General features: G+C 61.4%; 196 protein-coding genes, 3 tRNA genes, 1 other RNA gene and 2 pseudogenes (2 of these 202 cut by a window edge). 115 read left to right on the top strand and 87 right to left on the bottom strand.

Features of this window, described 5'->3' with window-relative positions:
* The 12 genes from SPHINGO391_RS22600 to ybaK all read left to right on the top strand — a co-directional run.
* Positions 1-522, top strand: partial view of an ABC transporter permease gene (locus SPHINGO391_RS22600; RefSeq protein ID WP_193217385.1) — the 3' portion only. It extends 336 nt beyond the left edge of the window; the window shows 522 of its 858 coding nt (coding positions 337-858); its start codon lies beyond the left edge, outside the window; the stop codon is at positions 520-522.
* Positions 522-2,132, top strand: coding sequence for an ABC transporter ATP-binding protein (locus SPHINGO391_RS22595; protein WP_152010955.1), 1,611 nt, complete (start codon positions 522-524; stop codon positions 2,130-2,132). Before SPHINGO391_RS22600 ends, SPHINGO391_RS22595 begins: the two co-directional genes overlap by 1 nt.
* A 20-nt stretch (positions 2,133-2,152) precedes the next feature.
* Positions 2,153-3,619 (top strand): aldehyde dehydrogenase family protein, encoded by a 1,467-nt coding sequence (locus tag SPHINGO391_RS22590; RefSeq protein WP_152010954.1) that lies wholly within the window; start codon positions 2,153-2,155, stop codon positions 3,617-3,619.
* A gap of 22 nt (positions 3,620-3,641) precedes the next feature.
* On the top strand, positions 3,642-4,388 hold the full coding sequence (locus SPHINGO391_RS22585) for an SDR family oxidoreductase (RefSeq protein WP_152010953.1): 747 nt from the start codon (positions 3,642-3,644) through the stop codon (positions 4,386-4,388).
* A gap of 175 nt (positions 4,389-4,563) precedes the next feature.
* On the top strand, positions 4,564-5,859 hold the full coding sequence (locus SPHINGO391_RS22580) for an RsmB/NOP family class I SAM-dependent RNA methyltransferase (protein WP_152010952.1): 1,296 nt from the start codon (positions 4,564-4,566) through the stop codon (positions 5,857-5,859).
* A 42-nt stretch (positions 5,860-5,901) separates the two neighbouring features.
* Positions 5,902-6,360, top strand: a complete 459-nt coding sequence (locus SPHINGO391_RS22575) for a TspO/MBR family protein (protein WP_152010951.1) — start codon at positions 5,902-5,904, stop codon at positions 6,358-6,360.
* Between the two features lie 80 nt (positions 6,361-6,440).
* On the top strand, positions 6,441-6,890 hold the full coding sequence (locus tag SPHINGO391_RS22570) for a PaaI family thioesterase (RefSeq protein ID WP_152010950.1): 450 nt from the start codon (positions 6,441-6,443) through the stop codon (positions 6,888-6,890).
* The gene (locus tag SPHINGO391_RS22565) at positions 6,887-7,519 is read left to right on the top strand and encodes a 5'-methylthioadenosine/S-adenosylhomocysteine nucleosidase (protein WP_152010949.1); all 633 of its coding nucleotides are present in this window, start codon (positions 6,887-6,889) and stop codon (positions 7,517-7,519) included. The genes SPHINGO391_RS22570 and SPHINGO391_RS22565 overlap by 4 nt, the downstream gene beginning before the upstream one ends.
* An 18-nt stretch (positions 7,520-7,537) precedes the next feature.
* A complete protein-coding gene (guaA, locus tag SPHINGO391_RS22560; protein ID WP_152011696.1) occupies positions 7,538-9,100 on the top strand; it encodes a glutamine-hydrolyzing GMP synthase in 1,563 nt (520 codons plus the stop codon).
* A gap of 7 nt (positions 9,101-9,107) precedes the next feature.
* Complete coding sequence (locus SPHINGO391_RS22555) at positions 9,108-11,048, top strand: acyltransferase family protein (RefSeq protein ID WP_193217384.1); 1,941 nt, start codon at positions 9,108-9,110, stop codon at positions 11,046-11,048.
* Between the two features lie 175 nt (positions 11,049-11,223).
* Complete coding sequence (locus tag SPHINGO391_RS22550; RefSeq protein WP_152010947.1) at positions 11,224-11,571, top strand: ArsC family reductase; 348 nt, start codon at positions 11,224-11,226, stop codon at positions 11,569-11,571.
* A gap of 11 nt (positions 11,572-11,582) precedes the next feature.
* A complete protein-coding gene (ybaK, locus tag SPHINGO391_RS22545) occupies positions 11,583-12,056 on the top strand; it encodes a Cys-tRNA(Pro) deacylase (RefSeq protein ID WP_152010946.1) in 474 nt (157 codons plus the stop codon).
* 55 nt (positions 12,057-12,111) lie between these two features.
* Here ybaK and SPHINGO391_RS22540 read toward each other — a convergent pair whose 3' ends face one another.
* The 3 genes from SPHINGO391_RS22540 to xseA all read right to left on the bottom strand — a co-directional run bounded on the left by SPHINGO391_RS22540 (position 12,112) and on the right by xseA (position 16,510).
* Entirely contained in the window at positions 12,112-13,578 is a 1,467-nt protein-coding gene (locus SPHINGO391_RS22540; RefSeq protein ID WP_152010945.1) for a UdgX family uracil-DNA binding protein, read from the bottom strand.
* Positions 13,578-14,813, bottom strand: coding sequence for a putative DNA modification/repair radical SAM protein (locus SPHINGO391_RS22535; RefSeq protein WP_152010944.1), 1,236 nt, complete (start codon positions 14,811-14,813; stop codon positions 13,578-13,580). Before SPHINGO391_RS22535 ends, SPHINGO391_RS22540 begins: the two co-directional genes overlap by 1 nt.
* Before the next feature lie 113 nt (positions 14,814-14,926).
* The gene (gene xseA / locus SPHINGO391_RS22530; protein WP_152010943.1) at positions 14,927-16,510 is read right to left on the bottom strand and encodes an exodeoxyribonuclease VII large subunit; all 1,584 of its coding nucleotides are present in this window, start codon (positions 16,508-16,510) and stop codon (positions 14,927-14,929) included.
* A gap of 216 nt (positions 16,511-16,726) precedes the next feature.
* Here xseA and SPHINGO391_RS22525 point away from each other — a divergent pair, with 216 nt between their 5' ends.
* From SPHINGO391_RS22525 to SPHINGO391_RS22515, 3 genes are all read left to right on the top strand, one after another.
* Complete coding sequence (locus SPHINGO391_RS22525) at positions 16,727-17,077, top strand: PilZ domain-containing protein (protein ID WP_193217383.1); 351 nt, start codon at positions 16,727-16,729, stop codon at positions 17,075-17,077.
* 232 nt (positions 17,078-17,309) lie between these two features.
* Positions 17,310-18,368 (top strand): succinylglutamate desuccinylase/aspartoacylase family protein, encoded by a 1,059-nt coding sequence (locus SPHINGO391_RS22520; RefSeq protein ID WP_152010941.1) that lies wholly within the window; start codon positions 17,310-17,312, stop codon positions 18,366-18,368.
* Positions 18,369-18,507: 139 nt separating this feature from the next.
* On the top strand, positions 18,508-19,530 hold the full coding sequence (locus SPHINGO391_RS22515) for a TAXI family TRAP transporter solute-binding subunit (RefSeq protein WP_244615324.1): 1,023 nt from the start codon (positions 18,508-18,510) through the stop codon (positions 19,528-19,530).
* A 34-nt stretch (positions 19,531-19,564) separates the two neighbouring features.
* On the opposite strand, the gene SPHINGO391_RS22510 is transcribed toward SPHINGO391_RS22515, so the two are convergent.
* The 5 genes from SPHINGO391_RS22510 to SPHINGO391_RS22490 form a co-directional block, all read right to left on the bottom strand.
* The gene (locus tag SPHINGO391_RS22510) at positions 19,565-20,476 is read right to left on the bottom strand and encodes a DmsC/YnfH family molybdoenzyme membrane anchor subunit (protein WP_152010940.1); all 912 of its coding nucleotides are present in this window, start codon (positions 20,474-20,476) and stop codon (positions 19,565-19,567) included.
* A 4-nt stretch (positions 20,477-20,480) separates the two neighbouring features.
* The gene (locus SPHINGO391_RS22505; RefSeq protein ID WP_152010939.1) at positions 20,481-21,227 is read right to left on the bottom strand and encodes a 4Fe-4S dicluster domain-containing protein; all 747 of its coding nucleotides are present in this window, start codon (positions 21,225-21,227) and stop codon (positions 20,481-20,483) included.
* Positions 21,224-24,064 carry a molybdopterin oxidoreductase family protein gene (locus SPHINGO391_RS22500; RefSeq protein WP_152010938.1) on the bottom strand — a complete coding sequence of 947 codons (2,841 nt, stop codon included), beginning with the start codon at positions 24,062-24,064 and terminating at the stop codon, positions 21,224-21,226. The genes SPHINGO391_RS22505 and SPHINGO391_RS22500 overlap by 4 nt, the downstream gene beginning before the upstream one ends.
* 292 nt (positions 24,065-24,356) lie before the next feature.
* On the bottom strand, positions 24,357-24,683 hold the full coding sequence (locus SPHINGO391_RS22495) for a metalloregulator ArsR/SmtB family transcription factor (RefSeq protein WP_152010937.1): 327 nt from the start codon (positions 24,681-24,683) through the stop codon (positions 24,357-24,359).
* Positions 24,684-24,743: 60 nt separating this feature from the next.
* Positions 24,744-25,769: a LacI family DNA-binding transcriptional regulator gene (locus tag SPHINGO391_RS22490; protein WP_152010936.1), complete on the bottom strand. Its 1,026-nt coding sequence runs from the start codon at positions 25,767-25,769 to the stop codon at positions 24,744-24,746.
* 223 nt (positions 25,770-25,992) lie between these two features.
* On the opposite strand from SPHINGO391_RS22490, the gene SPHINGO391_RS22485 reads away from it, so the two are divergent.
* The 9 genes from SPHINGO391_RS22485 to SPHINGO391_RS22445 all read left to right on the top strand — a co-directional run bounded on the left by SPHINGO391_RS22485 (position 25,993) and on the right by SPHINGO391_RS22445 (position 35,744).
* Positions 25,993-27,225, top strand: a complete 1,233-nt coding sequence (locus SPHINGO391_RS22485) for an ABC transporter substrate-binding protein (RefSeq protein WP_152010935.1) — start codon at positions 25,993-25,995, stop codon at positions 27,223-27,225.
* 69 nt (positions 27,226-27,294) lie between these two features.
* Complete coding sequence (locus tag SPHINGO391_RS22480; protein ID WP_152010934.1) at positions 27,295-28,206, top strand: sugar ABC transporter permease; 912 nt, start codon at positions 27,295-27,297, stop codon at positions 28,204-28,206.
* Positions 28,199-29,131, top strand: coding sequence for a carbohydrate ABC transporter permease (locus SPHINGO391_RS22475; protein WP_152010933.1), 933 nt, complete (start codon positions 28,199-28,201; stop codon positions 29,129-29,131). The genes SPHINGO391_RS22480 and SPHINGO391_RS22475 overlap by 8 nt, the downstream gene beginning before the upstream one ends.
* Before the next feature lie 5 nt (positions 29,132-29,136).
* Positions 29,137-30,219, top strand: a complete 1,083-nt coding sequence (locus SPHINGO391_RS22470; protein WP_152010932.1) for an ABC transporter ATP-binding protein — start codon at positions 29,137-29,139, stop codon at positions 30,217-30,219.
* A gap of 138 nt (positions 30,220-30,357) precedes the next feature.
* The gene (locus SPHINGO391_RS22465) at positions 30,358-31,110 is read left to right on the top strand and encodes a sugar phosphate isomerase/epimerase (protein ID WP_152010931.1); all 753 of its coding nucleotides are present in this window, start codon (positions 30,358-30,360) and stop codon (positions 31,108-31,110) included.
* A gap of 5 nt (positions 31,111-31,115) precedes the next feature.
* Positions 31,116-32,261, top strand: coding sequence for a Gfo/Idh/MocA family oxidoreductase (locus SPHINGO391_RS22460; RefSeq protein WP_152010930.1), 1,146 nt, complete (start codon positions 31,116-31,118; stop codon positions 32,259-32,261).
* Positions 32,262-32,263: 2 nt separating this feature from the next.
* Entirely contained in the window at positions 32,264-33,307 is a 1,044-nt protein-coding gene (mgrA, locus tag SPHINGO391_RS22455) for an L-glyceraldehyde 3-phosphate reductase (protein WP_152010929.1), read from the top strand.
* Entirely contained in the window at positions 33,304-34,914 is a 1,611-nt protein-coding gene (locus SPHINGO391_RS22450) for a glycoside hydrolase family 43 protein (protein WP_152010928.1), read from the top strand. Before mgrA ends, SPHINGO391_RS22450 begins: the two co-directional genes overlap by 4 nt.
* A complete protein-coding gene (locus SPHINGO391_RS22445; RefSeq protein WP_152010927.1) occupies positions 34,914-35,744 on the top strand; it encodes a TolB family protein in 831 nt (276 codons plus the stop codon). Before SPHINGO391_RS22450 ends, SPHINGO391_RS22445 begins: the two co-directional genes overlap by 1 nt.
* 36 nt (positions 35,745-35,780) lie before the next feature.
* Here SPHINGO391_RS22445 and SPHINGO391_RS22440 read toward each other — a convergent pair whose 3' ends face one another.
* Together SPHINGO391_RS22440 and SPHINGO391_RS22435 are read right to left on the bottom strand one after the other, a co-directional pair.
* A complete protein-coding gene (locus SPHINGO391_RS22440) occupies positions 35,781-36,011 on the bottom strand; it encodes a SlyX family protein (RefSeq protein ID WP_152010926.1) in 231 nt (76 codons plus the stop codon).
* The gene (locus SPHINGO391_RS22435) at positions 36,011-36,442 is read right to left on the bottom strand and encodes a thioesterase family protein (RefSeq protein ID WP_152010925.1); all 432 of its coding nucleotides are present in this window, start codon (positions 36,440-36,442) and stop codon (positions 36,011-36,013) included. The genes SPHINGO391_RS22440 and SPHINGO391_RS22435 overlap by 1 nt, the downstream gene beginning before the upstream one ends.
* A 316-nt stretch (positions 36,443-36,758) precedes the next feature.
* On the opposite strand from SPHINGO391_RS22435, the gene SPHINGO391_RS22430 reads away from it, so the two are divergent.
* From SPHINGO391_RS22430 to deoA, 7 genes are read left to right on the top strand one after another with little or no spacing between them, the layout of a single operon-like run.
* Positions 36,759-38,294: an ABC transporter ATP-binding protein gene (locus SPHINGO391_RS22430; protein ID WP_152010924.1), complete on the top strand. Its 1,536-nt coding sequence runs from the start codon at positions 36,759-36,761 to the stop codon at positions 38,292-38,294.
* A complete protein-coding gene (locus tag SPHINGO391_RS22425) occupies positions 38,291-39,424 on the top strand; it encodes an ABC transporter permease (protein ID WP_152010923.1) in 1,134 nt (377 codons plus the stop codon). Before SPHINGO391_RS22430 ends, SPHINGO391_RS22425 begins: the two co-directional genes overlap by 4 nt.
* A gap of 5 nt (positions 39,425-39,429) precedes the next feature.
* Positions 39,430-40,401 carry an ABC transporter permease gene (locus tag SPHINGO391_RS22420; RefSeq protein ID WP_152010922.1) on the top strand — a complete coding sequence of 324 codons (972 nt, stop codon included), beginning with the start codon at positions 39,430-39,432 and terminating at the stop codon, positions 40,399-40,401.
* 1 nt (position 40,402) lies between these two features.
* Positions 40,403-40,795: a cytidine deaminase gene (locus SPHINGO391_RS22415; RefSeq protein ID WP_152010921.1), complete on the top strand. Its 393-nt coding sequence runs from the start codon at positions 40,403-40,405 to the stop codon at positions 40,793-40,795.
* The gene (locus SPHINGO391_RS22410) at positions 40,792-41,601 is read left to right on the top strand and encodes a purine-nucleoside phosphorylase (RefSeq protein WP_152010920.1); all 810 of its coding nucleotides are present in this window, start codon (positions 40,792-40,794) and stop codon (positions 41,599-41,601) included. The genes SPHINGO391_RS22415 and SPHINGO391_RS22410 overlap by 4 nt, the downstream gene beginning before the upstream one ends.
* Entirely contained in the window at positions 41,594-42,382 is a 789-nt protein-coding gene (deoC, locus tag SPHINGO391_RS22405; RefSeq protein WP_152010919.1) for a deoxyribose-phosphate aldolase, read from the top strand. The genes SPHINGO391_RS22410 and deoC overlap by 8 nt, the downstream gene beginning before the upstream one ends.
* A complete protein-coding gene (deoA, locus tag SPHINGO391_RS22400; protein ID WP_152010918.1) occupies positions 42,379-43,695 on the top strand; it encodes a thymidine phosphorylase in 1,317 nt (438 codons plus the stop codon). The genes deoC and deoA overlap by 4 nt, the downstream gene beginning before the upstream one ends.
* 70 nt (positions 43,696-43,765) lie before the next feature.
* On the opposite strand, the gene SPHINGO391_RS22395 is transcribed toward deoA, so the two are convergent.
* The 4 genes from SPHINGO391_RS22395 to SPHINGO391_RS22380 form a co-directional block, all read right to left on the bottom strand.
* On the bottom strand, positions 43,766-44,320 hold the full coding sequence (locus SPHINGO391_RS22395; protein ID WP_152010917.1) for a TIGR02281 family clan AA aspartic protease: 555 nt from the start codon (positions 44,318-44,320) through the stop codon (positions 43,766-43,768).
* A 113-nt stretch (positions 44,321-44,433) separates the two neighbouring features.
* A complete protein-coding gene (gene upp, locus SPHINGO391_RS22390) occupies positions 44,434-45,063 on the bottom strand; it encodes a uracil phosphoribosyltransferase (RefSeq protein ID WP_152010916.1) in 630 nt (209 codons plus the stop codon).
* 175 nt (positions 45,064-45,238) lie between these two features.
* The gene (locus tag SPHINGO391_RS22385) at positions 45,239-46,210 is read right to left on the bottom strand and encodes an adenosine deaminase (RefSeq protein WP_152010915.1); all 972 of its coding nucleotides are present in this window, start codon (positions 46,208-46,210) and stop codon (positions 45,239-45,241) included.
* Positions 46,207-47,427, bottom strand: coding sequence for a phosphopentomutase (locus SPHINGO391_RS22380; RefSeq protein WP_152010914.1), 1,221 nt, complete (start codon positions 47,425-47,427; stop codon positions 46,207-46,209). The genes SPHINGO391_RS22385 and SPHINGO391_RS22380 overlap by 4 nt, the downstream gene beginning before the upstream one ends.
* A gap of 131 nt (positions 47,428-47,558) precedes the next feature.
* On the opposite strand from SPHINGO391_RS22380, the gene SPHINGO391_RS22375 reads away from it, so the two are divergent.
* On the top strand, positions 47,559-48,500 hold the full coding sequence (locus SPHINGO391_RS22375) for a PhnD/SsuA/transferrin family substrate-binding protein (protein WP_152010913.1): 942 nt from the start codon (positions 47,559-47,561) through the stop codon (positions 48,498-48,500).
* Here SPHINGO391_RS22375 and SPHINGO391_RS22370 read toward each other — a convergent pair whose 3' ends face one another.
* The 3 genes from SPHINGO391_RS22370 to SPHINGO391_RS22360 all read right to left on the bottom strand — a co-directional run bounded on the left by SPHINGO391_RS22370 (position 48,501) and on the right by SPHINGO391_RS22360 (position 50,291).
* The gene (locus SPHINGO391_RS22370; protein ID WP_193217382.1) at positions 48,501-49,073 is read right to left on the bottom strand and encodes a TadE/TadG family type IV pilus assembly protein; all 573 of its coding nucleotides are present in this window, start codon (positions 49,071-49,073) and stop codon (positions 48,501-48,503) included.
* A gap of 50 nt (positions 49,074-49,123) precedes the next feature.
* Complete coding sequence (locus tag SPHINGO391_RS22365) at positions 49,124-49,705, bottom strand: TadE/TadG family type IV pilus assembly protein (protein ID WP_244615480.1); 582 nt, start codon at positions 49,703-49,705, stop codon at positions 49,124-49,126.
* Positions 49,706-49,877: 172 nt separating this feature from the next.
* A complete protein-coding gene (locus SPHINGO391_RS22360; RefSeq protein WP_152010910.1) occupies positions 49,878-50,291 on the bottom strand; it encodes a pilus assembly protein N-terminal domain-containing protein in 414 nt (137 codons plus the stop codon).
* A 431-nt stretch (positions 50,292-50,722) separates the two neighbouring features.
* On the opposite strand from SPHINGO391_RS22360, the gene SPHINGO391_RS22355 reads away from it, so the two are divergent.
* From SPHINGO391_RS22355 to SPHINGO391_RS22315, 9 genes are all read left to right on the top strand, one after another.
* Positions 50,723-50,896, top strand: coding sequence for a Flp family type IVb pilin (locus tag SPHINGO391_RS22355; protein ID WP_152010909.1), 174 nt, complete (start codon positions 50,723-50,725; stop codon positions 50,894-50,896).
* 132 nt (positions 50,897-51,028) lie between these two features.
* Positions 51,029-51,544 carry a prepilin peptidase gene (locus SPHINGO391_RS22350; RefSeq protein ID WP_152010908.1) on the top strand — a complete coding sequence of 172 codons (516 nt, stop codon included), beginning with the start codon at positions 51,029-51,031 and terminating at the stop codon, positions 51,542-51,544.
* 282 nt (positions 51,545-51,826) lie between these two features.
* Positions 51,827-52,636 (top strand): Flp pilus assembly protein CpaB, encoded by an 810-nt coding sequence (cpaB, locus tag SPHINGO391_RS22345; protein ID WP_152010907.1) that lies wholly within the window; start codon positions 51,827-51,829, stop codon positions 52,634-52,636.
* Between the two features lie 77 nt (positions 52,637-52,713).
* A complete protein-coding gene (locus SPHINGO391_RS22340; RefSeq protein ID WP_244615478.1) occupies positions 52,714-54,183 on the top strand; it encodes a type II and III secretion system protein family protein in 1,470 nt (489 codons plus the stop codon).
* Between the two features lie 14 nt (positions 54,184-54,197).
* Positions 54,198-54,896: a CpaD family pilus assembly lipoprotein gene (locus SPHINGO391_RS22335; RefSeq protein WP_152010905.1), complete on the top strand. Its 699-nt coding sequence runs from the start codon at positions 54,198-54,200 to the stop codon at positions 54,894-54,896.
* Between the two features lie 46 nt (positions 54,897-54,942).
* A complete protein-coding gene (locus SPHINGO391_RS22330; RefSeq protein WP_152010904.1) occupies positions 54,943-56,229 on the top strand; it encodes an AAA family ATPase in 1,287 nt (428 codons plus the stop codon).
* A gap of 26 nt (positions 56,230-56,255) precedes the next feature.
* Positions 56,256-57,779, top strand: a complete 1,524-nt coding sequence (locus SPHINGO391_RS22325) for a CpaF family protein (RefSeq protein ID WP_152010903.1) — start codon at positions 56,256-56,258, stop codon at positions 57,777-57,779.
* A gap of 12 nt (positions 57,780-57,791) precedes the next feature.
* Positions 57,792-58,802: a type II secretion system F family protein gene (locus SPHINGO391_RS22320; protein WP_152010902.1), complete on the top strand. Its 1,011-nt coding sequence runs from the start codon at positions 57,792-57,794 to the stop codon at positions 58,800-58,802.
* Between the two features lie 12 nt (positions 58,803-58,814).
* Positions 58,815-59,828 carry a type II secretion system F family protein gene (locus SPHINGO391_RS22315; protein WP_152010901.1) on the top strand — a complete coding sequence of 338 codons (1,014 nt, stop codon included), beginning with the start codon at positions 58,815-58,817 and terminating at the stop codon, positions 59,826-59,828.
* Between the two features lie 344 nt (positions 59,829-60,172).
* Here the strand turns inward: SPHINGO391_RS22315 and SPHINGO391_RS22310 are convergent, their stop codons facing one another.
* Positions 60,173-60,988: a tetratricopeptide repeat protein gene (locus tag SPHINGO391_RS22310; RefSeq protein WP_152010900.1), complete on the bottom strand. Its 816-nt coding sequence runs from the start codon at positions 60,986-60,988 to the stop codon at positions 60,173-60,175.
* Between the two features lie 142 nt (positions 60,989-61,130).
* Here SPHINGO391_RS22310 and SPHINGO391_RS22305 point away from each other — a divergent pair, with 142 nt between their 5' ends.
* The 3 genes from SPHINGO391_RS22305 (at position 61,131) to SPHINGO391_RS22295 (ending at position 63,827) form a co-directional block, all read left to right on the top strand.
* Entirely contained in the window at positions 61,131-62,525 is a 1,395-nt protein-coding gene (locus SPHINGO391_RS22305) for a leucyl aminopeptidase family protein (protein ID WP_152010899.1), read from the top strand.
* 76 nt (positions 62,526-62,601) lie between these two features.
* Positions 62,602-62,970, top strand: coding sequence for a MarR family winged helix-turn-helix transcriptional regulator (locus SPHINGO391_RS22300; protein WP_152010898.1), 369 nt, complete (start codon positions 62,602-62,604; stop codon positions 62,968-62,970).
* Complete coding sequence (locus tag SPHINGO391_RS22295) at positions 62,967-63,827, top strand: NlpC/P60 family protein (RefSeq protein WP_152010897.1); 861 nt, start codon at positions 62,967-62,969, stop codon at positions 63,825-63,827. Before SPHINGO391_RS22300 ends, SPHINGO391_RS22295 begins: the two co-directional genes overlap by 4 nt.
* Positions 63,828-63,833: 6 nt before the next feature.
* Here the strand turns inward: SPHINGO391_RS22295 and SPHINGO391_RS22290 are convergent, their stop codons facing one another.
* The 6 genes from SPHINGO391_RS22290 to SPHINGO391_RS22265 all read right to left on the bottom strand — a co-directional run bounded on the left by SPHINGO391_RS22290 (position 63,834) and on the right by SPHINGO391_RS22265 (position 71,412).
* Positions 63,834-64,796 (bottom strand): glyoxylate/hydroxypyruvate reductase A, encoded by a 963-nt coding sequence (locus tag SPHINGO391_RS22290; RefSeq protein ID WP_152010896.1) that lies wholly within the window; start codon positions 64,794-64,796, stop codon positions 63,834-63,836.
* A gap of 8 nt (positions 64,797-64,804) precedes the next feature.
* Complete coding sequence (locus SPHINGO391_RS22285) at positions 64,805-66,448, bottom strand: ABC transporter ATP-binding protein (RefSeq protein WP_152010895.1); 1,644 nt, start codon at positions 66,446-66,448, stop codon at positions 64,805-64,807.
* Entirely contained in the window at positions 66,445-67,596 is a 1,152-nt protein-coding gene (locus tag SPHINGO391_RS22280) for an ABC transporter permease (protein WP_152010894.1), read from the bottom strand. Before SPHINGO391_RS22280 ends, SPHINGO391_RS22285 begins: the two co-directional genes overlap by 4 nt.
* Positions 67,593-68,699, bottom strand: coding sequence for a microcin C ABC transporter permease YejB (locus tag SPHINGO391_RS22275; protein WP_152010893.1), 1,107 nt, complete (start codon positions 68,697-68,699; stop codon positions 67,593-67,595). The genes SPHINGO391_RS22280 and SPHINGO391_RS22275 overlap by 4 nt, the downstream gene beginning before the upstream one ends.
* 180 nt (positions 68,700-68,879) lie before the next feature.
* On the bottom strand, positions 68,880-70,715 hold the full coding sequence (locus tag SPHINGO391_RS22270) for an extracellular solute-binding protein (protein WP_193217381.1): 1,836 nt from the start codon (positions 70,713-70,715) through the stop codon (positions 68,880-68,882).
* A gap of 142 nt (positions 70,716-70,857) precedes the next feature.
* A complete protein-coding gene (locus tag SPHINGO391_RS22265) occupies positions 70,858-71,412 on the bottom strand; it encodes a cytochrome c family protein (protein ID WP_152010891.1) in 555 nt (184 codons plus the stop codon).
* A 171-nt stretch (positions 71,413-71,583) separates the two neighbouring features.
* On the opposite strand from SPHINGO391_RS22265, the gene SPHINGO391_RS22260 reads away from it, so the two are divergent.
* Complete coding sequence (locus SPHINGO391_RS22260; RefSeq protein WP_152010890.1) at positions 71,584-72,330, top strand: 3-deoxy-manno-octulosonate cytidylyltransferase; 747 nt, start codon at positions 71,584-71,586, stop codon at positions 72,328-72,330.
* A 29-nt stretch (positions 72,331-72,359) separates the two neighbouring features.
* Positions 72,360-73,244, top strand: a complete 885-nt coding sequence (locus tag SPHINGO391_RS22255; RefSeq protein WP_152010889.1) for a prephenate dehydratase — start codon at positions 72,360-72,362, stop codon at positions 73,242-73,244.
* A gap of 9 nt (positions 73,245-73,253) precedes the next feature.
* On the opposite strand, the gene nudC is transcribed toward SPHINGO391_RS22255, so the two are convergent.
* Positions 73,254-74,216 (bottom strand): NAD(+) diphosphatase, encoded by a 963-nt coding sequence (gene nudC / locus SPHINGO391_RS22250; protein ID WP_152010888.1) that lies wholly within the window; start codon positions 74,214-74,216, stop codon positions 73,254-73,256.
* Positions 74,217-74,219: 3 nt separating this feature from the next.
* Positions 74,220-74,624, bottom strand: coding sequence for an HIT family protein (locus tag SPHINGO391_RS22245; RefSeq protein WP_152010887.1), 405 nt, complete (start codon positions 74,622-74,624; stop codon positions 74,220-74,222).
* 94 nt (positions 74,625-74,718) lie between these two features.
* Between SPHINGO391_RS22245 and ffs the strand changes: the two genes are divergently transcribed.
* From ffs to SPHINGO391_RS22210, 7 genes are all read left to right on the top strand, one after another.
* Positions 74,719-74,815: signal recognition particle sRNA small type (gene ffs / locus SPHINGO391_RS22240), an RNA gene on the top strand.
* A gap of 164 nt (positions 74,816-74,979) precedes the next feature.
* Positions 74,980-76,827 carry a DNA polymerase III subunit gamma/tau gene (locus tag SPHINGO391_RS22235; RefSeq protein WP_152010886.1) on the top strand — a complete coding sequence of 616 codons (1,848 nt, stop codon included), beginning with the start codon at positions 74,980-74,982 and terminating at the stop codon, positions 76,825-76,827.
* 84 nt (positions 76,828-76,911) lie between these two features.
* A complete protein-coding gene (locus tag SPHINGO391_RS22230; RefSeq protein ID WP_152010885.1) occupies positions 76,912-77,235 on the top strand; it encodes a YbaB/EbfC family nucleoid-associated protein in 324 nt (107 codons plus the stop codon).
* A 40-nt stretch (positions 77,236-77,275) separates the two neighbouring features.
* Positions 77,276-77,881: a recombination mediator RecR gene (gene recR, locus SPHINGO391_RS22225; protein WP_152010884.1), complete on the top strand. Its 606-nt coding sequence runs from the start codon at positions 77,276-77,278 to the stop codon at positions 77,879-77,881.
* 11 nt (positions 77,882-77,892) lie between these two features.
* Positions 77,893-78,282: a RidA family protein gene (locus tag SPHINGO391_RS22220; RefSeq protein WP_152010883.1), complete on the top strand. Its 390-nt coding sequence runs from the start codon at positions 77,893-77,895 to the stop codon at positions 78,280-78,282.
* Between the two features lie 57 nt (positions 78,283-78,339).
* Entirely contained in the window at positions 78,340-79,590 is a 1,251-nt protein-coding gene (locus tag SPHINGO391_RS22215) for a lytic murein transglycosylase (RefSeq protein ID WP_152010882.1), read from the top strand.
* 170 nt (positions 79,591-79,760) lie between these two features.
* Positions 79,761-81,206 (top strand): aldehyde dehydrogenase family protein, encoded by a 1,446-nt coding sequence (locus tag SPHINGO391_RS22210; protein WP_152010881.1) that lies wholly within the window; start codon positions 79,761-79,763, stop codon positions 81,204-81,206.
* Positions 81,207-81,277: 71 nt separating this feature from the next.
* Here the strand turns inward: SPHINGO391_RS22210 and SPHINGO391_RS22205 are convergent, their stop codons facing one another.
* A complete protein-coding gene (locus SPHINGO391_RS22205) occupies positions 81,278-82,288 on the bottom strand; it encodes an AraC family transcriptional regulator (protein WP_152010880.1) in 1,011 nt (336 codons plus the stop codon).
* A gap of 163 nt (positions 82,289-82,451) precedes the next feature.
* Here SPHINGO391_RS22205 and SPHINGO391_RS22200 point away from each other — a divergent pair, with 163 nt between their 5' ends.
* From SPHINGO391_RS22200 to SPHINGO391_RS22190, 3 genes are read left to right on the top strand one after another with little or no spacing between them, the layout of a single operon-like run.
* Complete coding sequence (locus SPHINGO391_RS22200) at positions 82,452-83,228, top strand: SDR family oxidoreductase (protein WP_152010879.1); 777 nt, start codon at positions 82,452-82,454, stop codon at positions 83,226-83,228.
* Between the two features lie 20 nt (positions 83,229-83,248).
* Positions 83,249-84,481 carry a styrene monooxygenase/indole monooxygenase family protein gene (locus SPHINGO391_RS22195; protein WP_152010878.1) on the top strand — a complete coding sequence of 411 codons (1,233 nt, stop codon included), beginning with the start codon at positions 83,249-83,251 and terminating at the stop codon, positions 84,479-84,481.
* A 1-nt stretch (position 84,482) separates the two neighbouring features.
* A complete protein-coding gene (locus SPHINGO391_RS22190) occupies positions 84,483-84,977 on the top strand; it encodes a flavin reductase family protein (RefSeq protein ID WP_244615322.1) in 495 nt (164 codons plus the stop codon).
* Between the two features lie 12 nt (positions 84,978-84,989).
* Here SPHINGO391_RS22190 and SPHINGO391_RS22185 read toward each other — a convergent pair whose 3' ends face one another.
* Entirely contained in the window at positions 84,990-85,544 is a 555-nt protein-coding gene (locus SPHINGO391_RS22185) for a winged helix DNA-binding protein (protein WP_152010877.1), read from the bottom strand.
* A 109-nt stretch (positions 85,545-85,653) separates the two neighbouring features.
* On the opposite strand from SPHINGO391_RS22185, the gene SPHINGO391_RS22180 reads away from it, so the two are divergent.
* Together SPHINGO391_RS22180 and SPHINGO391_RS22175 are read left to right on the top strand one after the other, a co-directional pair.
* The gene (locus SPHINGO391_RS22180; RefSeq protein ID WP_210385810.1) at positions 85,654-86,745 is read left to right on the top strand and encodes an LLM class flavin-dependent oxidoreductase; all 1,092 of its coding nucleotides are present in this window, start codon (positions 85,654-85,656) and stop codon (positions 86,743-86,745) included.
* Positions 86,726-87,265 carry a flavin reductase family protein gene (locus SPHINGO391_RS22175; protein ID WP_152010876.1) on the top strand — a complete coding sequence of 180 codons (540 nt, stop codon included), beginning with the start codon at positions 86,726-86,728 and terminating at the stop codon, positions 87,263-87,265. The genes SPHINGO391_RS22180 and SPHINGO391_RS22175 overlap by 20 nt, the downstream gene beginning before the upstream one ends.
* 60 nt (positions 87,266-87,325) lie before the next feature.
* Here SPHINGO391_RS22175 and SPHINGO391_RS22170 read toward each other — a convergent pair whose 3' ends face one another.
* The 11 genes from SPHINGO391_RS22170 to SPHINGO391_RS22120 form a co-directional block, all read right to left on the bottom strand.
* Positions 87,326-89,002, bottom strand: a complete 1,677-nt coding sequence (locus SPHINGO391_RS22170; protein ID WP_152010875.1) for an amidohydrolase — start codon at positions 89,000-89,002, stop codon at positions 87,326-87,328.
* A gap of 38 nt (positions 89,003-89,040) precedes the next feature.
* Positions 89,041-90,273, bottom strand: a complete 1,233-nt coding sequence (locus tag SPHINGO391_RS22165) for a serine hydrolase (protein WP_244615321.1) — start codon at positions 90,271-90,273, stop codon at positions 89,041-89,043.
* A 59-nt stretch (positions 90,274-90,332) separates the two neighbouring features.
* A complete protein-coding gene (locus SPHINGO391_RS22160) occupies positions 90,333-91,364 on the bottom strand; it encodes an extracellular solute-binding protein (protein ID WP_210385809.1) in 1,032 nt (343 codons plus the stop codon).
* 27 nt (positions 91,365-91,391) lie between these two features.
* Positions 91,392-92,168: an ABC transporter permease gene (locus tag SPHINGO391_RS22155; RefSeq protein ID WP_244615474.1), complete on the bottom strand. Its 777-nt coding sequence runs from the start codon at positions 92,166-92,168 to the stop codon at positions 91,392-91,394.
* Between the two features lie 70 nt (positions 92,169-92,238).
* Entirely contained in the window at positions 92,239-93,177 is a 939-nt protein-coding gene (locus SPHINGO391_RS22150; RefSeq protein ID WP_152010873.1) for an ABC transporter permease, read from the bottom strand.
* Positions 93,174-94,280, bottom strand: a complete 1,107-nt coding sequence (locus SPHINGO391_RS22145; protein ID WP_152010872.1) for an ABC transporter ATP-binding protein — start codon at positions 94,278-94,280, stop codon at positions 93,174-93,176. The genes SPHINGO391_RS22150 and SPHINGO391_RS22145 overlap by 4 nt, the downstream gene beginning before the upstream one ends.
* Before the next feature lie 96 nt (positions 94,281-94,376).
* Entirely contained in the window at positions 94,377-95,129 is a 753-nt protein-coding gene (locus tag SPHINGO391_RS22140) for a helix-turn-helix transcriptional regulator (RefSeq protein ID WP_152010871.1), read from the bottom strand.
* A 387-nt stretch (positions 95,130-95,516) separates the two neighbouring features.
* Entirely contained in the window at positions 95,517-96,488 is a 972-nt protein-coding gene (locus SPHINGO391_RS22135) for a TAXI family TRAP transporter solute-binding subunit (RefSeq protein ID WP_193217380.1), read from the bottom strand.
* Positions 96,489-96,520: 32 nt separating this feature from the next.
* Positions 96,521-98,611 carry a TRAP transporter fused permease subunit gene (locus SPHINGO391_RS22130; protein ID WP_152010869.1) on the bottom strand — a complete coding sequence of 697 codons (2,091 nt, stop codon included), beginning with the start codon at positions 98,609-98,611 and terminating at the stop codon, positions 96,521-96,523.
* Complete coding sequence (locus SPHINGO391_RS22125; protein ID WP_152010868.1) at positions 98,604-100,268, bottom strand: sulfatase-like hydrolase/transferase; 1,665 nt, start codon at positions 100,266-100,268, stop codon at positions 98,604-98,606. Before SPHINGO391_RS22125 ends, SPHINGO391_RS22130 begins: the two co-directional genes overlap by 8 nt.
* 93 nt (positions 100,269-100,361) lie before the next feature.
* Complete coding sequence (locus SPHINGO391_RS22120) at positions 100,362-101,276, bottom strand: LysR family transcriptional regulator (RefSeq protein WP_193217379.1); 915 nt, start codon at positions 101,274-101,276, stop codon at positions 100,362-100,364.
* Positions 101,277-101,941: 665 nt separating this feature from the next.
* On the opposite strand from SPHINGO391_RS22120, the gene bcsA reads away from it, so the two are divergent.
* The 4 genes from bcsA to bcsN are packed head-to-tail and all read left to right on the top strand — an operon-like array spanning position 101,942 to position 109,633.
* Complete coding sequence (gene bcsA / locus SPHINGO391_RS22115; RefSeq protein ID WP_244615320.1) at positions 101,942-104,197, top strand: UDP-forming cellulose synthase catalytic subunit; 2,256 nt, start codon at positions 101,942-101,944, stop codon at positions 104,195-104,197.
* Positions 104,190-106,553, top strand: coding sequence for a cellulose biosynthesis cyclic di-GMP-binding regulatory protein BcsB (locus SPHINGO391_RS22110; protein WP_152010866.1), 2,364 nt, complete (start codon positions 104,190-104,192; stop codon positions 106,551-106,553). The genes bcsA and SPHINGO391_RS22110 overlap by 8 nt, the downstream gene beginning before the upstream one ends.
* Positions 106,550-108,667, top strand: a complete 2,118-nt coding sequence (locus SPHINGO391_RS22105) for a hypothetical protein (RefSeq protein ID WP_152010865.1) — start codon at positions 106,550-106,552, stop codon at positions 108,665-108,667. The genes SPHINGO391_RS22110 and SPHINGO391_RS22105 overlap by 4 nt, the downstream gene beginning before the upstream one ends.
* A gap of 6 nt (positions 108,668-108,673) precedes the next feature.
* Positions 108,674-109,633 carry a cellulose biosynthesis protein BcsN gene (gene bcsN / locus SPHINGO391_RS22100; protein ID WP_152010864.1) on the top strand — a complete coding sequence of 320 codons (960 nt, stop codon included), beginning with the start codon at positions 108,674-108,676 and terminating at the stop codon, positions 109,631-109,633.
* Positions 109,634-110,048: 415 nt separating this feature from the next.
* Here bcsN and SPHINGO391_RS22095 read toward each other — a convergent pair whose 3' ends face one another.
* Both SPHINGO391_RS22095 and SPHINGO391_RS22090 read right to left on the bottom strand, forming a co-directional pair.
* Positions 110,049-110,354 carry a hypothetical protein gene (locus SPHINGO391_RS22095; protein WP_152010863.1) on the bottom strand — a complete coding sequence of 102 codons (306 nt, stop codon included), beginning with the start codon at positions 110,352-110,354 and terminating at the stop codon, positions 110,049-110,051.
* Between the two features lie 211 nt (positions 110,355-110,565).
* Positions 110,566-113,115, bottom strand: a complete 2,550-nt coding sequence (locus tag SPHINGO391_RS22090; RefSeq protein ID WP_152010862.1) for a hypothetical protein — start codon at positions 113,113-113,115, stop codon at positions 110,566-110,568.
* A 148-nt stretch (positions 113,116-113,263) separates the two neighbouring features.
* On the opposite strand from SPHINGO391_RS22090, the gene SPHINGO391_RS22085 reads away from it, so the two are divergent.
* Entirely contained in the window at positions 113,264-114,226 is a 963-nt protein-coding gene (locus SPHINGO391_RS22085) for a hypothetical protein (protein ID WP_152010861.1), read from the top strand.
* A gap of 191 nt (positions 114,227-114,417) precedes the next feature.
* Here SPHINGO391_RS22085 and SPHINGO391_RS22080 read toward each other — a convergent pair whose 3' ends face one another.
* The 9 genes from SPHINGO391_RS22080 to SPHINGO391_RS22040 form a co-directional block, all read right to left on the bottom strand.
* On the bottom strand, positions 114,418-116,520 hold the full coding sequence (locus SPHINGO391_RS22080) for a hypothetical protein (RefSeq protein WP_152010860.1): 2,103 nt from the start codon (positions 116,518-116,520) through the stop codon (positions 114,418-114,420).
* A 170-nt stretch (positions 116,521-116,690) separates the two neighbouring features.
* A complete protein-coding gene (locus SPHINGO391_RS22075) occupies positions 116,691-120,086 on the bottom strand; it encodes an FtsW/RodA/SpoVE family cell cycle protein (protein ID WP_152010859.1) in 3,396 nt (1,131 codons plus the stop codon).
* On the bottom strand, positions 120,083-122,920 hold the full coding sequence (locus SPHINGO391_RS22070) for a penicillin-binding transpeptidase domain-containing protein (RefSeq protein WP_152010858.1): 2,838 nt from the start codon (positions 122,918-122,920) through the stop codon (positions 120,083-120,085). Before SPHINGO391_RS22070 ends, SPHINGO391_RS22075 begins: the two co-directional genes overlap by 4 nt.
* A gap of 5 nt (positions 122,921-122,925) precedes the next feature.
* Positions 122,926-124,437, bottom strand: a complete 1,512-nt coding sequence (locus tag SPHINGO391_RS22065; protein ID WP_193217378.1) for a hypothetical protein — start codon at positions 124,435-124,437, stop codon at positions 122,926-122,928.
* Positions 124,438-124,452: 15 nt separating this feature from the next.
* On the bottom strand, positions 124,453-125,271 hold the full coding sequence (locus SPHINGO391_RS22060; RefSeq protein ID WP_152010857.1) for a hypothetical protein: 819 nt from the start codon (positions 125,269-125,271) through the stop codon (positions 124,453-124,455).
* 10 nt (positions 125,272-125,281) lie between these two features.
* Positions 125,282-128,425, bottom strand: a complete 3,144-nt coding sequence (locus SPHINGO391_RS22055) for a hypothetical protein (protein ID WP_152010856.1) — start codon at positions 128,423-128,425, stop codon at positions 125,282-125,284.
* 388 nt (positions 128,426-128,813) lie between these two features.
* Positions 128,814-129,737 (bottom strand): hypothetical protein, encoded by a 924-nt coding sequence (locus SPHINGO391_RS22050; protein WP_152010855.1) that lies wholly within the window; start codon positions 129,735-129,737, stop codon positions 128,814-128,816.
* A gap of 170 nt (positions 129,738-129,907) precedes the next feature.
* Positions 129,908-130,741 (bottom strand): shikimate dehydrogenase, encoded by an 834-nt coding sequence (locus SPHINGO391_RS22045; RefSeq protein ID WP_152010854.1) that lies wholly within the window; start codon positions 130,739-130,741, stop codon positions 129,908-129,910.
* A 55-nt stretch (positions 130,742-130,796) separates the two neighbouring features.
* Positions 130,797-131,834, bottom strand: a complete 1,038-nt coding sequence (locus tag SPHINGO391_RS22040) for a Gfo/Idh/MocA family oxidoreductase (RefSeq protein WP_152010853.1) — start codon at positions 131,832-131,834, stop codon at positions 130,797-130,799.
* A gap of 221 nt (positions 131,835-132,055) precedes the next feature.
* On the opposite strand from SPHINGO391_RS22040, the gene SPHINGO391_RS22035 reads away from it, so the two are divergent.
* The 5 genes from SPHINGO391_RS22035 (at position 132,056) to SPHINGO391_RS22015 (ending at position 137,666) form a co-directional block, all read left to right on the top strand.
* Positions 132,056-132,736, top strand: coding sequence for an FCD domain-containing protein (locus tag SPHINGO391_RS22035; RefSeq protein ID WP_193217377.1), 681 nt, complete (start codon positions 132,056-132,058; stop codon positions 132,734-132,736).
* Positions 132,737-132,867: 131 nt separating this feature from the next.
* Entirely contained in the window at positions 132,868-133,872 is a 1,005-nt protein-coding gene (dctP, locus tag SPHINGO391_RS22030; protein WP_152010851.1) for a TRAP transporter substrate-binding protein DctP, read from the top strand.
* Positions 133,873-133,909: 37 nt separating this feature from the next.
* The gene (locus tag SPHINGO391_RS22025; protein ID WP_152010850.1) at positions 133,910-134,473 is read left to right on the top strand and encodes a TRAP transporter small permease subunit; all 564 of its coding nucleotides are present in this window, start codon (positions 133,910-133,912) and stop codon (positions 134,471-134,473) included.
* Entirely contained in the window at positions 134,470-135,765 is a 1,296-nt protein-coding gene (locus SPHINGO391_RS22020) for a TRAP transporter large permease (RefSeq protein ID WP_152010849.1), read from the top strand. The genes SPHINGO391_RS22025 and SPHINGO391_RS22020 overlap by 4 nt, the downstream gene beginning before the upstream one ends.
* A complete protein-coding gene (locus tag SPHINGO391_RS22015) occupies positions 135,762-137,666 on the top strand; it encodes a sugar phosphate isomerase/epimerase and 4-hydroxyphenylpyruvate domain-containing protein (protein ID WP_152010848.1) in 1,905 nt (634 codons plus the stop codon). The genes SPHINGO391_RS22020 and SPHINGO391_RS22015 overlap by 4 nt, the downstream gene beginning before the upstream one ends.
* 9 nt (positions 137,667-137,675) lie before the next feature.
* On the opposite strand, the gene SPHINGO391_RS22010 is transcribed toward SPHINGO391_RS22015, so the two are convergent.
* The 7 genes from SPHINGO391_RS22010 to SPHINGO391_RS21980 all read right to left on the bottom strand — a co-directional run bounded on the left by SPHINGO391_RS22010 (position 137,676) and on the right by SPHINGO391_RS21980 (position 146,481).
* Entirely contained in the window at positions 137,676-139,094 is a 1,419-nt protein-coding gene (locus SPHINGO391_RS22010) for a phosphomannomutase (protein ID WP_152010847.1), read from the bottom strand.
* A gap of 84 nt (positions 139,095-139,178) precedes the next feature.
* On the bottom strand, positions 139,179-141,431 hold the full coding sequence (locus tag SPHINGO391_RS22005; protein ID WP_244615319.1) for an AGE family epimerase/isomerase: 2,253 nt from the start codon (positions 141,429-141,431) through the stop codon (positions 139,179-139,181).
* 132 nt (positions 141,432-141,563) lie between these two features.
* Positions 141,564-142,556, bottom strand: coding sequence for an NAD(P)H-dependent glycerol-3-phosphate dehydrogenase (locus tag SPHINGO391_RS22000; protein WP_152010845.1), 993 nt, complete (start codon positions 142,554-142,556; stop codon positions 141,564-141,566).
* A gap of 104 nt (positions 142,557-142,660) precedes the next feature.
* Positions 142,661-144,001 (bottom strand): FAD-binding oxidoreductase, encoded by a 1,341-nt coding sequence (locus SPHINGO391_RS21995; RefSeq protein ID WP_152011688.1) that lies wholly within the window; start codon positions 143,999-144,001, stop codon positions 142,661-142,663.
* A 2-nt stretch (positions 144,002-144,003) separates the two neighbouring features.
* Entirely contained in the window at positions 144,004-145,440 is a 1,437-nt protein-coding gene (locus tag SPHINGO391_RS21990) for a UbiA family prenyltransferase (RefSeq protein ID WP_152010843.1), read from the bottom strand.
* Between the two features lie 399 nt (positions 145,441-145,839).
* Positions 145,840-145,915: transfer RNA gene (locus tag SPHINGO391_RS21985), tRNA-Ala, on the bottom strand.
* Positions 145,916-146,088: 173 nt separating this feature from the next.
* On the bottom strand, positions 146,089-146,481 hold the full coding sequence (locus tag SPHINGO391_RS21980) for a TIGR02300 family protein (protein WP_152010842.1): 393 nt from the start codon (positions 146,479-146,481) through the stop codon (positions 146,089-146,091).
* A gap of 221 nt (positions 146,482-146,702) precedes the next feature.
* Between SPHINGO391_RS21980 and aroA the strand changes: the two genes are divergently transcribed.
* The 4 genes from aroA to cmk all read left to right on the top strand — a co-directional run bounded on the left by aroA (position 146,703) and on the right by cmk (position 150,095).
* A complete protein-coding gene (gene aroA / locus SPHINGO391_RS21975; protein WP_152010841.1) occupies positions 146,703-148,061 on the top strand; it encodes a 3-phosphoshikimate 1-carboxyvinyltransferase in 1,359 nt (452 codons plus the stop codon).
* Positions 148,058-148,699, top strand: coding sequence for a DsbA family protein (locus tag SPHINGO391_RS21970; protein ID WP_152010840.1), 642 nt, complete (start codon positions 148,058-148,060; stop codon positions 148,697-148,699). The genes aroA and SPHINGO391_RS21970 overlap by 4 nt, the downstream gene beginning before the upstream one ends.
* Positions 148,700-148,799: 100 nt before the next feature.
* A complete protein-coding gene (locus SPHINGO391_RS21965; RefSeq protein WP_152010839.1) occupies positions 148,800-149,435 on the top strand; it encodes an FMN-binding negative transcriptional regulator in 636 nt (211 codons plus the stop codon).
* A 9-nt stretch (positions 149,436-149,444) separates the two neighbouring features.
* Positions 149,445-150,095 carry a (d)CMP kinase gene (cmk, locus tag SPHINGO391_RS21960; protein ID WP_152010838.1) on the top strand — a complete coding sequence of 217 codons (651 nt, stop codon included), beginning with the start codon at positions 149,445-149,447 and terminating at the stop codon, positions 150,093-150,095.
* Between the two features lie 9 nt (positions 150,096-150,104).
* On the opposite strand, the gene SPHINGO391_RS21955 is transcribed toward cmk, so the two are convergent.
* A complete protein-coding gene (locus SPHINGO391_RS21955) occupies positions 150,105-151,052 on the bottom strand; it encodes an NAD(P)-dependent alcohol dehydrogenase (RefSeq protein WP_193217376.1) in 948 nt (315 codons plus the stop codon).
* 106 nt (positions 151,053-151,158) lie between these two features.
* Here SPHINGO391_RS21955 and SPHINGO391_RS21950 point away from each other — a divergent pair, with 106 nt between their 5' ends.
* The 3 genes and pseudogenes from SPHINGO391_RS21950 to rpsA all read left to right on the top strand — a co-directional run bounded on the left by SPHINGO391_RS21950 (position 151,159) and on the right by rpsA (position 153,672).
* Complete coding sequence (locus SPHINGO391_RS21950; RefSeq protein WP_152010836.1) at positions 151,159-151,737, top strand: TetR/AcrR family transcriptional regulator; 579 nt, start codon at positions 151,159-151,161, stop codon at positions 151,735-151,737.
* A 6-nt stretch (positions 151,738-151,743) separates the two neighbouring features.
* Positions 151,744-151,827: pseudogene (locus SPHINGO391_RS25300) on the top strand (cytidylate kinase); the annotation flags it as partial.
* 138 nt (positions 151,828-151,965) lie between these two features.
* Positions 151,966-153,672 (top strand): 30S ribosomal protein S1, encoded by a 1,707-nt coding sequence (gene rpsA / locus SPHINGO391_RS21940; RefSeq protein ID WP_152010835.1) that lies wholly within the window; start codon positions 151,966-151,968, stop codon positions 153,670-153,672.
* A gap of 1,178 nt (positions 153,673-154,850) precedes the next feature.
* Here rpsA and SPHINGO391_RS21935 read toward each other — a convergent pair.
* Positions 154,851-155,270: a hypothetical protein gene (locus SPHINGO391_RS21935; protein ID WP_152010834.1), complete on the bottom strand. Its 420-nt coding sequence runs from the start codon at positions 155,268-155,270 to the stop codon at positions 154,851-154,853.
* Positions 155,271-155,447: 177 nt separating this feature from the next.
* Between SPHINGO391_RS21935 and SPHINGO391_RS21930 the strand changes: the two genes are divergently transcribed.
* A complete protein-coding gene (locus SPHINGO391_RS21930) occupies positions 155,448-155,780 on the top strand; it encodes a DUF6665 family protein (RefSeq protein ID WP_152010833.1) in 333 nt (110 codons plus the stop codon).
* Positions 155,781-156,070: 290 nt separating this feature from the next.
* On the opposite strand, the gene SPHINGO391_RS21925 is transcribed toward SPHINGO391_RS21930, so the two are convergent.
* From SPHINGO391_RS21925 to SPHINGO391_RS21910, 4 genes are all read right to left on the bottom strand, one after another.
* Complete coding sequence (locus tag SPHINGO391_RS21925; RefSeq protein WP_152010832.1) at positions 156,071-156,694, bottom strand: ribonuclease D; 624 nt, start codon at positions 156,692-156,694, stop codon at positions 156,071-156,073.
* A 124-nt stretch (positions 156,695-156,818) separates the two neighbouring features.
* Entirely contained in the window at positions 156,819-157,811 is a 993-nt protein-coding gene (locus SPHINGO391_RS21920) for a BMP family ABC transporter substrate-binding protein (protein ID WP_152010831.1), read from the bottom strand.
* A 276-nt stretch (positions 157,812-158,087) separates the two neighbouring features.
* Positions 158,088-158,741, bottom strand: coding sequence for a peptide-methionine (S)-S-oxide reductase MsrA (gene msrA, locus SPHINGO391_RS21915; RefSeq protein ID WP_152010830.1), 654 nt, complete (start codon positions 158,739-158,741; stop codon positions 158,088-158,090).
* A gap of 136 nt (positions 158,742-158,877) precedes the next feature.
* A complete protein-coding gene (locus tag SPHINGO391_RS21910) occupies positions 158,878-159,195 on the bottom strand; it encodes a hypothetical protein (protein ID WP_152010829.1) in 318 nt (105 codons plus the stop codon).
* 299 nt (positions 159,196-159,494) lie between these two features.
* Here SPHINGO391_RS21910 and SPHINGO391_RS21905 point away from each other — a divergent pair.
* A tRNA-Ser gene (locus tag SPHINGO391_RS21905) sits at positions 159,495-159,584 on the top strand.
* 7 nt (positions 159,585-159,591) lie between these two features.
* On the opposite strand, the gene SPHINGO391_RS21900 is transcribed toward SPHINGO391_RS21905, so the two are convergent.
* Complete coding sequence (locus tag SPHINGO391_RS21900; RefSeq protein WP_193217375.1) at positions 159,592-159,996, bottom strand: Arm DNA-binding domain-containing protein; 405 nt, start codon at positions 159,994-159,996, stop codon at positions 159,592-159,594.
* Positions 159,997-160,170: 174 nt separating this feature from the next.
* Positions 160,171-160,257 (bottom strand) — tRNA-Leu (locus tag SPHINGO391_RS21895).
* 250 nt (positions 160,258-160,507) lie between these two features.
* Here SPHINGO391_RS21895 and SPHINGO391_RS21890 point away from each other — a divergent pair.
* On the top strand, positions 160,508-161,449 hold the full coding sequence (locus tag SPHINGO391_RS21890) for a DMT family transporter (RefSeq protein ID WP_152010827.1): 942 nt from the start codon (positions 160,508-160,510) through the stop codon (positions 161,447-161,449).
* Between the two features lie 137 nt (positions 161,450-161,586).
* Here SPHINGO391_RS21890 and lepA read toward each other — a convergent pair whose 3' ends face one another.
* On the bottom strand, positions 161,587-163,395 hold the full coding sequence (gene lepA, locus SPHINGO391_RS21885; protein ID WP_152010826.1) for a translation elongation factor 4: 1,809 nt from the start codon (positions 163,393-163,395) through the stop codon (positions 161,587-161,589).
* Between lepA and SPHINGO391_RS21880 the strand changes: the two genes are divergently transcribed.
* The 5 genes from SPHINGO391_RS21880 to SPHINGO391_RS21860 all read left to right on the top strand — a co-directional run bounded on the left by SPHINGO391_RS21880 (position 163,385) and on the right by SPHINGO391_RS21860 (position 167,760).
* Entirely contained in the window at positions 163,385-163,639 is a 255-nt protein-coding gene (locus SPHINGO391_RS21880) for a hypothetical protein (protein ID WP_152010825.1), read from the top strand. The two genes, lepA and SPHINGO391_RS21880, sit on opposite strands and share 11 nt — an antisense overlap.
* Positions 163,640-163,833: 194 nt before the next feature.
* Positions 163,834-165,132, top strand: a complete 1,299-nt coding sequence (locus SPHINGO391_RS21875) for a nucleotide sugar dehydrogenase (RefSeq protein ID WP_152010824.1) — start codon at positions 163,834-163,836, stop codon at positions 165,130-165,132.
* A gap of 9 nt (positions 165,133-165,141) precedes the next feature.
* Positions 165,142-166,086, top strand: a complete 945-nt coding sequence (locus SPHINGO391_RS21870; RefSeq protein WP_152010823.1) for a Gfo/Idh/MocA family oxidoreductase — start codon at positions 165,142-165,144, stop codon at positions 166,084-166,086.
* Positions 166,083-166,658: an acyltransferase gene (locus tag SPHINGO391_RS21865; RefSeq protein WP_152010822.1), complete on the top strand. Its 576-nt coding sequence runs from the start codon at positions 166,083-166,085 to the stop codon at positions 166,656-166,658. Before SPHINGO391_RS21870 ends, SPHINGO391_RS21865 begins: the two co-directional genes overlap by 4 nt.
* A 10-nt stretch (positions 166,659-166,668) precedes the next feature.
* Positions 166,669-167,760: a DegT/DnrJ/EryC1/StrS family aminotransferase gene (locus SPHINGO391_RS21860; RefSeq protein ID WP_152010821.1), complete on the top strand. Its 1,092-nt coding sequence runs from the start codon at positions 166,669-166,671 to the stop codon at positions 167,758-167,760.
* 131 nt (positions 167,761-167,891) lie between these two features.
* On the opposite strand, the gene SPHINGO391_RS21855 is transcribed toward SPHINGO391_RS21860, so the two are convergent.
* From SPHINGO391_RS21855 to rfbA, 5 genes are read right to left on the bottom strand one after another with little or no spacing between them, the layout of a single operon-like run.
* Positions 167,892-168,593 (bottom strand): WbqC family protein, encoded by a 702-nt coding sequence (locus tag SPHINGO391_RS21855; RefSeq protein WP_152010820.1) that lies wholly within the window; start codon positions 168,591-168,593, stop codon positions 167,892-167,894.
* The gene (locus tag SPHINGO391_RS21850) at positions 168,590-170,452 is read right to left on the bottom strand and encodes a hypothetical protein (RefSeq protein ID WP_152010819.1); all 1,863 of its coding nucleotides are present in this window, start codon (positions 170,450-170,452) and stop codon (positions 168,590-168,592) included. Before SPHINGO391_RS21850 ends, SPHINGO391_RS21855 begins: the two co-directional genes overlap by 4 nt.
* Positions 170,449-171,501, bottom strand: a complete 1,053-nt coding sequence (gene rfbB, locus SPHINGO391_RS21845; RefSeq protein WP_152010818.1) for a dTDP-glucose 4,6-dehydratase — start codon at positions 171,499-171,501, stop codon at positions 170,449-170,451. The genes SPHINGO391_RS21850 and rfbB overlap by 4 nt, the downstream gene beginning before the upstream one ends.
* Positions 171,498-172,643, bottom strand: a complete 1,146-nt coding sequence (gene rffA / locus SPHINGO391_RS21840; protein ID WP_152010817.1) for a dTDP-4-amino-4,6-dideoxygalactose transaminase — start codon at positions 172,641-172,643, stop codon at positions 171,498-171,500. Before rffA ends, rfbB begins: the two co-directional genes overlap by 4 nt.
* Entirely contained in the window at positions 172,636-173,550 is a 915-nt protein-coding gene (rfbA, locus tag SPHINGO391_RS21835; RefSeq protein ID WP_343200341.1) for a glucose-1-phosphate thymidylyltransferase RfbA, read from the bottom strand. Before rfbA ends, rffA begins: the two co-directional genes overlap by 8 nt.
* Before the next feature lie 852 nt (positions 173,551-174,402).
* Here rfbA and SPHINGO391_RS21830 point away from each other — a divergent pair.
* The 3 genes from SPHINGO391_RS21830 to SPHINGO391_RS21820 are packed head-to-tail and all read left to right on the top strand — an operon-like array spanning position 174,403 to position 176,996.
* Complete coding sequence (locus SPHINGO391_RS21830) at positions 174,403-175,362, top strand: glycosyltransferase family 2 protein (RefSeq protein WP_152010816.1); 960 nt, start codon at positions 174,403-174,405, stop codon at positions 175,360-175,362.
* A complete protein-coding gene (locus SPHINGO391_RS21825; RefSeq protein ID WP_152010815.1) occupies positions 175,359-176,024 on the top strand; it encodes an acetyltransferase in 666 nt (221 codons plus the stop codon). The genes SPHINGO391_RS21830 and SPHINGO391_RS21825 overlap by 4 nt, the downstream gene beginning before the upstream one ends.
* A gap of 48 nt (positions 176,025-176,072) precedes the next feature.
* Positions 176,073-176,996 carry a hypothetical protein gene (locus tag SPHINGO391_RS21820; protein ID WP_152010814.1) on the top strand — a complete coding sequence of 308 codons (924 nt, stop codon included), beginning with the start codon at positions 176,073-176,075 and terminating at the stop codon, positions 176,994-176,996.
* 52 nt (positions 176,997-177,048) lie between these two features.
* Here the strand turns inward: SPHINGO391_RS21820 and SPHINGO391_RS21815 are convergent, their stop codons facing one another.
* The 3 genes and pseudogenes from SPHINGO391_RS21815 to SPHINGO391_RS21810 form a co-directional block, all read right to left on the bottom strand.
* Positions 177,049-177,429, bottom strand: a complete 381-nt coding sequence (locus SPHINGO391_RS21815) for a hypothetical protein (protein WP_152010813.1) — start codon at positions 177,427-177,429, stop codon at positions 177,049-177,051.
* Between the two features lie 348 nt (positions 177,430-177,777).
* Positions 177,778-178,041: pseudogene (locus SPHINGO391_RS25295) on the bottom strand (transposase); the annotation flags it as partial.
* A 529-nt stretch (positions 178,042-178,570) separates the two neighbouring features.
* Complete coding sequence (locus SPHINGO391_RS21810) at positions 178,571-180,526, bottom strand: hypothetical protein (protein ID WP_152010812.1); 1,956 nt, start codon at positions 180,524-180,526, stop codon at positions 178,571-178,573.
* A gap of 420 nt (positions 180,527-180,946) precedes the next feature.
* Between SPHINGO391_RS21810 and SPHINGO391_RS21805 the strand changes: the two genes are divergently transcribed.
* Positions 180,947-181,786 carry a methyltransferase domain-containing protein gene (locus tag SPHINGO391_RS21805; protein WP_152010811.1) on the top strand — a complete coding sequence of 280 codons (840 nt, stop codon included), beginning with the start codon at positions 180,947-180,949 and terminating at the stop codon, positions 181,784-181,786.
* A 21-nt stretch (positions 181,787-181,807) separates the two neighbouring features.
* On the opposite strand, the gene SPHINGO391_RS21800 is transcribed toward SPHINGO391_RS21805, so the two are convergent.
* The gene (locus SPHINGO391_RS21800) at positions 181,808-183,229 is read right to left on the bottom strand and encodes a DUF2793 domain-containing protein (protein ID WP_193217374.1); all 1,422 of its coding nucleotides are present in this window, start codon (positions 183,227-183,229) and stop codon (positions 181,808-181,810) included.
* Positions 183,230-183,865: 636 nt separating this feature from the next.
* Here SPHINGO391_RS21800 and SPHINGO391_RS21795 point away from each other — a divergent pair.
* From SPHINGO391_RS21795 to SPHINGO391_RS21765, 7 genes are all read left to right on the top strand, one after another.
* Positions 183,866-186,331, top strand: coding sequence for a hypothetical protein (locus tag SPHINGO391_RS21795; protein ID WP_152010809.1), 2,466 nt, complete (start codon positions 183,866-183,868; stop codon positions 186,329-186,331).
* Positions 186,332-187,945: a hypothetical protein gene (locus SPHINGO391_RS21790; RefSeq protein WP_152010808.1), complete on the top strand. Its 1,614-nt coding sequence runs from the start codon at positions 186,332-186,334 to the stop codon at positions 187,943-187,945. It abuts the gene before it with no gap.
* 326 nt (positions 187,946-188,271) lie between these two features.
* Entirely contained in the window at positions 188,272-188,901 is a 630-nt protein-coding gene (locus SPHINGO391_RS21785) for a sugar transferase (RefSeq protein ID WP_152010807.1), read from the top strand.
* Entirely contained in the window at positions 188,898-189,524 is a 627-nt protein-coding gene (locus tag SPHINGO391_RS21780) for an acetyltransferase (protein ID WP_152010806.1), read from the top strand. Before SPHINGO391_RS21785 ends, SPHINGO391_RS21780 begins: the two co-directional genes overlap by 4 nt.
* Entirely contained in the window at positions 189,518-190,702 is a 1,185-nt protein-coding gene (locus SPHINGO391_RS21775; RefSeq protein ID WP_152010805.1) for a DegT/DnrJ/EryC1/StrS aminotransferase family protein, read from the top strand. Before SPHINGO391_RS21780 ends, SPHINGO391_RS21775 begins: the two co-directional genes overlap by 7 nt.
* A 78-nt stretch (positions 190,703-190,780) precedes the next feature.
* Positions 190,781-191,770 carry a glycosyltransferase family 2 protein gene (locus SPHINGO391_RS21770; RefSeq protein WP_152010804.1) on the top strand — a complete coding sequence of 330 codons (990 nt, stop codon included), beginning with the start codon at positions 190,781-190,783 and terminating at the stop codon, positions 191,768-191,770.
* Positions 191,757-193,061, top strand: a complete 1,305-nt coding sequence (locus SPHINGO391_RS21765) for an oligosaccharide flippase family protein (RefSeq protein WP_152010803.1) — start codon at positions 191,757-191,759, stop codon at positions 193,059-193,061. Before SPHINGO391_RS21770 ends, SPHINGO391_RS21765 begins: the two co-directional genes overlap by 14 nt.
* Positions 193,062-193,200: 139 nt before the next feature.
* Here the strand turns inward: SPHINGO391_RS21765 and SPHINGO391_RS21760 are convergent, their stop codons facing one another.
* Complete coding sequence (locus SPHINGO391_RS21760) at positions 193,201-194,517, bottom strand: SulP family inorganic anion transporter (protein WP_152010802.1); 1,317 nt, start codon at positions 194,515-194,517, stop codon at positions 193,201-193,203.
* A 47-nt stretch (positions 194,518-194,564) separates the two neighbouring features.
* Positions 194,565-195,401: a YiiX/YebB-like N1pC/P60 family cysteine hydrolase gene (locus SPHINGO391_RS21755; RefSeq protein ID WP_152010801.1), complete on the bottom strand. Its 837-nt coding sequence runs from the start codon at positions 195,399-195,401 to the stop codon at positions 194,565-194,567.
* Positions 195,402-195,526: 125 nt separating this feature from the next.
* On the opposite strand from SPHINGO391_RS21755, the gene mbfA reads away from it, so the two are divergent.
* From mbfA to SPHINGO391_RS21740, 3 genes are all read left to right on the top strand, one after another.
* Complete coding sequence (gene mbfA / locus SPHINGO391_RS21750; protein WP_152010800.1) at positions 195,527-196,510, top strand: iron exporter MbfA; 984 nt, start codon at positions 195,527-195,529, stop codon at positions 196,508-196,510.
* A 267-nt stretch (positions 196,511-196,777) separates the two neighbouring features.
* A complete protein-coding gene (locus SPHINGO391_RS21745) occupies positions 196,778-198,682 on the top strand; it encodes a nucleoside-diphosphate sugar epimerase/dehydratase (RefSeq protein ID WP_152010799.1) in 1,905 nt (634 codons plus the stop codon).
* Between the two features lie 142 nt (positions 198,683-198,824).
* Positions 198,825-200,021, top strand: coding sequence for an MFS transporter (locus SPHINGO391_RS21740; protein WP_152010798.1), 1,197 nt, complete (start codon positions 198,825-198,827; stop codon positions 200,019-200,021).
* A gap of 28 nt (positions 200,022-200,049) precedes the next feature.
* Here SPHINGO391_RS21740 and SPHINGO391_RS21735 read toward each other — a convergent pair whose 3' ends face one another.
* Positions 200,050-200,625: a transglutaminase-like cysteine peptidase gene (locus tag SPHINGO391_RS21735; RefSeq protein ID WP_152010797.1), complete on the bottom strand. Its 576-nt coding sequence runs from the start codon at positions 200,623-200,625 to the stop codon at positions 200,050-200,052.
* Between the two features lie 221 nt (positions 200,626-200,846).
* Positions 200,847-201,596 carry an alpha/beta hydrolase gene (locus SPHINGO391_RS21730; protein WP_244615473.1) on the bottom strand — a complete coding sequence of 250 codons (750 nt, stop codon included), beginning with the start codon at positions 201,594-201,596 and terminating at the stop codon, positions 200,847-200,849.
* A gap of 241 nt (positions 201,597-201,837) precedes the next feature.
* Here SPHINGO391_RS21730 and infC point away from each other — a divergent pair, with 241 nt between their 5' ends.
* The 5 genes from infC to pheT all read left to right on the top strand — a co-directional run bounded on the left by infC (position 201,838) and on the right by pheT (position 206,990).
* Positions 201,838-202,374, top strand: a complete 537-nt coding sequence (gene infC, locus SPHINGO391_RS21725) for a translation initiation factor IF-3 (RefSeq protein WP_244615471.1) — start codon at positions 201,838-201,840, stop codon at positions 202,372-202,374.
* Between the two features lie 262 nt (positions 202,375-202,636).
* Entirely contained in the window at positions 202,637-202,837 is a 201-nt protein-coding gene (gene rpmI, locus SPHINGO391_RS21720) for a 50S ribosomal protein L35 (RefSeq protein ID WP_152010794.1), read from the top strand.
* Positions 202,838-202,874: 37 nt separating this feature from the next.
* A complete protein-coding gene (gene rplT / locus SPHINGO391_RS21715) occupies positions 202,875-203,276 on the top strand; it encodes a 50S ribosomal protein L20 (protein WP_152010793.1) in 402 nt (133 codons plus the stop codon).
* A gap of 190 nt (positions 203,277-203,466) precedes the next feature.
* Positions 203,467-204,552: a phenylalanine--tRNA ligase subunit alpha gene (pheS, locus tag SPHINGO391_RS21710; protein ID WP_152010792.1), complete on the top strand. Its 1,086-nt coding sequence runs from the start codon at positions 203,467-203,469 to the stop codon at positions 204,550-204,552.
* Positions 204,553-204,578: 26 nt separating this feature from the next.
* The gene (gene pheT, locus SPHINGO391_RS21705; RefSeq protein WP_152010791.1) at positions 204,579-206,990 is read left to right on the top strand and encodes a phenylalanine--tRNA ligase subunit beta; all 2,412 of its coding nucleotides are present in this window, start codon (positions 204,579-204,581) and stop codon (positions 206,988-206,990) included.
* A gap of 108 nt (positions 206,991-207,098) precedes the next feature.
* Here pheT and SPHINGO391_RS21700 read toward each other — a convergent pair whose 3' ends face one another.
* Positions 207,099-207,770, bottom strand: coding sequence for a metal-binding protein ZinT (locus SPHINGO391_RS21700; RefSeq protein ID WP_152010790.1), 672 nt, complete (start codon positions 207,768-207,770; stop codon positions 207,099-207,101).
* Positions 207,771-208,004: 234 nt separating this feature from the next.
* Here SPHINGO391_RS21700 and SPHINGO391_RS21695 point away from each other — a divergent pair, with 234 nt between their 5' ends.
* A complete protein-coding gene (locus SPHINGO391_RS21695; protein WP_152010789.1) occupies positions 208,005-209,390 on the top strand; it encodes a nicotinate phosphoribosyltransferase in 1,386 nt (461 codons plus the stop codon).
* Positions 209,391-209,430: 40 nt separating this feature from the next.
* On the opposite strand, the gene SPHINGO391_RS21690 is transcribed toward SPHINGO391_RS21695, so the two are convergent.
* Complete coding sequence (locus SPHINGO391_RS21690) at positions 209,431-209,817, bottom strand: GtrA family protein (RefSeq protein ID WP_152010788.1); 387 nt, start codon at positions 209,815-209,817, stop codon at positions 209,431-209,433.
* Positions 209,818-210,074: 257 nt separating this feature from the next.
* Between SPHINGO391_RS21690 and SPHINGO391_RS21685 the strand changes: the two genes are divergently transcribed.
* Positions 210,075-211,061 carry a Gfo/Idh/MocA family oxidoreductase gene (locus tag SPHINGO391_RS21685; protein WP_152011686.1) on the top strand — a complete coding sequence of 329 codons (987 nt, stop codon included), beginning with the start codon at positions 210,075-210,077 and terminating at the stop codon, positions 211,059-211,061.
* Between the two features lie 39 nt (positions 211,062-211,100).
* On the opposite strand, the gene SPHINGO391_RS21680 is transcribed toward SPHINGO391_RS21685, so the two are convergent.
* Positions 211,101-211,481, bottom strand: coding sequence for a GtrA family protein (locus SPHINGO391_RS21680; RefSeq protein WP_152010787.1), 381 nt, complete (start codon positions 211,479-211,481; stop codon positions 211,101-211,103).
* Positions 211,478-212,506 (bottom strand): glycosyltransferase, encoded by a 1,029-nt coding sequence (locus SPHINGO391_RS21675; RefSeq protein ID WP_244615316.1) that lies wholly within the window; start codon positions 212,504-212,506, stop codon positions 211,478-211,480. The genes SPHINGO391_RS21680 and SPHINGO391_RS21675 overlap by 4 nt, the downstream gene beginning before the upstream one ends.
* Before the next feature lie 106 nt (positions 212,507-212,612).
* Here SPHINGO391_RS21675 and SPHINGO391_RS21670 point away from each other — a divergent pair, with 106 nt between their 5' ends.
* The 7 genes from SPHINGO391_RS21670 (at position 212,613) to SPHINGO391_RS21640 (ending at position 220,768) form a co-directional block, all read left to right on the top strand.
* A complete protein-coding gene (locus tag SPHINGO391_RS21670; RefSeq protein WP_152010786.1) occupies positions 212,613-214,466 on the top strand; it encodes a hypothetical protein in 1,854 nt (617 codons plus the stop codon).
* Positions 214,467-214,708: 242 nt separating this feature from the next.
* The gene (gene mepA, locus SPHINGO391_RS21665; RefSeq protein ID WP_152011685.1) at positions 214,709-215,710 is read left to right on the top strand and encodes a penicillin-insensitive murein endopeptidase; all 1,002 of its coding nucleotides are present in this window, start codon (positions 214,709-214,711) and stop codon (positions 215,708-215,710) included.
* A 144-nt stretch (positions 215,711-215,854) separates the two neighbouring features.
* Positions 215,855-216,232: a methylglyoxal synthase gene (locus SPHINGO391_RS21660; protein WP_152010785.1), complete on the top strand. Its 378-nt coding sequence runs from the start codon at positions 215,855-215,857 to the stop codon at positions 216,230-216,232.
* A 74-nt stretch (positions 216,233-216,306) separates the two neighbouring features.
* Positions 216,307-217,332, top strand: coding sequence for a glucokinase (locus SPHINGO391_RS21655; protein ID WP_152010784.1), 1,026 nt, complete (start codon positions 216,307-216,309; stop codon positions 217,330-217,332).
* 147 nt (positions 217,333-217,479) lie between these two features.
* A complete protein-coding gene (locus tag SPHINGO391_RS21650; RefSeq protein ID WP_152011684.1) occupies positions 217,480-219,261 on the top strand; it encodes an ABC transporter ATP-binding protein in 1,782 nt (593 codons plus the stop codon).
* Positions 219,258-220,088 carry a 4-hydroxy-tetrahydrodipicolinate reductase gene (gene dapB, locus SPHINGO391_RS21645; protein ID WP_244615314.1) on the top strand — a complete coding sequence of 277 codons (831 nt, stop codon included), beginning with the start codon at positions 219,258-219,260 and terminating at the stop codon, positions 220,086-220,088. Before SPHINGO391_RS21650 ends, dapB begins: the two co-directional genes overlap by 4 nt.
* Before the next feature lie 44 nt (positions 220,089-220,132).
* Entirely contained in the window at positions 220,133-220,768 is a 636-nt protein-coding gene (locus SPHINGO391_RS21640) for a 2,3-bisphosphoglycerate-dependent phosphoglycerate mutase (RefSeq protein ID WP_152010783.1), read from the top strand.
* 64 nt (positions 220,769-220,832) lie between these two features.
* Here the strand turns inward: SPHINGO391_RS21640 and SPHINGO391_RS21635 are convergent, their stop codons facing one another.
* Both SPHINGO391_RS21635 and SPHINGO391_RS21630 read right to left on the bottom strand, forming a co-directional pair.
* Positions 220,833-221,729, bottom strand: a complete 897-nt coding sequence (locus SPHINGO391_RS21635; protein WP_152010782.1) for a bifunctional helix-turn-helix domain-containing protein/methylated-DNA--[protein]-cysteine S-methyltransferase — start codon at positions 221,727-221,729, stop codon at positions 220,833-220,835.
* A 115-nt stretch (positions 221,730-221,844) separates the two neighbouring features.
* Positions 221,845-222,315, bottom strand: a complete 471-nt coding sequence (locus SPHINGO391_RS21630) for a DUF2244 domain-containing protein (RefSeq protein WP_152010781.1) — start codon at positions 222,313-222,315, stop codon at positions 221,845-221,847.
* Positions 222,316-222,378: 63 nt separating this feature from the next.
* Between SPHINGO391_RS21630 and nth the strand changes: the two genes are divergently transcribed.
* The gene (gene nth / locus SPHINGO391_RS21625) at positions 222,379-223,179 is read left to right on the top strand and encodes an endonuclease III (RefSeq protein ID WP_152010780.1); all 801 of its coding nucleotides are present in this window, start codon (positions 222,379-222,381) and stop codon (positions 223,177-223,179) included.
* Between the two features lie 7 nt (positions 223,180-223,186).
* Positions 223,187-223,927 (top strand): class I SAM-dependent methyltransferase, encoded by a 741-nt coding sequence (locus SPHINGO391_RS21620; RefSeq protein ID WP_152010779.1) that lies wholly within the window; start codon positions 223,187-223,189, stop codon positions 223,925-223,927.
* 80 nt (positions 223,928-224,007) lie between these two features.
* Here SPHINGO391_RS21620 and SPHINGO391_RS21615 read toward each other — a convergent pair whose 3' ends face one another.
* Together SPHINGO391_RS21615 and SPHINGO391_RS21610 are read right to left on the bottom strand one after the other, a co-directional pair.
* Positions 224,008-225,234, bottom strand: a complete 1,227-nt coding sequence (locus SPHINGO391_RS21615) for a 6-phosphofructokinase (RefSeq protein WP_193217373.1) — start codon at positions 225,232-225,234, stop codon at positions 224,008-224,010.
* A 247-nt stretch (positions 225,235-225,481) separates the two neighbouring features.
* The gene (locus tag SPHINGO391_RS21610; protein ID WP_152010778.1) at positions 225,482-226,222 is read right to left on the bottom strand and encodes a sulfate transporter family protein; all 741 of its coding nucleotides are present in this window, start codon (positions 226,220-226,222) and stop codon (positions 225,482-225,484) included.
* 257 nt (positions 226,223-226,479) lie between these two features.
* Here SPHINGO391_RS21610 and SPHINGO391_RS21605 point away from each other — a divergent pair, with 257 nt between their 5' ends.
* Complete coding sequence (locus tag SPHINGO391_RS21605; protein WP_152010777.1) at positions 226,480-227,592, top strand: peptidase C39 family protein; 1,113 nt, start codon at positions 226,480-226,482, stop codon at positions 227,590-227,592.
* Positions 227,585-228,093 carry the 5' end (the start) of a RimK family protein gene (locus tag SPHINGO391_RS21600; RefSeq protein ID WP_152010776.1) on the top strand. The gene runs 949 nt beyond the window's last position, so 509 of the gene's 1,458 nt are visible here — the first part of the coding sequence; the start codon lies at positions 227,585-227,587; its stop codon lies beyond the right edge, outside the window. The genes SPHINGO391_RS21605 and SPHINGO391_RS21600 overlap by 8 nt, the downstream gene beginning before the upstream one ends.

Below are 228,093 nucleotides of genomic sequence, written 5' to 3'. Positions count from 1 at the left end.
CTCGACGAGATCATCATGCGCGGCAACGATCTGGTATTTGCCTTTCCGTCGCTGTTGCTGGCGATCATGATCACCGCCGTCTTCGGGCCTGGCGCCGTCAATGCCATCATCGCCATCGGCATTTTCAACGTGCCGGTGTTTGCGCGGCTGGCGCGCGGCGCGGCGCTGTCGCTGTGGACCCGCGATTTCGTGCTTGCGGCGCGGGTGGCGGGCAAGACCAGGGCGCGCATCTCCGCCGAACACATCCTGCCCAACATTGCCAACCTGCTGATCGTGCAGGGCACCATCCAGTTCTCGCTCGCCATCCTTGCCGAGGCGGCGCTGGCCTATGTCGGGCTCGGCGCGCAGCCGCCGCTGCCGAGCTGGGGCCGCATGCTTGCCGATGCGCAGACGCTGATTTCGCTCGCCCCGCACATGGCATTGTTTCCCGGCTTTGCAATCATCGTCACCGTGCTTGGGCTGAACCTTCTGGGCGACGGCCTGCGCGATCTGTTCGATCCCAGGCTGAGAAGGGGGCGCTGATGACGGTGCTTTCCATCTCCGGTCTGAAAGTCGATATCCACAGCAACACTGTGCTGCACGACATCGACCTGACGCTTGAGCCCGGCCGCATCCTCGGCGTCGTCGGCGAATCCGGTTCCGGCAAGTCGATGACCGCGCTCTCGGTCATGCAATTGCTGCCGCACGGCAGCCGCTGGAGCGGGTCGATCAAGCTTGCCGGGACCGAACTCGGCACACTCGACGAACCGGCGCTGTGCAAGGTCCGCGGCCGCGATGTCGGCATGATCTTCCAGGAGCCGATGACCGCGCTCAACCCGGTCCGCACCATTGGCGACCAGGTCGCCGAAACCGTCCGCATCCACACCGGCGCCAGCCGCCGTGAAGCCTTTTCCATCGCCCGCGAAATGCTCGACCGGGTCGGTCTGCCCGAGGATCGCTTCCCGCTCGACCGCTTTCCGCATGATCTTTCCGGCGGCCAGCGCCAGCGCGTGGTCATCGCCCAGGCAATTGCGCTGAGGCCCAAGCTGCTGATCGCCGACGAGCCGACCACGGCGCTCGATGTCACCACCCAGGCGCAGATCCTCGATCTGCTGAGAGAGCTGGTCCGGGAAGAGGACATGGGCCTGATGCTGATCACCCATGACCTGGCGGTCGTTGCCGGGCTCGCCGATTCCATCGCCATCATGAAGGATGGCGCGGTGGTCGAGGCCGGGCCGACCCGCGAGATTTTCCGGGCCATGCGCCACCCCTATACGCGGGCGCTGTTTTCCGCGTCCGCCCATGTGCCGGACCGGGGCCGCAAGCCCGAATCCGGCAAGACACCGGTGCTGGCGGTCGAGAATGTTGTCCGCGATTACCAGCAGCCGCGCCGCAACCTGTTTGTCAAACCGCCGCCGTTCCGTGCTGTCGACCATGTCAGCTTCGAGATCTCCCATGGCGAGAATGTCGGCCTGGTCGGCGAATCCGGCTGCGGCAAGTCAACGCTTGCCCGCTCGATCCTGGCGCTTGATGGTTTGCAGGGCGGCGACATCCGGCTCAACGGCCATGTCTTTTCCAGCGCCGGTGAAGGTCCCCACCCGGAACTCCGGGCCCGGATGCAGGTGGTGTTTCAGGATCCCTACGGTTCCTTCAACCCGCGCCACCGTGTGCGAAGGCTCGTGACCGAACCGTTCCATCTCGTCAGGGATCCGCCGAGTGGCGCCGAGCTGGAACGGCGGATTGACCGCGCGCTGACCGAAGTGGGTCTGAGCTCGAGCGACGCCGACAAGTACATCCATGAATTCTCCGGCGGCCAGCGCCAGCGCATCGCCATCGCCCGGGCGCTGATCATCGAGCCGGCGCTGATCGTGCTCGATGAGGCGGTCTCCGCCCTCGATGTATCGATCCGCGCCCAGATCCTCGATCTGCTGGCCGGCTTGTCGGACCGGCTCGATCTGTCCTATCTGTTCATCTCGCATGATCTGTCCGTGGTTCGTGCCATCACCGACCGGGTGCTGGTGATGAAGGACGGCAAGATCGTCGAGCAGGGCGAGACCGAAACCGTGTTTCGCAATCCGCAGCATCCCTATACAAAAAAACTGGTGGCGGCGACGCCATCGCTTGAAGCGGCGCTTGCCGCACCGGCACACTGAAAGTGAAGAAAGGACGACCCGTGAGCGAGCTTCTCGACGCTGGATTTGACACCAGTCAGTGCCTGATCGGCGGTCGATGGATCGGCGCCAGCGGTGGCAAGACATTGCCCGTCGAAGATCCGTCGACCGGTCTGGAAATCGGCAGTATCGCCCGCGGCGGAAAGGCCGAAATTGAGGCTGCCGTCGATGCCGCCCAGTCCGCGATGTCCGGTGAGTGGGGCCGCATGCCTGCAGCCGAGCGCGGGCGGCTGCTCGCAAAGATCGGCCGCGCAGTCGAGGAAAACGTCGAGTGGCTGGCCAAGCTCGAGGCCCACGACGTCGGCAAGCCGCTGACCCAGGCCCGCGCCGATGCCCGGGCGCTGGCGCGCTATCTCGAATTCTATGGCGGCGCGGCCGACAAGATCCACGGTGAGACAATTCCCTATCTAAACGATTACACGGTCTACACCCTGCGCGAGCCGCATGGCGTAACCGGCCACATCATCCCGTGGAACTACCCGATGCAGATCCTCGGCCGATCGGTCGGCGCTGCCCTGACCATGGGCAACGCCGCGGTTCTGAAGCCGGCTGAGGAAGCCTCGCTGACGGCTCTGGCCTTCGCCCGCATCGCCATGGAGTGCGGCCTGCCCGCGGGCGCGCTCAACGTGGTGCCAGGACTTGGCGAGGAAGCCGGGGCGGCGCTCTGCGCGCATCCGGGCGTCAATCACATCTCGTTCACCGGTTCGCTCGAGACCGGCCGCAAGATCCAGCAGGCGGCCGCGCAGAATGTGATTCCGGTAACGCTGGAACTGGGCGGAAAATCCCCGCAGATCGTCTTTGCCGACGCCGATCTCGATCGCGCCCTGCCGTTCCTGGTCAATGCCGGCATCCAGAACGCCGGCCAGACCTGTTCGGCTTCGTCGCGCATTCTCGTCGAGGCATCGCTGCACAAGGATCTGGTCCGGCTGATGAGCGAGCGCTACAAGGCGTTGACCGTCGGCGCGGCGATCGAGGACCAGTCGGTCGGCCCGCTGATCTCGGCACGACAGAAAAACATCGTCCAGGGCTTTCTGGCCGAAGCCGACGAGGACGGGCTGGCGCCGGTGGCCGAGGGCCAGATGCCGAAATCCGCCCCGATGGGCGGCCATTACGTGCGCCCGACGCTCTATGGCGATGTTAATCCCGGCCATGCGCTGGCCCGCGACGAGATTTTCGGTCCGGTGCAGGTGATCATCCCGTTCCGCGACGAGGAGGAGGCAGTCAGCATCGCCAACGGCACCGATTACGGCCTCGTGGCCGGTGTCTGGACCCGGGATGGCGGCCGCCAGATGCGCCTTGCGCGCGAAATCCGCTCCGGCCAGGTCTTCGTCAACAATTACGGCGCCGGCGGCGGCGTCGAACTGCCCTTCGGCGGCGTCGGCAAATCCGGCCATGGCCGGGAAAAGGGCTTTGAGGCGCTGTACGGCTTCTCGGCGCTGAAGACCGTCGCCGTCTGGCATGGCCGTTGAAATTTGTAGTGAGGATATATCGATGAGACTTGAAGGCAAGACAGCGCTAGTAACCGGCGGCGCATCCGGATTTGGCGCCGGCATCGTCCGCAAATTCCTGGCAGAGGGCGCGCGCGTCGCCATCGCCGACATCAATGCGGAAGCTGCGAATGACTTCGCGGCCGGGCTCGGCGACCAGGCCTTCGCCGTGGCGGTGGATGTCTCCCGCAACGACAGCGTGGCGGCGATGGCGAAAACCGTGCTCGAGCGTTTCAGTGGCCTCGACATTCTCGTCAACAATGCCGGCATCACCCATCTTCCGGCGGCCATGGAAGACATCAGCGAGGAGGATTTCGACCGCGTCCTCGCCGTCAACACCAAATCCGTCTACCTTACCGCGCGCCATTTCGTTCCGGTCATGAAACAAAAGCAGGCCGGTGCCATTCTCAACGTCGCCTCCACTGCTGGCGTCAGTCCGCGGCCACGTCTGAGCTGGTACAATTCCTCCAAGGGCTGGATGATCACCGCGACCAAATCGATGGCTGTCGAACTGGCGCCGTCAGGCGTACGCGTCAACGCCATCAACCCGGTGGCGGGCGAGACGCCGCTGCTTAAATCCTTCATGGGCGAGGACACGCCGGAAATCCGTGCAAAGTTCCTGTCGACCATTCCCCTTGGTCGTTTTTCGACGCCTGAGGACATGGGCAATGCCGCCTGCTTTCTCTGTTCCGATGAAGCGGCAATGATCACCGGCGTGACCATGGAAGTCGACGGCGGTCGCTGCATCTGAGGCGGCGCGCCAGTGAATCGCTTGCCATGCGTGACCTGACCGGCTAGCAGGGAGCCAGCTTGCAGCACCGCGCGGCCCATGAGGCGCGACAAGGATGCCGTAGCTTTGCAATCATGCACATGCGGTAGCGTCCAGATCCATCTTCCGGGCGCAACATGCATTGGGAGATCATACCATGCGCCTCGGCGGACGCCTGCAAGCAGCCATTGAAGTCCTGAGCGAGATCGATGCCCGGCACCGGCCGGTTCCCGATGCGTTGAAGGACTGGGGCCTGTCGCACCGGTTCGCCGGCTCCGGCGACCGCGCGGCGATCTCCAACCTGGTGCATGACGCGCTGAGAATGAAACTGTCGCATGGTTTCATCATGAATGGCGATACTCCCGCCAACCTTGCCATTGCCACGCTGCTGCGGCAATGGCGGATCAGCCCGGAAGAGCTTGTCAGCACGCTGGACGGGGATCGTTTCGCTCCCGAAATTCCTTCAGTCGAGAAGCTTGCCGATTGTCTGGCGCGCGACCTGTCGCAGGCCGAGCCGCATGTACGCGCCGACATCCCCGAGTGGCTGGTGGGATCTTTCGAACGGGCCTTCGGAGGCGAATGGGAGGCGGAAGCCCAAGCCATGACCGCCCGTCCGCCGCTTGATCTCAGGGTCAACACGCTTGCAACCAATCGTGACGAGGTGCTGGAGGCCTTTGCCGAGCAGGGCGCCCGGCCGACCCGGCAGGCACTCAACGGCATCCGGATCGAAGCCGGCGAAGGACCCCAGCGCCAGATCGCCGCCACCAGCGAAGTCAGCTTCGCCCGCGGCTGGTTCGAGATCCAGGACGAAGGCTCGCAACTGGCTGCTTACCTGGCCGGGGCCTACCCCGGCGAGAAAGTGCTCGACTTTTGTGCCGGTGGCGGCGGCAAGTCGCTGGCCTTTGCCGCGATGATGAACAACGAAGGCAGCATCAACGCCTATGATGCCGACCGGCGCCGTCTCGCCCCCATGGTTGAGCGGATCCGCCGCGCCGGCGCCGAGATCATCTACATCAAGGAACGTGCCGCCAACCTTGCAGGTCTCGAAGGCCGCATGGATCGTGTCCTGATCGATGCGCCCTGCACCGGCACCGGCACCTGGCGCCGCCGCCCGGACGCCAAGTGGCGCATTTCCGAAAAGAACATCGCCGACCGCACCGCTGACCAGGACAAGGTGCTGGAAGATGCATCGGTCTATGTTCGCCCCGGCGGCGAACTCGCCTATGTCACCTGTTCGCTGCTGCCCGAGGAAAACACCGACCGTGTGAAGGCCTTCCTGCAGCGCCACCCGGAATTTGAAACCATCAGCCTCAAGGAACGTTGGCGTTCTGCCGTGGCCGATCCCGCTGCGCCGGTCCCCTACGCGGACCAGAATTTGGGACTGGTACTGTCGCCACGGCGGACCGGCACTGACGGATTTTACTTTGCCGGGTTCCGCCGCAAGCCCGACTAGGGTGTGTATTCCGGACCGTTTAATGATGAGAAGGGCAAGAACGTGAACAAGAAAAATGCGCTGACGCTGATCCTTTTTATCGTGCTGACCGTCGCCGGCGGCAATCTCGTCGGATATCTGTCGATTCCGGGCGCCTGGTACGAGGGTTTGCAGAAGCCGTGGTTCAACCCGCCCAACTGGATTTTTGGCCCGGTCTGGACGGTCCTCTACGTGCTGGTGGGTATTGCCGGTGCCCGGGTGTTCATCCGCGAGCGCGGCGGAAGTCTGACCAGACTCTGGTTCCTGCAACTGGCACTGAACTTTGCCTGGTCGCCGGCCTTCTTTCTCATGCAGCGACCGGACCTCTCGCTCGTCGTGCTGCTTGGCATGCTGGTGACGATCCTGCTGTTCATCGCCAAGGCCTGGAACCGGGATCGTCCGTCAGCCCTGTTGTTTCTTCCCTACGCAGTCTGGGTCAGCTTTGCCGGCTGCCTCAACGCGGCGCTATGGTGGTTGAACTAGCGTCCCGGACGCGCATCGAAAATTCGCTTGCTGTTTGACCGGCGGATTGGCACCTTCGCATCTGCGAAAGGAAAAACCGCATGAACGAGAGGCCGGACGAAAATTTCCGAGAGCGCGTGACCGGCAGTTTTGCCCGCCAGAATGTCATGCAGACCATTGGCGCCGAGTTGACCAGGGTCGAGTACGGCATTGTCGAGATCGAAATGCCGTTTCGCGCCGATCTCACCCAGCAGCACGGCTTTCTGCATGCCGGCATTCTTTCCACCGCGCTGGATTCCGCCTGCGGCTATGCGGCGCTTTCGGTCATGCCGGAGGATGCCGCGGTACTGACCATCGAATTCAAGATCAATCTGCTGTCGCCCGGGCGCGGTGACCGGTTCCTGTTTCGCGGCGAGGTGACAAAGCCCGGCAGCACCATCATCGTCAGCGACGGACGCGGCTATGCGCTGACGGACGGCCCGGCAAAGCTGGTTGCCTCCATGACCGGCACCATGATGGTGGTTCGGGGACGCGAAGGAATAGCGGGATGAATGGCACGATCAAGCCGGTTGGCGGGCGCAAGATCCTCTATGTTATGGCGGCTGAACCGGAATACGGTCCGCATCTCAAGGCCCGGTTCGAGCCGCTGATCACCGGCGTCGGACCGGTCGAGGCCGCGGGCGCGGTAGCGGCCGGCCTCTCCGTACCGGGGCGCGCCCGGCCCGACTGCATTGTCTGTCTCGGCTCAGCCGGATCGCGCATGCTGGAGCAGACCGGCATCTACCAGGTCTCCTCGGTCAGCTACCGTGATATGGATGCAAGCCCGCTCGGTTTCGAGAAGGGCCGGACCCCGTTTCTCGATCTGCCCGCGATCCTGCCGCTGCCGGTAATCGCCGATGGCGTGCCGTCGGCAAGCCTCTCCACCGGCGCCAACATCGTCTCGGGCGCCGCCTACGATCTCATCGACGCCGACATGGTCGACATGGAAACCTTCGCCGTGCTGCGTGCCGCCAGCCGCTTCGATGTACCGGTCATCGGCCTTCGCGGCATTTCCGATGGCAAGGCCGAGCTCAACCACATCGACGACTGGACCGAGTATCTGCATGTGATCGATGAAAAACTGGCTGAAGCCGTGGATCGCGTCGAGCAGGCGATTGCATCCGGCGCGGCTTTGGCTTAATCGCTCGCCATGAACGATATCCTTCACACCACTCATCCCGATTCCATCCTGATCATCGATTTCGGCAGTCAGGTTACGCAGCTCATTGCCCGCCGGGTTCGCGAAGCCGGCGTGTATTGTGAGATCGTCCCGTTCCAGCTCGCCGATGAAGGCTTCGAGCGGATGCAGCCGAAAGGCGTGATCTTTTCCGGCGGACCGGATTCGGTCACCCGCGAAGGCTCGCCGCGCGCGCCGCAGGCGGTGTTCGATTCAGGTGTTCCCATTCTCGCCATCTGCTACGGCCAGCAGACGCTGTGCACCCAGATCGGCGGTAGCGTCGAAGGCGGCCATCACCGCGAATTCGGCCGCGCCGACGTCGAGATCCTCAAATCCTCACCCTTATTCGAGGGTTTCTGGGAAGTCGGCAAGAAATATCCCGTCTGGATGAGCCACGGCGACCGCGTCACCAGGCTGCCTGAAGGCTTCGAGGTCATCGGCACATCGCCGAATGCGCCGTTTGCCATCTCGGTCGACGAGAAGCGGCGCTACTACACCACCATGTTCCACCCGGAAGTGGTCCACACGCCCGATGGCGCGAAACTCTTGTCCAACTTCGTGCACAAGATCGTCGGGCTCAAATCCGACTGGTCGATGGCCGCCTACCGCGCCGAAATGGTGCAGAAGATCCGCGACCAGGTCGGCTCTGGCAAGGTCATCTGCGCGCTTTCCGGCGGTGTCGATTCCTCGGTCGCGGCGCTGCTGATTCACGAGGCGATCGGCGATCAGCTGACCTGCATCCTGGTCGACCACGGCCTGATGCGCATGAACGAGGCGCGCGACGTGGTCGCCATGTTCCACGAGCATTACAATCTCAACCTGAAAATGATCGATGCCTCCGATCGCTTCATCTCGCAGCTCGAGGGCGAGGCCGATCCGGAAGCCAAGCGCAAGACCATTGGCCGCCTGTTCATCGAGGTGTTCGAGGAAGAGGCGAAGAAGATCGGCGGCGCCGATTTCCTCGCCCAGGGCACGCTCTATCCCGATGTCATTGAAAGCGTTTCTTTCTCCGGCGGTCCGTCGGTCACGATCAAGTCGCACCACAATGTCGGCGGCCTGCCCGAACGCATGAACATGCAGCTGGTCGAGCCCTTGCGCGAACTGTTCAAGGACGAGGTCCGTGTGCTGGGCCGTGAGCTCGGCCTGCCCGACAGCTTCATCGGTCGTCACCCGTTCCCCGGTCCCGGTCTTGCCATCCGCTGCCCGGGCGGCATCACCCGCGAGAAACTCGACATCCTGCGCCAGGCCGACGCCATCTATTTGGACGAGATCCGCAAGGCCGGCCTCTACGACACGATCTGGCAGGCATTCGCCGTGCTTCTGCCGGTGCAGACCGTCGGCGTCATGGGCGATGGCCGCACCTACGAATTCGTCTGCGCGCTGCGCGCGGTGACCTCGGTCGACGGCATGACCGCCGATTTCTATCCCTATGATATGGATTTCCTGGGCAAGACCGCGACCCGGATCATCAACGAGGTCAAGGGCATCAACCGCGTCGTCTACGACGTCACCTCCAAGCCCCCCGGCACCATCGAGTGGGAGTAGTATATTAGTGCATTCCCCTAAACTGTCATACAGAGCTGAAATCGATGGCTTGCGAGCCATAGCTGTTGTTATTGTGATTCTCTATCACGCTGAAATCGTTCTATTTGGCAGGGACTGGTTTGAAGGTGGATACATTGGTGTCGATATATTTTTTGTCATCAGCGGTTACCTTATTACTCGCATCATTCTTTCGGAGCTGCAGACTAGTGGTTCCTTTAGTTTTTGGAAATTTTACGAGAGACGGGCACGGCGAATTTTGCCAATGCTGTTTATTGTAATTTTTGTCTCTATCCCCTTTGCGTGGCATAAGTTGCTGCCTTCAGAACTTGTGGAGTATTCACAAAGCATTATTGCTTCACTATTTTTTGTGTCAAACTTCTTTTTCTATTTTAATACTACCGAATATGGTGCAGATAGCGCTTTACTAAAGCCATTTCTCCACACTTGGAGTTTGGGCGTCGAAGAACAGTTCTACCTTGTTTTTCCGATTATTTCAGTTTTCGCTTTCAAGTACTTCAGAGCTCATTTTTTATCGATCGTGGTTGTTCTGTGTCTAATGAGTTTGCAGTATGCGGAGTTGATGGAAGTTCGAAATTCAGATTTGAATTTCTATCTGCCGTTCAGTCGATTTTGGGAATTAGCTGTCGGATCCGCACTCGCTTTCAGAGAATTGAACTACAGACCATCAGATTCAGGAATCGGTGAGCGAGTTTTGCCGGTTTTTGGCCTTTACTTGGTTGCCTACGGCGCATTATTTTTTGATGGTAAGACTCCACATCCAAGTTTTCATACCATTGTTCCAGTTTTGGGTGTCGCACTAATAATTGGATTTGCATCAAAGAAAGAGTTAATTGGGAGAATTTTAGGAAGCAAGATTTTCGTCTGGATTGGTCTGATAAGTTATTCCGCTTACTTATGGCATTTCCCAATTTTTGCTCTCTCTCGTATTAATAAAGTTCCTACGAACTATGACAAATTTGAGTGGATTTTTATTACTCTAATACTTTCAATTTTTTCTTACTTTTTAGTAGAAAAACCCTTCCGAGGTGATAAAGTCAGCGTTCAGAAATTTGTGTCAATAATTTTCATTTTTTCTGCTGTAGCGATTGCTTTGGCAACGTACGCAATCAATCAATTTGACTATAAAAATGTAGAGGATAATTCGCGTTCACACTACCAATCCATCTTAGATAAGGGTGCTTTTTTGGAGGTTTGGCGTGATCAAGCCATGCGCGAAAAGCATTTGACTGATTTTGATCAGAGTGATTCTAAAAAGGTATTGATTGTTGGAAATTCACACGGAATAGATTTTTTTAGAGCTCTTAGTTCGTCGTCAATATTTAGTGGCATAGATTTTGGGTTAATTACGCAGAATAGAAACACTGATAACTATCAAGTTTCGTGCTTCTACAATTATTTGGTTGAAGGCTTGGAGAGTTGCGGCGAAAGGGGGGTCATCTTTGACGACCTAAGTGAAAAATTCAAGAAGGCCGATCTAATTGTTTTAAAGACACGTTGGCAAGAAGAAGATTTAGATATTGTTGGCCCTCTCATTGATGTTTTAAAACAGAGGAAAAAGGAAATATTGGTTGTTGGAAATGCTTTCGAGCAACGCGATGAAATTGTAATTAGAGAGTTTCTATTAGATAAAAAAAGGCGACCCAACGAGGCCGAGTTGCGTGTGCTGAAGAAGGAGGTATTCCGCACGGCTCAACATACAAAGGTAAACGAGATAGACAAGGAGCTAGAAAGTTTGGCGTTTGATAAAGGTGTTTCCTTCCTAAGCACCAAAAGTTTGTTTTGTGATTTTGTAGATGAGAGTTGTGAGATTTTCACAGCTGATAATTATTTGATCCTTTGGGATTATGGGCACTTGACTACGAAGGGTGCTGTATATTTAGGAGGTGTTATTTCGGAAAATAAATGGGGTATAGGGGTAATAGATTAGGCGATTTGTGATTTTTGAAATTCCCCAATCGCCCGTTCACGAACGATTTGATATTGTTGAGTTTTAGTAGGTCCAATCACCCTGGCAAATGAAATTGCTGTATGATGCCAGGCCTCATCCGATCAATCGGAGGGAATGGGGACGCAGAACGCTCACATACAGTGAAAGGCCAATTATGACCGTCACCATCTACGGCATCAAGAACTGCGACACGATGAAGAAGGCGCGGGCCTGGCTCGCCGATCATGCGGTCGAGGCCGGGTTCCACGACTACAAGGCGTCCGGCATCGATCGGGCGCATCTGGTGCGCTGGTGCAATGAATCTGGCTGGGAAACCGTTCTCAACCGTGCCGGCACCACCTTCGGCAAGCTCGATGAGGCCGCCAAGCAGGATCTCGATCAGGAAAAGGCCATCGCGCTGATGCTGGCGCAGCCCTCGATGATCAAGCGTCCGGTGCTGGAAGCGGACGACCGGATCATCATCGGGTTCAAGCCGGACCGGTACGAGCAGTTCTTCGCCTGAGGAGAGGTGAGATGGCGAAGACCACCCGCGCCACGATAGAACTCACCAAGCTCGGTATTGCCTTCACCGTTCACAGCTATGACTACGATCCCGACGCCGAGAGCATCGGCCTGCAGGCAGCCGAGGCGCTCGGCGAGCCGCCCTCGCGTGTGCTCAAGACCCTGATGGCGGAGCTTGACGGCAAGCCGGTCTGCGTCGTGCTGCCGTCCGACCACGAGGTCAGCATGAAGAAGCTGGCCGCAGCCCTTGGCGGCAAGTCGGCCACGATGATGAAGTCCGCCGACGCCGAACGGCTTACCGGTTACCATGTCGGCGGCATCAGCCCTTTCGGCCAGAAAAAGCGGGTGCCGACCGCCATCGAAATGGCGGCCTTGTCGGAGCCCTATGTCTTCATCAATGGCGGTCAGCGCGGGCTGCAGGTCCGGCTTGACCCGAAGCATGCTGCACAAGCGCTCAATGCGGTTTCTGCCGAAGTCGTCGCCTAATCCCGCAAATTTATAGCCGCGTGATCAGCCAGCGGACTGATACACTTCAGCCGGTTCAGCCTGCCGCCATGTCCTGCCTGCCGGTCCGGGCCGCTAGTGCCGCAACCATCTCGACCGCCCGGCGCAGATCGGCCTCGAACAGAGCCATCTGTCTTTCCCGCTCCGCCGGATCGGGCAGACGCAGCAGGAACGACGGATGCACGGCCAGCAGCACCGGGGTGCCGTCGGCCAGCTGTTCCACCGTGCCGCGGCGGCGCAGAATATCGGCGCCGGTTCCGGTCAGCGCTTCCGCGGCCGTGGCGCCGAGCGCCAGGATCAGCTTCGGCTTGACCAGCGCCCGCTCGGCATCCAGCCACCAGCGGCAATGCTCGATCTCGCCGGAATTCGGCCGCTGGTGCAGCCGCCGCTTGCCGCGCGGGCTAAACTTGAAATGCTTGACCGCATTGGTGACGAAGGCCTCCTGTCTCCGTAATCCAGCGGCCTCCGCAACCCGGTCAAACAACTGCCCGGCCGGGCCGACAAAGGGCAAGCCTGCCAGGTCCTCCTGGTCGCCCGGCTGCTCGCCGACAATCATCAGCGCGGCATCAAGCGGACCCACACCCGGTACGGCCTGGGTTGCGTTTTGGTGCAGCGGACAGCGCGTGCAAGCGTGGATCGCCGCGGGCAGCGCCTCCTTCGGGCCCTCCCAGGCTGACATGTGCGCGGCAAGCTGCTGGCGGGCCTTTTCGGCGCGGACCGGAGGCAGGGTAGGCGCTGCGTCCGCCATCGCCCGGGCTCGCGCCGGGGCATTGGCAATCAGGTCGGGGATCGTCGCTGCCTCCGGCAGATTCTTCCAGTATTTCTTTGGCATTTCCGAGGTCATCGCCTGCACCTTCAGCCGCGCCGGATTGAAGATACTGCGGAAATAGGTGAGCCACAGCGCCTCGCTGGCATCATCGGGCAGCTCCGGCTTGGCTTGCCCCGGGGCAAAGGACAGCTTGCCATTCATGAAGATGGCTGTCTTTTCCGGTGTCACGATCCGCCAGTCCATGTCGCCAAACCGCCGCGCAAAGAAATCTGCCGTGGGCTCCAGCGTGTGATGGGTAGGTTCGAACCAGGCGGCGAAGCTGCGCCTGGGGTCGTCTCGATTGCCGATCTCGCGGAACCGGACGAAGGCCTTCATCTTGTGCTGGCAGCGGCGCACCGATTTTTCCATCCCGCGCAGATGCGCCAGTTCCGTGTCGCCACGGTCGGCAATCAGATGGGGTGCGTCCTTGAGCCGCCACAGGAAGGCATAGAGCCTCGCAAAACGGTCGGGATCGCGGTGCCAGCACACGGTCTCCGCAAGCTCGACGAAGCTGCGCGGCACCGTCATTTTCACCGGTGCGGCGGCTGCCGCGGGCTGGTCGTCAAACAGTCCACGCTCGGTCTGCTCGCTTCCCCACGAAATGTCGGCAGGCGACAGGCCCTCGTTCAGACAGGCGCGCGCCGCCTTGCGCCAGGCCGCGGCCGTCCCGAAGTCTGGAACGATGATATGCCGCATCACAGCAGCGACAATTGCTGTGGCGGCGGCAGGAAGCGGCTGCGAAGCTGCGCCGTGTCGATCAAGCCGCCCGGCGACCAGCCCTGCGCGGTCACGAACGGTCCCGCCTTCTTCATCGATCCGCCCATTCGCACCACGTCCTCGTAGCGGATGCTGCGATAGCGTCGCGTGCTCAGGATCCGGCTGACGGTTTTCACCCCGAAGCCCGGCACCCGCAAGAGCAGCTCGCGGTCGGCGCGGTTGATGTCGACCGGGAACACTTCCCGATGCTTGAGCGCCCAGGCCAGTTTCGGATCAAGATCGAGGTCGAGATTGCCGTCACGCGCGCCGCTGACGATCTCCTTGAGGTCGAAACCATAGAACCGCAGCAGCCAGTCGGCCTGGTAGAGCCGGTGCTCGCGCACCAGCGGCGGGGAGATCAGCGGCAGCCGCGACGTGCTGTCGGGGATCGGCGAGAACGCGGAATAATAGACCCGTTTGAGCTGGTAGGAGGAGTAAAGCCGTGTCGATTCGCCCAGGATCGCGGCATCGTTGGAGCCGTCGGCGCCGATAATCATCTGGGTCGACTGTCCGGCCGGCGCAAACTTTGGGGCCTTGCGGCCGGTATGGGTCTTGTCGCGGGCCGCTTCCTTGCGCAGCCGCACATCGGCCATCGCCCGGCGGATCTGCCCGGGGTTCTTTTCCGAGGCGAAGGTCTTCATGCTGGCGTCCGTCGGCAGTTCCACATTGATCGACAGCCGGTCGGCCAGCCGCCCCGCTTCCTCGATCAGTTCGGGCGCGGCATCGGGGATGGTCTTGAGATGAATGTAGCCGCGAAAATTCTCTTCCTCACGCAATTTGCGGACGATCTGCACCATGTCCGACATGGTGGCGTCGGGCGAACGGATGACGCCGGAGGACAGGAACAGACCCTCGATGTAGTTCCGGCGGTAGAAATCGATGGTCAGGCGCACCACCTCGTCGACCGAAAACCGCGCGCGCGGCACGTTCGATGACACCCGATTGATGCAATAGGCGCAATCATAGATGCAGAAATTGGTCATCAGGATCTTGAGCAGACTGATGCAGCGCCCGTCGGGCGCGTAGGCGTGGCATATCCCGCTGCCCTGGTTCGAGCCGAGCCCCTTGCCGTCGCGGCTGTCGCGCTTGGTTGAGCCAGACGAGGCGCAGGAGGCGTCGTACTTGGCAGCGTCGCTAAGGATCGCCAGCTTTGATTCGAGTGTCTTTCCGGTCATGTGTTCCTTATATGTTCCACTCGTGACCGCGGCAACAACCCATGTTGCACCTGAAAGGAAACAATGGTTCGGGATTGATGCCACCGTCGAAGCGGGGCCCTTGCTGTGAAGGGTTAGAACAGGCTACCCTGTCCCGGCTCCTTGGGCTTGGCGGCCTTGGCACGCGGCTGTTTCTTCGGAGCCGAGATCGATTGGTCGCTGCTCGCGAGCGCCGAGACCTCGCCATCGGCAAATTCAATGGCGATCATCGTGCCGGCATCTACCTCAGCCGCGCGCGCCAGAACCTTGCGGTCGGAATCGCGGATCACCGCATAGCCGCGTCCAAGCACGCTTTGGTAGGACAGCGATTGCAGCATGCGCGCCTGCGCAGCCAGTCCGCGTTTGCGCTGGTCCAGCATCAGGGTCAACGCATTGTCGGTCCGGCGGACAAGGTCGGTCAGCCGTTCTCTGCCGCGCCCCTGGGTGTCGGTCAGTCTGCGCGGAACCGAGGCCAGGATCTGCGCATGGCGCTCCAGCCGCGATTTCAGCGCATCGAGCCGGCGCTCCTGCACCCGGTCCATGCGCGCGATCTTGTCGCGGACCTGCTGGTGCTTCTCGCGGATGGCCGAGACCAATGCGATCGGCGTTACCCGGGCGGCCTGTTGTTCGAAGCGGCGTCGGCGGTTGGCGGTGTTGAGCTCCAGCGCCCGGCCGAGCGATTGCGCCGAGCGGTCGAGCCGTTGCCGCGGCAGCGCCAGCACGCTGTCGAGCGTCGGCAGGGCCCGCGCCAGTCCCCGGAGAGCCTCACGGCGCCTGTCGAGTGTGCGTGATTGCGCGGATTTCAGCCTGGCGGCGAGCGTTGCCACATGGGCTTCGAGATCAGCCTTTACCGGAACCGCCATTTCGGCCGCGCCCGTGGGTGTCGGCGCGCGCCGGTCGCTGGCATGGTCGATCAGCGTCCAGTCGGTCTCGTGCCCGACGGCCGAGATCAGCGGGATGTCGGATTGGGCGGCGGCGCGCACCACTGCCTCGTCATTGAAGCCCCAGAGATCTTCCAGGCTGCCGCCGCCGCGCGCCACGATGATCAGGTCCGGCCGCCTGATCGGCCCGCCTTTCTCAAATGCATTGAACCCGGCAATTGCCCGGGCGACCTCGTCGCCCGATGTGTCGCCCTGGACCCGCACCGGCCAGACGATGACATGGACGGGAAACCGGTCCTCGATCCGGTGCAGGATATCGCGGATCACCGCGCCCGTGGGCGATGTCACCACGCCGATCACCATCGGCATGTAGGGCAGCAACTGCTTGCGCGCTTCGTCGAACAGCCCCTCGGCGGCAAGCTTGCGCCGCCGTTCCTCGATCAGCGCCATCAGCGCGCCGGCACCCGCCGGCTCCAGCGCCTCGATCACGATCTGGTACTTTGACGAGCCCGCATAGGTGGTGACCTTGCCGGTGGCGATCACTTCCATGCCTTCTTCAGGCCGGTATTTGAGCCGCGAGAACACGCCCTTCCAGATCACCGCCTCGATGCGGGCCTTGTCATCCTTGAGCGAGAAATAGGCATGCCCGGATGAATGTGGACCGCGATAACCGGAAATCTCGCCGCGCACGCGCACATTGCCGAAGGCATCTTCCACCGTCCGGCGGATCGAGCCGGACAGTTCAGTGACCGTGAATTCGGCGGCATTGGTGGGCGAATCATCCAAAAGCGAAGGCATCCCCGAATCCGCACCATGATGCGGCCTGCGTCAAGTCCGCGGTTTGACCGGAAAGCGGACGAACGGCAATGCACTTCACGTTATGGCAGGGCTGGCCTAACATGCTTCCCGAAATCATTTCAAAACCATCGCTTGGTTCGGCTTGCTGGCGAATGTAAACTCAAACATAATTAGTTAAATTTTAGGGTAATTTATAAAAATTGGGACGGACAGGATTTGAGCGCACCGAAAAATTATTTGTCGCGTCTTCCGGATTTGGATCGGCGCGAGCATCCCCGTCGGCAAACCAACAAGGTGGCCACCGTGTATTACCTGCGTCACGGGGTCCGCGGGTACTCGTCGCAATCCTGCAGGATGGACAACATCTCCGAAAGCGGTTGTCATGTCTGCCGGCTGCTGACCGAGCCGATCCCTGATTTCGTTTACTTCGTCCTCGAGGGATTGGAAGCAAAGTTCCCCTGCGCTGTGATTGATCGTTCCGATGATGCCCTGCATCTGAAGTTCATGACCGACCTGCCCACCGCCATGGTCGACAGGATCGCGGACAAGAGGTTCCCCGCGAAATAGGCGGAAAGCGGCAAATGGGCATCTGAGCCCGCCGAGTTGAATTCTGGCGCCGGTCTTTGGCGCGCATTCTGCATTCCGCGACACGAGACGGGACAAATGCCATCAAGCACGCGGCAATCCGAGGCGGAGTGACGACGGTCTGCAAATCGACCGGCGAAAATCTCAGCGACATCCGGGCGTTTCGGGTGTAGTCGTCAGCCTTGAAAGCTGTACGATTTCCATGTGAGACGCCATGAAGACCGAAATTGAGACCATTCCAGGCGAAACCCCCGGCATTGCCTATGAGCTGATTGTCCACAGGCTTGCAGGCGCGGAACCGCGCGCTCCCCGCGTCTACATCCAGTCGGCTCTCCATGCCGACGAAAGGCCTGGCGTCGCGGCGATGCACTACCTGATCCCGATGCTCGAAAAGGCCGAAGCCGAAGGGCGGTTGCTGGGTTCGGTGACGCTGGTGCCGCATGCCAATCCGATCGGCGCCGCCCAGCACCTCTACGGTGACCACATGGGCCGGTTCTCGACCGGAACCCGCACCAATTTCAACCGCGATTTCCCGGTTCCCGATGCGGCCGGCATCAGGCGGCTCGACGCGGCCTCTTCTGCGGTTTTCGCCGAGCGGCGGCTGAAGAGCCGGCTATTGGAGTTGGCCGATGGCTGCCCGATCGTGCTCGACCTGCACTGTGACGACGAGGGCGTGCAATACATCTACGCACCCGAGCAGCTCTGGCCGGAAATGGCTGATCTCGCCGCTTGCCTTGATTGCGAAGCGGCCCTTTTATGGGATTCGGGCTCCGACCGGGCTTTCGAGGAGGCGGTCTTTGAAGAAATGCTCGCCCGTGCGCCGGAGGGTGATCTTCCCGGTCATTGCGTCACAACCGTCGAGCTGCGCGGCCAGAACGATGTCGATGCGACGCTGGGGCGAAAGGATGCCGAAGGGCTTTACCGTTTCCTGCAGGGCCGTGGCGTTGTCGCGGCTGACGCGAAGCCTCAGCCGGAACTCCGCAAGGATTTTGTCGGCAAGCGTATCCGCCACGTCGAGATGGTGCTGGCGCCTGTTGGAGGCACCATTCTGTTCCATGTCGCGCCCGGTGAAAGGGTGGAGGCGGGGCAGGTGGTGGCTGAGATCATCGTCAGTCCCGGCCGTGAAGCTGGAACCGTGGCGGTTCCAGCACCGCAGGCCGGTTTTGTGCTGACCCGGCGCATCAGGCGCTTCATCCGCATGGGTGACAACCTGCTCAAGATCATCGGTGATCAGCCGGCAGTGGCCTCCCGCAAGGGTGCATTGGAGGACTGAACCCCTACGGGTCCCGGATTTCCAATCACCGGCACCTGCCTGCCTTTGACTTTGCCTGCCGAAACCGCGAACCTGACGCCGGTTGACCAGAACCGGCAGGGGACCGGTCGTGGGCTGAACGCGTGATGTGGGGGAACAGATGGGATTTCGGCTATCGGCGCTGATGCGCGTTGTCTGGACGCTGGCAATTGCAAGTGTGCTCGTCACCGGGGCAGGCGCGGCACAGGCTGCGGACATACGCTACTTCACCATCGGAACCGCCGGGGTTGGCGGAACCTATTTTCCGCTTGCCGGTACCATTGCCAATTCGATCTCCAATCCACCCGGATCGAGGGGATGCGACGAGGGCGGGTCTTGCGGCGTGCCCGGGCTCGTGGCCGTGGCGCAATCCTCCCATGGCTCTGTCTCAAATGTCAGCGCGATCGCGTCGGGTGGACTGAATTCCGGCTTCTCCCAGGCGGATGTCGCCTACTGGGCCTATTCGGGCACCGGCACATTCGAGGGTCGGGAGCCGATGCGCGACCTGCGCGTGATCGCCGCGCTCTACCCCGAGCATGTTCACCTGATTGCCTCGCGCTCCTCGGGTATCGCATCTGTAAAGGACCTGAAAGGCAAGCGGGTTTCGCTCGACAAGACCGATTCGGGTACCTATCCGGACGCCGTTCTGATCCTTGAGGCCTTTGGCATCGGCGAAGCCGATATCACAGTCGAGAATCTCAAGCCGGAATCAGCATCCGAAGCCATGCGCGCGGGAGAGCTCGATGCACTGTTCTTTGTCGGTGGCTATCCGGCCCGCGCACTTGCAGAGCTCGCCGCCCAGGCTGATGTGATCCTGGTCCCGATCGCCGGACCTGAGGTGGACACCATGCTTCTCGAGCACTCGTTCTTCACCCGGGACGAAATCCCCGACGGCGCCTATCCCGATGTCGCAGGCGTCCCGACGGTTGCCGTGGGCGCGCAATGGCTGACCAGCCTGGCTGCGAGCAATGATCTGATCTACGCCATCACCGCTGCGCTATGGAACAGCAACACGCGGCACCTGCTCGATGTCGGTCACGCCAAGGGTGCGTCCGTCACCCGCGAGACTGCGCTCGATGGAATTGGCATTCCGCTGCATCCGGGAGCCGAGCGGTACTATCGCGAGGCTGGCATGATCAGGTAAGGCTTGACCCTTGGCAGAGCGCCGTCGCTGCGGGTCAGCGATGACCGTAATAGAGAGACACCGCGTGTTCGGCCTCCGCGAAAAACAGCCAGCGCTCCGCCAGCAGTCCGATCAGCATCGAGACCGCAGCCAGCAGGTTCACCAGCGCCGGTGCGCCGCTCAGGCCAACGATAGCGAGAACGAGCGCCGGTACGATCCCGCCAAGCACCAGCGCCAGCATGCGAAGCCGGCTTGCGTGCTTGCGGCCGATCCGGTGGACCATCTCGCGCGTCAGGTAATTCTCGCCGGTATGCGGGCGCTCGAGCAGCCGCACCTTGCCGATGAACCCGAGCCCCGTCGCGCTTTCAGGGGTCGAACCGGCATCGCCAAGCCGCGACCGGCTGGCACGCGCCCACCACATCCACTTGGCTGCCCAGGCAAGGGCGATCAGCCCGATCCCCCAGTACTCCGGCGCCTCGTGCGTGCCGAGCGCCGAGGCCAGCAGCCAGCCGGAGCCGAGCGCAAAGCCGCAATAGACCAACGGGGTGAGCCGGCTGTGCCACTGCGGCACGGTCTTGAGCTGGGCGTAGATCATCGAGGTCGTGAACACCGTCAGCGCGGCGCCAAGCGCCGAAAGCAGCCCCAGCACCTGGTGCCGCGAACCGGTGGCAAGCCAGATCAGCACGTAGATGCCGAACAGGATGAGAGTTGCGATCGCCGCAATCCCCTCGCGCGACAGCCAACTTGAGCGCCACTGGCTCAGCGCCCGCCAGGCCCGTTCGGGGTGCCCAAGGTGGAAGGTCGACGCCAGCAGGCCCGCAACCGCAAGGCCGCCGCCGACCACGCCGACGAGGAACACCCAGGCGGCCGAGGCATCCACCGGGAAGCCCAGCCCGAGGAGAAAGATCATCCCGAGCCCGGCGCCCGACATGACGGTGAAGAAGATGACGGAAACGGCAGGATGCATGGGACTATCCGAGTTTGTCGAGCGCGGCGTCGAGCCAGCCGAGGAATCCGTCGGCCTTAGGCACGGAAGCCGGGGCGGCGGCGGATGGAGCCGCGGCCTGCGGACGAGTTTTCGGACGCGGCGGCAGGTACTTGTTGACCGGGCGGGTCTCCATCTCCGGCATCAGGTCGATCCCGCCGCGCTCTGCGACCAGCCGCGAGACGTCGGACTCCGGATCGTTGAAATCGCCGAAATGCCGCGCGCTGGAGGGACAGGTGCGCACGCAGGCCGGGATCCGGTCTTCTTCGGGTAAGGTTTCGCTGTAGATCCGGTCGACGCAGAGCGTGCATTTCTTCATCACGTTTTCGACCGGATCCATCTCGCGCGCGCCATAGGGGCAGGCCCAGGCGCAGAGCCCGCAGCCGATGCACAGGTCCTCGGTGACCAGCACGATGCCATCTTCCGGGCGCTTGTGGCTGGCGCCGGTCGGGCACACGGTCACGCAGGGCGCATCATCGCAATGCAGGCAGGATTTCGGGAAATGCACGATCTGCGCCGGCGCGTCATCGGGTGTCACCTCGAAGGTGTGGATCCGGTTCAGCCAGGCCCCGGAAACATCTGAACCATAGGCATCTATGTCGGCCAGCGGCGAGGCGCCGGCACCTGTGTTCCATTCCTTGCAGTTGACCGCACAGGCATGGCATCCGACGCAGGTGTCGAGATCGATGACCAGGCCAAGCCGCTTTTCGGTGGTGGCGGGAAGACTGGTCATATGGCTTTCCCCCGTCCGAACGCCACGTTGGTCGGCGCCTCTCCAACCGGACTTTTCTGTGCTCTGACGTCAGGCAGGCTTTGCCCGCTGCTCTGGTCGGCATCCCTGCGGATCGAAACCCGCAGATCGAACCAGGCCGCCTGTCCGGTGATCGGGTCGGAATTGGCCCAGCGACGCCCGTCGCCTTTCGGCGGCAGCAACTCGTCGATCAGGTGGTTGAGCAGGAAGCCGCGCGTCGCTTCCGCTGCATCCTTGTCGAGCGCCCAGGCCCCGGCGCGCTTGCCGATGGCGTTCCAGGTCCACAGCGTCGAACCGTTGACCGCGTCCATGCGCGCAATCTTGACCCGGATCTCCCCCGATTGGGAGGACACGAGCGCCCAGTCACCAGTCTCCAATCCTTGGGCGTCGCAGACCTTGCCCGGGACATACAGCGCGTTTTCGCCGTGAATCTGCCTCAGCCAGGCATTTTGGGAGCCCCAGGAATGATACATCGCCGCCGGCCGCTGGGTTATCGCGTGCAGCGGATAGGCGTTCTCATTGAGCCCGTCGTCGGCAAAGGGTGGGTACCAGGTCGGCAAAGGGTCGAAACAGGTCCTGATCCGCGCCCGGTGATGTTCCGGCGGCATTGGCTTGATCTTGCCTTCAGCGGCAAGCTGGAACTTGCGCAACGGTTCGAGATAGAGCTGGAAGATGTTCTCCACCGGCCCATCCTGCAGCCCGTGCTCGATCGCCCAGTCGCTCCAGGCCCGGTTGGCGTGCTTGAAATAATGCGCCTCCTCGGGCACGTGCACCTGGGAAAATCCGCCGTTCTCGATATAGCGGCACAGCTGATCCGGATTGGGCTTGCCCCGGCCGGTCTTGTCGCCGTCCTCGCCGCGCCAGCCCGACAGCGGCCCGATGCCCGGCTTGCGCTGGTGATTGACGATGTAGTCGGCGTAATCCTTGTAGACCGGCGAGCCGTCCTCGGCGACCATGCCCGGCAGTTTCAGCCGTGCGCCGAGATCGAGCAGCACGCTCTGGAAGCCGCGCACGTCGCGATCGGGCTCGACCACCGGCCAGCGGATCGAATCGCACAGCGCCTCGGGCTCGCTGATCGGCCGATCGAGCAGCGAGATGCAGTCATGCCGTTCGAGATAGGTGGTGTCAGGCAGGATCAGGTCGGCAAACGCCACCATTTCCGAGGAATAGGCGTCCGAATAGATGATCTTCGGGATCACGTAGTCGCCCGCCTCATCCTTGTCGGTCAGCATCTTCATCACCGATGAGCTGTTCATCGATGAGTTCCAGGCCATGTTGGCCATGTACATGAACAGGACATCGATGCCGTAGGGATCGCGCGCATGGGCATTGGAAATCACCATGTGCATCATGCCGTGCGCCGACAGCGGCGCATCCCAGGAAAACGCCTTGTCGATGCGCTGGGCGGTCTCGCCGTCGGCTTCGAGCAGCAGATCTTCCGGTCCGCGCGGATAGCCAAGATGCGGACCGGCCAGCGCCGTGTCGGCGCAGGCGCCGCCATGCGGTCGCGGCTGGCCGGCAACCGGCCGCGGGTAGGGCGGCTTGAAGCGGAATCCTCCGGGGCAATCGATCGATCCGACCAGGATCTGCAGCATGTGCAGCGCGCGGCAGGTCTGGAACCCGTTGGAATGGGCTGAAATCCCGCGCATCGCGTGAAACGCCACCGGTCGACCGATCATCCGCTCGTGCCGCTCGCCCTTCATGTCGGTCCAGGGCCGCTCGATCACCACTTCGCGCTCGAAGGCGGCTGCGGCGATCTCGCCGGCGATGCGGGTGATGGTGTCGGCAGCAATTCCGGTCCGCTCGGCAACGGCTGCAGGCGCGTACTGCGGATCGAGATATTTTTGCGCCAGCAGTTCGAACACAGGAATGGCGTGACGGCCGTCCGGCAGTTCGAAACGGCCCTTCAGCGCCGGCTTGATACCCGGGGTTGCAGACGAGACGGGCTTGCCGGTCTGCCGGTCGGCCACAAGCGGGACACCTTCGTCGTCGCGCGCAAACAACCCGTGACCGGCGCCCTCCGCATCGTCGATCACCAGCCAGGGCGCGTTGGTGTAGCGGATCAGGTAGTCGAGATCGATCTTGCCGGTGCGCATCAGCTCGTGCACCAGCGCCAGGATCAGCAGCCCGTCGGTGCCCGGCGTGATGCCGAGCCATTCATCGGCAATCGCGTTGTAGCCGGTCCGCACCGGATTGACGCCGATCACCTTGACGCCGCGCTCCTTGAGTTTGCCCAGGCCCATCTTGATCGGGTTGGAATCGTGATCCTCGGCCACGCCGAAAATCATGAACAGCTCGGTCTTCTCCCAGTCCGGTGCTCCAAACTCCCAAAAGGCCCCGCCCATCGTGTAGATGCCGGCGGCAGCCATGTTGACCGAGCAGAAACCGCCATGGGCTGCGTAATTGGGAGTACCGTACTGCTGCGCCCACCAGCCGGTCATCGACTGGCTCTGGTCGCGCCCGGTGAAGAATGCTAGCTTCCGCGGATCGGAGCTGCGGACCTCACCGAGCCATTGGGTGGCAAGCTCCAGCGCCTCGTCCCATTCGATTTCCTTGAATTCGCCCGAACCTCGTTCGCCGGTCCTTAGCAAGGGCTTCTTCAGCCGTGCCGGTGAATAATGCTGCATGATCCCCGCCGACCCCTTGGCGCAGAGCACGCCCTTGTTGATCGGGTGATCCCGGTTGCCCTCGATATAGTGGACCTTGCCTTCCGCCATGTGGACATTGATGCCGCACCTGCAGGCACACATGTAACAGGTGGTCTTGCGAATTTCGGTCTTGCCGTCAGCCGCGCCCGGAGCCCTGCTGGTCTGGTTCATTCACCCTCCCCAAGACGTGCTGCCCGATAGCCTCGTTGCAACACGTTTTCGTCTTTGCCCCTAAAGGCAAACCGACGTCGCCCGCCTCCGCGACCGCACGTCAAACGGACCGTGCAGCCGGGAAAATGTCAAGCCGGGTGGATAAAGCCAGTTTACCTAGTTCTAGGTCCAGATAGGCGCAGGCACGGGGAGACCTGCATCTTGGGCATGCAGGCGGAGTGAGCCGCTAAGCGATCGCTGGCGCGGCAAGTAGGAAACAGATCCGGAGACTTCGCGCCCGGAACCGAAATGATCAGCAGGCAGCTTTTCCCGGTGGTCTGCAATAAAGCCCGTGCAGGACCTCAAGCACCGCACCCACTTCCTTGCCTTTCAGCGAATAATAGATGGTCTGGGCGTCCCGCCGGGTGTTGACCAGATCCGCGTCGCGCAACTTTCGCAGATGGTGCGACATTGCCGGTTGCGACAGGCCCGCCATGTCGGCCAGCTTCAAGACGCTCTGTTCGCCATCAAGCAGGATGCACAGGATACGCAGCCGGACGGGTTGCGACAGCATCTCCATCAGTTTGGCCGCTTCACTCATCCGCGGCTCCATTTCAAGCATGTCCTGGGCGTCAAGCATCTCCGGCATCCCGTTCGATCACATTAATGAGCTCTTATATAAGGAAGTCTCACCGATGTTTCAACCTGCAAACGCTCGGGTGCTGTCGCGCTCGATCAGCTCAACATCGAGGATGGTCGTCTCGATCGGCGGGTTGGAGCTGGCGCCGATATGCTCAATCAGTACCCGGGCGGCGGTCAGGCCCAGCTTTTTTCGCGGTTGCCGTATCGTCGTCAGTGCGGGAATGAAGCATTGGGCTATGGCGATATCGTCAAAGCCGACGACGGAGACATCGCCAGGAACCGATATCCCTTGCCGTGCCAATTCCGAGATGAACCCGAATGCCATCTGGTCGGACTGGCTGAACACGGCGCTGGGTCTCTGATCCAGTTCGAGCCAGCTTTGCGCTGCCCGCGCACCGGCATCAAGGCTGAAGTCGCCTGCGAAGACATGTTCGGGCGCCATTGCCAGGCCCTTTTCCGTCAAGGCATCGATGGCACCCTTGCTCCTGGCATGGGTCAGAACATTGTCATCCGGGCCGGTGATCATGCCGATGATCCGGTGCCCCAACCCCGCAAGATGGGTGATCGCGAGCTCGCCCCCATGTGCGTTGTTGGCGCGAACGGATGAAAATTCGCCCCCCGGCGTCCATTCGCAGGCAAAGATGATCGGCGGCGCCCCGATACCGGAACTGGCGACTGCCAGAATGGCGTCGGGCAGCGAGCCGTCGAGCGCGATGATCCCGTCGGCTCGGGTGGCGTGCAGGTATTCGAGAACCAGTTGCGGCTTCATGTGCGCCTGCCGCGTGTCGACGACAAGCATGTTGATATCGCTTTCCGACAGCGCCGTCTCGATCCCGGCGAGGATTTCGGAGAAGAACGGATTGCCGATATTGGGAACCAGGATGACGATCGCGCCGGTGCGCTGACGCCGCAGGTTCCGCGCCGACAGATTGACCCGGTACCCGGTCTTCTCTGCTGCGGCAAGAACGGTGTTACGCGTTGATTCTGCGACGCTTTCCGGTTTGCTCAAGGCTCGGCTGACGGTCGCGGTGGAGACCCCTGCGAGCCGTGCGACATCGGTGATCTTGGGAGCTTTGGGTTCCATGATGAGTTGCATTCCCGCTTCTGGGAGACGGGCTTGAGGCACGTTCCGCAAATATCACTTGACTCCAAATCTCATCGCGGTCAACCTTTATGTAATCGATTGCAGTGCAGCATTTCATTCTTCGATGTAATCGATTGAAAATGGTGTGAGGACACCGGTGGGCCCGGATCGCTGCGGCAGAGCAGCAAGGCCGGGAGGAGGAACATTCCTGGGAGGGAACTCGATGAATACATTCAAGCTATTTCTTGCCGGTGCATCCGCGCTGGCGCTTTCGACGTCTGTCAACGCGACTGATCTGGAAGTCACCCATTGGTGGACCTCCGGCGGCGAAGCTGCGGCTGTTGCCGAATTTGCCAAGGCGTTTGACGCCACCGGAAACAAATGGGTCGACGGCGCCATCGCCGGCGGCGGCGGCACCGCACGCCCGGTCATGATTTCCCGCATCACCGGCGGTGACCCGATGGCAGCCACCCAGTTCAACCATGGCCGTCAGGCCGAAGAGCTTGTCGAGGCGGGCCTGATGCTCGATCTCACCGAGCTGGCCGAGAAGGAAGGCTGGAAGGATATCGTCAATCCGCCGAGCCTGCTCGACAGCTGCACGCTCGATGGCAAGATCTACTGCGTTCCAGTGAACATCCATTCTCCACAGTGGCTGTGGCTGTCCCACGCGGCCTTCGAGAAGGCTGGCGTGCCCGTCCCCGGCAATTGGGATGAATATGTTGCCGCGGCGCCGAAGCTGCGCGAAGCCGGCATTCAGCCGCTCGCTCTCGGTCAGCAGCCCTGGCAGTCGAACCTGCTTTTCGGCGCGGTCCAGATCGGTGTCGGCGGGCTTGACCTGTGGAAGCAGATCAATCTGGAAAAGGACGTGGCTGCGGCCAGCGGTCCTGAAATGGCCAAGGTCTTTCAGGCCATGGCCGATGCCCGCAACATGGCGGATGGCTCCAATGTTCAGGACTGGAACCAGGCAACCAACATGGTCATCACCGGCACCGCCGGTGGCCAGATCATGGGAGACTGGGCCCAGGGTGAATTCCAGGTTGCCAATCAGGTGGCCGGCGAAGATTACACCTGCCTTCCGGGGCTTGGCGTCAACGAATACCTCTCAACCGGTGGCGACGCCTTCTATTTCCCGAAGCTGAAGGATCCTGAAAAGGCGGCGGCACAGCTTGAGCTGGCCTCGATGATGATCTCGAAGGAAGCCCAGGTTGCCTTCAATCTGAAAAAGGGCTCGCTTCCTATCCGCGGCGATATCAACCTCTCCGCAGCCAATGACTGCATGAAAAAGGGTCTGGAGATCCTTGCGACCGGCAATCTGCTCCCCTCGGGCGATCAGGTTTTCTCGGCCGATACCCAGACCCAGTTCAACGATCTCATGGTTGAGTTCATGAACGACAAGAGCATCACGCCAGAAGATGCTCAGGAGCGCTACGCCGCCATCGTCGAAGCTGCTGACTGATCAAAGACCTGATCATGCCACCGGTCCGCGCAGGCGGGCCGGTGGTTCTCAGTCACCTGGAGACCGGCGATGACCACCACCAGCACGGCTGCGGCCTCGCAGCGCCCGATACGCCTCTTTCGCAACAAGGCAGCCAAGATTGCCGCCATTCCCATGATTCTGACTGCGCTGGTGGTCTTCATGGGGGGAACCATCTGGACGATTGTCTTCTCGTTCACCAAGTCCCGACTGTTGCCCAGGGCGGACTTTATTGGTCTTGATCAGTACGAACGCCTCTGGTCGAGCTCCAAATGGATGATCGCGATCGAGAACCTGATCATCTTCGGCCTGTGTTCGCTGGTCTTCTCGCTTGTCATCGGGTTCGTTCTCGCCGCCCTGCTTGATCAGAAGATCCGGTTCGAAAACACGTTCCGGACCATCATGCTCTATCCCTTTGCCCTGTCCTTCATCGTCACCGGTCTGGTCTGGCAATGGATTCTCAACCCGGATTTCGGCATTCAGCACGTGGTTCGCTCGGCCGGATGGGAAAGCTTCTCCTTCGACCCGCTCAACAATCAGGCGATTGTCATCTACGGCATTCTCATTGCCGGGCTCTGGCAGGGCACCGGCCTGATCATGTGTCTCATGCTCGCAGGCCTGCGCGGCATCGACGAGGACATCTGGAAGGCGGCCCGCGTCGACGGAATCCCTGCCTGGAAGACCTATATCTTTATCGTCATCCCGATGATGCGGCCGGTCTTCGTCACCACGCTGGTGATCATCGCCTCCGGCATCGTCAGGCTCTATGACCTCGTCGTCGCCCAGACCTCCGGTGGACCGGGCATCGCCTCGGAGGTTCCGGCCAAATATGTCTATGACGCGATGTTCCTGTCGCAGAATCTCGGCCAGGGCTTTGCCGGCTCGACGATGATGCTGCTCGCGGTTCTGATCGTCCTCATCCCCTGGGCCTACATGGAATTCGGAGGACGCCAGCGTGACTGACGTGACCAGCCTGAACGCGCCACATGCCGTCACCACCAGACGTCTGGACGGACCCAGTGGCGCCAAACCCAAACGCGCCATTTCCCCGCGCAACGTCTTCATCTACGGCACCTTGCTGCTGGTTTCGGTCTACTACCTGCTGCCGCTTTACGTGATGATCGTGACCTCGCTGAAGGGCATGCCCGAAATCCGGCTGGGCAACATCTTCGCCCCGCCGGTGGAGGTGACCTTCGAGCCTTGGGTCAAGGCCTGGGCCACGGCCTGCACGGGGCTCAACTGCGATGGACTTTCGCGCGGCTTCTGGAATTCTGTGCAGATCACCGTGCCCTCCGTCATCCTGTCGATCGCCATCGCCTCGGTGAACGGCTACGCGCTCGCCAACTGGCGCTTCAAGGGCGCCGATGTCTTCTTCACCATCCTGATCTTCGGTGCCTTCATCCCCTACCAGGTGATGCTCTATCCGATTGTCATCCTGCTGCGCGAACTCGGCATCTACGGCACACTCTGGGGCCTCATTCTCGTCCACACGATTTTCGGCATGCCCATCCTGACGCTGCTTTTCCGCAACTACTTCACCTCGGTGCCGGAAGAGCTGTTCAAGGCGGCCCGCGTCGACGGGGCCGGCTTCTGGGGCATCTATTTCAAGATCATGCTGCCGATGAGCTTGCCGATCTTCGTTGTCGCCATGATCATCCAGATCACCGGCGTCTGGAACGACTTCCTGTTCGGTGTCGTCTACACCAAGCCCGATGTCTATCCGATGACCGTGCAGCTCAACAACATCGTCAATTCGGTGCAGGGCGTGAAGGAGTACAATGTGAACATGGCGGCGACCATCATCACCGGGCTTGTTCCGCTGATTGTCTACTTCGTTTCCGGAAAGCTTTTCGTGCGCGGCATCGCCGCCGGTGCGGTGAAAGGGTAAGTATCGTGACCAGTGTATCGATCCGTGATCTGACGCTGAAATTCGGGTCTCTCGAAGTTCTCAAATCGCTTAACCTCGATATCGATGAAGGCGAATTTCTCGTCCTTCTCGGACCCTCGGGCTGCGGCAAGTCCACCTTGCTCAACTGCATTGCCGGCCTGCTCGATATCTCCGATGGCCAGATTTTCATCGGCGGCAACAATGTCACCTGGTCCGAGCCCAGCGAACGCGGCATCGGCATGGTGTTCCAGTCCTACGCGCTCTATCCGCAGATGACGGTCGAGGGCAACCTCGCATTCGGCCTGAAGAACGCCCGCATGCCGAAGGACCAGATCGCCGAGCGGATAGCCCGGGCAGCTGAAGTCCTGCAGATCGAGCCCCTGCTCAAGCGCAAGCCGGCGCAGCTCTCCGGTGGTCAGCGCCAGCGGGTCGCCATCGGCCGCGCGCTGGTGCGCGATGTCGACGTGTTCCTCTTCGACGAGCCGTTGTCCAATCTTGATGCCAAGTTGCGTGCCGAGTTGCGTGTCGAGATCAAGCGGCTGCATCACCGGCTCAAGAACACCATGATCTACGTCACCCACGACCAGATCGAGGCGCTGACGCTGGCCGACCGCATCGCCATCATGCGCAACGGCATCATCCAGCAGCTTGATACGCCGCACGAGATCTACAACCGTCCGGTCAACCTCTATGTGGCGGGTTTCATGGGCTCGCCCGGCATGAACTTCATCGAGGGCGACATCACGCATCACAGTGAAGCCGCAATGAATTTCGGCTCCACCCGGATCCCGCTGGAACGATATCCCTTCATACGGTCCGACCGGCCCGAGAAAGCAATATTCGGGATCAGGCCGGAACATGTGAGCTGCGGAGCGGCCGCAGCCGGTGAACCCTTTACAGCTGATGTGGAGATCGAGGTGGTCGAGCCCATGGGAGCGGACACGCTCGTCTGGGCCGTGCTGGACGGAAAGGAATTCCGCTTCCGGGTCGACGGCCAAAGCCCCTTGCGCGCCGGCGAGACCGCGCGGATCGGGTTTGATCCGGCCAAGGCGTCGATCTTCGACATGGCGACAGAACTCCGGCTCTGACGATAATCAGCGCGGGATCGCAGGTCGGTCGGGCGCTTCAGACTAACTAGGATCTCGCCCTGCTTCGGCGGGCGAGGTCGTGAAAACCGACAAACCAGACGACACTCAGACAAGGCAAGATCAGGAAAGCCCACTCTCATGAACCTCTCGTTTCAGCTCTACAGCGCCCGCAACTTTCAGCCCTGGCAGGATGTCCTGGCGATGCTCGCCCGCACCGGTTACCGCAATGTCGAGGGCTTTGGCGGGGTCTATGAAGATCCCTCCGCATTTCGCGGGCTCATGAATCAGAACGGACTTGCCATGCCGTCCGGGCATTTTTCCTTGGACGCGCTGGAAGGCGACATTGATGCGGTGCTGAAGACCGCTTCCGTGCTCGGCATCGAGCGGATCTTCTGCCCGCATATCGCAGCTGACCAGCGCCCGTCGGACAAGGCAGGCTGGCAGGAATTTGCAGCCCGCCTGAGCGCGGTTGGCGAGAATGTTCGTGCGGCGGGATTCGGTTTCGGCTGGCACAATCATGATTTCGAGTTCGTCCCGCTGGCCGATGGATCGGTGCCGATGCAGATCCTGCTTGAAACCGCACCGGACATCGATTGGGAGGCCGATATCGCATGGGTGATTCGCGGTGGCGCCGATGCGGCGGACTGGATTGCCCGGCATGGCAAGCGGATCACCGCGGTTCACGTCAAGGACATCGCGGCAGCCGGTGAGGCCTCGGACGAGGACGGCTGGGCCGATGTGGGGCACGGCACGGTCGACTGGACGGCCCTGTTCCGGCAATTGAAGGCCGAAACCCCTGCCGGGCTCTTTATCATGGAGCATGACAATCCCTCCGATGTCGGCCGGTTCGCATCCCGATCCCTCGACTGGTGCAAGAGCACCGCGGAGTAATGGACATGACCAAGATTCTCGGCGTCGGCATCATCGGCTGCGGCAACATCTCGACCTCTTACTTGAAGCTTGCTCCGCTGTTCAGGGGGATCGAGGTTCGCGCCTGCGCCGACATCAATCCCGAGGCAGCCAGCGCCCGCGCGGCCGAATACGGCATCCGGGCCGAAAGCGTCGAGGATCTTCTCGCTGCTGACGACATCGACATGATCGTCAACCTGACGGTGCCCGCAGTCCATTATGCGGTTTCTGCCCAGGCGCTCGATGCCGGCAAGCATGTCTATTCGGAAAAGCCTTTCGTGCTCTCGGTTGCCGAGGGCCGCGACCTTGCGGAGAGAGCCGCGAAGAAGGGGCTCCGGGTCGGCTCTGCCCCGGACACCTTCCTGGGCGGTGCGCACCAGCTGGCGCGGCATCTGGTTGAGGACGGTTCCGTCGGTCGCATCACTGGCGGCACCTGCCACGTGTTGAGCCCCGGCATGGAGCACTGGCACCCCAATCCGGATTTCTTCTTCAAGCCCGGCGGCGGTCCGGTGCTTGATCTCGGCCCCTATTACATTTCCAATCTCGTGCAGCTGATCGGGCCGGTCGTCCGAGTTGGAGCCATGTCCTCGATTCCCAGCCCCGAGCGCAAGATCACCTCGGAGCCGCGCAATGGCGAGATGATCACGGTCGAGACCCCGACCACAATCCATGCGCTGCTGGAGTTCGCCAATGGTGCGGTCGTCACCCTCGGCGCCAGCTGGGACGTCAAGGCGCACGGCCATCGGCCGATGGAACTCTACGGAACCGATGCCAGCCTCGTGGTTCCCGATCCCAATTTCTTCGGCGGCAAGGTCGAACTCATTGGACAGGGCGGCGAAGCCAGGGCCTTGCCGGAATGGGACCATGCGCTCGGTGTTCCCAACCAGCAGCACAACCAGGGCATGATGGCCAATTACCGCACCGCGGGCCTTGCCGACATGGCGCTCGCCATCCTCGAAAACCGGTCGCACCGTTGCTCGCTCGAGTTTGCGCTCCATGTGGTAGACGTTATGACAGCCATTCTCCACTCGGGGGAAAGCGGCGAATTCATTCGCCTGACCACCAGCTGCGAGCAACCTGCCTCCCTCGGGATCGAGGAGGCGGCCGCGCTCCTCAACACGAAAGACGTCTGACCATGTGGACACCCGCAGCCAATCGCTATGATTCCATGAGCTATCGCCGGACCGGCCGGTCCGGCCTCAAACTTCCGGCGATTTCACTCGGCCTGTGGCACAATTTCGGCGGTGACACGCCGCATGAACTTAAGCGCGAGCTGTGCCGCACGGCGTTTGATCTCGGCATCACCCATTTCGATCTGGCCAACAACTACGGTCCGCCCCCCGGCTCGGCCGAAACAGCATTCGGCGAGATCCTGAAGACCGATTTCCATGGCCTGCGCGACGAGATGATCATCTCGTCAAAGGCCGGCTACGGCATGTGGCCCGGTCCCTACGGCGAATGGGGCAGCCGCAAATATCTGGTCTCGAGCTGCGACCAGAGCCTTAAGCGCATGGGCCTAGATTACGTCGACATCTTCTATTCGCACCGCTTCGATCCCGACACGCCGCTGGAAGAAACCATGATGGCGCTCGATCACATCGTCCGCTCTGGCCGGGCGCTCTATGCCGGGATCTCCAGCTACAATTCGAAGCGCACGAAAGAAGCAGCTGCCATTCTCAAGCAGCTCGGCACGCCATGCCTCATTCACCAGCCGAGCTATTCGATGATCAACCGCTGGGTCGAGGATGACGGCCTGCTTGATACACTCGACGAAGAAGGCATCGGTTCGATCGTCTTCTCGCCGCTGGCCCAGGGCATGCTCACCGGCAAATATCTGGGCGGCATTCCGGAAGACAGCCGCGCCGCGCAGGACAAGTCGCTCAATGCGGATTTCCTCAACGAGCGCAATCTCGGCAACATCCGCGCACTCAACGACATCGCCAAACGCCGAGGCCAGACGCTGGCGCAAATGGCGCTCGCCTGGGTGCTGCGTGGCGGAAGGGTCACGTCGGCCCTGATCGGCGCAAGCCGTCCGCAGCAGATCGTTGATTGTGTCGGTGCGCTCGAAAATCAGGAGTTTACCGAAGCCGAACTCAACGAAATCGACGGCTACGCCCGTGACGCCGACATCAACCTGTGGGCGGCATCCGCCGAACGTGAGGGACCGAAGAGAAAATGATCACAAACCCGATTCTGCCCGGCTTCAATCCGGACCCTTCGATCTGCCGGGCAGGACCGGACTACTACATCGCCACTTCGACCTTCGAGTGGTACCCCGGTGTGCAGATCCATCATTCGACGGATCTGGTCAACTGGCGGCTGGTGAGCCGTCCGCTCAACCGCGCCAGCCAGCTCGACATGCGCGGCAACCCCGATTCCTGTGGCATCTGGGCGCCCTGCTTGTCCTATGCGGACGGGTTGTTCTGGCTGGTCTACACCGACGTCAAGCGGCTCGACGGCAACTTCAAGGACGCCCACAATTACATCGTCACTGCCCCGGACATTGCCGGCCCCTGGTCCGATCCGGTCTATGTCAATTCGTCCGGTTTCGACCCGTCCCTGTTTCATGATGAGGACCGCCGCAAATGGTTCCTCAACATGGTCTGGAACCATCGTACGGATTCGGTTGGCGGCAACCCAAAGCATCCCGCCTTCGCTGGTATCCTGGCGCAGGAATACGACCCGGCTGCCGGCAAGCTGATCGGTGAGCCGGTCAACATCTTCGCCGGCAGCTCGCACGGTCTGGTCGAAGGCTCGCACCTGTTCCGGCGCGATGGCTGGTACTATCTCACCGTGGCGGAGGGCGGCACCGGTTACGATCACGCCGTCACCATGGCGCGGTCGCGCAGTCTGACCGGACCCTATGAGCTGCATCCCGACACGTTCCTGATGACCTCGAAGGACGCGCCCGATGCGCCCTTGCAGCGCGCCGGCCATGGCCAGATGGTCGAGACGCCTGACGGGCAGGTCTACCACACCCATCTCTGCTCCCGGCCATTGCCGGGCATCCGCCGCTCGCCGCTCGGCCGCGAGACGGCGATCCAGAAATGCGTCTGGGGCGAGGATGGCTGGCTGCGCCTGGCTCACGGCGGTCTGGTTCCGGCGCTGGAAGTGGACGCACCCGACGCCAACAGCCGCAAGCTGCCCGTCGATCCTGTCCGCTGGGAGTTTTCAGGCGACAGGCTGCCCGAGGATTTCCAGTGGCTTCGCACGCCTTACCCGGAGCGGATCTTCTCGATGACCGGTTCCGCTCTGCGGCTTCATGCGCGCGAATCCATCGGCAGCTGGTTCGAGCAGGCGCTGGTGGCCAGACGCCAGGAGCATCTCGCGTTCCGCGCTGAAACCAGCGTGAGGTTTGCACCGCGCAATTTCCAGCAGACTGCCGGGCTGGTGCACTATTACAACCGCAGCAAGTTCCATTACCTGGCCGTCACCTGGCACGAGGAACTCGGGAGGGTGCTGACCATCCTGAGCTGTCCTGGAGACTGGCCGCATGGCAAGCTGGAGTTCCCCCTCGCAAAACCCGTCGCCCTGCCGGCGGATGGCCGGGTCGAGCTGGCCATGGAGGTTGGTGGCGCCGATCTGCAGTTTCAATGGCGCGTGCCCGGCACGGACTGGCAGGCTGTCGGCCCGGTGCTTGATGCCAGCGTCATCTCGGACGAAGGCGGGCGCGGCGAACACGCCTCCTTTACCGGCGCATTCACCGGGATGGCCGCCTTCGATACCTCCGGCAGTGCCATCTCTGCCGATTTCGACCGCTTCGACTATATCCCCGCTCAAACCTGATGCGGAGCACGCTGTGCATCTGTGAGCCTGCCACCGGCGCCGTCGAGGAACTGCTTCGCACCAACCGGCTCATCGAGGCCCCGAACTGGATGCCTGATGGCACGTCACTGATCGTCAACGGCGATGGCCGCATGTTCCGGGTTTCGCTCGCAGCAGCCGAGCTTGTTGCACTCGACACCGGCCACGCGGTCAAGTGCAACAATGATCACGGCATCTCGCCGGACGGAAGCCGGCTGGTGATCAGCGATTCCACCGATACCGGGGAGTCCTGCATCTGGGTGCTTCCGGTCAACGGAGGCACCCCGAGACGCGTCACCACAGAAGTGCCGTCCTGGTGGCATGGCTGGTCCCCCGACGGCCGTACGCTTGCCTATGTCGGCCGCCGGGATGGCGCGTTCGGCATCTACACGATTGGCGTTGATGGTGGCGCCGAGCAGCATATTGTCAGCGGCGGCGGTCATTATGACGGCCCTGACTATTCGCCCGACGGCGCCTGGATCTGGTTCAATTCCGACCGCAGCGGCTCCATGGACCTTTGGCGGATCCCTGTTTCAGGCGGCGCGCCACAGCAGATGACCGATGACGAGCGGGTCAACTGGTTTCCGCACCCGTCTCCCGATGGCCGGACGGTGCTCTATCTCAGCTATGAACCCGGAACCGAAGGTCATCCACGCGATCGCGATGTGGAGTTGCGGCTGCTCGATCCGGCGGATGGATCGGTTCGGACATTGCTGGCGGTGTTCGGCGGCCAAGGAACGATCAATGTGCCCTGCTGGTCGCCCGACGCACGGCGCTTCGCCTTCGTGCGGTATGGGCGAAGCAAGGACTGACCGCCGTCGTCGATCGGGGATGTCCGGGGACAACGCCTACCAGTGCGGCGGCGGCTGGTTGGCGGGCGGCCCGCCGGTCTGGTCTTCCATGTCCTGAAACCGGTCGTTGAGCCGTGCCAGTTCGCGGCGCAGCCTCTCGTTTTCCTTCCAGCCCTCGGTCAACTGCCGCGACAGATCTTCGATCGCAGCCTGCTGGTGTGCCACCAGTTCCTCAAGCCGCACCAGCCGGGGTTCGATATCCGTGTCCTCGTTTTTTGGACTTGCCATTACGCGATCTCCCCGAGTGTTGCGCGCCATGTCTCGGGCAATTGTTCCGGCCGGCGTGTAGCGCGGTCGACATAGACATGAACGAACCGGCCATCGGCGAAAGCCGTCTCTTCGTCGTTGCGAAACAGGCCGATGCCATAGGTTACCGATGAGCCACCGAGCCGGTCGACGCGGATACCGGCGGTAATCCGGTCGGGAAACATCGCCTCGGCGTGGTAACGGCATCCGGTTTCCACGACCAGACCGACGATGGCGCCACCCAGCGGATCGAGCAGCCCCGCCTCGATCAGCCAGTGATTGATCGCCGTGTCGAACAGCTGGTAGTGGACCACATTGTTCATGTGGCCGTAGATATCGTTGTCGGCCCACCGGGTCTGCAGGCTCCGGAAGGTCCTGAAATCGGCGCGGGAAGGTGGCGGTGTTCTGGTCATTTGCGTGCTTTCATCATGCCGGGCGGCCAAGTGCAAGGGGCAGGGCGGCGCCATGGCCCGTGCCAAGGTCGGCCCGTCGGCGGTGTTGAAAACGGTCGGCCATAAAAGCGCACCCTTAAATGATTCTGGACTTTGCATTCAGAACTGTCGAGACTAAAGCAGGGACCCGAAAATCTGAACGGCTTTTGGAAAGCCCGGAACACCCAACCCGTGGGAATGAGCAGCCTGGTTGCATCCCAACCTTTTGGCATGGCTCAATTCCAGACCTGCACCAGCAGCTGAACTGGTGATGGCAAACATAAAAAGTCGAGGGGACATGAACGACATTGCCATTGAGCTGAAGGGGATCGACAAGAAGTTCGGCCTCGTTCACGCCAACAAGAACATCAACATGAAGGTCCGCAAGGGCACGATCCACGGGATCATCGGCGAAAACGGCGCTGGCAAATCAACATTGATGTCGATCCTCTACGGCTTCTATCAGGCCGACAATGGCGACATCTTCGTTGATGGCAAGAAAACCGTGATCAAGGATCCGAACGCAGCCATTTCTGTAGGCATCGGCATGGTCCACCAGCATTTCATGCTGGTCGAGAATTTCACCGTGCTTGAAAACATCATGCTCGGCGCCGAAGAAAGCCAGGTGCTCAACGCGGGCATCACCAAGGCCCGACGCGAGCTCAAGCAGCTCGAGGAGGAATACGAGCTCGAGGTCGATCCCGATGCCATCATCGAGGAACTGCCCGTCGGCATCCAGCAGCGCGTCGAGATCCTCAAGGCGCTCTACCGCGGCGCCGAGATCCTGATCCTCGATGAGCCTACTGGCGTTCTGACACCGGCCGAGGCCGATCACCTGTTCCGTATCCTCGAGCAGCTCAAGTCCGAAGGCAAAACCATCCTGCTGATCACCCACAAGCTGCGCGAGATCATGGCGGTGACAGATGAAGTCTCCGTAATGCGGCGCGGCGAGATGGTGGCCACCCGCACCACCTCCGAGACTTCGGTGGAGGAGCTTGCCGAACTCATGGTCGGCCGTCATGTGCTTCTGCACGTCGAAAAGGGACCGGCATCGCCAGGCGACGTCATGCTCTCGGTCGAGAACCTGACGGTGCGCGACGGCCGCGGCGTCGACATGGTCAAGAACGTTTCGTTCAATGTGCGCGCCGGCGAGATCGTCGGCATTGCCGGTGTTGCCGGCAATGGCCAGTCCGAGCTGCTGCAGGCGATTTCCGGCATCCGCCGTGCTGTCACGGGCAAGGTGATGCTGCAGGGCGAGCCGATTCATGTCACCGGCACCGCCGATCCGGCTGAATTGCGCCATCGTGGCCTGGCCCACGTTCCCGAAGACCGCCAGCACATGGGTCTGGTCCTCAAGTTCGATGAAAGCGAGAACTCCATCCTCGGCTATCACGACGACCCGAAATACCTCAATGGCATCTTTCTCAACATCGACGCGATCCGCAAGGACGCGGCTGACAAGATCGAGAAATACGATATCCGCCCGCCCAATCCGCGGCTCAAAACCGCCAATTTCTCGGGAGGTAACCAGCAGAAGATCGTACTGGCGCGGGAGATGGAGCGCGATCCCGCGGTTCTCGTCATCGGCCAGCCGACCCGCGGCGTCGATGTCGGCGCCATCGAGTTCATTCACAAGCGCATCATCGAAATGCGGGATGCCGGCAAGGCCGTGCTGCTGGTCTCGGTCGAGCTCGATGAAATCCGTTCATTGTCGGACCGGGTGCTGGTCATGTTCGACGGCCGCATTGTCGGCGAGCGCGCGCCCGACGCCAGCGAAGGCGAGCTCGGGCTGCTGATGGCCGGTGTTGAAGATACCAAGGAGGCAGCACAATGAGCGCGCCCTATGCAAAGCTGCCCGCCTGGGTGGATTACGGACTGATCCCGCTGATCAATCTGATTGTCGCTTTTCTCGTTGCCGGCCTCGTCGTGCTGGCGGTCGGTGAAAGCCCGCTGCGGGCGGCATCGCTTCTGATCGAGGGTGCCTTCGGATACGGCGAAGGCATCGGCTTCACGCTGTATTACGCGACCAATTTCATTTTCACCGGATTGGCTGTCGCCGTGGCTTTTCATTGCGGCTTGTTCAACATCGGCGGCGAGGGCCAGGCCTATGTCGCGGGCCTCGGGGTGGCGCTGCCCTGTCTCTGGCTCGACCAGTTCGCCCCCTGGTACGTCATCTTCCCCGCGGCCATCCTCGGCTCGGCGCTGGTTGGCGGCTTCTGGGCGATGATCCCGGGATGGCTGCAGGCCAAGCGCGGCAGCCATGTGGTGATCACCACCATCATGTTCAATTTCATCGCCTCGAGTCTGATGGTTTATGTGCTGGTCGACGTGCTCAAGCCGGCGGGTTCGATGGCTCCCCAAACCCGCACTTTTGCTGAAGGCGGCCAGCTGCCGCGGCTTGACTGGCTGCTGGCCTCCGTCGGCCTGGACATCGGTGGGGCTCCGTTCAACATGTCCTTCCTGCTGGCGCTGGTCGCGGCCTTTGTCGTCTGGTTGGTGATCTGGCGCACGAAGCTTGGCTACGAGATCCGCACCATGGGGCACAGCCCGACGGCGGCTAGCTACGCCGGCATCCGCCAGAGCCGCATCATCATCATCACCATGATGATGTCCGGCGCGCTGGCGGGCATGATGGCGCTCAACCCGATCATGGGCGACCAGCACCGCATGCAGCTCGATTTTGTCGGCGGCGCCGGTTTCGTCGGGATCGCCGTGGCCCTGATGGGCCGTTCGCATCCGGTCGGCATTGTTCCGGCGGCCATTCTTTTCGGCATGCTCTATCAGGGCGGCGCCGAGATCTCGTTCGAGATGCCGCAGATCTCGCGGGACATGATCACCATCATCCAGGGGCTGGTGATCCTGTTCGCCGGCGCGCTTGAGAACATGTTCCGTCCGGCGATCACTGCGTTTTTCGCCACTCTGGGCGGGGCTCGCTCCGACAAACCCCTGCCAGCGGCGGAGTAACGGCCATGGAATATTTCGATACACTCATCGTGATCCTGCAATCCACCGTCCGGGTCTCGGTGCCCTTGATCCTGGCGGCTCTTGCGGGTCTTTATTCCGAGCGCGCCGGCATTTTCGACATCGGGCTGGAGGGCAAGATGCTGGCTGCGGCCTTTGCCGGCGGAGCCGCAGCGGCGGTCACCGCTTCGGCCCTGATCGGGCTTGCCGCCGCCATCTTCGTTTCTGTCTGTCTGGCGCTGGTGCATGGCTTCGCCTCGATCACCCAGCGCGGCAACCAGATCGTCTCCGGTGTCGCCATCAACTTCATCGCGCTCGGCGCCACGGTCATCCTCGGCCAGGCCTGGTTCCGCCAGGGCGGCCGGACACCGCAATTGAGCGGGGATTCCCGCTTCACAACGGTGGAGCTTCCCTACGCCGCCGAGATTGCCGATATCCCGGTCATCGGCTCGATCTATTCGAACCTGTTGTCGGGCCACTTCATGCTCACCTACCTGGCCTTTGCGCTGGTTCCGTTCACCTGGTGGGTGCTCTACCGCACCCGCTTCGGCTTGAGGCTGCGGGCGGTGGGCGAGAATCCCGGTGCGGTCGATACCGCCGGGATCTCGGTCACCTGGTTGCGTTACCGGGCGGTGATCTGTTGCGGCATCCTCTGCGGCATCGCCGGTGCCTATCTGTCGATGGCCATGACCGCCGGCTTCGTCAAGGGAATGACTGCGGGCAAGGGCTTCATCGCGCTTGCGGCCCTGATTTTCGCCAAGTGGAAGCCGGTCAACGTCATGTTTGCCTGCCTCCTGTTCGGTTTTCTTGACGCCATGTCGATCCGCATGCAGGGCAATGAGTTGCCCATCATCGGGGTGGTGCCGGTGCAGTTCATGCAGGCCTTGCCTTATCTGCTGACGGTAATCCTGCTGGCAGGCTTCATCGGCAAGGCCATCCCGCCGCGTGCCGGCGGCGTGCCCTACGTCAAGGAGCGCTGACATGGCCCGGGACCTGTTTGAAGCCGCCCGCGACGCCATGGCCAGATGCCATGCGCCCTATTCGAAATTTCCCGTCGGCGCAGCCATACGCGCCGATGACGGCAGGATCCATGCAGGCGCCAACATCGAGGTGATCTCCTTTCCGGAAGGCTGGTGCGCTGAAACCACGGCGATCAGCCACATGGTCATGGCCGGAGGCACCCGGATTCGCGAGGTGGCGGTGATTGCCGAAAAGCTCGACCTGTGCCCGCCCTGCGGCGGCTGCCGGCAGCGGCTGGCGGAGTTTGCCGACGCCGATACGCTGGTGCACCTGTGCGATGCTGAAGGGATAAAGAAAACCCTGCGCATGGACGAATTGCTGCCCCATGGTTTCAAGACCGAGGTGATCGGATGAGTACGGCCGTCGATGTCCTGATTGAACGTCTCCACGGTCTGATACCGCGCCACGCCCTGGTTCTCGGATCCGGTCTCGGCTCTCTGGTGGAAACGGTCACCGATCCGGTGCGTGTTCCCTATGCCGACTTGCCTGGATTTCCCGAAAGCGGGGTGTCCGGCCATGCCGGCGAGGTCGTGGCGGGATACATCGGCAAGACGCCCGTGGTGATCCTGTCAGGCCGTGTGCACTATTACGAGCACGGCAAGGCCGACGCCATGCGGGCTCCGCTGGAAGCGCTGCAGGGCCTTGGTGTCACCAGCCTGATCCTGACCAATTCGGCCGGCTCCCTGCGCCGGGATATGCCGCCCGGTTCGGTGATGCGGATTTCCGATCACATCAATTTTTCCGGCACCAATCCGCTGTTCGGCGAACCCAGTGACCGCCGCTTCGTCGGCATGACCAATGCCTACGACACCGATCTTGGTGAACGCATGCAGGCCGCGGCACAAAGCACCGGCACCGAGCTGCATGACGGCGTCTACATGTGGTTCTCCGGCCCGAGCTTCGAGACACCGGCGGAAATCCGCATGGCGCGCACGCTGGGGGCGGACGCGGTTGGCATGTCCACGGTGCCCGAGGTGATTCTGGCCCGCTTTCTCGGCATGAAGGCGATTGCAGCCTCGGTGATCACCAATTTTGCCGCCGGCATGACCGGAGGCGAGCTCAGCCACCAGGAAACCAAGGATATGGCGCCGATCGGCGGCAAGCGGCTCTCGGCCATCCTCACCGCAATGTTTGAAAACCCGGACCAATCCCATGGCTGACGCAATCGACCTCACATCTCCCAAGGCCGTCGCAGCGGCAGCATTCGCCTGCCTCGATCTGACCGAACTAGGCGATGCGGCCACCGAGGAGGCAACGCTGGCGCTGGTCGACAAGGCAACCAACGGGCATGGGTCATCGGCAGCCGTGTGTATATGGCCCCGCTTCGTGGCCGCCGCGCGCAATCGGCTCGGGAATGCATCTCCGGTCCGCATTGCCACCGTGGTCAATTTTCCGTCCGGTGACCTGCCGGTCGGGGAGGTCGTTGCCGAGACTTCCCGCGCAGTGACAGACGGTGCCGATGAAATCGATCTGGTCATTCCCTGGAAGGCCTTTGCGGCCGGTGACGAACAGGCTGTCCGGTCGATGATTCGCGCCGTAAGGGCAGCAGCACCCGCGCCCGTTACACTCAAGACCATTCTGGAGACCGGCGAACTGAAGGATCCGGCGCTCATCGCCCGCGCCTCCGACATCGCCCTTGAGGAGCAGGCGGACTTCATCAAGACATCGACCGGCAAGGTCGCGGTCAACGCAACGCTGGAAGCGGCGCGGATCATGCTCGAAGCAATCAGGCGCTCGGGCCGAAAGGCCGGCTTCAAGCCCGCCGGCGGCATCCGCACGGTCGACGATGCCCGGGCCTATTTTGCCCTGTGCGAAGAGATCATGGGTCCCGGCTGGGTCGGGCCCGAGACATTCCGCTTCGGTGCATCCGGACTTCTCGCAGACATCCTCGCCACGCTGGAAGACCGCTCGACATCGGTCGGCAAGGGAGAGACCTATTGAGTTTCCTGCCCCAGGAAATTATTCGCGCCAAGCGTGACGGCGGCGAGCTCGACCCCGCCGATATCGCGGCCTTCATCCAGGGCCTGACGGACGGCAGCGTCAGCGAAGGACAGGTCGCGGCTTTCGCCATGGCGATTTTCTTTAAAGGCATGAGCCGCAAGGAGGCGGTGGCGCTGACGCTGTCGATGCGCGATTCCGGCGAGGTGCTATCCTGGCCGGAACTCGACCGTCCGGTGGTCGACAAGCACTCGACCGGCGGCGTTGGCGACAATGTCTCGCTGATGCTTGCGCCGATTGCGGCAGCCTGCGGGCTGGCGGTCCCGATGATCTCCGGTCGCGGGCTTGGTCACACCGGTGGCACGCTCGACAAGATGGAATCGATCCCCGGTTACACGGCGATGCCGGACAGCGCCCTGTTTCGCAAGGTCGTCGCCGCGTCAGGCTGCGCCATCATCGGCCAGACCGGCAATCTGGCGCCGGCCGACAAGCGGTTTTACGGAATCAGGGATGTGACCGCCACGGTTGAGTCCGTGCCGTTGATCACCGCGTCGATCCTGTCCAAGAAACTTGCCGCCGGACTCGGCGCCCTGGTGCTCGACGTCAAATGCGGCAATGGCGCCTTCATGGACAATCCGGACCGGGCCAATGAACTGGCGCGCTCGCTGGTCGAAGTCGCCGTGGGCGCCGGAATGCCGACAACAGCGCTGGTCACCGACATGAACCAGCCGCTGGCAAGCGCTGCCGGAAACGCCGTTGAAGTCCGCAATGCCGCCGATTTCCTGACTGGCAAGGCCCGCGATGCCCGATTGCTGGAAGTCACCCTTGCGCTTGCCGCAGAGATGCTGGTGTCCGGCGGCCTGGCAACCAATTCCGGCGAAGCCCTGATGCGCGCGCAGTCCGTGCTTGATGACGGAAGCGCCGCCGAACACTTCAATCGCATGGTTGCCGGCCTCGGCGGCCCACTTGATTTCCTCTCGGATCCCGATCGCCATCTCGAACAGGCACCGATCGTGACGCCCTGCCTCGCCGGCCGGCAAGGTTTTGTGGCCGGCTATGATACCCGCGCCGTGGGGCTGAGCGTGGTTGCGCTTGGCGGCGGCCGCATCAGGCCCCAGGATCCGGTCGACCATGCTGTCGGAGTGACGGGTTTGCTGCCGGTCGGCACTCCGGTCGAGGAAGACACGCCGATTGCCATGATCCATGCGCGGACCGCAGATCAGTTGTCCATGGCCGAGCGGGAACTTCGCAAGGCAGTTCGATTGAGCGATACGGCCCCGCAGGCCACACAGGTTATCCTGGGCCGCCACGGATAGGGCGGGGGTCAAACGGCTGCAGCCGGACAGGCCAAATGGCTTCCTGCTGTCCGACCAGGCGTCCGGCGTGTTAGTTCACCAGTTCCAGCCTGTTGTCCTTGACCCGGTACGACTGCAGCTTCGACATGAAACTCATGCCGATCAGCGTCGATGACAGGGCCTTGTCATCCAGCACGAAGGCCTCGACATCGTCGACGGAAATCGCACCGATTTCCATCTTGTCGAGATTGACCAGCGCCGCACGGGTCACCCCGTTGGCGGTCCGCACCTGGTGCCTGAAATCCGAGTTCGCGAGTCCCAGGCCAAGAGTGCGTGCGGTCGACACGTTGATCGCCACATAGGTCGCCCCGGTATCGATAAGACCCTTGATGAGCCGGCCGTTGATACGAAAATCCGAAGAAAAGTGACCATCACCGGTCATGGGTATGACAGCCGCGCGCACACCCGTGGCGTAATGGGCCTTTGGCTGGGCTTTCGCGGTTTGCGGCTGATATGCAACCGGCCTCGCGGACGCCGCTTCCGGAGCGGTCTCGCTGGCAAGAAAAGATGAGATATCCTGCGCATAGTAGGGCAGGCCCGAGATGGCGAGCACAGCGCAGGAGACGAGGAAGATGTTCTTGATCATGCCGGTACTCCAGAAGGTACCGGTCCATTCAACCTGTTCAAGGCTAACAGCCGGTGAAGCCGCGGCTCCTCCCGGTCAAAACCCGATTGCTTGGTTAAGAGACCGCAAACGTCCTATTTGGTGCCGTACATGCGATCGCCCGCGTCTCCGAGGCCCGGGACGATATAGCCCTGCTCGTTGAGATGGCTGTCGATGGAGGCCGTGTAGATCGGCACATCCGGGTGGGCGGTCTGGAAATTGCGGATACCTTCCGGCGCCGCCAGCAGGCAGAGAAAGCGGATGTTGCGCGCCCCGCGCTCCTTGAGCTTGTCAATCGAGGCGATCGAGGAGTTGCCGGTGGCAAGCATCGGATCGACGACGATGATCAGCCGGTTGCTGACATCTTCCGGCGCCTTGAAATAGTACTCGATCGCTTCGAGCGTTTCGTGGTCCCGGTAAACACCGATATGCGCGACACGGGCGGAGGGCACCAGATCCAGCATGCCTTCAAGCAGACCGTTGCCTGCGCGCAGGATCGAGGCAAACACCAGCTTCTTGCCTTCAAGAACCGGAGCATCGATTTCCTTCAGCGGAGTTTCGATCCGCTCCATGGTCAGTTCGAGATCGCGGGTGACTTCGTAGCACAGCAGTGTCGAAATCTCCCTGAGGAGCCGGCGAAAACCTGCTGTCGAGGTTTCCTTCTTGCGCATGATGGTGAGCTTGTGCTGCACCAGCGGATGATCGATGACCGTTACGCCGTCCATTTTGTCCTGCCTTGACGCTATGACCGCGTTCCGCTCCGGTTGTGAAAACCGGAAAGCGGGTTTGCGCGGCCCTTAAAAATCTACGTCTCCGACACAAAAGGGTGCCCGGGAGCGTGATCTACCTTTTTTGATTTAGACACCGATTGGCAGCTTCCGGCAACCATTTGAACGGTATTCAGGCAAGCTGTCCCAAGAGAAATGCCCTTGTCGGCTCGTCAAGGAACGCCGCTTCGATCGATGTGCGGGTGATTCCGGTCAACATCGCGTCGTCGTAGCCCCATGCGTCTGCGGCCATCTGGTATTCCCGGCCGATGGAGCTGCCAAAATGCGGCGGGTCATCCGAACTCAACGTCACCTTCACGCCGGCCCGCCGAAGCCGGTCAAAAGGATGGCTTGCGATGTCCGGAAACACATTGAGGGCGAGATTGGAGCCGGGGCACACCTCGAGCACCACCCCTGTATCCGCGATTCTCTGGACAAGTGTCTTGTCCTCGATCGCCCTCACGCCGTGACCTATGCGGGCCGGGCGGACGTGATCCAGCGCATCGCGCACGCTTTCGGCTCCCGCAAGTTCTCCCGCGTGGATGGTGATGCCAAGCCCGGCGTCGCGGGCAATGTCAAAGGCGCGGGCAAAATCGGCAACCCTGCCGAACCGCTCTTCGCCGGCCATGCCGAAGCCGGTGATCAGCGGGTGCGGCTTGCTGCTGGCGAGCCTCGCTGCGGCTTCCACCTTCTCCGCTCCGAGATGCCGCACGCCGACAATGATCATTCGGCATTCGATCCCGGTCGAGGCCTTCGCTGCGGCTATGCCATCGGCCAGCCCGTCGAAATAGGCTGCCGGAGACAATCCGGCGGCCGCCGCGTGATCGGGTGAAACGAAGATCTCCGCATAGATGGCGTTTTCAGCGGCAATGCCTTCGAGATAGGTCCGCGCCAGCAGCGCGTAGTCCTCTTCGCTGCGAAACAGTGAGGCGGCGCCGTCATAGGCCACAAGAAATTCGGTGAAATCTGACCAGACATAAGCTTCATCAGAGATGAAACCGGACACATCCGCATTGTACTTGCGTGCCTGTGCCTTCACCAGGGCCGGGGAAGCGGCGCCCTCGATATGGCAATGCAGCTCGGCCTTCTTGATCCTCGTTGTCACAGGAAGCTCCTTCCATTGCCGGTTGCAGGCAGGCCCAGATGTTGCGCCAGCGTGGCGCCGATATCGGCATAAGTCGAGCGAACACCGATGTCGCGCGGGGCGATACCGGGACCGAAGCCCAGCACCGGAACGCGCTCACGGGTGTGATCGGTGCCGCGCCAGGTAGGGTCACAGCCGTGATCCGCCGTCATGATCACCAGGTCTCCGCGTTTGAGAAGCTTGGCAAAGCGCGGCAGCATTGCATCGAGCGCTTCCAGCGCCGCGGCATACCCCGCCACATCCCGGCGATGCCCGTAGAGCATGTCGAAATCGACGAAATTGGTAAACACCAGGTCCCCGTCCTGAGCATCTTGCGTGGCCTTCAACGTTGCTTCGAAGAGCGCTGGGTTGCCGCTCGCCTTGCGCACATCGGTGACACCCTGATGGGCATAGATATCGCCGATCTTGCCCACTGCGAACACGCGGTGACCGCTTTCGCTGACCTGATCGAGCAAGGTCGGTCCCGGCGGAGGAACCGAAAAGTCGCGCCGGTTGCCGGTCCGGTCAAACCCCGCCTTGACCGATCCAACGAAAGGCCGGGCTATCACGCGTCCGATGTTGAGCGGATCGACCAGCTTGCGCACGATCTGGCACAGTTCGATCAGCCGCTCCAGGCCGAAAGTCTCCTCGTGAGCGGCAATCTGGAACACCGAATCCGACGATGTATAGCAGATCGGCTTTCCGGTCTTGATGTGCTCCTCGCCCAGCCGGGCAATGATCTCGGTCCCCGATGCATGACAGTTCCCCAGGATACCCGGCAATCCCGCTTCCGATACGATGGCCGAAACGAGGTCGTCACTGAATGCCGGCCCGTCATCGGGAAAATACCCCCAGTCGAACATCACCGGCTGACCGGCAATCTCCCAGTGACCCGAGGGTGTGTCCTTGCCATGCGACACTTCGCTGGCCGCGCCGTGGATGCCGCGCGGGCGGGAGGCAAGCGTCCAGCCCGCGGGCAGGTCACCGGTGGCTGTCAGCGCCGCTTCGGCAAGACCGAGCGACTGCATATGCGGCAAGGCTAGCGGGCCCTTGCGCAGGTCGGCTCTGTCAGCCAGGCCCGCCGCACATTGCTCCGCGATGTGGCCGAGTGTATTGGCCCCCAGGTCGCCATAGGCCTCCGCATCCGGGGCGCCGCCTATGCCAAAGGAATCAAGAACAAACAGGAATGCGCGTGCCATCAAGAAATCTCCAATTGAACGGCAGGTTAGCCGGTTTGATGCATGACCGGAAGACGTCGAAGCGCTCGTGCGCGGTAACCTTGTTTTCACCATAACCGTGCAAATTCGGCCGGTCGTGGTATAGACCCCTCATGGTTATGATCAAGCGCATTGTCGGACTTGCAGGATGCTTTCGCGCGCTCGGTGCCGCGGCGATCTGGGCAACGGTTTTCTGTGCGGCCACGGCGCGCGCGGATTACCGTGAATCGGTGCCGATCCTGCGCATAGGCCTGGTAGAGACCCATGTTGCGGCAACCGATCCGGTGAAGCTGGAAGCGGTCCGGCGTGCCTTCGCCGATGCGCTTTCGATCCCTGTGGAAATCATCAAGCTTGGCAGTTACACCGCACTGATCGATGCTCATGCAAGCGGCCGTGTCGGTTACGCCATCCATTCCGCGAAGTCTTTCGCAGCCACGGACGCGGCCTGCGGCTGTGTGCGTGCCCTGCGCAGCCCGGTTGCCGCCGATGGCTCGACCGGCTTCCGTTCGGTGCTGGTGGCGCGCGAGGGGGTCAACAGACCGGTCTCGGAACTCAGGGTGGGCTATTCCGACGAAGCGTCGGTTTCGGGCTGGCAAATCCCGCGCCAGGCCATCCGGTCGGGCAGTCTGGACCAACCGGTTCTGGTCCGTGCCGGCAGCGTTTCATCCGTCATCGAACTCTACCAATCCGGCCAGGTCGATGGTTTCTTCGCCTGGCTGCCGGATATTCCCGGTGATCAGGGCTCGGATATCGCGCGCCTGTTCGGCGGCTGGAACCAGGCCGGCATCAGCTCGGCAGATCCGCTGCGGATCCTCTGGTCCTCCCAGCCCATTCGCTATGGCCCGCATGCCATGCACCGGTCCCTGCCCGATGATCTCGGCGAGGCTCTCGGATCCTTTCTTGATGGGATGCCAAACTCGGCTCCGGGCCTGCTTGACCTGCTCGAGCCCGCCTTTGCGGGAGGCTACATCACACCGGGTCCTGACGATTACCGCAGTGTCAGGGGGCTGGTCGAAGCCTTGTCCGACCAGCAGTCCGCGATAACGCTGCAGTGATCAGCAATTGCTGCAGGTGACGCTGTCGCCGACGCGCTGACGAAGATGGTAGGTTTTCTTCATGTGGAGGGTCCGGACGTCGATGTTCTTGATGTCGGGCATGATCACCAGAAGCTTGTGGTCCATTTCCAGTTCGGTGCGAACCAGGAATGTGTTCGGAATTGCCAGGTCCTTCGGCAAAGCCTGATCGGAACCCACAGTGTAAGGCCGTGTGTTGTCCTGCTGCCAGGACCATGCAGTCTTGCCTTTTCCCGCCCCATCGATCGCAATGCCGGTGACCTTGACCTCGACGCCTTCCGCACGGAACGGCATCATCACGCTCTGGGCCACGTTCACCATGGAGGCCAGCGTCGCCTTGTTGACCGTTTCGTCCTGCGTGACCAGATCCGCGACCGTGCTTGCGGCACGCGCGAGCTTCTTGTTGACCGACATGGCCACGGAAATTTCCAGCGACCCCATATAGAGAACGATCAGTACGGGCGCGATCAGTGCAAACTCCACCGCGCCCACACCGGAGCGGTCACCGCGGAGCTTTCGCACCGTCTGGTTTGCCGCCATCAGAATGCCTCTCATCGGCTTACTTCCTTGTGATTTGCGCTCTGCCATATTTGTCATCCTGCAGCTCACGGGTAGTTTTCGTTGCGGAACGCGGCGGTTGCCACCATCAGATAGTCGCGCGGCATTTCGCCATCCTTGCGGATATTGGTGATGAAGGGTCTGACCAGATCGGTCATCACTTCCCACCGGTAATAGGCGCGAACGATATTGATGCTCTTCGGGCCGCCCGGCTTGTAATCGAAGCTGGAGGGATCAAGGTCGGCGAACTGACTGTTGCTGGCTTTCGGAATGTAGTTCGGAATGGCCGAGAAGGTCGCGAACTCGCGGACATCGAGATAGAGCTTCTGGTCGTCCGGATCCTCCTCGTCTGCGCAGGTGATCATCAGGCTGATCTCGGCACAGAACTTGGTGCGGAACTCCTCTTCGGTCACGTTCTTGAACTGGCCGGTACGGATCTGCCGGGCCATCGTGTCCACCGCGTTTTCCAGCAGCTGTTCACCGGCAAATGCAACAAAGGCTTCGATGGTGGCGAAGATCAGAAGAAAGAACGGGAAGGCCAGCAATGCGAACTCGATGGCAGCCGTCCCGTCGCGCGAGCGGCGGAAACGGGCCAGCCGACGCCGCATGCGCCGCGGTGGCTTTCGCATGTTAGTGATGTGATCGTCGACATTCATCGTCGGACTCCCGGACACTCGTTTCCTGAGAGCAACGCTAGGCCAAACTGGTTGAATAATGGTAACGCCAGCAACAACAAGCTCGCCGGCTGGTTAACAGGTTCTGAAGATCGGGAATGTCAGGCGGATGGCGGATAAGACCGGATCACGGACTTACGGCCGCTGTCGGAACGTGTTCTTCACAGGCTGGGGAGCAGGAATAGACCGACCGTGAAGTCTGCTTGAAAACACGCAGCGTGTTGGCCTCGTCCACCGATACCAGAATGCGTTCATCGACAATCGCATCGCCGGCCTGGTCGAGAATGACCAGGTTGGTGGTTCCGTAGGACTTGCCGGTCAGGACGATGGTCTGTGGATCGGACACGGTCACATCAGCCACATTGGCGTTTCCGATGATCACCTTGCTCACAGAGCGGTCCAGCTTGAGGATGCGGGCATGATCCATGAACACCCGGATGACGTCTTCCGCCGCATGGGCCGGCAGCGACGCCATCAGAGCCAGGGCCGCACCACAAGCCATTGTTGCGAGCCGGCGATAGGCGGGAAGGGTGTGAATCATGCCGTTTCCTCGGAATTGCGATTACGTCCCTAAAATCGCCGGGATTGGTGAACGAAGGCTTAAGGCTGGATGATCAACATCAATTCTTCGCAAAATGGGCAATTTGCATCCATCGTGGTGGCGGTTCCGGCCTGTGATATCGCACTTTCGGCCGACTCCTTATAATAGGGGCGCAGCAAGGCGGTGCTGGAAACGGAAGGACGGCCGCGCCCTGATCCGGAAGCGTGCCTTCCGCGTAAGACTTTGGAGCGGGTTGCAGCCACCGATAATTTAGAAGGCTGTTTACCATGCGTATGGCTTTGACCGCGAAAGATTTTACTAACCTTGTTCGTTAAGCGGTTTGAAAACCCCCTCTCCTATGATCGTGACATCCGACCAACCGAAGCAGCTGGCGGAGTGCTGAAAACACAAGTGGATGAAGGAACAAACCCATGAAGAATCTTTTCGATCGTTTCGTCAAAGACGAATCCGGCGCCACTGCAATCGAGTACGGCCTCATCGCCGCCCTTATCTCGGTCGCACTCATCACCGGCGCCACCACGCTGGGCAACGCCCTGAACAACCAGTTCAACGCCCTGTCCGGCAAGCTGAACTACACCGGCTGATACCCGGTTGTCTTCAGACAAGACACAATCATGAAATGGCCGCCTCTAGGGGCGGCCTTTTTGCGTCTTGGGCCTGTTGTGGTTTGTTAATGTCTTTGTCTTAGCCTCCCGTGCAGATTCAGGAGTGACGCAATGGTAGAGGCCGCGATTTTTGTCATCTTCCCGCTCTGCGTGGCCATGGCAGCATTCTGCGATTTCATTTCAATGAAAATACCGAACAGGATTTCAGTCATCCTGGCGGTTTCCTTCTTTGTAGTCGCGCCCTTCAGCGGCATGGACTTGATGACGATAGCCTGGTCTGTTGCTGCAGCGCTTGTTGTTTTTGCCGGTTGTTTCACCCTGTTTGCGTTCAACGTGATGGGTGGTGGGGACGCCAAGATCTTAAGCGCCGCGGCCCTCTGGTACGGCTTCAACGTCAATCTCGTCGCATTTCTCGGGTTCACCGGGATTTTTGGCGGCGTCCTCGCCCTTGTGGTCCTGATGATCCGCGCAAACCAGAACCAGCTTCTGGTCTCGCCGATTCCGCTTCCAATGCATTTCTTCAGGGATCGCGAGGGAATACCCTACGGCGTCGCCATTGGTGTTGCGGCCTTCGCCACCTATCCTCAGACAGAGATCTTTCTGCATGCGCTTGGTCGCCTGAGCTGAGAGCGGCGATCAGGCTGCGGCCGCAGCCCTAACCGCGCCTCGCGCAGATCACCAAAGACACGTTCACCGTCGCAGGCTTGCTGAAGCTCTGCCGGCGCAATTTGTGCTGCTTGTCGGGCATCTGGAGCGCCTTGGGCTCACCGGCTGGCCAATCCACTCGATCCGCACCAGCCGTGGGCAATCTTCCGTTAACCCTGTTTGCTACCGGGTCATTAACCATAATTACACGATTGCCAATGCATTCTGCCGCCAGCGTACCCAATATCCGTTCGAGGAAACAGTATGAAAACCCCGCGCGTCGTCATCATGTCAGTGGCAGTCCTGGCCGCAGGATTGGCCGGATATCTGGCCATGAACCTGACTTCTCCGACCGTTCAGGTGACTGAAATGTCCTCGGAGCCGGTTATCGAAAAGATGCCGACCATCGACGTGCTTGTGACAACCGCAAATCTGCCGGTGGGGGCGCGTCTTGGCGAAGACTCCCTGGAGTGGAAGGGCTGGCCCGAAGACGGCGTGATCGAGGGGCTGATTCGGCGCGACAACCGACCTGATGCAATCAGTGAACTCACTGGCGTGGTTGTGCGCCTGCCATTGTTTGCCGGTGAACCCTTGCGCAACGAAAAGATCGTCGATTCGTCTTCGCGCATCATGTCCTCGCTGCTCCCGGCAGGGAAACGGGCCATAGCCACCGAAATCTCGGTTGCAACCAGCGCGGGCGGCTTCATACTGCCCAATGACCGTGTCGACGTGATCATGGTCCGCCGCAAGACCGGAGAGGAGGGGTTCCTCACCGAGGTCATTCTCTCCAACATCCGGATCCTGGCGATCGACCAGCGGATCGAGGAAAATGCGGACGGCAGCCGCACCGCGGTCGGAACGACGGCCACGCTCGAGCTGACGCCCGATCAAACAAAAATCATCACCGTCGCCCAGCAGATGGCCGACCGGCTGACACTCGCCCTGCGCAGTGTTGCCGACGTCCAGGAGTCCGACAGCGACGGTGCGAAATATCTCTTGAGCGGCGAAGACGGCAGTGCGGCCATCCAGCTGATCCGCTCCGGCACCATAACCAAAGTTGGCGCCACCAACTGAAGCGGAGAATGAACGTGCGTCATATTGCAAAATCGCTCCTGGCATCCTTCACCAGCTTTGCGCTGGTCAGTTCGACCATGGTGGCCGGCCTCGGGCTGGATCCGTCCAGCGGCCGGATCATGTCTTCGGCTGCTGCCGCGGAAAGTGTTATCAAGATCAAGCGGACCGGTCCCGGCACCAGCAGGCGGGTCAAGCTTGGCCTGAACAAGGCGATCGTGGTTGATCTGCCCACCGACGCTCACGACATTCTCGTGGCCGACCCGAGCCTCGCCGATGCGGTCACCCGGACCTCCCGCAGGCTTTATCTGTTCGGCAAGACCGTCGGTCAGACAAACATCTTCATCTTCGGTCCCAATGGCGAGGAAATCGTCGCCATTGAACTCGAGATCGAACGCGATGTGGCGGGTCTTCAAGCCTATCTCAGCCGCTTCATTCCCGACTCGGACATCCAGGTGGAAATTCTCTCCGACAACATCGTTCTGACCGGCTCGGTGCGCACACCGCAGGATGCGGCGCAGGCCGCAAGCCTGGCTGACATCTTCCTGACCGGCGGTGAGGCCACAACCCGTGTCACCACAGCGACCAGTGAAGGCGGAGATGCGGCGATCAACGCCGAAGCCCGCCAGAAATCGAAGATCGTCAATCTGCTCAAGATAGACGGCGAGGATCAGGTTACGCTCAAGGTCACGGTTGCCGAGGTCAGTCGTCAGGTGCTCAAGCAGCTTGGCTTCAATTCGTCCATCACCGGCACATCGGCACGCTTCGTCAATTCGAACCCGGCCAATCTGGGAACGCTCAGCACCGGCTTAAACTATGCTCAGCTTGCCAAGACAATCGGCGGCGCCAGCGTCAGCAGCTATGTCAACGCCATGGAACAGGCCGGTGTCATGCGCACGCTGGCGGAGCCGAGCCTCACAGCCATCTCCGGAGAAAGCGCAAGGTTCTACGTCGGCGGTTCGTTCCAGTTGCGCAACGAGGTTGATTACGACGACAACGGCAGGGCGACCTATACCGATCGTGAGGTCGAGTACGGAATTCGCCTGAACTTCACCCCGGTTGTGCTGTCGCCGGGCCGCATATCGCTCAAGGTTTTGACCGAGGTTTCCGAGCCGAGCTTCGAGGATTCCACATCGCTTCAGGGAGCCGGTGGGGCCCCCGGCCTGACCCGGCTCTCGATCAAGCGCCGCGAGGCGGAAACCGCGGTGGAACTGCCATCAGGCGGCTCGATCGTGCTGGCGGGTCTTGTCCAGGACAACATCCGCCAGGCCATGTCGGGTTATCCCGGGCTTTCCAAGGTTCCGGTTTTCGGCACGCTTTTCCGCAGCCGGGACTTTGTCCGCAACGAGACCGAACTGGTCATCATTGCCACGCCTTACATCGTCAAGCCCGTTGCCCGCAGCGAAATCGCTCGTCCGGATGACAACTTCAATGCGGCCAGCGACGGAGCGGGCTTCTTTCTCGGGCGGGTCAACCGGGTTTATGGCCGGATGGAAACCGAACTGCCGCCCGGCCGGTATCACGGCGTTGTCGGCTTCATTTACAAGTGATCAGGAACCTTACCATGTCGAGCAAGAACACTGTTCCCGCCACTCCTGATCTGCGAACCCTCAGAACAGCCGCCGCACCTTTGCTGGTCGCCGTCTCGCTGCTGTCCGGCTGTGCCGGATGGCCCGGCCACAGCGTCACCGTGGGTGCTGTCCCCGATGACTACCGGACCAACCATCCGATCATCGTTGCTGAACAGGAACGCACCGTCGACCTCCCGGTGGCCTCCGGTGATCGCCAGCTGACAATTTCCATGCGCGAGATCGCGCGCGGCGCGGCCCAGAACTACCGGTCGAGCGCGTCCGGCGCGGTTCGCATAATGGTGCCGGTAGGCTCCGGCAATGCCGGCGCGGCTTCGGTGCTTGCGCCCCAGGTGGCCGATATCCTGCGCAAGGAAGGCGTGCCGGGTGATCGCATCATTTCCTCTCCCTACCACGTGTCTTCTCCCGAAGACGCGGCCCCGATCCGCATTGCCTTCATGGCCATGACCGCCTCCACCGGAGAATGCGGACGCTGGCCCGACGATCTCCTGGCCAACACCTCGGAGAACAAGCACTACGCCAATTTCGGCTGCGCCAGCCAGAACAACCTGGCCGCCCAGATCTCCAATCCGGGTGATCTCATCGCGCCGCGCGGCATGACCCCGATCGATGCCGAACGGCGTTCGGCCGTGATCGAAGCCTATCGGACCAACGGTGCGATAGCAGGCAACTGATGAGCTGGCGAAACCGAAACATGCTCTTTGAAGCAGGACAACGTTGATGACCAATCTTGACTATGAGCTGCAGCAGGAAACACCGGTTGACGAGGCCGACACCGCCGCCGCGCGTGGCGATTTCGAGCGAATCCGCCCCTTGCCGCGGATTTCGGTGCACGTCTTTGTTGAAACCGAAGGCCTGGGCAAGACCATGGAGCGGTGTTCTCAGGACCGGCGCATGGCCAAGGTCAATCTTCGCATCAATTCCGGCGGCGTTTCAGCTGCGGCAAACATGTTCGCCGGCTCGCCCACACCCAACCTGCTGATCCTGGAAACCCGTGCCGACGGGCAGACCTTGCTCGAGGAGCTCGGCGAGCTTGCCGCGGTTTGCGATCCGGACACGCGGGTAGTGATTGTCGGGCACGTCAATGACGTGGCCCTGTACCGCGAACTGATCCGCAACGGCGTGTCTGAATACATCGTTGCACCGGTTTCCATGGCTGATGTGATCAGCGTGATCTCGACGATTTTTGTCGATCCCGATGCCGCGCCACTCGGCCGGTCCATCGCTTTCGTCGGCGCCAAGGGCGGTGTTGGCTCTTCCACCATCGCGCACAATTGCGCCTGGAGTATCTCTAGCCTTTTTTCCAGCGAAGTCATTCTGGCCGATCTCGATCTCGCCTTTGGCACCGCGAACCTGAACTTCGATACAGACCCGGCCCAGGGCATTGCCGAAGCGGTGTTCTCGCCCGATCGTCTTGACGAGGTGTTTCTGGACCGGCTGCTGGCCAAGTGCTCCGAGCATCTGTCCATGCTTGCCGCACCGTCGATGCTGGACCGGACCTATGATTTCTCGGGTGACGCGTTCCTTCCGATTCTCGACATCATCCAGCGCAATGCGCCGGTTGCCGTCCTCGACGTTCCGCATGTCTGGAATGACTGGACCCGCAAGGTGCTTTGCGCGGCTGACGAGATCGTCATCACCGCAACCCCGGATCTGGCCAATCTGCGCAACACAAAGAATCTTTTCGATACCCTGCGCAAACTGCGTCCGAACGATCATACGCCGCTGCTGGTGCTCAATCAGGTCGGCATGGCCAAGCGGCCTGAAATCGCGCCGGAGGCATTCTGTGACCCGCTTGAAATCGAGCCGCTGGCGATCATTCCCTTTGATGCACCGCTGTTCGGCGAGGCCGCCAATTCCGGTCTGATGATCGCGGAATCATCGGCCAAGTCGCCGGTTGCCGAATCGCTCTCGCAGATTGCCCATGTCGTCACCGGCAGGGCCGAGGTGAAGAAGCGCAAGAAGGCCGGATTGTCGTCGCTGATGGGCCTTCTGGGCCGCAAGTAATCTGTAAGACTGGAGTGGAACGCAACATGTTCGGCAAACGCAGCAATGATGGATCGGGCAAGCCGCCGCAAGCTCCGGCGCCCAAGCCCATGGTTCATGCCGAACCGGAGCCCGTAACCGCACCTGCGCTTTCACCGGAGGCGGCAATGCCGTCGATGCCTGCCGCTCCGCAGGCGCCTGCGCCGCAGGCCGCTGCGCCACAGCCGGCGCCCCAGCCCGCCGCACCGCGCCGCGAAGAGCCGCCCGTCAAGCGCAAGTCTGCCCGCAACGAAGCCTACTACGACACCAAGAGCCAGGTCTTCTCGGCCCTGATCGATACCATCGACCTGTCGCAGCTGGCCAAGCTCGATGCCGAGAGCGCGCGTGAGGAAATCCGTGATATCGTCAACGATATCATCACCATCAAGAATTTCGCACTGTCCATCGCCGAGCAGGAGGAACTGCTTGACGATATCTGCAACGATGTTCTCGGGTATGGTCCGCTGGAGCCGCTGCTGGCGCGGGATGACATAGCCGATATCATGGTCAATGGCTCCGGCATGACCTACATCGAAGTTGCGGGTAAGGTTCTCGAAACGGACGTCCGTTTCCGTGACAACAGCCAGCTGCTGTCGATCTGCCAGCGCATCGTCAGCCAGGTCGGACGCCGCGTCGACGAATCGAGCCCGATATGCGATGCGCGCCTGCCCGATGGCTCTCGTGTCAACGTGATTGCCCCGCCGCTGGCGATTGATGGCACCGCGCTGACCATCCGTAAGTTCAAGAAGGACAAGCTGACCCTCGATCAGCTGGTCAAGTTCGGCGCCATCACGCCCGAAGGCGCTGCGGTTTTGCAGATCATCGGCCGGGTTCGCTGCAACGTGGTGATTTCGGGCGGTACCGGTTCCGGTAAGACCACCCTTCTCAACTGCTTGACCGCCTATATCGATCAGGACGAGCGGATCATCACCTGCGAAGACTCCGCCGAACTCCAGCTGCAGCAGCCGCATGTCGTCCGTCTCGAAACCCGCCCGCCCAACATCGAGGGCGAGGGCGAGATCACCATGCGCGATCTCGTCAAGAACTGCCTGCGTATGCGTCCCGAACGCATCATCGTCGGCGAAGTCCGTGGCCCGGAGGTGTTCGACCTCCTGCAGGCCATGAACACCGGTCATGATGGTTCCATGGGAACGATCCACGCCAACAGCCCGCGCGAATGTCTCAGCCGTATGGAATCGATGATCGCCATGGGCGGTTTCACCCTGCCGGCCAAGACCGTGCGTGAGATCATCGCCGGCTCTGTCGACGTCGTGATCCAGGCGACCAGGCTTCGCGACGGCTCGCGCCGCATCACCCACATCACCGAAGTTGTCGGCATGGAGGGCGATGTCATCATCACCCAGGATCTGATGAAATACGAAATGCTCGGCGAAGATGCCAACGGCAAAATCGTCGGTCAGCATCGCTCGACCGGCATCGGTCGCCCGAACTTCTGGGATCGCGCCCGTTACTATGGCGAAGACAAGCGGCTGGCAGCGGCGCTCGATGCCATGGAAAAAATGACCTCTTAAGGAGACGCTCGCGTGTTTGGTCTGGATACAGTGGTAGTCGCCATCATCGGCCTGGCCGCGCTTTCGGCGGGGGCGCTGGGCTATGGCGTGCTCTATTCCCGTATCGAGGTCGAACGCAAGGCGGAAACCCGGGTCAAGCGGGTCAAGGCGGCCGAGACCGATCGCTCCAAGGCAACCGCCGCGCGCGACAGGCTGAACGAGGCCAACAAGAGGCGCAAATCCGTTCAGGATTCACTCAAGACACTGGAAGAGAAAAACAAGGAGAATGATCGCCGCAAGTCACCGGCCCTGAAAGACCGGATCGCCCAGGCGGGACTGACCATTTCGATCCAGCAGTTCTATATTTTTTCCGCGATTCTGGGCTTCGTGACCGGCTTTCTCGCCTTCGTTTTCCAGGGGAACCTCTATGTTGCCCTAGGGGTCATGATCATTTTTGCCGTCGGGATACCGCGCTGGCTGGTGGGATTTCTGCGCAATCGCCGCATGAAGGCATTTCTTGCCGAATTCCCGAATTCGCTTGATGTGATGGTGCGCTCGATCAAGTCCGGCCTGCCGCTCAATGACGCCATCCGGATGATTTCCGCCGAAGGCCAGGAGCCGGTCCGCACCGAATTCAAGCGTATCGTCGAGGCCCAGCAGATGGGCATGAACATTCCCGAGGCTTGTGCACGGCTCTACACCCGGATCCCGCTGTCGGAAGCGAATTTCTTCGCGATCGTGATCGCCATCCAGGCCCAGGCCGGCGGCAACCTGTCCGAAGCGCTTGGCAACCTGTCTCGCGTCTTGCGCGATCGCAAGAAGATGAAGGGCAAGATCAATGCAATGTCGATGGAAGCCAAGGCGTCCGCCGCCATCATCGGCGCGCTGCCTTTCATCGTCAGCCTGCTCGTCTATCTCACGTCGCCCGAATACATCTCGCTGCTGTTCACCGACAGCCGCGGTCATTTCATCCTCGGCGTTTCGCTGGTCTGGATGTCGTTGGGCATCCTGGTAATGCGCAACATGATCAATTTCGACATCTAGGGACCACAAGCCATGTTCTCCGATATTGTCTCGTCCCTGACCGACCCGGCCTATCTGGTTCCGATCCTGATCTCGATTGCGGTTTTCGCCACGATCTACACGGTGCTCGCTCCCTATTTCGAGGGCGGCAATCTGGACTCGCGGATGAAGTCGGCGGCGCTCGAGCGCGATGAAATCCGCGCCCGGGAGCGTGCCCGTCTCAATGCCGAGCAATCCCGCGCCGGTGCGAAGAGCGCCGGCCTGCGCTCGCGCGACAACGCCTCCGTGCGTGGCATTGTCGAGCAATTGAACCTGAAGGATGCGCTTGCCGACGGAGCAACGGTGGCCAAGCTTCGTGCCGCCGGCTACCGCACGCAGAACGCGCTCAACATGTTCCTGCTGGCGCGTTTCGTGCTGCCTTTCGTTTTCCTCGTCGCCTCCGTGGTCTACGTTTTCGTGCTCGACAACCTTGTCGACAAGCCCTTCACGGTCAGGGTGCTCGCCTGCATCGTCGGGGCCTATATCGGCTTCTACACGCCGAACATGTTTGTCTCCAACCAGGCCAAGAAGCGTCAGGCCTCGATCAAGCTTGCCTGGCCGGATGCACTCGACCTGATGCTGATCTGCGTGGAATCGGGTGTTTCCATCGAGGCCGCGATGAAGCGTGTGGCCGAGGAGATCGCCGTCCAGTCGACGGCCCTTGCGGAGGAGTTCCTGCTCACCACCGCTGAGCTGTCCTATCTGCAGGACCGCCGCATGGCGTTTGAAAACCTGGGAAGCCGCACCGGGCTCGAACAGGTGAAATCCGTCACCCAGGCCTTGATACAGTCCGAACGCTACGGCACCCCCATCGCCCAGGCCTTGCGCGTTCTTGCCCAGGAGAGCCGTGACCAGCGCATGACCGAGGCCGAAAAGAAGGCCGCGGCGCTGCCTCCGAAACTCACGGTGCCGATGATCGTGTTCTTCCTGCCGGTCCTGATCGGCGTCATCCTCGGGCCGGCGGCGATCCAGGTGATGGACAATTTCTCGGGCGGCGTTCCGAATTAGAAAGAGACCTGGTCGCGCAGACCTGCATGGCTTAAACGCAGCGCTGTAGGGGGAATCCTCGCAAGCCCGAGCCTTTCGTTTCCCAGACCATAAAGACCCCGCTTGCCGCATGAGCGCTTGCCGGCACCCACGACCAACCAAGACTCCACGGCAAGTGCCTTCCCACCCCCGCTTGCTGCCGGAGGAAGATCGGAAAGCGGATGCGGCGCATGCCGGACTATGCCCGGTTCAGGCTGGATCTGATCCGAGGGTATGGAGTCCTGTTCGGATTTGCGAACGGCTGCACCGAAGATGGGAGCAATTGCCCTGCAGGCTAACGGCTCTTGCCGGTGTCGTCCGGGAAATCAGTTGGTGTTCTTGCGGTCCGAGTCCTTGAGCTTGTTCCAGGCGTTCTGCTGGGACAGCATGGCGCGCAGGTAGCTCACATTCGCCTTTGCCTGCTCGGTGGACAGCTCGGAGCTGGCGATCTGCTCGGCCTCCTGGAAGCGGCCCTGAAGGCCGACCACCAGTGCGAGGTTCTGCCGGACCCGGCTGTCGGCGCCAGGCTGCCGGACGGCGGATGCAAGGTAGGTCTCCGCCGTTCTCAGGTCGCCCTGCAGCACATAGGACATGCCCAGGTTCGACAGGATGGAAGGCTCGTTCGGCTGAAGGTCGAGCGCCTTGCGATAGCGTTGCCGTGCGGAGGCCGGATCGCCCATTTGGTCGTAGATGGCCCCTTCGGCTGACAGAAGCTGCCAGTCCGGCCTGTCGGGAGTCTGGGCCCGCTGGATGGCATCGAGCGCCTTTTCCAGCTGGCCGGCGCCGGCCAGCGCCTTGCCGTAGGCGGCCAGCACGGTCCGGTCGGTTGGATTGTGAATGGCAACCTGCTGCATCACCGCGAGCGCCTGTTCGGCGCGGCCGCCCATGGTCAGGACCGAGGCATACTTCATGCCGACTGCGGCATCCTTGGGATTTCTGTCATAGACCCGTCCGATGCTCTCGGCGGCCGAATGCAACTCGGTCGCATTCATGGTCTCGAGCGGCTTGTTCAGCGATGGAATCGAGCCGGTGGTCATCTGCCCCTTCGATGCGCAACCGGCCAGGGTCACGCTGATCGCTGCAATGCAGACGGCCGAGAGTAGGCGGCGGGGAAAAACGGAGCTTTGATGGGTCGCTGACATGGTCTGATCCCGGAAAGTGTGCGTCGTGGTGATCCTCAAAGTCGATCTCCACAGTCTCCGCACCAGCAATAATCTGTTAACCCTAATCAAGAGTTAACGACTGATTCTCCGTGCCCGGAGCCGGAGAACAAGAGGAGATGCCATGCCGCCCTTCAGCCAGATCAATAGATCCTCACCGTTTGCGGAAATGTCCGGAGATTCGCTGCCGGTCTGGGCGGTCTCGCGCTCAGACATCGAGCGTGGTCATTTCGACAAGACGGCGTTGGCCTGGGCGAAAACCGCAGGATTCCAGGCCGGAGAAGGAAACATGCTGCTGGTGCCCAACCGCCATGGCAAGCTCGCCGGCGCGCTGTTCGGTCTCGGCGATGACGGGCAATGTCATCCCTTCGTCGGCGGCAAGCTGGCCCGCGTACTTCCCAAGGGCGACTGGCACATCGAGACATCGCCGATCCCCGGTGCCGTCATGGCGCTGGCCTTCGGCATGGGCGCCTATCGCTTCGAGAGCTACCGCAAGCCCGCGACCGACAGCCCGCGTCTGGTCATTCCGGCGGATGCAGACGCTGCCGCCATCACGCGGACCGTCGCCGCTGTCGGATTGGCGCGCGACCTCGTCAACACGCCGGCCAATGACATGGGACCGGACGCGCTCGAAGCCGCCTTCCGCGGCCTTGCCGGACATTACAGCGCCGAAGTCAGCGTCATTGCCGGCGAAGAGTTGCTGTCGGGCGGGTTCCCGATGATCCATGCCGTCGGCCGCGCAGCCGATCAGGCGCCGCGTCTGCTCGAGATGCGCTGGGGCAAGCCCGGCGCCTTCAGGCTGACGCTGGTTGGCAAGGGCGTGTGTTTTGACACCGGCGGCCTCGACATCAAGCCGGCTTCCTCGATGCTCAACATGAAAAAGGATATGGGCGGCGCTGCCAATGTTCTGGCGCTCGCGATGATGATCATGGATGCCGGACTGCCGGTGGATCTGCGTGTGCTGGTTCCCGCGGTCGAGAACTCGATTTCGGCCTCCGCCTTCCGTCCCGGCGATGTGCTTTCAAGCCGCAAGGGATTGACTGTCCAGATCGACAACACCGACGCTGAGGGTCGCCTGGTGCTGGGCGATGCGCTGACCTACGCCTGCGAGGACAATCCCGGCCTGCTCATCGACATGGCCACGTTGACCGGCGCTGCCCGGGTGGCGTTGGGTCCGGATCTGCCGCCGTTCTACACCGATGACGAGACCCTGGCCGGCGAGATTGCAACCGCCTCCGAAAGCACGGTCGACCCGCTCTGGCGGATGCCGCTCTACAAGCCCTACGAAGCCGATGTCAAAGCCAGGATTGCCGATCTGACCAATGCGCCGTCGGGCGGGTTTGCCGGGTCGATCACCGCGGCCCTGTTCCTCAAGCGTTTTGTCTCGCCGGAAACCAGCTGGGTGCATTTCGACATCTTCGCCTGGTCGCCGAAGGACAAGCCGCATGCGCCGATGGGTGGCGAGGCGCAAGGCATCCGTGCGCTGTTCGACGTCATCAGCAAGCGCCATCCAGCCTGAGGGTGAGCACCCGGCTTGCGCGGTTTGCGAGTTTCGGTCAGTATAATACGGTACCGAAACGAACCAGGCGCGCCGCATGCCACTCGATCTCCGGCCATCCGAAGCCCTTGGATTGTGGCACGCAGCCACTCTCGAACATGTTCGCGTCATCGGGCCCGATCTCACCATCAGGCAGCTGGCGATCCTTTTGCATATCTATCTGGCGCCGCCGCCGCACACGGTGCGGGGGTTGGCCGCAATGCTTGGTGTGACCAAGCCGGTGATCACCCGGGCGCTCGACACCATGGGGCATATGGGGCTGGTGCGCCGGGTGCGCGACGACCGCGACAGGCGCAACGTCATCATCAAGCGAACGGTCGATGGAGCGCTCTTTGTCGAGAAGCTTGGCGACATCATCATCGCGGAAGGGCGCAAGCTGGCGCTGGCGGAAGGATCGGGGGCATGAGTGAACAACTGGACCGCCGGTCTCATGCCTACAGGCCGGATCTTGCGGACATCCGCCTCAGGGGCCGGGTCACGGCCGACCGCTACATCGAGGGGATGCCTGCAGAGGTGATCGTGCCGGTTGCCGCCCTTCACCCCCGGCCCGACCCCGAGTCCAGCATCGACACACAGGCTTTGCGCGGCGAGGCACTCAGCGTCTTCGACATCTCCGGCGGCTGGGCTTGGGTGCAGCTCGCAGCCGATGGCTATGTTGGTTATGTGCGCGAGCAGGCGATCGGGCAGGGCGCGGGCCCGGCGACCCATGTCGTCTCGGTTCCGCGCAGCTTCCTCTATCCAGGCCCCGATCTGCGCTTTCCGCACCTCGATGCCCTGTCGATGGGCAGCCGGCTAAGGATCGTCGGGACAGCCGAAACCCGGGCAACCCCTTACGCCATTCTGGAGGACGGATCAGCCATCATCGCCGCGCATCTTCTGCCGGTTGCCGAGAACCTGACAGACGATCCTGTGTCGGTGGCATCCCGCTTTCTTGAAACGCCCTATCTCTGGGGAGGACGATCGGGCTTCGGCATCGACTGCTCTGGCCTGGTGCAAATGGCGCTGGCCATGACCGGCAAGTCCGCGCCGCGCGATTCCGACCAGCAGGCCGCCAGCCTGGGCCGGATCATCGACCCTGACACTGACGGCCTGCAACGCGGTGACCTGGTGTTCTGGAAAGGCCATGTCGGCTTCATCGAGGATCCTGAGACGCTCCTCCACGCCTCGGGTGGAACCATGTATGTCACGCGGGAACCCTTGCGCGATGCGATCGACCGTATCGCCCGGCTGTACGGATTGCCGACCTGTTACCGGAGGCCGTAAGCCGGCTCAATAGCCCGCCTTGTGGTCCACCAGGTTGAGCAGCGGCTCGCCGCGCTCGAAGGCATCGATCTGTTCCACCATCGGTGCAATCAGCGATGACGGCATCGACGCCGCCGCGGCATGCGGCGTGATTGTCACCTTGGGATGGCTCCAGAACGGGCTTTCCGGATCGAGTGGCTCCTGCTGGAACACATCGAGCGTCACTGCCGAGAGCAGCCCCTCATCCAGGGCTGCGAGGATGTCCGCCTCGTTCTGCAGCCCGCCACGCCCTGCATTGATCAGCACCGGCGCGCCCAGCGGACCGCGTTTGGTCATCCGACGAAACAAATCCCGGTCGAGGATCTCGTGGGTGTCGGGCGTCAGTGGCAGCAGCACGACGAAGATGTCGGCAGAGGCGAGGAAAGCGTCAAGTCCAGCCTCCCCCGCATGACAGGTGACCCCCTCTACCTGTTTCTGCGTTCTCGACCATCCGGTCACGGCAAAACCCATGACCTGAAGCTTGGCGGCTGCGTCGCGGCCAAGTTCCCCCAGGCCCATGATTCCCACGGTGATGTCAGCGGCAGCCTTCTGGTCACGGTCCTCGTACCAGGTCCGGCTGGCCTGCTGGGCCCGGTAACGCGGCCCCAGCCGGTGATGGTCAAGCACCTGCCAGACCACGTATTCGCTCATCCGCGTGGTCAGGTTCGGCGAGACGACACGCACGATCGGCACGTCCGGCAGATCGGGGTCGGCAAAGACATGGTCAACGCCGGCGCCGAGCGAGAAGATCACCTTGAGGTTCGGCAGTTTCGACAACAGGCCCGGGCGCTGCTTCCAGACAATCGCATATTCTATGCTCGGATCGGTCTCTCCGTCCGGTTCAAGCGTCACCTGCCGTCCAGGTGCAGCCTTGGCGAGCTCCTGGGTCCATACGTCCGGCGCCCAGCCGGTGAGGGCGAGCAGGATTCGCCCCTTCTTGGTGTCTGACATTGTTCCGCCTATTCGCTGACCGCTCCGCCGGAGGCGGCTTCGAGATTGAAGGCCGCCGCCATCAGGGCCTTGGTGTATTCAGTGGTCGGGTGATCGAATATCTGGTCCGCCGTTCCCTGTTCCACCACCTTGCCGGCGCGCATGACGATCACGTCATTGGCCAGAGCCCGCACAACCTTGAGGTCATGACTGATGAACAGGTAAGCCAGATCATGCCGGCGCTGCAGATCCCTGAGCAGGTCCACCACCTGCGCCTGAACGCTCATGTCGAGCGCCGAGGTCGGCTCGTCCAGCATCACGAAACGGGGCTTGAGCACCATGGCCCGGGCAATCGCGATGCGCTGGCGCTGGCCACCGGAAAACTCGTGCGGATAGCGCCAGCGCGTCGAGGCGTCGAGCCCCACTTCCTCGAGCGCCGCAGCCACCCGCCGGTCGCGATCCTGGGCGGAAAGATCCCTGGCGTGGATTGCCAGCCCCTCGCCGACGATGTCGGCGATCGACATGCGCGGACTGAGTGATCCGAACGGGTCCTGAAACACCACCTGCATGGAGCTTCTGAGCGACCGCATCTGCTTGAAGGACCGCTCGTGCAGCGGCAGCTTGTTGAAATGGATCTCGCCTTCGCTGCGGATCAGCCGCATCAGCGCTAACCCGAGTGTGGTCTTGCCCGATCCCGATTCGCCGACGACGCCAAGCGTCTGGCCTGATTTCAGGGAAAGCGACAGCCCGTCCACGGCCTTGACGTGGTCAACCGTGCGCCTGAGAAAACCCTGCTTGACCGGAAACCAGACCTTGATGTCTCGGGCCTGCATCACCTCGGGCGCCGATGGCTTGCGCCTGGGCGGCTCACCCTTGGGTTCTGCGGCGAGCAGGTGCTTGGTATAGGCATGCTGCGGATTGGCAAAGATTTCCGCTGTCGGACCGGTTTCCACGATCTTGCCATTGGTCATCACGCAGACCCGGTCGGCGAATTTGCGCACGATTCCCAGATCGTGCGTGATGAACAGCATGGCCATCCCATGCTCGTTCTTCAGCTCACGCAGCAATTCGAGGATCTGCGCCTGCACTGTGACGTCGAGCGCCGTGGTCGGTTCGTCGGCAATCAGCAGTTCGGGACGGTTGGCAAGCGCCATCGCGATCATCACCCGCTGCCGCTGACCGCCCGAAAGCTGGTGCGGGTAGGAGGCAAGCCGCTTCCGCGGTTCACGAATGCCAACCTGTTCGAGCAATTCTAGAACCTGGCGCTGGGCCTCGTCCGGCTGGATCTGCTGATGCAGATGCAGGATTTCCGAAATCTGCTTCTCAACCGTCTGCAGCGGATTGAGCGAGGTCATCGGCTCCTGGAAGATCATGGTGATGTCGTTGCCGCGCACCTCCCGGATCTCCGGTTCGGGCGCCGAGAGCAGGTCCCGTCCCTTGAACAGGATCTCACCCGAGGGATGGCTCGCGGCCGGGTAGGGCAGCAACCGCAGCACCGAAAGCGCCGAGACCGATTTGCCGGAACCCGATTCCCCCACCAGCGCCACCGTCTCACCTCGTTTGATGTCAAACGAGATGTGGTCGACAGCCGTCTGGCTGTCGCCGCCCTGGTGGAATTCCACCGACAGGTCGCGAACCGACAGCAGCACCTCGTCTTTGTTCGCACCACTCATCGGAACGTCTTTCGCGGGTCGAAGGCGTCACGGGTGGCTTCGCCGATGAAGATCAGCAGCGACAGCATGATCGAGATGGTGAAGAACGCCGTCAGCCCAAGCCACGGCGCCTGCAGGTTGCGCTTGCCCTGCGCGATCAGTTCGCCCAGCGAGGCCGAACCGGGCGGCAGCCCGAAGCCGAGGAAATCGAGCGAGGTCAGCGTGGTGATCGAGCCGGACAGGATGAACGGCAGGAAGGTCAGCGTCGCCACCATGGCGTTGGGCAGCAGGTGGCGGAACATGATCGTGGTGTTGCCCACGCCCAGCGCCCGGGCGGCGTTGACATATTCGAAATTGCGGGCGCGCAGGAATTCTGCCCGGACGATGCCGACAAACGACACCCAGGAAAACAACAGCATGATGCCGAGCAGGATCCAGAACCCCGGCGGCAGCACGGCGGCGATGATCAGCAGGATGTAGAGCACCGGCATCGACGACCAGATCTCGATGAAGCGCTGCATCAGAAGATCGGTCCATCCGCCGAAATAGCCCTGCACGGCACCCGCTGCGATACCGATCAGTGCCGAGAAGACTGTGAGAGTAAGGCCGAAAAGGACCGAGATACGGAAGCCGTAGATCATCCGGGCGGTGACGTCCCGCGCCTGGTCATCAGTGCCGAGCCAGTTCATGTTGCCAAGCGTGCAGCCTGGGTCCTCGTCCTTGAGCGGATAGGCCGAGCAGGCCTCCCCGTCCTCCAGCAGCCAGAAGGGTGCGGTCGGCGCGGAGTGCGGGATGTAGGAGTTGGCCGTGGTGTAGGAGTAGCGGATCGGTGGCCAGATGATCCAGCCATTCGCCTCGATCTCATCCTGGATGAAGGGATCGCGATAATCGGTGCGCGCCAGAAAGCCGCCGAACTTTTCCTCCGGATAGTCGATCAGCACAGGATAGAGGATTTCGCCCTTGTAGGACGCCAGGATCGGCCGGTCATTGGCGATGAATTCCGCCAGGAGGCTGGCAATGAACAGGATCATGAAGATCCACAACGACCAGTAGCCGCGGCGGTTGGCCTTGAAATTGGACCAGCGCCGCCTGTTGGTCGGCGACAGCCAGCCCTTCGGCCGGCCTTGGGCATCATAGGCCTGTGCATTGCTGGAAGCCGGCGCGTTCATCCGACATCCCTTTTCTCGAAATCGATGCGCGGATCGACCCAGGTGTAGACCAGGTCGGAAATCAGCCCGACCACCAGGCCCATCAGCGAGAAGATGAACAGCGTCGCGAACACAACCGGATAATCCCGCTTGATCACCGATTCAAAACCGAGCCGGCCCAGCCCGTCGAGCGAGAAGATCGTCTCGATCAGCAGTGAGCCCGAAAAGAACGCGGAGATGAAAGCACCGGGAAAGCCGGCGATGACGATCAGCATCGCGTTGCGAAAGACGTGGCGGTAGAGCACCTGGCTTTCGCTCAGCCCCTTGGCACGCGCGGTTGTCACATACTGCTTGCGGATTTCGTCGATGAAGGAGTTCTTGGTCAGCAGCGTGGTGGTGGCAAAGGCCGCCAGCGACAGCGCGATCAGCGGCAGCGCTAGGTGCCAGAAATAGTCGACGATCTTGCCGAACAGGCTGAGCTCGGCGAAATTGTCCGATGTCAGCCCGCGCAGCGGAAACCAGTCGAAGAACGATCCGCCGGCAAACACGACGATCAGCAGGATACCGACCAGAAAGCCAGGCACCGCATAGGCGACGATGATCAGGCCGGATGTCCACACATCGAAGCGCGAGCCGTCGGAGACGGCCTTCTTGATCCCCAGCGGAATCGAGATGATGTAGGAGAGCAGCAGGATCCAGACGCCGAGCGAGATCGACACCGGCATTTTTTCGATGATCAGGTCGATCACATCGATGCTGCGGAAATAGCTCTCGCCGAAATCGAAGCGGATATAGTTCCACATCATCAGTCCGAACCGCTCGAGCGGCGGCTTGTCGAAGCCGAACTGCGCTTCCAGTTTGGCGATGAATTCCGGATCGAGCCCCTGCGCGCCGCGATATTGCGAAGTGACCGAATCGCCGAAATCCTGGCTCTGCAGCCCGGGATCGTCGCCGCCGCCGCCGGAAATGCGGTCGGTCGCCGAATCGCCCTGCCCGGTCAGCTGCGCGATCACCTGTTCCACCGGGCCGCCCGGCGCGAACTGGATCACCGCGAACGAGATCGCCATGATACCGACAATGGTCGGGATCATCAGAAGCAGGCGGCGAAGAATATAGGCGCCCATCAGCCCACCCGTCGGATGCCCGTCCGGGCAACGGCAGTGTGGCAGGGTCTGGTGCCGGTGACAGACTTCAAGTGCATTCCTTCCCGGCCCGGAAACCCTGGGCCTGAGGGTGATTCGCAACGGCCCAATTCAGAATCGAATGTGACCGTCCGCGCAAGGCCAAAGCAGCCCCTTCGGTGATCAAGGCTTGCCGTTGAACCACCATACACCGGGAAACCCGAGCGAATAGTAGGGCAGCTCTTCGGGATGCGAGAGCCGGTCCCAATAGGCAATTCGCGAGTTGCGCAGCGTGTAGGTGGGGATGACGAAATGATTGGCCAGCAGCACCCGGTCGAGCGCCCGTGCTGTCTGGATCAGCGTCTCGCGGTCCTTGGCGAAGGCAATCTTGCGCACCAGTTCATCAATGGCCGGGTCGGCAATGCCGGCATAATTGGCAGAGCCCTCCCGGTCGGCGGCCCTTGAGCCCCAGTACTCGGCCTGCTCATTGCCGGGCGAAAGCGATTGACCCCAGCCATTGTAGATCATGTCGAAGTCCCGCGATCGCAGCCGGTTCACAAATTGTGACGAATCGAGCACCCGGATGGAGACGTCGACGCCAATCCGCCGCAGGTTCTGGGCAAAAGGCAGGGCGACCTTTTCGATAAGCGGACCATTCAGCATGATTTCGAAGGTAAAGGGCTCACCGGTCTCCTCATTGACCATCTGGTTGCCGCGCAGCGTGTATCCGGCTTCGCGGAACAGCGACACTGCTTCGCGCAGGTTGGAGCGCATGTTGGCCTGGACATCCTGCTCCGTGCCGCCCACCGGGTTCTCATAGGGCGTGGTGAACACGCTCTCGGGAACTTCGCCCTCAAGCGATTTCAGGATGTCGAGTTCCTGGCCCTGAGGCAGCCCGGAAGAGGCCAACTCGGTGCCGAAGAAGAAGCTGTCGACCCGGTCATACTGTCCGAAGAAGAGGTTCCTGTTCTGATCCTCGAAATTGTAGGCATAGTTCAGTGCGCGGCGAACCCGTGGGTCCTTGAACTTGTCGCGGCGCAGATTGGGAATGAAGCCGACAAGAACCCCGCTTGACCGGTAGGCGTTTTCCGGAGTCTCCCGAATGATGCGGCCTTCCGTTGCCGCCGGGAAATCATAGGCATTGACCCATCGTTTGGCTTCGTTTTCCTGCCAGAAATCCACATTGTCTGATTTGAACGCCTCGAACTCGACATTGCGGTCGGCGAAATAGGTGTAGGTGATGCGGTCGAAATTGTTGCGGCCGATATTGACGTTGAGATCTGCACCCCAGTAATCCGCCACCCGCTCATAGGTCAGGCTTTCGCCAGGGCGGACATTGGCAATGCGGTAGGGACCCGAGCCCAACGGCGGTTCCAGGGTCGTCTCGCCGATGGCGGCCGTTTCGCCGTCGCGTTCCTGCCACCAGTGTTTGGGCAGGATGAGCAATTCGCCGACGATCTTGGGCAGCTCGAGGTTGTTTTTCTCATCAAAGGTGAAGGTGATCTCCCTCGGTCCGGTGATTTCCGCCTTGGTGACATGCCGGTAGTAGAATTCGCGCTGCGGATTGTTCGCCACCGTTTGCTCGAATGTCCAGACCACGTCTTCCGGCGTCACCGGTTTGCCATCATGCCAGCGGGCGCCTTCGCGCAGCCGGTAGGATACCCAGGAATAGTCATCGGGATAGCGGACGGCTTCCGCCAGCAGGCCATAGTCGGCGGAAATCTCGTCTTCCGAGGAGACCATCAGGGTTTCGAAGACAAGGCCCAGTCCAACCGCCAGATCGCCCTTGGCAGGCACAGGGTTGAGCGTATCGAAGGATCCGTCTTCCGACAGCCTCAGGGTGCCGCCCTTGGGAGCATCGGGGTTGACGTAGTCGAACCGCGCAAAGCCTTCCGGATATTTCGGCTCGCCGACAATTGCCGTTGCGTGCCGCCAGGCCGGTTCCTCGGCCAGAAGAGCAGGTGTGCTTGTCAGCAGCCAGGCGATCGCCAGCATGAAAGGGGCGGTGCGGTTGATCATCTTTGCCAGTCCTCCGGTAACCTTCATCGATCACAAGACAATAGGTCACTTGTGCGGCACTTGCAGGGGCTCACGCGGATTTCTGTCTCAATTCATAAAAAAAGCCGGGCTCAAGGCCCGGCTCCTTAAATCCATGCACGCATCACTCGCCCGGCAGAGGCGGCGGCGTATCTGCAACGGTGCGGAGATAGGCGATCAGATCGGCCCGTTCCTCGATCTTCTTCAATCCCGCAAAGCCCATTGAAGTACCAGAGATGTACTTCTTCGGAGCGGCGAGGAAATTGCTCAGACGCTCATAGGTCCATTCCACGGAGCCGCCTTCCGAATATTCAGTCAGAGCTCCGGAATAATTGAAATCGGCATGGGTTGCGACCGGACGGTTGACGATGTTCCAGAGGCCGGGGCCAACCTTGTTGGCGTTGCCGGCGTCATTGGTGTGGCAGGCCGCGCACTTCTTGAAGACGTTCTCACCCTTTGCAGGGTCGGCGCTGGCCAGCAGCGGCTCGATCAGTTCCGGTGCGGCTTCTTCGGTAGGTTCCGCGGCATCGCCGCCGCCCTCGGCAACTTCAATCATGAAGCCTTCGGTTTCCGGTTCGGCGGCATGGTAGATACCATCCGAAACAATCGAGAGTGTCATCAGGATGAACAGGAGGCCGAGAAAGGCGCCCGCCGCCGAGTTGAAGTATGAGGAGTTCATGTTCCGTCGCTCCGTTTCGGTTCGGCTTCCGCCCAGTTATCCGCAATATCCGAACCAGTCTTGAAATCGCGCGGAACCTATGTCTTTTGCAAGTTCGTTGCAACACCGTTTGTAACGGGGGCAGTGAGACTTTTTGACACTTGCGCCGCAAACCGAGGGATTGGACGCGCCATGGCAGCAGGTTCGGAGCATACACTCGTCATTATTCCGGCCCGATTGGCGTCAGCCCGGCTGCCCAACAAACCGCTTGCCGACATTGCCGGCGAGCCGATGGTGGTTCGCGTGGCGCGGCAGGCAGCGCTCGCCGATGTCGGACGCGTCGCGGTCGCTACTGATTCGCTCGAGATTGCGGATGTCGTCAGAGCCGCCGGCTTTGAAGCGGTGATGACCCGCGACGATCATCAGTCCGGGTCGGACCGTGTGTTCGAGGCGGCAACGATCATGGATCCCGATGCGAAAGCCGGCATCATCCTCAATGTGCAGGGCGACATTCCGGCAATCGAGCCGGAAACCATTCGCCGCTCAGTCCTGCCGCTTGCCGCTTCTGCGGCAGATCTCGCCACGCTTGCCGTCGAGATTGTCGATGAGGCGGAGAAGACCAATCCGAACATCGTCAAGGTGATCGGTACTCCGATCGGCGACGGGCTGCTGCGTGCACTCTATTTCACCCGGGCCACGGCGCCTTACGGCGAAGGCCCGCTCTACCACCATATCGGGCTTTATGCCTGGCGCCGACCGGCGTTGCAGCGCTTCGTGTCGCTCAGGCCGTCGACGCTGGAAAAGCGCGAATCGCTCGAGCAGTTGCGGGCGCTCGAGGATGGCATGCGCATCGACGTGGCGATCGTTGACTCCGTACCGCTGGGTGTCGATACTCCCGCCGATCTTGCGCGCGCCCGCCAAATCCTGGCACCGAAATAGGCGCGTATCTCTCAAAACGGACAGACCTGATGACCGCTTCCACCAACCGCATCGCCTTTCAGGGCGAGTTTGGCGCAAACTCCGACATGGCGTGCCGCGACATGTTTCCCGCCATGGAGCCCTTGCCCTGCGCCACCTTTGAAGACGCCTTCAATGCGCTCGCCCAGGGGGAAGCGGATCTGGCAATGATCCCGATCGAGAACACGATCGCCGGCCGGGTCGCCGATATTCATCACCTGCTGCCGGAATCGCAATTGCACATTGTCGGTGAGTATTTCATGCCGATCCATTTCCAGCTGATGGCGCTGCCGGGCGTCGACCGTTCGGAAATCCGCACTGTACACAGCCATGTTCACGCCGTCGGCCAGTGCCGCAAGGTGGTCCGCGCCAATGGCTGGAAGGCGGTCGTCGCCGGTGATACCGCAGGCGCTGCGCGGCTGGTCTCGGAGAGCAATGACAGGACGATGTCCGCGCTTGCACCGCGTCTTGCGGCCGAACTCTATGGATTGAACATCCTCCAAGAGAATGTCGAGGACACCGAAACCAATGTCACCCGCTTCGTGGTGCTGTCGCGGGAGGCCAAAATTCCGCCGCGTCCGGTGGCGGACGAGGTGGTCGTCACTACCTTTGTCTTCCGGGTGCGCAACATTCCCGCCGCGCTCTACAAGGCAATGGGCGGTTTCGCCACCAACGGCGTCAACATGACCAAACTCGAAAGCTACCAGATCGGCGGCAAGTTCTTTGCCACACAGTTCTACGCCGACATCCAGGGCCATCCGGACGAACCCCCGGTGGCGCGCGCCATGGAAGAGCTCGGCTTCTTTTCAAAGGAGCTGAGGATCCTGGGCGTCTATCCGGCCCATCCGTTCCGCCTGGCGCAGAACGGCTCGCATGCAGAAGAGGTCGAGGGCTGAACCGCAGGTTTACCTGCGCCAGTCCAGCCAGTCGCGCATCAGCCGGTGGGCGATAGCGCCGGGTGGCGGCGCCGAGGCATCCGCCTCGCCAAGGCTCGATGCCAGCATTGCCTCGGTCTCGGAGCGGTCGAACCAGCGGCAGTCTTCCAGCTCGGCCGTGTCGCGGGTGATCTTGAGGCTTTGCGCTTCCGCATAGACACCGATCATCAGGGAATGCGGCATCGGCCAGGGTTGGCTGGCGTGGTAGCGCACGCGGCCGACCTTGATGCCCGATTCCTCCATCGTCTCGCGGCGTACCGCATCTTCCATGGTTTCGCCCGGCTCGATGAAGCCGGCCAGGCACGAATACATGCCGGGCGGGAAATGCGGGCTGCGGCCCAGCAGGCAGCGATCGCTCGCCTCGTCGATGGTCAGCATGATCGCCACCGGGTCTGTGCGCGGAAACACCGTGTGGCCGCAACCCTTGCAGCGCCGCCGGTATCCGCCGGCTTCCGGCGTCATCGGCTCGCCGCAGCCGCCGCAATGCCGGTTGGCCAGCGCCCAGGACACCAGGCTGGTGCCTTGCGCATAGGCGCCAAGAGCTTCTTCGTCCATCAGGGCCTGACGATAGACCGACCGCGTGTCGATCGCCTTGAACGGCTCGGGCAGATCGTCGGGCTCGATACCCACAGGCATGGCAATCCGGGCAACGCCGGCCTCGTCCCAGCCGATCAGCACCGCATCGGCGTTCCGCGGCTGCATCAAGGCAAGGTCGTCGGCCTTCAGCAGGCCGTCGGGCGCGTTTCCATCCACCCGCATCGCCAGCCGGCCCTTGCTGATGGCGAAGTACCGCGTCGCAGGATCCTTGAGCGCGTCGCCGAGCTCTGTTTCGGTGCGGTGTTCGGAACGGCGGTCCAGCCGGTTGGAGGAAAAAGCCACAAGCCGGCTGGCTTCGCCATGCGGAGCATCATGGTCAAACAGGGAAAATGTCATATTCTAGAGGGCCTCGAGAAGTCTTTCAGTAAATTCGGCGCGGGCGCTTGTGGCCCAGGGTTTGGCTTGGCCGTGGCCCCAGACTGGTCCTGGCCACGCCGGATCGCCCTCGTCGCGGGCAATGATGTGAAGATGGAACTGGCGAACCTGGTTGCCAAGCGCGCCGACATTGATCTTCAGGCAGCACGAAGCCTGCTTGACCGCCTTGGCCGCGATCGCCGTCTCGAAGGTCAGCATGGTCTGGTCAAGCGGTGTCATCTCGAAAATCTCGGAAATGCCGCTGCGTTGCGGCACCAGCAGCACCCACGGCCAGCGCGAATCCTCCATCAGCCTGAGCTGGCAAAGGCCCAGTTTCATCAGCAACGTGCTGTCGCGTTCAAGGCGCGGATCGAGAACAAAATCGGACATGAGAACACCGCCGAACAAGGTTGAGGCGCAACTCTAGCAGTTTTTTTTGGCGCTGGCTTGCTTTTGCCTCACTGATTGACGATATGTGGCCTCGGGAGGTTGGTGGTGGACGAGCCACTCGCCAACCGGGTCAGGTCCGGAAGGAAGCAGCCCTAACGAGCCCGGCACGGGTCACCGTGCCAGCCTCCCACCCTTTCGCCCGTCCTGTATTGCTGTGCGCGCTCGAGCGGGCACGCGGGGGGCGCTGCAAGATCTTTTGCAGCCAACTGCCGACCCGTCATTGACGGGGTTCGACCGGGGTGCAAACATTCTCTTTGAATGGCCATCGGGCCAGCGCGAGGGCGGCACGAGGATCATGGACGAAACAACCGGCACGACCACAGTTTCGGCGGGTGCAGGCGCTGAGAACCAGGCGCCGTACCGGGTTCTGGCGCGCAAGTACCGCCCGAAGGATTTCACCGACCTGATCGGCCAGGAGCCGATGGTCCGCACGCTGACCAACGCCTTTTCCTCAGGCCGCATCGCTCAGGCCTGGATGCTGACCGGCGTCCGCGGCGTCGGCAAGACCACCACCGCCCGCATCCTGGCGCGAGCGCTCAATTACGAGACTGCAGAAATCGACAAGCCGACCATTGATCTGACCGTGCCCGGCGAGCACTGCCAGGCGATCATGGAAGGCCGCCATGTCGATGTCATCGAGATGGATGCGGCCTCGCATACCGGCATCGACGATATCCGCGAGATCATAGAGCAGGTGCGCTACCGCCCGGTCTCGGCGCGCTACAAGGTCTACATCATCGACGAAGTGCACATGCTCTCCAACCAGGCCTTCAACGGCCTGCTCAAGACGCTGGAAGAGCCGCCGGCCCATGTGAAGTTCATCTTCGCCACCACCGAGATCCGCAAGGTTCCGATCACCGTGCTGTCGCGCTGCCAGCGTTTTGACCTGCGCCGCATCGATTCGGGTCTGCTGGTGGCGCATTTCAAGAACGTCGCCGGCCAGGAAGGCATTGCGATCGACGACGAATCCCTGGCCATGATTGCCCGCGCCGCTGAAGGTTCGGTGCGCGATGGCCTGTCGCTGCTCGACCAGGCCATCGCCCATGGCGGCGGCAGCGTTGATGCCGAAGCGGTGCGCTCCATGCTCGGGCTCGCCGACCGCTCCCGCATTGTCGGCCTGTTCGGCTCGCTCATGGCGGGCGACGTGGCAGGGGCACTTGCGAGCTTCCGTGATCAATATGATTCCGGCGCCGGCCCGTCGGTGATCCTCACCGATCTGGCGGATTTCACCCATCTGGTAACGCGGCTCAAATTCGTGCCGGAAGCCGGCCAAGACCCTTCCCTGACCGAAACCGAGCGCGAAAGCGGCGCGGATTATGCGGCAAAGCTGTCGACCGTCATTCTCTCACGCGTCTGGCAGATGCTGCTCAAAGGCATCTCCGAAACCGACACGTCGAGCCGGCCAGCAGCGGCGGCTGAGATGGCCTTGATCCGCATTGCCCATGCCGCCAACCTGCCTTCTCCGGAAGATGCCTTGAAAGCCTTCCAGAATTCCGGCGGTGGCTCCGCAGAGGCCAGTGGACAGGCCTCCGGCAACGGACCATCCGGAGGCGGAGCGACGGCCCGCGCCGTCGGCGAGCGGCGGATGCCCCAGGGCGGTAACGGCGGCGGCGGGCAACCGTCCATGCACCTTGCCCATTCCGCCGAACCCTCCGTTGCAGCTCCCGCCGTTTCCGAACCGGTCGAGGAAGTCGCCATCGGTTCGCTCGAAGACATGGTTGCGCTTGCCGAAAAGCACCGCGACATCGCCATGAAGGTCCAGATCCGGACGGGCGTGCGGCTGGTCAGGATCGAGCCCGGCCGCCTGGAAATTAACCTGGCGCCCGATGCGAGCCCCAGCCTGCCCGGCGAACTGATCAAGAAGCTCGGCGACTGGACCGGCGCCAAGTGGTCGGTTGCATTGAGCCGCGAGGAGGGCGCGCCGACGCTGGCCGAGCGCGAGACTGCCAAGCGCGAGGCGCTCGTCAGCGACGCCCGCCAGGATCCCGATGTCGCCGCCATTCTGGCGCGCTTCCCAGGCGCCCGCGTCACCGATGTGCGCATCGCCGCACTCGAGGAAGACCTCGCAGCCGAGGCGCTCTCGCCAACCGAGGATGGAGATATCCTTCCGGAAGATCTCGAACCCGAAGACAGCTCGGACTGAGCGCGCATATCGCTCCGGCCGCGGCGGCTTGAAACCGGCAAACAACACTCGAACCGGCAAACAACACTCGAAAAGGAGACCTGGATGAAAGACATCATGGGTATGATGGGCAAGATCAAGGACATGCAGGCCAAGATGGAACGCATGCAGGAAGAGCTTGCCGAGCTGGAATGCGAAGGCGTGGCGGGCGGCGGCATGGTCTCTGTCCGCCTCACCGGCAAGGGCCTGATGAAGGGTCTCTCGATTGATCCTTCCATGTTCAAGGAAGACGATGTCGAGATCCTCGAGGACCTGATTGTCGCCGCCCACAATGACGCCAAGGCCAAGGTCGAGGCGATGATGGCTGAGCGGACAAAGGAACTGACTGCCGGGCTTCCGATTCCTCCCGGCATGAAACTGCCGTTCTAGGCCTTGCGCAGGGATCGGCTCTTGGTGAGGACAGACTGAAATGCAGAAGCGTGTAACCGGGCCGGAAATCGAGCGCCTGATCCAGCTGCTTGCGCGGGTTCCGGGGCTCGGGCCGCGCTCGGCCCGCCGCGCAGCATTGCACCTGATCAAGAAGAAGGATCAACTCATGGGGCCCTTGGCGCTGGCCATGAACGAGGCTTTCGACAAGGTCCGCATCTGCTCGACTTGTGGCAATGCCGACACCTCCGATCCGTGCACGGTCTGTACGGATCCGACCCGCGACCAGAGCGTCATCATCGTTGTCGAGGACGTCGCCGATCTCTGGGCGCTCGAGCGGGCAGCCGCGATGAATGCCGGCTATCATGTGCTTGGCGGTACTCTCTCACCGCTCGACGGCGTCGGCCCGGATGATCTGTCGATCGCAAAGCTTGTCGACCGCGTGGCGGCGGGCGGCGTCCGCGAGATCCTGATTGCTGTCAACGCCACCGTCGAAGGCCAGACGACGGCGCACTACATCACCGAGCAATTGTCCGGCTTCGACATCAAGGTTACCCGCTTGGCCCATGGTGTGCCGGTCGGCGGTGAGCTGGATTATCTCGACGAGGGCACGCTGGCAGCCGCCATTCGCGCCCGCACCGCCTTCTAGGAGACGTAACGATGCCGCGGTTTTTCAATCCCGACACCATGCCGAAACCGGCGTCCAACTATGTCCAGGCTGTCGAGATGGCGTCTCCCGGCCGCCGCCTGATCATCTCCGGCCAGATTGGCGTCACTCCGGACGGGGAGATGCTCGCCGGCTACCGCGAACAGGCAGGTCAGGCCTGGCGCAACGCCCTCGCCGGACTCGCCGCCTGCAACATGCGGATCACCGATATCGTGGCAATCCGGGTCTATGACGTGGCGCCGGGCAATGTGAGCGCCTACCGCGAGCTCCGGGACCAGTTTCTTGAGGGCCATGCGCCGGCCTCGACCTATGTCATCGTCGCGGGCCTCGCCCATCCCGACCTGTTGACGGAAATCGAGGTCGAGGCATTTTCTGAACACTGAGCAACCGGTTCTTCCGGCGCCATTTTCCCGACACGCCTGTCGGGTTAGGCTGGAGCCATGATTCGCGCCCTGTTTCTGACCGTCATCCTTGCTTTCTCCGTGACCGCTTTCGCGGTGCCAACGTCGCATGCCGCGACCAAGGCCGGGGTCGAAACCCAGTTCCGCCAGTGGCTTGAGGCTGACCTTTGGCCCGACGCAAAACGCGCCGGTGTATCCAAACAGGTATTCGACAGCGCTTTCGCCGGTGTCACTCTCGACTGGGATCTGCCGGATCTGGCGCCGCCGGGTTTCCCGAAACCAAAAGCCCGCGCCCAGAGCCAGGCCGAATTCCGCAGCCCCGGCGCCTATTTCAGCGAGAAGCGGCTTCAGGGTCTTGCAGCCTCCGGCCGCTCGCTGATGAACCAGCATGCTGGTTTGTTGCGCCGGATCGAGGAGCGCTACGGCGTCCCTGCCGCCATCATCGTCGCGGTCTGGGGCCGTGAATCGGGCTTCGGCCGGGCAAAGATCCCCCATTCCGCCGTACGGGTCATCGTCACCAAGGCCTTCATGTCAACCCGGCCCGAGTTGTTCCGCAGGGAAATCCTGGCTGCGTTGCAGATCCTTCAGCGCGGCGATGTTCCGGCATCCGCGCTGAAGGGGTCCTGGGCCGGCGCCATGGGCCAGCCGCAGTTCCTGCCATCAAGCTATCTCGACCATGCGGTCGATTTTGACGGCGACGGCAAGATCGATATCTGGAACTCGACCGCCGATTCGCTGGCCTCGATCGGAAATTACCTCGCGAAATCCGGCTGGGTGCGCGGCCGCGACTGGGGCTTTGAAGCGGTCATCCCGGAAGGGGTTACCTGTGCGCTCGAAGGTCCCGATCGGGCACGGCCGATCAGCGCCCTGACCGAGATGGGCATCATCCGCATTTCCGGCAGGCCGTTTCCCGAGCACGAGCGCCGCGCGCCCGGCATGGTCTTGGTGCCCGCGGGCATCTACGGCCCGGAATTTGTCGTCACACCGAATTTCTACGTTATCAAGGAATACAACAATTCCGATCTCTACGCCCTGTTCATCGGCAATCTCGCCGACCGCATGGCCTATGGTGGCGGCGCCTTTGTCACCCGCTGGCAGGACACCGGTGCGATGTTGCGATCCGACATCGCCCGCCTGCAGTCTTCGCTGGAAAGACAGGGCTATGATGTCGGCGGCGCCGATGGCCTGCCCGGCTACAAGACGCGGCGGTCGATCGGCGAGTGGCAGTCGAAAAACGGCCAGAAGCCAACCTGTTTTCCGACGGCGGCCCTGCTCAAGACCATCCGCTAGCCGTCCTTTGTCGAAAAAGGGCTGGTAGAAGCGCAATTCATCCAGGCATCAATAACATTGAACCTCCCCGGCGAAATCGAGGTTGCTTTTGCCTGCCCGCCGCCCCTACAGATTTGCATTGGGCTGACGCGGCGCCTATCTGTGGCGTCTGTACACGAATGGAGAATGACATGATCGAGAAGCGCGAGTTTTACATCAATGGTGCATGGGTTTCGCCCAGCAAGGCGCGGGACTGCGAGGTCATCGATCCTTCAACGGAGGAAGCCTGCGCGGTGATCTCGCTCGGCTCGAGCGAAGACACCGACAAGGCGGTCGCCGCCGCTAAGGCAGCCTTTGACAGCTGGTCGCGGACCGATCCCGAGACCCGGCTCGGCTACGTCAAGAAGATCCGCGAAGTCTATGCCGAGCGCGCCGAGGACATGGCCCAGGCCATCAGCCTGGAAATGGGCGCGCCGATTGCGATGTCACGCTCAAGCCAGGTCACGTCCGGCACCTGGCACATCGACAATTTCATCACCGCCTTCAAGGACATCGAATTCATCCGGCCGCTCGGGTCGCATGCCCCCAATGACCGCATCGCCATGGAGCCGATCGGCGTCGTCGGGCTGATCACGCCCTGGAACTGGCCGATGAACCAGGTGACGCTGAAGGTCATCCCGGCGCTGCTCGCCGGCTGCACCATGGTGCTCAAGCCGTCCGAAGTGGCGCCGCTGTCCTCGATCGTCTTTGCCGAGATCGTCCATGCCGCGGGCGTGCCGGCCGGTGTGTTCAACCTCGTCAATGGCGATGGTGTCGGCGTTGGTACCGATCTTTCGACCCACAAGGATGTCGAGATGATCAGCTTCACCGGCTCGGCCCGCGCCGGCGCCGCCATTTCCAAGGCCGCCGCCGACACCTTCAAGCGCGTCTGCCTGGAACTCGGTGGCAAGGGCGCCAATGTGATCTTTGCCGATGCCGACGCCAAGGCGGTCGAGCGTGGCGTCCGCCATTGCTTCAACAACACCGGCCAGAGCTGCAACGCACCGACCCGCATGCTGGTCGAACGCCCGGTTTATGACCAGGCCGTCGAGAAGGCCATCGAGGTTGCCGCATCGACCAAGGTCGGCTCCTCGCATGATGAAGGCAACCATATTGGCCCCGTGGTCTCTGCCGCCCAGTTCGACAAGATCCAGGGCCTGATCCAGACCGGCATTGATGAGGGCGCGCGCCTGGTCGCTGGCGGCACCGGCCGACCGGAAGGCTTCAACCGCGGCTATTTCGTACGCCCGACCATCTTCGCCGACGTCACCAACGACATGACCATTGCCCGAGAGGAAATCTTCGGCCCGGTTCTCTCGATCATTCCCTTCGACAACGAAGAACATGCCGTCGAGATCGCCAATGACACGATTTACGGCCTGACCAACTACGTCCAGAGCCAGGATGGTGCCAAGCGCAACCGCATGGCCCGTCGCCTGCGGTCCGGCATGGTCGAAATGAACGGCAAGTCACGTGGCGCTGGCGCGCCCTTCGGCGGCGTCAAGGCCTCCGGCCGCGCCCGCGAAGGCGGCGTCTGGGGCATCGAGGAATTCCTCGAGGCCAAGGCCATCTCCGGCTGGGACAGCGACGTCAACTGATCCAGTGCCTGGTCAGGCACTCTCGCTGCGGCTCGTTCCTGATCGGGGCGGGCTGTAGTCATTTCTAGTCTCTAGTCTGAAAACCCGATGCTCGCGCCGTTCTGCAAGGTCTTGCTTGGCGACTGGCCGTATTTTGCCTTGTAGATCTGCGAAAACCGGCCGAGATGGGAAAATCCCCAGCGGGTCGCCACTTCGGTCACCGAGGCTCCAGGCGCGCCCGCCATCAGTTCCTCATGCACGCGGCGCAACCGTTCCGATCGCAACAGCGCCATCGGGCTGGTGTTGCGGAAATTGCGGAACCCGAGTTGCAGCGAGCGTGCCGTGACCCCGGCAGCATTGGCGATGTCATCCAGCGAGATCGGATTGTCGAGATTGCTGCGGACGAATTCCTCGGCCTTGCGCACGTGTCGAGGCGCCGCCGAAGAACGCGTCGGCCTGAGATATCTGGAATAATTGTGCTTTCCGGCTTCGAGAATCCCGGACAGGATCACGGATTCGAGCTGGCGGGCCAGCAGGCCGCCTGACGAGAGCATCACCTGCCCGTTGTCGGCCTCTGTCACCAGGTGCATGATCAGGCCGTAAAGTGCGGCACCGACATCGCTGGTCAGGTCCAGCGGTCCGGAGAAGGTCAGCGGCTTGCTGGCGCCCGAACCGAGAAGCTGTGACAGATGATCCTGCAAGGCTTCGCGCCCGACCTTGACCAGGATCTGCCGGCAGCCCTCGTCCCAGATCATCGTGGTCGGCAGATGCGGGTTCAACACCGCCGCCTTGTCCGGGCAGGAGTAATAGTGGTCCGGCCCGTTGCTGATAGCTGCGCCGCCCGAAAGCGGGATCTGCAGCAGGTAGAAATCCTTGAGTTCGCCGGGCGCGATCAGGGTCTTGGCGCCGTACTGGATGTAATTCAGGGACAGCCGCTCGCCGCTGACATGATTGTGGCAGGCATCGAAACTGCCGCGCCCGATCATGTCCAGCCGGTGCGGGCAGAACACCCGCGCAACCCTTTCGCGCGCCTCATCGAGATCGCTGCTTTCGAACAGGCTGAACCGCGCCAGCGGGCGCGGGGTCATGGGATCAGGCAACATCAGCGCTCCCGACACCGTTGTTGGCAAACATGCATTTGCATGAAAGCACGTTTTTGTCCGCAGCGATAGAAATTTTCGTTTTGCGGATAGTCAGCGCTCAAACCGGATGGCGGCCCGGTTTGATTGGCCCAAACTTCTCTTCAACGAAAAGGGGAGAACGCCGATGCGAGGACTGGACAGGAAAGTGGCGATTGTGCCCGGTGGCGCGACCAAGATAGGCGCAGCCATCGTCAAGGCATTCCGGAATGCAGGCGTTCAGGTGATGATCGCCGATATCAATGCGGAAGCGGGCGAGGCGCTGACTGGCGACGGCATCGCCTTTCAGAAGACCGATCTGCGCGACGACGCCCAGATCGCCGCTCTCGTCAAAGCCACGAAAGAGAAATTCGGACGCATCGATTTCCTGGTCAACGTCGCCTGCTCCTATCTCGACAATGGCGTTGAATCGACCCGCGCCGAATGGCTGGAAAGCCTCGACGTCAACATTGTCGGCTCGGTCATGCTGATGCAGGCGGCACGATCCGAACTCGCGAAAAACAAGGGCGCCATCGTCAATTTCGGCTCGATCTCGGCCCGTGTCGCCCAGACCGGCCGCTGGCTCTACCCGGTCTCCAAGGCCGCGATCCTGCAGCTGACCCGCAACCAGGCGATGGATCTGGCGCCCGAAGGCATTCGCGTCAACGCGGTTTCACCCGGCTGGACCTGGTCCAACATCATGGACGAGCTGACCGGTGGCGACCGCGCCAAGACCGACCAGGTCGCCGCACCCTTCCATCTGCTTGGACGCACCGGCGACCCGGAAGAGGTCGCGGCATCGGTTCTCTTCCTCTGTTCGGACGAGGCCAGCTTCATCACCGGAACCGACATCCAGGTTGACGGCGGCTACACCGCCATGGGCCCGGAGCGCGCGGCGCCGGCCATACCGCTTCTGATGGAATAAAACCAAAAATGGGGAACAACATGAGAAAGATCACGATTATCGGCGGCGGCCAGTCCGGCCTGCAACTTGCCATCGGCCTCATCAAGGCCGGAAATTCGGTGCGCGTCGTCCAGAACCGCACCGCCGAGGACATTGCCACCGGCAAGGTCATGTCGAGCCAGTGCATGTTTCACAATTCGGTCGAGCATGAACGCGAACTGGGCATCGACTTCTGGGCCGACACCTGCCCGCCGGTCGACGGCATCAATTTCCAGGTACAGGCGCCGGACGGCTCCGGCAACAAGGCCATCGACTGGACCGGCAAGCTCGATAACAGCGCCTATTCGGTCGACCAGCGGGTCAAGATCCCGGCCTGGATGGCCGAATTCGAGCGCCTCGGCGGCACGCTGACCATCAAGGATGCGACGATTGCCGATTTGGAACACTACAGCCGGCAGGACGATCTGGTGATCGTCGCCTCGGGCAAGGGCGACATCGGCCGCCTGTTCGAGCGCGACGCGGAAAAATCACCCTACGAGACCCCGCAGCGGGCCCTGGCGCTGACCTATGTCACCGGCATGACGCCGCGCCCCGAGCACTCGGCGGTTTGCTTCAACCTGATCCCCGGTGTCGGCGAGTATTTCGTTTTCCCGGCGCTCACCACCTCCGGCCCCTGCGAAATCATGGTGTTCGAGGGTGTGCCGGGCGGCCCGATGGATTGCTGGGCGGATGCGAAGACGCCGGAACAGCATCTGGCGACATCGAAGAAGATCCTCGAGACCTTCCTGCCCTGGGAAGCCGCGCGCTGCGAGAGCATCGAGCTGACCGACGACAACGGCATTCTCGCCGGGCGTTTCGCACCCACAATCCGCAAGCCGGTCGGAACACTTCCCTCGGGACGCCAGGTTCTCGGCCTCGGTGACGCGGTCTGCCTCAATGATCCGATCACCGGCCAGGGCTCCAACAACGCCGCCAAGGCCGCCGCGGTCTATCTCAAGCGCATCATCGCGCATGGTGACAAGCCGTTCGACGCGGCCTTCATGCAGTCCACGTTCGACGAGTTCTGGGACTACGCGCAGTGGGTGGTCTCCTGGACCAACATGATGCTGCAGCCGCCGCCGCCCTTCATCCTCAACATCATGGGCACCGCCTGCGCCGAGCCGCGTCTGGCGCACCGCATGGCCAACGGCTTTGACGACCCGCGTGATTTCTTCCCCTGGTTCGCCGATCCCGATGCGGCAGAGGCCTATCTCACCGAGCTCAAGGCGGCGTAAGATGGGCATGGGCATCGATCACGCCACATTCCGCGCGGCCATGGCCCGCTTTCCCGGGGCGGTGACCATCATCACCGCCCGTCACGGGGACGAGCGGCGCGGCATCACGGCCACGGCGGTCTGTTCGGTCTCGGCCGAACCGCCGAGCCTGCTGGTCTGCGTTAACCGCAAGACCGGCACCTGTGCGGCCATCCGTGAAACCGGAACCTTCAATGTCAATCTCCTGCCTGATCCCGCCAGCCCGCTGGCGCTGCGCTTTGCCGGCGCCGATGGGATCACCGGCGAGGACAAGTTCGCCGAAGGCAATTGGGTCGAGGATGCGCGCGGCCTGCCTCTTCTCAGCGAAGCACTGATTGGCTTTTCCTGCGACGTGTCGGAAATGCTCGAGGCCGGCAGCCACACGGTGTTCATCGGCGAGATCATGCAAATCCGGATCAGCGAAGGCGCGCCGCTGGTTTATGGCCAGTCCCGCTTTCACCGGCTCGAGCCGCTCTGACAGGCCAACCGCTCAGCGGCGGCGATGGGTCGCCGCCACCCGTGACACTTCCTCGTAGATGCCGGAAAGCAGATTGAGTGTCTGCGTGGCCGCGCGCAACCGCTCGGCCAGGTCCGGCACGTCGGCAACAGCCGCGATCAGCAGGCGCCGGCGCAAATCTCCATAGGCTTCGGTGACTGAGCGGCCCTTCTCGGTGACCTGGTAGGTCACGCCCGAGCGGCCGGAGCCTTCCCGGAGAACCAGATCTGCACTTATCAGCTTGCGCAGGCTGTACTGGATGTTGGGGACATCATCCCGGTTGGTCAGCCGTGCCAGGTCCTTGATCGTCTTCGGACGCTCGTTCATCCGGATGATGTGCAGCAGCGCATTCTCGGGGCCCGAGGCCGCGACATCCACGACGCCTGCGAGGCATTCCGATTGCCATCGGCCGAAGCCTTCGAAGGTGCGCATCAGCGCAAACTCCAGTTCCGTCGTGCTGACCTCGACATCGCTCTTGGCCAGGTGCCAGCGATAGTCAAGTTCGCGATGTGCCGGTTCGTCTTCGGGTGGCTTTGGGCCGTTGCTCATCAAGTGCTCCTTAAGTCCTGATAAATTTTACTCCTAAAACATATTGACGCAATCGCATTTTTAGATAGAGTTTCTATCATAAATTAAAACCAATAAAGGAACAGCGACTATGACAAGGAACATGATGCTGGCGGATGACCGCTTTCTGCTCGGTACATTCTCGTCGAACTGCTCATCGGGAATGAGCGTGACCAAGGTTAAGGAGCGATGGGTCAACTCCTGGGAAAACAATCTCGCCCTCGGCCGCCTGCTCGATGACGCGGGCATTGATTTCATGCTGCCGATCGCCCGCTGGATCGGTTACGGCGGCGAGACCGATTTTCACGGTGGTGTGCTCGAGACCATGACCTGGGCTGCAGGGCTGCTGGCGTCCACGAAAGACATCTCGGTGTTTGCCACCATTCACACCGCGGCCAATCACCCGGTGGTGGTTGCCAAGCAGATCGCCACGATCGATCATATCGGCAACGGCCGTGCCGGGCTCAACATCGTCGCAGGCTGGAACAAGCCCGAATACGAGGCGCTCGGTCTGAGCCTGCCCGACGACCACGAAACCCGCTACGGCTACGCGCAGGAATGGTTTGACGTCGTCCGCAAGCTCTGGGCTTCGAAAGACTATTTCGACTGGGACGGAAAACACTTCCAGCTCAAGGGCGTGCACGGGGATCCGCTGCCGGTCCGCGGCGATGTTCCGATCATCAATGCCGCGGGTTCGCCGCAGGGCAGGGAGTTTGCCACCGACAACGCCAACTTCCTGTTCACCCCGGCCATCGACCTGGCCCGCTCGACCGAGGAGATCAGGGAACTCAAGGACCAGGCCAAGGCTAAGAACCGCAAGGTCGATGTGCTGACATTCTCCCATGTCATCTGCCGCCCGACCGAGGAAGAGGCGCTTGCCTATCTGGAGCATACCGCCAAGACCAATGCCGACTGGGAAGCGGTCGACAATCTGGTCCGCCTGCAATTCGCCCATGCGCACAGCTTCCCGCATGACCTTCTGGCGCTGATCCGCGACCGCTTCGCCATGGGCCATGGCGGTTTCCCGCTGATCGGCACTCCCGACCAGGTGGCCGAAGGCATTCTGTCGCTGCATCGCGCAGGCTTCGCCGGCACCACCCTGTCCTTTGTCGATTACGTCAAGGAATTCCCCTATTTCCGCGACACAGTCCTGCCGAAGCTCGATGCCGCAGGCATCCGCTGAGCGCGAGGGAGGCGTGGACGCCGTCATCGAGCGTCTGCCCTCCGCCGGCGAATTCCGCGATGCCATGCGCAATTTCGTCGGGAATGCCAGCGTCCTGACCGCGGGCAGCGGTGACGACCGGTCGGGACTGGTGGTGACGTCCGCCATCTCGCTGTCGGCGGATCCGCCGCTGCTGCTGGCCTGCGTCAATCGCTCCTCATCGACCTGGCCGCTGATCGAGCGATATGGCTGTTTTGGCTGGTCGGTGCTTGGCGCGGGTCACCAGGCGGTCGCTGAACGCTTCACCGGCTTCGGTGGCGCCAAGGGCCCCGAGCGATATGCCGGGGCGTCCTGGGTCACGGCAAGAACCGGCGCATCGCTGCTCGAGGACGCGGTGGTCGGCATCGACTGCACGGTCGAGGAGATGATCGACCGCGCCACCCATTCGATCATCATCGGCCGGGTGCAGCAGATCCGGACCCGCCCCGGCCAGGGCGCGATGATCTACTGGAACGGCGCTTTCCGCGGGTTGGCGGACTGACACTATTGGACCGGCGGGCAAAGGTTCCGCCGGTTCCACCTCCGGGCTTTCTGCTGGCTTTCAGGCCCCGGCCTGAAACACCACCCGCCCGCCGCAGATCGTGGCTACGACCGCGACATCCTTGATCTCGTCGTGATCCGCAACAGCCATGATATCCCGGTCGAGGATCACCAGATCCGCTACCTTGCCCACTTCCAGCGAACCCTTGTAGGCCTCGCTGCGCTCGGCATAGGCGCCGCCGATCGTATAGCCCCTGAGCGCAGCTTCGAGCGAGAACCGCTGGTCCGGCACCTCCGGCACCCATGCCGTCCGCGTCACCGCCGAGTGGATTCCCTTGAGAACCGAGATGTCAGATACCGGCCAGTCCGAGGCCAGCGCGATCGCGGCGCCGGGGCCCGCGATCTTCTGCCAGGCAAAGGCGTCGCTCCACCGGTCACGGCCGATATTGCTCAGGGTCGGCTCCAGCGGCAGCCCGCTGCATCCCGGCGCATGCGGCGGCTGGACCGAGGCAATCACGTCGAGCTCAGCGATGCGGGCGAAATCATTGTCATCGACCAGTTCGAGATGCTCGATGCGGTGACGCAGGCCTGACGCGCCGTTTGCCGTTCGCGCCGCCGCGTAGCCGTCCAGCACCCGGGCCACCGCCGCGTCGCCGATCGCATGCACCGCGATCTGCAGTCCCATCGCATCGATCCGCGTTGCAAGCCCGGCGAATGTCTCCGCCGCGAACCGCCCGTGCGAGCGGTATCCGGGTTGACCGGGGTAATCGTGTTTCATGAAGGCGGTGCGGCTGTCGATGACGCCGTCCATGAAGAATTTCACGAACCCCGACGCCAGCCATTCATCCGACCAGCGCGCGCGCATCTCGAGCGCGGTTTGAAGGTTTTCGGGCTTCATCTCGGGGACATAGTGGAATGGCACCCGCACGCGCGCGGTCAGTTCCCCCGCCGAGCGGAGCTCTTCGAGCAGGTCCAGCGTGTAGATATTGCCGTCCATGTTGACGATCGAGGTGATGCCGTGTTTCGCCGCATGCGCCAGCCCGCGTCTCAAATGCGCGAGGTCGATGGCACGTTCGGCTTGCGACGGCGCGGGATCCGGTTCGCGGCCGCTAGCCAAGCCCAGCATGGTCCGCTCCTGGCCGCCGAGCCGCATCACCGGGCTGTAGGCCTCCGGCTCCAGCAGCGCGCCGGTTGCCAGACCGTCGGCGCCCATCACCACCTCGTGCCCGTCGGAGGTCTCGAGCCCGTGCAGCACGCCTGCGGCTTCAAGTGCTGCGGTATTGGCCCAGACCGTGTGGTGGTCATGCGCCATCAGCGCCACCGGCCGCCCGGGCAGGATCTTGTCGAGGACCAGGCGCGGCGCCGTGTCGCCGAAGATGCCGTAATCCGGACCCTGGCCGACCAGAAGCGGCGCATCCGGTCTGTTGGCCGCGAAGGCGGTCAGCTCCCTGGCAAGAAGATCGAGGTCGGCGCATCCGTCGAGCTGAAGGTTCTCAAGCTCCGCGCCGCCGATGAACAGGTGCATGTGGCTTTCGATGAAGCCCGGCAGCACCGTCGCGCCCTTCGCATCGATGATCTCAGTGCCAGGACCGGCGAGGCGAGAGATCTCGTCGACGGAGCCAACAGCGATGATGCGTCCGTCCTTGATCCCGACCGCCGCCGCGCGCGGCAGATCCGGATCCATCGTCAGGACCGCGCCGTTGGTGATGATCATGTCTGCGGTTGCCACTGGTCTCATCCCTTGCTTGTTGCTCTTGTCCGCAAGAACCCCGCCGCCTACCGGTCGCTCAGGGCTGCCCGGATCGCGTCGATGGCGCGGAACGTGTCGCGGGTCAGCGACGGAATCACGTAATCCGGCCAGGTCGACAGCTTCACCACCAGCAATTCGCTCTTCGGATCGGCATAGATCAGCTGACCGAACACACCGCGGGCGCAGATGTCGCCCCTGTCCGCATCGCGAATCCACCAGAAACGGCGGTAGGCTCCACCGGGCAGGACGGATGTGTAGGGATCGCCGAAGACATCTCTGTCCCCGGTCTGAATTCCGTTGATCCAGGCAGCCGGGACAACCTGCTGCCCGCCGGCCCGTCCGTTGTTCAGTGTCAGCATCCCCAGCCGCGCGTAATCGCGCAGCGTCGCGTTGAAACCGCCGTCGGCAAGCGCGGTGCCTGCTTCATCAACGGTGAAATAGGCGTCGCGATCAGCGCCGATGGGTTGCCACAGATGCTGGCTGACGAGCTCGGCGAGAGACTTGCCGGCCGCCCGTTCCAGTACCCACGCGACCACGTCCGTCTCGATCGAGCGGTATTCGAACGCCCCGCCATGCGGCCTGTGCTTCGGCAGGCTGAGAATGACCTCGCGGATCGTCGGGCGCGGTGCGCTGGCAACATGCGGACGCCAGCCGGAGGCGATGTCGATCCGGGTCATGTCGCTGCCCGGCAAGTTGTAGTCTTCGGTGAAGCGGACGCCCGAGCGCATGTCGAGGACCTGGTCGAGCGTCGCGTCGGCATAGCCGCACTGCGTGAGTTCGGGCACGATGTCTGCCAGCGGCACATCGAGATCCACCGTGCCATCGGATACGAAAATTCCGGTCAGAAGGCCGACAACGGATTTCGCCACGGACTGCGACAGATGCAGTGTTTCCGGCGCCATCCCGTTGAGATAGCGCTCGAAGACAACGCGGTTGCGGTGCATCACCAGGAAGGCATCGCCATAGCTTTCGCCGAGGAAGCGATCAATGGAAACGGTCGTGCCGTTCTCCCGCTGGAACCGGATGTTGCTCAGATCCTCGTAGGCTTCATCGAGCGTACTTGCCGGACCGAAGCCGCGAAACACATCGACGGTTGGTATGAGGCTGCGCACGTTCTGGAACGCCCAGCGGTTGAACGGCGGGAGATCCCAGTTCGCAAGCGTCGGTCGCTTTTCCGGCGGGGGTGGAAAACCCTGCATGATCCCCAGTTGCCGGGCGGTCTTGGGCATAGCCGGTTCAACCTTTCCGGTGTCGGACATGGACATTCTTTCTCGGTTGGGTGGCGGCGCGCGGGGTGTCCCGCGCGCCGGCTCAGGGACTACTGCTTCAGCTGGGTCCAGATCTTGTTGTAGAGATCGACAACTTCCTGCGGGCAGGGGGTGACGAAGTCCGGAGCGGGTGCGCTGGCAGGCATCACGATCTCTGGCGCGGAGAGCATTTCAGGCTCCATGAACTTGTCGCTGCCAAGAATGCCGTTGGCATAACGGGCAAAGTTCGACGTCATACCAGCGTTCTCCGGGTCCATCATGAAGTTGATGAACAGCTTGGCATTGTCGAGATTGGGCGCACCCTTGAGCACCGCGACATTGTCCATCCAGCCGGTGAAACCCTCTTTCGGATAGGCGTATTTCAGCGTCGGCCGCTGCGCCCGGGCCCGCATCGCAGCACCGTTCCAGCTCTGGCTGATGTCGACGTCCTTGGAGGTCAGTTTCTCGATCACCGCATAGTCCATCGTCCGCCAGTGCGGCTTGGCCTTGGAAAGCAGGGCAAGCACTTCACGCAGCTCGTCCTGGTTGCCATTGCAGCGGCCGTAACCGAGATAGCGCAGGCCGGCATTGATCACGTCGTTCATGTCGTTGAGCATGTTGATCCGGCCCTTGAGCGCTTCCGGCGGATCAAACAGCAGGGCCAGAGTATCAATCTCGCCGTCATAGATGGCCGTGTCGACGGTGAACGAGGTGGTTCCCCACTGGTAGGGGATCGAGTAATTGCGGCCGGGATCCCACCAGACATCGACCCAGTTCGGATCGACGTTCTTGAAGTTCTCCATCTCGTTCGGCTTGACTTCCTCGAGCAGCCCTTCGCCGATCATGACCTTGATCATGTAGTCGCCGGGAACGACGATGTCATAGCCGGTGTCGCCCGCCTTGACCTTTGCGAGCATTGCCTCGTTGGAATCGTAGCCGTCCAGATTTACTTTGACGTCGTACTTTTCCTCGAACTTCTTGATCATCTCGGGCGAGGTATAGTTGCCCCAGTTGTAGACGTTCAGTTCGCCCGCGGCCATTGCCGCCGACGATGCGAATGCCACGGCGGATGCGGTGGCGAGAAGCCTCAATATGGTTTTCATCGTTGTTCCTCTCTTTCTTTAGCCGTCCTATCGCTGCATGCGCCGCTGCACGACGAACAGCAGCATGACCAGCAAAACCGAGACCGCGACCAGGATGGTCGAGACGGCATTGATCTCGGGCGTGATCCCGCGCCGGATGGCGCCGAGAATGTAGATGGGAAGCGTGGTCTCCCCCGGTCCCGCAATCATCAGCGTGATGATCACATCATCGAGCGAGACGACGAAGGCGAGCATCGCACCTGCGACGATGCCCGGTCCAAGCAGTGGCAATGTCACCAGGGTGAAGACCTTCAGCGGTGGCGCGTAGAGATCGGCTGCGGCCTGTTCGAGTGTCAGCGTCATGGTTTCAAGCCGGGCGCGGATCGGCATGTAGGCAAACGGAATGCAGAAGGCCGCATGCGCCAGCATCAGGTAGCCGATGCCGGAGAGTCCGGTGATCTTCTTGACCAGAGCGAACAGCGACAGCGTGGCGATTGCCGTGACGATCTCGGGGATCATCAGCGGCTGGTTGATGATACCGAAGACCAGTCCCTGGCCAGCGAACTTCTTCGTCCGCGTGGTCGCCAGCGCCGCCATGGTGGCCACGATCGTCGAAATCACCGTTGCAAACAGCGCAACCTTCACCGACACCCAGGCCGCATTGCGGATCCCGTCATTCTCCAGCGCCTTGGCGTACCAGTCGAGCGAAAACCCTGTCCACAACACCACCGACCGGTTCTCGTTGAAGGAGAATGCAACCAGCACCAGGATTGGCAGGTACAACGTGACAATGGTTATCCAGGCCGTTGCGGTGAAACCCGGCATGGCCCTGAGATCGCGAACCCGCCTGCGGCGGTGACCCGGTTTTCCCGATGCCGGCGTTGCTGTGGTTGGGTCAGCCATTGTTTGTCGCTCCCCTTCTGGCGGCGAGCGCGTTGACCAGCAGAACCACAATCACCAGTGCCATCAGGATGAGCGCGGCAGCCGACCCGAACGGCCAGTTGCGTGATGCCCCGAACTGCATGGCGATCATGTTGCCGATCATCAGTTTCTTGCCGCCCCCCAGAAGCTCGGGCGTGATGTAGGCGCCGAGAGCGGGGATGAAGACCAGGATGCAGCCGGCGACAATTCCGGGCTTGGCCAATGGAACGATCACGTGGAACAGCACTTTCAGCCGGTTTGCATAAAGATCGTAGCCGGCTTCGACCAGGCTGAAGTCGAGCTTCTCGAGGCTCGCATAGATCGGCAGCACCATGAACGGCAGAAACGAATAGATCAGGCCGATGAACACCGCGGTGTCGGTGTAGAGAATGGTCAGCGGCGACGAGATGATGCCGGCCTTCATCAGCATGATGTTGATGATGCCCTCGTCGCGGATGATCAGCAGCATGGCATAGGTGCGGATCAGAAGGTTGGTCCAGAACGGCAGCGTGATCAGGAACAGCCAGATGTTGCGTTGCTCCCGCGGCTTGCTGGCGATGAAATAGGCGGTTGGAAACCCGAGAATGAGCGCGCCGATGGTGGCGCCCAGCGCAAGCCCGATCGACCGGAGAAAGATCGACACATAGGCGGAATTGAACACCAGCGTGTCGTCGAAAATGTCACGCTGGAACAGGAACTGCACGTAGCTGTCAGTGCTGAATTCCCAGGTCACGCCGCCATAGGTGCCGGGCGTCAGGAATGAATAAACGACGGTGATTCCAAGCGGCAGGATGCTGATCGCCAGGATGATTGTCAGCGCCGGCGCAAGAAGCCACGCCCGGGTGGCGCGCTCGCTACGCCTGTTGTTTGCGATCGCGGTAGCAAGCGCCGATGGAGGTTGCCGGTCGCTCATTCCAGCACCCGGATCAGGTCGGGCTGCATGATCGCGCCGATCGTGGCGCCGGGCTGGTATTTGCCCTCGTCGACCGCGCCCGGATTGCGGATGACGATTTCCTCGCCGGTTCCGAGCCGAAGGTGGAGATTTGTCGCCGCGCCGAAATAGACGATGTTCTCGAGAACGCCGGTGAGCGTCGGCGTCTCGCCCGCGCCTGCCAGCCGGACATTTTCAGGCCGGATCGCCACGCTGACATTGCCGGACCGTGCCGAGGCTGTTCCAAGATGCGCGGAGACCATGCTCCCGTCGCGAAGCCGTACCGTCGCCAGATCGCCGTCCGTTCGTTCGACCGTCCCTTCGAGAATGTTGATGTCGCCGATGAAATCGGCGACGAACCGATGCGTCGGACGGTCATAGATATCGCGCGGCGTACCGACCTGCAGGATCTTGCCGGATTTCATCACCGCGATCCGGTCCGACATGGTCAGCGCCTCTTCCTGATCATGGGTCACGAACACGAAGGTGATGCCGGTCTCGGCCTGCAGGCTTTTCAGCTCGAGCTGCATGTTCTTGCGCAGCTTGAGATCAAGCGCGGCCAACGGCTCGTCGAGCAGCAGCACCTTGGGCGCCGGCGCCAGCGCTCTCGCCAGCGCCACGCGCTGCTGCTGGCCGCCCGAAAGCTGGTCGGTCCGCCGCCCGGCCATCGCCTCGAGTTGGACCAGCGCCAGCATCCGCTCGGTCGTGGTGCTGATTTCGGCTGCCGGCTTGCCGAGCATTCTCAGCCCGAAGCCGATGTTTTCGGCCACCGTCATGTGCGGAAACAGCGCGTAGCTCTGGAAAACGGTATTGACCGGACGCCGGTGCGGAGGCTTGTCGGTGATGCCCTCGCCCTGCAGCGAGATTGATCCCTCTGTCGGCAGCTCGAACCCGGCGATCAGCCTGAGCAGCGTCGTCTTTCCGCAACCGGACGGGCCGAGCAGCGTGAAGAACTCGTTCTCGAGAATGTCGAGCTCGACGCTGTCGAGCGCGGTGACCGCGTAGTCTCCCTGTCCGAAGGTCTTCGACAGCGCCCTTACCGACACCGCCGCCTTCCGCTCTTTGGCGATTTCTGTTCCGGTCATCCGATAAATCTGCCCCCGCCGATCTGGCTCACTTTCCATGCCCAAAGGCTAGGAGCCCGGCTCGAGGGGGTAAATACCCCGAAGGGGATAGGCTGGTCAGTCGAGTACCGAGCGCAGGAAATTCGACAGCAGTTCGGATTGCGAGGAGATGGACAGTTTCCGGTAGATGTTCTTCCGGTGGATCTTCACCGTGCCCACGGTTATGCCCGCCACCGTTGACACTGATGCCGAGGAATGGCCCTTGAGAATGAGCGTTGCCACCTCGCGTTCGCGGGCTGTGAGGATGCCTTCGCCAAACGCATCGAGCGCCGCGGTCAGCGTGCGGTCCGCGGGCTGAGGCCCCGCATCGACCGGTCCGGTGTGGCCGCGCTCGAAATGCTTGCCGGTAAGAGCGGCTATGACATCCAGCTCCATTCGAAACGCTTGCACGGCCCGGACACTGAATCGCGGCTCCTTGCCAAGCCGTCCGAGCGAGAAGAAGATCGCGGCCTCGCCCTGGGGCACCAGGATCGCCATTTCGTCCCTGAGGGCGATGTTCCGGTAATAGCGGCGGTAATAGGTCGACCGCATGAACTGGTCCGGCGCCACGTCCCGCAACCGCATCGCGCCATGGTTCCGGCCGGACAGGAAGATGTCGTAGACGGGGTCGAGAAGATAGGCGGTGTCAAGATACTGGTCGACGACATCGCGGTGACGCTCGGCCCTGACATTGTCATAGATATGATCAGGCGTACGCTGCCTGTGCAGACGGGTGATGAAGGCGCCGCTGAACGGCACGACCGATCGCATGTAATCAAGGATCGCGGGAAAGAAATCAGCGGTGTTGATGGCGGCTATGGCGCGCGCCATGTGCGTTTGCGGTGCGCCTGAGACAACTGGTGGGACAACATGTGTCGTGGGAGGGGGGGCGTCGCTCAATTGCTCAATGTTCCATTCCCGGGATCGTCATCCTGTTTGGCAGGTTGCGACCGGCAACCTTCAGTCCTGGGCCGGTCGTGCCGCGGCTGACAAGCCCCGCCCGGCATGCCCGAACCAGGGCTCATGGTGGCAAATCGCAAGGCCGGGTGCCAGCATATTCTGCGGAGGGACCGTTGGCACATCGCGTGGTTGCGGTGCGATCGTGGTCAGTAGCGCTTGAGGAACGGGCTGCGCGCCAAGCAGCGGCTTTCAGGCATCAAGCTTGATCCTGGTTTCAGGGTGGCAAGGGACCCGCCGGGATGGCGGGCCCCTGGTGTCTCAGAGTTTGCCTGCTTCGCGATAGTAGCGCGCCGCACCCGGATGGATCTGCATGTCGCCCAGCGGCTTGACCGCGTAGTCGATGCTCAACGCCTTGGCCCAGGGTGCTTCCGAGGTGATGTTGCCGATATTGTCCCAGAACGCCTTGGTGATCTGGTAGACGGTCTCCTCGTCGAGATCGGCCCGCACGCCGATGCCGACGGCTGTATCGTGAGACATCACCGGGCTCTCGTTTTTCTGGCCCTTGTACATGCCAGCTGGCACTTCGGCGAGCGTCCGGTCCGAACCGAGAAACTTGGTGACGGCTTCACCCGAATGGTCCTCGGGTCCGATGAAGCGGACATCCTCGGTCTCGGTGAACTGGATGAACTGCTGGCACGGATCGATGCAGCCATTGACATACATGTCGATCTTTCCGTCCTGGAAGGACTGGTATCCGGTCGCCCAGTTGGCGGTGATGGCCTCATAGTCCTCGCCGGCGACAAGCCCGGTGGTTGCTTCGATCCACGCCTTGGCGGTGTTGTAGGCACCGCCGCCGGCAGGGCCGAGAAACACGCTGGCGCCTTCGATGTCGTCCAGCGTCTCGATATCGCTGCCGGCGCGCACCGTGTAGTGATATTGGCCGTAAGGGAACCACATCAGCAACTGCACGTTCTTTGACAGCTCCGGCGCCTCGGGCTCCTTGGCGTACATCGCCTTGCCGTTCTGCATCAGCCGGTAGATGGTCGGAGAGACCATCGACATGTCGAGATTGCCGCGGCCGACTTCGAGCATGTGCACCGTTGCCGCGCCGCCGCCGGCGACTTCGATTTCGATGTCGCCGAGCGCGTCGGTCACAAGGTTGGCGAAGGTCGCCATGGTGATCGCCTGGCCCAGGCTCGGCTCGATTGTCGCCATCTTCAGGGTTTCGGCCTGAGCGCTTCCCAGGCCGATCATGAGTGCGGCGGTTGCCGCCAGTGTCTGCTGTTTCATCTCTCTTCCTCCGTGTGTTGATTCTTGCTCCGTCAGGTCATGGCCTCGACGGTTTTCCGTTGCGCCGCGCGTTCCCTGATGATCAGCGCAAGGCCTGCAAGCGCTGCCGGTCCTGCAATGATCATCTGCGGCCATAGGCAGGCCAGTCCCAGCGCGACCCGCGCCAGGCGCTCGGTCGCGGACAGCCTGGCGCGGTCAAATCCCGCCAGCGCCGAGGCGATCAGCCACATCGCCAGGGTGAAGGCGATGATGATCCAGCCGAGATCGGCCCAGCTCACCGTTGCGATATCGATCATCGCGCGGGAACCCGCAGCGCCTTCTCCGAACCATTCGAAAACCACCTGGAGCTTGTAGAGTACGGCCGGGTGGTAGACGAAGACAAAGGGAATGAGAAAGCCCGCAAGCGCGATCTTGGCAGCCTCGAACCCTGTGCGAACCGGGTCTGCCCCGGCAATAGGTGCTGCCGCGAAGGCGGCGAGCGCAACCGGCGGCGTCACCGTCGACATCATCGCGAAGAAGACCACGAACAGATGCAGCGTCAGCGGTGCGATGCCGACCGTGTCGATGCCCGAACTCAGGGCGATGACGATGATGAAATAGGTGGCCCCGGGCGGCAACCCCATGCCGAGAACGATCGCACCGAAAGCGACGATCAGCAACACCATGAACAGCGGTCCGTCCGCCACCTGCGCCAGCAGCAGCGACAGCCGCCCGGCGAATCCGGAGGTCTGGATCAGGCCGACGATCAGACCGATCGCCGTCACGATGACGACGATGGAAGCGGCCATGCGACCAGCCTGGACGAAGGCGCCCCAGACTTTTTCGCGGGAGCGGAAATCGGGAAACAGGGCAAGCGTTGAGCACAGTGCCGCGACAAGTCCGTAAAACCCGGCCTTCGGCACGGAAGGCTGGACGAAAAGGAAGTAGGAAAGCACGCCGAGCGGGACCAGGAAGACCAGGGTCTGGACCCATTCGCCGCGGGTCAGCTGCGGCCGGGCATCGTCGGGCAGCGCCCCGATGCCGAGCCGGCGGGCCTCGAAATAGACGGCCAGGAATGTCCCCAGATAATAGAAGATGGCCGGTATCACCGCCGCGACCACGATGTAGCGGTACTCGAGCCCGATCTGGCCGGCAACGAAGAACGCCACCACGCCCATGACCGGTGGCATGATCTGTCCGCCGGTGGAGGCGGCAGCCTCGACCGCACCGGAGAATGCCGGCTTGAATCCCGATTTCTTGATCACCGGTATGGTCATTACCCCGGTCGAGACCACGTTGGAGATCGCTGCACCCGAAAGCGTGCCGAACAGTGCCGAACTGGCAACCGCCGCATGCGCGGCACCGCCGGTCAGCCCGCCGGTCAGCCGGTTGGCGATCTTCATCAACAGGTCACCCGCGCCCGATCCCATCAGGATGGCGCCGAAGACAATGAAGATCAGCACATTGCCGGTCACCACCTGAACCGGCTGCCCGAACATGCCGCCGGTCTGGGCCCAGAAATTGAGCACCATCGTGCGCAGGTTCTGCGCGATCGTCGCTTCCGATCCCGCCAGGATGCCGGCCCATTCCGGCAGCCAGCCACGGGCGAAGAAATAGACGATCCAGAAGATCGAAAAACCGACGATGAAGCCGCCATACATCCGGTAGGTGAGGTAGAGCGTCAGCACCATGGCCAGCAAAAAGGCGACGTAATCCACCCCTGAGACCGATGGCACCATGCCTGCATCGGAGACAAAGATCTTGGCGATCCACGCCGCGAAGACCGCAACCGAAAGCACCGCCATCCCCCAGTTGACGCGGCGCAGCCCCGGGCGCTTGTGCAGGGTGAGCGCCGAGACCACGAAGGAGAGGGTGATCGGCAGACCGATGATCAGTCCGGTCGGCAGCAGGAAGCCCTGCTCGAAACTGCGGTGTGCCGCACCAAGCCAGTGCTCCCGCAACACCAGCCGCTGGTCGCGCCGCGACATCTCGTCAAAGCCGTCTGTGGCGTTTGCGATCACCCAGCGGACGAATTCGCTCAGCGGCCCTGATGCTGCATAGAGCACAATGATGAGCGCGAACGCCACCGCCACCAGATCGGCAATCCGCTTGTCGGCGCGATCTGGCGGCAGAGGCTCAGTCATGGCCGTCCTGCTCCGTCTGCAAATGGACCTGCCGTGCCGGCCCGCGGTACTTGACTGTCAGCTCCTCCGGCACCTCCGAGCCGTCCACCAGGAACGGCAGGATGCCCTTGCGCGCCGAGGCGCCGCGCATCGCCTCGATGTCGTCGTCTGAGCGCGTCACTCGCTGGGCGTTGCGCCGGCCCCAGCGCGCCAGCTTCTCGTAGAGTTCCGCAAGCACTGCCTCGTGCCCCGGCTGCCCGCCGAGGTCGTGGAATTCGTCCGGATCGGTCAGGGTATCAAACAGCATCGGGCGGAACCCGCCTTCCGCATGAATGAGCTTGTAGCGCCCGTCATAGACCATGAACAGCCGTGCGTCGTCGGCGCTGACGCCCAGCGCGGTCCGCATCGGCGTGACCGAGTAGTCGTACTCGCTGATCACGAAATCCCGCCACTCAACGGGCGTTTCGCCATTGAGCCAGGGCATCAGCGAACGGCCTTCGATGATGTGCCCGGGCACCTTGCCGCCCCCCGCTTCGACGAACGTGGCCGCAAGGTCGATGCTCTCGACCAGCGCGTCGCAGGTAGTGCCGCGCGTGGCGTCGGCCTTGCGGCGCGGATCATAGATGATCAGCGGGATCTTCACCGATGGCTCGTGAAACAGGTCCTTCTCGCCAAGCCAGTGATCGCCGAGATAGTCGCCATGGTCGGAGGTCACCACAATCATGGTGTCCTCCATCCGCCCGGTTGCTTCCAGGTGATCGAGCAGCCGGCCAAGCTGGTCGTCGCATTGCTTGATCAGGCCCATATAGGCCGGGATCACCTTCTCGCGGACCTCGTCGCGCTGGAAGGCCTGGGCGATCTTGTTGTTCATGAACGCGCCATAGACCGGGTGCGGATCGGTCCGCTCCGTCGCGTGACGGCGTGCGGCTGGAACACTGTTGGGGCCGAACATGTCATGATAGGGCGCCGGCACGATATAGGGCCAGTGCGGCTTGATGAAGCTGACATGCGCCAGCCAGTTGCCTTCCGCCTGGTCGAGGAAACGGATGGTCTCGGAAGTCAGCCACGGGGTTTCGCTGTCTTCCTCGCGGATGTTGGCCTGCTTGTCGGCATTCATGAACATCCAGCCGCTGGCCATGTTGCCGTCGTCATCGACGCCGGCATTGGCGTAGTCCGCCCAGGGGTTGTCGCCGTCATAGCCTTTCGACTTGAGGTATTCATTGTAGGGCGAGCGCTTGGAATCGTAAAACCCGTCCGGCCCCGCGCCCCACAACCCGTCATCGCGGATAAAGGCGTCGAAGCCGCATTCCGACTGCCTCGCGCCAATCACCGTGTCCGGGCTCAGGCCAAGCCGCGTCATGCCTTCCGCATCGACCTTCATGTGGGTCTTGCCGAGCAGCCAGGAATCCATGCCGAGCTTGCGCAGATGATCGCCCAGCGTCAGCTCGCCAACCCGGAGCGGAAAGCCGTTCCATTGAGCCCCGTGCGAGGAGGCGTAGCGCCCGGTGTAGAAACTCATCCGGCTCGCGCCGCAGATCGGCGATTGCACATAGGCTTCGCTGAAGCGCACGCCCATTTCGGCCAGCCGGTCAAAATTCGGCGTGTGAAGATGCGGGTGCCCCGCACAGCTCAGGTAATCGAACCGGAGCTGGTCATACATGATGAACAGGATGTTCATGTGTCCTCCCAGACACCCGGATCTGCGCCCGGGCTGGGAAGATCATAGCAAACAGACCGATAGCCTCGAAACGAAATTAGTTCATTGGTATAGCTAATGGTTATCGCTGGATGCGGGTGCCAGATAGCGGGCGCGGTTCAGCACCGCATCTGCAAAGGCTTGACCGGCGGGTGTCAGCGGCCGGTCAGCCAGGGTGATGAGCCCGATCTGCACCGGCTCGACCGTGTCTTCAAGCGGCAGCGCCACGATCTCCCAGCGCGGGATGATCTCTTCGAGCATCAGCCCGGGAAACGAACACAGCCGGTCGCTTCCCTCGATCATGGCAAGCAGCGAGGTGATCGAGTCCGAAGTCGTGATCGGATCGGGCACCGGCAGGCCCGCCGCCAGGAAGTCGGCGGCGATACCGAAACTGCGCTTGCGCGCGCCAACCATGATCCATTCCGCATCGACGAGTTGCTCAAGCCGGGTGGCGTTGGCATAGCGTGAGCCCTTGCCGGTGATGACGACCACTGGCGTTTTCACCAGATTGCGGATGCTCAGCCCCGCCCGGTCATCCCTGGCGGGCACCGGACCGATGACAAGATCGGCCTCGCCCGAGCGCAACACTGCAAGGGCTCCGGGAGGATGCCCGCCGGCCACCTGGAGATGCACATTGGGGAACTGCTTGCGGAAGCGGTCCATCACCTTGGGCACGATGCGGACCGCCGCCAGCGGCGACACGATCACATGCAGATTGCCCGAGCCGTCCCCTTGGATCTGGCGGATATCCTCGTCAAGCTTGCGGAACTCGGAGCTGATCATCCGCGCTCGCGCAATGATCTTGCGTCCGATTTCGGTCGGCTCCACTCCGCGGGCCGCCCGGGCGAAGATCTTGGCGCCCAGTTCCTCTTCTGCCTGCTTGAGCGTTTTCGTCAGGGCCGGCTGGGATTTCCTCAGGCTGCGTGCCGCGGCCCTGAGGCTGCCTGCCTCTGCGATCGCAACGATGGTTTCGACATGCGTGACTTTCATGGGCTTCCCCAACCTGGCCCCACCCGGCCTGGCCTGCATTGGCGCAGCGGAAAGCTGTCCCCGGCGGCGGGCGGGATCATCCGGATCGGCTGGAGCTCCGTTGGTTCGCGGAACCCTAGATTGCCCGGTCCCAATCATACTGGCAGGGTCTGGGCGCCTGCTGTCGAGACGGCCAGACAGCGATCCCTGCAAACGCGCACAACATCAAGAACAAGAACGTCATAAGCACATTCCTTTCCGCAAAGGCGGCAGACACGGCGGCAGCTTCCGGTCGGGCGCGAGCCCGCGAACCTGCTCCAGTATCACCGGATAATGTGCATTTATGGTTAACGAATGCTTAAGTGACTTGTCCCGGTCGTCGTGGAAACTGCAAACATATCGATGTGCGGGCGCTGTTTCAGCGGTTTGAAACAGGATGGCCCCGCCGTTTTCCTGCCTTATGGACCTGTTTATCCGTGCTTCCCGCACCCGCCGGCAGTGCCGGTCCGGACGCTCGAAATGGCCGCCTGGACCGGGTTAAGGGCTTGTTAACCAAAGCTTCTGAAATCCTGATTGGCAAACTTTGTTTAGCAATCTGTGAACGATTTGCTCCCTAGTGTCGCCACGCTCGAGGGGCACCCCCGCATGACGCGGGGTCAAGGAATTTATGTGGGGTAATCATGCACATGATGTGCACTAAATGGCTGGCGCTGCTTGCCGGCTTTCTCGGGCTGACCCTGTTGTGGTTGCCACTCAGTCTTCAGGCACAGCTGGTTTTGAGTCTCGCGGCTCTCGGTATGATGTTCTTCGGCATGACCCGCCAGGACAACGCTGTCTTCCGTCTGATCACGTTCATTTTCTGCGGTGTTCTCGCGCTGCGCTATGCTTTCTGGCGCACCACCGAGACCTTGCCGGCGTTCTCTGAGCCGTTGAACTTCATTCCGGGCCTGCTGCTCTACATCGCCGAGATGTACTGCCTGGTGATGCTGGCAATCAGCTTCTTCATGCTTGCCGATCCGCTCAAGCGCGTCGCGCCGAAGGTCCGGTCACTCGAAGAGCTTCCGACCGTCGATGTGTTCATCCCGACCTACAATGAAGATCCGGAACTGCTGGCAGCCACGCTGGCCGCCGCCAAGTCGATGATCTATCCGCGCGAAAAGCTCTCGGTCTGGCTGCTCGACGATGGCGGCACCGAGGCAAAACGCACGCACAAGGATCCCGTGGTTGCGCTTGCCGCCACGCGGCGCCACGAGCAGCTCAAGGCGCTGTGCAAGTCGATGGGTGTGCACTACCACGCCCGTAAGAAGAACGATCATGCCAAGGCCGGCAACCTCAATGACGGCCTGCGGGTCTCGAAGGCCGAACTGGTCGTCGTCTTCGATGCCGACCATGCGCCGGTGCGCGAATTCCTCAAGGAAACAGTGAGCTTCTTCAAGGAAGATCCGAAGCTGTTCCTGGTGCAGACACCACACTATTTCCTCAATCCCGATCCGCTGGAAAAGAACCTCAGGACCTTCCACGCGATGCCGTCGGAGAACGAGATGTTCTACTCGGTACTTCAGCGAGGCCTCGACAAGTGGAACGCTTCGTTCTTCTGCGGATCGGCGGCGGTACTGCGGCGCAAGGCGCTTGATACGGTTGGCGGTTTTTCCGGTCAGTCGATCACCGAGGATTGCGAGACGGCGCTCAGCCTGCACGCCAGGGGCTGGCACTCGATCTATGTCGACAAGCCGCTGATTGCCGGCCTGCAGCCCGAAACCTTCGTCGCCTTCATCGGCCAGCGCGCCCGCTGGTGCCAGGGCATGCTGCAGATCTTCATCCTGAACCGGCCGTTCCTGGCCAAGGGCCTCACCATGGGGCAGCGCATCTGTTATGCGGGCATCAACCTGTTCTGGCTGTTTCCCCTGTCGCGGCTGGCCTTCATGCTCTCGCCGCTGCTTTACATCTTCTTCTCGCTGGAGATTTATCAGGCCAACATCCAGGAATTCGGTGTCTATGCACTGACCTACCTGATCGCGTCCTTCGCCATGCAGAGCTATCTTTATGGCAAGGTCCGCTGGCCCTGGGTGTCAGAACTCTACGAGTATATCCAGTCGGTCATGCTGGTCGGCTCCATCGTCAGCGTCATCCGCAATCCGCGCAAGCCGACCTTCAACGTCACGGCAAAGGGCCAGACACTGGATTCGAACGGTCTCTCGCCGATCGCCGTTCCCTATTTCGTCATCTTCTTCGTGCTGTTGGCGGCTGCGGTCTACTCGGTCTGGCGGCTTGCGACCGAACCGGTCGCGTCGGATCTGCTGATGATCGTCGCGATCTGGAATCTGATCAATCTCGGCGTCGCCGGGGCAGGATTGGGTGTGGTGGCGGAAAGGCGGGAACTGCGCCGCAACCAGCGCCTTCCGATCCGCCGCCATGGATTGTTGCGCCAGGGACAGCGCACCTGGACTGTCATCCTGGTCGACGCATCGAGCGGCGGGGTCTCGGTACTGTTTCCCGAGCACGAACCCGATATTGATCCGGATTCGGACTGGTCGGGCGAAATTGAAGTCCGCCGCGGTGGCCGCGCTGTCTCGTTTCCGGTCGCCATCCGCTCGGTCAGGCAGTGCGACGGCACCAACGTCTTCGGTTTTGCCTATCCGCAGCGACGGCCGGAGACCTTCATGGCCATCGCCGAGATCATGTATTCCGACCAGGCCGTGCTGCAGGAGCGTATCTCCCGCCGCCAGGTACGCCTCGACATCGTGCGCGGGACCTTGCGCTTTGCCCGTTGGAGCGTCGTCGAATCATTCCGGGCGACCGCCTATCTGTTCGGTTTCGGCCGTTCCGGCAAGATCGTTTCCCACGCCGATGCACCGATCGTGGTCAAGCCCAACAATGCCCAGATCCCGGCCAGAACGCCGGCAGTGACGGCCCCGGTCGGCGGAGTAAGATCCCATGCGTAACCTGATTTTCTCCGCAGCCGCGGCAATGCTCCTGAGTGGCCATGCCCTTCCCATGGCAAATGCACAAAGCCTGTTGTCGGAGACGCCCTCCGCAAGCCCGGTGGTGTCGCTGCGCGGCCTTGGGGAAAGCACCATCCTGTCGACCCGGCCGATAACCGCCATCAGCTCGACACCCCGTGAGAACGCCAACCTGGTTTCATTCGAGCAGCCGGGTTCGGCGCTGATGCTGGAAGGCGAAAACGACGTCGTCGATCTCACCTTCGTGCTCGATGCCGATAGCATTGCCGCGGGCGGAGATCTGGTCATCGCCTACCGCAACGCTGTCTCGGTCATGCCGGAAGCATCGATGGTCGCCGTCATGATCAACGGATCGTCTGCCGGCGAGTTTCCAATCCGCTCGCCATCGGGTTTCGAGAAACAGACCATCCGGGTTTCACCCGCACTTCTGCGTGTCGGGGTGAACGAGGTCCGTTTGCGGGCCGTTCAGCATCACCGGGTCGATTGCTCGATGGAGGCGACCTATGAATTGTGGACCGAGATCGATCGCAACCTCTCCGGTTTTCTCGCCAGATCGCCGGTCAGGCCAGATGATTTTGCTGCGCTGCGCGGTATCGGCCGCAATGACAACGGATTGACCGACTTGCGGCTGATCCTGCCCGAAGGTGCGGGTGCTGATGCGCTCAACCGCGCGGCGCCGATACTCCAGACCCTGGCGTTGGCCCTCAACCGTGATGATCTCTCGGTCACGGTTGCCCGTAGCCCAGGTCATGGTCCGGGCATCGACCTGATCGTCGCCGTGGACGAGGATCCGGCTTCGCTCGATGATACTCGCGGCAACGAACCTTATGGCCTTTCGGTGTCGCAAGCTGCCGCTCCGGGGCGCGCCCGGGTCGTTCTGCGCGCCGCCTCGGCCGGCGAGATCCCGGGCTTGCTGCTCAGCGCCGTCCAGGGACCGCTCCAGCCGGTGCTCGACAGCGGCATTCGCGCCGGCCGCAAGGGCGAGATTCGCGCCGGTGAATCAAGCGTCTACACGCTTGCCGATGCGGGCTACGTCGCAACACCCTTCAGCGGCAGGCTGTTCCACACGCGCTTTGACATGGTGCTACCCGCCGATTTCTACCCCGCGGACTATGCCACCATGGATCTGGCGCTGCAGGCCGCAACATCGCCGGGGCTCAAGCCCACCTCGCAATTGCTCGTCCGGGTCAATGGCCACATCGTCAAGAGCCTGCCGATGCGCGACACCGGTGGCGAGGTGTTTTCCGGCCGCAAGCTGGAATTGCCATTGCGCGCCTTCCGCCCCGGCCGCAACCAGATCGAACTGCTGGCCGAGCTCGAGCGCGCGGCCGACGACCGCTGTCTGTTTGCCGAAAGGGACGACTCGGTTCCCCGCTTCATCCTGCTCGATACAACCGAAATCAGGGTTCCGGCGCTGGCCCGTGTGGCCCGGTCTCCCGAACTTGCCGCCATGGCCGGTGCCGCCTACCCCTATGCCGGCCCGTCCGGTGTTGACGTCCATGTGCTCAAACCGGACTCCCGGTCGATCTCCGCAGCCATGACCATGATTGCCAAGGTGGGTCTGGCGGCGCGGGCTCCGGTCATCACCCGGATTGCCTTCGGTCCACCGGCGTCTGACACCGGGAACGCCATCGTCATCGCACCCAGGCGCGAGATCGAGCACCTGTCGCAAAATGGCGCCGCACCGGGAGAGACAACGGCGCAGGTCATCGATTTTGCACAGGCCAGCGACTTCGCCGATCCGATCGTGACCTCGTCGATCAATCTGCCAGGTGCTGCCATTCCGCTGGCGATGACGACCGACCCGGCGGCGTTGCTTGCTGCCTTCCACCAGAAAACCCGTGATCTCGGCGACGCCGGATCTCCGGTGCGTAGCTTCACCTCCGGCATAAATGATGCCTACCGCTCGTTCAGGCAGTGGCTCAATTACGAGCGCCCCTCCGATTCCGCGCCGCTGCAGGAGGCCCGCCGCAAGGCCGAGCTGTGGCAGCGCCCCGGTGTCTCCGGCACCGGCGTGGTCACCTGGCTCACCGCGGACACCTCGTCGGATGTGGTCGCAGCATCGCAGATGCTCGCCGATCCCGCCGTCTGGAACCGGGTGGAAGGCGAGAGGGTCATTCTCGATCTGGACACAGGGTCGATCAGGACCATTCGGCCGCAAGGCCACTTTTCCCATGACATCAGCGACTACGGTCCCGGCAATCTGCGCCGTATTGCTGCGGCCTGGTTTTCCGACCACTTCCGCATCTATGTGGCGCTGGTCATTGGCCTGATGGCGGTCTTTGCCGTCTGGCTCGGCCGGGCAGTGCCGGGCGCCGGCGTGAGGACCGACAAATGAGAAAGCTTGACCGTCAGATGACGCAGTCCGGAGTATCACGGCCCCGGCCCGCACGTGGCCTTTCAATCAGCCTGGCAATGGCAATCCTGCTTGGCGGTTCTCTTTCCGGCCTTGCCGGCGACGCCAGCGGCCTGCTGTTCGAAGCCGCCCGTCCGCCGTTCCCGGCGGAGCCAGCCAGCCGGCAGGTTTCGCAATCCGGCGCCGGCACTGCCCCCGCACAACCTGCCACCGCCGAGGTCCCGCAGCTTGATCCGGTGCAGACCGCGGCCCTCTACTACTATGCAAAGCAACGCCAGACCGGCCGGGTCGAGGCCGAGCTCGCGCGTCTGCGAGCGCTGCATCCCGGCTTTGTGCCACCTCAGGATCTCTACATCGCCGCCGACCGGATTGTTCCGGACGAGACCAGCCTCTGGGATCTGTTCGCAGCCGATGACTTCACCGGTATCGATGCCGAGATCATCCGCCGAAAGGCTGCCGACCAAGCCTGGGAGCCGACGCAGGACTTTGCCACCAAGCTGGCGCGCAAGAAGCTGCGTGTGCGCATGACGGAGCTCGCCCAGGCGGGCGACTGGCTGGCGGTGGCCGATATCGCTGCCGGCATCGACCCGGAAACCGAAACCGACGTGGACCTCGTCTGGACGGGCATCGACGCGCTTTCCGCTTCGGGAAACAGGCAGGGGTTGGCACGCATGTTGCGCGGCCTTCTCGATCGCCAGGGCAAGAACCGGCTCTCCGACGAGCATCTCGTCGTCACCCTGCAGAAGGCATTGCGGGATTTTCCTGCCTCCGAAATCCGCGTTCTGGCGGCAGGCCTCTGGCCGCAGGAGAACGGGGCCTTCCTTCCATCCGCGCTGCGGCTTGACCTGGCTCGAAAGGATGTCGCGGATTTCAACGCTTCGAAGGATGCGGCTCCTGTGGCAGTTGAGACGGTGGGCCTGCTGGCCCTGGAGGCCAGGACGTCCCGCAAGCCGGAAGACCTGTCGCTGCTCGGTTGGCACGATCTCAAGCTGGAAAACCCGGAGGCGGCGGAGGAATGGTTCACCGCCGCGATGGAGATTGCGCCCGATCCGGAAAATGCCAAGGGCATGTATCTGAGCCTCGCCAGGCAGGCGAAGGACAAGCAGGCTTTCGAATTTGCCAGCCTCCATCTCGATGTCCTCTCGGACGATCCGGCGTTCCTTCTCAACGTTCTGTCTCCGCGCTTTGGCAAGCCGGGGCAGGCCATTGTCAGCGAGGATGCCGTGCTGGCCTATTCGACCGCCATTCTGGAGACAGGCGCGGCCGATCATGCCGAGATCCTTGGCTGGTATGCCTACAATTCCCGGCAGTTCGAGGCAGCCGAGGCCTGGTTCCGCCAGTCCTATGTCTGGGAGGCTACGGCCGACCGGCTCAAGGGCCTGGCCCTGACGATGCTGCGGCAGGGCCGGAAAAAGGACTATGCGGCCCTCAAGGCCGAACATGGCGGGCTCTATCCGGATATCTGGCCGGAAATCGCCGCGGCACCCACGCCTGACCGGAAGGACGCTGCTTCGGTCGCCGAACCGGCGCGCGGCGTCAAGACAAGCTATGTCCGGCATTTCGAAGCGAAAAACTATCCTGCCTGCCTGCGGGAAATCGACAGGCTCGGCGCATCTGCGCAAAAACCCGCCGTCGCCCTGATCCGCGGCTGGTGCGAACTTGGCCTCAAGCGGTTCAACGATGCGCGATCATCCTTCGAAGTCGCCATGAGCGGCACGGGACAGCAGCGTTCCGATGCGGTCTATGGTGCCGGGCTTTCCCTGCTCGGTGCAAGGCTGACTGACGAGGCAGAGGCGCTGATTACGGCCTGGCCGCTGTCGCAGGCGCGCGAACGCGAGCTTCGCGTCGAGATCTACATGCAGCGGGCCCGCTCCGCCTTCGAACAGCAGCAGTTCGAGAGCGCGTTGGCCGCACTCGATGCGCGCGCCGCGCTCGTGGCCGAATCCCGGGATCTCATGCAGATGCGTGCCTGGGCCTACTACCATCTCGGTCGCTCGGACCGGGCCAAGGCCATTTTCCGTCAGCTCAACATGGTTATTCGCGATACCGCCGCGCTGGCCGCAATCGAGATGATCAATACCAGGGAAGGGAATTGAACCCCAATGATGCCGCGTTTCATGGCCATGATGGCCTTGGCGTTTTCCGTATCAGGATGCGCCACCGGGGATGACCCCGCCGTTCTTTACACCGGTTCGATAAAGCCCGTCGGCCCGCCGCTGATCGCCGATGTTTCGCCGGATTATGCCGCCGCCTATCTGCCGCCGGTTGCGGGCCGCGTGGAAGCCGTGCGGCAATCCTCCAGGCCCGATCAGATCGACCAGAGCATCCTCTATTCGAATGCGGGATATCTCGCCGGCGAGAACGAACTGACGGTGTCCATCGCCCCTGCTTCGTCCGCAAAGTCCTACACCAGGGCCCCGACACAGCGCGAGATCATCAATGAGATCCGGACAGCTCTTCCGGGTGCGAGACTGCAGATTTCGCCGTCGATCGGCCGCAATTCGATCGGCCCGTTCGGCTATGCGTCCGGTCCTGCGGCCGCTGGCGGATCCTGCATCTTCGCCTGGCAGAACGCTGCCGACATCTCCGGTGAAACACGCAAGGGCAAGGGCTTTGGTCTTTTGACCGGGTCCCGCTATGCGGCCAGAGTGAGGCTGCGCTATTGCCACCCGGAAATGAACGAAGCGGCGCTTGTCGCCCTGATGAGCGGCCTTCGGCTTCGCGAAATCTCGGCCGGCACCATCGAAATGCTGCGCTTTGCCGAAGGGTCTGGCGTGACCGGACGGCGAGGATACGACATGTCGACAGCCGAGCCCGCGAAGGTGATCAAGACCGCCGGCACCTCGGCCAAGACGGGCGTTAGGCGTGCATCTTCCGAAAAGGCACCACCGGAAAGCGCGGGTCCCGTGTCCGGTACGCCGCGGGTGATGATGCCCGCGGAACTCGCCGGTTACAGCGCGGCGCAAGCGACGAAACCTGTTCTTGTCGCCAAGAGCGGCGCAACGACCATTACCCGGTCAAGCGCCCCGCTTGTTCCATTGCCGGCCGGTCTCGGCAGGTAGTCGGGCTCTTGTTGTTTCGGGAGCCGACATGCGGCCTTCCTGCAAAGGAAAGCCGATGACGGGTTTGAGCAAGGTCTCGAATGGCAGCTGGACCTTGCCGAAGGTGGCGAGTGCGCGGGCGCACCGCATCATCGCGTGGGGCGGCTCGGATCGTTCCCGGCGGCCTTGGCCGCTTTAGTGGCAACTTCGACAAACAGTCGTTACTCCGCCGCTTCTCCCCGGCCGGGCAGGATACTGTCTTCGATGTGCGCGCAGTCTTCCTGCAAGTCACCCATTTTTCAGCGATCGGCACTGAAAGTCCTTGCCGGGGTTTGCGTCACGGTGAAATCACAAAAAAGCCAGCTGGATGAGACATCCAGCTGGCTGCTGCTGGCCGGGGGAGGATCCGGCCGGCGAATTGGTCAAGGTGTAAACCTTAGTTGGTCGTGACGATCTTGCAGCGAGCGGCGCCGACTTCCGAAAACTCGACCTTTTCTTCGATGCCGCGTGCGCAGGTGTCACGCAGGGTAGCCTGCTGCTCGGGAGTTGCACCGTCCCAGCGAGCCTGGAAGTCTGCATCTTCGCGGTCGTTGCCTTCAGCGTCCATCATGATGTCGACGACGGCGGTGTCGCCACCAGCCATGGTTTCCATGGCCGAACGATTGTACTGCTGAACGCCCTCGGCGAATGCGCCGGTGGCAAAAAGAGTGGTCAGTGCGGTTGCTGCGATGAGCTTTTTCATGATGTTTCCCTTTCGTTAATTCGTACAACAGGAAAACACCGCGGGCCGGGAATGGTTCCAGAAAAATTCGAGAAATCGGGAACGACATTATCGCGCGCGCTCGGTGTCGGGGAGGGCAGACTTCACCTCGACGCCGAACCAGTTCACACGTCTGCCGGCCTGAGGCGCGGCTTCATTTGGTCAAGCGGAAACCCGCGTTCGGCAGACCGGCTCAGGCATACAGCACGGAATCATAGCCGTAGGTTTCGCTCAGCTTCTGGCCAAGGATGTGCTTGTGCTTGTGCTCGAAGGTGAGGAACTCGCTCAGCGTCGTCGAGCTCTCGCGTGGCCAGAGCAGCTGCAGCCGCCGGAGTTTCGTCGGCACCCGGATACCCGCCTCTTCGGCACGCACGATGATGTCGGAAATGTCGTCCCAGGTCTTCTGCATCTCGTGTGCGGCGGCAAACTCGACAATGGCCGCCTTCTTCTTCTCGTCGGTCGGGGTGTTCATCGAGGCATTGTCGAGCTCGACCTGCGCCATCTTGCGCATGTTGACTGCGTTGGGCAGCAGCCAGTTCTCGACATTCTGCATGTTCTCGGCAACGCTGCCGACCAACTTCTCGTCAAAATTCCGCATATCGAAATTGCAGCCCGATTCGGTCAGCAGCCCGCGCAGGAATTCCATCAGCTTCTTGCTGTCATTGGGCAGCAGATCGGGATAGTTCTTGTAGATGTCGGCAGCGATCCGGCTTCTGTAATAGGCGTTTCGGCCGAACCGCGCGAGCAGGGACTCGTAATGGTGGCCGGCCACCTTGTCCCGCGCGAGGTCGGATTCGGTCAGCGTCGCAATCAGGTTTTCCAGCACCTCCTCGCTTGCGCCCTGTGGCTGCCAGCGGCCGCCCTCGGTGGTGGCCGCAGCCGGGCGCTTGGCGGATTCGCCGAGAGCGCCGTGGAATGCATCGAAAATTTCACCGGCGTGTTTCAGCTCCTCCGAAAGCTGCTTGAGCATGCCCCGTTCGATCGGCCGCGGCAGACCGCCGGGCTCGCACAGCGATTCGAAGATCTTCGGTTCGCTGAACGACAGCCACTCCCGGAACTCGACGTCGCGCAGACGGGCGTCGATGAAATTGACCAGTTCCGCCAGCGCCGGCAGATCGTCCCCGGCCGGGCTCAGGCCGTTGATCCGGTAGACGCAGGTCTGCAGCACCGGCGTCCGTGCCAGGCGCATGATCAGGAAGGCCGCAACGATCTGGTCTTCCAGTTGCGGCAACGCAACGAAGGCCTCTTCCCGCCCCAGCAGGCTCAAAGCGCGGACCAGGATATTGCCGTCCCGTGCGGCCCTGAAGTCGTCGCGGGTGGTCCAGAAATCCGGATTGATGGCATCGGCCAGCAGCCACGGCGCCGGATCCTGTGTGAACGCATCCCAGGCGAAGGCGCCATCGGCATCACCCATGCCGTAAGAGATCGCCGAGTGGACCTTCAACGGAGTGAAGTCGAAGGGAGAATAGGGCGCTCCGACCCGGTCATGTTTGAGGCTCAAGGCCGGCGGCAGCGATTCGAAATCGCTCGGCTCCGTCAGCGACGAGCGCTTGGCCGGCCGGTGCGCATCGATTTCCGCGATCTTCTTGTGGCTGGAGGTATAGACGCCGCGCAGCAGCTGCAGTCCGGTGGTGTTGGCCTTGAAAGCGATGATGCTGTCGGAACTCAGATGCTGGCCTGCGCGCAGCTTGCGACCCATTGTGTCATAGAAGACCAGATGGTCTCCGGCCGAGATCTCGTAGACCGAAAGCTTGACCTTCTCGCCAGTCTCGTTGGGGACCACATCGACGAAGTAGTCGGGTGACGAGAGTTCGAACCAGCGATGTTCCTGGGTCAGGATCTCGATGAGGTTTTGCCCGGCATCGTCCACCTCGGCCTCGTCCCAGTCGCCGCTGCGCGAGAGCAGCTGCCGGTAGGCATCGACCAGATTGTCGCTGATCGACTGGAAGGTGCCGGGATCGATATCAATGATATCGCTCCACTCGTTGGCGCGCTGGCGATGCGCCGAGACATGCAGGAAATACAGCCCCTGCAACAGCGGCCGGCTTCCCTCGATGGTCAGAACCGCGTTCTGAACCCTGTCGTTTTCCACCGAGGCGCGTGTGATGGCGGTCGCGTCGTCATCTCTCGCCACCAGCTCGGCTTCGGTGATGTCATAGCCGACCGGGAAGATCTGCAGCGCGTCCTCGAGATGCGGAACCTCGAGGCGAAAACTGGAAACGGCAACGACGTTTGCCAGTTCGTCGGCTTCGTGCACGGGCCAGGATGTGAAATACCCCGCCCAGCCGATATGGGCATTGGGTTTCTTGACATGGTGGATGCGTTTGTCCGACCAGACGAACCTGGCATCGGGGTCGTCTCCCGGCTCCTCCGGAAGCGCGATCACCACATTGCCATATCTCGCATTGGGTACAAGCCCATCGGTCTCGCGCGCCAGCTCGAAGGCCTTGAGTGGCCTGGCGGTCTGCGCATCATCGATCAGCAATTCGACGGAATGGGTGCCGCGCGGCAGGCGAAGCGTTCGCAGGAAGCTCTCGCCTGGACCGATCGAGAATGCATCGACGACGATGCCCGACCGGTTGCCCTCACGGAAGGCATGCGGCTTGAGATGGCACAGCACGATCGCTCCCTTGCGATGCTTGACCAGCTCTTCGCCCTTGCTGGCAAAATATCCCAGCACCGCCTGGTCTTCGCCGTCCCAGGCCAGCCAGACATTCTCGCAACCCCCGCCCCGATAACCCATTCGACTCTTTCCTGTACTATTCAAATGGTTTATTGCTTGGAGAAACCTACAATGAAATTCAGCGAAAGGGAAAGCTGAATTGGCTGTTAATGCTAACGACGAGATACATGTCGGCCTTACCGGACCGGTGAGATCAGGGAAGACGAACTTGTTCGTCGACTTCGCAAAATGCGTCGAGTTGAACTTTCACGGGTTCCGGCAGCTTCATAACATCAAAATCGAAACCGATCGGGTCAACCGAAAATTACTTCGCAGTTACTATCGGAATCTGCCCGACGCGACCGAAAGTGTCACCGATATCCGGTTTGATCTTGAACTTGATCTGCCGTCGCGCAGTGATCTTGACCTGGCGGGCGGACTTGAAAACCGCCAGTTCACCATTCACGTCCGCGATGCTCCGGGCGAGGCGGCCTTTCCAAGCAGCGAACTGGGCGGAAAGGCCAATCCGCATGCCGAGAAAGCCAAGGAGCTCGATGAATGGTTCTCCCGGGCAAAGGGGATCGTGCTGGTCATTTCTGCCCTGAACGCCGGCACCGACGAGGGCTTCGAAGCGCTCATTGACAAGGTCGAAGATTTCTTCGAGCGGGCCGGAAAGCCGGAGTTTCAGAACCTTGAGCGGGTGGTGATCGCAATCAGCATGTTCGACCTGCTGCTCCTGCGCTTCGGCAATCGCTCGCGCGACATTGCGACCGAGCCCGAAGCCGTGCTCGCAATCCTGCACGCGCACATGCGCCCGGCCTTCGACATCATCAAGGATTTCCGGCCGTTTCCGTCGCAGGAGCGCGATATCGATCTGCGTTTCATCGCCACGTCGAGTTACGGCTTCCACCCGCAACTCGGCTGTGCCAACATAGACGCAAGCGCCGAGATCCTCGACCCCGGCAATTCGCGGTTCCCGGTACCGCTGACGCCGGACAATGTCCGCTATCCCTACATGACCGCGGATCCGTTTATCTTCGCAGCACTCGGGCTCGACAGCCCGTTCCTGTTCACGCGCGATGAGATCCTCAGCGGAATACTGAAGGACCGGCAGGAGCCGGCCGTTGCCGCCGAGCCCGCGCCAAAGGCAGCGCTCCAGTCTCCCGAGACAAGCGAGAATTCCCCGGTCTGATCAGCGCATCGACAGCCCACAGGCCTGGCTGAAATGACGTACCGTCTCAGCCGTTGAGGCCGCATCCGATCAATGATGACCGGCGGCACCAAGATTTAATCCGGTCGCGACATGGCGTTGGCAACTGCCGTTTGAGCCGTTCCGGGGAAGCAGAAACCGGTGCTGCCCGGGGGCGAGCACCAGACTCCGCTCTATATCTCACGCCTGAAATTTGGCCTGACCACCACGGGCCGGCGCCGGCGGGGTCGCTGCGCCGGATTGGCCTCGGTGTCATCCATGGCTTCAGCGGCGGAAGCGGCGAGCGCTGTCTGCGCTGCCGCAGCACTTGCCGCAGGCCTTTCCTCACCGCCCTGCCGGGCCGCGGCATCGCGCGGTTCAGACACCGGGTTCAGGCCGTCGGCGACAGCCGTGGTCTCCAGGACGCTGGCTTCGGGCTCGGGCGCAGCGTTTCTTGCCTCGAGCGCTTCGTTGTGCCGGCTGATCCGGCGACCCACCTCGGCCAGCCCCTGTTCTGAAATCAGGATTCCACGGCTGGTTTTCCGGGCCAGCTGCTTGCGGATCAGGCTGTCGACGATGAGCCGCATCTGGCTGCGCATTTCGTGCGAGTAATCCTCGTCATAAAGCAGCGGCAGCAGATATCCCTGCTTGTCATACACCGCGTTCAGGATGACGTTCTTGGCCGCCAGCACCGAATCCGGGTCGTCCGGCTTGGCGTCGAGGTCGAGATCGGCGACATCGATATCGTCCTTGCGGCGTGACTTCTTGGCGATGGCATTGGCGTCCCAGAACAGCTTGGACAGCAGAAGCGACAATTCCTGCAGGAGAGCCAGCAGGGCGGGGAAATAATCCCGCGCCGAAGCCGTTCCGTTGAACAGCGCCTCGACCTTGCCGATTGCCTTGCTGATCGCGTCCTGGGAAGGGTTGATGCGGTCATAGAGACTGGCCAGATCCTCGCGATAGGGGCCCCCTTCCAGTCCACGCGCCTCGGCCGCGGCAAGACAGGTTTCCAGCACGTCTGCCCGCATCTCGTCATAGGCGCGGGTGATCGGCTTCAGCCGCTCCGGACCCGACAGGTCCAGCATGTCGTTGCGCAATCCGTCGATGATCTGCTTGCGGCGATCGGTCTCCTCGCAGATCTGGTTGAGGGCGGTCTGGTCGGCTTCCAGTGTTTCGATCTGCCGGAACACAGCCATCAGCGGCTGCGGTTCGCATGCGGGCAGGTCCGACATGGATTGCAGATCCGACAGGATCTCCGTGACCACCTGGCAGTAACTGGCGGTTTGCCTGAAGCTCGTCTGGGAGGGTGTATCGACGAAGGCATTGACGCTTTGCAGAAAGCCGTCGGCATCAAGCGTGTAACCCGATGCGACATCCTCGCCGAGCTGGTTTGCGGCTGACTCGATGTCGGCAGCGATCTTGACCAGCTCCGACTGCAGTGCCGCCTGTTGCTGGCTCGCGCCGAGCAACTGGTCGCGGGCGGAGCTGTACTGCTTGTCGGCGTCAACCAGCTCTGCCCGGGTTTCAGCGAGCTTTTCTCCCAGCGCGTTGTAGCAGGTGCCGGCCAGTCCGCCACCGGTGCCTGCACGGCGCCTGCGATTGCAGGCGGGATCACTCACCAGCTGACCGGCAAGCCCGTCGGCCAGAAGAATTGCCTTCTCGCCGGGTGGCACGCCCGGTTCGCCTTCCTCCTGCTTCAGGGCCAGTTCCAGCTGGTCGGCGAGGTCGGCGGTCGCGGTTTGTCTTTGCTGCCGTTCAGCGACCAGGCTCTCCAGAGCGTTGATCTGGGTCGAGAGGCTGGAGAGCTCCCGCTCGGCTTCGCCCTGCCGCGTGGTGAGCTGCGCCTGGCGATTCCGGAGCTCGACCTTTTTGGCTTCGACCAGCGACTGGATTTCGGAAGCGATCTCCTTCTTGCGGTCACGGTCGCGCAGTTCATCGGTGAGCGCACCCATCCGGATCGAATAATCCTTCAACGCCTCGTCCGAAAGCAGGGTGGCTCGCTTGTCGGCGTAGCGATCGTTCATGTCCTGGCTGATATCGTGAGCGTAGAGCCCCATCTGGCGCAGATTGGTCTCGGCATTTGCGAGGTCGGAGCCGCCCACGCTGAGAAACTGCTGATGGTAGGACGCAAAGGAGGAAATCCAGCAGATCGCCACCGCCACCAGGTAGAACGGCATGACCAGCGCCACCTGCGTCAGCCGGTTGGCGGAGATGCCGTCGCCCAGTACAAGCGATGTAAAGGCGAGAAAGCCGACAGCAAGTGCTGTTATGCCGACCCAGGCATAGGTCTCTGTCATGAATATTCGAGCGCCACCACTGGTCGCGTAAGCAGTCATGAAGAATGCAACCAAAGCGAAGACAATAATGAATGTCTGCTTCAGACGCGTGGTGCTTAGGATTGCAGTCCCGTCATTCTGTTTGCTGTCCATCTCAACGCCTGCTCCCTTTACTCAAACACGAATGGTCATCAACCCCGGCGTCGTGGCGGTATACGAATTGTTAACACGGGTGCTTTCATTCCCGCAAGGCGAGTCGCCACGAGAAGCACCAGCGCTGCCGGTATTGCCATGAAGAGGTGATGACTGGTTCCCGCCGACAGCCATGTCATGGGCTGCCCCATCACCGGCAACAGGCCGAAGGCATTCGACCAGGCCAGTATCCATTGCATCAGAAACAGCATGCCCGCGCCCAGCGCGATACAGGCCAGCGCCTGGTCCGCACCCGTTTCAACCGGATCGCGCGATCGCTTGGCCTGCAGTTTCAGATAAAGCCCGATGACGAGAAAGATGAAACAGGCCTGCAGCGCGATCAGCAGCGTCGCGGCTGCATTGCCGTGACGGGTGGCAATGTAGGTGGCGGCAAAATCGCTCTGTACCACGGGAACGCAATGCGGCCGCACCGGCCCCTTCAGGGTCGACGGCGTGCATCGAAGCGTGTCCGCCTGTGGCGCCTCGTCCGGGCAGGTGATCCCCAGCCCCTTCGAGATCCCGTCGCCAAGCCACTCGACGGCCTTGCCGACATTGTAGGGTGCGGCTGTCAGTTCGGCGCTCAACCCGCATTGCGCATTGGCAAGCGTGGCCCGTGACCTCAGAACGTGGAAGTTCATGTCCCGCAGCATCAGCTGCCGAGGCTCCTCATATCCGCCGGTGCGGCCGAAACGCAGGTCGGCCCAGCTCATGAGCCGCTCGACCGGCAGCCGTCGGCCTTCACCCAGCACCTTTTCCAGTTCGGTGATCTGTTTGTCCGGACCGTAAAACCAGGACCAGTCCTGCACCCCGAGCCCCGCCTTTGTCGGCACGTCCCTCAGCGCCACCGCCATGACCAGCGCGATCAGAGGTGCGGCGATTGCAACCCGCGCCAGCGTCCAGTTGACGCGATTGCGGAATGCAACGGCGATTGTGATGACCGCAAGGCATGTCACGGACACCGCCAGAATGACCATCTCATTGCGCATCATCGCCCAGGCGCCCATCAGTGCCAGCGGCAGCCCGAGCAACAGAATGAAGACTGCGCGCGGAACGGTGAGTGTGCGGATCAGCATGGCAACCAGAAACATAAGCGCGATGCCCGCAGCTATCGCATACTCGATCCTTCCCCCCAGCAGCTCGAAAACCTGCGCAACGCGCTCGGCAGTCAGCAGCGGCGCCAGGATGAGGGCGGCGAAGACCATCAGCAGCAGCACGAACTGACCGCCGCCCAGCCTGAAATCCTGGATCGAGGGCACGTAGGAAAGCGGAATCCGCCTGATGTCACGCAGATCGTCGAATTCTTCTTCCCGGATCCGCCAGCCGATGGCCATGACCCCGACCACCGCGGTGATCGCGGTTGCCGAACTGATGATGATCAGGGGCGAGTAATCCGATTTCACCGCCGGAACGAACAGCAGTGCGGCGATGAAAAACGCCGAGAGGACCACCGCGATCAGGGTTATGCCGAACCAGGCCTGTGCCAGCAGGCGGGCCCGGATCAGCCACTGTGCCAGTGACGCGCCGAGAAGCACGACGATGGCGAATTTGCCCGCTTCGACCGGCTGGATCGATCCACCGAGACCGGTCTGGTTGCCCAGGAAGAACCAGGCTGCAAACAGCGCAAACACGATCGCCAGCAGCCACATCGTCGGTGAGAAGAAGGAGGGACGCCCGGCGAAATCATTGCCGATCCTGAGCTTGAGCGCGGTCGGAGACACGATCGTCAGTGCCATCACGAACAGCGGCAGGATGTCGAGCACCACAAGCTTGTGCTTGATGAAAAAGCGCTCCCAGTCGGAATTGGGACCCTCTGCGCTCATGCTGAACATCGAAATCGAGCCGATCGCGATGATCGCGGTCAGGACCAGCCAAAGCGCCGAAAGGCCGGCGCCGCCGGAGCGGTCGAGCGTCACCACGATGGTCGCGCACACCCACAGCGCCCCCATCGCGTAGAAAAGCCAGCGCGCTGCATCGGGAATCTCGATGAACAGACGGGCAATCGCAACAAGGTCGGGAGCCAGCGCCAGAAGCAGCACCAGACCTCCTGCAAGGGTCAGGAAAACCGCGCGCACGATGCTTCCGTTGGAGCGCCAGATGGTCGCGCCGGGAACCGCAAGAACAATCAGCAGCGATAGGCAGATCGCCGCGCCCCGGGCGAGGATCTCGGCGCTGACCAGCCCTTCGGGACTGCTGACGAACAGCCGGTCAAGCGTTGTCGGAAGTGTTAGCTTGGCTACCTCGATGCTTGCCCCTTCCGGCAGCGTATTGGGCGAACTGTCAAGCGGCGGAGGGCAATCTTCGGCCGAAGCGGTTTCCACCACGATGTCGGATGTCTGTGCGCAAACGCTGTCGTCGAACAGCGCAATCCTGCGGTTGGGCAGGATGTGGACTTCCCAGCCGCCGCCAGACAGCGGCTTTGCGGCGATTTCATGCCGGGTCTTGCCGGCCGTGAAATGCGTGACCGGCGGATACACGAGTGGCTCCGTCGAGGCGACTGTCACCTCGATGCCGGTGCGGCCGTAATTCTGGCGCACCCGGGTACCGTCCACCCAGGTTTCGAAACTGACGGGAACCAGTTGAGCATCGCGGTAGATTGAAACAAACAGCCGATCGTCGGAGAGGTTCTTGCTGACGATGAATTCCAGTTCCGGGTTGGCCCGTGGCATGGCCACCAGGGCATACCGGTGCATCGTGCAGTCGACCTCTCCGCCCAGAACGGCGATGGTCGTCCTGCCTTTTCGCCGCAAAAGGTCGCTCAATCCAACCGGTTCGAGATAGTCCGACAGGCTGCGCACGACATCGTCGCTCAGTCTGTTCGCCTGGGACACGACCCAGCTTGCGGTGCTTTGTTCATAACAATCGGCGGCCGGTTGCCCGTTGACCGCAATTTTCGCTCCGTCGCGATAAACCACTGCGGTGGAGGTTCTGCCGGACCAGTCCTCGACATCGAACTTCAGCCCGCCACCGTCGGCGCCCGAGATGCTGACGAACTGGGACCCGGCGGAAAGCACCGTGACGGCGCCTTTCTCGCGGGAAATCTCGTAACGCTCGCTCGAGCCTTCCTCGGTCTTGCCGCCGAATTCGACATTGAGATCGCGCAGCTCCGCCACCCGGCTGATCAGCAGCCGGCCATCCTCGGAGGCGCGCAGGCGGACATGCTGCAATTCTGCCGAACGGGCGCCGGCTGGCTGCAGCAGTTCGGCGCGTCCCAGCACCACCTCCTCTCCCGCCGGTATGGTCAGCGTAAGGTCCTTGAGCGAACTGAAGCGGGGGGCGTTTTCCGCAGCCGTGTTGAGCGCAAACAGCCACCAGAAGATCACTGCCATTGTGCCCAGGCCGAAGCCCAGGCGCACCAGGATGGCGAAGATCGAGGTGACGGAGCGCACGAGCTTCATTTTTCCGCCTCGTACAAGGCAAGAAGGAAGTCACGCACGATCGGCCCGCACACCGAGCCGCCATAGCTCGGGGAAAACGCCACCCGGCAGGCAAAGGCGATTTTCTGGTCAAACCCTGGAAGGCCGGGTACCGGATCGACATAGCCGACAAGCCAGGAAGCGTATCGTCCATCCGGGGGTGCATTGGTGTTGAACACCGGTGCGGTTCCCGTCTTTGCGTAGACCGAGTTGCGCAGCTCCGCAGGAATCTTGGCGAAGGCGCTGCGTGAGGTGCCGCCCTGCTTTCGCACCACGGCCGCCATGCCGTCGCGGATTTCCCGCAGGAAGCTGTCCGCCAGCGCTTGTTTTTCAGGCGGCGCGATCAGCAAAGGCTGACCTTCCTCCGGATCATTGGACGGCCCACGCTGTTCCTGCGGCACAAGGTGGGGCCTGACGATCCGGCCCGATGCGACCGAGGCTGCGACCGAGGCCATCGACAGCGGGCTGGCCGTAACGCTGAGCCCGATGCCGCCGCGGGCCAGCCGCAGCCGCCGCGGTTCACCCGGGGGTACCGGCAATCCGGCTTCGACGATGAGCGGGCTTGCCCGGCCGCGCCCCGTGGCGGGGTAATTGACATCAAGAATATCGAGCGCGCTCTTGCGTTCGATCGCCTCGGGACTGCGCGCGGCGGGGAAGAACCGTTCGGCTTCGCGAGCCAGCAGCAGATCAGGGACCAGTCGGGTGTGCTCGAACCCGGTTTCCGGATCGATCAGCTTGTCGGCGTCCAGATACATGGCGATACCGGCAAAATACAGGTTCGAGGACCGCTTGATGGCTTCGCACAGGCCGCCTCGGGGCGCGGGCGTATCCCCGCAGCCGCTTTCGACCCCGGTTTCGCGAATGTGGGCGATGCCGCTGCGCACCCCGGAGGAAGAGGCCGAATTGCCCATGCAGAAGACGATGCGGTCGCGCGCGCCGAGGATCGGCAGTGCGTTGAGTTTCTTCGGATCGCGCTCCTCGTAGTTGGGGGTGCAGCGCCCGTTGAACGAAGGCCGGGTGGCGACGATACCGAAGAGATCGGCAATCCGGTTCGGACTCGCGCGCCCCAGCAAGACCTCCTCGAGCGCCGGATCGCCGCTGTCGAGAACATACTGGCTGGCGGCAAGCGCGGTGATCAGCTTGAACGATGACCCCGGTGTGCCGCGCAGATCGTAATTGCGCCAGGCATAGGCTGCCAGCGGGCTTTTGGAAGACGCCGTCAGTTCCAGCGTTTCGATGTCCCACGACGACATTCCGGTGCGCGGCTGCGGCAGGCTGGCAATGGCCAGAACATCGCCGGCATCCTCGCCTTCGGCATCCAGGATGACGAGGTCGGCGCGGCGGCTGCATCGTTCCTCGTCCTTCGGGCACCTGTAATTCTGTACCAGCGCCGCCAGCGCCTTTTCCTGGTAGTCGGGAACAAGGGTCAGCGACGGGTTTTCTCCCGCCTCGGTCCGGGTCAGGGCGGCTGCCACCGAGCCTGAATCCCCGGTGCCAAGCCCGAGCAGCGGGGCGAGGCCGATCTCGAAAGCCTTCTGGGTCAGAGCCCCTTGGGAATCGAGAACAGGCAGATCGCCCAGCGCCAGCCCGGTCAGCGGCTCCGACTGGCGCTCCACCCTCTGGCTGTCCGGAACGTTCCAGCTCAGCTCGCAACCGGTATCGCGAGCCCCCCTGGCCGATTTGCCGGTTTCGAATCCGGATAGGTCGCAGGCAACCCGGATACGGCCGAACCCGAGCGAGACCTTCTCATCGGGCGTCGCGGCCGCTTCCGTTTCGCGGTTGGCAAGATAGCGCCTGAGGCCGCGGTCGATCCGGATCGACGGCTCGATGACCAGTTCGAGATCGGCAACCCGGCCTTTCGGTGCGCTCAGCAGCAGCAGCGATCCGGTCGGCCGTCCGCGCGGGTTTTCGCCCTCGCAGCGAACCCTGTGACCGATGCCCCGCGAATCGTCGCCACAGAAGATCGCCAGCGACGCCATCTGGCGCTTTCCGGCAGCCTCACGCAGCTGGTCCTCGGAGGTTGCCGGGTCGATTTTCAACGGCGTCCCGTTGACCGAAACGGATTTGACCGCCCCGATGGTCCGGATACTCACCGGCAGGTCGCCGAATGCCATGCTGGTTGTGAACCGGTACTCACCGGATTCGCCGGTCTGCGTATCGATAACCGGCGTGATGACTTTCCAGTCCGCGAAGAAACTCTCGGTCTCGCTGGCCAGGAAGGCATAGTCGAACTGCGAAATGGTCGCGGTCGTGATTGACTGGACGGCCCTGCCATCGGCGGCAATCGTTGCATCCCATTTGTTCGGCAGGCAGCGCGGCGGAACAAACAGCCTGGCGCTGCTCACGCCATCGGCGCAAGCCACACCTTCATCTGAAACAAGAGCGCTGGCGGCCTCTCGGTTGTCTGAAACCGCAACGATCCGGTAGCTCTGGTTGAAGTTGGCGACCTCCTGGCGGATCCGCTCGCCCTGCGCCGATTCACACAGTTCGCGGATGTATTTGCGGCCGTCCTCTCCCGCCGGGCCGGAGACCAGGGTGACGGTTTCGGGCGAGCGCAGCGCCAGCGTGTTGCAGGGGGCATGTCCAAGCGAGACCGAAACCCCGTTGCGCACCGGCCAGATGGCGCCGCCCGCGCTCAGGAAATCGAAGGTGGTTGCATCGAACGCCAGGGCGCTCGGGATCTCGACGCGCTCCATCCAGACACGGTTGATCCTGAAGGTCTCGACGAAGAAATACGCACCCGCATAGAGAATGCCGGCAAGCAGGGTCAGCACAACGATCTGGAAATAGCGCGCACCGAGCAGCCTGGCCTTCATCGCTCTCAGCCTCCCTCGTAGGGGGTCAGCACCAGCGGACCGACGACTTTTCGCGTCTGCCCCGGTTCAAAACCAGAGACCGGCATCCCCGAGCACTTCTCGGCATAGGCTTCGCCCAGCGAAAGCACCGTATCGCCGAAGGAGACCCGGCCGCACTGGTCGAGCCAGTCGAGGTGATAGCCGCTGAACGACTGGAACGTGTCCGAGAAGATCACCTTGTCGGGCACCTCCGGCAGTTCCAGGTAGCCGAACGGTTCGCCATCGGCGCGGCCGATCTCGATGATGTTGTTCTCGATCGTCCGGCACTTGAGCCCGACGCTTCCCGGCGTCTTGAACGGTGCGCCGGTCTGCCCCCATTCGTAGACATACTGCTCTTCGTTCTCACAGTCCCAGACCAGCGAGATCCGCGGCACCTGCAGCGCGTAGGCGGTGAGGATGTTGTCCCGGTCGAGATCGATCCAGACCCGGTCGACATCACGTTGGGACAGGTCTCTCAGGTCGAACAGCAGCGAGCTTATCGCCGCGTTGCATCTTGGCGACGGTTTCCAGTGCAGCCGCGAGCGGCGCTGATCGACACAGATCTCAAGCCGTCCCGGCACCTGTGCAGTGGCGACAAAATCGATCTTCCAGGCGATGTCGCATTGATCATCGCCGGCTGCCGCCCGGCTCGGCACCGGCTCGTTGCCGTGGCTGCGGCAGAAGGACAGGCTTGCATCGATGCCACCCGAACGGGTTTCCGCCCCGCTTGGTGCCAGCGCCGAATCCTTGTTGATGAACATGAAGGAGGATTGCACCTCCTCGCTGGACCCCAGATCGATCCCGGCATGCAGAAGGCTCTCGCCAATGCCGATCACCAGCCCGCCCTGTCCCTTGTACAGCCCGGCCGGCCGGCCATCGAGCAGGAGCGGCTCGTTGTACTGATCGCGCCGGGAGGGATCGGGGTAATAGCGGATCCAGCCGATCGGGCGTTCGCCGCGGCGCGGCACGAAGACCCCTTCGCCAAGATACATGTTGAGTTGGTTGGACGGCAGCGACGGATTGACCATGCAGTCGACGCGGATGCCGATGGTCGGGTCGAAATAGCCCTTCAGGGTCGAGCTCAGGCTCTCGGAGATGCGTTCCTCCAGCCCCCTTTCGGACGCCGTATCGCAGACACCGCCGGCACCGGAGACGAAGGTGAGGTGCTGGAAGGCGACTTCCACCACCTCCGAGCCATTGGCGGTCCCGATGATCAGCTTGTCGGTGATGTTGTAGAGTACCTCATCGACCGAACCGCGCGAGACCTGGAACCAGCCCGAGCGCTTGGACGGATCCGGGTTTCCGCCGACAACCCAGGGAAAATCCCTCGCCGCCTTGCTGCCAAGCTTGAACAGCCACCCAAGCAGGCCGGATTTGGGAATGGCAAAGACATTGCGGCGCCAGAACGCCTGGTTGTCGCGCAGATCGAGCTTGACCGGGATCATCACGACAGGCCGGTCGGATTCGTCGCTGTAGCGGACTGGATTACCAAGAGACATGAATGGGTCCGCGCCTCACCAGGATCGATCGAGAATGAGAATTCGGGGGTTCTTGCGGCCGTTCGGCCCTTCCCATCCGGGACGTTCGCAATCGATCACCAGTTCTTCCCCTCCCTGCGGATTGGCCAGGCGCGAGCTTGCCGCAAACGCCGCCGTGCGGATGCGGGAGATGTCTCTCAGCTTCTCGCTGTCATCGGTGGTAAACACGCAGTTCCTGACGCTTTCGACCGACAGCGGCCGCGGCGCCTTGACCTGGACCTGCCTGCGCTTGAGCAACTCGAGCACCGCATAGGCGGCAAGGCCGTAGGCATCGGTCTCCGCGCGGTCGGGGAAATACCCCTCCAGCCGCCGCCAGAGACAGAAAAGCTTGTCCATGTCGCCATTGGCAAGCGCGGGCACCGGGTCGATGCGTTCGGCGGCAAGCCCCTCGACGAGATCAACGATCCGCTTGTGGGCTCGGCTGATCTCGTCAGCACTGTCGCTGGAGGCGAAGTGCGGTGGCTCCACCGACACAAGCGCGTGATGGGCAGCCATCAGAACCGGTTGCCGTGCCGCTTCGGCGCTGACCGCCGGTGCTGAACCGGCCGAAACGGCCTTGTCGGTGCGCAATTTTTCCTGCCAGTCTTCCGGCAGGCGGCCATTCGCCGTCCAGCCGGTTATGTTGCCGACTTCGTTGCGCAGTTTCGCGTTCTCGCGCCGGATCGTTTCCAGATTGGCCTCGCTCCGGCGCAGCCGGCGCACAAGCCATACCGCCGCGGCAACGACGGCGAGCAGAAGCAGTGTGAAGATCACCTGTGCGATTGCGGATGTGAACTCGATACCAATCACCGCCATCCTGTGCCCCTCAGGTTCCCGCCAAGCGACTTCGCGGTTGGCGGACGATGATGTCGCCAACGGTGAACTCGACATCCGAGTTTCTTCGCTTCCAAGATATCTCGACGTGCTGGTCCTGCCCTCCGGCCAGGCCGCCGGGTTTGACCTGTGACTGGTCGACCACCACCTTCTGGCCGAAGATGCCGAAAAGGCGGATGATCTCGTCGCGGGTTATGTCGGTGTCGCTGCCGACATCGTCCAGCCCGGGCAGCACGCGGCTGAGCCAGCGGTTGGGAAGGAAGCGCACGCTCTTGTTGCCTTCCGAGCGCGAGCGCGTGTCGAGATACTCGATTTCGGAGACCACGCCGCGCCCGTCATCGTGGAGAACAAGTGCATAGGAGTGATCGGCGCCGTCGGTAATCTCCAGCCCGGCGGTCGCCAGGCGGGCCGCGCCATAGACCGTGGCGTTCTTCATGTCGTCTGCGCTGAACGGCTTTTGCGGAACCGCACTGGCTGGCTGGCCAAGCATCTGGGCGGTGCGGCCAATCCCGGTGAAAACCGACGGCCAGAGGCTGGCGCGGCCGGTGACAACCCATTGCGGATCCCCGAGGTTGAGCCGTCGCGCCTCCCTGATCAGCATTGCAGGCACCGCGTAGCCCAGGGTGCGGGCCACCGTCTGCGGATTGCTCCGCGAGGGATTGGCGACAGGGCTGCCGGCGTCGAGCAGATCCGGTGAAATCTCGATCCAGACCGCCTGGCCCCCGGCCTGGGTGTTGCGCACCCGCAGATGGACCTTGTCCTGTGTTCCGGGAATGGCGGTGTCGCGTTCCTCCAGTGAATGGCCCGGCGATGCGCTGCGGAGAATGTCGTTGAGTTCGACCGCAAACGTGCTGCCCGGGCCCTCTTCAGCCCAGCGGTACTCGCCGTCGGATCCGGCATATTGCATCAGGTTTTCCGAAAGCGCCCGCTTGGCTTCGCGGATACGCGGCAGCAGGGCCGTCTTAAGGGCTTCGTCGCGCAGGAACCGATGGTCGATCTCGAGATCCTCGAAGATGGGATCGGTCGACGAGAACAGCTCGCGCAGGTTCTGGATCACGATCGCGAGCAGCGCTTCATCCAGGTTGGCGCCACCGATTGTCGCCCCGAAATGGGCGAAAACCTTCCAGCTTTCGATGCTGTCGTGGCGCATCTTCACTTCGATCAGGCTGGCGTCAACGGTGCTGGCGCCGATATCGATGCAGGCGAAGACCTGGGTGTCCGCCTGCCGGGCCGGCGAACGGGAAATTCCGAAATAGGCCGCCGCCAGCGCTTCTGGAATGAGCTTGGGCTCACGCGCCGTGCGCGGGTCCTGGGTTCCGGTCAGGCCCTGGGCAAAGGATCTGGCGGCATTCTTGTACAGTTCGCGCTTGTGATGAGCGATTCCGCTCGGGTGGGTCACCACCACCTGAACATCGCTGTCGGCGCACTCGAGCCATTGGTCGAAGCGCTCGTCGCCGGCTTCGCTGACAATCGGCCCATCGAGCTGGTCATGCGCATAGAACAGCGAATTGGGGATCATGTAGGATCCCAGTTCATGAAACGCATCCCGGGTCAGCGCGGCGAGATTGATCTCGCGGGTGGCCTGCAGCCCGTTGGCGGTGCGCTCGATCACGGACTGCTTGATACGGTGTTTGAATCCGGGTTCCGAATTCATCAGCATGCGCTTGAGATCGGGAATGATGAGGGTCTGCAATTCCAGATATGCGGATGTCTCGCCGTCGGTGACAAAGTCCCTGTCGACCGGGATCGAGACGTCGTAGGTCCGGCCAAACAGGGTCATTCTCTTCTCGGCCGCCTGCAGCTTGGTGCCGACATAGGAGAGATTGCCATAGGACAGCGGTGCCTTGCGCGAGCGCACATGCTTGGCCGGGTTCAGTCCGATGGTGGAGGGAATGAGAACATTCTGCCAGCGTTTCTTGTTCGGATCATATTCCGGATGGGCACCGGCCAGGCTGTAGGCATAAGCGCCCAGCGGGATCAGTTGCCGCGCCAGGTTGCGCTCGACCCTGCCGAACCAGGCGGCAATCGCCGATGCCCCGTAATCGAGGCAGATGAGATATTTCGGGTCGCGCTGGCGCAACACGATATCAACAACGACCATGCCGTACTTGTGCTCGAACAGGTCGTCCTCGGCGACAAGCGACATCCCCGCCCGGATCTTCAGCCGCCTGGCTTCGAAGCGGATGAAGAGCTGATAGCGGTCGGTGTCGCCGGTCTCGTCCAGCGTCGTGTTGTGAAACGGGATCCTGATCTTGCCGCCATCGCTCTGCTCGACCGCGATGTCCTGCACCAGCTGGAAATCGTCCCGGCTGGTCAGCGTCTTCTTTTCGCCCTCCGGCAGGATGTGCGCGTGAGCCACGACATCCCAACTGTCATCGAGGCTGACGACGTCGAATTCGATGGTGTCGCCAAGTTCGAACTGGACGCCACCGCCGGAAATCGGCACCGAGAACTCCAGTGGAAAGCGTTCGGCGAAGGGTGTTTCGCTTCGGGTCATGTTGGGGACGGCCGAGGCGTCACGGTATTTGAGAGCGAGGATCTCGCCCTGACGCAATTGCAGATCGAAATCGTAGCATCCCGAAAGCGGTGCCTGGGTCTCGTCACTGAAAATGCAGTTCCAGTCGAACTGCATCTGCAGGCTGTCGGCGCCTTCCGCGGCATCGAAGATTTCGTTGATCGAAACGATGCAGGGTATGGATACCTCGTCGCCGGCTCGCAACTCGCAGGCGATACCGGCGGTCGAGCGCGTCACCGCCGCGCCCTGGGTGAAGTTTGCCGACACCTCGCGGATCTGGTCGTCGACCCGGCAACTCAGCCGGCCAGAAACAAGCGCGCTGGTCGGCGCCCCGCCATATTCCAGCCGTGTCACGGGCTGCTTCACATTGATGGTGAACAGGTCGACTTCCGCGTGTTCCTGCTTTTCGACCCGGCTGAGCTCCGGAATCGACGCCTGTCGCGCCTGGACCAGGGGAGGCTGCCATTTCAGCGTCTGCAGGCGCGGATTGGCAAGCTCGACCTTCAGGTTTTGCGACTGGCCGTCGGCCCGCTTGGTCTGCAGCGTCACCGAAAGCGAAAACTGCTCACCGGAGGCTTCCGCGATCTCGTCCTCGGTCGGCTCCCGGGTGCATTCAAGCACTAGGTCAATATTCTGGGCTTTTCTCAGGTCATATTGAAATAAAGTTTCGCCCGTATCCGGATTTTTGAGAGAGGCGCCAAGCCATGGCGCTTCCTCGATGTATCCGGCGACGGATATCTTGAGTACTTCATTGGGATTTAGGGTGGAATGAGACAGTCTAGCCGTTCGCGAGAAACCACCAAGATCGCAGATCACGGAATTATTCTCTACGCGCAGATACGTTTTCTTTGGGTTACTTAGATCCCAATCCAACATTACAGACCCAACGCTAGTACTGACCCCATCCGACTCCGGACGATATAGTTTATAAATCCTTAGCGCAACAGTTCGTGACCGTAAGCCGCGCACTAAGTTAATGATTAAAATGCAACATAATTATTTGAAATTATTATGAAAGCCACTTCAACGGGATGGGCTCGCTGCCGATCTTGCGGTCGAGGCTGTCAGAGGTCGCTGAAGGGTGCCTGACGTCGGCTCCGACGGGCTGGCTTTCATCGTTGTTGCTGATCGCGATCCGCAGCGCATGAAGATCGGGAGCCTCGATTGCACTGCCGCGATAGCCCGGAAAGTAGCTGACCGCACCCGGGGTCAGTTGCGGGTCCAGGCCCAGGTTGAGGATGAACTGATCAGCCTCGCCCTGCCGGAGCGGAAACTCCCGGGGCAGGGAGGAAATCACGTCAAGATCCGCCGCGATCAGGGCGGCCGGCCTTTGCCGTTCCTCCTCGGCCACCATCCTCGACACGGTCCAGCCAATCCGCCTGGTGATCGCCTGAAAGGCAGAGCCGAGCTGGATCTGCCGGTGCTGGCTCAGATTGTCGAACCAGTTGACATCCCGCGGCTGAAAGGCGGGCAGTTCAATGACGCCTGTCGAGGGCGATGTCGGCTGATCGAAGACGTGGGGTTGTACGAACAGTGCCTGTTCGCACCAGGAGAACAGGCCCGGCGGGATTTCGTGCCAGAAACTGATCCCGGGGAGCAACAGGGTTCGCGACAGCAGGAACTGGCGGCCGCCCTCGCCTTCACCGGCCTCGGCCCGGTAGCGCATCCGCATGATGGCGAGCCCTTCGTCAACCGCCTTGACGATCAGGGCGCCGCGGCTTGCAAAGCCGGGATCGATCATGCTCGAGGTGAGGTTCGCATTCCCGAGAAAATTTGCGGGAATATAGCGCAGCGGATTGTCCACGCCCGGCGTGACCGAGTTGACGCCGTATAGTGCGCTGTCGTGCAGGGGCCCGTCCTGTGTGCGTACAGGCTTGCCGTAACACACCTCCTCGAACCTCAATACTCTTGCCTGGCCCGGAACGGTTTCCACGAGATCCTCCCTTCGCAGTTCATCAACATGACTGTACTACGGGTGCTTGCAGGCTCAATTGCATGAAGACTTTATCGACATGCGGACGGAAATCAACGGCATGTGATGAAACCGGCAGCGGTCTTGCCGCCGCGCCATGCAAATGCGGGTCTCGGGCGGCGGGCCGGCCTCTAGTATTGCAGCCTGGAAATGCGTCGCAGTTCGTCGGATGTTGCCGCGGGAAAGCCGAAAAACTCAAGATAGGCGGGGATCTGTTCGAACAGCATGTCGGCCCCGATCTGGGTCATGCATCCGCGCTCGCGGGCGGCAGCGAGAAAAGGCGTTTCCGCCTGCTTCATCACCACTTCGCCGACAAACGCGGCCGGATCGATGCGCGCGGCGTCGACCGGCATCGGATCGCCGGCATTCATGCCGAGCGGCGTGGCATTGACGATCACATCCCATCCGGCCGGGTCATTGGAGCCCGTCGAGATTCCGATGCCGGGGCAATGGCGTCGCAACCGCCCGGCAAGCTGCTCCGCCGCATCCGCCCTTGCATCGAACAGCCCGATTTCGGCGGCACCGGCCTGCGCCAGGGCCGCGGCGATCCCCGAGCCGACACCGCCGGCCCCGACGACGAGCGCGCGTAGGCCCTTCGCCTCGCGGCCCTTGCGCAGCATGCCGCGCACGAAACCTTCACCGTCGAACATGTCGCCGACCAGTCGGCCGTCCGCGTCCCGCTTGACCGCATTGCACGAGCCTGACATCAGCACCGCCGGCCTGGCCTCGTCCAGCAGCGCCACCGTTGCCACCTTGTGCGGCATGGTGATGAGCGCGCCATCAATGTTGCGAAGCCTGAAAAGCAGCGGCAGGAACGCCGGGTAATCCTCCGCTTCGCAGCCCATCGGCACGACCCGGGCGTCGATGCCCTGGGATTCGAACCAGGGATTGTAGATCAGCGGAGCCCGAAACGAGTCCGTCGGGACGCCCAGATGGGCGATCAGCCTGGTGGTGCCGGAGATCATCTTGTCCTCATTGCAAATGCCGCCTGTCCGTTCCGCGCGTGTTGCCTGTGCCGTTTCACGACAGCACCACCGTCTGGCCCGAGCGCGCCGACTGCTGCACCGCATCGATGACCTGCAGCGTTCTCAACCCTTCCCTTGCAGGCACAAGGGGCGGTTCCTCGCCGCGGATGACCCGCGCGAATTGCGCGATCTGGCGCACCAGCGGATCGTCCTGGCTGACGGGGTGGTGGGTTGCCGAGATCGGTTCCCACCAGCTTCGCTTTCCGTGGTTGGTCCAGACCCTGGCATTTGGCAGCTCCATCGAGCCATGCGTTCCGCCGATGAAGTAACAGGATTGGCCGGTGGGCGGGTAGGCCGGGTTTTCCGAAGCCGTCAGTTCCCAGCTCCAGGGAGAGACGATGGTGTCCGAAAGGCTGAAGGTGCCGAGCACGCCATTGTCGAAGCGCAAGACCAGCGCAGCGGTTTCCTCCACAGCGTTGCCCCGTACCGCGCTTGAGGCCAGCGCCTGGACCGAAACGATCTCGCCGATCAGATGCCGCAACAGGTCGATGTCATGGATAAGGTTGAGAAAGATCGGCCCTCCGCCCGGCTGGCGGCGCCACTCGGTGTCAAAATAGTCGTCCGGCTTCATCAGCCAGAACATGCCATGCACCGCGACCAGTGCTCCCAATAGCCCGTCGCTGATCTGCTTCCTCGCCGCTGCAATCAGCGGATTGTGGCGGCGATGGTGTCCGACAAGCAGGGCCACGCCGGCGTTTTCCCCCGCAACGACAAGATCATGGCCGGCCTCAAGGTCGGTCGCCAGCGGTTTTTCGATCAGCGCCGGAACGCCGGCCGCAACGCATTCCAGAGCGTTTTCCACATGGACCTGGTTTGGCGTCGCCAGAACAATGCCGTCAGGCCTGTCCCTTTCCAGCGCCCCGGACAGGGAGCCGTGCCATGACGCGCCGATGCGGTCTGCCTGATCGCGGCCGGCATCCGAGGGGTCGATGATCGAATGAAGCTCCACGCCGGGTGTTGCAGCGATGGCCGCAATGTGCCGCCTGCCAATCAGCCCGGCGCCGGCAACCGCAATCCGTACCGGCCCGGTCATTGTCTGCTCCCTTTCAGTCCCGCCAATGGCCGCAACACATGCATGCCTGTTGCAGGCTGATTGATAAGGGGTGCGCCATGAAACACGGTCTGGTCCTGCTGCCGGAAGAAAGCACGGGATTCTGTTCAGGTTGTTGTTGCTCCCGAACTCGAATTGCCTATATTACTTCTTATGTCCTATATTCTTTCCTGCAGTCAAGACGATTACCCGGAGGTGACAGCGTGATTGAAGCGGCAGATCACGACACGATCGGCGACAGCGCCTACCGCAACATCAGGAACGACATCATATTTGGCCAGTTGCGGCCGAGCGAGAAACTGCGGCTTGAGCCCCTGCGCAAGCGCTACAATGTCAGCGTGACCACGCTGCGGGAGATCCTCAACCGGCTCACGTCGGACGGGCTTGTCGTCGCCGAAGGGCAGAAGGGCTTCGAGGTCGCCAGCGTCTCGGACGCCAATCTCTGGGAGGTGGCGGAGTTGCGGCTGCTGGTCGAGGGGCATGCCATCGCCCGGTCGTTCGAGCACGGCGATCTCGACTGGGAAGCGCAGGTGGTGGCCGCACATCACAAGCTGCACCGCCTCGAAGACCGGATGATCGCCGGCGACATGACGGCGCGGGAGGATTGGAAAAGGGCGGACTGGGGGTTTCACCGCGCGCTCATCACCGGATGCGGATCCGAGACGCTGATGGACCTGCACGAGCAATTGTTCGACAAATATCTTCGCTACCAGATGCTGACGCTGGCCTTCAGGGGCGAAAACGCGGCGCGCGAGCATGCGGAACTGCTGGAAGCAGCCTTCGCGCGGGACGTGAAGCGCGCCTCGGACATCCTGAGCAAGCATATTCTCGGCGGTGTCGAATTCATCGTCAATTCACGCAAGGAGGGTAGTCAGGACCGTTGAGCAACCCTGTAGAGCCAGAAATATCCTACGAAACTGATTATGTATGTTGAAATGACCCGTACTTTGTGACAGGTTTTTGTCAAATCCGCTAGGGCGAGACGCCAGCGGATTGTCATTGGGAGGAGAAAACCATGAATAGCATTACCCGCCGCATGCTGCTCGCATGCGCAGTGTCCGTTGCTGCCGCCGGCTTCGTGCCCGCGAGCTTTGCTGCGGACAAGATCACCCTGAGAATGTCGACCCCGGCATCGGAGACCGACCAGCGCTCGGTTGCCCTGGCGGAAGTCTTCGCGCCGGAAGTGGCGGACTTCGCCACCTATCAGCCGCATTACAACGGTTCGCTGATCGCACAGGGCAGCGAACTCGAAGCCATCGCCTCGGGCGATCTGGAAATGTCGATCGCTTCTGCCCAGGAGCTGGCGACATTCTTTCCCGAGTTCTCGATCTTCGCCACCGGCTACGTTCACCAGAACGCCGCGCACCAGGTCGCCGTCTTCAATGATCCGCTGATGGATCCGTTCAAGCAGAAGGTCGAAGACGAGCTCGGCGTAAAGCTCCTGTCGGTGATGTATCTTGGTCGCCGCAACGTCAACCTGCGCCAGAGCAAGGACGAACTGACGGTAATGACCCCGGCGGACCTGGCTGGCGTCAATCTGCGCATGCCCGGCTCCGACGCCTGGCAGTTCCTCGGCAAGGCGCTCGGCGCCAACCCGACTCCGATGGCGTTTACCGAGATCTACACCGCGCTCTCGACCGGTTCGGTTGACGGCCAGGACAACCCGCTGCCGACCGTGGTCGACGCCAAGTTCTACGAAGTCACCAAGCAGGTGGTTCTCACCTCGCATCTGGTCGACCTGAACTATGTCGCCTTCTCCAAGGCCGTCTGGGACAAGCTGACACCCGAGCAGCAGGCAACCGTGCAGAAGGCCGCCGATGATGCTGCCGAAAGCGGCCGCCAGGCGCAGCTGAAGAAGGAAGAAGATCTCGTGTCGTTCCTGCGCGAAAAGGGAATGGACATCTACGAGCCTGACCTCAACGCCTTCCGGACCCATGTCCAGGCGCAATATGTCGGCTCGGAATTCGCGGCCAGCTGGCCCGAAGGTGTCCTCGACAAGATCAACGCTCTCGGCAACTGATCTTCCCGGATTCTCCCGGTGCCACGGAGGACCTGACATGACGTCAATCGTGAAATGGTTCCTTCGTGGCGCGGAATTTGTGGCGGCCACGATGATGGCCGCCATGTTTTTGACCTTCATCCTGCAGATTGCGATCCGCTATTCCGCCAAGCTGGAGTGGCTCGCGCAAGCCTTTCCGATCCTCGAGCCGAGCCGCTATGGCTGGACGCTGGAACTGTGCCTTGCGCTGTGGGTCTGGATCGTCTTCTGGGGTGCGGCCTTCGTGGTGCGCGAGCGCGACCATGTCACCTTCGATGTCATCTATGGCCACGTCAGTCCGAAGGCGCGCCGCTGGTTCGCCATCATCGGTGGCGCAGCGGTCTGTGGGGGCCTTCTCTGGTCGGTGGAGCCGACCTGGTCGAAATTCTTCATTCTGCGGTTGAAAAAGACGGCCACACTGAACGGCTTGTTCGGTGACTGGATCCGGATGCGCGACATCTATTCGATCTACATTCTCTTCCTGGTGGTGGTCGCGGCCCGCTATGGCTGGCGCGCGATCAGCGCCTTCCGTCATGGCGCCGACATCGACCAGCCCGGACACGACGAGGCGGCGAAACCATGACGCTGCAGTTTGCTCTCTGCCTGCTCACCCTGTTTTTTCTGGCGGGCATCGGCACTCCCGTTGCCTATTCCATCATTGTCTCCTCCTTTGTCTACCTGACGGTGAACGGCCAGGGTGTCGGCATCGCCGGCAAGGTGCTGATGGACGGGCTCTACCAGAGCTTCATCCTGCTTGCCGTGCCGCTGTTCATCGTTGCCGCAAACATCATGAACGCCGGCACCATTTCAGACCGGCTGCTGCAGTTCTGTGTTGCAGCCGTGGGCCGCTTTCGGGGCGGTCTTGGCCACGTCAACATCGTCGCATCGCTGATCTTTTCCGGCATGTCCGGTTCGGCCGTCGCCGATGCAGCGGGAATTGGCAAGATCATCATCGGCATGATGACCAGGAGCGGACACTACAGCCGCGGCTACGCAGCGGCGATCACCGCTGCCTCGGCGACCATCGGCCCGGTCATCCCGCCATCGATCCCGATGGTGCTTTACGCATTGGTCTCCAACACGTCGATCGGGTATCTGTTTCTGGGCGGTATCGTGCCGGGCCTGTTCATGGGCGCGGTGCTGATGATGATGAACACGCTGATCTCCACACGGCGCAACTTCGCCATCGAGGAACCGGTTCCGCTCAGGGACCTGCCCCGGCAGACCGCGAACGCCTTTCCGGCGCTGCTGATGCCGGCGATCCTGCTCTACGGCATCTATGGAGGCGTGACCACGCCGACGGAAGCCGCGGCCGTCGCTGCCGCCTACGCGCTGCTGCTGGCCGGGCTGTTCTACCGCGCCCTGTCGCTGCGCGCTCTCTACGGCATCCTGGTCGACAGCGCCCGCTCCTCCGCTGCCGTCGGACTGGTCATCGGTGGCGCATTGATCCTCAACTATGTGGTCGCGTCGGAAAACATACCGAACATCGTGGCGCAGTCGCTGGTCGGCCTTGACGTCTCGCCTCTTGCCTTCCTGATCGGCGTCAACATCCTGTTCCTGCTGCTCGGCTGTGTGCTCGACGCAACCACCATCATCCTGGTAATAATCCCGCTGTTCCTGCCGGCCTGCGAAGAGCTGGGAATCGATCTGGTTCATTTCGGCGTCGTTGCGGTGATCAACTGCATGATCGGTCTGATCACGCCGCCCTATGGCATTCTCCTGTTCGTCATCAATGCGGTCACGCAGATTCCGCTGCGCGAGATCATCGGCGAGATCTGGGCGTTTCTCGGTGTCCTGCTGCTCGCTCTCGCGGCACTGATCCTGTTTCCGGGAATCGTCCTGTGGCTGCCGCGCATGTTTGGATATCCGGGATGAAGACCGCCATTGCAACGGTCTCCATCGCCGGTGATCTGAGCGAGAAGCTGGCTGCCATCGCGGCAGCGGGGTTTGACGGCGTCGAGATCTTCGAGAATGATTTTCTTGCCTATGACGGCAGCCCGCGCGATGTCGGGCAGATGGTGCGCGACCACGGGCTGGAGATATCCCTGTTTCAGCCGTTCCGGGATTTCGAAGGCATGCCGGAGCCGCAGCGTGCCAGGGCGTTCGACCGGGCTGAACGCAAGTTCGACCTGATGGGCGAACTCGGCGCCGATCTGGTGCTGGTCTGCTCCAATGTCTCCCCCGCCTCGCTCGGCGGCATCGATCGCGCGGCGGGTGACTTTCATGAACTTGGCGAGCGTGCCGCCAGGCACGGGATCCGCGTCGGCTACGAGGCCCTGGCCTGGGGCCGGCATGTCAATGATCACAGGGATGCCTGGGAGGTCGTACGCCGGGCCGATCACGCCAGTGTCGGCCTTATCCTCGATTCGTTTCACACCCTGGCGCGCAAGATCGATCCCGACACGATCCGGTCGATTCCCGGTGACCGGATCTTCTTCGTGCAACTCGCCGACGCCCCGAAGATCGATATGGATCTGCTCTACTGGAGCCGGCATTTCCGCAACATGCCGGGCGAAGGCGATCTCGATGTTCCAGGCTTCATGCGGGCGGTTGCCGCCACCGGCTATGACGGCACGCTGTCGCTCGAGATTTTCAACGACCAGTTCCGCGGCGGGTCACCGAAGTTCATTTCCGTCGATGGTCATCGCTCGCTTGTCTACCTGATGGATCAGGTGCGGCGCTCCGAGCCCGATATCCGTATTGAATGTGCCGATATGCCGGACCGGATCGCGGTCAGCGGTGTCGAATTTGTCGAGTTCGCTGCCGATGAGGAAGAAGCCGCGCAGATTGCTGATCTGCTGCAGATGCTCGGCTTCACCCGTGAGCGGCGGCACGTCTCCAAGGATGTTGATCTCTGGCGGCAGGGCGGCATCAACATCGTCATCAACACCGAGCGCGAAGGCTTCGCCCACGCCTCCCACGTCGTCCATGGCATGAATGTCTGCGACATCGGCCTGAAGGTGGAAAATGCCGCGGCAACGGTCCTGCGCGCCCAGGCGCTCGATGCCGAACCTTTCGATCAGCCGGTCGGACCCGGGGAATTGAAGATCCCGGCCATCCGCGGCCTGGGCGGCGGGCTCATTCATTTCATCGACGAGCAAAGTGACCTGGCCAGGGTCTGGGATATCGAGTTCCGTCCGCTCGACAGACCGCTGGGCCGGCAGGAGCCTGCGGCAGGCATGGGTCTGAAGCGGATCGACCATGTCGCCCAGACCATGAACTACGAGGAAATGCTCACCTCGCTGCTGTTCTACACCTCGATCTTCAAGACTCGGAAAACACCGATGGTCGATGTGGTGGATCCGGCCGGACTGGTGCGCAGCCAGGCCATCGAGAACGAGACCGGGTCGCTCAGGATCACCCTCAACGGCGCGGACAACCGCCGTACCCTGGCCGGGCATTTCATCGCCGAACGGTTCGGCTCGGCCGTACAGCATCTGGCCTTCGAAACCGATGATATCTTCGCCACCGTCGAGGCGCTGTCGGCAAACGGCTTCAGACCGTTGGAGATCTCAGCCAACTACTATGACGATCTTGCGGCCCGCTTCGATCTCGAGCAGTCCTTCGTCGACCGGCTGGAAACAGCAGGTATCCTCTATGATCGCGACGGGCAGGGCGAGTACTTCCAGATCTACAGCCCGGGCTTCGGAGAAGGCTTCTTCCTCGAGATCGTCGAGCGCCGCGGCGGATACGGCGGATACGGTGCGGCAAATGCCCAGTTCCGGATTGCCGCGCAAAAGCGTCACATGCGGCCCAGGGGCATGCCGAGACGCTAGGCGCGTCACTCAGGGATGTGCAACCTGCCTGATCCGCGCAAAGGCCTTGGCGATGATGTCCCGCGCCAGTGCTTCGGTCGCAGCCTCGCTGTAGACCCGCATCTCCGGGGCATTGCCGGATGGCCGCAGGTGCAAGATGTTGCCGCTTTCAAGGACAACCCGCAGTCCGTCGGTCAGATCCACATGCGCGACTTGCCCGAACGGCTCGAAGAAGTCTTGCCGCATCGCCTCGTCCTGCGACAGGCGGGCAACCAGCGCCTGGCTCTCTGCCGTGGGAAAGTTCTCGATGCGATCGCTGGCAGCCACCGGCAGGCCGAGCGCAGCGACATGGGCACAGAGCGATTGTCCGGCCTGGCGGGCGGCAGCGAAGGCGCACAGGATCGGCAGCACGCTGTCTCTCGTCGGCAGTGCCGAAAGATCCGCGTTCCCCACCCTGATGGAATTGCCGGTCAGAACACCGCCATTGGCTTCAAAGCCGATGACGCAGTGCCTGCCCCGGGCGACGGCATCAGTCATCCCGGCGATCACGAAGGGCGAGCCGACCTTTGTGCGGCTGACCGCAGCGTCGCAGCGGCTTTCGATCCCCGAATTGGAAGTCACCGGGGTGACGACCGCATCGGCGCCGAGATAGCGCGCCACAATCAGCCCCAGCGCATCGCCGCGAACAACCCGTCCGCTCTCGTCGACCACCATGGGCCGGTCGCCGTCGCCATCGGCGGAGACGAGCCCATCGAGTGCCTCGGACTGGACCCAGCCGGAAGCCAGCGCCCGCGTTTCCTCGGACACGGCCTCGGTGTCGACCGGAATGAAGACCGGCGATCTGCCGAGCCGGATGATCTCGACGCCTTCCGCCTGAAGAATGGCGGCAAGGGTCTCGTTCGCCGCTGAGCTGTGCTCGTAAAGCCCGATGCGAAGGCCCTGCAGAAGTCCGTCCGGGGCAAAGCCGCGGTAGCGTTCGATGAAGCCGGCATTGGCCTCCAGCGACCGGTCGCGCATGAGCTTCGCCCTTGTTGAGGGCAGCCCCGCGCAGTCCGGCGCCAGCTCCGAAATTGCCGCCTCGTCGGTCTTGTCGATCTCGCCGTCAGGCCGGTAGAATTTGACGCCGTTGCGGTCATCGGGGATGTGCGAGCCGGTGATCATCAGGGCGGCCGCCTCTTGGCCCATGGCGTACAGCGCCAGGGCGGGGGTCGGCAGGACACCGCAATCGACCGGCTCGAGACCTTCGTCAAACAGTGCCGCGGCGCATTGTGCCGCGATTTCCGGGCTTGAGGTGCGTCTGTCGCGGCCGAGGAAGACCGGCGCCCCCGCTGCAGCCATTCCGGCCTGCTTGAGATGCCGGGCGAAGGCGCGGGCATGGGCCGCCGCCGTGCCGTCGGTCAGCTCTCCGACAAGGCCGCGCAGTCCGCTTGTGCCGAATTTCGCAGCCATGTCTGTCCAACTCCCGTCTTGTCTGTCCGCACCCGTGCGCGGCGTTTACGGCAGACCTGTTTCCTCAGCCGCGTCCCTGCCCTGTCACGGCAGCAGCAGCATTTCCTCGTGCCGGAGATACTCCACCAGCGCGCAGAACACATGGTAGAACGTGCTTGTCGGCATGTGCTTGGAGATCACCCGTCCGTTGGGGTCGATCTGGTCATACCAGCCGCCGGGCGCGGGTGTCGTCAGATAGCGGTTGAAGATGACGTCGAGCATGCGGATGAACAGCGTCTCGTCACCGGGCAGGCCTTCGGCACGGGCCAGAAGCCCGGCCTTCAGCGCCTCGGTCTGGCACCAAAGCCGGGCGGTTCCGAGCATCTCCGAGCCGTCGGGCGCCATCGAATCGCAGACCGCGTCGGTGCCGCGCGCGTGGCCGAAGGCGTGACTGGTGGCATAGAGCTTGCGGCAATATTCCTTGAGTTCGGGCTGGCCGGCGAAGCGGGCCTGACGCAACAGCAGCCAGACCCACTCATAATGGTGACCGGGCTCGACCCGGGCGGGCTTGTCCTTTCGCACCGACCAGTCGCGTTCGAAATGCTCGGTCACGCTCCAGCTCTCGGGATTGAAGAACACCGACTTGAACAGTTCCACCGCGGTCTGGGCCCGGTCGAGGAAGGCGCGTTCGCCGGTAACCTCGTACCAGGCCTGCATCGCCTCGAGGTAATGCATGTGCGGGTTGGCCCGGCGATAATCGAGCCTCAGGCTGGATTCGTAAAACCCGCCATTGGCGCGGTCGACCAGATGGTCGTCCATATAGGCGATTGTGCGCTCGGCCCAGATCCGGGCTTCCGGCCATTTCGTTGCCTTCCAGAGCCAGGCCAGGGCCAACAGCACGAAACACTGGTCGTAGGTATCGCGCTGCGGATCTTTCACCGTGCCGTCAGGGTTCCACAGATGGATCCAGCCGCCCTCGGCATGCCAGCCGGTGGTGGTGAGCGTGGTGAAGCAGTGCTCAAGCACCGCGCGGGCGTCCCCTTCCCAGCCCAGCAGTTCGGCATTGGCAAAGCAGTAGATCTGCCGGGCCAGAACCCGGAGCCGCTTGTAGCCGAGATCGGCCGGGCTGCCGTCATGATTGAGCGCCTCGTGGACACCACCATGCACTTGGTCGACGCCGGCCCCGGCCCACAGCGGCAGTGCGGTGTCGAACAGCCATTTGCGGATCACCCGCGGCGAGGGCACCGGCCGGCCTGAATGGGCCACTGCAAGCGGTGGCCATTCGCCGGTGTTCTTGACGCTGCCGGCAATGTCCTTGACCAGGTGCGACTTGTCACGATGGACGATCAGCAGCGCATCGGGCTGCGAGACGACGATGATGTTGTCGAGGCCTGCCACCGCCAGCAGCCGATCTTCGGAGCGCAGATAGCTGTTGTGAACGTCGATGGTCAGCACATCGCCGAACCTTGCATTGCCGTGCTCGTCGAGCGGCGATCCGTCATGCAGCTGGTTCCACGAACCCAGGTCGTTCCAGTCGAAGCTGGCGGCCACCACGCCGATGCGCGGCGCGTTTTCCATCACCGCGTAGTCGATCGAGATCTTGGGGCTGGCGGCAAAGGCCTCGGGATCGAGCCGGTAGCATTTGCCCTCGATATCGGCGCGTTCGACGGCCAGCCGGGCCTGCGCCCAGACCTCCGGCTGCTGCCGGGCCAACTCGGCGCCCATCTCGCCGGCGCGGAACATGAAGATGCCGGCGTTCCAGAAGAAACGTCCTGAGCGGAGAAATGTCTCGGCCGTTTCGAGATCGGGCTTTTCGCGAAACCGCGACACGTCATAGACCGGACCATTCCCGTCGCCACGCTCGATATAGCCATATTGCGTCTCTGGCCGCGTCGGCGCGATGCCGATGGTCATGATGCCGCCACGCTCGGCAAGCGCCCGTGCCCCGGTCCGGATCACGTCGAAGAACGCCCCGGCGTCGGATATCTGGTGGTCCGACGGCAGCACCAGCACCATCCTGTCAGGATCGGTCTCCGCGAGATCGGCGATCGCGGCAGCGATGGCGGCGGCAGTGTCGCGAATGAGCGGTTCGAGCACATAGCGTTCGACCTCCACACTCCCGGTTTCGCCCTGCTCGGTCAGCAGCGATTCAAAGGCAATGCCACCGACGATCCGGGTCGGCAGATAGCGCAGGCCTTCGCCCTTGTGGTCGACGCGTTCAAGCGTGTTGGTCAGCAGGGTCTTGTCGTTGACCAGCTTGTGGAACTGTTTCGGCTTCGAATCCCGCGACATTGGCCAGAGCCGGGACCCTGCGCCGCCGCACAGGATAACAGGCGTGATGCTATGGCTTGAGACCATGAAATGCTCCGATTTGCGCAACAGCCGGTTTGAGTTCCGGCCCGTTTCGCTGAACCCGCCCATTAGAACGGGAAAAAATGAAAAATCTTCTCATGCATCCGGCTGAACTGCCGGGAGGCTCCCGATCCGGCGTCATTGGCCGATTTCCGGGTTTTCGGCCTTGATCGGGCGCGACATCAGCGCGGTTCGCGCTTCCTCGGCCGACATCCTGCCCGACAGCACCAGGTCCGCTGTCTGCATGACCGGGCAGGAGATGCCGTGGCGTGCAGCGATTTCGTTGGCGATCGAGACTGTATGAACGCCTTCGGCCAGCTTGAGGCCGGTGACGTCATGGCCGCTGCCGACCGCAATGCCATAGGAGAAGTTGCGCGACAGTTCCGATGAGCAGGTCAGCACAAGATCGCCAAGGCCCGACAGCCCCATCAGGGTTTCGGCTCGCGCCCCCATGGCCACGCCGAGACGCACCAGCTCCGCATAGCCCCGGGTGATCAGCGCGGCTTCGGCGCTTGCTCCCATTCCTCCGCCACGGCAGATGCCGACGGCGATGGCCATCACGTTCTTCAGGGCCCCCCCGATCTGTACCCCGACGATGTCGTCTGATGCATAAAGCCGGATTGCATCGCCCGAAAGCGTCTGTGCAAGGGATTGCGCCCTTGCCTGGTCCGGCAGTGCAAGCGTCAGGGCGGTGGGCAGCCCGCGAACCACATCGGCGGCAAAACTCGGGCCTGAGAGCACACCCACCACATGGTCTGGCAGGCAGGCGTCGATCACCTCGCTTTGGGTCTGGCCGCTGCGCCTGTCGATGCCCTTTGCGCAGGCGATCAGCAGTGCGTCGCCCGGAAGCTGCGGTGCCGCCAGGCCGACGACGTCGCCGGTCGACTGCGCCGGTGCAACGAACAGCACGATCTGTGCATTTTCCAGCGCGCCGGCCATGTCGGTTGATGCGCTCAACCCATCCGGCAAGCATGCCTCGCCGAGATAGGCATGGTTTCTGTGCGTTTCCGAAATCTCTGCGCAAGTCTCTGCGTTACGGCCCCACATGCGCACATCATGGCCCTGCCTGACGAACGCCGTGGCCAGTGCGGTTCCCCAGGCGCCTGTACCGAGAATGCAGATGCGGGCCATGGTTCGAAGTCCTTCGGGAGGTTGATGCCGCCGGGATCAAGCGCGGGCAGGTGAGCCATTCAATTACTGGCGTCGACGCTGGCTGACAAGCCGGTGGACGAGGTTCATGCGCTGGCGGCATGCCTTTGTGGCTGAAGCTCATGGTTCAGGACCATGGCTGTGCGTCGCCAGAAGTCAGAGACCAGCGCCGGATCGCGCATCGCCTCCATCTCCCGCCACTGCGGGAACGAGGCTTCGAACATCGCCGGCGACATGCGCTGGTCCTTGTAGGGATTGAGCGCGCCGCCGGCCGCAATCACGATCTCGTCGAGAGCGTCGAGCATGCGCAGGGTTCGGTCGCCGGAATTGGCGAAATCCAGGGTCAGGGTGAAGCCGGGCCGCGGAAACGACATCAGACCCGGCGAGCGCGTCTCGCCAAAGCGCTTGAGCACCGTCAGGAACGAAGCCGCGCCATGCTTCTGGGCGCACTCGATCAGCGCGATGGTGGTCTCGCGCGCCCGGTCCGCCGGATAGACGCTCTGATGCTGGAACAGCCCGCGCGGCCCGTAGAGCCGGTTCCAGCCGGTGATCGCATCCAGCGGATGGAAATAGGATGACCAGGGCACGATCCCGGTTTTTGGCTGGCTTGGCGCCCGTCCGTAATACAGCGCATTGAACGCCTTCAGCGTCAGACGATTGAGCATGTTGACCGGCGGCGAGAATGGCACTGCGAGCCTGGGAGCGGAAGGCGGCTTCGCCGCACCGCCATCTTCGGCATGATCGCCGGCCATCAGAACGCCGCGCCCGAGATTCCCACCGCGAGCCAGCTGATCGATCCAGGCGACAGAATACTCATGCTTCGCGTCAATCGCGTCGATGGCATCGAAGTACCCGTCGATATCGGAAAAGCGGACCGCGGTCTGGCGCACATTGGCGGAGGGGACACGCATCAACCGGATGGAAGCCTGTTCGATGATCCCGGTCAGGCCCATGCCGCCGATGGTGGCTTCGAAAAGGTCCGTATTGGATTCCGGCGAGCACAGCCGGTTTCCACCGTCACTGCCCATAAGCGTGAAGCAGACGACCGAGCCGCCAAACGTGCCGCGGCGGTGATGGTTCTTGCCGTGCACATCATTGGCGATTGCGCCACCAAGTGTGACCTGGGCCGTGCCGGGCGTGACCTCGAGGAAAAATCCGTGCGGCATGACCAGCGCAAGGATTTCGGAGAGCAGGACGCCGGCATCGGCGGTCAGCACGCCTGTTTCGGGATCGAATGCGCTGATGGCGGCACCCGGCCGCATGGCAAACAGGCGGCCCTGGTCATTGTGGCAGCTGTCGCCGTAGGAACGGCCGTTGCCGAAGGGCAGGAACCCGCCGGCAACGCCGGGCCTGAAATCAGAAGGGTGCGCCACCGCACGGTTGCGGCGCTGAACCCTGCCCCAGCTGTCGAAGTCCGGGCTTGTCATCGTCACAGCAAGGCCGCAAGCAACACCAGGCCGGCCCCGGCGATGGTGGTCAGCTGGCTGCGCCAGTCACGCATGATGAAGACCACCGGATCCTCGTGCATCTGCGAGCGGCGCGCCAACACCCAGATCCTCAGCAGCATGTAAAGGATCAGCGGACACAGCGGCCACAGAAGCGCCGGCTGCGGATACATGGAGACGACTTCGTTGCTGTGAACATACATCGCCAGAACCATGGCGGCGGAAAATGCCGAGGCGATCCCGGCCTGACCGATCATGTCCTTGTCGCTGCCGACGTAACCGCGACCCTTGAGTTGCATATCCGATTCCTCGGCCAGTTCGTCGAGTTCGACGTAGCGCTTGACCAGCGCCAGGCTGAGAAAGAAGAAGATCGAGAAGGCGAGCAGCCAGAACGACAGGTCGACACCGGTTGCGGCGGCGCCGGCAATGATGCGCACGGTGTAAAGCCCGGCGAGGGTGAACACGTCGACCAGCAGCTTGCGCTTGAGCACGAAGGTGTAGACCGTGGTCACCAGGGCGTAGAGCGCCAGGACGGCCCAGAACAAGGGCGGCAGCAGGCTTGCCAGGCCGATCGACGCCAGCAGGAGCGCCGCGGCAGTGGCGCTGGCTACCGGGATCGACACCGCGCCCGATGCGAGGGGACGCAGACGTTTGCGCGGATGCTGGCGGTCGTTGGCGAGGTCGGAGATATCGTTGACGACATAGACGGCCGAGGCCAGGAAGCTAAACGAGAAAAACGCCACGATCGCCGCCAGCAGCAGGCCGAAATTGGCGACTTCGTGATTGAGAACCAGCGGCACCGCGATCAGGATGTTCTTGAGCCACTGGTGCACGCGGATGGACTTGAGGATGGCCAGCGGCGAGATCTTTTCCAGCGGAAGCAGTTCCGCTTCATTGCTGCTGCCCCAACGGCTGGCCGCCCGGTCGGGTGCCACGATGATGGCGCGACGCGCTGCGTCGAACACGGCCAGGTCGTCGCGGCTGTTGCCGGCATAGTCGAAGCCGCCGTCGCCACACAGCGACACCAGGCGTTCGCGCTTGCGGCGGGAGGTAAGATTTTCGGTGTCGGACGAATGCAGGACGCGATCGAAAAGGCCCAGATGATCGGCGATGGTTCGGGCGGTGGATTCGGCGGCACCGGTGACCAGCCAGACCGGTTGTCCGGATTCGCGGGCGAGCCTGATTCGTTCAAGAACCTCGGCGCGATAGGGCCATTCGTCGCCCTTGCGCACGTAACGGGCGGCGATTTCACGTTTCAGCACCGCTTTTCCCGAGATCGCCCAGCCGATGACCGCAAACAACAGCCAGGGCTGGCTGATCAGCACCGAGACCAGCCCTTCCCAAAGCGTGTCGGTGGCAATCAGCGTGCCATCAAGATCAATGCAAAGTGGTACATGCCGGTTGTCGCTCACAGCATCCATGATTGTTTCCCCGCTTGGTTCCGGCCGAGCTTTGGGGGAAAAACACTACAATTCCGGTAAAAGATCACTTCCGGGAGTGATTTAAGCGGACCGGGCGGCGGGTTTTGCACGGTGTGGTTATCAAACGGTTGCGACAATCACCAGAGGCTGCACCGGCACTTTCCAGTGCCTCGCGTCGCAACCATCTGCACGGCATCGGTCGGAACACCCGGTTCCTTGCTGCTTGTGTTTGCAATTGGGGAAATGGTGGAGGAGAGAGGACACAGTCCGAACCCGCAGCCATCGCGTTTTGGGTTGGTGGGCGGCAAAGCGCAAACAAAATGGAGGAGGTGAGAGGACAATCCTCGAACCGAAACCACACGGGTAGGGTTGGCGTGGCGGCAATCCGCAAGAAGGAAATGGTGGAGCCAAGCGGGATCGAACCGCTGACCTCCTGCATGCCATGCAGGCGCTCTCCCAGCTGAGCTATGGCCCCGGGACGCAAGGGACTGAACGCAATGTCATTCCCTGCGAGGTGCCTGCCACCCCGAAGTGGCGGGCAGGTGCGGCTTCATACTTCTGCAGCCGCACAAGATCAAGATGAAAATTCAATCCTTTTTTCAGTTTTGAAAACCTTTCGGTTTTCAGCGCCGGGAAGGAATTCTCTGTTCAGTCGTCGTCCTCGTCGTTCACGCCGATGATATCGCTGACATCGTCATCTTCATCATCGTCGTCATCGGCGAGAAACGCGTCATCATCGTCATCGTCGATTTCAACATCGTCGTCGAGATCGGGAAGGTCTTCGGACTTGCCGGTGCTCGATGTGTCCTCATCGGCCTCTTCGAGCGATACGATTTCGACGTCAGCCGAATCTGCCTCGACTTCCGCGACTTCTTCCTCTTCCTCTTTCTCGATCACGGCGTTCTGCGCCGTCTCTTCGAAATAGGAAATCGGGTATTCCTTCCCTGTATAGGGAGAGACAATTGGATCTTTGTTCAGATCATAGAATTTGCGCCCGGTTTCGGGGCAAACGCGTTTTGTTCCAAGTTCCGGTTTTGCCACTGTCGAAGCCTCTTGAACTGGCAGGAGGGCGAAGGTTGGAATACCTGCCTTCCCGTTTCGGCGGGTCCGGTCCCCATAATGATGTTGAACGCACCTGTCAAAGCCATTCTCGCCAAAAATTCAACCAAGCCGGATGACGCTTCCCCCGGGGCTGTGATAGTTACCCGTGCACTCCTGCCGCACGACCGGCATGATCCGTCCACTTCAGCCGGAAAACAGTCATGGGCCAGGCCGCCACATCGCTTCGACCCGCAAGATCCGCAAAAAGCGGCGCGCTGCGCGGCGACATCCGGATTCCCGGCGACAAGTCGATTTCCCACCGCGCCTTGCTGCTCGGCGGCCTCGCGGCGGGCGAGACCCGGATCAGCGGCCTGCTTGAGGGCGATGATGTCATGCGGACCGGTGCGGCCATGCAGGCAATGGGCGCCACCATCCGCAAGCAGGGCGATATCTGGATCATCAACGGTGTCGGCAACGGTTGCCTGCTCGAGCCGGAAACCGCGCTGGATTTCGGCAATTCAGGCACCGGTTGCCGTCTCGCCATGGGGCTGGTCGGCCCCTATGATTTCACAACCACGTTTACCGGCGATGCATCGCTTTCAGGCCGGCCGATGCAGCGGGTTCTCGACCCCTTGCGGCTGATGGGCGTGCAGGTCACTGCCCGGCCCGGCGACCGGCTGCCCGTGACATTGCGCGGACCGCGGGCACCTGGCCCGATCAGCTACCGGGTGCCGATGGCCTCGGCTCAGGTCAAGTCCGCTGTCCTGTTCGCCGGCCTCAATGTTCCGGGCACCACCACCGTCATCGAGCCGGTTCCGACCCGCGATCACACCGAGCGGATGCTCAAGGGCTTTGGCGCCGAGCTGGAGGTGGAAACCGCGGCCGATGGCGCGCGCACCATCCGGCTCCAAGGCCGTGGCCGGCTTGAAGGCCAGACCGTCGATGTGCCGGGCGATCCCTCCTCGACGGCCTTTCCGCTCGTCGCCGCCCTGATCGTGCCGGGGTCGGACCTCACCCTTCGAAATGTGCTGATGAACCCGGCGCGCACCGGCCTGATCCTGACCCTTCAGGAGATGGGAGCGGATATCGAAATCCTCGATCCGCGGCATTCGGGCGGCGAGGATGTCGCCGACTTGCGGGTCCGGGCGTCCGAGCTCACCGGCGTCACCGTGCCAGCCGGCCGGGCACCGTCGATGATCGACGAATATCCGGTGCTCGCCATCGCCGCGGGTTTCGCCAAGGGCGAGACCGTCATGCTTGGTCTTGAGGAGTTGCGGGTCAAGGAAAGCGACAGGCTGGCGGCCGTGGCCAGCGGGCTTGCCCTCAACGGCGTCGACTGCACCGAGGGCTGCGACTGGCTGTCGGTCCGCGGGCGCCCGGATGGAAAGGGGCTGGGTGCAATAGCCAGGGATGCCGTCGTCGTCACCTCGCTTGACCATCGCATCGCCATGAGCTTCCTTGTCATGGGGCTTGCCAGCGAGAACCCGGTGATGGTCGATGACTGCTCGATCATCGCCACCAGCTTTCCTGAGTTCATGGCCATCATGGCCGGCATCGGCGCGGAGATCACCGGACAATGAAAACGCGGACAATCGAACTTCACTACGACCTGATATCGCCCTTCGCCCATGTGCTGCTCGCCCGCCTTGGGGAATTGCCGGGTGACGTGACGGTCAAGCCGGTCCCGGTCCTGCTCGGCGCGATCCTCAATCACTGGGGCCAGCGCGGCCCGGCGGAGATTTCCGCCAAGCGTCTCCACACCTACCGCCAGTCGATCTTTCTGGGCAAACAGCACGGCGTCGAGATGCGGTTTCCGCCCCGTCACCCGTTCAGTCCGCTCAAGGCCCAGCGTCTGATGGCAGGTGCGGACGCGGATCTCGATACCGTGCGCCGCGGCTTTGATTTCGTGTTCTCGCAAGGCCGCGCGCCCGACACGGACGAGGAAATCGCGGCCTTTGCCGAAGCCGTCGGGATCCCGCTCGAACTGGCCGCTGACGACCGTGCCAAGGCAGCACTCCGGGCCAACACCGACCGGGCGATCGAGCGCGGCGTCTTCGGCGTGCCAAGCCTTGTCTGCGCATCCGGCTCGGGGCACGAGGTGTTCTGGGGCGTCGACGCCTTCGACATGCTGCTGGCCTGGCTTGACGATGAAGCCCTGTTCGAACGCGAGCCCTACCGGCATCTTGATGACGTGACCATCGGGATCGCGCGCAAGTAGCACAGAGAGCCGATCTGCGGGATAACGGGCTGGTCCCGAACCCCGCAATTTTCCCGCCCCGGTATCTCCAGGGCCGCTTTGTCTGGCAGGAGCCATCGCAATGTACCAACCGCCACACTTCATTGAAACGGACGAGACCGTGTTGCGGGCGCTGATCGAGGCGCATCCGCTGGGTCTGCTGATTTCGGCCTCGGGGGGCGATGTGCTGGCCAACCCGGTACCGTTTCTTGTTTCAGTCAGGGATGGCGTAACGACGCTTCGCGCGCATCTGTCAAAGGCAAACCCGCAGTGGAGCCACATCGGCGATGGCGCCAGCGTGCTGGTGGTGTTCCAGGGAAGTGACAGCTACGTCACGCCATCCTGGTATCAATCCAAGGCCGAGCACGGCAAGGTCGTCCCGACATGGAACTATGCGATGGTGCAGGCGCGCGGAACCGCAACGGTGCATGAGACACCCGAATGGCTGAGGCCGCAGGTCGGCGAGCTGACCGACCGTCATGAAGCCGACCGGCCGGCCGCGTGGAAGGTCGAGGACGCCCCGGAGGCTTTCGTCGCCGCGCAATTGCGCGGTATCGTCGGCATCGAAATCGCTGTCGCCCAGTTGACGGGCAAATGGAAAGTCAGCCAGAACCGGCCCGAAGCCGACCGGCGCGGCGTCCATGCCGGGCTGACGGGCGAGAACAATGACGACATGGCCGCGCTCGTCGCGCTCCATGGCGGCCTGCAGGAACAATAAGGTCACGCAATGACATCTGAAATGCCCCACATCGTGATCGCCGTTGACGGGCCGGCTGCCGCCGGAAAGGGCACGCTTTCGCGCCGCCTGTCCGAACATTACGGGCTCAGGCATCTCGACACCGGCCTGACCTACCGCGCCACGGCAAAGGCGCTGCTTGATCGCGGGCTGCCGCTTGATGACGAGGACGTGGCGGCAGAGACGGCCCGCGCGCTTGATCTGTCCGGGCTCGACCGGTCGGTTCTGTCGGCGCACGAGATCGGCGAGGCCGCCTCCAAGGTTGCGGTGATGCCGAAAGTCCGCCGGGCGCTGGTCGAGGCGCAACGCGAGTTTGCCCGCATCGAGCCGGGCGCGGTGCTCGACGGCCGTGACATCGGCACGGTTGTCTGCCCGGATGCCCTGATCAAGTTCTATGTAACAGCCAGCCCCGAAGTGCGGGCACGCCGCCGCTACCAGGAGATCATCAGCCAGGGCGGCAGCGCTGAATTGCCGGCGATCCTCGCGGATCTCGAGAAGCGCGACGCGCGTGACGCTGGCCGCGCCGATTCACCGCTCAAGCCTGCAGCCGACGCCCTTATGATCGATACGTCCGATCAGGGGATCGAAGAGGCGTTTGAGACGGCCATGTCGATCATAGAAAAGGCTCTGGCCGCAGCTTGAGCACCGCGACTAGCTCGCCGCCTCCGCCATATCGAGAATGATGCGTCCCCGGCGGCCCTTCATTGCAAGACGGTCAAACGCCTCCCGGTAATCCGTTAGCGAAAAACGCGAGTCGATCTCCGCCTTGATGCTTCCCCCGGCAACCAGCGCAGCCGCCTGCGACAGCTTGCCGGCGTTGCCCTCTTCGACGAGAAAGTATCCCGTCTTCTGCCTGCGCAGCGGATTGGCAGCTATGTCGACAAGGTTCTTCAGCGGGTCGGCCGGAATGAAGATGCCCCTTGGTGACAGCAAATGCCGGACGTGGCGGAACTTCAGCCGGTTCGAAAAGTCCAGAATGGCGTCGAAAGCAGTCCCAAGCGTATCGAGGGGCTGTTTGGTGTAGTCGTAAACCTCGTCGGCGCCCAGGCCCTTCAGGAAATCCTGTTGGCCGGGACCTGCGGTGGCGGACACTCTCAATCCGCGATGTTTTGCATATTGCAGGGCGAAGACACCGACGCCGCCGCTGGCGCCGTTGATCAGCACCGACTGGCCAGCCGAAAGCTGGGCGATATCGTCGATAAGGACGAGGCTGCTGTTGCCGGCGATGGCGATGCTTGCGGCCTGTTCGAAGGAGAGGCCGCCCGGGATCGCAGCGGTGCATTCCTCCTTTACGTTGAGAATCTGCTGATGGGTTTTCGGCCCTTTCATGAGGTTCGTATAGCCGAAAATGCGCTCGCCTTTCCTGTAGCGCCCGCTTGCCTCTTCAACGGTGCCGGCGAATTCCAGTCCGGTTTTCACGGGGCCACGCGCACCATAGAGTTTCAGAAACAGATCATAGGAGCCGGCGAGCATGTCCTGGTCGGTCGGGTTCACCGTGGCAGCGGCCACCCGCACCCGCACCTCGCCTGGTTTTGGTGCCGGTGGTTCATTGAGGTCCGCCAACCTCACCGCCTTGTTTTCACAAACCAGAGCCTTCATTCCACACTCCATAAGATCATTTTAGGTCAATTGACCTATATACTAGGTCGCTTGACCCAGAATGCAAGAGCTGTATCTATGCATCCGTGTTTTTCGGAGCCGGTAGATGTCGAAAGCCGAACTGAAGCGGCAGTTCATTCTAAAACAGACGGAAGCGCTGCTCGTCCGTGAGGGGGGCGCCGGCCTGAGCATGCGCAAGGTGGCCGATGCCTGCGGCATGAGCCTCGGCAATCTGCAATACCACTACGCAACACGTGAGGCCCTTCTGGAGGCGCTGCTTGCATCCTTCATCGCCAACTATGTCACGCTTGTCCGGGACCGGTCATTTCAGCCGACCGGCGATCTTCAAAAGGATCTGTCGGCTATTCTGAGCAGCGGCCTCGAACTGCTGGACAAGACCGAGGCGTCCCGCGTCTTCAAGGAGCTCTGGGCCGCGGCGCAACAGTCGGACAGTCTGGCTGCGGAAATGACCGCCTATTATCGCGAGCTGGCACGCTTCTATGCGCAAACCCTGCGATCACTCGATCAGACGGCGGGCGACGACAATATCAACCGGGCCGTATCGGTGTTGATGCCGCTTTTCGAGGGCTATTGCGTGACCCGAAGCGCGCTGCCGCAGGACAGGCGTGAACTGGCTGAAATCTGGGCCAGGGCAATAAGTGCAACGCTGGATGCCGCGGAGTAAGCCCCGCACTTGCTAGATACCACCGAAATGGGTATAGAAGCCGCGTTCGATGCTGCCCGGCGTCTTGTGGATGCTGCGCTCGAACACTGAACGAAAGCCAGCGAGCCTGTCCCGCGCCGTACGTGTCCCGCCTCCTTGAGGTCAGGGACAGACAGGCATCGCCGGTCCGAACAACACCAACCAGGCGCATGCGACCGCACCCTGACGACGCGGTCACCAGGAGAATTCATGTCTAACACTGAAACCATGACAGAGGATTTCGCATCCCTGTTTGCTGAATCCATTGCCACCCAGGACCTCGCCGAAGGCTATGTCGCCAAGGGCATCGTCATGGCCATCGAGAAGGACGTCGCCATCATCGACGTCGGTCTCAAGGTCGAAGGCCGCGTACCGCTGAAGGAATTCGGCGCCAAGGCGAAGGACGGCACGCTCAAGGTCGGCGACGAAGTCGAAGTCTATGTCGAGCGCATCGAAAACGCCCTGGGCGAAGCCATGCTGTCGCGCGAGAAGGCTCGCCGCGAGGAAAGCTGGGTTCGTCTCGAAGAGAAGTTCAACGCGCAGGAGCGTGTTGAAGGTGTCATCTTCAACCAGGTCAAGGGCGGCTTCACCGTCGATCTGGACGGCGCCGTGGCCTTCCTGCCGCGCAGCCAGGTGGACATCCGTCCGATCCGCGACGTCTCGCCGCTGATGCACATCCCGCAGCCGTTCGAAATCCTCAAGATGGACAAGCGCCGCGGCAACATCGTGGTCTCGCGCCGCACCGTGCTCGAAGAGAGCCGTGCCGAACAGCGTTCGGAAATCGTGCAGAACCTCGAGGAAGGCCAGACCGTTGAAGGCATGGTCAAGAACATCACCGATTACGGTGCGTTCGTTGATCTTGGCGGCATCGACGGCCTGCTGCACGTCACCGACATGGCCTGGCGCCGCGTCAACCACCCGTCGGAAATCCTGTCGATCGGCCAGACCGTCAAGGTCCAGATCATCCGCATCAACCAGGACACGCACCGCATTTCGCTGGGCATGAAGCAGCTGGAAAGCGATCCGTGGGATGGCATCGGCGTCAAGTACCCGGCCGGCAAGCGCATCACCGGTACCGTGACCAACATCACCGACTACGGCGCATTCGTCGAGCTGGAGCCGGGCATCGAAGGCCTGATCCACGTTTCGGAAATGTCCTGGACCAAGAAGAACGTGCACCCCGGCAAGATCCTGTCGACGACACAGGAAGTCGACGTGGTCGTTCTCGAAGTCGACCCGAACAAGCGCCGCATCTCGCTCGGCCTCAAGCAGACGCTCGAGAATCCGTGGGAAGTGTTCGCGCAGAGCCACCCTGCCGGCACCGAAGTCGAAGGCGAAGTCAAGAACAAGACCGAATTCGGCCTGTTCATCGGCCTCGAAGGCGATGTCGACGGCATGGTTCACCTCTCCGACCTCGACTGGAACCGTCCGGGCGAGCAGGTCATCGAGGAGTTCAACAAGGGCGACATGGTCAAGGCCGTCGTGCTGGACGTCGATGTCGACAAGGAGCGCATCTCGCTCGGCATCAAGCAGCTTGGCAAGGATTCGATCGGCGAAGCAGCAGCCTCCGGCGAACTGCGCAAGAACGCTGTCGTCTCCGCCAAGGTGACCGCTGTCACCGATGGTGGCCTCGAAGTGGTTCTGGTTGATCACGAAGACCTGTCCTCGTTCATCCGCCGCTCCGACCTGTCGCGTGACCGTGACGAGCAGCGCCCCGAGCGTTTCTCGGTCGGCCAGACGGTCGACGCCCGCGTCACCAGCTTCTCCAAGAAGGACCGCAAGGTCGGCCTGTCGATCAAGGCGCTGGAAATCGCCGAAGAGAAGCAGGCAGTCGCCCAGTTCGGCTCGTCCGACTCGGGCGCCTCGCTCGGCGACATTCTCGGCGCAGCACTCAAGAAGCAGAACAACGACGACTGATCCTTCTCGGATCTGACGTTTAAAACACGAAACCCGCCGGAGCGATCTGGCGGGTTTTTTGATGGCTCGCGGATGGATCATGGAGTGGATCCTCGCCTCAGGGGCGAGGATGGCGAATGTGGGATCTGGGAGAGCGAACGCGGAAGTCGCCGCCCCCCAATCTCCCCCCTTGCGGGGGAGATGTCACCGTAGGTGACAGAGGGGGGTGAACCCCTCCCGAAAACACGCACTCAAGACAGGCTGAACCATACCCCCCTCTGTCTGCTTCGCAGACATCTCCCCCGCTAGGGGGGGAGATCGGGTTCCGGGAAAACGTAGCCTTCGCGTGCATAAAGCCTGGCCCCCGCGCCAGCGGTGCCAATGACATACCCGAATTACCCGGCAATCTTTTACACACCCTCCAAACCCCATGCCATCATTCCAGCGCTCCCGTCACCGGATGGATCGTCAACGTCTCGGTCCAGGCGGGGGGAAGGCCTCCGGGGGCTTGCCGTAACGTGCGGCTGGACGATGGAGGAGGCGGTGCACCGGCGGGTTCCGCTGGCAGCAGGATCATCACGCAGGGTGATCAGCCAAGCCAGCCACCGGAGAAACCTTTGCCCCTTGTGTCGGCCAGCGTCGGCCGGCTGTCAGGGTGGGGGTGGAAACGGGCCTGTGGCGGGCCGCCTTGCGGATACGGGGAGGGTGTCTGGCGCAGTGTCAGCCGCCCTGGCGTTCCCGAATCGTCAACGCAAGGCCCAGCCCGTGCCGGACGATGCCACCCGCCGCTGATCGCTGCCCATGTCCGGGTGGCAGGACGCGGCACGCCACTGCCTGTCGGATGTGGACATCATCCGGCGAAGCTCGGGCCGCGCGCTAGCCGCGCCAGCCATACCAATCATTTTTCAGAAGGCAAAGCCCGCGGGCGGCCCTCCGGAATACAAGCTTGATCTCGCACCCCGGCGGGTTTCCCGCGCGGCAGCTGTTCGCATGCCCGCTTCCCGGCCGAGCCGTGATCAGGCCGGCGGGTTGATGAAATCCTGCCAGATCCCGCTTGCAACGGATCGGCCGCAACCTGAAACATCAGGCGATGGCGCTGCTCACGCTCCAGGTTCGCCTGCCGGGTTGCTCAGGGAAAAGGCGCCCGGACCGAAGCCCGGGCGCCAGGAGCTGCCAACAGGGGAGGCAGATGGGTTGTCTTACTTCGCGGAGATGACGGTCATCACCAGCTTGCCGTCAACGCGCACCGGGCCATCTTCCTTGGCGCCGAGCGTGTATTCGAAAATGCCGGTCTTGGTGCCGCCGTCCTCGCCATGCAGCATCAGCATCAGCATTTCGCCGCTGTTGACCTGTTCGGTGAGGATGGCGGTGACATCGGTGTTCTCACCGGCCTTGAGCGGCGCGTAACCCACCACCGGCCCGGGTTTCATGTCGGAATCGGTGCGGTGAACCACGAGCCAGCCATTGGCTGCGGCCATGATGGATGTCGCCGTGACCGTGCCGCCCGAAACATCCTGGTCTTCGCCCATCACTGCCATGGCGCCATGGCTGGCGGCGAAGGCCTGGGTTGCGAGGAGGCCTGCGGCAAACAGGGCGGAGGCGGTAAGGGTCTTCGTCATCTCGATATCCTTCTCTTGCTTCACACTGCATCATGCGGAGTGCGTTGACCCCTGCAGGGACGGCTGCGGCCTGGGAAGAGTTTCACCGGGGTGTGGAAAATCTTGCGCACCGCGCCAGGGCGGTTTTTTTGCCATCCGCCATTGACGGCGTGCCCTGCCGGAAACACATTCTCGGGCATGGAACTTCCGGACCGGCTGCGCCTGGCCCTCAGGCAGGGCAACGACACGATCGACGCCATTGCCCACGAAGCCAAGCAGGAGGCCGCGTCGGCGCTTGGGCGTGTCGGCAAGCGCCTGGAACATGCGCTCGAGGCCCTGAAGCGTCATGACGAGACGCCGAACCCCAATCGCGACCGTGAGGACCTGCTGCAGGAAGCCGCCGACCTCACGCAGGCGCTGATCATCCAGCGCGAGGCTTTCGGCCTCTATGCTTCACGTGATGTGCAGGGTTTCTATGGCATTCCCCGCGAAGTGATGCTGCGCATCGGCATCGTCAGGCCAAGGCGATAGCGATCGCCGCTTCGGCCGTGTCGGCAGGAACTCGAAACAGGCTTTCGCATGGGCTTTGCGGCCGTCGCGCACCGGAGGCCGTAACGGGTGCGAATGCGCTGAAATTGCAGGGAAAAAGTGCGCCGCCCGCAAACCGGTTGCAAATCACTGGCGTCAGACGAAACTGACGTCCCGGGCCGAAACTGGAAAAAGGCCCGGCCATTCACGCCGATTGTGTCCAATTGTCATGCGGACAGCTGAGATTGAAACGCATCAGGCGGGCAACGGTTCCCCCGGGATTTGTGCCCGGTTCAGCTGTGGGCGAAAATGTCGGTCTCTTCCCAGCCCATGAGATCGAGCTTGGCGCGGGTTGGCAGAAACTCGAAGCAGGCTTTCGCATGGGCCTCGCGGCCGTCGCGCTTGAGCCGCTCGGTCAGTTTCTCGGTCAGCGCATGCAGGTGCAGCACATCGGAGGCGGCATAGTCGAGCTGCGCCGGGGTCAGCGTCTCGGCGGCCCAGTCGGAAGATTGCTGCTGCTTGGACAGGTCGATCTCGAGCAGCTCCTTCGTCACGTCCTTGAGCCCGTGACGGTCGGTGTAGGTGCGGGTCAGCCGTGAGGCGATCTTGGTGCAGAACACCGGCGCGGCGGTCACGCCAAAGGCATTGTAGAGCACGGCGATGTCGAAACGGCCGTAGTGAAACAGCTTGCGCTTCTTCCGGTCTTTCATGAGCGCAACCAGGTTGGGCGCCCGATTCTGACCGCTGGCGATCTGGATCACGTCCGCGCTTCCGTCGCCCGGCGACAGCTGCACCACGCACAGCCGGTCGCGGCGCGGCACCAGCCCAAGCGTCTCGGTATCGATCGCAATGTCGCCCGTGTAGCGCGCCATTGCCTCATCGGAAAGATCGCCCTTGTGGGTGCGGATTTCGGCCATTTCAACTGTTCCTGTTTCGTCGCTGGCTGGCTATAGCGCGAGGATAGGCCGGTAGGCAACAAAACGGCCGGGCAAGAGCCCGGCCGCATGGTCTTCAGATCAGCGATACCGCCGGATAACTGCCTCAATAAGGGCAGTTGTTGTCCGACATGTAGTCGTGAACGGTGATCTTGCCGGCAATGATGTCGGCCTTGGCGGCTTCGACGGCGGCCTTCATTTCGTCGCTGACGAGACTGGCGTTGTTGTCATCCATCGCGTAATCGACGCCGTTCTCGGCGAGGCCGAGCGAGCTGAAGCCGTAGCTGAAGCCGTCATTCTTGGCGTCCATGAAGGCGTTGTAGACGGCCACGTCGACGCGCTTGAGCATCGAGGTCAGAACCTTGCCCGGCTGCAGGCCGTTCTGGTTCGAATCGACGCCGATGCCGAGCTTGCCGGCGTCAGCTGCTGCCTGAAGCACACCGATGCCGGTGCCGCCGGCTGCCGCGTAGACAACGTCGGAGCCCTGGTCGATCTGCGACTTGGCGATCTCGCCGCCCTTGACCGGATCGTTCCAGGCTTCCGGCGTGGTGCCGGTCATGGCTTCGAGAACCTTGGCGTCTGCATTGGTGGCCATGACGCCGCCCTTGTAGCCGCAGGCGAACTTGCGGATCAGCGGGATGTCCATGCCGCCGATGAAGCTGACCGTGCCGGTTTGCGAGGCCTTGGCGGCCATCACGCCGACGAGGTAGGAACCTTCCTGTTCCTTGTAGACCACCGAACGGACATTCGGCTGGTCAACGACCATGTCGATGATCGCGAAATCGGTGTCGGGATATTCGGCGGCGACCTTTTCAAGTGCGGCAGCCCAGGAGAAACCGGCCATGACGATCGGGTTGTTGCCATCCTTGGCAAAGCGGCGGAGCGCCTGCTCGCGCTGGGCGTCATTGGCGATTTCGAAATCCCGGTAGTCGATCCCGGTCTCGGTCTTGAACTTCTCGGCGCCGGTGTAGGCGGCCTCGTTGAAGGATTTGTCGAACTTGCCGCCGAGGTCGTAGATGATTGCCGGCTTGATGTCGGCGGCCATGGCGGTCGCCGACATGGCGGCCATAGCGAGGAAGCTCAAAAGCGTGCGTTTCATGATGTGCAGCCCTGTAGGTTACTTGTTGATCTTTATTGTTCCTCCCGCATGCCCTTTCGGGCAGACCTGCGGAATATGCCGGCCGCGCGCAGCCGGAAGGGCTTATCCTTGCATGGCTTTTGTGAAAAATCCAACGCCGATTTGCGTCGGCCGCAGATAACCTAAACCGGTACTGCGTCAGCCTGGCAATCGCCGCGCCCCAGGCCTGTGGCCGCAAGCAGGCCCAGCCTTCAAGAAGAAGCCGGCCCGGCCTTCGGGTGGAGGCAGACCCGGCCTTCAGGCGGAAGTGGGAAAGCGCACGCCCGTGCCCTTCAGGCCCGACCGTGCGGCAGGATTGCGCTGCGCATGTTGCTGGTGGCTGGCTTCGGCGTAGTAGAACGCCTGCATCGGGGCGATCTCGGTAACGATCTTGCCGGTATGCCCGGCTGACTTGAGCGCCGCCTGGTAGGCGTCGCGTGCGGCTTTCGCCTGCTCGGCCTGTGCCTGCGTGGTGGTGAACACCGCCGAGCGGAAGAAGGTGCCGATATCATCGCTCTGGCGCATCACCTGGGTCGGATCGTGCCGTTCGAAGAACAGCTCCAGCAGGCTCTCATAGGCCAGTGTTTCGGGATCAAAGACCACCATCACCGTCTGGGTGTGGCCGGTGAGGCTGGAGAGCACTTCCTGGTAGGTCGGGTTGGGCGTCAGCCCCCCGGCATAGCCTGCGGCTGTCACATGAACGCCCGGCAGCGACCAGAACAGCGGTTCGGCGCGGGAAAAACGGCCCATGGCAAAATAGGCCACTTCGCAGCCCGGGGGAAACGGCGGCTTCAATGCCTGACCGTTGACGCCGTGACGGGCGGTTGTCTCGATTGCTTCGCTGCGTCCGGCCAGCGCTTCCGCAGCCGTCGGCATCGTCGTCTTGCGCTGAAACATCTCGACCAGGAACATGGTTCACCTCTTCATCTTCACGCGCCCGCCATAGGTCCGGCTCGTGCTTGGGCTCATTGTTGCAGCCGCGCCGGCAACGCCGCAAATCTTCGCTGAGCGCTCCTGCGGCGCTGTGCGGCTGGCGGCCCCCCGGCGCTCAGGCTGCAAACCGGCCCGCCGGTTTCGCGCGCCGGTAGCCCGCCAGGTAAAACAGCAGCGACACCGCCAGGAAGACCGCGCTGGCCGGCTGCGCCAGCACCCAGGCAAGCCCCGTATCCCAGGCCGGGCCCGGCAGGTACTGGGCGACCAGGCCTTCAACGAAACCGAGCGTGTCGGGGCTGCTGGCGCTCCAGGCTTCGATCAGCGGTGTCAGCACCAGTTCGCTCGCGGCCACAGACTGGATCGCGTCGACCAGCCCGGCCAGCACTGCGAACACCAGGAAAATCAAGCTCAGCACACGCGCGACAAATCGCATCTCATCCTCCGCTCGGGCAGCCTGCCGGATCTGCACTCCGCACCGGCATCACCGCCCAGACCCGTGACATAGAGGCCCCAAAACCTTCATGCAATGACAAGTTTGCTTGCGCCGGCGCGCAGCCAGGCAAGAATGTCGGCGCCACGGCCAAATAGCGGTTGCCAAGCAAGGCGTCTTGGCTATAGTGCCGCCCGATCCGGACCGGGAATTTCTGATGCGTCGCCATCGGAAACCGCGCCAGGGCAACCGCCTTGACAGCGGACGGCATGGCCGGGTACTTGCCCGTCGGACGGATATGCGGAGAGGTGGCCGAGTGGTCGAAGGCGCACGCCTGGAAAGTGTGTAGGCGGGGAACCGTCTCGAGGGTTCGAATCCCTCTCTCTCCGCCATTTTCGCTCACGGTACATTTGCTTCGCTGATAGCCGCCGCGGACGCGCGCTGGCCGCGCGTCACCCCGCCGGGTGTAGGGGTGACGGCACGATCGAAGCGTTGGCTTCGAGCATCGATTGCCCTTTGCAGTGTCGGCCTTGGCGATCTTGCCTGCTTCATCATCTGGAAACCGTCACCATCGTCGGCGAGCAGCTTTCTCGCGGCATCCCTATGAGCGCGTGCCTGGGCGAGCGAGACATCCGGCCAGGCGCCAAACGCCAGCTGCTTCTGCTTGCCCCCGTAGCGATAGACCATTCGCCAAAGCTTGCTGCCATTCGGATTGACGACGAGCAGCAGGCCGCCGCCGTCCCCGTGCTTGATTGGTTTCTCGCCCGGTTTGAGTCCACGAATCCTGGTGTCAGTGAGTGGCATGTGATGGCATCCGACTCGATAGCGTGAGGGCATGGTTGCTGCGATGCCATCAAATTCTCTGGGTGCCATCACATGTCGATGTACGGTGAAGGACGTGAAGTCTGCAAAAACCAACAAAAAAACCCCGCTTTCGCGGGGTTCTCGGATTCTCCGGGACGTTCCGGAACAAAGAATTGGTGCCCAGAAGAGGACTCGAACCTCCACACCGTTGCCAGTACCAGCACCTGAAGCTGGCGCGTCTACCAATTCCGCCATCTGGGCATGCGGGCCGATTTAGGGGTTGCGCGCGGTCGTGTCAACGCCTGAATGCGCAGCCGTCTCATTAATTTCGCTTTTGTTTCTGCCTCGGGACGGATCGGGGCCTTTGTGATGGTTTTGCGCTCCCGATGGAGCGGCAGGATGGCGGGTCCGGCCCCGCGGAAGGTCGCGAATGCCACCGCAGTCTGTTCGCGCCCCGAAATGTCGCGCCGCCCGGCTTTTCAAACGCCGGCGGGCTGACTAAGGATTTTCGATGGATTCCGAAACCGCCGTCTCCGCCGCAAAAATCACGTCCCCGCTGCCAGGTGCTGCGGACGCGCGCAACGGCGTGCTCCTGGTGTTCGGCGCGGCGCTGGTCTGGAGTTTCGGCGGCGCCATCGCCCGTGCGCTGGAGGTCGATGACCCCTGGACCATCATCGCCTGGCGGTCATTCTTCGCGGCCCTGTTCCTGCTGGGCTTCATGCTCTGGCGCGACGGGCCGGCGGGCACCATCCGCCTGTTTCGCACCATGGGCCTGCCGGGCGTTGCGGTGGCGGTGTGCTTTGCCACAGCGTCGATCTCCTTCGTGGTGGCGCTCGGCTACACCAGTGTCGCCAACATCCTCTTGATGCAGGCCGGCGTGCCGCTGATCGCGGCGCTTCTGGGGGTGGTCTTCCTGCGCGAGGCGGTCGACCGCGTCACCTGGGGCGCAATTCTGGCGGTGATTGCCGGCATCGGCGTCATGGTGTCCGATTCCTTCGCCGCCAACGTGTCCTTCATCGGCGACGGGTTGGCGCTGGTCATCGCGGTGGTGTTTGCAGCCGCCACGGTCATCACCCGGCGCTTCTCCGGCGTAAGGATGACCCCGGCTGTCTGCCTCGGGGTGATCATCGGCACCGTGGTCGGTGTGGCGCTGTCATCGGGTCTGATCGTCAGCGTCCGCGACTATGGCCTGCTGTTCCTGTTCGGCGCCTTCAACCTCGGCCTTGGCATGGCGATGTTCGCCACCGGCGCTCGGCTGATCCCGTCGGCGCTGGCGGCGCTGATTTCCACCATGGAGCCGGTTTTCGGGCCGATCTGGGTCTGGCTGATCCATGCCGAGGTGCCGGCCCCCAGGACGCTTTTGGGCGGGGGTATGGTGTTCGCAGCACTGGTCGGCCACATTCTCTGGCAATGGCATATGAGCCGCCGCACGGCGCTGCCGCTGCCGAATTGAGAAGTCCGGCAGCAGGTCTTCTGGAGAGCGGAACGCTCGCGGGTGCTTTCAGGCCGGGATCCTGCTGTCAGCGCTGATCCTGAGCCCCGGAATCAATGGCCCCGGAATCAATGGCCCGGGAATCAAAGGCCCCGGAATCAGTCGCCGATCTTCAGGGCCTCGATGAAGGCTTCCTGCGGGATCTCGACCTTGCCGAACTGGCGCATCCGCTTCTTGCCGGCCTTCTGTTTGTCCAAGAGCTTGCGCTTGCGGGTGGCGTCGCCGCCATAGCACTTGGCGGTCACGTCCTTGCGCATTGCCGAAATGGTTTCGCGCGCCACCACCCGGCCGCCGATGGCCGCCTGGATCGGGATCTTGAACATGTGCCGGGGAATAAGGTCCTTGAGCTTCTCGCACATGACGCGGCCGCGTTTTTCCGCTGCCGAGCGGTGCACCAGCATCGACAGCGCGTCGACCGGCTCCTCGTTGACCAGGATCGACATCCGCACCAGGTCGCCCGCCTCATGGCCGGTGATCTGGTAGTCGAAACTGGCATAGCCCTTGGTGATCGATTTCAGCCTGTCGTAGAAATCGAACACCACCTCGTTGAGCGGCAACTGGTAGGTCACCATCGCGCGCTTGCCGACATAGGAAAGGTCGGTCTGGATGCCGCGGCGGTCCTGGCACAGTTTCAGGATCGGTCCGAGATAATCGTCCGGCGTCAGGATCGTCGCCTTGATCCACGGCTCCTCGATGCTGGCGATCTTCACCACGTCCGGCATGTCGGCCGGATTGTGCAGCTCGATCACGTCGCCATTGGTCATGTTCATCCGGTAGACCACCGACGGAGCCGTGGCGATCAGGTCGAGATTGAACTCGCGTTCCAGCCGCTCCTGGATGATTTCCAGGTGCAGGAGCCCGAGGAAGCCGCAACGGAAGCCGAAACCGAGCGCTGCCGAGGTTTCCATTTCGAACGAGAACGATGCGTCGTTGAGCCTGAGCTTACCCATCGCCGCGCGCAGATCCTCGAAATCGGCCGCATCGACGGGGAACAATCCGCAAAACACCACCGGCTGCGCCGGCTTGAAGCCGGGCAGGGCCTGAGCTGTTGGCCGCCGCTCCTCGGTGATCGTGTCACCGACGCGGGTATCGGCCACTTCCTTGATCGAGGCGGTGATGAAGCCGATTTCCCCCGGGCCAAGGGTTTCTGTGGCCACCAGCTTCGGCGTGATCACGCCGATCCGCTCCACCGTGTAGCGGGCGTCGGTCCCCATCAGCCGGATCTGCTGGCCCTTCTTCATCTCGCCGTCGATCACCCGCACCAGCACGATCACGCCGAGATAGGTGTCGTACCAGCTGTCGACCAGCATGGCCTTGAGCGGATCCTTGACGCTGCCGCCCTTGGGTGGAGGCAGCCGCGTGACGATCGCCTCCAGCACATCCGGTATGCCGATGCCTGTCTTGGCCGAAATCATCACGGCATCGGAGGCATCAAGCCCGATGACTTCCTCGATCTGTTCCTTGATGCGGTCGGGCTCGGCCGCCGGCAGGTCGATCTTGTTGAGCACCGGCACGATCTCGTGGTCTGCGTCGAGCGCCGCGTAGACATTGGCCAGCGTCTGCGCTTCCACGCCCTGGGATGCGTCCACCACCAGCAGGGAGCCTTCGCAGGCCCTGAGCGAGCGTGACACTTCATAGGCGAAGTCGACATGGCCCGGCGTGTCGATCAGGTTGAGGACATACATCTCCCCATCCTTGGCCTTGTAGTGCAATCGCACGGTCTGGGCCTTGATGGTGATGCCCCGCTCCTTCTCGATGTCCATGGAATCGAGAACCTGCTGGCTCATCTCCCGGTCGGCCAGGCCGCCGCAGGTCTGGATCAGCCGGTCGGCGAGCGTCGACTTGCCGTGGTCGATATGCGCGACAATCGAGAAATTGCGAATATGGGAAAGGGGCGTGTTTGTCATAGCTCGCGATTTAGCAGGACTGCGGAAAAAGGCAATCGAGGATAATGCCTGCGGCATTCCGATCTTCAGCGGCATCGCGCTCAATGGTGGAAACCGCTCCATGGCGGATCTGCGTCCGGGGAGGGCCTGCGGACTTGTTCTGGTCCGGATCAATCCGCTGATCGCGGGCGCTTCCGCCAATGCCCTGATCGCTGCAGCAGAGAAGCTCGCTACCCTGCTGCGCGCCGCAATGGCAGCCCGGTAGCTTCGGATTTAGTTACTTGAAACGCGCCCTGTCATCCCTTAATGGAAGCGGTGAGAAATTGATCGTTGCAAAGCAGCTTGTGCCTGTCGGCCGGCTCGCCGCGCCAGTCAATAGCCAAATAATGTAACATCACCCGACAATGTTTCGATCAGTGATCAGCAACGGCGGCGTATCGATGTACGGGAGTTGATTTATTGGATCTTTTGTCTGGCAAGATTTCGATTATTGGTCTGGGCTACGTCGGGCTGCCGCTGGCTGTTGAGTTTGGCAAGCATCGCCAGGTGCTTGGCTTTGACGTCAACAAGGCCCGGATTTCGGAACTCAAGTCGGGACGTGACAGCACGCGCGAAGTCGAGCCGGAGGAACTGGCGCAGGCTTCAGATCTTTCGTTCTCGTCCGACCCGGCCGATCTCCACGATTCGACGATCTTCATCGTAACGGTGCCGACCCCGATCGATGAGGCCAACCGCCCGGATCTCTCGGCCCTGCAGAAGGCAAGCCGGACCATTGGCGAAGCGCTCAAGGTCGGCGATGTCGTCATCTATGAATCGACTGTTTTCCCCGGCGCCACCGAAGAGGTTTGCGTCCCGGTGCTGGAAGAAGCCAGCGGTCTGAAGTTCAATGTCGACTTCTTCTGCGGCTACAGCCCCGAGCGCATCAATCCGGGCGACAAGGAAAACACCCTGACCAAGATCCGCAAGATCACGTCGGGCAGCACGCCTGAAGCAGCCGATGCCGTGGATGCGCTTTACGCCTCCATCATCAAGGCAGGCACCTGGAAGGCCAGTTCGATCCGGGTTGCAGAGGCTGCCAAGGTGATCGAGAACAGCCAGCGCGATCTCAACATCGCCTTTGTCAACGAGCTGTCGGTGGTCTTTGACAGGATGAACATCGACACTCTTGAGGTGCTCGAGGCGGCCGGGAGCAAATGGAACTTCCTGCCCTTCCGCCCGGGCATGGTCGGTGGACACTGCATCGGCGTCGACCCCTATTACCTCACCCACAAGGCCGAGATGCTGGGCTATCATCCCCAGGTCATCCTCGCCGGGCGCAGGATCAATGACAACATGGCGCGCTATGCCGCACGCTCGGTGGTGCGCCGCATGCTGCAGAACGGGATCGACGTATCCCGCAGCACCGTCGGCGTGCTCGGCCTGACCTTCAAGGAAAACTGCCCCGATATCCGCAATTCCAAGGTCGTCGATCTCATTCGCGAACTCGAGAGCTGGAATGTGAAGGTTGTGGTGTGTGATCCCTGGGCGCTGCCCGAGGAGGTCAAGCACGAATACGGCTATGACCTGTCCGAACTGTCTCCCGATGCGCCGGTCGACAGCCTTGTCGTGGCCGTCGGTCACAACGAGTACCGCCAGCTCGACCCGGCCGTTCTGCGGTCTTATTGCCGTCCCTCCGCAACACCTGTGATCGCGGATCTGAAGAGCCTCTACGATCGCACGCTTCTCGCTGACCAGGGCTTCAGCGTATTCCGTCTTTAGGATTTGACCATGAAGAATTTCGCGCTGATCGGGGCCGCCGGTTACATTGCACCCCGCCACATGCGGGCCATCAAGGACACCGGAAACCGTCTCTCGGTCGCCTACGACATCAATGATTCCGTCGGTGTGATCGACAGCATTTCGCCGCAGAGCGAATTCTTCACCGAGTTCGAACGCTTCCAGGAGCATGCGCATGTCCTGAAGCGTGATCCGGCCACAAGGCTCGATTATGTCGGCGTGTGCAGCCCGAACTATCTCCACCACGCCCACATTGCGGCCGGCCTGCGCCTGGGATGCGATGTGATCTGCGAGAAGCCTCTGGTTCCGACTTCGGAGCTTCTGGATGAGCTGGCTCTGGTGGAACGCGAAACCGGACAGCGGGTCTTCAACATCCTGCAGCTGCGTCATCACGCAGCCATCCTGAAGCTGCGCGAAAAGGTCGCCGCCGCGCCCGCGGACAAGAAATTCGACGTGGATCTGACCTACATCACCAGCCGCGGCAAATGGTACATGGAAAGCTGGAAGGGCGACCCGCGCAAGTCGTTTGGCGTGGCGACCAATATCGGCGTGCATTTCTACGACATGCTGCACTTCATTTTCGGCGACCTGCAGCAGAACGTCGTCCACTATGCCTCCGACAGCAAGGCCGCCGGCTATCTCGAATACGAGCGCGCCCGGGTGATCTGGTTCCTGTCGATCGATGCCGACGATCTTCCAGATGATGTGAAGGGCAAGAAGCCGACCTACCGCAACATCGATATCAGCGGCGAGCAGCTCGAGTTCTCCGAAGGCTTCACCGATCTTCACACGGTCAGCTACGAGGAAATTCTGGCGGGCCGCGGCTACGGGCTGTCTGACGCCCGTCACTGCATCGAGACGGTGGAGGAAATCCGCACCGCCCCGATCCGGCAGGGTGGATCCGCTGTTCACCCGTTTGTGGCACGCTTGCGGTGAGTGTCCAGATCCATCCCAGCGCCATCGTCGACGAAGGCGCCCAGATTGGCGAGGGATCGCGGGTCTGGCATTTCGTGCATGTCTGCAGCGGCGCGGTCATCGGCCGCGGCGTTTCGTTGGGCCAGAACGTGTTCGTCGCCAACCGGACCGTGATCGGTGACAGGTGCAAGATCCAGAACAATGTTTCGGTCTATGAGAACGTCACCCTCGAAGAGGGGGTGTTCTGCGGCCCGAGCATGGTGTTCACCAATGTCTACAATCCGCGCTCGCTGATCGAGCGCAAGAACGAGTACCGCGACACCAGGGTTGGCCGCGGCGCGACGCTGGGCGCCAATTGCACCATTGTCTGCGGCACCACGATCGGCGCCTATGCGTTTGTCGGGGCAGGAGCGGTGATCAATCGCGATGTTCCCGACTATGCCCTGATGGTTGGCGTTCCGGGGCGGCAGGTCGGCTGGATGAGCGAGTTCGGCGAACGGCTGGATCTGCCCCTGACCGGAGCCGGGCGGACGGTCTGTCCCCACACGGGCGATACATATGTCTTGCAAGACGGCCGGGTTCAAAAGGTGTAAGGGCAGGAAAATGCAGTTCATTGATCTCAAGACCCAGTACCAGCTTCTGAAATCCGAGATCGACGCGGGCATCCACCGTGTGCTCGAGCATGGCCAGTACATTCTCGGACCCGAGGTCGCCGAACTCGAGGAAAAGCTCGCGGCCTATGTCGGGGCAAAGCACTGCATTACCGTCGCCAATGGCACCGATGCGCTTCAGATTGCCCAGATGGCGCTCGGAATTGCGCCGGGCGACGAGGTCATCACCCCGGGTTTCACCTACATCGCCACCGCGGAAACCGTGGCGCTGCTGGGCGCCAAGCCGGTCTATGTCGACGTAGACCCCCGCACCTACAATCTCGATCCCGCGGCTCTCGAGGCGGCCATCACGCCGCGCACCAGGGCGATCATCCCGGTCAGCCTCTATGGCCAGTGCGCGGATTTCGACGCCATCAACGAGATCGCAGCCCGTCACGGCCTGCCGGTAATCGAGGATGCGGCGCAGAGTTTCGGCGCCGCCTACAAGGGCCGCAAGAGCTGCAATCTCAGCCTGATCGCCTGCGCCAGTTTCTTCCCCTCAAAGCCTCTGGGCTGCTACGGCGATGGCGGTGCGATTTTCACCAGTGACGACGAACTGGCCAAAATCATTCGGCAGATCGCCCGCCATGGCCAGGACCGCCGCTATCACCACATCCGCGTCGGCGTGAACAGCCGTCTCGACACGATCCAGGCCGCGGTGCTGCTGCCCAAGCTCGCCCGGCTCGACGCGGAGCTCGCCGCTCGTCAGGCCGTGGCTGAACGCTATGACAGCCTTCTGGGCGATGCCGGCGTGACCACGACCCCGTTTGTCGAGAGCTTCAACCAGAGCGCCTGGGCGCAGTACACCATCCGCACGCCCGACCGCGAGGCCGTCCAGGAAAGCCTGAAACAGGCGGGCGTGCCCACCGCCGTCCACTACCCGATCCCGCTCAACCAGCAGCCCGCCGTCGCCGATCCCGATGCCCGCCTGCCGACCGGTGACCAGGTTGCAAGCGAGGTGATGAGCCTGCCCATGGGCCCGTACCTCACCGAAGAAGACCAGAACCAGGTCGTCACCGCGGTCCGCACCGCGCTGAAGGGATGATGGGTTTAGGGGCTCTTGAGGTTCGCTGGAAAGCGCAACCGGTTTCCGCATTATTCGTCTATTCAGAGTGAAATGAAGCTGCATCGAACCATGCAATCAAACATCCGATATGGGTGTAGGGGCATTCTTCTCTACTTGGATTTGTTCAAGGCTGGAAGAAAATTGCGTGAGTCTGGTCCGCAGTTAAACAGTAAATCAACGGAGGAAACTGCGTTCAAGAATCCGCCGTGCAATTGAGGGTACTCTACCAGGTTTTCATAGCCGAACCATTCAATGCGAATTCCAGCTTTCTCAAATTCACTTTCATCGAGGTAGTGCTTCGCAGCTGGTCCGGTGATATACACATCACAGTCCACCGAGCGGCACAAATCAACAAGCCGAGTTGTTTTTCCCGGTGAGGAATTGTGGTCCCAGCACCAAGTCATTTTCGTTTCAATACCGAGATAGCGGTTGATAGCTGACAAGAAAGATCTGTTGATCAAGGACAGGCTTGTCTGACCGGACATGTACAACGGTTCAAGAAGGTCGGCGACTTCCGCGAAATACGGTGCCTTGCGATAGCTCTCGCTCAATCTGTTCCAGTGATCCGCACCCCAACAAGGATCTGAGGCTACAACATCGCAGATCAGGCTGTGAATTCTGTTCTTCTTGGGGACCGGTATTGTTAGCCATTTTGGCCCTCCGGAGGTCCGGATAACATTGCGATTACGCCAATCGCCCGGGCTGAACTGAACGTCGTCGTATAAGATGAACTCGTCAACCGACGCGATCATGTCGAGATAGCCACGCCATGGAATGTAAGCTGACTGCAGGATCGCTGCTTTGCGTGTCATTCGCCGTTACCGCCAATTGAAGGTGCCTGAGCACTTGGCATATCCGAGCTGGTCGTTACAGGCTGGGATAAGCCGGTATTCTTCGGTGCGTAAAGTGTGCCGGTGAAACCCATATACGGAACAGGCACTGTAGCTATGGGGGTGTATTTGTCCGGAAAGTCGAGTCCGAATTTCGACAAGATTGTATTGGGATGCCGGCGTTCATAGGTTTCAGTCTGAAATACCCAAGCTTGCTGCAAGGATTGTTCCGAAAGACCGCCGATCATCCGATCAAACATGGCTCCGGAGCCGGGATAACCGCTGAACAGCCATGGGGTTCCGGGGATCCGCGCACCTATTTGAAAAGCAACCATCGGAGTCCGTCCGGTCAGATCGATCAGGACGGGTCTTTCCGGAAGCTGCGCGATTTGAATGCGAGCGTCTCGGAGCCCGTTGTAAAATTCAGCTTGCTCTGGGGACTCTCTGAAGCCTTCGTCAAAAGGGCCGACGCGCGCGATGGAATTTAGAGAAGACAGGGGAGCGCTCAATCGATAGGGCTCATGCTCTATTACGGCACCTGCGCCGTATAGAGACAACCCAAGCAACGCCAAAGCGGGTGACGTCAACAAGGTGGCATGCAGTCGGTCTGTTGCAGAAATTACGGCCGCAATCGCCGCAAACGGGAATCCCAAAGCACCTACGACCTGAAAGTACCAAGCATTTCCGGTTCCGTAGACATAAATGAAAGAACAGAGAGACATTACTCCCCAAACTAATATTGCGTTCTTCCTACTATTTTGGGGGAGGACGAGACCGAACCCAGATAGCGCAACCGTCAACACCAAACATGCGTTCATCAAACCGGAAAACGGCTCGAGATGGCCCGACCAGACTACAAGCCCTATAAAAACAAGCGAGAGAAATGCCGTCCCCCACAAACGCGCTGTCGGGCTCAGTCCAAGCACTGCTGAGCTGCGGTTTGAAATCAAAACAATTAATCCTGCGCCGATGATCGGAGGATACCAGGCATCAAACAGGGCAACCGATGCCAGATCTTCGATATAGCTGACAGCCTTGTCGGCAAAGTTCAGCGTCGAGGCAGTCAGCAGGCCGCTCAATTCGGCACCGCCATACATCATGCCCAGGGCCCTTACGGGACTCGTACCTGCGAAGTTCATCAGCAGAAGTGGAAACAACATTCCTAATAAGGATGCTGATCCAAGGGTGATAAAAAGCCGGAACGTCATGATATGCTTGGTTGAGAACAGGAAAGCAACGAGCATCAAGGGACCCAACAGAGCCGCACTAGTGATCTTTACCAGTGCGATCGAAGCCATGCTCGCCCCGAGTAGAGCCGTCGGCAAAACAATGTTCCATCGCCCCATAGCTGACCCAAGCGTCTCAGAATGGCGCATTAACATAAAAAAGGCCGCGCTGGCACAGGCGATGAATCCCAAATTCATCGAGTTGTACGACGGATCTACAAGCCAATTGTAGAAATATGTTAAGGAGCCCGCCACACCAATGGAGATGCAGAGAAACCTATCCGACCAAGACGGCCTTTCGGTCCGAACGAGGTTGAGAATTGCAATACTTAGAACTGTGAAGCTTGCCACCACAAAAGTAAGGTTCAGATAACGGTTGGCTAGGATCCCTCGAAAGGGGGAAATACTGTCCCAAAGTGGACCGAACAGCGTTGCCTGTACAAGAATCTCTTGATGCTGCGAATAGCTAAGTATGTAGTAGGCCCCGTCCGAAACGTCGACGCCAACATTCAGCTGCGTGGCTACAAACAGCAGTGAGGAAATTGCCAATCCGATCGCAGCCGCGCATTGGATCATGCTGAACGCGCCACATGTGCTAATTCGCAGCATGGTCAACCAGCCTGGTCCGGCTCACTTGGTCTTTCATAATGCCACCACCACTGGTTTTCGAGATACCAATTGACAGTCTGTGTAAGGCCGGTTTCAAAATTGTGTCGAGGCGCCCAGCCCAGTTCGGAGGTCAATCGGGATGCATCGACGGCATATCGCAAATCGTGTCCAGGGCGATCAGTGACAAAAGTTATAAGTTCGCGGTAGCTCTTTCCATCCATCGGCTTAAGTTGATCAAGGTGCTCGCAGATGCGCTCGACGACACTTAGGTTGTTCCGCTCATTGCCGCCTCCGACATTGTAACGCTCGCCTGGCCTGCCTTTGCGCAGGATAAGATCCAGTGCTGCGACGTGGTCATCCACATGAAGCCAATCCCTTATATTTGTTCCCTTGCCATAGACCGGAAGTGTTTCCTGTCCCAGGGCTCTGGTAATCATGTGCGGGATTAGTTTTTCAATGTTTTGAAAGGGGCCATAATTGTTCGAGCAATTGGTAATGAGAACTGGCAATCCGTAGGTACGATGCCAGCTTGAAACCATAAAATCACTGGCCGCCTTGGAGGCGGAGTAAGGCGACGATGGATTATAGGGTGTTGATTCATGGAACAGGCTACCATCATCTTCAAGGTCTCCATAAACCTCGTCGGTGGACACATGAAGAAACCGAAAGTCCGAGTTGGATCCCTGGGATCGCCAGTGCTCAAGAGCGGCGTTGAGCAGATTAACGGTCCCGACAACGTTGGTTTGAACAAATACGTCTGTATCAGCTATTGAGCGATCCACATGGCTTTCCGCAGCCAGATGTAGCACTGCATCGGGTTTGAACCCATCAAAGATCTCTAGCATGCGAGTACGATTGCAAATGTCGACCCGTTCGAAACGATAATTAGTCATATGCTCGATGCCGCGCAGATTGTTGGTATTGGCTGCATAGGTCAGTTTGTCGACATTGCAGACCACGTGACCCGCCTGTACAAAATTACGACATACCGCCGATCCGATGAAGCCAGCTCCCCCGGTTACAATCAGACGCTTCGGATCAACAGTAGGTTTCATTTGGCAATCTCGTTCAATACATCAACAACCGCTGCGCTGACGAGATCGACGGTCTGCGCATCGATATCAAAAAACATCGGCAGCCGAACCAACCGGCTGGCGGTATCCTCGGTGATGGGACAACCATGCGGGGTCTTGCCAAATTTCAGCCCGGCGGGTGAGGAGTGGAGCGGCACATAGTGAAATGTGCATTGGATCCCACGCGTCTTCATCGCCTCCAGAAAGGCTGGCCGCCTTTCGGCATTTGGCAGTAAAAGGTGAAAAATGTGACCATTAAGCACCGCATCTTCTGAAACTTGCTCCGGCAGTCCGAGCCCAGGAAATGCAGCAGATTGGAAGTTCGACCGATAACGCCCCCAAGCCGCAAGCCGGGAGGTTGTAACTTTGGCAGTGGCGCCGATTTGACTGTAAAGAAACGCTGCGACGAGCTCCGAAGGCAGGTAGGATGAGCCGAGGTCTACCCAGCTGTATTTGTCTGCCCGACCTTGCAGAAAGCTTTGACGGTTAGTGCCCTTCTCCCGCAATATTGCCGCCCTGTCCTCATATCGGGGGTCATTCACAATAAGTGCGCCACCTTCGCCGGAAACGATGTTCTTTGTCTCATGAAAACTAAGTGCCGACAGTGGTGACTGGGTTCCCGCTGGCTTGCCTTTGTAAGTCGAACCCATTGCCTGCGCGGCGTCTTCAACAACAGCTATTCCGTTGGCCGCGGCAATTGAGTTGATCTTGTCCATATCCGCCGGGCGGCCTGCATAGTGGACGACCATAATCGCCTTCGTCGCCGGATTGATCAGAGGTTCAATCTTTTCGGCGTCAATGTTCATTGTACCAGGCTCGACATCGGCGAAAATGGGCGTGGCACCGCGTAGCACAACGGCGTTGGCGGTTGATGTAAATGTAAAGGAAGGCATGATGACTTCATCGCCCGGCCCGAGATCGAGCAGCAACATCGCCATTTCGAGCGCAGCGGTGCAGGAATGCGTCAGAAACGCCTTGCTGCAACTGAAGTGGCGCTGCAGCATTTTCTCGCACAGTCCGGTGAAATGCCCATCACCGCTCAAATCAAGGCGGGCAATTGCATCGGAAATCGTCTCCAGCTCCGATCCGGTGATGAGCGGTTTGTTGAAGGGAATCTCAACCATACTGATGTACCTGATTTACAAGCTCCATCAGCGCCTCACCATACGAGGACTGCTTTTGGCTTTCGGCAAGAGCAGATAATTGGTCTACATCAATCAATCCATGCCGGAAGGCGAGCTCTTCAGGGGATGATACCAGCAAACCCTGCCGGTCCTGCAGGGTCTTAACAAATTCACCTGCCTGATGAAGGCTTTCATGCGTCCCAGCATCAAGCCAAGCAAAGCCGCGGTGAAGGGTTTCGACGTTCAGGTTGCCGTCGTCAAGATACCTTTGAAGTATCGAAATGATCTCGATCTCGCCTCGCTTGGAAGGAAGCACCTCGTCGGCGAAATCGCAAGCCTTGTGATCTAGAAAGTAAAGACCTGTGGCGGCCCAGCGCGAGCGCGGCTTTTCAGGCTTTTCTTCGATCGACACTGGCCGCTGGTTCGAATCGAGTTCCACTACCCCAAATCGAGTCGGATCTCTGACAAGACTGGTGAAAATTGTTGCTCCTGAATTTCCGGCCGCGCGTTCGAGAAGACTCTTAAGCCCATGACCGAAGAAAATGTTGTCCCCCAAGATTAATACACTTGGCGCTCCATCTAAAAATGCGCGCCCGATTCGGTAGGCATCAGCCAACCCGCGCGGCTTGTCCTGGACCGCATAGTTGAAGTCCATGCCCCATTGCGAGCCATCGCCGAGCAACCTCTTGAACGCGCTGGCGTCATCCGGTGTCGTTATAAAAAGGACTTCGCGCACTCCGGACATGATCAAGGTGGCGATTGGATAATAGATCAGCGGTTTGTCGAAGACCGGCAGCAACTGTTTGGATACGCCAAGCGTTAGCGGGTGAAGCCTACTCCCCGAGCCTCCTGCAAGCACAATACCCTTTCGGGATGCCTTGTGTCGGCCAACTTGTGACATGCTCATGTTCGTTACCCAGTTCCAACTCAAATCTACTCAAATCATGCAGCCGCATACGCAGGTAAGGTCAGCGCCTCAATGCGGTTCACAGGATAGAACCAAGATTATTGCAAGAGGCTTGTATAGGGAAAAAGCACCTGTCGACAATGTCGAACTTGCAGTATTTCAGAATCCGAATTTGCGACCTTCCGTCTCCGCACGATGCATGCCTGAGCTTTCGTATTCAAGTCAGCCAAGAGTTTTGCTAAATGGTCTCCAAGAGAGCCATCTTTTGCGCTTTCGCGACATTGGCGCAAGATTCTGCGAATGCGCGTCCTCGCTGTTCAGGAAACGTGGATAGGAGCACCCTAATTGAAATGATCACATCCCACTCAAGACATGGGTGATGGATCATGATGGTTAGCAGGCCAAGTTGACTGACATTAGGCCAACGTTGTCCATATATAACCGTTGGCAAGGCTATGAAGCGAAAAGGTTGCGCATCACAGCCTTGATCTCGAAGAGCGATCCATCTAGACGGACCGAGTTCGAAAACATGGCTGGTCGAAGCGATCTACCACTGTCCGGATGTACGGGCCTATTGCACTTCGCATGGTTTTCCGGATAAGCGCGGAGCGCAACGCTGAAGTCTGGATGGTTTAACTGTCGGTTTCCGACAGAGGTTCAATTGCTTGGCTCAAGGTGCGGCATGAACTAAGACGGGTTTTGTCGACCGAGGCCTGCGCTTTAAACAGGCAGCTCCAGACGAGATGGCGACTTATCCTAAGCTGGGCTCGGTGATGAATTCATGCACCAAACTAGGCCCAACTAGTTTCGTGATGTCGGGCCGGTGGCCTCTGGAAAGTCGAGGTTTGTGCATTGACGAAATTATCAATAGTCGCAACGCTTTTCAAATCTGCTGCCCATATAGACGAGTTCTGTCGGCGCTGCTCTTCCGCTGCACGAGATTTGGTTAAAGACGATTTCGAGATTGTGCTGGTAAACGATGGCTCGCCAGACAACAGTCTTGAGCGGGCAGTTCATTTGGCGCAGGTCGACCCCCACATCAAGATTGTGGATCTGTCGAGGAATTTCGGTCACCACAAGGCTATGATGACTGGTTTGATGCATTCAGCTGGTGATCATGTGTTTCTGATTGACAGTGATTTGGAAGAAGACCCTGAGTGGCTGATACCTTTCTCTGCGAAGATGAATGAGGAGGGCATTGATGTTGTCTATGGCGTGCAAGGGCCAAGGAAGGGCGGCTTTTTCGAGCGCCTATCTGGTGCGGTCTTCTACAGGCTGTTTCGTTTTATAAGTAAGGTTGATGTGCCAGCCAATCTGACTGTCTCAAGGCTGATGACTCGTAGATATGTGAACTCTTTGATAAGTCACCAAGAGACCGAAGTGTTCATGGCCGGACTCTGGTCAATCACTGGCTACAGCCAAGCGCCCTTAGTAGTAACCAAAAGAAGTTCAAGTCCAACAACATATACACTGCGCAAAAAAATATCGCAGTTTGTCAACTCAGTCACATCGTTCAGCAACGCTCCCCTGTATGGTATTTTCTATAGTGGATGCGCCATATTGGCCATTTCCGGTGCGTTTAGCCTGTATCTTGTGTTTAACTGGATTTTCTTTTCAAGACCGCCCAGTGGCTACACGTCGCTGATGGTTTCGGTCTGGATATTGGGTGGTCTGATTGTTGCGTATCTCGGCGTCATTGGAATGTACCTCTCAAAGATTTATTCTGAGACCAAGCGAAGACCATATACGATTGTGCGGGGCGTGTTCGACAAAGGCTCCTGGCAGCATTCTAGAAGGAGTTTAGGCCCATGAAAAAACTTGTTGTTTTTGGGACGTCGGACGCTGCAGAACTGGCACATTACTATTTTTCGACCGACACTGATTATCAGGTAGTTGCATTTACGGTGGATGCTGAGTTTATGCCCGAAGGCGGGGTATTTTGCGGTCTGCCGGTTGTGCAGTTTGATCGTGTGGTTCAGGATTTCCCACCGGACTCCCATCTTATTTTTGTTGCGCTCGGATACTCAAAATTGAATCAGATGCGGCGGGAAAAATATCTCGCTGCAAAGGAAATGGGTTACTCGTTTGCCAGCTACATAAGTACCAAGGCTGCGATCTTGAATGATGGGCGTATTGGAGAAAATTGTTTCATTTTGGAGAACAATACGGTTCAGCCATTTGTCTCGATCGGAAACAATGTGACGTTGTGGAGTGGCAATCATATCGGGCATCATAGCCGCATTGAAGACCATGCTTTTTTGGCGTCCCATATCGTCGTCTCTGGAAGAGTGACCATTGGTGAAGCCTGTTTCATCGGAGTAAATTCCACGCTTCGTGACCACGTCACTGTCGGTGCAAATTGCATCCTCGGGGCGGGTGTGTTGTTGCTTTCGGATGCTGCCCCCTCAGGGGTTTACGTAGGAAACGAAACAGAGCGATCACGTGTCCCGAGTAATCGAATGCGTTCGATCTAGTCGCGAAATGCTGGTTTCCTGATAAGTGTATCAGTTGAGGTATGACGGATGAAATGGAAGAAGCTTGGCCCGGTTTTTTGTGCGGACAAGGAGAGTGATTGGCTCTACTCCCACGCGATGATTCCAATCGCTCAGCAGATCGATGGTGACCTTTTTCGAATCTATTTTTCGTCGCGCGACAAGTTCAATCGCGGGCACGGCGGATATTGTGAGGTTGATATGAGGGCACCCACGGAGGTCATCCGGGTGAACGATTCCCCGGTTCTGGCGCCAGGAGAGCTTGGGTGTTTTGATGATAGTGGTGCACTGCCGAACTCCATAGTAGCGGTGGGAGACCGGAAGCTGCTTTTCTATACCGGCATCAATCTAGGTGTGACGGTAAAGATCAGGAACTCGATCGGTTTGGCGGAGTGGAATGAAACGACTCAGCAGTTCGAAAAGAGTTTTCTCGGCCCGATTATTGATCGTACCCGGATTTTTCCCCACTTTGTAGCGACTCCAGAAGTGATGTATGAAAACGGTCGCTTTCGCGCTTGGTTTACCTCGTGTATCGGGTGGAAAATGGAGGCTGGGGAACCCAAACATTTTTATCACTTGGAGTATGCGGAATCTTCCGATGGTGTCGAGTGGGAACGGAATGGAACTGTCGCAATTGGTCTTCAAGATAGATTTGAGTATGCAATCGGGGTTCCGCGCGTACTCAATGATCCTGGCGGGTATCGAATGTGGTTTTGCTCGCGAGCTACTCAACAGGAAGATACCTATCGAATTCGGTATGCTGTTTCGGAGGACGGAGTTAGTTGGAGCCGCCGCGACAACGAAGTCGGCATAGATGTCTCCAGCGCGGGCTGGGACTCGGAGATGATTTGCTATCCCTATGTCTTCGACCATGCTGGCGAGCGTTACATGCTTTACAATGGAAACGGGTACGGCAGAACAGGGTTTGGCATAGCCATCCTTGATAAATGCTAATTCGAAACGGGCCAGCAGTGCCCTTTTTTGAGCAATGGCGGCAGTGCTGATTCTAGTGATTTAATGATATAATCAATATGCCGCCGACTATCATTGTATTTCCAAGTAACGAAATCCATTCGAATTCTTCACCAAGAACCAGTATGGAGCCGGCAAATATAAGGGGATAAGACAAAGCTGTAATTGGAAAAGCAACGGAGAGCGGCAGTCTGGATATGCCTGCATACCAACTCAGAGCCGAAGCTACCAAAGAGAATAGTGCTGCCCAAAGGCGCCAGTCCTTTAGGAGGAGGAAAAAATATCCGGGCAGTTGCGTTGGATTGAGCGGTATCTCTCCATGAAAATTCAGGCGCCCTTTTATGACAATCTGCGTGATTGTCAGAAGACTGACGGCCAAAAGGATCAATGAAATATCTGCAACTTTTGAGCTCATTTGGGGCTTTCAATAATGCATTGCGACGATTGCACTGTGGTACGCCACAAATGCGGAATTGGCCTGTACGCTGGGATTAGAACAGCCCTGTTCCAGGGGCAACAGTTATGACTATGTTTCCTGATTACTTTTTCAGCTGCGGCAAGCTATCGAACTTTTGCATAGCTGGAAAAAAGTCCTGCGACAAATCTAACTTGGTTCCGTGAATTCAAGCGCCCAACGCCGGATTTCTCGTACAGCTGACTTGTCCCGTGGTGTGAGAAAAAGCGATAGCGATTGACCTCCTTCCTGATTCTACTCACACATAGGCTAGCCCAGTTCACTGCATTCCTCATTGACCGGGCGTCAGAAGTTTTCTCCGAGCATCTCGTGGAGCGTGGCAACACCCATCGTCTGCTCCGCCAGAAGGTTCCTCGGCTTTGCATTCTCATCTTCCAACGCCTTCAGCCGTTTGGCCGCGGACACTTCCCTGCCTCCATACTTCTTGCGCAAAGTTTAGAACGTGGCGTCACCAATGCCGTGCTTGTGGCAGAGATCGCCAGCCGAAATCCTGGCCTGCTACACCTTCAAAATCCCGATGATCTCCTCTTCCGAAAACTTCGATCGCTTCATTGCCTGTCTCCTTTGTTGAGGAGCAGGCTAAGCCGGAACCGAGACCATCACAGGGGAGCAGGTCATGCTTCACCAGACCCGGGCGTTCCTGCTCCAATGCATGTGCGGTTTTGCATTGAACGTGAAGCTGCGTAAGCGAAGTTATTTGCTCAGCATGGTTAGGTCGATCCTTAAATCGCACTCATCGGCAAGGCGAACACCCATCTCGTCAAGCGTGATGTCCTTCGTCTCCTCGATCATGGTGTCATGAAGGCTTCGTCCGCATCAAGACGCGAGACGCGCCTTGCTTGTTCGCGGGGCGCGGTCTCGCCGTTCGCCGCGCGGTTGATGCATCGAATATGCCTCGAAGCGGCAACGCCAAAACGTTCGGCACATTGGCGGGCCGAAAGCCCGGAGCTCGTCATATTTAATGCCCATTAACGCAGATCGCCGTTCAATCGCCCTCCATGAGGGAAGCGGTGAACCAGAAACAAAACAAATTGTCACCGCTGCAGTGATTCACAATTCAGTGGACGAACTCTAGCCGGCCTTATGCGCCGTAAAGCTTGGGAATCCGGTCGATCACTCGAATGGCCTCGTCAAAATCGATATTGATGAGTTGGGTATATTCGCGGATCGATTTCCAGCGGGGCTGGTTGTCCCGCTCGACGAGCTCCATCGCCCGGTCCCGGGTGAGCTGGCCTTCGCGGATCTGGTTCGAGCGGAAGGTGTCGTGCTCGGAGAAGCCCGCAACCGTGGTGTAGATGTAGTTGTAGAAAGCCGCCGTACCGTCGCCAATCCGCCAAGTGCATTCCGTGTCGTCGGCCAGCTCCCAGTCATAGCCGTTGATCAGAACGTCGTCGATGACGTCCTCGTCCCAGTCGACATAGTCGAAGAGATAGAGATGGTCCTGGTTGATGCCGTAATAGGACAAGAACGCCCATGCGGTATCCGGAATGGACCGGTTGATGTAACGCGGGTTGGACAGGTAGCGCTTGCCGTACTGCATCAGCATCTGGGCCTTGCGGCCCATCCCGAAGGTTGACGGCTGATTGAAACCGTCGACCTGAGGCGGCATGTCCAGGAAACCCAGCTTGAAATCCGTCTTCTCGAGGCGGTTGGTGCAGAACACCATGAGCGGAATTCCGGTCTGCTTGATCAGTTCGTTGGCATACCAGAAGAACTGCTTGTCGCCGGCCATGAAGAGCGGGATGATGCCGAGATCCGGCTTTCTCAGCCAGGCAAGCACGTTGGCGCGAATGTTGGCGCGCTTTTCCTTGATGTTGGCGGAAATCCAGATGTGCTCGATGCCGAGCTTGCCGCACATGCGGGCCTGGTTGCGGCGCGCAAGATCCGTGACCATTCCCCAGTCATAGCTGAAGGTGATGGGCTGCATGCCGAATTTTTCCTTCAGCAGATGCAGGCCGTAGGAGGAATCCCGGCCGCCGGAAAAGGCCACCACACAGTCAGGCGACTTGCCGTCGCCACGAAACCTGGCCAGATACTCCTCGATCTCGCTCTCAGGCTTTTTCTCCCACGGCTCATAGGTGTGGCAATAGTTGCACACGCCATCGGCATCATAGGCGATGTAGGGCATGGTCTCGGGCAGAAGGCATTTCGAGCACCGCTGCATGGTCGCCTGGGCATGGCGGAGACGGTAAGACTTTTCCTCGATGTTGCGCTGGGTGGCGAGCATCGGGCTGATCTGCGGCGTGGCCAATGCGCTGTCAAAACCGAAAGTCTTCACCTCGATGGAGGACAGATCGATGCTCATCCCGTTGCCGGCGGTGAGCTGATGAACAGGCACGCCGGCAAAACCCGGTATGGTTTTGTCGCCGGATGTCAGCTTCTGGCAGATCCATTTCTCGGACGCAAAGAAGAAGGCATCGCCCTTGGCCGAGATGCAGTAGTGCACCGAGCCGGTGTTGGTGCCGATCATCAGTTCGTTGGTGCCGCGCTGGAAGAACGCAATCGAGGTTTCGCCGTAGATATCATCAAAGGCGCGGCTCATGGCCTTCTGCGTGGTGTCGCCTTCAACCGTGTATTTGTGCATCAAGGCCGCGATGACTTCGGTGTCGACTTCCGCGCGTGGCTTGATGTCGGGGTTCTCAGCCCAGAGCTCGGCCCAATTGGTGACGATGCCATTGTGCACGATGACGATATCGTCGCGCCACACCGGCTGGTTGTTGGCATCAATTCCCTGAAGCCCATTGGTCACCAGCCGCGCATGGCCGACAACGCTCAGCGCGCTCTTGTCGCCCGGAGCCGCGAAAAATCCGTCGGCGCCGCGGCTGACAGCGGTCTTGTAATCCGCGGTCTTCAGCATCGCCTCGGCGGAAACGGAATCCTTGTGCACCACGATCTCGTCGGCATTAGCGATCGCGATGCCGGCCGCCTCCTTGCCGCGTGATTGCGAAAGAATGAAAAGGTTTCTGATGGCGCGATCCCACGCCGCGCGGTCCAGCCCCTGGCGGGACGATGTAACCAGTCCGAAAATTCCGCACATTACGATATAGTTCCTGTTTCCAATGCCGCTGCGGCCTGTCTATGCCAATTTTACGGCATCAAAGGCAAGCCAAATCAGGCAAATCATTAATCCGCTTCGTTCGCAAGTGCGAGATACGTCCATGCTGCGCTTTGCAGGTCCCAAGGTTAGTTTATCCGAGCATGAGACCAAGCGGTACTTCAACTCCGCATAGCAGCAAGCTCAAACAAATCTGCTGGAAAACGAGCTCTACAATTTGGACCCAAATGTGGAGTTCGGATCGAGCCAGCGTATGAACGCTTCGCCCCTTGCAACATCATGAGCAAGCTGCATAATCGAGATGGAAATCAGTGGTTTTCACGGGTTCCAAAAAATCTCTCGTTTGGATATCTTCGAAAGAATGGCAGTGCTGTGCATCTTACCGCATGCCTGGAATAAAGTATGAGCTATACAAAAGATTTAAATGGAATATTCAAGCCGCTTACTGCGGTCGCGCACCGGGAGGATGAGTATCCAGAAGCGGGCTTTGACATCCTCAAGAGAATGCAGGCCGACCACTTCTGGTATATTGGCCGGCATCGCTTCCTACTAAACGCAGTTCAGATACATACTGATACGAACTCCGATCTCGCAGCCATTGATATGGGCGGAGGATGTGGGGGGTGGATTCGCTATCTGCTCGAGAACGCCCCTTCTTTGTATAACGAACTCGCTCTCGCGGATTCTTCCATGCTCGCCTTGCAGGCTGCCCAGGATGTTATTGGAGAATCAACACACCGTTATCAGATAGATCTGCTAAACCTTGATTGGAATGAACGTTGGGACAACGTTTTTCTTCTTGATGTTATTGAACATATCCCAGACCACGTCGAGGCTCTGAAAGAAGTTGCAAAATCTCTGAAACCAGGCGGGCTCGTATTCATAACAGTGCCCGCACTGAAAGTGTTCTGGAGCTTCAGCGACGAGTTGTCGGAGCATCAGCGACGCTACAGCAAGGCGGATTTTTCCGCATTAGCGGTCAAAACGGGAATGGAGCTTCTCGATGCGCGCTATTTCATGTTCTTTTTGAGCCCACTGTATTGGCTCTCACGCTTGAAAAGAATCCCTGCCAATTTAAGCGCAGAGGATAAGCTTGAGATCCAAAACAAAATGAGTCGAATTCCACATCCGATAGTAAATACCTTGCTAAGCGCGGTTTTTTCGGCAGAGACGCCGATCGGCCATCATTTGGCTTTTCCTTGGGGGACATCGTTGTTAGGTATTTTTCGGAAGCCGAGATGAGCGTGGCCAAGGAGCAAACACCTAAAGCTCGGCGTCGAGCGTTATCGAATTGAAGTTCGCGTAGCATTCCCCCGCCGCATTGGCCCGGATCGACAGGCGGAAGGCAGTTGTGGATAGCCCTGAAGCCATGGCATTTGCGGTATCGCCTGCGAAAATGTTTCCGTACGCGCCAAGGACGCGTGAGACGGTAGGCACGGTGCGCATGGTGACGGGTGTTGGAAGGCTGTTGAAAAAGTAGTTTCCGTAGGCCTGGGCATAGAGAAACAGGGCTATCGGCCCCTCGATGTGCTTGAAGTATCGGTTCGCAAGCGTTTCCTCCAGCGGCAGGGCGCGGGCCTGATAGGGGGTCGCGCCTGACCCGATCTCCATCTTGACCCTCGCCACACCAGCAGGACCGGACAGCACCGCGAGCGTGATCTCTATCGTGCCGCCATGCCCGCCGGGAACCTGAAAGCTGGTCGACGACCTGCCGCCAGCATTGTCGATGATCCGATCCTCACCGAATACCGATACGGTGACCGCAGCGCCGGATACATGATCAAGCGAAATCGTGAGCGTCTCGTTGGCAATGTCGCCGAGCCCGAAAATGGCCGGTTCGACCACCTGGATGATCGAGCCCGACGCAAGGGTTAGTGTGTCGCCCGACCGTGAAAGATTGGCGCCGGCCGCGCCCGCCTTCCAGCGATCGAACCCGTAGCTGCCGGCTGCCAGGCTGCCGCCTGCGAAAGCCCGCTGATTGAGAGTAAAGTTTCCATTGATAAGCAGGTTCTCGCCGACCGCAACGGCTTCCGCGCCGCCTCCCGGAGTTTCCGGCAGGCTGACCACACCGGTCCCATTGTCGATGCTGACAGCCTCTGTCCAGTTGATGCCGTCAGGGCTGACCTTGATGGAAAACCGGTCATCGCCGGAAAGACCGAATTCGGCACGCCCGGAGAAGCCATCCTGGAACACGATGCTTGCGGTATCCCCGGCCGCGGCCTTGTTGATCTTCAGGCGGTGGTCGGCACCGGCATGGTTGAACAGGGTGGCCGGGCTCGAGACCGCAAGCCGGTTGGTCATGTCTGCACTTGCATTGATGCTGAGCGTCGAGAGCACTGCGGCGGTGCCGGCGCTGACCCATGCCCCTGAGTGATAGGCAACCAGCGCGGCGTCATCCTCGACCCAGGCCAGCCAGCCGTCTGACGGAGAGATGAAGTCCCAGGTACCGTTTGTGAAGGAAGCGATTTTTCCGCTTTGCCCTGCGAATGCACCTCCGGCCGCATCAGCCACGATGTGTTTCTCGTTTTCCACCGGATCGCCGGGGGGTATTGGCGCCAGCCGGCTCTTCACACTCAGGTGGACGATCTGGTCAAGCCGGACCAGCGCTTCATTGTGGGTAACATGCTTTTGCGCCTGGGCTGCGGCGAGAAGCGGCAGGGCAAGGCGTGGGGTAGTATCGCTCACTATCGGTGTCCTTCTGAAGATCACGGTCTTCAGGAAGTATCGATGTGCGCTGATGGCCGTGCATGAAGTTCTGCCAAACGAGCGCCAACCTTCATGGGAATCAATTGCATAACCATGCAATTCTCGCGATCTCATCCACTATGAAAGACCTCCTGACACCCCGCGATCGTTTCTCAGGCCCGGTTTTTGGGCTGCTTTCCCGTCAAAGCAGCCATCTTGAATCATGTTTGCCGATTGCCGCCTGGCCCGACACTTGCGGCAGCTTGTGGGGTGCGCTGCCGACAAGACTGTGATCAGAACTGGTTGGGGCGAGGTCGGGCATTGGATCCGGTCGCTACCCCCATGAAGCCAGGCATGCCATGAGCCCCGATTGAACCGTTGCGGGAGAGGTCGCCCGAGCCTCCAGGCAAACGCACGGAATCGCGGGATCTTTCCGGCATGGCGAGGCCCTTGGCGAAGCGGGGCGCAAGCGGTTCTCGTGACGAGCCGGATGATTGCTTTAACAAGTCTCGGGATCCTGATTCTTGGGTTGAGGTTGGCTTGCGAAACGAGCTATAAGCGCCGGACTTGCAGCAGGGTTGAGAACACCATGTTTTCCTGTGATGCTCGGAAAGCAACGTTTAGGTCTTAAATCCCGTGATTAACGCGCCTCTTTATGCGTTCCTGGTGTTCTCTGTTTGCATTCTGTTGGCAACTGGTGCCGGGCTTGTCCTGTCGAGAGCCATGCCCTGGTCGGACGATGCCCGGCAGGCCGGTCTTGCCCGTGCAGTTGGCGTGGCGCTTGGTCCGTTTCTTTTTGGTATGGCCAATGTGCTGGCGCTCGGAGTCTTTCGCGGAGCGGCGCATTCGACGCATCTGGCGGTGATTTTCAGTGTTCTTGCTGGCACCGCAGCTGCAGTGTTCCTTGTCGTCCCGCGGCCGCCGAGGCTGGAAAGGTCGCGATGGCAGAAGCTGCGCGCGGCGGAGTGGCCGCTTGTCGCGGCAATCCTGTTTTCCGTGCTGGCGCTGCTGTTCATTTCCCTGTTCGTGCCGCTCACCCAGAATGACGCGCTTGAATATGCACTTGCCGCGCGCGAACTCTATGCCACGCGGGATCTCCTGAGCTACCCGGTGCTCAACCCGGAGACGAACCTGACGGGTTTTTTCGGTCCCTGGACGCATCCGCCGCTCTATGTGGCGATGCTCTACATGGTCGAAGTCATTCAGGGGCATGCGGAGTCCCCGGGCTTGATACGGCTGATTTCTCCCTGGTTCATGCTTTGCGGCGCGATTGTCGCCTATGCGCTTGGCTCGTTCGTCAACCGGGCGGTGGGACTCCTGGCTTGCCTGCTGTTCCTGTCTCCCCCACTGTTCTTTCTTGGCGCTGGATCAGCCCTTCTGGATCCATTGCCCGTCCTCGGTTTCACACTTATCCTTGCAGCAGTCATTGGTCTCAAGACGCGCCCGGCAGTCTTCGGCGCGGTGATTGGCGCCCTGCTTGGGGTGGCCCTCTGGACCCATTCGCAGGCCATACTGTTCGTCCCGCTGGCTCTTGCGGCCATCGGCATCGAGCGGGGCGCGCGTGACTGGCGCGGCCTTGTCGCGGCTGCTGTGGCGCTCTTGTGTGTCGCCGCACTGGTGGGTGGCTGGCCCTACTGGCGCAACATGATGCTGTTCGGCTCACCCATCAGCGACAACCCGGCTGTCTTTGCAATGCCGGAATTGCACTGGGATGACTACTTCTCCATCAATCGGGGCCTCAACAATCCCACCGCAATGCTCCAGTACGGCATTTTCAAGGGCTGGTTCGCGCTTGAGTCCTACGGGTTCATATTCTGGGGCATGACGGTTGGCGTGCTGTTTTTCCTGGTCGGCAACAGGCTGACCTCATTCCGAAGGCTGGTTCTCGACGGAGCAAGGGCCTTCGGGAAGCGTGATTCTGCCTTGTGGCTGATGGCCGGGATGTTGCTGGTCTACATTTCCGGGGTTGTCCTGTCGGTGGCGCTTGGCATTGACCACATGGTCAAGAACGAGCGGTATCTGCTGGTGATCTTGCCTATGGTGTCCGTGTTTTGTGCATATGGGTATATGCGCCTGGTGCGGTTTTTTGAAACGCGAAGCAGGCTTCTGGATGTCGTTTTCTTGTCGTTCATTTCGATCGTGCTCGTCCTGCAGGTTTCGGTTTTCACGTCTTACCGGATGGCCAAGCATGGAATGAGTATTGCTGATGCCTTTGCCGAGATGCACGAAAAACTGGTGGTTGCGCCGGAATATGCTCTCATTGAGGAAATGAACGCGGAAACCGGCGCCGATGGCCTTGTTCTCTCGATGAAGCCTGCCGACATGTACTATGCAAAGAGCCGGATGGTCAGTTACCTCGATGAGCGGCTGTTGCCTTTCTATGCAGCGGAAGACACGTCGGCAGCCCTGTCACTACTGACCGAAATGGGTGTAACGCACATTCACGTTCCGGATTACGGCCTGCCACCACATTACAACAGCCTTCTCTATTCGATCCTTCGCGATCCCGCCCTCTCGACCCTTCAGTATCAGACCGAAAAGGGACAGGTTTACTCTCTGGAGCCCGAGAAACGGGCATCCGGTTCGCAAAAGCCCGTCTCCCTGGTTGAAAGGGACTGGGTGTATCAGACCGCCGTCCTGCTGGGCGGGCGCAAGGGATTGGTGAAGATCAGCGGCAGCAGCGCCTCGGCAAATGGTGCGGAGTACCGGGGAGGATTGCCCTATAATCTCTTTCAGCGGAACTGGTCTTCCGGAATCACGACCGGGGCGGGATCCCCGGATGGAGGACGTGATTCGGCAAGCGAGCTCAGGGTCAGGCCTTCCGCCCAGTATGCGGTCGATCTGTCCCTGGAAGGGGCGGGGCTTGTCAAGATCACGGTGGATCAGTTCGCGGGAGCTGATGACGGAGGTTCGCGCGAACTGGTGCAAAGGTCCGAGATCGTCACCTTTGAACTGAGTGATAAGCAGAAGAGCAGAAAATTCGGCTTTCGATTCATGACATTAAGCGCAACGGATTCGTTGGCTTTGTCTGTCGAGAGTATCGGTGCAAGCAGAATCAGGATAGATTCTGCCGAGCTGGTTGAAATCACGGGGGGGGAATAGATGCCTGCGATTGTCCACAGGTTCTCTTTGGGAATTCCTGAATTTGACTTGTTCTCGTCGCTGAGCTTTGGGTGCGCTCTGGTTGCAAGCCTCATCCTGCTTTACATTTTCTTGGCGAAATTCAACAGCATACTGAGGGTTTCATTCTTCACGGCGGCGCTCTCGAACATTTTTTTCCAGTGGCCGATGTTCCTGATATCTGATGTTCTCCAGGAGTCCCTGGAGAACCCCTATTGGCATTTTTTCGTCGTACAGATCAGTGTGTTCGTGCTTCTCTCCTATGGAATTCTGACGACCTCGAATTTCACAAGGGCGTTTCATCCCGAGAAGATCTCGTTTCGGCGGGGACATCTCTTTTTCTCGATTTTCTTAGGCGCACTTCTGGTTTTCCTCTACCTGAGGAAAGTGCCTTTTGATTGCACGGCGCTCTACGCGGTGTTGTTCGATCCGCAGGTTACGTTGCTGGCCCGGGAGGTCAGTATCAAGTTTGCAGGCTCATTCATTGCGACGAGTTCATTTGGGGCGTTCACAAACGCGCTTGCTCCGGTAGTTATCGCCCTGAGCGTTGCGATGATCTGGCATGCGCTGCGAACGAGAAACATACTCCAGCTCGTCCTTTTTCCGCTCGTTATCCTGGCCGCGGTCTTCGTGTGCATGCTCAGCGGTGCCAAAGGGCTTCTGCTGCCGTCGATCATCGTGATCCTGGTGGCGTCGATACTGTGGAACCGCAGCTTCATCCGGAAGGGAATTGCTGCTGCCGCCTCCATGCTGCTTCTTTTCGGGTCCCTGGTCGTCTTCGAGGTGGTTCGAGATCGTGGCTGGAGTGAAGCCGGCGCCTACCCCTTCGGGCAATGCACCGCGCAGTTGGGAGCCTGCGACCAGGGTAAGGAACTCATCCTGTCCCTCTACAAGCGTGATGCATCGCTGGGGCTTTACAAGGACCGGATCCAGGCCCTCGAGAAGGAATTGAAGATCGCCTGTGAAAAGCCGAAGGAGGGAGCGCCAAATCAGTCGCCCTGGTCGTACGACGATCTCGACATCGCTCCCAAGACGGAGAGAGCGGTCGATGAAGCGGCGAGATCCTATCTCGAAGGCGTTATCTACCGGGCGTTGGTCATACCGACCCAGGTCGCTGCATGGCACTTTCTCTATGTAGAGGAGATGGGATCCCCGGGTTTCGCCGCCATGCCCTTCGCAAGGCGTCTGACCGGAAGTTCGGTCAACATGCCGGAACTCGTGTACCAGAAATATGGCAGCGTGTTTGCGCATGGCGACAAGACCAGCACGAGTACATCGCCAACCAGTTTCCTGTTGGCTTATCCTGCCTATCTGGGTGTCGTAGGCCTGGTGTTGTCGCTCTTGGCGGTCATCATCACCGACATCATCGTGTCCGTTCTTCTGCTGCGTGTTCCAAACGCGCTGTACCCGATCGGGGTTGGCCTGGCAGCGGTGATAAGTTTCAATTTCATTCTGTCGGATTTCGTGACCGTGATGCTGTCGCATGGCGGGGCGGTGGCGATTGCGCTCATGGCATTCTTTGCGGTAACCCGTGACGGCCATGTGCTCAGGAATGCTCTCGACCTTCTGAAAATCACCCGGAAGCAACAGGACTAGGAGGTCCCGGTACGGTCTGTACCGGCCACAGGCACTGCTGATCCGCAGTCGCGGGATACGGCGCTGGTGAGACTGGATACTGCAAAGATGCGGAGCGCCTTGCTTCTCGCGCTGGCGAGGGGTTCCGGACCCTTTCTTGCGCGCGTGTCGGTTTCAAGTGTATGCAGGCGCTTGGCTGAGGCGGGTTTTGGCATCGCGGCGATGAGGAAGCATCGCCGACAAAGCGACCGCCACACCCACCGGAATGGACGAGGTGTTGTAACCCAGATCAGAATTCTTCCACCGGTGCTTTGAAATCCGGTCCTTGAGGGCGATAGAAACCATCCATGCTCAAACGCATCTTCGATCTTGCAATCACCATTCCTCTGGCGGTTATCCTGGCCGTACCGGCTCTGGTTGTTGCTTGTCTGGTGCGGAGGAGGCTCGGCAGCCCGGTTCTTTTCCGCCAGCAGAGGCCCGGTCTCGGTGGCCGGATTTTCACCATGTTCAAGTTCCGCACCATGACCGACGGGCGCGATGCAGGCGGCAAGCTTCTTCCCGATGCGGACCGGCTTCCACCCTTTGGCCGCTGGTTGCGGGCATCGAGCCTTGATGAATTGCCCGAACTGATCAACGTGATCAGGGGCGACATGAGCCTGGTGGGACCACGCCCGCTCCTGCCCGAATACCTGCCGCTCTATTCACCCGAGCAGGCGCGGCGGCATGAAGTGCGTCCGGGCATCACCGGCTGGGCCCAGGTCAATGGCCGCAATGCGATCAGCTGGGAGGAAAAGTTCGACTATGATGTGTGGTACGTCGACAATCATTCGCTGCTGCTGGATCTGAAGATCCTGTTCATGACCGTGGGGCGCGTGCTCGGCCGCGAGGGCGTGGCTGCCGAGGGCAGCGTCACCGCGGAACGATTTCTCGGCGCGCAGGCATCCCGGCCCGCAGGTAAGCAGGATGGTTCCGCATGAGCGGACGGCTCGCCATTCTCGGCGCGGGTGGCCATGGCCGGGTGGTTGCGGACGCAGCCGCTGTCGGCGGCTGGGATCAGATCGCCTTCTTTGACGACCATGTGGCTTCCGCGCAAGGCACCCTGGCTGCGCTCTTGGACAGCCTGAATGAGTTTGACGGTGTGATCGTGGCTATCGGCGCAAACCGTTTTCGCCGCCGCGCCGCCCTTCACCTTGCGACGAGGCAGGCCCCCATGGTCAATATCCTGCATCCCTCGGCGGTGATAAGCCCCAGCGCGCGGCTTGGCACCGGTGTCTTCGCTGCACCGCTCGCAGTGGCCGGGCCAAATGCCGAAATCGGTGACGGGGCCATCCTCAACACCTCCAGCAGCGTGGATCACGATGCCCGCATTGGGCCTTATGTCCACATAGCCCCTGGCGCGCATCTTTCCGGCGCAGTCACCGTGGGGACGGGAACCTGGATTGGAGTTGGGTCGGCAGTGCGCGAGACTGTGGCTATCGGTGACTGGACCATGGTGGGGGCCGGTTCGGTTGTGGTTCGCAACTTGCCCGCCCGGTGCATCGCCTATGGCAACCCCGCGCGTTGCCGGCGGGATCTTTCTGAAGAGGAACTGGAATGCTGAACACTGCCTTGGCGCCCTGGCCGGATTACAGTGCGGAAGAAGTCGCTGCGGTGGCTCGGGTGCTGGCATCGAACCGGGTCAATTACTGGACCGGTGAGGAATGCCGTCATTTCGAACGCGAGTATGCGCAGTGGGTCGGTGTCGACCATGCCATTGCACTTGCCAATGGCAGCCTCGCCATCGAACTCGCGCTGCGGGGCCTGGGCGTCGGTCCGGGAGACGAGGTGATCGTCACCCCGCGCAGCTTCATGGCGTCCGCAAGCAGTGTGCCGCTGGTCGGAGCCGTTCCTGTTTTCGCCGACGTTGACCCGGAAACCCAGGGTCTCTCGGCCGAAACCATTTCCGCCGCACTCTCCCCGCGCACCCGGGCGGTCATCCTGGTCCATCTGGCGGGAAGGCCCTGCGACATGGATCCGATCATGGATCTTGCCGCCAGACACGGTTTCTATGTCATCGAAGACTGTGCCCAGGCTCACGGTGCCCGGTATCGCGGCCGCAGCGTGGGCGCCATCGGTCACGTCGGCGCTTGGTCGTTCTGCCAGGACAAGATCATGACCACCGGCGGCGAGGGTGGCATGGTCACCACCAATGATCCCGAGGTCTGGCGCAAGATGTGGTCCTTCAAGGATCACGGAAAGGATTGGGACGCGGTCAATGCGACCAATCATCCGCCGGGCTTCCGCTGGCTTCATCACTCGGTTGGGTCGAACTACCGGATGATCGAGATGCAGGCGGCCATCGGCCGGATTCAGCTCCGCAGAATGCAGGACTGGACGGTACGCCGGACAGAGATCTCTCATCGCCTTGCAGCCGTCTGCGAGCCGTTCGAATTTGTCCGCGTGGCAGCCGTTCCCGAAGATGTGACGCACGCCTACTACCGCTTCTACGCTGTTCTGGGAGAGGACGCGCCGTCTGGATGGACCCGTGACCGGATTGTCGCCGAGGTTGTTGCCGAAGGGGTACCCTGCTTCCAGGGCTCGTGCTCGGAGATCTACCGGGAGAAAGCATGGGACGGCACTGGATGGCGGCCCGAAAAGCCCCTGCAGGTGGCTCATTGGCTCGGCGAGCACGCCTTTGCGATGCTGGTTCACCCTTCGATGACCGAAGATGACATCCGGGCATCTGAGCGCGCGCTCCGAAATGTTCTGGTTCGCTGTGCGGCAGGCAATTCGGATTGAAGTGGCATCACGAAAAGGCTATAGCGCCAACGTCCCGATCGGAATGGGGCGCACCTCAAGATAAATGGTAGACTTTCAATGTACCGAAACAAGAAGATCAGCGTCGTCGTCCCGGCATACAATGAGGAGACGCAGATCGCGATCGTCATCGATACCATGCCCGATCTCGTTGATCATATCGTTATCGTCAACGACCTCAGCAAGGACCGTACCGCTGAAGTGGTGACATCGCACCCGGCTTACGGTGATTCACGGATCGTGCTGATCAACCATGAGGAAAACCAGGGCGTCGGCGGAGCGATTGCCACCGGCTACAAATGGAGCCGCGACAACGGCATCGACATCAGCGTCGTGATGGCGGGTGACGCCCAGATGAACCCGGCCGATCTTCCCGCGATCCTCGATCCGGTGGTGGAGGACCGAGTGGATTACACCAAGGGCAACAGGCTGGTGACCGGCGAAGCCTTCAAGCGGATCCCCAAGATCCGTTTTTTCGGAAACTCGGCCTTGTCGCTCTTTACCAAGATTGCCTCCGGATACTGGCATGTCGCCGATTCCCAGACCGGCTACACGGCAATCAACGCGCGCGCCCTCAAGGTCATCAACTGGGACAAGATGTTCAAGCGCTACGGTCAGCCAAATGATCTTCTGGTCAAGCTGAACGTCGAAGGCTTCCGGGTCCAGGATGTGCCGGTGGAGCCGGTCTACAATGTCGGTGAGCAATCAGGTATCAACATCCGGAAAGTGATCTTCACCATCGGATCGCTGCTCGTCAGGCTGTTCTTCTGGCGGCTGCGGGAGAAATACATCATCCGCAACTTCCACCCGCTGGTCTTCTTCTACAGCTTCGGTTTCCTGACCGCTGCGCTGAGCGTGCTGTTTTTCCTGCGGTTCATCATTCTTTGGATCGATCAGGGTGTGGTGCCGGAAATCACCTTCCTGAGCTGGCTGTTCACCTTCTCGATCAGCTTCAATGCGATTTCCTTTGCGATGTGGTTTGACTATGAGGAGAATAAGCATCTCAATCCTCCCCTTGAACGCCGCGAAGTGATCCGTGAACCTTCGTAAACGCCTTGTCGATGTTCTGAGCAACAAGCTTTCGAGCGACATTGCTTGGACAATGGGCAGTTTCATGATCCTTGCGATGAGCGGGATTGTGATCAACATTGTCGTTGCCTATTTTCGGGGAACCGAGGATCTGGGTGTCTTCAACCTCGCTTACTCGGTTTACATAATCGTTTCGCAGATTGCCGCGCTCGGGGTGCATTACTCGGTTCTGCGTTACGCAGCGATGAACCAGGAGAACCCGCGGGAGCTGGGATCCATGCTGGGTTCGGCGCTGCTTGTGGTGACGGTGCTTGGCCTGCTCATGGCAGCGCTGGTCTTTGTGTCCGAACCGCTCTTTGCAAGAGCCTATGACAGCGAACGTGCCGCCCGGGCCATTTCCTATGCGGCATTTGGAATAGCCCTTTTTCCCGCAAGCAAGGTACTCATCTCCTTTCTCAACGGTCTGCGGCATATGAAGGCCTTCTCGGTGCTGCAGGCTGCGCGCTACATCATGGTAGCGGCGGTGGTGACGGCCTTCTCCGTGAGCGACCAGGACTTCACGCTTGCATCCCTGTGTTTTGTCGTGGCCGAAATCGTCACGCTGGCCGCCGCTGTCATCTACATCGCCTCGCAGCGCCTCGTGCAGCTCGTCCGGATCAAGAAAAGCTGGTTGCGTGAGCACACGAGCTTTGGCGGACGAAGCCTCCTCGCCGGCATGTTTGGCGAGATCAACACACGGGTCGACGTGCTGTGCCTTGGACTTTTCCTAGGCGACCGCGAAGTCGGCATCTACAGCTTCGTCGCCATGCTTCTCGACGGCCTCTACCATCTCCTCGCCATGGTCCGGGTCAACTTCAACCCTATCCTCGTCAATTGCGTTCGCGACAGCGGCTGGCCGGAAGCGCAGCGCCTGCTGCGTTTGTCAAAGCGGTTCATCCCCCTGATCATGATCGCCCTGTCCGCGATTGTCTTTGCCTTCTATTGGCTGGTTGCATTCCAGCTGGTTCCCGAGCGCGGTTTGCAGGAGGGTACGGTGGTTCTGCTGATCTTGCTCGGTGGCCTGGTCGCAACCTCGCCGTTTATCCCCTTTGACAACATGATGCTGATTTCGGGGTATCCCGGCAGGCAGACCCTTCAGCAGGCGGTTGCTTTTGTGGTCAACGTGTCTCTCAACCTCGCCTTGATCCCGGTGGTGGGGATCGAGGGCGCGGCCATCGGCACGGCATCAAGCTACCTGGCCGCCGTGGTTTCCCTGATCCTGATGACTGATCGTCGTCTTGGCTGGAACCTGCTCACCAACCGCGTCAAGTAACGAAAAGCCGCGGTGAATCTTGTCTCTCGAGGTGCGACAGCGCGGGTGCCGGAGGTGAAACGCGAATTGGCGCGTAACCATCAAACCCGGCCCGGGTCCGACAGGCAGGATGCCAGGGTCGCCGCCTGTTCGAGTGAACTTATCGGTCCGGAGCCTGCCAGTCCGGTTCCGGCGTGCCGCGGCGCCTGAGCCGAAGCATCAGGCCGACCGCAACGCCGGCGCCGATCGCCACCGTCAGATCGGCCAGAACCGTCAGCAGCAATGTCATGACCAGCAATAGCTGATCCGATCTGCGGGTCCGTATGCGGCTCATGAAATGCTGCGGCTCGGCCATGTTCCATGCCGTAAGCACCAGAACGGCGGCAAGGGCCGGAAGCGCCAGAAGGCCGGCCAGCGGGGCTGCGAACATCATGAAGGCCAGCAGGAACAGCGAATGCATGATCCCTGCCACCGGCGTCTTCGCTCCGGCCCGGATATTGGTTGCGGTCCGGGCGATTGCTCCGGTCGCTGGAAGCCCGCCAAACAGGGCGGACACGCAATTGGCGGCACCCTGAGCCACCACTTCGGTGTTTGATCGATGCGCAGTGCCCGCCATGCGGTCGGCCACCAGCGCAGACAGCAGTGACTCGACGCCGGCGAGAAAGGCGATGATGATAGCCGAGGGCAACAGCTCCACGATCCTGTCGAAGCTCAGTTCCGGCAGGGATGGAAACGGAAGATGCGGGGCAATCGCGCCGAACCGGCTGGCAATCGTGTCGACATCAAGCTCGAACATTGCCACCGCGGCCGACGTAAGGCCAACGGCGACGACCAGCCCGGGCAACTTCGGTGCGGCGCGGCGAAACAGCACGATCATGACCAGCGTCGCCAGCGCGACAATTGCGCTGGGCACCGAGACGCTGCCGGAAGCCTCCCACAGGACCGCGAGTTTGGGCAGGAAATCTGCAGGCATCTTTCCTTCGACGCCAAGGCCGAAGAAATCCGCGACCTGGCTGGAGGCAATGATGACGGCAATGCCGATGGTAAACCCGTTTATCACCGGTTCGGGAATGTGACGGATCAGGCTTCCAGCGCGAAGAAAACCGGCAATCAGCAAGATGAGGCCGGCCATGAAGGTAGCAATCACCAGCCCGTCATAACCGTGATCGGCAATGACCGCGTAGACCACCACGATGAAGGCGCCGGTTGGTCCGCCGATCTGAACCCGGCTGCCGCCCAGTGCGGAAATCGTCAGCCCGGCGACGATGGCGGTGACAAGTCCAACGCCCGGATTGGCGCCCGACGCAATGGCAATCGCCATCGCCAGGGGCAGCGCCACCATCGCCACGGTCAGCCCGGCGCCCAGGTCCGAAAGAAAAGTGCGGCCATCATAAGCGCGCAAGGTGGTCAGGATCTTCGGATGGAAGACCCGGTCATGCGTGCGAACTGTACCGTCAGTATCTGCCGACTCAGTCATGATGACCCCCTGATTGCAGCATATCTCCCGCTGCAGGCAGGAGATTGTCAATCATCAGCCCCGGAGGACGCGCCGGGTCTGGCCAAAGGGGCCGGTGATTTGTGGCTCCATTCCAGGGCCTTGTAGTCGAAGCCGTATTCGAGCGTCGGCTTGACAACCCTGAAGTAAGGCGAAAGGTCGAAATCCCGCGGCGCGAACAGCGAATGGTGCCTGATGTGGAGGATTTCCCGCCGCGAGTATTCCGAATCCGCCCTTTGCCGGCCCGGAGCGCGTGTAACCTCCGGCAGGATCGGGTAATGAACAGATTGGAAGGCCTGGGCGATCATCGAGGAGCAGATGGCACGGGTCGGATCGCCTGATCCGAAGGCGATCATCCGTCTGCGCCAGCGCACCGGTACGGGGGGCGTCGGGAAGAAGTAGCGAAGCAGGTCGAATATATTTTTCATGTCGTATCGGACACCCAGCCGTTCCACCATGTAGGAGACAATCGCTGCCCGATCCTCCGGCGTCAGCCCGACCGGGCGGCAGATCCGTGTGTTGAACCGGCTGTACTTCGACAAGGGCACGGCAACGCAGCCCTCGCCAAGATTGACCTCGACGAGTTGCGGATAGTCCGGTCCGCCTTGCTCGTCAGGCTTGAGCGCGTTGCCGACATAGAGCGCCGCATGCGACCAGGTCGACTGGGTCAGGTACTTGATTGCCGCGGAGACCTTCTGGTTTCCTTCCACGAGCACGATATCGCCCGGCTGCAGGGTGCGGGAAAGCGTTGCCGGATCGGAGGGTGTATAGGGTTCGTAACCGGCATTGGCAGAGTGCAGCCGCCGGGCCAGAAAACGTCCAAGACGATCGAGAAAGCTGTCTGCCATGTCGCGCGCTTCGGTCATGGCGCAACACTTGGCCTGCGCCGGCGCATTGATCAACCCGGCTGGCTTCAACTTTGTGTTTTCCGGACTTGATAACAGGGGCGGAACCGCATAGTTTAGAATTATTCTAATATGTGAGGTTTGCCATGTTGGCTCGTATTCTCGGTTCCGGTCGACGGTCATTCAAATCGCTGAGCGAACAGGAAGTCTTGGCCCTCGCCATATCGTCCGAAGAGGATGATGCGCGGATTTATCTCGCCTATGCGGATCACCTGCGTGATGACTTCCCGCAATCGGCCAGGGTCTTTGAGGAGATGGCCGAAGAGGAAAGTGTTCACCGGGCACGGCTGATCGAGCGCCACAAGACGCGCTTCGGCGATAGGATTCCTCTCATTCGCCGCGAGCATGTCCGCGGTTTCTACGAACGCAAACCCGACTGGCTGGTCAGAAACCAGTCGATCGACAAGATTCGCCTGACCGCCGAGGAAATGGAGGCGCAGGCCCACAATTTCTATCTCGCCGCGGCTGCGCGTACCGAGGACGCCGATACAAGAAAGCTGCTCGGCGACCTCGCGCTGGCGGAAAAAAGTCATGAATCTCTGGCCCGCCGGTTGGGACTCGAACACACGCCCGAGGATGTTCAGGCTGAGGAAGCGCAGACCGATCGCCGCAAGTTCATCCTCACCTATGTCCAACCTGGTCTTGCCGGTCTCATGGACGGATCGGTTTCCACGCTCGCACCGATCTTTGCCACCGCCTTTGCCACAGGGGACACATGGACCACCTTCCTCGTCGGCCTGTCAGCCTCGGTCGGCGCGGGCATTTCGATGGGCTTTACCGAAGCCGCCCACGACGATGGCGTCATCTCAGGCCGCGGATCGCCGCTCAAACGCGGCCTTGCATCAGGCATCATGACGGCGATCGGCGGCCTCGGTCACGCGCTTCCCTATCTCATTCCCGATTTCACCATCGCCACCACGGTGGCCATTGCCGTAGTGTTCGTCGAATTGTGGGCCATCGCCTGGATCCAGAACCACTGGATGGACACGCCGTGGAGCCGCGCGATTTTCCAGGTTGTTCTGGGCGGCGCGCTGGTCTTTGCCGCAGGTCTGTTGATCGGCAACGCCTGAGGGTATTTACCGCCTTTTCCGTACGGACTGATGCCGTGGCTGATCCACGGCGTCCTGCCTGAGCGCCGCTTGTGACCGGCTCCGATCCCGGCATGAAATGAGGCTTGACCTGCCAGCGGCCAAAGTCTTGATGTGCGGAGCTCCCGATACAATCGAGCGGGCGGCTTCCGGCGGTCGTGTTGCCAAGCGCCGGGGGCTGTGCCATTGAGCCTCCTGTCGGATTTCGTGTTTCGGCGGGGAAATGAACAACAACATGAGACTTCGGGCATGATGCGTAAGGTGATCAACTGGCTTGCGGCGAGAAGCCGACGCTCCAAGCAATACATACTTATCATCATGGATATTGTCTTGTTTGCGAGCGCGGTGTGGCTGGCCTATTCGATTCGCTACAACGCGCTCTACGATCCCGACATCAATCAGGTGCTTCTCATTATTGCGGCGCCGGCGATCGGGATCCCGATCATGTATGCCTTCGGGCTCTACACCTCGATCACGCGTTATGTCGGCGAACATGCATTGTGGACGATCTTCAAGGCCGTGGCGCTGACCGCGGTTTTCTGGGCGGTGGTGGCTTATGTTGCCCGTCTCGAGGGCTCCACCCTTGTGCCGCGCACCGTGCTGGTGCTGTTCTGGCTCCTCTCCCTGCTCCTGATCTCCGGCTTTCGCTATGTCTCGCGATGGGTCATCCTCGAGTTCACCCAGGAAGAAACGCAGCGCAGGAACATCCTGGTGTATGGCGCGGGCGATGCCGGCCGCCAGATCGCCGCGACGCTGAAACAGAACAGCAACCGGATCATGATCCACCAGGTCGATGACGATCCGACCATGTGGGGCGCCACGATCGGCGGAATCAAGATCAGAAATCCGGCGGATCTCGAGCGGTTGATCGAGAAGAAGGACATCAGTGAAGCCATCGTGACCATGCGCAGCGCCAATTCGGCGCGCCGTGTCGAGGTGGTCGAGCGTCTGAGCCGGCTCGGTTTGCGGGTGCGTATCCTGCCCGCCTTTGTCGACATCGCAGACGGCAAGCATACGGTTGATCTGATCCGCGACGTCGAGATCGGCGATCTGCTCGGGCGGGATGCGGTGCCGCCGGATCCTGACCTGATGCAAGCCAATACCCGCAACAAGGTGGTTCTGGTCACCGGCGCCGGCGGCTCGATCGGATCCGAACTCTGCCGGCAGTTGAGCGCGGTCGGAGTGTCCAGGCTGATCATGCTGGATTCGAGCGAATTCGCGCTTTACCAGATCGACCGGGAACTGGCCAGCCAGAGCGGCCTTGAACGGGTTGCGGTGCTTGGATCCGTCGATGATCCGGCCCTGATGCGCCGGGTCATGCGCGAGCATGCGGTCAAGACGGTTTTCCATGCTGCAGCCTACAAGCATGTGCCCCTGGTCGAGGCAAATCCGTTTGAAGGCATCAAGAACAACGTGCTGGGCACGTCCACGGTCGCGTCGGCCGCCTATGACAGCGATGTCGAGGTTTTCGTCCTGATATCGACCGACAAGGCTGTCAGGCCATCGAGCATCATGGGCGCCTCCAAGCGCGTCGCCGAACTTATTGTCCAGGATTTCGCCGAGAAGGCGCAAAAGGACGGCAAGGAAAAGGTGTTCTGCGCCGTCCGCTTCGGCAATGTGATCGGGTCCAGCGGTTCGGTCATACCGCTGTTCAAGGAGCAGATCCGCAAGGGTGGGCCGATCACACTGACCCACTCCGAAACCACACGCTATTTCATGTCCATCGAGGAAGCCGCCCAACTGGTCATTCAGGCCGGAAGTCTGGCCCGCCGCAATGATGCTCGTGAAGACTTCCCGGGGCGCATCTTCCTGCTCGACATGGGAAATGCGGTTCGTATCCGGGATCTGGCCATCAAGATGGTGCAGCTGTCGAACTTGACCGTCAGTGATGCCTCCAACCCCACTGGCGACATCGCCATTCACGAGATCGGCCTGCGTCCCGGCGAAAAGCTTCACGAGGAGCTGTATTTCTCGGTCGAGGCGGCAAAGCCGACTTCACACCAGAAGATTACCGTTGCCGCCGAATCTGCTCCCGAAGGCCTCGATATCGAAGAGATGTTCCGCGAACTTCAGGATCTGACGGTCAGTGAAGACCGTGAGCGATTGCTCGAGTTTCTGCGTCGCGTCGCCGGCATGGGGCTGGAAGCCGAGTGATCCGACGATTTGTGTCTCAAGCCGAAGCTTGTGCCGCTGTTTACCGGGATAGCCAGGCAACTGCGCCGATCGGATGGGGTTGACGTTTGGCGGATGCTGGAGTGTCATCCAGTCGCCATCCAAGTCATCTATCTGCGGCCCCATGAAGATATCTCCCTCGACCATCGGTCTGGGTGTCACCATGACCATCGGTTACGGGACACTCTATTACTCGTTCGCTGTGCTCGCTCCCGAAATCGCCGGGGAATTCGGATGGGAGGAGAGCTTTGTCTTTGCCATCTTTTCGATCGGTCTGCTGGCCGGAGCCATTTCGGCGCCGATCATTGGCCGGATGATCGACCGTTTCGGCGCCCGTTCCGTGATGAGCGCCGGGTCGCTGTTTGCCGCGACCACACTCGCATTGATTGCCGTCATGCAGAATGCCTGGCAGTTCACCGTTCTCGCGCTGATGGCGGAGTTCGTGGCGATTGCGGTCCAATATGATGCAGGCTTTGCAGCCCTTGCCCAGCGCTATGGCCGCAATGCCCGCGCCGAGATCACGCTCGTCACACTGATTGCGGGTTTCGCATCAACCGTGTTCTGGCCGCTCATTCAATGGCTGTTGACGCAGATGACCTGGCGTGAGGTGTATCTGGTGCTTGCCGCGATGAATCTCCTGATCGCCCTGCCGATTCACCTGACCATGCCGAAGGGTCGGCTGACGCCGCCGGAGATGCTGGTAGAGCCCAATGCGCTGGCCCTGGTCAAGTCCTACCAGCACGTCACCGGAAGCCGCCCGATGATCCTGCTGGGTATCAGCCTGGCGAGCGGCGGGTTCGTGCTGTCGGCAATAGGGGCGTCCTTGCTGATTCTTCTCGACGACATCGGTTTTGCCACGGCGACAGCGACCATTGCCGCGAGTTGTATCGGCCCGTCCCAGGTGGCGGCGCGCCTGTTTGAATATGCGCGGCGCAGCCATTTTTCTCCCCCGATGACTGCGATCATCGCGGCATCAGCCATGGTGCTCGGACTGGCTCTTCTGGGGGTGACGCTGCTGGCGCTGGTCCCGGCTTTCCTCTTCGCCTTCGCTGTCATGTATGGGGTTGGCCAGGGCCTGACATCGATTGTCCGCGGCATGCTGCCGCTGCATTACTTCGGTCCGGAAGGCTATGGCCGCCGCACCGGAACCCTGTCCGGTTTCCGCATGGTGCTGTCGGCGTCGGCACCGTTTACGATCATTTTCCTCAATGAACGCCTGGGAACGGCAACCGCGATCGGTTGTCTCGTCGCCCTGTCATTGCTTTCACTGATTTCGCTGTTGGCGCTGGTACGATTCATGGAAGCGCCAGAGGCCGCTTGATCTCACGAGCCCGCATCCCCGGACGCGGTTACTTCAATGCGCCGACCAGAACGTCGGAACCGTTCTCGATGGTGACCCACCGGCCGGAATTGGTCGATGCCTGGCGCTTGAGATAGCTGTAGGGCGTTTTCCGCCAGTGCTTGACTTCGTCAACCAGGTTGTCCAGCACGAAATCGCCTTCGGAGGTTCGCAGTGTGAGCACCGCGTGGCCTTCGCCATCGGGTTTGCGGACCACGGTGATGAGCACATCGGCCGGCGAGAAGCCGCGCTCGATCAGCATGTGCCGCTTGAGCAGCACATAATCCTCGCAGTCGCCGGCGACGTTGGGGTAGGTCCACACCTCTTCCTTGCCGAACAGCTCCAGATCTGTTTTCGGCATCACCGAGAAATTGACCGCTCGGTTGATCTCACGAATCACGTCCCAGCCGTAGTCGGTAACCTTCGGAGCGGCGCCCGAGCCTTTGACCGGCTCGCATTCGGCAGTGAACTTCTTGCAGAACTCGTAATGGCCGATCGGCTGTGACGTTATCCGCCCGACCTGCATCGACAACCCGGAGGCAAGTGCACCCGCCGGCAGCATCATCGACGCCACCAGGGCAATCATTGCCCGTTTTGTTCGTCCCGGTCCGCACAACATTGCCGGTTAACTCCACGCCGTCCCATTTCGTTAACAAACAGTTAAGAATGGATGACCGGAAGAGTCAATTGCGCGTGCCTGGCCTTGTTCAGACATGGTTACCGGCCGCGGCATTTGCATCACACCTGTTTTTTGGTTGAGGCAATGTCCGGATTCGGAACAGTCCGCGACCTTTGGGCATGGCTTGATCAACTGCCGCTGGCGATCCCGTCCACGGCTGCCAGGATGCGGGCGATGTCCTCGTCCCGCGACAGCCGGTGGTCGCCGTCGCGGATCAGCGTCAGGGTGACGTTCTCCGAGGGCAGGTGTTCCATCAGGCGCAGGGCGTGGCGCCATGGAACGTCCGGATCTGCCATCCCCTGTATGATATGGACCGGTGCGCCGGTCTCGATCAGGCCCTCGAGAACCCGGTTCTTGCGGCCATCCTCGAACAGCGCCCGGGTGAAGATGTTCGGATCCGGCCCGTATGGCGTAGGCTCTTCATAATACCCGTCCTGCTCGAGCGCCTGGCGTTGTGCATCGGTCAGTTCCGGTTCCATCAGTTCCAGCGTGAAATCCGGTGCAGGTGCAATCAGAACGAGGCCGGCCACCCGGTTTCCCTGCCCGCGGGCCCTCAGTTCCTGCACCATGCGCAGCCCGATCCAGCCGCCCATGGATGAACCGACAAGGATTTGCGGACCCGATGTATAGTGATCGAACGTCGCCAGGCTCTCTTCCAGCCACCGCGAAATCGTGCCGTCGCGAAAATCCCCGCCCGAAGCGCCATGGCCGGAATAGTCGAACCGCAGGCAGGCCTGCCCGTTGCGGCCGGCCTGCTGGCACAGCGCCTCGGCTTTCGAACCGGTCATGTCCGAGCGATATCCGCCGAGCCAGACCACGCCGGGCAAGCCGGCACCTTTCTCCGTCGCCTTTCGGGTCAGCGCTGCGATCGAGCGCATGTCAGCGCCCGTGCCTACGTCCAGTTTGCCGGCGACCGGTTCAGTCATTTTCAAGAGGCTCCCATTCCGTCGATTTTGCCTCTTTTACAAGATTCGCCGGCGCGATACCGGCCCTGTGGTGATTTTTTCGCGAAGCCATGCTATTGACACCAGCCAGCCGATGACGACATTGCGCTCGAGACATACGTGCTCGTGCGCCGTATCCGGCGGAATTGTACGAGTTAATCAGGAGACCAAAGCCATTCGCAGACCATTCAGAGCGCCGCCAACCGTAAACGAAGGCCCCCGCGCAAACCAGAATATCCGGGCCGCATCGGTCCAGCTCATTGACGCCGAAGGTCAGAACCACGGCGTCCTGCCGACAGAACAGGCTCTCGCTATGGCCGAAGAAGCCGGCCTTGATCTTGTCGAGATCAACTCCAATGGCGATGTTCCGGTTTGCAAGATCGTTGATCTGGGCAAGCTCAAATACGCATCGCAGAAGAAGGCCTCCGAGGCACGCAAGAAGCAGAAGACCGTCGAGGTCAAGGAAATCAAGATGCGCCCCAACATCGACACGCATGATTATGACGTGAAGATGCGCGCCATGAACCGCTTTTTTGATGAAGGCGACAAGGTCAAGGTGACGTTGCGGTTCCGCGGTCGCGAGATGGCCCACATGGAACTCGGCATGAAGCTGCTTCAGAAGGTCAAGGACGACACCATCGAGATCGCCAAGGTCGAGGCCGAGCCGAAGCTCGAAGGCCGTCAGATGATGATGGTCCTGGCGCCGAAGTAACAGGTTCGTCCGCCTGATTCACACCGGCCCGGCAGATGCCAGGGCCGGTTTTTGCTTTTATCAGGCGGATTCATTGCAACGCCCGTTGCGCTTTTGTCAGGTGACAGTTATAAGGCGCGCGTTCAAACCGGCCGGCAGGGCATGCCGAGGCGGTTTCCAACGCTTGATGGAAAAGGGGTCTTCGCCCTTTTGCGTCTCACCCAACAAGAAATGGCCATGCGGTGCCCACGAGGCACCCTGAGGTCTGATAAGGAGTAGCGAAATGCCCAAGATGAAGACGAAATCGTCTGCCAAGAAGCGGTTCAAGATCACGGCGAGCGGCAAGGTCCTCGCTGCAGCCGCCGGCAAGCGCCATGGCATGATCAAGCGGTCCAACAAGTTCATTCGCGACGCACGCGGCACCATGGTTCTCTCCGAACCTGACGCCAAGATCGTCAAGAAGTTCCTCCCCAACGGCCTGTGAACAGAGCCGGGACCAGCGATTTTAAGGAGATCATGATATGGCACGCGTAAAACGGGGCGTTACCGCCCACGCAAAACACAAGAAGGTCCTCAAGAAAGCCAAGGGCTTTTACGGACGCCGCAAGAATACCATCCGCGCCGCGAAGGCTGCCGTCGACAAGTCGATGCAGTACGCCTACCGCGACCGCAAGGTCCGCAAGCGGAATTTCCGTGCGCTCTGGATCCAGCGCATCAATGCCGCTGTCCGCGAGCACGGCCTGACCTATGGCCGCTTCATCGACGGCCTGACCAAGGCCGGCATCGAGGTTGACCGCAAGGTTCTCTCCGACATGGCGATCCATGACGCGGAAGCATTCGGTGTTCTGGTTGCGGCTTCCAAGAAGGCACTTGAGTACCTCAAGGATGCAACGCCGAACGAATTTGAAAGCGCTGTCGCCTAAGCCAGCGTTTTCCCGAAAACTGAATTTGAATTTTGGGATCCCGCGCTGGCACGGCTGGCGCGGGATTCGTCGTTTGAGAGCTGGGCGATCGCCTGTTTCTCGAGAGTGCCAATTCGGTTGAGCCGGGGCCCGGTGCCCGCCAGATACGGCCAGCAAGATACAGCCAGTAAGATACAGGTAGTCAAAGACCATGAGCCAGTACCAGACGCTTGAAACCTCCATCATGGACGAGATCGCCGCCAGCGCCGATGAAGCGGCCATCGAGGCCGTGCGGGTCGCGGCACTCGGCAAGAAGGGCTCGGTGTCCGAATTGCTCAAGGGATTGGGCAAGATGACACCGGAAGAGCGCCAGGAGGCGGGTCCGGCGATCAACGGCCTCAAGGCGCGCGTCGCCGATGCCATCGCCGCCCGCAAGACCGAACTCAGGGACGCTGCCATCACCGAACGTCTGGCGCGCGAAACCGTCGATGTCAGCCTGCCGGTGCGTTCCTCGCCTGCCGAGCGCGGCCGCATTCATCCGATCAGCCAGATCGTCGACGAGATCACCGCCATCTTCGCCGACATGGGCTTTTCCATCGCCGAAGGTCCGGACATCGAGACCGACCACTACAATTTCACCGCGCTCAATTTCCCCGACGGCCACCCGGCCCGCGAGATGCACGATACGTTCTTTCTCGAGCCCGACGACAATGGCGAGCGCAAGGTTCTGCGCACCCACACCTCGCCGGTGCAGATCCGCACCATGGAGACGCAGAAGCCGCCGATCCGCATCGTCATTCCGGGCAAGACCTACCGGCAGGACAGCGACGCCACCCATTCGCCCATGTTCCATCAGGTTGAGGGGCTGGTGATCGACAAGACTGCCAATGTCGGCCATCTGCGCTGGGTGCTGGAAGAGTTCTGCAAGGCCTTCTTCGAGGTCGACAGCGTCACCATGCGTTTCCGCCCCTCGTTCTTCCCGTTCACCGAACCCTCGTTCGAAGTCGACATCCAGTGCGACCGCAGCTCCGGGCCGATCGTCAAGTTCGGCGAGGGCACCGACTGGATGGAGATCCTCGGCTGCGGTATGGTGCACCCGAACGTCCTGCGCGCCGGCGGGCTCGATCCCGACGAGTACCAGGGCTTTGCCTGGGGTATGGGGCTCGACCGCATCGCCATGCTCAAATACGGCATGCCCGACCTGAGGGATTTCTTCAACGCCGATGTTCGCTGGATGAGCCATTACGGCTTCCGTCCGCTCGATGTGCCGACATTGTTCGGCGGCCTCAGTGCCTGAGTTGAGCGCGTAAGGAGTACAGACCTATGAAATTCACCCTCTCCTGGCTCAAGGATCACCTTGAAACCGACGCCACGCTCAATGAGATCTGCGAGCGTCTGACCGCCATCGGCCTCGAGGTCGAGGATGTCGACGACAAGGCGGCCTACCAGCCCTTCACCATCGCCAAGGTCGTCTCCGCCGAGCAGCACCCGAACGCCGACAAGCTGCGCGTTCTCATGGTCGACAAGGGCGACGGCAAGCCGGTGCAGATCGTCTGCGGCGCGCCCAACGCCCGCGCCGGACTGATCGGCGCGCTGGCAGAACCCGGCACCTATGTGCCGGGCATCGACGTGACGCTCGCCGTCGGCAACATCCGAGGCGTCGAAAGCCACGGCATGATGTGCTCCGAGAGGGAGCTGGACATGTCCGACGAGCACGACGGCATCATCGATCTGCCCGAAGACGCGCCGGTCGGCACATCGTTTGCGGCTTATGCCGGTCTCGACGATCCGGTCATCGAGATCAACCTGACGCCGAACCGTCCCGACTGCACCTCGATCTTCGGCATTGCCCGCGATCTCGCCGCTTCCGGGCTCGGGAAACTGAAGACCCCGAAGGCGCCGGACTTCCCGGTCGAAGGCGAGACATCGCAGAACGTCAGGATCATTCTCGACGACGAGAGCCTGTGCCCCGGCTTCGCCTGGCGGCTGGTGCGCGGAGTGAAGAACGGTCCCAGCCCGAAATGGATGCAGCAGCGGCTCATCGCCATCGGTCTTCGCCCGATCTCGGCGCTGGTTGACGTCACCAACTACATGACCTTCGACCAGGGCCGGCCGATGCACGTCTTCGACGCCGACAAGGTCAAGGGCGACCTCGTCGTGCGTCGCGCGCTCGAAGGCGAGGAAATCCTCGCTCTCGACACCCGCACTTACAAGCTCAATCCCGCCAATGTGGTGATTGCCGATGACAACGGCCTTGAATCCATCGGCGGTGTCATGGGCGGCGAGCATTCCGGCTGCGACGAGACCACCACCAATGTGCTGATCGAATCCGCTCTCTGGGACCCGATCAATATCGCCAAGACCGGCCGCAGCCACGGCATCATCACCGATGCCCGCTACCGGTTCGAACGCGGCGTTGATCCCGAATACATGCTGCCCGGCCTCGAGCGCACCACCGAACTTGTGCTTGCTATGTGCGGCGGCACGGCGGCCGAAGCCCGCGTGACGGGCTACAAGGGGCATGAGAAGAAGGTCGTCGATTTCCCCTTCTCCGAGGTCAAGCGGCTGACCGGGCTCACCGTCTCCAACGGGGAATCCCGCGAGATCCTCTCCGGCCTCGGTTTCGAGGTCTCCGGCTCCGGCGAGACGGTCAAGGTGGCCGTTCCCTCCTGGCGTCCGGATGTCGATGGCAAGGCCGATCTGGTGGAAGAGGTCATGCGCATCCACGGTGTTGACGAGATCAGGCCCGAGCCGCTGGCCCCGTCGGGCAGCGTCAATGGCCGGATCCTCACCACCATCCAGGTCCGCACCCGTTCGGCCAAGCGCGCGCTTGCATCGCGCGGAATGATGGAAGCTGTCACCTGGTCCTTCATTGCCGAAGACCATGCCAAATTGTTCGGCGGCGGAAGCCGCGAACTCAGGCTGGTCAACCCGATCGCCTCTGACATGTCCGACATGCGCCCCTCGCTGCTGCCGGGCCTGATCCTCGCCGCCCAGCGCAATGCAGACCGCGGTTTCGGCGACGTGGCGCTGTTCGAGGTCTCGGGCACCTACGAGAACGACACGCCCGAGGGCCAGCGCCGGGTTGCCGGCGGCATCCGTCGAGGCACCGCACAGATGACCGGCGCGGGCCGCCACTGGGATGGCGCTGCCAAACCCGTCGGCGTGTTCGACGCCAAGGCCGACGCCATTGCCGTGCTCGAAGCCTGCGGGGCTCCGGCCGACCGGCTGAGCTTCGAACCCGGCGCGCCCGGCTGGTATCATCCCGGCCGGTCCGGCCTGATCAAGCTTGGCCCGAAAACCGTTCTTGGCCATTTCGGCGAGTTCCACCCCAACACGCTTGACGCGCTCGATGTCTCCGGACCGCTCTGCGGCTTCGAAGTCTTCGTCGATGCGATTCCCGAAGCCAAGCGCAAGGCTACCCGCACCAAGCCGGGCCTCAGTCTCTCGGCCTTCCAGGCCGTGCGCCGCGACTTTGCCTTCGTGGTCGACAGCGATGTGCCCGCCGCCACGCTGGTGCGCGCTGCCCAAGGTGCCGACAAGGCTCTGATTTCCGGCGTCAATGTCTTCGACCTGTTCGCCGGCCCCTCGCTCGGCGAAGGCAAGAAGTCGGTCGCCATCGAGATCACCATCCAGCCACGCGACCGCACGCTGACCGACGAGGATCTCGACAGGCTGGCGAAATCCGTCATCGCCAATGTCGAGAAATCCTCGGGCGGCGTGTTGAGGGGGTAAGGCGCTTCATACCCGGTTGCGGACCCCGAACGAACCGTAAAAAGCAGGCGGCGCTCTTCACTCAAGAGCGCCGCCTTTATCATGTGATTACGGTCTTGCTGCGCGCAATCAGTGCGCCAGCATTTCCTGGACGATGCCGTCTGTTGTCAGGCTCGACGGATAGTAGGTCGGCCAGTTGGTGACCTCCTTCAGTAGGGCGGCGCGGTCGTCGCCCGAGTAGATGTGATAGTGCCCTGCCTTCACCGGAGCGATGGCATGGTCGCTGAACTGGACGAACATCGGTGCTGCGGCATCGCCGCCGGTCTTCCGGAAGATGTAGCGGACCCCGCGATTGCCTTTCTTGTAGGTCAGGACTTCGTGTCCGTCGGACGCATATTGCGCGCTTGTGGCATTTCCCTCGCGGTAGAAGGTGAATGTGTCGCCATCGATGACGATGCGCTCGACATCGGTCTTGTAGCCGGTCTGATAGTAGGCGCGGTATTCCTCTATGGTCTTTTCGCCGCTTTCTGCCTTGTGAGCCAGGACCGGGTCGAGCGACCGGTCCTGCAGGTACGGATAAACCGACTGCCAGTCTCCTTCCCAGTCCGCGAGCGTTCTGGCCTCGATCTGGCTGTCCTCGAAATAGCCGCGATAGATGTCGTCGCTCTTGTGCGCCTCGTGGCTGTGGCTCTTGTCCGATGCCGCCGCTGCGGGACTGGCGGCAAGCGCCATCGTTGCGACCAGAATCGCGCAGCCGATGCCGAGAGCTTTGCCGAAAAGGTCGGAAATTGTGTCTTGCATATCTGAAACCTCGAGAGTTGGGGAGTGGTTCCCTTGAATCAATACGTCACGTGATAACATAACAATACTCCCTTTAGCGATCGTCCCCGTGCATTGCAAGCCCCATACCCGGTTGGCGACCGATCGGCACTTGCGACCGTCGAACATACAGCCGGGGAATTTTCATCTCGCGAGGTAGGCGAACGGTCGCCGGGCGGGCTATAAGCGATCCGAACGTCCGTGAGAAACGAGCCCATGAACCTCATTCTGAACTCAGACAGCTACAAGTACTCGCATTTCGCGCAGTATCCGCCCGAAACCGCGGCGATCTCGGCCTATATCGAGGCGCGGCCCGGCGGGGCGCATGACCATGTGCTGTTCTTCGGGCTGCAGATGTTCCTCAAGGACTATCTCGCTCGCAAGATTACCATGGCCGACGTCGACGAAGCCGAGGCGATGATCACGGCGCACGGCCTGCCGTTCCATCGCGAGGGTTTCGAGAAGATCGTCACCCGCCATGACGGCCACTTTCCGCTGCTGATCGAGGCGCTGCCCGAAGGCATGGTCGCGCCGACCGGCACGCCGCTGGTTCAGGTCCGGAACACCGATCCGGACTTCTTCTGGTTGCCGACATTCATCGAGACAGCACTTCTGCGCGCCGTCTGGTACCCCTCCACGGTGGCCACCGTGTCGCACGGTGCGCGCCAGATCATCTCCGCCTCGCTCGAGCGCACCTGTGACGCACCGGCCGAGGTGCTGCCCTTCCGCCTGCATGATTTCGGCGCCCGCGGTGCAACCTCGCTCGAACAGGCCGGCATCGGCGGCGTCGCCCACCTGGTCAGCTTCATGGGCACCGATACCGTGAGCGCGCTGGTCTATGCGCGCCGCTTCTATCACGAACAGATGGCGGGTTTCTCGATCCCCGCCGCCGAGCACTCGACCATGACCAGCTGGGGCGAGGACCGCGAGACCGAGGCCTACCGCAACATGCTCACCCAGTTCGCCGGTCCCGGAAAACTCGTGGCCGTCGTGTCGGATTCCTACGATCTCTACCGCGCGGTCAAGAACATCTGGGGCGAGGAACTCAAGGCCGAGGTCGAGGCCTCGGGCGGCACCTTGGTGGTGCGGCCCGATTCCGGCGATGCCACCCGCGTGCCGGTCGACACGGTGCAGATGCTGGGCGAGATCTTCGGCTTCTCGGTCAACGCCAAGGGCTACAAGGTGCTCAACCCGGCGGTGCGGGTGATCCAGGGAGACGGTGTCACCCCGGAGACGATCAGGATCATTCTCGGCCGGCTCGAGGACAAGGGCTGGTCAGCGGAAAACATCGCCTTCGGCATGGGTGCGGGCCTGTTGCAGAAGGTCAACCGTGACACGCTGCGCTTCGCCATGAAGGCCAATGCCCGCCAGGACGATGACGGCCAGTGGCACGGCATCAACAAGAACCCCAAGACCGACCCCGGCAAGGCGTCAAAACGCTACCGCCAGGCTGTGGTGCGCGAAGACGGAACCCTGCTGGCGGTTCCGCTCAAGGATCTCGGGGATCGCACAAACCTTATGCAGCCGGTCTGGCAGGATGGCGAATTGCTGGTCGACTGGACCTTCGCCCAGATCCGCGAACGGGCGGCATCCGGGGAATAGGGTGCCCTAAGGGCCGGTCTGTCGCTGGAAAAAGTACGGTTTACAGGTCCCGCCCGGGACCGAAGACAAATCGGGAATAGCCCAGATAGGCGAATGTGGTCGCAGACCCCGATCCGAAGATCAGCGCCAGGTAGGGCGAGATGCCTGGCAGCACCAGCAGCAGCCCGGAATAGACCGAATAGTTGATCAGCGTCGAGACAAGGCCGACGCCGCCATAGCGCACGCCCTCCACAGCGACCTTCCTGTGCGAGGCGCCGAATGTGAAGGTGCGGTTGATGATGTAGCTGCACACCAGCGCAGCACCGATTGCCGGCGCGCGTGCGGTGAACGGGTCAAGCATCTTGAACTCGAGCAGCAGCCACAGCACGCCCATGTCCACCACGAAGCCCACGGCACCCGCAAACAGGAAGAATGAGAGTTTTTTCATGTGGAGGGATATCGGCTTTCGGTTTGGGCAACCGGGATTTCGGCCCGGCCGGAGGTCTGGAAGTCCTCGCTTACAATAATGCGAGCGTCAACCCGGCGTGGCCGGCGTCGTCACAATTCATGCGCCCATATCCACCCAATGCATGGTTGAATGCAACCCGGGTGTTGACATGCACCATATCGGGCGGGCTTCAATGCCCGCTGATTTGCGGCATGGCAACCTGCCGCCGCACACAAGCAGGAATGAGAGGATTGAACATGTTTCGATGGGGAATTCTGTCCACCGCAAAGATCGGCCGCGAGCATGTGATCCCGCAATTCCAGGATGCCGAAAACGGCGTGGTGACCGCAATTGCCAGCCGCGATCATGCCCGCGCCCGCGCCCTGGCAGACCGCTTCGGCGTGCCATTGGCTTACTCATCCTACGAAGAGCTTCTGGCGTCATCCGAGGTTGACGGCATCTATATCCCGCTGCCCACCTCGCAGCACATCGAATGGTCGATCAAGGCGGCCGAGGCCGGCAAGCACGTGCTGTGCGAAAAGCCGATCTCGCTCAATGCCGGCGAGATCGGGCCGCTGATCGCCGCGCGCGACGCCAACAACGTCCTGGTCAGCGAAGCATTCATGGTCACCTATCACCCTCAGTGGCGCAAGGTCCGTTCGCTGATCGCCGAGGGCGCCATCGGCAGCTTGCGCCATGTCCAGGGCGCCTTCAGCTATTTCAACACCGATCCGACCAACATGCGCAATGATGCCGCGCTCGGTGGCGGCGGCCTTCCCGACATCGGCGTCTACCCGACGGTCACCACCCGGTTCTCGACCGGAAGGGAGCCGCTCAGGGTCCAGGCGACCGTGGAGATGGATCCGGATTTCGGCACCGACCGCTATGCCAGCGTCAAGGCCGATTTCGGCACGTTCGAAATGAGCTTCTACTGCTCCACCCAGATGGCGGCGCGCCAGTCGATGGTCTTCCACGGCGACGACGGTTTCATCGAGGTGACCGCACCGTTCAATTCGGGTGACTACGGTCACCCGACGGTGGTGCTCCAAAGCCGCGGCCACGACCAGGCCACCACATTCCGTTTCGGCGGCGTGCGCCAGTACCGGCTCGAGGCCGAAGCCTTTGTCCGCAAGGTCGGCGGCAGCGATGACGAGGTGTTCACGCTTGAGCAGTCTGTGCTCAATCAGAAATTCATCGACGCGGTCTACCGCGCCGCCACCCACGATGGCTGGGAGACCGTCTGAGACGGTGGGCCGGGCTGTGAACCCGCCTGGGTCTCTTCGTCAGCGATTGGTCCCGAACACGAAACGGGAATAGCCGAGATAGGAAAACAGCGTGGCCACCGCCGAACCGAAGAAAAGCGCCACGTAGGGAGACAGTCCCGACCAGGCGATCAGCAGGCCGGAATAGACCGCATAATTGACCAGCGCCGAGGCAATGCCGACGCTGCCGTAGCGTGCGCCTTCAACCGCCACGTGCCGTGTCGATGCGCCGAAGGTGAAGGTCCGGTTGATCAGGTAGGTGCACAGCATCGCCGTGGCGATCGCCAGCACCCGGGCACTGAACGGATCGAGCGGCGTCAGGCTGAGCAGCAGCCAGAGCACGCCCATGTCCACCGCGAAGCCCGTCGCCCCCGCAAAGGCAAAGAAGGCAAGCTTTCTCATGAAGCGAGTTTGCGGCTTTCTGCCGTGCGCGCAAGGCTCTCCATTTGTGCGGCCCTTGTGTCGGGCTCTGCCGCCCGGGCCTGGGCCGTGCGTGTCGGCGCAATCGACATGTAGTGGAAGCGCTTCTGCTCGGCCCGTCCCCGCGCCACAGAATCGAGGATCACGCCTGCGGCGAAGATCATCAGCGCCATCATCATCAGCGCCATGGCCAGCATCCAGGTCGGCATGCGCGTGACCAGGCCGGTGAGGAAGTATTCGTTGAGCACCGGCACCATGAACATCATCGATGTGGCGAGCGTGAACACGCTGAGATAGCTGAAGAACATGAACGGCCGGGTTTCCTTCATCAGCATCGCGAACATCCACAGGATCTTCGCGCCATCCTTGAAGGTCGACAGCTTCGATTGCGATCCCTCGGGCCTGCGGCCGTAATCAAGTGCCAGTTCGGTCACCGGCAGCTTCAGCACCGAAGCGTGAACGCTCATTTCGGTCTCGATTTCGAAGCCGCCCGACACCGCCGGGAAGCTTTTCGCAAACCGGCGCGAAAACGCCCGGTAGCCGGAGAAGATGTCGGTGAAATCCTTGCCGAAGATGGTCTTGTACAGCGTGTTGAAGATCGAGTTGCCAAAGGCATGTCCGCGCCGTCCGGCATCGTCGGTGACACCGCGGCGGGTGCCGACAACCATGTCGCAGCGCTCGGTCAGAAGCGTCCGGATCAGTTCGGGGCCGTCCTGGGGGGCATAGGTGCCGTCACCGTCGGCCATCAGGTAGATGTCGGCATCGATGTCGGAGAACATGCGGCGCACCACATGGCCCTTGCCCTGCCGCGGCTCGCGCACGACCGTCGCCCCGGCCAGCGCCGCGCGAAGCGCCGTCTGGTCCTTCGAATTGTTGTCATAGACATAGATCCGGGCACCCGGAATGGCGGCGCGGAACCCGGCCACGACCTCGCCGATGGTGGCGGCTTCGTTGTAGCAGGGCAGCAGCACCGCAATGTCGAGACCTTCAATCAAGCCGTCCGTCATGGGAATCCCCGTTCGCTGCGGGCCGGAATCGCCCGTGGCTTTACTATTTCTTGAGAAGGTTAAGGCTAGGTTGAATGTGTCGGACAAATCTGCGTTGGAGTTCCCATTGACCAATATCAGCCCCGTGGCCGGGGAGACCGGCAGCGCGCCCGCCGGGCAGGTCGAACGGCAAGGCAGTTCAAGTCCGCTTTCCGCGCTGCACCGTCCGGTTCTGCTGAGCTTCCTCGTGCTGGTGGCCGTAACTGCAGTCATGCATTTCGCCAATTATGTCGATTACGTCGGCGCCGACAATGACGATGTCATGCGGCTGGTAGAGGTGCGCGACCTGCTCGCCGGGCAGGGCTGGTTCGATCTCATGCAGTACCGCCTCGGCCTTGATGGCGGCACGCTGATGCACTGGTCGAGACTGATCGATCTGCCGATCGCCAATCTCATCATGCTGTTCTCGCTGTTCGTCGGCCCGGAAATGGCCGAGGCCGCGGCCCTTTTCACCTGGCCGCTGCTGACCGCGATTCCTGTCTTCTATGCGATGGCTGCCGGGGGCACGGTTCTGGCCGGCCGGCAGGGTGGATTGCTGGCGCTGGCGCTGGCCTTCCTGTTCGTTCTGGGCGTCAACCGGTTCCAGCCAGGATCAATCGACCATCACAATGTCCAGCTTGGTTTGATCGCAACCATTGCAGCCTGTCTCATCCTCCCCGGCCGCCCGCCCTATGCCCACGCGGTTGCCGGCTTCGCTGCTGCCCTGGCCATTGCCATCGGCGCGGAAACGACACCGCATATCGTTGTTGCTTGCGCCATTGTTGCCGTTCAGTGGCTCTGGCTGGGCGACGGCATGAAAGCCGCCGCTTCAGCCTTCGCCCTTGCCATGGCCACGACCCTGACCGCGGTCTTCTTCCTGACGGTTCCCCCCGCACACTACGGCATGGTCGCCTGTGATGCCTTGTCGACCGGTTTTTATGCGCTCGGCGTCATTGGCGCAGGCAGCTTCTTCCTTGCCGTGTCGGCCGTTTCCGCCCGCAGCCTTGCCCAGCGTGGCGCGGCCCTCGGCCTGGTCGGTGCGGCCACGCTTGCCGCGGCCGTGGTGATAGCACCGCAATGCCTCGGCAATCCGCTCGCGACCCTCGACCCGCTGCTGGTCAGCATGTGGCTCAACAATGTCACCGAGGCCCAGTCTGTCTGGGCCCAGCTCAGCCAGGACCCCTGGACCGCCGGCGGCTTCTATCTCGTTCCGGTCCTGGCGATGGCGCTGTGTCTGCGGCAGATCCTCCAGCGCCGCGATGTTCAGGCTCACGCAGTCCTGCTTGCACTGCTGGCGGTTTCGTGGGGGATCGCCCTGGTTCAGGTGCGCGGTGCCGTGTTTGCCAACCTCCTTTCGACAATTCCGATGGCGGCGCTGGTCGCGGAGATGCGTACAAGGGCCAATGCCGATCAGAAGGATCTGCGCAAGGGACTTGCCTTTGCGGCCACCGCGCTTGCCTCGGTCCCCTTCGTCTGGGCTCTTGCCGGATTGGGTTTGTCGATGGCGGTCGACAAGGTGACCGGCCAGGAGATCAGCGGCCTTCCCACCCAGGAAGAGAAAGTCTGCACCGATGCCGACGCCATGCGGTTTCTCGCCCGCGAACCCGCGGGCGTGGTCGCCGGGCCGTCAAACCTCGGAGCCCATATCCTGCGCTTCACTGAGCACCGGGTGCTCGCAGCTCCCTATCACCGCAATCAGGGCGGCATGCTCACCGAACTGCATGCGGCGATGGCCAGTCCCGGGGATGCGGTCAAGTTCCTTCGTGGCGCCGAAGTCACGCTTGTCGCCTTCTGCGCGAGCGATCCGCAGATCGGGATCGTCAAGACCGTCGCCCCCGAAGGACTCTACGCGCAATTGAGCAAGGGCGTTGTGCCCGACTGGCTGGAACCGGTCCCCGGCACCGAGGACGAGCCATTGCAGCTTTACCGCGTTCTGCCCTGAGGCCAGGAGCCGGAGCCCGGTCATCTGGGCCATTGGCTGGCGGGCCGGACGCAATTTAAGCCTGCCCGCCGATTCCGTTGGGGGACTGGATGGGCTAGACTTGCTGGAATGATTTGTTCGTCATCCCGTCCGAGCGCCCGGAGACCAAGCCCATGACCTCAGTTCGCAATCTGCGTCATGTCCCGGGCCGCAACCTTGTGCGCCTGGTGCGCAAGGCTTTGTTTGTGGCGCTTGCCACCGCAATGGCGGCCGCCGGGGCAGCACAGCCGACAGCCGCCGATCAACCCGCCAAGCAGGTATTCGGTGCGGCAGACCTGCCGGCCGCGCTGCCGGCGCGCGCCATCGGCTTCTACTCAAAGGGCTGTCTCGCCGGCGGCATTGCCATTCCGACCGACGGGCCGACCTGGCAGGCGATGCGGCTGTCTCGCAACCGGCGCTGGGGTCATCCCGATCTCATCCGGCTGGTCGAGAAGCTGTCGCGTGAAGCCGCCGCTCAGGATGGCTGGCCCGGCCTGCTGGTCGGCGACATAGCGCAGCCACGCGGCGGTCCGATGCTCTCGGGCCATGCCTCGCATCAGGTTGGTCTTGATGCCGATGTCTGGCTCACGCCGATGCCGGACCGCAAACTCTCCGCAGCCGAACGGGAGAACCTGTCGGCGACTTCGATGCTCAAGAAGAACACGCTCTATGTCGATGACCGGATCTGGACCCCGGCCCATGCCCGGCTGCTGATGCGCGCGGCAAGCTATCCGGAGGTCGAGCGCATCTTCGTTCATCCGGGCATCAAGAAAAAGCTCTGTGACAGCTGGACCGGCAGCCGCGCGGCGATGGGCAAGATCCGGCCCTATTACGGGCATCACTATCATTTTCACATCCGCATCAAGTGTCCGCCGGGCGCCAGCGGCTGCAGGAGCCAGACCCCGCCTCCGGCTGGCGCGGGATGCGACAGTTCTCTTGCCTGGTGGTTTACCGATGAGCCCTGGGCGCCGGCCAAGCCAAAGAAAGACGACACGAAGCCCAAGCCGAAGAAGCGCGACATCCAGCTGTCCGATCTGCCATCGGCCTGCAGGATGGTAATTGCTGCGCCGGGCCCGGCATCGGAAGCGGAAGTGACGCTGGGCGCCGATCCGATCGCCCGCATTGCCCGCGCGAACGCCAACAATGCGGCGATCCGGGCATCGGCCTTTGCGCCGCTTCCCTTGCCCGGGCGCATTCCGCTGCCGGTTCCACGGCCTGCCAACTGACTGGTCCGGAGCTTACTGTCATCGAAAATTCATCGCTGCGGTGGCTTTTGTTTGGTCGGGGTACGGGATATAGATCGGCGTATCAAATCGATTGAAAGCGTCTAAGCCGCGATCTTCCCGTGGTTTTTCCGATGATGGGCCGCCATGACTGTTCACAAAGCCGTTGCGCTGATCGCGCATGACCAGAAGAAGGATGATCTGGCCGATTTCGCCAGGTCCCACCAGGCAGCGCTGTCGCGGTTTCCGATCGTTGCCACCGGCACCACCGGCGGTCGCATCGCCGAAGCCTGCCCGGAGCTCAAGATCGAACGGCTCAAGAGCGGGCCATTGGGTGGCGATCAGCAGATCGGCGCCCTGATCGCCACCGGCGATGTCGGCCTTGTCATCTTCTTCGTCGACCCGCTGACGGCCATGCCGCACGATGTCGACGTCAAGGCGCTGATGCGGCTTGCCATCGTTTATGATATTCCAATGGCGCTCAACCGCGCCACGGCTGACACCCTGCTCAAGGCGCTTGGATAGTCCGCCGGCCGACCAAACATGGCGCCGCCTTCTGCTCGCGCCGCCAACAGACCACGCCCCACGGGAAACAGAGCATGCCCTCTTCTCATGAAACCGACCATTCCATCGCATTTCCGGTCCTGATCGGCGATATCGGCGGCACCAATGCACGCTTCGCCATTCTCACCGACGCCTATGCCGAGCCGAAAGAGTTTCCGGTTCTGGCAACGGCCGACTACCCGACCATCGACGAGGCAATCCAGACCGGAGTGCTCGATCGCACCTCGCTGCAGCCGCGATCTGCCATCCTCGCGGTGGCCGGCCCGATCAAGGGCGATGAAATCGACCTGACCAATTGCGACTGGGTGATCCAGCCCAGGGTCATGATCCGCGATCTGGGTTTCGAGAATGTCGTGGTGATCAACGATTTCGAAGCTCAGGGACTTGCGGCCGCATCGCTGGGCCCGGAATTTCTCGAAAAGATCGGCGGCGGTGAGATCCGTCCCTCCACCTCGCGCGTGGTGGTCGGCCCCGGCACCGGTCTTGGCGTTTCCGGCCTGGTCCATGCCCGCCACACCTGGTTTCCTGTTCCCGGCGAGGGCGGCCACATCGACATCGGTCCCCGCACCAGTCGGGATTACGAGCTGTTCCCGCTCTATGAGACCATTGAGGGCCGGGTATCCGCGGAGCAATTGCTGTGCGGACGCGGCATGATGAACATCTACCGGACCGTCTGCAAGGCCAATGGCAGCAAGCCGACCGCCACGACACCCGCCGAAGTGACCGCGCACTGGTCTCAAGGTTCGGATCCGGCCGCGGTGGAGACGATCGAATTGTTCGTCACCTATCTCGGCCGCGTGGCGGGCGATCTGGCGCTGATCTTCATGGCGCGCGGCGGCGTTTTTCTGGCCGGCGGCATCGTCCAGAAGATCCTGCCGGCGCTTTCTGAGCCACGTTTCCGCGAGGCTTTCGAGGACAAGGCGCCCCACACGGCCATTCTGAAGCACGTCCCGACTTTCGTGATTACCCACCCGCTGGCGGCGCTGTCTGGTCTTGCGGCCTATGCCCGCACCCCGGTCCGCTTTGGCGTTGCCACCGAAGGCAGGCGCTGGAAAGCATAGGCAAACCGCTTTCAACCCGCTATAGAGCCGCCAGGAACGGCCGGGAGCATTCCGGGTTGAGTGAGACGGCGCTCTTTCGGGCGCCATGCAGGATGACGAGAATTGGCGCGCGGCAGGAACATCAAGCAGGATGTGGAATCGCTGACGATGGTGATCCGCCGGATCATCCGTGAGAATGGCCGCGATTACGTCAAGACCTACATCTTTGCCGCTTTCTGCCTCGTCCTCGTGGCCGCTTCCACCGCCTTCATGGCCTGGATCATGGAAGCAGTGATCAACGAGGCTTTCGCCAAGAAGAATGCGGACCTTATCTGGGTGATCTGCGGTTCCGTGCTGGCGGCATTCGTCATCCGTGGCGCTGCCTCCTACGGGCAGGCCGTGGCGCTGGCGCAGGTCGGCAACAATCTGGTTGCCCGCTATCAGCAACGCCTGATCGACCATCTCATGTCGCTCGGCGTCAGCTATTTTGGCGATACCCGATCGGCCCAGATCGCTGCGCAGATCTCGCAGAATGTCGCGGGCATCCGTGACGTCATGAACCTGACGATCACCTCCTTTGCGCGAGATCTGCTCACCCTGGTCGCACTGATCATCGTCATGATCACCAAGGACCCGGTTCTCAGCCTGATCGTCCTCGTCGTGTCGCCGCCCGTGCTGCTGGCGCTGCGCTACATCTCGAAGCGTCTGCGCAGCGCCACCCGCGAATCCATCGATCTCAACAGCCGCGTGCTGTCGGCCATGCAGGAAACCGTGCAAGGCATTACCATCGTCAAGGCGTTCACCATGGAAGAGCAGATCAGCGGGCGCACCGCGGGTCTGATCAAGTCGGCCGAAGAACGCTCCAACCGCATTGCCCGCCTTACCGAGCGCACCTCGCCGCTGACCGAAACTGTCGCCGGCATCGCCATTTCCGGCGTCATTGCCTATGCGGCGTTCCGTTCGATCTACGGCGACGTGCTGCCGGGCGCCTTCTTCTCCTTCATCACTGCGCTGCTGTTGGCTTACGATCCGGCGCGGCGGCTGGCGCGGCTGCAGATCAATCTCGAGCGCGCCGTCGTCAATGCACGCATGATCTACGAGATCCTTGATGAACAACCCACGCAGGGCGACAGCGCCAATGCGTCCGAGCTCGCGGTTGCTGGCGGCGAGATCGAATTCCGCAATGTCGGCTTCGGCTACGGCCATGGCGAGCGGGTTCTCGAGGATGTCAGTTTCACCGCCGAAGCCGGCAGGACCACGGCCATCGTCGGACCGTCGGGCGCCGGCAAGTCGACGCTGATTTCGCTGGTGCCGCGTTTTTATGACCCTTCATCCGGTCAGATGCTGATCGACGGCACCGACATTGCCACCGTCACCAAGAAGTCCCTGCGCCACCAGATCGCCTACGTCTCTCAGCAACCCTGGCTGTTCGAAGGCTCGATCCGCGACAATCTGCGCTACGCCCGTCCGGATGCGACCGATGCCGAGATCGAGGACGCGGCGAGACTGGCCAACGCCCACGAGTTCATCCTGGCCCAGCCGCAAGGCTATGACACCATGCTGGGCGAGAACGGCGTCAACCTCTCCGGTGGCCAGCGCCAGCGCATATCGATCGCCCGGGCGCTGGTCCGCGACGCGCCGATCCTGCTGCTTGATGAAGCCACCTCCGCGCTCGACAATGAATCCGAAGCGGCGGTGCAGAAGGCGCTCGAAAGCGCCATGCGCAACCGCACCGTTCTGGTCATCGCCCACCGCCTGTCGACAATCGCCAGGGCGGACCGCATCGTCGTCATGCAGGCGGGCAAGGTGGTCGAGATCGGCAGCCATGCCGATCTGAGCGCTACCACCGACGGCCTTTACGCGCGGCTGCAGGCCTACAGCGAAAAAGGCTCGAGCGTTTCCGCGGACGCAACCCCGACAAACACCGATTCGAACGGAGGCAAGGCATGATCGCACCAACCGGAAGCATGGGACTGATCGTGGTCGGCGCCGCCGGACGCATGGGCCAGGCCCTGATCCGCACCATTGCCGATATCGACGGCGTCCACCTTGCCGGCGCCATCGAGCGCCCCGGCTCGGACGTGCTGGGCAAGGATGCGGGCGAACTTGCAGGCCTTGGCCCGAACGGCGTGTCGATCACCGACGACGCGCTGCCGGTTTTCGCCAGGGCAGAGGGCGTGCTCGATTTCACCGCACCCCAGGCAACGCTCGAATTCGCCGATCTCGCCGCCCAGGCCCGCATTGTCCATGTCATCGGCACCACCGGCATGGACGAGAGCCATGAGGCCCGTTTGCATGCTGCCTCGCGCCATGCCCGCATCGTCAAGTCCGGCAACATGAGCTTGGGCGTCAATCTGCTCTCGGTGCTGGTGCGCCAGGCAGCCAAGGCGCTCAACGCGGCCGACTGGGATATCGAGGTGCTGGAGATGCACCATCGCCACAAGGTCGATGCACCGTCTGGCACGGCGCTGCTTCTTGGGGAGGCGGCTGCCGAGGGCCGTGAGATTGCCCTGAGCGAGAACTCTGTGCGCGTCCGCGACGGCCACACCGGGCCGCGCCAACCCGGCAGCATCGGATTTGCCACCCTGCGCGGCGGTTCGGTGATCGGCGAGCACTCGGTCATTCTTGCCGGCGAGGGAGAGACCGTGGAACTCAGCCACCGTGCCACCGACCGCTCGATCTTTGCCCGCGGCGCCGTGCGTGCCGCGCTCTGGGCACGTGGCCAGAAGCCCGGTTACTATTCCATGCTCGATGTGCTCGGACTTGCCGATCACTGATCGAAGCCGCCTGAACCCGAAACGCCTGAGAAAGGGAAATCACCATGTCCGGAACGCTCGTCCTTGTCCGCCACGGCCAAAGCGAATGGAACCTGAAAAACCTCTTCACCGGCTGGAAGGATCCCGATCTGACCGACCTCGGCATCGAGGAGGCCAAGACCGGCGCCCAGGCGCTGAAGGCCACCGGCCTCAAGTTCGATGTCGCCTTCACCTCTGTTCTGATCCGTGCCCAGCACACGCTTGACCTGATCATGGACGGTATCGGCCAGACCGATCTCGAGGTGATCCGCGACGAAGCGCTCAACGAGCGTGACTATGGCGATCTGGCCGGCCTCAACAAGGATGACGCCCGCAAGAAATGGGGCGAGGAGCAGGTTCACATCTGGCGCCGCTCCTATGACGTGCCGCCGCCCGGTGGCGAAAGCCTGAAAGACACCGGCGCCCGCGTCTGGCCCTACTACATGACCGAGATCCTGCCCCGCGTGCTGCGCGGCGAGACCGTGCTGGTCGCAGCCCATGGAAATTCCCTGCGTTCGCTCTTGATGGTGCTTGATCGCCTCAACCGCGAGCAGATCCTCAAGGTCAACCTCGCCACCGGCGTGCCCATGGTCTACAAGCTCAACGCCGATTCCACCGTCGCTTCCAAGGAAGTGCTCGGCGACATGTCCAAGGCGCACTGACAGCGCCTTTGCAGGGCCGCGACAACGAGAAATCCGCCTGACATCGTCTGGCGGATTTTCTGTTTCAGCTGCTCTGCGAAGTGCCCGCCTGCAAACACCCCGTCTCCCAGCCGAGCATCGCCCGCTTGCGGGTAATCCCCCAGTGATAGCCGGTGAGCTGGCCGGATTTGCCCAGCGCCCGGTGGCACGGCACCACGAACGAGATCGGGTTGCGCCCGACCGCGGCCCCCACCGCGCGCGAGGCTTTCGGATTGCCGATGGCCCGTGCCACGTCCTGGTAGGTCGAGGCGGCCCCGAGCGGGATCCGCAAGAGCGCCTCCCACACCCGCACCTGGAAATCCGTGCCGATCATGACGATTCTGAGCGGCTGGTCGGCGCGCCACTGCTCGGGTGAGAAGATCCGGCTGACATAAGGCGCGGTCATCGCCTGGTCCGGCGAGAACCTTGCGCCGGGCCAGCGCCGGGTCATGTCCTTGAGCGCCGCCTTCTCCTCGCCCGGATCGGCGAAGGCCAGACCGCACAACCCGCGTTCCGTCGCCATGATAACCGCCGTGCCGAAAGGCGAGGGGTGGAACCCGTAGCTGATTTCAAGCCCCGCGCCGCCGGTTTTGAAGTCGCCCGGGCTCATCGCCTCGTGGGTGACGAACAGGTCATGCAGCCGCCCCGGCCCTGACAGTCCGAGCTCGTAGCTGGCCTCCAGCAGCGGCAGGCCTTCGTCGCCGAGCAGCCGGCGCGCGTGGTCAAGCGTGACGGCCTGCAGGAATGCCTTTGGCGTCAGCCCGGCCCAGCGGCTGAAGGTCTTCTGCAGCTTGCCTGGTGCCACGCCAAGATCGGATGCGATGTCTTCCAGCGATGGCTGCGCCCGGTAGTCCAGCGAAATCCGCTCGATGGTCTGGCGAACGAGATCGTAGTCATCGCCCTTCGGGGTGATGTCGCGGTCTAGCTGGGCGGTCACGGTCATGATCAGGCTCCTCGCAACGGCGTGGTGATCCGCTGCAACATGTTTGGCAACGGACCCAATCAATCACGCGTCAGCCCGCCTTGCCACCCGAAACACGCCGCTTCGCTGGAAAGTGTCAGCGTTTCTTGATCGTCGCCAGCGCCCGCTGGAAGGCCGAGGCGAAGCTCTCCTTGTCATCGGGATTGAGAAACGAGCCGACATCGGTCTTGTGACCCTGTCCGCTGATTTGCATGCCGGTGATGCCGATCTCGTCGTGACGATCGATGTTGAACCGTGTCCAGAACGGGTTGAAGCGGTGATCGACCGCCCGTCCCGACGGGGACACTTTCTTCACCTCGAGATCCGTACGCGACATGCGGATGAACTCGCGCATCCGCCCGGAGCGGTAGCTCAGCCAGAACGCGCCGAACAGGAGCGCCAGATCGAGCCCGAAAAAGGCGAACACCGGCCAGGCACCGACCCGGGCGAAAATCACCATGTGCACCGCGGTAATGACCGTTACAACGCTCATCAGCAGCACGAAGCCGAGGCGGCCAAGCGAGCGGTGCGGACTGAGGACCGCTTCAAACAATGGTTCTTCGTTCATGGTCCCCCGGTCTCCATCATGCCTGGTTTGCCAATGTCCCCGAACCTTGATTATAGGGAAGGAATGGAAAAGCCCAAGAGCCCGAAATCCGCCAAATTGTCGCTTGCTTCTTCCCCGGCGGCAAAGAAGCCGGCCCGCGCCAAGCCAGGCCCGGCGCGCAAACCTGCCGCCCGCCGCCCGAGGATACCCTATTCGAAGGACGAGATCCGCGAGATCTTCCGCCGTTTCTCGATCCAGAGACCGGAACCGAAGGGCGAACTGGAGCATGTCAATCCCTTCACCCTGGTGGTCGCCGTGGCGCTCTCGGCCCAGGCCACTGACGCCGGTGTCAACAAGGCCACCCGCGCGCTGTTTGCCGTGGCCGACACGCCCGAAAAGATGCTGGCGCTCGGCGAGGACAGGGTCCGTGACATGATCAAGACCATCGGGCTTTACCGCAACAAGGCGAAAAACGTCATCGCGCTGAGCCAAAAGCTGGTCGATGATTTTAGCGGCGAGGTGCCGCGCACTGAGGCGGAACTGGTGACGCTCCCCGGCGTCGGCCGCAAGACCGCCAATGTGGTGATGTCGATGGCCTTTGGCGTGCCGACGCTGGCTGTCGACACCCATGTCTTCCGCATCGGCAACCGGCTCAGGATCGCACCGGGAAAGACCCCCGACGAAGTCGAAGAAGCTTTCCTGCGCATCATCCCCGAAGACTACCTTTTCCACGCGCACCACTGGCTGATCCTGCATGGCCGCTACTGCTGCAAGGCCCGCAAGCCCGAATGCGAACGCTGCGTCATCGCAGACATCTGCAAGTCGAAGGAAAAGACCACCGACGCACCCGCGCCGCTGGTCGAACTGCCGGCGCAGGTCATATGAGGCCGTGATGACCGAATCGCTCTTCCACGATCCCGATTTCACCCGTTTCTACGACATCGACAATCCATGGGATACCGACAAGGATTACTGTCTCACGCTCGCACGGGATACGAAATCAGTGCTCGATCTCGGATGCGGAACCGGTGAATTGGCGACCGTTCTCGCCAAAACCCGCCGTGTCGTCGGTGTTGAGCCTGCGGCCGCGATGCTCGATCATGCCCGCCGGAGGCAGGGCGCAGAGCATGTGCGCTGGGTGGAGGCTGATGGCCGCAGCGTACGCCTGGGTGAGACATTTGACCTCGTCGTCATGACCGGCCACGCCTTTCAGTGTCTTTTGACCTTGGAGGATCAAGTGGCGCTTTGCGAAACCATCGCCACCCATCTCGCGCCCGGCGGAAGCTTCATTTTTGACAGTCGCAATCCGGCGGTGGAGGAATGGCGGAAATGGACGCCCGACCAGACACGCCGGACCATCGAGGTTCCGGATCTGGGGAAGGTCGGGGCATGGAACGACGCCCGTTTTGAAATCAGGTCCGGCACGGTTGCCTACGATACCGTCTATCGCGAGGCTAGGTCCGGCAGGCAATGGCAGGCCACCTCACGCCTGTTTTTTGCCGAGCAGCCGCAGATTGCCGCCGCCGTCACAGCTGCGGGCCTTAAGGTTCACCGCTGGATGGGCGACTGGACCGGAGGTTCGATGACGGCGACCTCACCGGAGATCATTCCGGTGGGCGGACTTGCCGGCTGATCCTGCGCAACCGCTTCTGCCGCAAGGTCCGCAAGCCCGAATGCGGCGTCATCGCCGCGACCCCGCCCAAGTGCTGACTTCTATGTCCGAGCCGCCAGGATCTTCGGCACCTTGTTCGGTCGAAGGCGATAGGCGTCGGGCATTCCACTGCCCAGCAAGGGACGCAGATATTGCCGGAACGCGTCGGTCACGTCGTGACCGGACGCGGAGATGAAGTTGTCGGGCATTGTGCGGGTCTTTCCGGCAACCATCTCCAGCGGGACCAGTTCGTAGTCGACCGAGTAGTGGCCGGTGCGCTTGATCGTGACCGATCCGTCGCGATCGCCGAACATCCCGTACTGAACCGCCTTTTCGCCGACTTCGCGGGCTTCATTCTGGTCAACATCGGAAACACATCCGACAAAACTGCGTTGGATATAGCCGAGCGTATCACCACGGACCCGGGTGATTTGCAGTTCCTCCTTGACCTTCTGCGTCAGCAGATCGGCGAGCGCACCGCTTCCGGACAATTGCACATTGCCATGGGCATCGCGTTCGGTCTCTTTGGCCAGTTTAGCGATGATCGGTTGACCCGAGCCGTCATGGATGCCTTCACTGACGGCGACGATGCAGCGCCCGAGCCGGTCATAGACCTGCTTGACGTCCCTGAGGAACTGATCGATCTCGAAGGTTCTTTCGGGCATGTAGATGAGATGAGGACCATCATCGGAGAATTTCTTGCCCAACGCCGAGGCGGCGGTGAGAAAGCCTGCATGACGCCCCATGACAACGCCAATGTAGATGCCAGGCAGCGCCGCATTGTCGAGATTGATGCCCATGAACGCCTGAGCCACATACCGCGCGGCCGAGGGGAAGCCCGGCGTGTGGTCGTTCTCGACCAAGTCGTTGTCGATGGTTTTGGGAATGTGGATGCAGCGCAGGTCGTAGCCCGCCTTGCGCGCTTCATCGTTCACGATGCGGACCGTGTCCGAGGAATCGTTGCCGCCGGTGTAAAAGAAGTAACCGATCTCGTGCGCCCGAAGGACCTTGAAGATTTCGCGGCAGTATTTCAGATCCGGCTTGTCCCGGGTCGAGCCAAGCGCCGAAGACGGTGTATTGGCGACCATTTCCAGATTATGGGTTGTCTCCTGGGTCAGATCGTAAAAATCCTCATCCAGGATCCCGCGCACACCGTGTACGGCGCCGTAGATCAGCTCGACAGAGCGGAACTTGCGTGATTCCAGGACCGCCCCGACCATCGACTGATTGATAACCGCCGTCGGGCCACCCCCCTGGGCGACCAGTACCTTGCCGTGAAACACAAACATGTCCTCCTGCACTTCGTTTTATTGAATCTGGCATTAATGGTGGTCAACGAACAAGCGTTTAAATGGGTGGACAGCGCTATGGGACCCGACGCGTCGGGCGCCGTGGCATCTGGCTAACCTGGCTTCGGAGCGCGCGATCGCGCCGCTTGTCGCCGGTGTCGTGGATCGATCCGGCCGTTCCATCTGAAAGGGGGCATTCCCTAGCGCAGCAGCAAGCGTCGTTTTTCCGCTCAAGGCGGTGAACCGTTCAATCTACCCGATCGCTCCTGACCCCAGATTGCCGGTCGCCGCCCGCCTTCGCCGCGATCATCTTGTGCAGATGTACCATCATGCCGGCGGCGAACATCGGGGTCAGCAGGTTGAGCAGTGGCACCGACAGGAAGGCTGCGATGATCAGGCCGGCGAAGAAGATCGTCGTCGAGTTGCGCGATCTCAGCCGCTTGGCGTCAGCAGGCGACATGAACCGCATCGCCGCGAACTCGAAATATTCCCGCCCCAGCAGGTAGCCGTTGACGAGGAAGAACGCCGCAAGGTTGATACCGGGCACCAGGAGCAGCACCAGGGCGATCAGGTTTCCCAGTCCCACCACCAGCAAAAAGCCCAGCGATTGCCGAATCGACTGCATCAACGGCATTGGCCGACCAGGTGTTTCGTACGGGTAGTCGCGGGTCTCGATAACCTCCGCGATGTCATCGAGAAACAGGCCCGCCATCGCCGCCGTCACCGGCGCCACGAACAGCGCCAGCACCAGGGCCAGCCCTATGCCGGCGATGACCGCCGCCACCGTGCCTGCCCATCCGGCCCAGTCGGGCAGTCCCGGAAGCAGGTTTTCGAGCCAGGGCATGGCAAACGCCGAAAACGCCTCGCCAAGCCCGAACCAGAGCCCGGCGAGAAGCAGGATGGTCAGCCCCAGCGACTTGAACAGCACCGAGCGCGAAGCCGGTGCGAACAGGTTCGATCCAGCCATTCTGGCGGCTTCAATGATCATCGGCGGCTTCCCTTCTTCTATATCTGCGAACCGGCCCGGTTGTTGCAAACGGGGCTTGCCCGTCTTGCCGGACCGGCGGCTGGTCTCATGTGGGGACTGCCGCACGCAGGGTCAACGTTTGCCGCGTCTGGCGGACTCCACCAGGAGGCCGAATCTTCGCCGGGACAGGATGACAGATCGACACAAATCAGCCATGATTCGAGTGCCTCAGGGGCAGGCCGCAAATGGCTCTATTCACTTGTTTTCGGTAAACGCCCATGTCCGCACAGCGGATACGTCCAGCCACCCTTTCCGACATTGATGCGCTGGATGCGATCGAGAAGGCTGTTTTCGCAGCCGACCGGATATCCCGCCGTTCTTTCCGTACGCTGATCGACCGCCCGACGGCTGAGACGCTGGTGCTGGAAGCCGACGGCGAGATCCGTGGCTACGCTATGATCCTGTTTCGCGCGGGCGCCGCGCTCGCCCGTCTTTATTCGCTTGCCGTGGCCCCGGGCGAAGCAGGCAAGGGCTACGGAAGGGCACTGCTGGCAGCCGCCGAAAAGGCCGCGATGGAGCATGATCGAATCCTGCTCAGGCTTGAGGTCCGCGAGGACAACCAGGCTGCAATAACGCTCTACAGGAATGCCGGCTACCGCCGCATCGGCCGGGTTGCCGACTATTATGAAGATGGCATGGCAGCCCTTCGCTTTGAAAAGCTCCTGCGCGGCCCGGAGGCCCCGGATGTGCTGACCCCGTTTTATGAGCAGACTGCCGATTTCACCTGCGGCTCGGCCTGCCTGCTGATGGCGCTGGCCCGCTTCCGGTCGGGAGAATTTCTCGATCCGGTCTGGGAAATCCGGCTCTGGCGCGAGGCCACCACCGTGTTCATGCTCTCAGGCCCCGGTGGCTGCGAGCCGTTCGGTCTTGCCATGGTGGCGCACGAGCACGGCCTCGTTCCCGAGGTCTGGTGCTCGACTGAGGAACTGCTGTTTCTTGAAACCGTGCGCGATCCGGAAAAAAGGCGCGTCATGGAGCTGGCCCAGACCGATTTTCGCGCCCGCGTTGCCGAGGCGGGGACGCCGGTGCACTCCGAGGCTTTCACGCTCGACTGGCTCCGCCAAAGGCTGGCCGAGGGGCATGTCGCCATCATCCTGGTCAGCGGTTACCTGATGATGGGCAAGAAGGTTCCGCACTGGGTGCTCGCCCATGGCGATGACGGCCGCCACATTTTCGTTCATGATCCCTGGGTCGAGGACGAGGTCGGCGAAACCGTCGCCGACGCCGCGAACATCCCGGTCCCCTACGCAGTCTTCGACCGGATCGCCCGTTTCGGCCGCACGGGCCTGCGCGCCGCCGTTCTCATCAAGGGAAAGTCTGCCCATGTCTGACTGGATCATCCTGTCCACCGCGCTGGCGGGTTTCGACCATGCTGCCACCAAGCACAAGGTGCTCGCCACCCGGGATTATCTTGCCCGGCCGGAAATGTTCCGGGGTGCGAGACCAAACATCATCAACCTGTCGCGCTCCTATGCCTATCAGAGCCGCGGATATTACGCCTCTCTGCTGGCCGCCGCCCGTGGTCAGCGGGTGATTCCCTCGGTCGAGACCATCATCGACCTGTCGGCGCGCAAGCTTTACGAGAATGCCATTCCCGAGCTCGAGGACTCGCTCAACAAGAGCCTGCGCGGCCAGGGGGGCGAGCCGTTGCCGTCACGGCTGCGGATCTTTTTCGGAACCTCGACCGATGCCCGGCTCGAGCGTTTCGGCCGGTTGCTTTTCGACTGGTTCCGGGCTCCGATTCTTGAACTGACATTGAAGGACGGCGACTGGGTCTCCATCACCAGGATCGGACTGCAGTCGATCAGCAAGCTCGATGACACGGGACGCGA

Source organism: Hoeflea sp. EC-HK425, assembly GCF_902498795.1.
Taxonomy (GTDB): Bacteria; Pseudomonadota; Alphaproteobacteria; order Rhizobiales; family Rhizobiaceae; genus Hoeflea; species Hoeflea alexandrii.
Note: the sequence above shows the minus strand (reverse complement) of the source record. Positions and strands in the feature narration are given on the sequence as shown.

What these genes read in the sequence shown, in the direction of transcription:
- SPHINGO391_RS21620 (WP_152010779.1), top strand. Translation starts at nt 223,187, where the DNA reads ATGACCGAATCGCTCTTCCACGATCCCGATTTCACCCGTTTCTACGAC.
- SPHINGO391_RS21690 (WP_152010788.1), bottom strand. Translation starts at nt 209,817, where the DNA reads ATGAAAAAACTCTCATTCTTCCTGTTTGCGGGTGCCGTGGGCTTCGTG.
- SPHINGO391_RS22215 (WP_152010882.1), top strand. Translation starts at nt 78,340, where the DNA reads ATGATTCGCGCCCTGTTTCTGACCGTCATCCTTGCTTTCTCCGTGACC.
- recR (WP_152010884.1), top strand. Translation starts at nt 77,276, where the DNA reads ATGCAGAAGCGTGTAACCGGGCCGGAAATCGAGCGCCTGATCCAGCTG.
- SPHINGO391_RS21605 (WP_152010777.1), top strand. Translation starts at nt 226,480, where the DNA reads ATGTCCGCACAGCGGATACGTCCAGCCACCCTTTCCGACATTGATGCG.
- SPHINGO391_RS22550 (WP_152010947.1), top strand. Translation starts at nt 11,224, where the DNA reads ATGACCGTCACCATCTACGGCATCAAGAACTGCGACACGATGAAGAAG.
- SPHINGO391_RS22145 (WP_152010872.1), bottom strand. Translation starts at nt 94,280, where the DNA reads ATGACCGGAACAGAAATCGCCAAAGAGCGGAAGGCGGCGGTGTCGGTA.
- SPHINGO391_RS22355 (WP_152010909.1), top strand. Translation starts at nt 50,723, where the DNA reads ATGAAGAATCTTTTCGATCGTTTCGTCAAAGACGAATCCGGCGCCACT.
- SPHINGO391_RS22360 (WP_152010910.1), bottom strand. Translation starts at nt 50,291, where the DNA reads ATGATTCACACCCTTCCCGCCTATCGCCGGCTCGCAACAATGGCTTGT.
- SPHINGO391_RS22025 (WP_152010850.1), top strand. Translation starts at nt 133,910, where the DNA reads ATGACGTCAATCGTGAAATGGTTCCTTCGTGGCGCGGAATTTGTGGCG.
- SPHINGO391_RS21760 (WP_152010802.1), bottom strand. Translation starts at nt 194,517, where the DNA reads ATGACTGAGTCGGCAGATACTGACGGTACAGTTCGCACGCATGACCGG.
- SPHINGO391_RS22080 (WP_152010860.1), bottom strand. Translation starts at nt 116,520, where the DNA reads ATGACAGAGACCTATGCCTGGGTCGGCATAACAGCACTTGCTGTCGGC.
- SPHINGO391_RS22120 (WP_193217379.1), bottom strand. Translation starts at nt 101,276, where the DNA reads ATGAAAGTCACGCATGTCGAAACCATCGTTGCGATCGCAGAGGCAGGC.
- SPHINGO391_RS22060 (WP_152010857.1), bottom strand. Translation starts at nt 125,271, where the DNA reads ATGGCGGTGATTGGTATCGAGTTCACATCCGCAATCGCACAGGTGATC.
- SPHINGO391_RS22275 (WP_152010893.1), bottom strand. Translation starts at nt 68,699, where the DNA reads ATGGGCGCCTATATTCTTCGCCGCCTGCTTCTGATGATCCCGACCATT.
- SPHINGO391_RS22255 (WP_152010889.1), top strand. Translation starts at nt 72,360, where the DNA reads ATGACCGCTTCCACCAACCGCATCGCCTTTCAGGGCGAGTTTGGCGCA.
- SPHINGO391_RS21930 (WP_152010833.1), top strand. Translation starts at nt 155,448, where the DNA reads ATGGAACTTCCGGACCGGCTGCGCCTGGCCCTCAGGCAGGGCAACGAC.
- SPHINGO391_RS21730 (WP_244615473.1), bottom strand. Translation starts at nt 201,596, where the DNA reads ATGCGCTCGATCGCAGCGCTGACCCGAAAGGCGACGGAGAAAGGTGCC.
- mepA (WP_152011685.1), top strand. Translation starts at nt 214,709, where the DNA reads ATGGCGGCCGCCGGGGCAGCACAGCCGACAGCCGCCGATCAACCCGCC.
- SPHINGO391_RS22520 (WP_152010941.1), top strand. Translation starts at nt 17,310, where the DNA reads ATGAAGACCGAAATTGAGACCATTCCAGGCGAAACCCCCGGCATTGCC.
- SPHINGO391_RS22565 (WP_152010949.1), top strand. Translation starts at nt 6,887, where the DNA reads ATGAATGGCACGATCAAGCCGGTTGGCGGGCGCAAGATCCTCTATGTT.
- SPHINGO391_RS22065 (WP_193217378.1), bottom strand. Translation starts at nt 124,437, where the DNA reads ATGTCTCTTGGTAATCCAGTCCGCTACAGCGACGAATCCGACCGGCCT.
- SPHINGO391_RS22150 (WP_152010873.1), bottom strand. Translation starts at nt 93,177, where the DNA reads ATGAGCGACCGGCAACCTCCATCGGCGCTTGCTACCGCGATCGCAAAC.
- SPHINGO391_RS22010 (WP_152010847.1), bottom strand. Translation starts at nt 139,094, where the DNA reads ATGGCTGCGAAATTCGGCACAAGCGGACTGCGCGGCCTTGTCGGAGAG.
- rfbB (WP_152010818.1), bottom strand. Translation starts at nt 171,501, where the DNA reads ATGAAACCTACTGTTGATCCGAAGCGTCTGATTGTAACCGGGGGAGCT.
- SPHINGO391_RS22290 (WP_152010896.1), bottom strand. Translation starts at nt 64,796, where the DNA reads ATGTCAGACACCAAGAAGGGGCGAATCCTGCTCGCCCTCACCGGCTGG.
- SPHINGO391_RS21635 (WP_152010782.1), bottom strand. Translation starts at nt 221,729, where the DNA reads ATGACCGTGACCGCCCAGCTAGACCGCGACATCACCCCGAAGGGCGAT.
- SPHINGO391_RS21785 (WP_152010807.1), top strand. Translation starts at nt 188,272, where the DNA reads ATGCTCAAACGCATCTTCGATCTTGCAATCACCATTCCTCTGGCGGTT.
- SPHINGO391_RS21825 (WP_152010815.1), top strand. Translation starts at nt 175,359, where the DNA reads ATGAAAAAACTTGTTGTTTTTGGGACGTCGGACGCTGCAGAACTGGCA.
- SPHINGO391_RS21650 (WP_152011684.1), top strand. Translation starts at nt 217,480, where the DNA reads ATGGTGATCCGCCGGATCATCCGTGAGAATGGCCGCGATTACGTCAAG.
- cmk (WP_152010838.1), top strand. Translation starts at nt 149,445, where the DNA reads ATGACATCTGAAATGCCCCACATCGTGATCGCCGTTGACGGGCCGGCT.
- SPHINGO391_RS22315 (WP_152010901.1), top strand. Translation starts at nt 58,815, where the DNA reads ATGTTCTCCGATATTGTCTCGTCCCTGACCGACCCGGCCTATCTGGTT.
- SPHINGO391_RS22260 (WP_152010890.1), top strand. Translation starts at nt 71,584, where the DNA reads ATGGCAGCAGGTTCGGAGCATACACTCGTCATTATTCCGGCCCGATTG.
- SPHINGO391_RS22490 (WP_152010936.1), bottom strand. Translation starts at nt 25,769, where the DNA reads ATGGAACCCAAAGCTCCCAAGATCACCGATGTCGCACGGCTCGCAGGG.
- SPHINGO391_RS22480 (WP_152010934.1), top strand. Translation starts at nt 27,295, where the DNA reads ATGACCACCACCAGCACGGCTGCGGCCTCGCAGCGCCCGATACGCCTC.
- SPHINGO391_RS21815 (WP_152010813.1), bottom strand. Translation starts at nt 177,429, where the DNA reads ATGAGCTCAAAAGTTGCAGATATTTCATTGATCCTTTTGGCCGTCAGT.
- SPHINGO391_RS22135 (WP_193217380.1), bottom strand. Translation starts at nt 96,488, where the DNA reads ATGAAACAGCAGACACTGGCGGCAACCGCCGCACTCATGATCGGCCTG.
- SPHINGO391_RS21955 (WP_193217376.1), bottom strand. Translation starts at nt 151,052, where the DNA reads ATGAAGGCTCTGGTTTGTGAAAACAAGGCGGTGAGGTTGGCGGACCTC.
- SPHINGO391_RS22495 (WP_152010937.1), bottom strand. Translation starts at nt 24,683, where the DNA reads ATGCTTGACGCCCAGGACATGCTTGAAATGGAGCCGCGGATGAGTGAA.
- SPHINGO391_RS22040 (WP_152010853.1), bottom strand. Translation starts at nt 131,834, where the DNA reads ATGACCGGGCCGGTACGGATTGCGGTTGCCGGCGCCGGGCTGATTGGC.
- rpmI (WP_152010794.1), top strand. Translation starts at nt 202,637, where the DNA reads ATGCCCAAGATGAAGACGAAATCGTCTGCCAAGAAGCGGTTCAAGATC.
- SPHINGO391_RS21860 (WP_152010821.1), top strand. Translation starts at nt 166,669, where the DNA reads ATGCAGTTCATTGATCTCAAGACCCAGTACCAGCTTCTGAAATCCGAG.
- SPHINGO391_RS21735 (WP_152010797.1), bottom strand. Translation starts at nt 200,625, where the DNA reads ATGATTGCCCTGGTGGCGTCGATGATGCTGCCGGCGGGTGCACTTGCC.
- SPHINGO391_RS22420 (WP_152010922.1), top strand. Translation starts at nt 39,430, where the DNA reads ATGGAATATTTCGATACACTCATCGTGATCCTGCAATCCACCGTCCGG.
- bcsN (WP_152010864.1), top strand. Translation starts at nt 108,674, where the DNA reads ATGATGCCGCGTTTCATGGCCATGATGGCCTTGGCGTTTTCCGTATCA.
- dctP (WP_152010851.1), top strand. Translation starts at nt 132,868, where the DNA reads ATGAATAGCATTACCCGCCGCATGCTGCTCGCATGCGCAGTGTCCGTT.
- SPHINGO391_RS22300 (WP_152010898.1), top strand. Translation starts at nt 62,602, where the DNA reads ATGCCACTCGATCTCCGGCCATCCGAAGCCCTTGGATTGTGGCACGCA.
- SPHINGO391_RS21655 (WP_152010784.1), top strand. Translation starts at nt 216,307, where the DNA reads ATGCCCTCTTCTCATGAAACCGACCATTCCATCGCATTTCCGGTCCTG.
- rfbA (WP_343200341.1), bottom strand. Translation starts at nt 173,550, where the DNA reads ATGAGCATGTCACAAGTTGGCCGACACAAGGCATCCCGAAAGGGTATT.
- SPHINGO391_RS21660 (WP_152010785.1), top strand. Translation starts at nt 215,855, where the DNA reads ATGACTGTTCACAAAGCCGTTGCGCTGATCGCGCATGACCAGAAGAAG.
- SPHINGO391_RS22235 (WP_152010886.1), top strand. Translation starts at nt 74,980, where the DNA reads ATGGACGAAACAACCGGCACGACCACAGTTTCGGCGGGTGCAGGCGCT.
- SPHINGO391_RS22580 (WP_152010952.1), top strand. Translation starts at nt 4,564, where the DNA reads ATGCGCCTCGGCGGACGCCTGCAAGCAGCCATTGAAGTCCTGAGCGAG.
- SPHINGO391_RS22180 (WP_210385810.1), top strand. Translation starts at nt 85,654, where the DNA reads ATGACAAGGAACATGATGCTGGCGGATGACCGCTTTCTGCTCGGTACA.
- SPHINGO391_RS22325 (WP_152010903.1), top strand. Translation starts at nt 56,256, where the DNA reads ATGTTCGGCAAACGCAGCAATGATGGATCGGGCAAGCCGCCGCAAGCT.
- SPHINGO391_RS22365 (WP_244615480.1), bottom strand. Translation starts at nt 49,705, where the DNA reads ATGCGAAAGCCACCGCGGCGCATGCGGCGTCGGCTGGCCCGTTTCCGC.
- SPHINGO391_RS22105 (WP_152010865.1), top strand. Translation starts at nt 106,550, where the DNA reads ATGAGAAAGCTTGACCGTCAGATGACGCAGTCCGGAGTATCACGGCCC.
- SPHINGO391_RS22000 (WP_152010845.1), bottom strand. Translation starts at nt 142,556, where the DNA reads ATGGCCCGCATCTGCATTCTCGGTACAGGCGCCTGGGGAACCGCACTG.
- SPHINGO391_RS21890 (WP_152010827.1), top strand. Translation starts at nt 160,508, where the DNA reads ATGGATTCCGAAACCGCCGTCTCCGCCGCAAAAATCACGTCCCCGCTG.
- SPHINGO391_RS22015 (WP_152010848.1), top strand. Translation starts at nt 135,762, where the DNA reads ATGAAGACCGCCATTGCAACGGTCTCCATCGCCGGTGATCTGAGCGAG.
- SPHINGO391_RS21950 (WP_152010836.1), top strand. Translation starts at nt 151,159, where the DNA reads ATGTCGAAAGCCGAACTGAAGCGGCAGTTCATTCTAAAACAGACGGAA.
- SPHINGO391_RS22330 (WP_152010904.1), top strand. Translation starts at nt 54,943, where the DNA reads ATGACCAATCTTGACTATGAGCTGCAGCAGGAAACACCGGTTGACGAG.
- pheT (WP_152010791.1), top strand. Translation starts at nt 204,579, where the DNA reads ATGAAATTCACCCTCTCCTGGCTCAAGGATCACCTTGAAACCGACGCC.
- SPHINGO391_RS22445 (WP_152010927.1), top strand. Translation starts at nt 34,914, where the DNA reads ATGCGGAGCACGCTGTGCATCTGTGAGCCTGCCACCGGCGCCGTCGAG.
- SPHINGO391_RS22205 (WP_152010880.1), bottom strand. Translation starts at nt 82,288, where the DNA reads ATGTTGCCTGATCCCATGACCCCGCGCCCGCTGGCGCGGTTCAGCCTG.
- SPHINGO391_RS22485 (WP_152010935.1), top strand. Translation starts at nt 25,993, where the DNA reads ATGAATACATTCAAGCTATTTCTTGCCGGTGCATCCGCGCTGGCGCTT.
- SPHINGO391_RS22185 (WP_152010877.1), bottom strand. Translation starts at nt 85,544, where the DNA reads ATGAGCAACGGCCCAAAGCCACCCGAAGACGAACCGGCACATCGCGAA.
- pheS (WP_152010792.1), top strand. Translation starts at nt 203,467, where the DNA reads ATGAGCCAGTACCAGACGCTTGAAACCTCCATCATGGACGAGATCGCC.
- SPHINGO391_RS22465 (WP_152010931.1), top strand. Translation starts at nt 30,358, where the DNA reads ATGAACCTCTCGTTTCAGCTCTACAGCGCCCGCAACTTTCAGCCCTGG.
- SPHINGO391_RS22460 (WP_152010930.1), top strand. Translation starts at nt 31,116, where the DNA reads ATGACCAAGATTCTCGGCGTCGGCATCATCGGCTGCGGCAACATCTCG.
- SPHINGO391_RS22125 (WP_152010868.1), bottom strand. Translation starts at nt 100,268, where the DNA reads ATGAACATCCTGTTCATCATGTATGACCAGCTCCGGTTCGATTACCTG.
- SPHINGO391_RS21920 (WP_152010831.1), bottom strand. Translation starts at nt 157,811, where the DNA reads ATGAAACGCACGCTTTTGAGCTTCCTCGCTATGGCCGCCATGTCGGCG.
- SPHINGO391_RS22395 (WP_152010917.1), bottom strand. Translation starts at nt 44,320, where the DNA reads ATGATCAAGAACATCTTCCTCGTCTCCTGCGCTGTGCTCGCCATCTCG.
- SPHINGO391_RS22285 (WP_152010895.1), bottom strand. Translation starts at nt 66,448, where the DNA reads ATGAGTGGTGCGAACAAAGACGAGGTGCTGCTGTCGGTTCGCGACCTG.
- SPHINGO391_RS22045 (WP_152010854.1), bottom strand. Translation starts at nt 130,741, where the DNA reads ATGATCTCCGGCACCACCAGGCTGATCGCCCATCTGGGCGTCCCGACG.
- SPHINGO391_RS22130 (WP_152010869.1), bottom strand. Translation starts at nt 98,611, where the DNA reads ATGACTGAGCCTCTGCCGCCAGATCGCGCCGACAAGCGGATTGCCGAT.
- lepA (WP_152010826.1), bottom strand. Translation starts at nt 163,395, where the DNA reads ATGACAAACACGCCCCTTTCCCATATTCGCAATTTCTCGATTGTCGCG.
- mbfA (WP_152010800.1), top strand. Translation starts at nt 195,527, where the DNA reads ATGTTGGCTCGTATTCTCGGTTCCGGTCGACGGTCATTCAAATCGCTG.
- SPHINGO391_RS22220 (WP_152010883.1), top strand. Translation starts at nt 77,893, where the DNA reads ATGCCGCGGTTTTTCAATCCCGACACCATGCCGAAACCGGCGTCCAAC.
- SPHINGO391_RS21640 (WP_152010783.1), top strand. Translation starts at nt 220,133, where the DNA reads ATGTCCGGAACGCTCGTCCTTGTCCGCCACGGCCAAAGCGAATGGAAC.
- SPHINGO391_RS21925 (WP_152010832.1), bottom strand. Translation starts at nt 156,694, where the DNA reads ATGGCCGAAATCCGCACCCACAAGGGCGATCTTTCCGATGAGGCAATG.
- SPHINGO391_RS21855 (WP_152010820.1), bottom strand. Translation starts at nt 168,593, where the DNA reads ATGACACGCAAAGCAGCGATCCTGCAGTCAGCTTACATTCCATGGCGT.
- SPHINGO391_RS21740 (WP_152010798.1), top strand. Translation starts at nt 198,825, where the DNA reads ATGAAGATATCTCCCTCGACCATCGGTCTGGGTGTCACCATGACCATC.
- SPHINGO391_RS22245 (WP_152010887.1), bottom strand. Translation starts at nt 74,624, where the DNA reads ATGTCCGATTTTGTTCTCGATCCGCGCCTTGAACGCGACAGCACGTTG.
- SPHINGO391_RS22280 (WP_152010894.1), bottom strand. Translation starts at nt 67,596, where the DNA reads ATGAACGCGCCGGCTTCCAGCAATGCACAGGCCTATGATGCCCAAGGC.
- SPHINGO391_RS21790 (WP_152010808.1), top strand. Translation starts at nt 186,332, where the DNA reads ATGCCTGCGATTGTCCACAGGTTCTCTTTGGGAATTCCTGAATTTGAC.
- SPHINGO391_RS22595 (WP_152010955.1), top strand. Translation starts at nt 522, where the DNA reads ATGACGGTGCTTTCCATCTCCGGTCTGAAAGTCGATATCCACAGCAAC.
- SPHINGO391_RS22310 (WP_152010900.1), bottom strand. Translation starts at nt 60,988, where the DNA reads ATGTCAGCGACCCATCAAAGCTCCGTTTTTCCCCGCCGCCTACTCTCG.
- SPHINGO391_RS22505 (WP_152010939.1), bottom strand. Translation starts at nt 21,227, where the DNA reads ATGACCAGTCTTCCCGCCACCACCGAAAAGCGGCTTGGCCTGGTCATC.
- SPHINGO391_RS21910 (WP_152010829.1), bottom strand. Translation starts at nt 159,195, where the DNA reads ATGCGATTTGTCGCGCGTGTGCTGAGCTTGATTTTCCTGGTGTTCGCA.
- SPHINGO391_RS22435 (WP_152010925.1), bottom strand. Translation starts at nt 36,442, where the DNA reads ATGACCAGAACACCGCCACCTTCCCGCGCCGATTTCAGGACCTTCCGG.
- SPHINGO391_RS21965 (WP_152010839.1), top strand. Translation starts at nt 148,800, where the DNA reads ATGTACCAACCGCCACACTTCATTGAAACGGACGAGACCGTGTTGCGG.
- SPHINGO391_RS21745 (WP_152010799.1), top strand. Translation starts at nt 196,778, where the DNA reads ATGATGCGTAAGGTGATCAACTGGCTTGCGGCGAGAAGCCGACGCTCC.
- SPHINGO391_RS22425 (WP_152010923.1), top strand. Translation starts at nt 38,291, where the DNA reads ATGAGCGCGCCCTATGCAAAGCTGCCCGCCTGGGTGGATTACGGACTG.
- rplT (WP_152010793.1), top strand. Translation starts at nt 202,875, where the DNA reads ATGGCACGCGTAAAACGGGGCGTTACCGCCCACGCAAAACACAAGAAG.
- SPHINGO391_RS22210 (WP_152010881.1), top strand. Translation starts at nt 79,761, where the DNA reads ATGATCGAGAAGCGCGAGTTTTACATCAATGGTGCATGGGTTTCGCCC.
- SPHINGO391_RS22305 (WP_152010899.1), top strand. Translation starts at nt 61,131, where the DNA reads ATGCCGCCCTTCAGCCAGATCAATAGATCCTCACCGTTTGCGGAAATG.
- nudC (WP_152010888.1), bottom strand. Translation starts at nt 74,216, where the DNA reads ATGACATTTTCCCTGTTTGACCATGATGCTCCGCATGGCGAAGCCAGC.
- SPHINGO391_RS22195 (WP_152010878.1), top strand. Translation starts at nt 83,249, where the DNA reads ATGAGAAAGATCACGATTATCGGCGGCGGCCAGTCCGGCCTGCAACTT.
- nth (WP_152010780.1), top strand. Translation starts at nt 222,379, where the DNA reads ATGGAAAAGCCCAAGAGCCCGAAATCCGCCAAATTGTCGCTTGCTTCT.
- SPHINGO391_RS22510 (WP_152010940.1), bottom strand. Translation starts at nt 20,476, where the DNA reads ATGCATCCTGCCGTTTCCGTCATCTTCTTCACCGTCATGTCGGGCGCC.
- SPHINGO391_RS21680 (WP_152010787.1), bottom strand. Translation starts at nt 211,481, where the DNA reads ATGAGAAAGCTTGCCTTCTTTGCCTTTGCGGGGGCGACGGGCTTCGCG.
- SPHINGO391_RS22540 (WP_152010945.1), bottom strand. Translation starts at nt 13,578, where the DNA reads ATGCGGCATATCATCGTTCCAGACTTCGGGACGGCCGCGGCCTGGCGC.
- SPHINGO391_RS22430 (WP_152010924.1), top strand. Translation starts at nt 36,759, where the DNA reads ATGAACGACATTGCCATTGAGCTGAAGGGGATCGACAAGAAGTTCGGC.
- SPHINGO391_RS22415 (WP_152010921.1), top strand. Translation starts at nt 40,403, where the DNA reads ATGGCCCGGGACCTGTTTGAAGCCGCCCGCGACGCCATGGCCAGATGC.
- SPHINGO391_RS22450 (WP_152010928.1), top strand. Translation starts at nt 33,304, where the DNA reads ATGATCACAAACCCGATTCTGCCCGGCTTCAATCCGGACCCTTCGATC.
- SPHINGO391_RS22380 (WP_152010914.1), bottom strand. Translation starts at nt 47,427, where the DNA reads ATGGCACGCGCATTCCTGTTTGTTCTTGATTCCTTTGGCATAGGCGGC.
- SPHINGO391_RS21810 (WP_152010812.1), bottom strand. Translation starts at nt 180,526, where the DNA reads ATGTGCGGAATTTTCGGACTGGTTACATCGTCCCGCCAGGGGCTGGAC.
- SPHINGO391_RS22265 (WP_152010891.1), bottom strand. Translation starts at nt 71,412, where the DNA reads ATGAACTCCTCATACTTCAACTCGGCGGCGGGCGCCTTTCTCGGCCTC.
- SPHINGO391_RS22175 (WP_152010876.1), top strand. Translation starts at nt 86,726, where the DNA reads ATGCCGCAGGCATCCGCTGAGCGCGAGGGAGGCGTGGACGCCGTCATC.
- SPHINGO391_RS22295 (WP_152010897.1), top strand. Translation starts at nt 62,967, where the DNA reads ATGAGTGAACAACTGGACCGCCGGTCTCATGCCTACAGGCCGGATCTT.
- SPHINGO391_RS22515 (WP_244615324.1), top strand. Translation starts at nt 18,508, where the DNA reads ATGGGATTTCGGCTATCGGCGCTGATGCGCGTTGTCTGGACGCTGGCA.
- cpaB (WP_152010907.1), top strand. Translation starts at nt 51,827, where the DNA reads ATGAAAACCCCGCGCGTCGTCATCATGTCAGTGGCAGTCCTGGCCGCA.
- SPHINGO391_RS22165 (WP_244615321.1), bottom strand. Translation starts at nt 90,273, where the DNA reads ATGTCCGACACCGGAAAGGTTGAACCGGCTATGCCCAAGACCGCCCGG.
- SPHINGO391_RS22155 (WP_244615474.1), bottom strand. Translation starts at nt 92,168, where the DNA reads ATGCCGGGTTTCACCGCAACGGCCTGGATAACCATTGTCACGTTGTAC.
- SPHINGO391_RS21995 (WP_152011688.1), bottom strand. Translation starts at nt 144,001, where the DNA reads ATGACAAGCCCGGACTTCGACAGCTGGGGCAGGGTTCAGCGCCGCAAC.
- SPHINGO391_RS22335 (WP_152010905.1), top strand. Translation starts at nt 54,198, where the DNA reads ATGTCGAGCAAGAACACTGTTCCCGCCACTCCTGATCTGCGAACCCTC.
- xseA (WP_152010943.1), bottom strand. Translation starts at nt 16,510, where the DNA reads ATGCCTTCGCTTTTGGATGATTCGCCCACCAATGCCGCCGAATTCACG.
- SPHINGO391_RS21770 (WP_152010804.1), top strand. Translation starts at nt 190,781, where the DNA reads ATGTACCGAAACAAGAAGATCAGCGTCGTCGTCCCGGCATACAATGAG.
- SPHINGO391_RS21695 (WP_152010789.1), top strand. Translation starts at nt 208,005, where the DNA reads ATGAACCTCATTCTGAACTCAGACAGCTACAAGTACTCGCATTTCGCG.
- SPHINGO391_RS21820 (WP_152010814.1), top strand. Translation starts at nt 176,073, where the DNA reads ATGAAATGGAAGAAGCTTGGCCCGGTTTTTTGTGCGGACAAGGAGAGT.
- SPHINGO391_RS22230 (WP_152010885.1), top strand. Translation starts at nt 76,912, where the DNA reads ATGAAAGACATCATGGGTATGATGGGCAAGATCAAGGACATGCAGGCC.
- SPHINGO391_RS21870 (WP_152010823.1), top strand. Translation starts at nt 165,142, where the DNA reads ATGAAGAATTTCGCGCTGATCGGGGCCGCCGGTTACATTGCACCCCGC.
- SPHINGO391_RS22005 (WP_244615319.1), bottom strand. Translation starts at nt 141,431, where the DNA reads ATGGTCTCAAGCCATAGCATCACGCCTGTTATCCTGTGCGGCGGCGCA.
- SPHINGO391_RS22370 (WP_193217382.1), bottom strand. Translation starts at nt 49,073, where the DNA reads ATGAGAGGCATTCTGATGGCGGCAAACCAGACGGTGCGAAAGCTCCGC.
- upp (WP_152010916.1), bottom strand. Translation starts at nt 45,063, where the DNA reads ATGGACGGCGTAACGGTCATCGATCATCCGCTGGTGCAGCACAAGCTC.
- bcsA (WP_244615320.1), top strand. Translation starts at nt 101,942, where the DNA reads ATGATGTGCACTAAATGGCTGGCGCTGCTTGCCGGCTTTCTCGGGCTG.
- SPHINGO391_RS21775 (WP_152010805.1), top strand. Translation starts at nt 189,518, where the DNA reads ATGCTGAACACTGCCTTGGCGCCCTGGCCGGATTACAGTGCGGAAGAA.
- SPHINGO391_RS22160 (WP_210385809.1), bottom strand. Translation starts at nt 91,364, where the DNA reads ATGAAAACCATATTGAGGCTTCTCGCCACCGCATCCGCCGTGGCATTC.
- SPHINGO391_RS21630 (WP_152010781.1), bottom strand. Translation starts at nt 222,315, where the DNA reads ATGAACGAAGAACCATTGTTTGAAGCGGTCCTCAGTCCGCACCGCTCG.
- SPHINGO391_RS22110 (WP_152010866.1), top strand. Translation starts at nt 104,190, where the DNA reads ATGCGTAACCTGATTTTCTCCGCAGCCGCGGCAATGCTCCTGAGTGGC.
- SPHINGO391_RS21780 (WP_152010806.1), top strand. Translation starts at nt 188,898, where the DNA reads ATGAGCGGACGGCTCGCCATTCTCGGCGCGGGTGGCCATGGCCGGGTG.
- SPHINGO391_RS22075 (WP_152010859.1), bottom strand. Translation starts at nt 120,086, where the DNA reads ATGAAGCTCGTGCGCTCCGTCACCTCGATCTTCGCCATCCTGGTGCGC.
- SPHINGO391_RS22090 (WP_152010862.1), bottom strand. Translation starts at nt 113,115, where the DNA reads ATGGGTTATCGGGGCGGGGGTTGCGAGAATGTCTGGCTGGCCTGGGAC.
- SPHINGO391_RS22340 (WP_244615478.1), top strand. Translation starts at nt 52,714, where the DNA reads ATGGTGGCCGGCCTCGGGCTGGATCCGTCCAGCGGCCGGATCATGTCT.
- SPHINGO391_RS22170 (WP_152010875.1), bottom strand. Translation starts at nt 89,002, where the DNA reads ATGAGACCAGTGGCAACCGCAGACATGATCATCACCAACGGCGCGGTC.
- ybaK (WP_152010946.1), top strand. Translation starts at nt 11,583, where the DNA reads ATGGCGAAGACCACCCGCGCCACGATAGAACTCACCAAGCTCGGTATT.
- SPHINGO391_RS21935 (WP_152010834.1), bottom strand. Translation starts at nt 155,270, where the DNA reads ATGACGAAGACCCTTACCGCCTCCGCCCTGTTTGCCGCAGGCCTCCTC.
- SPHINGO391_RS21610 (WP_152010778.1), bottom strand. Translation starts at nt 226,222, where the DNA reads ATGATCATTGAAGCCGCCAGAATGGCTGGATCGAACCTGTTCGCACCG.
- SPHINGO391_RS22270 (WP_193217381.1), bottom strand. Translation starts at nt 70,715, where the DNA reads ATGATCAACCGCACCGCCCCTTTCATGCTGGCGATCGCCTGGCTGCTG.
- SPHINGO391_RS22020 (WP_152010849.1), top strand. Translation starts at nt 134,470, where the DNA reads ATGACGCTGCAGTTTGCTCTCTGCCTGCTCACCCTGTTTTTTCTGGCG.
- SPHINGO391_RS21990 (WP_152010843.1), bottom strand. Translation starts at nt 145,440, where the DNA reads ATGGATGCTGTGAGCGACAACCGGCATGTACCACTTTGCATTGATCTT.
- SPHINGO391_RS21755 (WP_152010801.1), bottom strand. Translation starts at nt 195,401, where the DNA reads ATGACCGAAGCGCGCGACATGGCAGACAGCTTTCTCGATCGTCTTGGA.
- SPHINGO391_RS21900 (WP_193217375.1), bottom strand. Translation starts at nt 159,996, where the DNA reads ATGCCACTCACTGACACCAGGATTCGTGGACTCAAACCGGGCGAGAAA.
- SPHINGO391_RS22095 (WP_152010863.1), bottom strand. Translation starts at nt 110,354, where the DNA reads ATGAAAAAGCTCATCGCAGCAACCGCACTGACCACTCTTTTTGCCACC.
- SPHINGO391_RS22570 (WP_152010950.1), top strand. Translation starts at nt 6,441, where the DNA reads ATGAACGAGAGGCCGGACGAAAATTTCCGAGAGCGCGTGACCGGCAGT.
- dapB (WP_244615314.1), top strand. Translation starts at nt 219,258, where the DNA reads ATGATCGCACCAACCGGAAGCATGGGACTGATCGTGGTCGGCGCCGCC.
- SPHINGO391_RS21675 (WP_244615316.1), bottom strand. Translation starts at nt 212,506, where the DNA reads ATGACGGACGGCTTGATTGAAGGTCTCGACATTGCGGTGCTGCTGCCC.
- SPHINGO391_RS21970 (WP_152010840.1), top strand. Translation starts at nt 148,058, where the DNA reads ATGAAAACGCGGACAATCGAACTTCACTACGACCTGATATCGCCCTTC.
- SPHINGO391_RS22190 (WP_244615322.1), top strand. Translation starts at nt 84,483, where the DNA reads ATGGGCATGGGCATCGATCACGCCACATTCCGCGCGGCCATGGCCCGC.
- SPHINGO391_RS21615 (WP_193217373.1), bottom strand. Translation starts at nt 225,234, where the DNA reads ATGTTTGTGTTTCACGGCAAGGTACTGGTCGCCCAGGGGGGTGGCCCG.
- msrA (WP_152010830.1), bottom strand. Translation starts at nt 158,741, where the DNA reads ATGTTCCTGGTCGAGATGTTTCAGCGCAAGACGACGATGCCGACGGCT.
- rffA (WP_152010817.1), bottom strand. Translation starts at nt 172,643, where the DNA reads ATGGTTGAGATTCCCTTCAACAAACCGCTCATCACCGGATCGGAGCTG.
- aroA (WP_152010841.1), top strand. Translation starts at nt 146,703, where the DNA reads ATGGGCCAGGCCGCCACATCGCTTCGACCCGCAAGATCCGCAAAAAGC.
- rpsA (WP_152010835.1), top strand. Translation starts at nt 151,966, where the DNA reads ATGTCTAACACTGAAACCATGACAGAGGATTTCGCATCCCTGTTTGCT.
- SPHINGO391_RS22200 (WP_152010879.1), top strand. Translation starts at nt 82,452, where the DNA reads ATGCGAGGACTGGACAGGAAAGTGGCGATTGTGCCCGGTGGCGCGACC.
- mgrA (WP_152010929.1), top strand. Translation starts at nt 32,264, where the DNA reads ATGTGGACACCCGCAGCCAATCGCTATGATTCCATGAGCTATCGCCGG.
- SPHINGO391_RS21805 (WP_152010811.1), top strand. Translation starts at nt 180,947, where the DNA reads ATGAGCTATACAAAAGATTTAAATGGAATATTCAAGCCGCTTACTGCG.
- SPHINGO391_RS21685 (WP_152011686.1), top strand. Translation starts at nt 210,075, where the DNA reads ATGTTTCGATGGGGAATTCTGTCCACCGCAAAGATCGGCCGCGAGCAT.
- SPHINGO391_RS22500 (WP_152010938.1), bottom strand. Translation starts at nt 24,064, where the DNA reads ATGAACCAGACCAGCAGGGCTCCGGGCGCGGCTGACGGCAAGACCGAA.
- SPHINGO391_RS22140 (WP_152010871.1), bottom strand. Translation starts at nt 95,129, where the DNA reads ATGGCGCGCGCCATAGCCGCCATCAACACCGCTGATTTCTTTCCCGCG.
- SPHINGO391_RS22350 (WP_152010908.1), top strand. Translation starts at nt 51,029, where the DNA reads ATGGTAGAGGCCGCGATTTTTGTCATCTTCCCGCTCTGCGTGGCCATG.
- SPHINGO391_RS22535 (WP_152010944.1), bottom strand. Translation starts at nt 14,813, where the DNA reads ATGACCGGAAAGACACTCGAATCAAAGCTGGCGATCCTTAGCGACGCT.
- SPHINGO391_RS22585 (WP_152010953.1), top strand. Translation starts at nt 3,642, where the DNA reads ATGAGACTTGAAGGCAAGACAGCGCTAGTAACCGGCGGCGCATCCGGA.
- SPHINGO391_RS22375 (WP_152010913.1), top strand. Translation starts at nt 47,559, where the DNA reads ATGGTTATGATCAAGCGCATTGTCGGACTTGCAGGATGCTTTCGCGCG.
- SPHINGO391_RS22070 (WP_152010858.1), bottom strand. Translation starts at nt 122,920, where the DNA reads ATGAAGGCCAGGCTGCTCGGTGCGCGCTATTTCCAGATCGTTGTGCTG.
- SPHINGO391_RS22440 (WP_152010926.1), bottom strand. Translation starts at nt 36,011, where the DNA reads ATGGCAAGTCCAAAAAACGAGGACACGGATATCGAACCCCGGCTGGTG.
- deoC (WP_152010919.1), top strand. Translation starts at nt 41,594, where the DNA reads ATGGCTGACGCAATCGACCTCACATCTCCCAAGGCCGTCGCAGCGGCA.
- SPHINGO391_RS22410 (WP_152010920.1), top strand. Translation starts at nt 40,792, where the DNA reads ATGAGTACGGCCGTCGATGTCCTGATTGAACGTCTCCACGGTCTGATA.
- SPHINGO391_RS21700 (WP_152010790.1), bottom strand. Translation starts at nt 207,770, where the DNA reads ATGCAAGACACAATTTCCGACCTTTTCGGCAAAGCTCTCGGCATCGGC.